Here is a 230,686-nt window from a genome sequence, read left to right on the forward strand (position 1 = left end):
TGGCTTTGCGGGGGCGGCCGTTTGGGCTGCGATCCGTTTTGGTGTCGCGCGTGGTGTTTTTTCTAACGAAGCAGGATTAGGTAGTGCGCCTATAGCACACGCAACAGCAAAAACACAAAACCCGGTCCGCCAAGGTTTGATTGCAATGTTGGGTACCTTTATTGATACCATTATTGTCTGTTCTGTTACAGGATTAACGATTGTTATTACGGGACAATGGTTAACAGGACAAAGTGGAGCAACATTAACTGCCGCCTCATTCTCTATCGCTATTCCGGGCGGTAACTATATTGTGGCCATTGCATTAGCCATTTTTGCATTTACCACTATTTTAGGTTGGAGTTTTTACGGTGAGAAATGTGTGCAATATCTTTTTGGACCTAAAGCTATTATGCCATTTCGTATTGCATGGCTGATTGCATTACCGGTGGGGGCGACACAATCATTAGAGTTTGTTTGGTTATTGGCTGATACCCTTAATGCAATGATGGCTATTCCTAACTTAATTGCATTAGCCTTATTGAGCCCCGTTGTTTATCGTTTAACAAAAGATCATATAAAAGACGTTAACGCTGATAATATTGGGTTAGATAAAGAAACTCATTCAGAGAACAAAAAAGAAGCTGAGGCAGAGTAACTCGTTCTTACTTATTGGTTAAGATAAAAATACAATAAAAAACCGTATGCAACTTAGAATTTGGCATACGGTTTTTTATGGTGATAACCTAAAGTGTAAGAAATTACAGATAATAAAAAGCCTTCTGGGGAGAAGGCAAAGAGATGAGTATAGATATTATATTTATAAGAATTTTGAAAAGAGATAAATTTATTCTTTCATGCTGATAAAGATGTTTTTCACTTGGCTATACGCATCTAGCATCATTTTATGTGTTTCACGACCTAAACCTGACTTTTTATATCCCCCAAATGGGGCGTGAGCAGGAAGTTCATGATAAGTGTTAACCCACATACGGCCCGTTCTTACTGCTTTTGCAACACGTAAGGCACGGTTAATATCTTGTGTCCAAACACCACCACCAAGTCCATATTCTGAATCATTTGCCATTTCGATCACTTCATCTTCATTTTCGAATGGAATAACACACAATACAGGCCCAAAAATTTCTTCACGAGCAACCCGCATTTGGTTAGTCGCATTGATGATAATGGTTGGACGAACAAAGAAGCCGTCATCATAACCTTCACCTGTAATGCGTTCACCCCCCGTTAAAATAGTTGCACCTTCTTTCTTCGCGAGTTCAACATAACCTAAGATAGTATCCATTTGATCTTGGCTAACTTGTGTACCCATTTGTGTATTAGGATCAAGGGGATCACCGACACGAATACTCTCAAATTCAGTTTTTAATGCTTTCAAAAATTCATCATGGATATCTTTGTGTAAGAACAAACGTGAACCTGATTCACAAGCTTGTCCTTGGTTCATTAATATTGCCAATGCTGAGTATTTGACCGCTTTTTTCATGTTCGCATCAGGGAAGACGATATTGGCTGACTTACCCCCTAATTCCAGTGTTGCCGGAACCATTTTTTTTGCAGCCGCGGCGGCTACGGTATAACCCACATTGGTTGAACCAGTAAACGCCAGTTTATCAATATCTTCGTGTTCTAAAATAGCTTGTCCTACAACAGAACCACGGCCCGTAACAATATTAATTACACCTGCAGGTAATATTTCATTTAAAATACGACCTAGCTCTAATAATGAAAGGGAGGTGAGTGTTGCTGGGTTAATTACCACCGTATCACCCGCTGCAATTGCCGGCGCTAATTTCCATGCTGCCATTAATAATGGGAAGTTCCATGGAATAATTTGGCCAACAATCCCAATAGGCTCACGAATAACAAGGCTAATGGTATTTTCGTCTAGGACGGCACTTTCATCGGTATGAGAGCGTATCACGCCTGCAAAATATCGAAAATGGTCAATAGAGGCAGGTAAATCTATGTTTTTCGACTCATTGAGTGGCTTACCATTGTCTAATGACTCAATCCAAGCAAAGCGTTCTTGCTCTTGCTCTAAGCGATCTGCAATTTTTAATAAGAGGGCTTGACGCTCTGCTGGTGATGTTTTGCTCCATGTTTTGAATGCCTTACGAGCAGCCGTGACTGCACGGTCAATATCTTCGGCACTTCCTGATGGGTATTCACTTAACAATTCACCTGTTGCTGGGCTATAGGTTTTGGTTGTTTTTTGCGATGTGCTAGTTACCCATTCTCCTCCAATTAGCATTTTGTAGCTTTCTAGAGGGCGAAATTCTGATGGAACATTATTTAATTTAATCATTTTTAATCTCCAATGTAGGGGTGAGCATCATTCAAACTTATAGTTTCATTTTGTAATACTCGTGCTAATAACATATATCAAATGAAATAATTTGATTAGCTATTGATGCAATAGGTGATATTAACTATAAAAAATAGTAATGAATATTACTGATTTAACAAAAATGAATAAACTTAATCGTTTCATCTCTCAGTCTTTATACGATTAAACAAAAAATACCTATCAGTTATTCTTAAATATTTTTTCTTATTTACTCGTCAATGAGGTAATGCGATTAATCAATCTGTTTAAAAAATAGGTTTTAGATTTATGTGAAATCAAAAGATAAAAAAAGAGATATTAAAAGATTTACTAGAAATTGCGTTAGATCAAACAACATTTAAATTGTTCAATATTGCACTTTCTCTCGGATAAAAATGGCGTATCCTTATGTTGCATCTGGAATGCAACTTATAAAAATAAAGCGTTATCTCTTATTAGAAGGAATACGATATGTATTGTGTGCAATGTGAACAAACAATGAAAACGCCTGTAGGTAATGGTTGTGCCTATGCGCAAGGTATGTGTGGTAAAACGGCAGAAACATCTGATCTTCAAGATTTGCTGGTTGCAGTATTAGAAGGGCTTTCAGCGTGGGCATTAGCGGCGCGTAGTGTCGATATTATTGATCATGATGTAGATAGTTTTGCACCTCGTGCTTTTTTCTCTACATTAACTAACGTCAATTTTGATTCTGATCGTATTGTGGGTTATGCGAAAGAAGCTATCTATTTCCGCGAAAGTTTGAAGTCTCGTACATTAGCAAAAAATGCCGCGATTCAAGTGACAAATCCAAGAGCCGAAATTCAATTAGCAGGTAACGATTTAGACAGTTTACAAAAACAAGCCCAGCTTTTTGCCTTAAATGGTGATAAAGCAAAAATTGGCGACGATCTTCATGGTTTACGTATGCTGTGTTTATATGGCTTAAAAGGGGCGGCTGCTTATATGGAGCATGCGCATGTTTTAGGTCAATATGATAATGAAATTTATGCAGAATATCACCATTATATGGCGTGGTTAGGTACTGATCCTGCTGACATGAATGAATTATTAGAAAGTGCGATGGGCATTGGTCAAATGAACTTCCGCATTATGGCAATTCTAGATAAAGGTGAAACCCAAGCTTACGGAAACCCAACGCCAGTAACTGTGAATGTGCGTCCGATTGCGGGTAAGGCTATTTTAATTTCAGGTCATGACCTGAAAGATCTACAAATGCTGCTTGAGCAAACTGAAGGCAAAGGCATCAACATTTATACTCATGGTGAAATGTTACCAGCACATGGCTACCCAGAACTGAAAAAATACAAACATTTAGTGGGTAACTATGGTAGCGGTTGGCAGAATCAGCAAATCGAATTTGCGAAATTCCCAGGCCCAGTATTAATGACATCAAACTGTATTATCGACCCTAATGTGGGTAATTACGGTGACCGTATCTGGACACGTAGTATTGTTGGTTGGCCTGGAGTGAAACACATTACTGGTGATGACTTCTCTGACATGATTGAACAAGCACAATCATTAGACGGTTTCCCATACAGTGAAATTGAGCATTTAATTACGGTTGGTTTTGGTCGTGAAACCTTGTTAAATGCGGCTGATACAGTGATTGATTTAGTCTCACAGAAAAAATTACGTCACGTTTTCTTAGTAGGTGGATGTGATGGTAGTCGTGGTGAACGTAGTTACTACACTGATTTAGCAAGAGAAATTCCACAGGATTGTTTAATTATGACATTGGCTTGTGGTAAATACCGTTTCAATAAATTAGATTTCGGTACCTTGGAAGGCTTACCACGCTTACTTGATGTGGGTCAGTGTAATGATGCTTACTCTGCGATTATGCTAGCCGTTAATCTAGCTGAAAAATTAGGTTGTGGTGTAAATGACTTACCATTGTCTTTAATTTTGTCTTGGTTTGAGCAAAAAGCGATTGTTATTTTATTAACATTGCTTTCGCTAGGCGTGAAAAATATTTATACCGGCCCAACAGCACCTGCGTTCTTAACGGACAATCTGCTGGCGGTGTTAAATGAGAAATTTGGTATGCGTTCTATCACTACACCAGAACAAGATCTTAAAGATATTCTTTCAGCTTAATCGTTTAATTCATCATCATTGCCGGAGCCTACGGGCTTCGGTAAGGAATCAATATCCATGACGATGCCTACTTCCCTTTGTCCTAATCGTATGCAAGTTCACTCAATAAATCAGGAAACCCCTGAAGTGTGGACACTGAATTTAATTAATCATGACTTTTATTCTTATAAACCAGGTCAGTTTGCACTGGTGAGTATTAATAATAGTGATGAAACTATGCGCGCTTATACTATTTCATCTTCTCCAGGATTAAGCCCATTTATCACCTTAACCATTCGCCGTTTAGAAAATGGGGTGGGCTCAGGTTGGTTAACATCACAAGTCAAACCGGGTGATTATCTCTGGTTGTCTGATGCCCAAGGTGAATTTACTTGTGCTGGTAAAGAAGGTGCACGCTATTTAATGTTAGCGGCTGGATGTGGTATCACTCCGGTGATATCGATGACACGTTGGTTGTTAAATAATCAACCCAAGGCAGATATTACAGTTATTTTTAATATTCGTGAACAAAGCCAGTTTATTTTTGAGAAAGAGTGGATCGAATTAGCAAATGCTTATCCCTATAATCTGAATTTTATTATGATGTCTAAATTACCTGATAATAAAGGGTTATTTAGTGGACGTATTTCTCAAGAAAAATTAACAGCATTAGTGCCTGATATCGCAAGTCGCACCGTGATGTGTTGTGGCCCAAACAGTTATATGGAAGACACCGGACGTTTTGCAAGAAATCTTGGCGTACCTGCTGAGAATATCTTTATGGAACGTTTTGGCGATGAACCTGTTTGTGTTGATGAAAATGAACAATTAACCATGACAATTCGCCATCCACTATCACAAATTAAAGTGCCTGTGGGCGTCACTTTATTATCCGCGATGGAAGAAAATAAAGTTCCCGTCTTTGCCGCTTGTCGTGCAGGAGTTTGTGGTAGTTGTAAAACGCGCCTTGTTAGTGGTGATTATGATGTTACTAGTACCAGTACATTAACGCCTGAAGAGATAGCTCAAGGCTATGTCTTAGCATGTAGCTGCCGTTTAAAAGGTGATGTTGAGCTCGCATAATCTCTTTTTTATTAAACTCTTTCCTTCTATTTTTCTGTTTTTTTACCCTGTTAATTTATTAACGGGGTTTTTTATGTCTATTCTTCCCATTAAATGTGGCATTAATCCGGAAAATACCCTCTTTTATTTTAATTTAAACCCTGTTTTTATTTATTTAGAATAATAAAAATATTGAAAAGGGTGATTTCATGAAAATATATTTTAATGAGTGGGGAGTTTCCTTATAAACATTCTGCTATTATTTAAGTTATTGATTGGGTAAGGGGGGGTATATGAAAAAATTGTTAGTTATTTGTTTATTGGGTGTCATGTTATCTGGCTGTGAAAAATCTCAACAAACCCTTGATGGCTCTAATGTAGAGTCACTACGTATGTCAATTGTTGAAATGCGTAATTCTCTCCCCCTTGATGAGCAAATACGTTTTGACGAAGCAATAGAATTGGCAATGCTTAATGATATTAACTTTAATGATTTAGTGATTGCTGGTCGTCATAATAATGCTGATCTAATCACCCGAAAAATGTGCCAGTCATTAGATGGTAAAACGGTAAAAGAGATATTTTCACAAGCAGAAGAAATAAGAGTACAAAAATTAGCATTTAAATAATCAATTAATAAACAATTTATCTCTTTTTATACGATGTAAACTTTCGTAGGAAAACTTTACTCCTTTTTATATTTTCTTTTCGAATGTAATTATATTATTTAATTATACGGTGAATATTCTGACTGCTATTTTTCAATAGAACTTAAACAACATCGTTATCGTGCTTTTCATTATAGAGTGAGTGGTTATAATGCGCCGCGCATTCGCAAGAAAATGGCAGTATCTCGTTAGGCGAGGCTCCTATACAAACACAGGTTACTGATCTGACGACGTCGAGAGACGCCCAAGATTAGGACAGGATATATCGACCGAAGGTATATCCCCATGTAACTTCCAGTATTTATTGGATACGTTGTATAGTGCTAAAACCGAGACGTGTAGATAGCTTTTGCATTCTCGCTTCTGGTTTCGCCCCTATGGAGAACTGATTTGCTAAACACAAACAGTAATAGGGAACCACAAAAATGACCTTCAATATTCAAAATAAAATGGATGCTGTTTTAGTCGCAGATGCATCCTTAAATACACCGCAAAATAATTCAACTCAAGATCAATACAATCGTTTAAAAGATGATGCAACAATCAGTGCTTATATGAGCCAGTCTTATATAGCAGTATCTGTCGCTGATTCGGTTGAAAATGTGAAAGCTCAACTTGTTAATGATTTAAAAGATGAATTAATACCAACTTATCTTTATGTAGTTGATAAAGATAATTATCTTAATGGAATTTTACCCGTTAAATCATTATTAACAGCGGCTAATGATCGGTTTGTTTCTGATGTTATGCGTCACACTTTTTTTTCAGTATCACCTGAGCAAAATCGACATGATGTGTATCAATTGATTAGCCAGAGTGGCTTAGACAGCGTACCCGTGATGCATTTTGGTAAATTAGTGGGTGTGTTGCGTCCACAAGATATTGCTGAATTGATTGAAGATGAAAATACCCTAGATGCACAAATGCAAGGGGCGTCATCACCTTTAGAGCAGCCTTACTTAGAAACCAGCCCAGTAACATTATGGCGCAAACGTGTTGTCTGGTTATTGATGTTGTTTGTGGCAGAAGCGTATACCAGTACGGTATTGCATGCCTTTGAGGATAGATTAGAAGCAGCAATTTCATTAGCCTTCTTTATTCCGTTGCTGATTGGTACTGGGGGAAACAGTGGCACACAAATCACCTCAACCTTAGTACGTGCGATGGCATTAGGGGAAGTGAGCTTACGCAATGTTTGGTCTGTATTAAGAAAAGAGATAACCACATCTATCATGGTTGCGTTAACCATGGGAATTGCAGGCTTTGTGCGAGCTTGGTTCTTAGGTGTCGGAATGGAAGTGATGATTGTTGTTGGCTTAACGCTTGTTTCAATTACGGTTTGGAGTGCGGTTGTATCGTCTGTTATTCCAATGGTATTAAAGCGTTTAGGTATTGACCCTGCGGTTGTGTCAGCACCGTTTATCGCAACATTAATTGATGGTACCGGTCTTATTATCTACTTTGAAATCGCGACTCATGTGATGAGCGAGTTTGCTTAAGACAATTCCACGTATTCTTTCCCAAGATAAAGCCGATGTGACTCAATAAACACATCGGCTTTATTTTTTCCTGCGCTAATTAGTACTCGATAAACTGTAAAATAGACTGACAATGGCGGCAGCGATATTGAGTTTCACCCCGTAATACTTTGTTGTGACGCCGAAGGGTCAACTGGTGTTCTTCTTCACAATGGCAAGTATAACGAAACGTTTTGGCTTTAACGGCGCTGACATCAAAGTGATGAGTACGTTTAGCCGAAACGTGTAGCACTGTTTCCATCATCCACTTCCATTCTTTCCCGTGAGGCGCTACACGACCAAAGTGCCGGCTTACTAATAAGTGCGCTAATTCATGGGGAATAACTTCCTCAATAAAATTCTGTTTATTTTCAATCAATAATGTAGGATTAATACGGATTTCCCAATTTGCATAATAGGCACTGCCTGCAATAGTGCCTCTCTGATTATAATGTAGAGTAGGTTCTGGGTAATTTGTATTAAGATAAAGATTAGCCTGCTGCAATTTTTCACGCAGTGTTCGCATAACGCTTTGCACTAAGGCGATGGGGACTCTTACCGTTTTCATGTTACAGAGCATATAGCGCCTTATACAAACACGCAATAAAAAGAAAACTTGCACAATATATAAATTAACATATTATTAAAAAGTATATTGATTATGGAGTTTACCATGACACAACGAGTTCAACCTGATTTATTAGATGCAATGAAATTGGCGGCTAATGAAGCGTCTAGCATGCTTAAGACGCTAGGAAATGGCGATCGCCTCTTATTATTGTGTCAGCTAAGTCAGGGCGAAAAAAGTGTGAGTGAATTAGAAGAGAGTTTAGGTATTCGTCAACCGACACTTTCTCAACAACTAACCGTTTTGCGAAATGAAGGGTTAGTGAATACTCGTCGTGATGGAAAACGTATCTTCTATTCTATTGCTGATGAAAAAGTATTAGTGCTACTCAATACGCTTTATCAGCTTTATTGCCCTATAGCAGGTTAATTTATGAATATAGATTGGGTTCACTTTACGCCGTTAAGTGCGGCAATTGGTGGGCTTATGATAGGTGCTGCGGCCGCTCTTTTACTGTTATTTAATGGCCGCATTGCAGGAATAAGCGGTATTTTAGGCGGCATTTTATCAACAAAACAGCAGGGGAATGGCTGGCGTTGGGCATTTCTAGTTGGCATGTTAATCGCACCTACACTCTTTTATTTTTTTGATACCCCTTTGTCACCCGTTATTGAAACATCACCTTGGATGTTGATTATTGCCGGTGTGCTGGTGGGAGCAGGGACACGTTTAGGTAATGGTTGCACAAGTGGTCATGGTATTTGTGGGTTAGCGCGATTATCACGTCGTTCTATAGTTGCTGTTTTGGTGTTTATGGTGACGGCTTTTATTACTGTTTATATTCAACGCCATGTAATAGGAGGCTAACAAAATGACAAAGCTCGTTGCTTTTCTTTGTGGTCTTCTCTTTAGTGCGGGATTGATTGTTGGTGGTATGAGTAACCCGCAAAAAATCTTAGGATTTTTGGATATTACAGGAAATTGGGATCCTTCTTTATTGATAATCATGGGCGCAGGCCTGGTTGTCAGTATTATTGGTTATCAATTAACTCGCCGTAGACAACAAAGTGTATTAGCGTGCCCTTTAACTATTCCAACCAATAAAGTCATTGATAAACCATTGGTGTTAGGCAGTGTGTTATTTGGTCTTGGTTGGGGATTAGCTGGAATTTGCCCAGGCCCTGGTTTGGTATTAGCCGGAGCTGGGTTTTATCAAGGTATTTTATTTGTTCTTGCCATGATAGTGGGCTGGCTATTTGTTGGGCTTTTTCGTAAATCGCCGCAAGGATAATTTAATCTTACAGTATTAGCCAAAATGTTAAACGGGAAGCCTGTGCTTCCCGTTTGTATATTAAATACATTGAACATTATTTAAAGTCAGCATAAGGAATAAGAGGATTTGGCGGTAAATCCAAATCACCATTCCAGCCATCAAAAGAATAGCGTAAGTACATTAATGCATGGCTTGGGGTATAGTTTTTCGCTTGTTGAATATCAATAGCGGCACCAATAAACCAATGCGGTGTAATGCGATGTTCAACTAATGCTCTTGCGGTATAACCAACACCAGTACCTGAGTCACCTTCATCAATCGCATTGCGCTCTTGATAATAAAGTTTCATCATCTCTTCTCGATCTTCGGGACTAAGTTCATTCATATAGCGATTAAACTTATCGACGGAGACGAGATTTTGTAAGGGGTAGCGTTTTCTGTCATCCGTTTGAGAGTAAGACCAAGAAACGGAGCCTGATAATTCCCAAGACCAATTTTCAGTACGTTCGCGATAATTAATGGGAAGCCCTAAAGAGACATATTTTTGTGGACTATAATAGCCACCTTGACCTAAAGTGTAGCCGCTTAAGTCTTTATCATAATGCCAAAGCATAGTACTTAAACCGACAGAAACACGGCGGTTGTTTTCATTGATAAGTTTATAATAATAGCCACCCATACCTCGAACACTGCTATTATCTTCAACGTTTTTACCTGTCAGTTTATCAATGGAAACTTCCCCCCAGTAGCCGTCTTTTCCGCCTAAGTCATAACTCCCGCTTAAACGAACGCCCGTTCTTCTCACACCGCCCCATATTTGGTTAGTCCAAATATCTCGTTGACCACCAAAAGCAAGTAAAGAGCTATTAACTGGGCGACGGTGAACATCAAGTGTCCAGCCAACATTAAAAACATCACGACTATAGGCAATTTTACCGACCCAATCTGTGACTTCAAAACCTAACGGTGTTGTACCCAGATCCCATTGCCATTGACCATTTTCCCAGCCAATCGCAGGACTGACACCAAACGCTTTTTGTTCTAGTGGGGAACAACCTGTACGGTAACAAGACCCAAATTTAGAATCATAAGGTGATGTACCCAGTTTTCCGCTATTGAGATTAACTAAATCTGCTCGCCAGAAGAAACGACCATCATAAACAGGGTGATCAAGTTGTAACATGGTGGTGTGGGCACGTAGTTTTGAATAGCCCTCACTACCACTAGAGCCCCAGTAATCATGTTCAAGAGTAAAACGCCACTCTTGCTGACGATAGAGTGATTCAGCATCAGCTCGTAAGCTTCGAGATAACCAATTATCTTTTTCGTCATTACGCATTAACGTAGTGTATTCACTATTATTTTTTGGCAACCTATCTGTTATTCCATCCTTGATCATGGCTTGCTGATAATAATAGTGGGCTTGTTGACGATGTTGGCTATCACGCTGAAAACGTCCAATATCTCGTAACACTAAAGCATCCGCACTGTCGGGTTCAATTTCAATTTGGCGGGCTAAGTAAGCAAAGTAGTGTTGTGCTTTCTCGGTATTACCCACCTCTTTTTCTGCATTGGCGACACGTCTAAGAGAATTGCTATTAAATTGGTTGGGTGAAAGGGTTTCTATTTTGGCAAGATAGTATTTTGCCTGTATTTTTTGACCTTGTTCTAAGGCGATATCTGTCGCACCTAATAATGCGGTTTCATTGTTAGGTTCTAGATTTAGAGCAGTATGGTAATAACTTAAAGCTTGTTCAAGGTTATTTCTCTCTTGAGCCCAGTTTGCTAATAGCAAATAAGTCTGAGTTTTTTGCTCTGGTGGAATATGAGCAAAAAGATAATCGACAGCTTGTTGTTCTTGGCCTTTAGCACGTAGAGACTCAGCATGCGCTAATGTTTGACCAAAGCGTAATCGACTGTCTAGGGCTTTAACACTTTCACTGCGTTGGGGTAATGGAATGGCTTCTAGTGTATTGAGGGCTTGTGTTTCTCGTCCTGTTTTATTCAGATATAAGGCATAGGCATAAAGGCGAGAGGGATCATTAGGGAGGCGGCGATTAAGTTGATTAAAATATTCTTCAGCAACAGGGGCTTGTTGAGTTATTAATAAATCATCAGTAAGGCGATAAATATTCCAAATATCATTGGGATAATCTTTAGCAATTGCCTTACGTTTTTCAATCGCGCTTAGGTATTGTTCTTTATGCTCATCGTCAGCGGCTAAATCTTGTCTGATACCTGAAATGATATAGCTATAATCTTCTGCCAAATTTTTATATTGTCTTGGCGTTAAACTAGCAATAAATTGTTGTGCCTTTTCATGGGACTGTTGGCGATAAAGCTTCGCTAAACTATGTAAAGTGGCAGCATGATTGGGTTGATATTTTAACGCCTGTAAATAATGGGTTTCCGCTATCTCCAATTGGCGCTGGGCAACAGCGATATCCCCTAAGCCAAGATAAGGTTCACTTTCATAAGGGCTTAATTTATTAAGTTGATTGAAATAGCGCGCAGCTAATTCATAATCTTGTTTTAATAGGGCATCATCTGCTTTTGAAAGTAAATACCAATATTGATTAGACTGCAACATTGTTCGCCATTGACCACTGTTATCATGATTAGGTGCTAATTTCAGCGCCTGAGAAAGATAAAAAATTGCCGCACCACGTTGATTAGCACGAGAATAGCGCACCCCTAATGCACCCACCACATCGGCATTATCCGGTTGTTGGCGTACTTTTTGTTTTAATGTAGCAATAGGCAATGAAGTAACATCTACTTTTGATGTTAGGGTTGCAGCAGTGCTCGTTGCTACTGTGGTAGATTGCTGTTGTTGCTGATAAAGCGCCGCTATTTTCGTATTTTGTGGATATTGGCGGTAAATAGAGTTAAGGCGGTCTAATTTATCCTCATGAGAGGATTGCATTAGCACTTGAATATATTCAAGTGCTAATGTTTCATCAGGGGGCATTCCTCGATAAATTTCATCGTATAAATTTAGTGCATCGTCATAACGCCCAGCCGTTCGATAAAGCTGGGCTCTTTGTAGTTTTTGTCTATTAACATCTGTTGTTAGAGATAATGTTTTTATTGCACGCTGATATTGCTCTGATTGTGGAAATTGAGCCCCTAATTGAGTAAATAATCGCTGTGCTTTTGCATTATCTTTTTGTTTAATTGCAAACTGAATTTGCATTAATAGGATATTAGGATCATTCGGTTTAATTAATGATAAACGGTATAACGATTGTGCTACCAACGCTTCATTTCCAGTGGACGTTCCTAATCTCACTTGAGCTTGCAAAAAGGCTTCTGTTGATTCTTCACTGGCTTGCGTGACAGGCAAGAAGCCTGTCAGCACAAAGAGAGCAATAATAGATTGTCGATGCGAGTGACCAAAATGCCACATAGCCTTAGTCCTTAGCCGCTAAACGACGTTGGCTTCTTATTTTCATTGCTCGCCAAATAAGAAGAGAGACAAGAATAATACCGATAATCGCAGCTAAACCAAGCCATATAGGATGTGATGCGAAGACGTACCAGATTTCTTCCCACCAAGGTAAGTAACCAACGTAATAGGTATCGCCAACACGTAAACTATTTACGCCAGACTCTCTGACTAACACCACTGAACCGTGCATTGCATCGCGCTTACCGCTGTCACTAATCGCTTCATTTAATAGTTTGTAACCTTGGGTACTATCCGCTAATAGTGCGACAACACTACGTTGTGAAAAGAATGGTGATTGAAAACCAATAATCGCACCCATTGAACCTTTAGAGGTTAATGAAATTCGGCTATCTGGACGTTTATCTGTAGGCTGATAGTGGGTGTGGCTAAATATACTGATCTCACGAGAAGGTAATGTGATTTCGCTACGAGCCTTATCAACCAGCAGATTCATCTGTTTGTCATTATTGAGTGCGGGTGGAATAGTTCCTATCAGTAATAGATCTGCATCCCTTTTTTGCATCTCTTCTAATGAGTCTGTTAATGAAACATTCAGGGCTGGATAACCTGTTTGAGCACCTATATTCCCTGTTGAGATTAAAAGGGTTGATAACTGGGTCGGTGAAGGCTGTTGATTAACAAAAATTAATGTTTCGGAAAGGTCAGCATAACGGCTAAAAGGGAAGCCTGCGTGGCTGAAAACTCTCAAATCAGGCAGCGCAATATAGTGTCGATAATCCCCTGTAAAATTGAAACTTGATAAATCGTCAATGGCGACAGCGTTTGGAACAGGATGATAAGTAATACATTGTTCAGTTGAACCGCCAGGAATAGGGTTAGTGTAATCAAATGCAAACGTAATTTGGTTACGCTCACCTAATTTTACGGCAGGGATATTCAATAAGTTTTTATGTTCAATCCAACCTTGAATAAGCGGTAAATAAGCAATAATAAGGTTGTCTTTTTTATCTTTTTCAAGAGGATAGGCTTTAATAAAGTGATCGTTGACTAAAATAGACATACGCGAGTCATCTTGAAATGCAGGTGCGGTATAGCGATAACGCAATTGCATTTGTAACCCAGTATTATTAAACATAAATAAATCAGGCGGTAATGTCATATTGAGTGTAATCGGATTGGGTTTTAATCCTCGTGACTGTAATTGGCCTTCATAGTCTTGTAACATATTAAAATAAATAGGTTTATTTAATTGTACCCATTTTGGCGCATCATAAGGCTCACGAGGGATCAGTTTTTCTACTTCATCAATAGTGACGGTATTGCCTCTGAAAATAACGTGTCCACGAGCGATCCCATTAACAGCCGTGATCAAATCATTATCATCACGGCCCATAATGAGGAGCTGTTTGATATAAGGGTTTGTTGGATGTGTCAGCATTTCGATAGTGGGTGCTTTAACATCAGCATGCTGTTTTAAAAATTCAGGTTTTTGTTTATTAGTGGCAAAAATAATACTGTGTTGATTCGGCAATGAATCGTAATAAACAGGGTAGTTTTGCTGACGCCAATCGACTTGAGTCCCAAACCAAGAAGTGAGTATAGCGGCGGCTTTCTGTTGTACTAAATTAGGCGACTGGCTGAAAACCATTGGCAGGGTTAATGACCCAAAATCACGACTATCAAAGAATGGCTCTGGGAAGTTTGCTAATTCATTGCTTAAACGTAATGATTGAAAAGTGAGGTTCAATTGGCTGCTTTTACTCACATCAAGCCACAGTGTGGTATTGGCTTGGTTCTCACAAATTTCACGATAATGGCCAATAAAAGAGAGTTTTATATGGTTAAAATCTTGAATAAATAAAGGATCAATTGGTATCGTAATTTGGTTTTTCTTACCTAAATCTTCCTGTTTTAGGGTAATAACTCCCATCAATTCATCATTCAAATAAACATTAAGATGAGATTCCACAGGAAGTAGTGACGGAGACGGTGTAAATTCTAAATCGAGAGTGGCTTTTGAAACATATTCATCACTACGTACACCAAATTCTAAATAACCATCAGGGCTCACTCCCGTTAAATGAATAGCGCCATAGCTTGGTGCCGTATCCGCAAATTTAAGGATTTTTTGACGAGCAGAAGGCGTTATATCATTTGAGGGTAATGGTATATTAACAGGCGTTGTTTGAGTCGTCGCGTTAGGTGTTGCTTCAGTTATCGCCACGGTAGGCTCTGAAGTATTTGTTTGCGCTTCTTGCGTTTCATCTCCATAAACTGAAGATGTGAGCATAAATAAGGCAAGTATGATAAAACGTTTTTTCATTATTGTTACCCATGATCTTATTGTTTATTAATAAACTCCCAAAAAACCGAGTTTTTCCTTCAAGACTGATGAAATATTTGTGAAACATTAACGCGTTGAGGGAGTAATGATGAAAGCCACAGCAAAAATAGACCGAGTACGCGAAATATGGCGTAAATAAAGTAAGGGGCGCGTTTTAGCAGCATGTTATAGCCTTGCATACTGATATAAATGATGTTTTTAAGGCTACTTAACGGTCTATCAACAGGTAGTTCATGTTGCCAATCAGCCCAAGTATCAGCCCGCTCAAATGTACAAGCGGTAAAATCAATTGCTTTTTGAGTTGTCATTTCACACAGTTGCAATCCGATAATTTGCCCATCAATACGTGAAATGCTGGCTTTAAAAGCATGCTCACGCTGATTTTGGCTTAGCAATAATGTGATATTTTCGTTTTGAGATAGAGAAAGGCTAACATTACTAGGTAATTGAATAGCACAGCTGTTATCAGAAAAATCATAGAGATAGCATCGGTACAGTGAACCGTTATTTAATAACAGCATGGCAGGAGCTTTAATGCGAACTCGAGGGAAGCGACGCTGTTGCTTCGTTTCTACAGATACTGCAATAGCGACGCCGAGTAATACAAGATTATAGCAAACCCAGAGTAAACACATGACGATAGCCCAAGCTTCATCAGGATCACCTGTTGTAATGCGCCAAAAACCAAACAAAATCCCCAGTAAGTTTAAGTTAAGAAAAATTAAGTAGGGACGGTTGATTTTCCAATCGACAAAACCTTCTTCCATAACGCCCCCTTTTTCAGTCACGTTAAATGTCCCTTTGTGAGGTGAAAAAAGGGTGCTTAATACAGGGCGAGTCGTGTACCACGCTAAAATAGTTTCATAGACTTCTCCCCAAAATGAATGGCGATAAGCACCTTGCAATTTCGCACTAGCCAGAGATATATGGATTAAATAGGGCACAACATATAAAGCAATGGCGATAGCGGGGGCATAAATGATATAAGCGCGAAAAATAAGAAATGTCAGTGGTGCCAGTAAGAAAATCATACGGGGAATGCCAGAGAAAAAGTGCAACATGGCATTTAAGTAGCAAAGACGTTGAGGGAGAGTCAGTCCTTTACCAAATAAAGGGTTATCAAGGCGAAATATTTGCACCATGCCTCTCGCCCATCGAATACGTTGGCCTATATGTGCGGACAATGATTCTGTTGCGAGTCCTGCTGCTTGAGGAATACGAATATATGCAGATGTCCAACCATGACGGTGTAGGCGTAATGAGGTATGAGCATCTTCTGTTACTGTTTCAACGGCAATTCCCCCAATTTCATCTAAGGCCGTACGACGTAAAACAGCACAAGAACCACAGAAAAACGCAGCGTTCCAAGTATCGTTACCGTCTTGAACTAACCCATAAAATAATGTGCCTTCATTGGGTGTTTCACGGAAATTACCTAAATTACGTTCAAAAGGATCGGGTGAGAAAAAATGGTGAGGCGTTTGTACTAGCGCCATTTTTTCATCTTTTAAAAACCATCCCATTGTGAATTGTAAAAAGGAACGTGTTGGAACGTGGTCACAGTCAAAAATCGCGACGAATTCGCCGGAGGCTAGCGTTAACGCATGATTAATATTACCCGCTTTAGCAAAGTCGTGTTTTTCACGTGCGATATAACGAATACCAACTTCTTGTGCAAATGCTTTAAATTCAGGGCGATTACCATCATCAAGTAAATAAATCGTCAATTTATCTTTGGGCCAATCTAGGTTTAAGCTGGCATAAATTGTGGTTTTAACGACTTGTAAGTCTTCATTGTAGGTAGGAATAAAAATATCAACACTTTGCCATTGTGTAATATCTTCAGGCATAGAAACGGGTTTACGATGAAGGGGCCAAATGCATTGCATAAAACTAAGAAATAGCACACACCATGCATAAGTTTCAGCAAGTAAAAGTAGCAAACCACAAAATAAACTGAAATTATCAACCCAATAAAGCGTTGATTGATAACGCCACCAGATATATCGACACGCAATGGTGAGCGCCAACATAATCATTGCGATTGAAGCAAAACGACCAGAAATATCACGAATAGCTAAGGCAACTAACCAAAGAACAATGACAAAAACAAATTGGAAAGTCAGGTCAAAAGGCTGAGTAATACTCAATAAAATAAAGAAGATAGCTAAAATCGCAATAACAGAGTAGAGCAAGTATTGCCAAATAGGTGTCGTTTTTTTCTTATGTTCAATAATTTCAATGGCGATAGGCGAAACATGAACAAAGAATTTTTTGTATAGTTTTCTGACATAGGAAATAAGCTGAGTTGGTTTTTTTACCAATAACTGCGCAATGTAGTGACAAACTAGCCAAAAACTTTGTAGTAAATAGCGCACAGGATCGAAAACCTTAGGGCAACGAGGATCAATATGAGGAAATAACGCACGTTGTTTTCTGGCTATTTTTCGCCAAAATGGCGATTCCATACGTAAAAAAAACCACATAATGCCCATAAATAGCTCGCTAACAATAGCTGCACTACGAGAAGCACCGTTATGGCGATAAAATTTGTAATAACGAATAAGAATATGTTGTGCTGCACTCTTTTCTATTTTATTCGTGGCATCGGAAGATGATGGCATTATGACTGTCCTTCTTTCCTTTCAAATAACGGAAAACACCACTGAGCCAGTTGTGTTATTTCCTCAACTAACATGCAATTAGCTCGGTAATCATATAAAGGTAAACGTGAAGCGCAGGCTTCTAATGACGCTTCATCTCGATGAAGAACAACAGGGCATAATGGAAATTGTGTTGTTTGCCAAAATTGATAGAAATCTTGGTGAACTTGGCTAGTTGCACGAAATTGATTAATAAGGATATATTCATTTTTAGCAAATTCATGCTGATTAAGGCGAATATGACAGTTACTTTCAGCCATCACGACAGTGAAAAAAATAGCCGCTTTTTCTATCCATGGAGTGAAAATGGCATCTTGTGTATGTTGTAAATCCATTAAAATAATGGCATTAGGATGCAACTGGGTAAATGTGGTTAGAAAATGATTAAAATGCTGTTTTGCTGAAAATGATAATTGTAGAAGTAAATTATCCTTCAGATTAACCAAACCAAAAGGTAAAACATGGTAGCCTGATTGATAGTGAAAAATACTATCCTCTATAGGGGTTTGTGCTAATAATGCCTGACTTAATGTGGTATTTTTTTGCTGTGCTGGAAAATAAAAAGGCAAAATATTTTCAGTACAATTATCAATAATTAGTACTTCTTTATTTTGTTGGTTAAATTGCCGAGCAAGAGCAATTGCAGTGGATGTTGTACCCACTCCACCTCGAAGCCCTTTTAATACAATAAGTGGCATAGTTAGCCTCATTTAGTTATGTAATTAAATGCATTAAGTAATGGCCAGCGATAAATAATCATACTGTTTTCTTCTTCTTTATTAATATCCTTATAGTGATAGTTGTTTAGTGAAAATAAAATTTTTAATTTATTAATGTCTTTATTTAGATTATTTTTTCCTATTTTTATATTTGAGTTAATGAAACTTTCATTTTTCATTCTAATAATCTCCTAATAAATAATAAATAAATTTTCATCAGGTTTAAAAAAAACTGATAAGCAGCGATTAATTAACTACTGTTGCGATTCATTTAAGTTCTCTATTTTAGAGTATGCTTTAAAATCTATTATTTCAATTACGTAAAGGTACATAAAAATAGAAATTAATTTCTATATTTTTATGGACGATAATCAAAGGGTGTTTTTTCTAAAATAAAATTTTTATATTTTAAGTTTTTATTTGTTAAATAATGATAAGAAAGTATGAATAAAAAATAGAGGAATAAAAAGAAGTGTAAATTAGTTGTTTATAACAATATATTAAAATATTTAATTCCGATGATCATTATTGTATATTGATCTCCATCACTTTTAACGGAAAGATCGTTTTTTGATTATCCTTTGTTGATTAATTATGTTCTTATATTAAGTGAGTTGTTTTTAAATTCGAATTTATGTTTAAGGTTTGTTATTAATTGTTATTTATGTGTGGTTTGTTTTGTTTTTGTTTCGAAATATAAAAATAAGATAACTCTGTGTTTCATTATTTAATGTAAATAAAACGCCATTTTTAAAAATAGAAGCTATTATATAAATAGAAAATCGAGTGTTTTCTTTTAAATCCAAATTTAATAAATTGGATTTCATTATTAGTCTCCTTTTATATAAGAGGCCAGTTTTTACTGGTGAGTTTTCTTTTTTATTAATTTTTATTTAAGGGTTTTTACTAAGTTTAAAATAATTATTCTCTTATATGTAAGATTTGTAGTTAATTAAATATCGTAAGTAATAAAAAAACAGATATGAATAATCATATAACTGTTGAATTTGATTTATTGATACTAATGAGTAGGAAATCAAAATGAACAAGTCTAATACAACCCAGTTCGATTTTTTACATTACTGGCATGGGTTGGGAGCATGGAATTTCTATTTTTTACTGAAGTTTGTTTTACTTTGGTATGGTTATTTAAATTTTGATGCTTTTAGCAATCTACTTTTTCTTGCCTTTTTATTGTTCCCGTTACCAAAAAACAGTTGGCATAAAATACGTAATTGGATAGCTATCCCTATTGGGTTAGTTTTATTTTATCACGATACTTGGTTACCCAGCTTTTCAACGGTATTAGCACAAGGTGGACAGCTTAAACAGTTTTCGTTTGATTATCTTGTGGAGTTAACTGTTAATTTTATCAATATAAAAATGATTGGTGTCGCCTTTATTTTACTGGTGGGATACCTTTTTATTGAGCAGTGGGTAAGGGTTTCGGTCTTTATTATTGCGGGAGTCTTATGGCTAAATATCGGTGGATTTACACATTTTTCACAAAGTATGGTGCCTGAGGTTTCAGCCAATAGTTTTACGCCAGAAAATGACATTAATGCTGAAAAAAGGACTGCGTTAGCAAATGCAACAGAAGCACCGTCTGTATCAGTTGAGCCTCTGGTTGTTCCTGAAGAAGTCACAGCGATTAAACCTGCAGAATCAACACCCGCCAATTCGTTTTATCCACCACAAAAACAGAAGGTTAACAATAAAGCACTTGATGATTGGTTAACACAATTCTATGGCTATGAGAAAAAACGGGCGACACCATTTCCCGCCCAGTTATCTGCGAATGCTCAGCCTTTTGATATCTTAATCATTAATATTTGCTCGCTTTCAACTGCGGATACTGCCGCTGTTGGGTTACAAGAACACCCTATTTGGGGCAACTTTGACGTATTATTTAGTCACTTTAATACAGTCTCTTCTTATAGTGGCCCCGCATCATTAAGATTATTACGATCAAGTTGCGGACAAACTCACCATTCTGATTTATATGATCCTGCCGATACACAGTGTTTGTTAATGGATAATTTGTCTTCATTAGGGTTCGTAAAGAAACTTGTACTCGATCACAATGGAAAGTTTGGTAACTATCTTCAAGAAGTTCAGCAACTCGGAAATCTTAATATCGCTTTACAAGATCAAGAAAATCTTTCTCATCAAATTACCGCTTTTGATGGTACTAAAATTTACAACGACAAAGAGACATTAGAGCGTTGGTTGCAAGCTCGCGAGCAATCAAAAGAGAGTCGCAGTGTCACCTTTGTGAACTTAGTCTCATTGCATGATGGTAACCGCTTTGTGGGTGAAAATAACACGGCCGATTATGGTAAGCGAGCCACAACACTATTAGATAATTTAGATAACTTTATGAATGAGTTGGATAAAAAGGGAAGAAAAGTCATGGTGGTGATTATTCCTGAGCATGGTGCTGCCTTACAAGGTGATAAAACGCAGATGTCAGGATTAAGAGATATTCCAAGCCAAAGCATTACAACTGTGCCTGTTGGTGTTCGTTTTACCGGAATAAAAGACAGAGCACAATTTTATCCTCCAGTGATTGTTGAAGAGCCAAGCAGCTATTTAGCTATTTCTGAGTTTATTTCTCGTAATGTTAATGGTGATATCTTTAATCAATCTGCTATTGATTGGAATGCAATAGCTAGCGAATTACCTCAAACAGCCAATGTTGCGGAAAACCAAGCAACCATTGTGGTTGATTATCAAGGTCAGTCTTATATTAAGTTAAATGGAGGGGAATGGATTAATTATCCTAACTAACTTTTTATAGGAAACAGTTTCATCATAAATCTATGTTCTCGTTTTCTCCTTTTGAGATCCCCGTATTGATTGCGGGGTTTTTTTATGGAGTTTTTTATCTAAAAAGACCAACAAAAAACCACATCTATAAAAGATGTGGTTTATCAAATAATCAATAACGTGATGTAACAAGTGCTAGGCTTTTAAACCGGCGGCTTCACGTAAGATTTCAGCTTTGTCTGTTGCTTCCCACGGGAATTCAGGACGACCAAAGTGACCGTAAGCTGCTGTTTTTTGGTAGATTGGGTGCAGTAAATCTAACATTTGAATTAATCCATAAGGACGTAAGTCAAAGAATTCACGCACTAACAAAATCAGTTGTGATGCAGGTACTTTTTCTGTGCCAAACGTTTCTACCATAATCGAGGTTGGTTCAGCTACACCGATTGCGTAAGATACTTGGATTTCACAACGATCAGCTAAACCTGCAGCAACGATATTTTTAGCAACATAACGTGCAGCATAAGCAGCAGAACGGTCTACTTTTGAAGGATCTTTACCTGAGAAGGCACCGCCGCCATGACGCGCCATGCCGCCGTATGTATCAACAATAATTTTGCGACCCGTTAAGCCGCAGTCACCCATTGGGCCACCAATAACAAAACGACCTGTTGGATTAATGAAGTATTTGGTTTGCTCATTTAACCATTCTATTGGTAGAACAGGTTTAATGATCTCTTCCATTACGGCTTCATGCAGATCTTTTTGTGTAATGTCTTCAGAATGCTGAGTTGATAATACAACTGCATCAATGCCGACAATGTTGTTATTGTCATATTGGAATGTAATTTGGCTTTTTGCGTCAGGACGTAACCAAGGTAAGGTACCACTTTTACGAACTTGGGCTTGGCGCTGAACTAAGCGATGAGCATAAGTAATAGGCGCTGGCATTAATACGTCAGTTTCATTCGTGGCGTAACCAAACATTAAACCTTGGTCACCCGCACCTTGTTCTAACGGATCTGCGCGGTCAACACCTTGATTGATGTCCGGTGATTGCTTACCAATGGCACTGATCACTGCACAGGAATTAGCATCAAAGCCCATATCGGAGCTGGTATAGCCGATTTCACGCACTGTTTTTCGTGTGATTTCTTCGATATCAACCCAAGCTTTGGTGGTAATTTCTCCGCCAACCATGACCATGCCTGTTTTAACGTAAGTTTCGCAGGCAACGCGTGCTTTTGGATCTTGTTCTAAAATTGCATCCAAGACGGCATCAGAAATCTGATCCGCGATTTTATCTGGATGACCTTCTGATACTGATTCAGAAGTAAAAAGGTGTGTAGTCATTATATTTCGTTACCTTAATACAATCGGTTTAAGGATGGATGTTTTAACATCTAGACGGCTAGTTTAGGTCTGTTTTCTCTTTAATTCCAGTTTTTTTTAATCAAATATAGGGGAAAAGTAGAATCCAATAGTTAATCTTATTTTTTGTTACGCGTTATTTTCTGATGGCGAAAATTCAAAAATAAGAAAAAAAAGGTTTTTATGCATTTTGCTTTTGCATTTTAAGTTAACTACAGGTATAAACTCGCGGTTACTGTGAAATCTGAACACAGTGTAAACCGCAGAATTTCAAATTCTGTTTCTCTGTTAGGGAAATGGCTTATAGCATTAAGCCATGTGTGGAGTGAATGGGTAATGATCCATTGTCTACAGGTTAGTCTTTTCAAAAACCAAAACAGTACTCACCAATACTATCTACATAGTATATCTAGAGTAATTTCCTCTTTGAGCACACTCTCTTTAGAGCGAAGTTGTCTGTTACTTGCCAATAGGTGATTGTGTTAACTCGTTATAAGTTAACTCAATAACTTTCTATTATTATGTTCAGCTATAAACTGAATACTCATATAAAAATATATAGTGAGTCACTACTTCCAACTGTTATTTATCAGTCGTTTCAGATTTTCAAGAGATTATTGACTACTATAGTGACAGGCAAGGTATAAACTCATACTCCCTAAGGAGAATGTCATGAATGATAACATCGCTCGTAAGATGCAGCAGACCTATAACATTGCATATTGGGGTGGCGGTTACTATTTAGCGAATAATCGGGGAAATATTAGCGTTTGTCCTAACCCTGATGTTCCTGATGCAACGTTTGATTTAACTGAATTGGTTAAACGCGTTCAAGAAGAGCAATCACATTTGCGTTTACCTGCGCTTTTTTGCTTTCCTCAAATACTACAACACCGTTTACGCTCGATTAATGCGGCGTTTCATCGCGCACGTGAATCTTATGGTTATAAAGGTGACTATTTTTTAGTTTATCCGATTAAAGTGAATCAACAGCGTCGCGTGATTGAATCACTGATTAATGCGGGTGAGCCTTTAGGTCTAGAAGCAGGCTCTAAAGCTGAATTAATGGCTGTGCTTGCTCATGCCAATATGACAAGTTCTGTCATTGTATGTAATGGTTATAAAGACCGTGAATATATTCGTTTAGCATTAACGGGCGAAAAGCTGGGGCATAAAGTTTTCTTAGTCATTGAAAAAATGTCTGAGATAAAAATGGTACTTGAAGAAGCAGAACGTTTAGAAGTTATCCCTCGTTTAGGGGTACGCGCTCGTTTGGCTTCTCAAGGCTCGGGTAAATGGCAGGCAAGTGGTGGTGAGAAATCGAAATTTGGTTTAGCCGCAACACAAGTTTTACAATTAATTGATATGTTGCGCCAAGCTGATCGCTTAGATAGCTTGCAATTATTGCACTTCCATTTGGGCTCACAAATGGCGAATATCCGTGATATCGCCACCGGTGTTCGTGAATCTGCACGCTTTTATGTCGAACTGCATAAGTTAGGTGTTGATATCCAGTATTTTGATGTGGGTGGTGGATTAGGGGTGGACTATGAAGGTACACGCTCACAATCTGATTGCTCGGTTAACTATGGTCTAAATGAATATGCGAATAATGTCATTTGGGCAATTGGTGACGCGTGTGATGAAAATGATTTACCTCATCCTACGGTCATTACAGAATCAGGCCGCGCATTAACTGCACATCACACAGTATTAATCTCTAATGTCATTGGTGTTGAGCGCAATGAATTTACAGCAATTACACCGCCTGAAGAAGATGCATCAAGACCGATTGCTAGCCTTTGGGAAACATGGGAAGAGATGCAAACCAAAGGACATAGTCGTTCATTACGTGAATGGTTGCATGATAGCCAATTAGACTTACATGATGTGCATACACAATATGTTCATGGCATGTTGAGCCTGACAGAGCGTGCATGGGCAGAAGAGTTGTATTTGAATATTTGTCGTCGCATTCAATACGATTTAGATCCAAGTAATCGTGCGCATCGTCCTATTATTGATGAACTGCAAGAGCGGATGTCCGATAAGTTCTATGTGAACTTTTCATTATTCCAATCTTTACCTGATGCATGGGGTATTGATCAGCTATTCCCTGTATTACCGATTGAAGGGTTAGATAAACCACTGGATCGCCGAGCGGTTCTACTCGATATTACGTGTGACTCAGATGGTATTATTGACCACTATGTGGATGGTGATGGTGTTGAAACAACGATGCCAATGCCAGCTTATGATCCTGAATATCCACCCATGATTGGCTTTTTTATGGTAGGGGCTTATCAGGAAATTTTAGGCAATATGCATAACTTATTTGGTGATACTGCCGCCGTTGACGTTTATCTTGATGAAAAAGGTAATCTTACTTATGTTCAAAGTGAAGAGGGCGATACTGTTGCCGATATGCTTCAGTACGTTAAGTTAAATCCAACGGTGCTGTTAGAACGTTTCCGTACTCAAGTAAAAAATGCACAGTTAGATGAAGCGTTGCAAGAACAATTCTTGACTGAATTTGAAAGCGGTTTATACGGTTATACGTATCTGGAAGAAGAAGAGTAATTCTTAATTCTCCAATGCAAGAGTGATGCGTTTAAGTATCACTCTTTATCTATCATATTGATTTGTATGTCGCTTATTTTTAATAAGTGACAGAGGTAATAGCATGAAAAATAGTACGTTAGGTAATGAGACTGATAATTCTTTGATCTCTAATGCATTTGGTTTTTTACGTTTTCCACTGAATTTTCAGCCTTATAGCAGTGATGCAGATTGGGTTATTACTGGTGTGCCTTTTGATATGGCAACCTCTGGTCGTGCAGGAACGCGTCATGGGCCTGGTGCTATTCGCCAAATCTCAACGAATTTAGCATGGGAAGGTAACCGCTGGCCTTGGGATTTCGATATGCGTGAGCGTTTAAGCGTTGTCGATTGTGGTGACTTGGTGTTTAACTTCGGTGATGCACAAGATATGAGCGATAAACTACAAGCTCATACTGAAAAATTGTTAGCCTCAGGCAAAAAATGCTTAACGTTTGGCGGGGACCACTTTGTCACACTGCCTCTATTACGTGCGCATGCTAAACATTTTGGCAAAATGGCATTAGTACATTTCGATGCTCATACCGATACTTATGGTAATGGGAGTAAGTTTGACCACGGTACAATGTTCTTTCATGCGCCAAATGAAGGGTTAATCGATCCTAATCATTCCGTTCAAATTGGTATTCGTACCGATCACGACAGTGATAATGGTTTTACTGTGCTAGATGCAGCACAAGTTAATGATCGCGGTGTTGATGATTTAGTCGATCAGATTAAAAACATTGTGGGTGATCTTCCCGTTTACCTGACTTTCGATATTGATTGTCTTGATCCTGCGTTTGCGCCAGGAACAGGAACGCCAGTTGTAGGCGGTTTAACAACCGATAAAGCACTGAAGATCTTACGTGCGTTACAACCATTAAATATTGTCGGTATGGACTTAGTGGAAGTTTCTCCGGCTTATGATCAATCCGACATTACAGCACTTGCAGGTGCGACAATTGCGCTGGATATGTTATATCTCCAAGCAGCAAAAAAATAATTTCTATTAATTTCAGAAACTAATATCAAGGCGATATCTTTTTAGGTATCGCTTTTTTATTTTATTCTATGTATTAATGAGTTAAGCATTTTTTGCTAATTAATGACTACACTATTCAAATGCCTTTTCTTCTATTTTCAGAGCATATTTTATCTTTTATTGAGCGCTTATTCTAAATGATAATTATTTATAGAATGTTCGGTTGTCATTATCTGACTAATTAGGGAATAATCGTTATTTTGTCACCCGTCTGTTTAATTGCTACTGTTAATCTATTAACAAAGTTCTTTTTTTGGAAGAGCTTTTTCATCTGTGATAACTCAGGAGAAAGACAATGGCTTTGAATGGTAAGGTAATCTTAGTTACAGGTGCTGCTCAGGGAATTGGTCGTGGCATCGCATTACGTTTAGCGAAAGAAGGTGCTGATATTGCTCTGGTTGACTTGAAAGCAGATAAGCTAGCCGATGTTGCTAAAGAAATTGAAGCGCTAGGACGTAAAACAACCACTTTTGCTGCTGATATCAGTCATCGAGATGACGTTTTTGCTGCCGTTGATCATGCTGAAAAGGCATTAGGTGGATTTGATGTCATGATTAATAATGCGGGTATTGCACAAGTTAAAGCACTCGCTGATGTCACACCTGAAGATATGGATAGGATCTTCAAAATTAACGTGAACGGTACGATGTGGGGAATTCAAGCTGCATCAGAGAAATTTAAAGCATTAGGTCATAAAGGTAAGATCATTAATGCCTCTTCTATTGCGGGTCATGATGGATTTGCACTATTAGGTGTATATTCAGCCACTAAATTTGCAGTGCGTGCACTGACACAAGCTGCGGCAAAAGAGTATGCCAGCGCAGGAATTACCGTAAATGCGTATTGTCCTGGTATTGTAGGGACGGATATGTGGGTTGAAATTGATGAGCGCTTTTCTGAAATTACTGGGGCGCCAAAAGGTGAAACCTACAAAAAATATGTAGAAGGTATTGCATTAGGTCGCGCTCAAACCCCTGATGATGTTGCGGCTTTAGTGGCTTTCTTATCGAGTGATGATTCTGACTATATTACAGGCCAAGCAATTTTAACTGATGGCGGTATCGTTTATCGTTAATTATTAAAATAGATTATTATTTATCAATGCCCTGTGTGATTTAAAATAATGATACAGGGTATTTTATTGCCTATTATTTATAATGAAATTAAAGCTGAAAGTAACGCGCCAGCAGTGGGGCCGTAAAATTTTTCTTCAAATAAAAGCCTCTGGGTAATGTCATGATACGTTGCCCATTTTCACCAATAGCTTCGGTTAACGCTTTGCTATTCGCGGCTTTGGGACGAATTTGTAACACCTGCCCGTGACGTGCGGTAATACTTTCTACTTTACCAAGCACAATCATATCCATAAGTTCTTCCCAATCATGGCGCAAGAGTTCTTCTTCTGTATTGTTTGGGCTCCAGAGCAATGGTGAGGCAACTCGGCGCTGGGCTAATGGGATTTCCCTTTCTCCTTCAACCGGCACCCATAACACTTTAGAGAGCTTGCGTTTTACATGGCTATTTTCCCATGTAATTCCACTATTTCCTGTTAATGCGGCAACACACACAAAAGTCGTTTCTAAAGGCATACCTAATCTATCAATCGGGATCGTTTTAAGCTCAATGCCAAGTTCACTGAAATCTTGTTCTGGTTTACTGCCTGCGCTTGCTCCTAGGTAATATTCTAATAGCATCCCTACCCAGCCTTTATCTCTTTTTAAATCAGCAGGAATAGGCAGTTGTGCAAACGCGGCGAGCTCACCAAAAGTGTAACCTGCAAGCGCTTTGGCTCGTTCGAATAAAATCTGCTCGTTTTCAGGCGCTATAGGTGGAGTAAACATATTTATCATCTTATTGTTTAAAAAATAGACATAAAAAAAAGGCTATTGATAACATATTTGGCTTTATTTTACTGAAGCTATAATAGCATGATATATCATCATTTTTTTGAGTTAATCCCTCAATTGAAATTTATAATCTTAAGTTGTGCACGGTTATCCTGAAACCATAAACAGGCTTTTGCACTAGGTTATCCACAGCTTTATGGGATAACTCAGGGAAAGTGAGATCACTGTTCTGATTTACAGCCTTGACTTTTGCAGATATTCCTCAAAATTATCCTATTCTGTCTAACTAATCGGCATAACCTGTGGATAAAACATCCTGTGGTTATTTTTTGTACGATTTGAGCGGTAAGCTTTTTTAATTGTTTTATTCAATCGCTGAAATAGGCAGTAAAAATTACTTACTAATTTGAATTATAAGTGATATTTTAAAAAAAATTTCAACAGCCTTTTCAACAATACAAAAACTATACCCTGATTATCTCACTCTTTTTCACATAGATATCCACAGAAAAAGTGAATAAATCCCCTGCGTATTTATGAGGGTGTTTATAACTTTCATCATTTCTGTGAATTAACACAAATAATGATCTTTTTATAATTGAAAAGTGTGCAATATCCTATTTTAATCGAGGTACATCAATATCGGGTGTGAACCATGCTGATTTGAAATCAAACCAACCAAAAGTATTCATTTTGACACCGCGTATAGTTCTTTGTCCTTGCAGTTCGAGTAAATGATGAAATAAAGGATAAAGCCAAATATCTTGTGTTAACTGACAGCACCATTCTTCAAGTGGTAAGGCTTTTTGATGCCATAATATGAGTTCTTGAGAAAAGGATGCTCCTAGGCATTGATGAAACAAAGGTAATTCATAGAGTGCTGCAAAAATAGAGAACTCTAAAGGTTTATAAAAATTCACGGTAGCTAACCAAATATCACTTTCAGCTTCACCGTAATACCACTGTTCATAATCAAGGGTTTGAATAGTAAGCTCGATATCATACTGAGATAAAATACTTTTTATTAAATCTGCAATAGTGCTGTATTCATGATGCTCTTTATAAAGTGTGACAGTTAATTTCGTTAATGATGGGGGCTTAGGGTGTTGGCGGATTAATTTACTGTGATGCCAATGAAGCAATAAGCCATAAGCAGGTGACCAATGACGTTGATAGAAAGGATCGCAATGTGTCAGCATATTAACGGGGGTTAATACACTACTTAACCATTCTCTTATTTCAGTTTGTTGGCATTGCACTGAACGACTATCGTAAAGTAGAAAATAACAGCCTTCCTCTTTACGGCTTTCTAGTGAGTCCTTATTAGTATCATCATCTGTTAAATGAATGGTCGAACAGACCATTTTGTTATTAAGCTCGGGCACGACCCAAATATCAATTTGATCTAATAATGCACGTAAGCCAAAATAGCGATTAAAAGCTTTGATTTGCAACTTATGTTTATCATTAGCCATAATCTGATAAGCCCCTGTGCCAATAGGGTGTTGTGCAAAAGAGGGGAGTGACGACCACTCTTGTGGCAAAATAACAGCTTGAGGGCTACCTAAGAGTGTTGCAAATTGTTTATCTGCGTCACTTAAGAAAATATCGAGTACATAAGGCTGAGGTGAGGATATCCGTTCTATATGAGCGTAAAGAGGATTGCAGTATTTCATTCGCATTAAAGAGGTGCTGATATCATCAAGAGTAAGCTCACGGCCATGATGGAAATAAATAGAAGGACGTAAATAAAATCGCCAATGTTGCTCTGTGATCATTTGCCAATGATGCGCTAACTCCGCTTCAACTTCCCCATTTTCCTCTTTTAAATGGACTAATGAATTAAATATTTGACTCATTAAATGTAGCTCAGAGCGCCTTAATGGGGTTCCCGGTAATAAATTTTTAAAAGGGCGATAGTAAATAATTCGGAGTAATTGCTGACCGGGATGAAAGCTTTTTTCAATTTGAGACAGCACCATTTGGCGAACTGAATCTTTATCTCCCATCAAGGCGACCAGTTTTTCTATATCATTATCTTCAATTAATTTTTCAGCACGGTTTTGTTGGATTTCCAACGCATTAGAATGAAAGATTAGGGTGGATTTTTTGCCTCTGCCCACTTCTGCTTGCCAGTTTATCCAACCTATTTCTTGCATCTTGTTTAATAAAGAACGGACATGGCGCCGAGTACAATGCAAGATTTCTGCTAGCTCTTGTAATGTGGTTTCACCGGCTTTTCCCTGAAAGGCTTGCCATAATCGAATAAATTGTAACTCTAAGCGGGGTGAGGTCATAAAAGAGGAAATCCCTTAATAAAGTGATCAATTTTAATTTCCTTATATTAGACCGATAATGTTTGTGTTTAAAGTTAGCTCTCATGTTAGTTATCACAAATTATGAATACTGACAGACTCCCCCATTTGAGCATTCGGTGATTACCGGCCAGTGATGATGCATCACTGGCTTTTTTATTTTGGCAAAAAAAACCGTAAATAAATTTACGGTAAGAATGACAAAGTATAAACATCACAGAAAGTAGAAGAAGGTGAAAACTTTGTATTAATTAGCGCATAAAAGGAGGTTGTTTGGCCTCATAAACGCTAATGTCATTTTGGTGTTGCAATGTTAATCCGATACTGTCTAATCCTTCAATCATGCAATGACGGCGAAAGGAATCTATTTCAAAAGAGAAACATAACTCACCTGCTTTAACCTCTTGTGCGACTAAGTCCACTGTAATAGAGGTACCCGCATGTTGTTTTACATAATTAAATAATTGTGAAACTTCATCATCACTGAGTTTGACGGGTAATAATTGGTTATTAAATGCATTTCCATAAAAAATATCAGCAAAACTAGGCGCGATAACGGCGTGAAAACCATAATCAGTTAATGCCCACGGTGCATGTTCACGAGATGAACCACAACCAAAGTTTTCTCGTGCTAATAAAATAGAAGCACCTTGATAAATAGGCTGGTTCAAAATAAACGCAGGATTAGGTTGTGTGCCTTCGTCATCTAAAAAGCGCCAATCATTAAATAAGTGTTTACCAAAGCCTGTACGTGTCACTTTCTGTAAGAATTGCTTAGGGATAATGGCATCGGTATCGATATTCGCTGCATCTAAAGGAACGGCAATACCTGTATGTTGAGTAAATTTATTCATGGTATTCTCCTTTAAGATGTGACTGAAAACGTACGAATATCAGCAAAGTGACCATTAATGGCCGCCGCTGCTGCCATTGCAGGACTGACTAAGTGTGTTCGGCCACCACGACCTTGACGACCTTCAAAGTTACGGTTGCTGGTGGAGGCACAGCGTTCACCTGGATTTAACCGGTCGTTATTCATGGCTAAACACATAGAGCAGCCTGGTAAACGCCATTCAAAACCCGCTTCAATAAAAATTTTATCTAAACCTTCTGCTTCGGCTTGCGCTTTAACTGGCCCTGATCCTGGAACAACGATAGCTTGAACATGCGAAGCGACTTTATGACCTTTGGCAATTTCAGCTGCGGCACGTAAATCTTCAATACGTGAGTTTGTACAAGAGCCAATAAAAACTTTGTCGATAGCCACATCTGTTAAGTTTACACCTTCGCGTAATCCCATATAGGCTAAGGCTTTTTCAGCAGAAGCGCGTTCAACAGGATCGTGAAAACTATTTAATAATGGAACAATTTGGTCAATAGCAATCACTTGCCCTGGGTTAGTACCCCATGTGACTTGTGGCGCAATGTCAGCCGCATTAATGGTGACGGTGGCATCGAAAGTTGCATCATGATCAGACTTTAAGGTTCTCCAATAAGCAACTGCGTCATCCCATGATTGATCTTTAGGGGCAAATTGACGTCCTTTTAAATAATTAAACGTGGTGTCATCAGGTGCCACTAAACCTGCCTTAGCGCCCATTTCAATCGCCATATTGCATAAGGTCATTCGACCTTCCATACTTAATGCTTCAATGGCTTCACCTGCAAATTCAACGATATAACCTGTTCCACCAGCGCTGCCTAATTTACCAATAATGGCTAAGACAATATCTTTTGCAGTGATGCCAACGGCGGTATTACCTTGTACTTCAATTTTTAATGTTTTAGCTCGAGACTGTTTTAATGTCTGAGTAGCTAATACATGCTCCACTTCTGAAGTCCCGATCCCGAAGGCTAATGATCCAAAAGCACCATGGGTTGCTGTATGTGAGTCTCCACAAACAATAGTCATTCCGGGTAAGGTTAAACCTTGTTCTGGTCCCATAACATGGACTATTCCTTGATAGGGATGGTTTAAGTCATACAGTGTGACACCAAATTCTTGGCAGTTTTTCATCAACTCTTGCATTTGAATTCTTGCCATATCACCACAAGCATTAATATCTTTTGTTTGTGTTGAGACGTTGTGATCCATCGTTGCGAAGGTTTTATTGGGCTGACGAACAGGGCGACCTTTTGTTCTCAATCCATCAAAGGCTTGAGGCGATGTTACTTCGTGCACTAAATGGCGATCGATATATAAAATCGGTGTTTCATCACTCACTTCTCTGACAACATGTGCATCATAGATTTTTTGATATAATGTTTGTCCCATGTTATGCCCCTTCTTGAATATATTGAGTGATGTAATCACCCATTTCAGCAGTGGAGATGGCATGACCTTCACCCGCTAAATCAGCCGTACGGTAACCATCTGCCAATACTTTTGTAATGGCATCTTCAATGGCTTGTGCTGCTTTGTCTTCATTAAAACTGTAACGCAGTAACAACGCAGCAGATAAAATTTGTGCGATAGGGTTAGCAATATTTTTACCTGCAATATCGGGTGCTGAACCGCCGGCTGGCTCATATAAGCCAAAGTGTTCTTCATTAACGCTTGCGGATGGCAACATCCCCATTGAACCCGTGATCATGGCGCATTCATCGGATAAGATATCGCCAAAAATATTGGAACACAGTAAAACATCAAACTGAGACGGATCTTTAATTAACTGCATTGTCGCGTTATCGATATACATATGCTGAATTTCAACATCTGGGTATTCTTTGGCAATGCCAGTCACGACCTCACGCCATAAAATAGAGCTTTGTAAAACGTTCGCTTTATCAATAGAGGTGACTTTATGGCGACGTTTACGCGCAGATTCAAATGCAAAACGGGCAATACGTTCAATTTCGTAACGATGATAAACTTCAGTATCAAAAGCACGTTCTTGCGCACCTTCACCGTCACGGCCTTTAGGCTGGCCAAAATAGATACCGCCCGTTAATTCACGAACACATAAAATATCGAAACCACGCTGTGCAATGTCAGCACGTAATGGGCAATAGGCTTCTAAACCTTCATATAAGCGTGCAGGGCGTAAATTGCAGAACAATTTAAAATGTTTGCGTAAAGGCAATAACGCACCACGTTCAGGTTGTTCATTAGCGGGCAAGTGTTCCCACTTAGGGCCACCGACAGAGCCAAATAAAATAGCATCGGCTTGTTCGCAACCCGCTAAGGTATTCGCTGGTAATGGTGTGCCATGATTATCGATGGCAATGCCACCGATATCGTATTCTTTTGTAGTGATATTGAGTGAAAATCGCTCACTGATGGCTTTCATCACTTTTTGTGCTTGAGCCATAACTTCAGGGCCAATACCATCGCCGGGTAATACTGCAATATGATAATTTTTTGACATAATTAAACCGCTTCTTGTGTTGTATGTTGTTTGCGTTTTTCTATTTCGACTTGCTCTGAGCGCCAAATACTGTTGATAACATGGATCATGGCATTGGCGGATGAACCCACAATATCTGTTTCTAAACCCATTCCATGAAATTTACGGCCTTGATATTCAACGACAATATCAACTTGACCTAAAGCATCTCGGCCTTCACCTTTGGCTGTTAATTGGTATGTCACTAATTTTAAGGGATAACCGGTTGCACGAGATATTGCTTGATAAACCGCATCAACGGGACCGTTACCTGTCGCAGCTTCGGTAATTTCTTTATTACCATGAGTAATGCTGACACTGGCGGTTGCTACCGTTGAAGAACCTGACTGTGTATTAAAGTAGTTCATGACAAACTCATCAGGTTCTTGTTGTTGCTGACCAATAAAGGCCAGGGCCTCTAAATCATAATCAAAGACTTGCCCTTTTTTATCAGCTAAACGTAAGAAGGCGGCATACAGATGGTCTAAATTATAATCAGCTTCTCGATATCCCATCTCTTCCATACGGTGTTTCACTGCGGCACGGCCAGAGCGAGAGGTTAAATTTAATTGCACTTCTTTTAATCCAATAGACTCGGGAGTCATGATTTCGTAGGTTTCGCGGTTTTTTAAAACACCGTCTTGGTGAATACCCGATGAGTGTGCAAATGCATTGGTGCCAACAACCGATTTATTAGCATGAATAGGCGTATTACATAATTGGCTGACTAATTGACTGGTACGATAAATTTCTTTGTGATTAATACGTGTTTGAACATTCATCATTTGCTCACGGACTTTTATTGCCATGATGACTTCTTCTAATGCACAGTTACCAGCACGTTCACCTAATCCATTAATCGTACCTTCAACTTGCCTTGCCCCTGCTTGTACTGCTGTAATCGAGTTAGCGACTGCCATGCCCAAATCGTCATGACAGTGAACAGAGATAATGGCCTTATCAATATTAGGCACACGTTCAAATAAGTTAGTGATAATGCCACCAAATTGATAAGGTGTTGTGTAACCGACGGTATCAGGAATATTGATCGTTGTTGCTCCTGCGTTAATTGCACTTTCAACAATTCGACACAGATTATCAATATGTGTTCGACCTGCATCTTCACAAGAAAACTCAACATCATCAGTGTAGCGACGAGCCCGTTTTATCGAGTGCACGCCCATTTCAATAATATCTTCAAACGATTTTTTTAATTTATGTTCAGCGTGTAATGCTGACGTTGCCAAAAATACATGGATACGAAAAGCTTCTGCAATTTTTAAAGATTCTGCGGCAACATCAATATCGTTATCAACACAGCGTGCTAATGCACAAATACGGCTATTTTTGATTTCTCGTGCAATGGTCTGTACGGATTCAAAATCACCAGGGGAAGAAACAGGAAAGCCCGCTTCAATGATATCCACACCTAAGCGCTCTAAAGCGTAAGCAATTTGTAATTTCTCTTTCACGCTTAAACTTGCTTGCAATGCTTGTTCACCATCTCTCAATGTGGTATCAAAAATAATCACGTTATTGCTCATAGTCTGTTCCTTTCTCTTTTTTATTTGCTGTTTGCGCTCTCCCAGGTATAAAAAAACCCGCGACTAGCGCGGGTTTCTCTCTAAGGGTAGGTGTGTTTCACATTTTACCCATAAGCCAACCGCGCATTAACGTTGCGAGTAGTAGTAGGCTTGATAGTAAAATTGCGTTCAACATGAAACATCCTTAGATAAGTTCTCAATAATCTGTATTTATTGATACCTAATACCATTAAAGATGTCAAGCGTTGAAATTTTTAAATTCATTTATCTATGTTATTCATAAATTTTTTATAGTGATTCTGACTGATATCTAAATTTTTACTAATGATTATAACTATTAAGTAATCATTGATTGGGTTAATGTGCCACACATTGTTTAATAAAGAGTAAAATGAAAAATTAAACAAGTGTTTGCTTTTTTTTTAGTCAGATAAGTAAGATAGAAAAAAGGCACAGATAAGAACGTAAAGATTGATGAATGTGAGCAACGTTTTGAATGTAAGAATAAAAATTATTGTATTATCAAAGATGATGATTATTGATTGCCTATTTTAGGAATAAACACACATCATTTTATTATGATTTTTATCATACTTTGTTTTATTATTTGCAAGGCAGAAGGTAAAACAGGTTGTAATATATATTGATATAATCATTTTCTATACATGTAATTTTAATGTCGATTTTTTCATTTTCATATGAAAATGTTTTTTTATTGATATAAAGCTTATGTGTTTAGTTATATGCATGGACGATGAATAATAAATTTTAATAAATAGTTAAAGTAATAGTTAAAGCAAATGTATTATTAATAATATCTCCATTAGTAATATTTAATTAGCTATTATGATAACATAGTGGAGTAAGAAATGACGGATTACACACCAGCAACAGTTACCAACAAAGAATCAGCAGAAATGCATTTACGTAATGTTGATCTTAATTTATTAACGGTATTTGATGCTGTCATGCAAATGCAAAATGTCACTCGTGCCGCGCAGGTGCTTGGCATGTCACAACCCGCAGTCAGTAATGCAGTTTCTCGACTTAAGGTTATGTTTAATGATGAATTATTCGTTCGTTATGGGCGCGGAATTCAACCTACATTAAGAGCAAAACAACTCTTTGGTCCTGTTAGACAAGCATTACAATTAGTTCATAATGAGCTTCCAGGTGCCGGATTTGAACCCGAACAAAGTGAACGTATATTTAATTTGTCTATTTGTAGTCCACTGGATATAAAATTAGCACCAACAATAGTTGAAAAAGTGAAAAATAAAACACCTAATATTAATGTTAATATTAAATCTTATTTAAATAGCAATATAGAGCACCAATTAAAATATCAAGAAGTCGAATTTTTTATTAATTATAAACAATTCGATAAAACAGAATTTCATTCACTTCCATTATTTAATGATGAAGTTGTTTTAGTGGTTTCTAATAAACATCCTCGTATTAAAGAAAATGTCACACAAGATATGTTATTAAATGAGCGTCATTCAATTGTTTCTTTAGACGATGTGGGATCATTTAGTACACCTTATTATAAAGATACTCATTTAGAAGATTTAATTACTTATCAGGGAACTGATTTAAACAGTGTATTAAATATTGTTTCTAAAACCTATTTAGTTGCCATTGCACCTAGATGGTTAGTTGAGTGTTACGCTGATCAATTAGATATTAAAGCAGTCTCGTTACCTTGGGAAAAAACACAGCGTCCATGTTATTTAATTTGGCATGAATCAACAGCGCGAGATAAAGGTCACTTATGGATGAAAAATTTATTAAGTGAAGTTTGTCAGAACTAGAGTGTTTTTGCTCATAATTAGTTTTTATTGCTAATTATGCAGAAATAGTGGCAGATAACATTAGATGTTAGGCTAATGACCAAAACAGGTTTTATTCGGTTGAGTAAAACAAATTGGATTGCTGTCACTATTTTTGCCCTTTATATATCATAATGACTCTTATTCGTGTTTTACTTTATTAAACGTGTTTTTTTGCAATAATATCCTCTTCTTTATATTGTCACTGATTAAGTTATGACAATTACCTATTGTTATTCATCTGTTTTATTTTTTATCTTCCATAAAAAAACAGCATCTTAATATTTTGTTTCCTCACCGTTATGAGATAGCACTAGTTGACAAAACTTTTCATAACTCACAATTTTACAAATTTATGTAAAATTGAATTCCTTTATTTTGGTGGATCACTTAGACTTTTATTCGAGTCAGCGAACAAGTGTAAGCTGAAATTGTAAGGGTGACATTTTTCCCATTTCAGTTTCATAACACGGTCGCTTTTCCATAAATAGCAGGAAAATTATGATAACTAATAATAATCTTCATGATTATCATATAATTAGAAGATTGCAGAAGCAGTTTTTGCACAGCGGGAATAAAATTGCTTATAGCCAGTGGGATGCTAAGCACAATATCGAAATGTCATGGGAATTGGTTGAAAAGAAAACACACGCGCTCTCAAATGTATTACTAGAAATGGGTGTGGACGTTCAAGAAAACATTGGGATCTTTTCTCAAAATACCATTGATTGGTCCTTGGCTGATATTGCTTCTTTGCAACTGCGTGCAGTAACAGTGCCTCTGTATGCAACAAGTAGTGTTGAACAAGCCGCCTATGTTTTAAATGATGCGAATATTCGCATTCTTTTTGTGGGCGACCAAAAGCAATATGATATTGTTTCTGAATTATTAGCGTTATGTCCTCAGCTTGAACATATTATTGTGTTTAATTCCGATGTTGTGTTAAACGAAAAGACACCTTCATATTATCTGGAAAATTTAATTACCCAGACACAATTTCAGCATGATGACCTGTTAAAGCAACGTATTAACGAATGCTGTTTAGATGATTTGTTTACCTTGATTTATACCTCAGGGACAACAGGCGAGCCTAAAGGCGTTATGCTTGATTATACAAGCTTGGCATCCCAACTTTATTTGCATGATGAACGCCTTTCATTATCAGATAAAGATGTTTCATTATGCTTTTTGCCTCTTTCTCATGTTTTTGAACGCGCGTGGAGCTTCTATGTGATGCACACAGGCGCAGTTAACGTGTATTTAACGGATACTCATGCAGTTAGAGAAGCAATGAGTGAGGTTAAACCGACTGTTATGTGTGCGGTTCCCCGTTTCTATGAAAAAGTGTATAGCGCTATTCAAGATAAAGTGTCTCAAGCATCCGCATTACGCCAATTTATTTTTAAATGGGCGATCAAGCAAGGTGAGAAACAGCGTGAAGCACAACTAAATCAGCGTCAACAGGGCTTTATTTCTCGCTTATGTTATCGCTTTGCAGATAAAAAAGTCTTAAACCCATTACGCCAAATTTTAGGTGGACGAGTTCGTTTTTTACCTGCGGCAGGTGCACGTTTAGATGACGCGGTCATTCGCTTCTTCTTAGCCATCGGTATTAATATTAAATACGGTTATGGTATGACAGAAACCTGTGCAACTGTCTCATGCTGGGAAGAAAATAAGTACAAATTGGGTTCTATTGGTACACCGCTGCCAGGTGTTGAAGTTCGTATTGGTGCTGAGAACGAAATTCAAGTTCGTGGCAGTATCGTTATGAGAGGGTACTTTAATAAACCTGAAGATACTGCGGCTGCCTTTACGGAAGATGGTTGGCTACGTACAGGTGATGCAGGCGCACTTGATAGTGATGGTATATTATTTATTACCGAGCGTTTAAAAGATTTAATGAAAACATCGAATGGTAAGTATATTGCGCCACAAATGATCGAAGGTACTTTAGGGCAAGACCGTTTTATTGAGCACATTGCCGTGATTGCTGATACACGTAAATTTGTTTCAGCATTAATTGTGCCTTGTTTCGATGCATTAGAAGAGCATGCTCGTGTACTAAATTTAAAATACCAAGATCGTATTGAATTATTGCGCCATACCAAAATTAAAGAGCTTTTTGATGAGCGTTTACGAGAAATGCAGAAAAACTTCTCAAGTTTTCATCAAGTTAAGCGATTTACACTTCTTGCTGAAGGCTTTTCAATGGAGTCGGGTGAATTAACCCCTACCTTGAAACTTCGTCGTAAAATTATTTCAGAACGCTATCGAAATGAAATCGAATTAATGTATCAAGATTAAATTTTAGTGACTAAAAAGCACCGTTAAGGTGCTTTTTTCTTAAGAAATGACTTTTTGATAGATAACGATGATTGGAATAATTGATAAAAGGCATAAACGGAAACGTTGACGCATACGGTTTTATCAGTAAATTGTGTTAAAATACAAACTCAGATCAGCATGATGACTGAAATTCATAGCAATATGTAATAAATAACACATTTAATAATTAAAAGAGGCTAATGTGAAACTGGATGAAATCGCCCGCTTGGCTGGTGTTTCACGAACAACAGCAAGTTATGTCATTAATGGTAAGGCGAAACAGTACCGTGTAAGTGACAAGACTGTTGAAAAAGTGATGGCGGTGGTCAGAGAGCATAATTACCACCCGAACGCTGTTGCCGCGGGATTACGTGCTGGTCGTACGCGTTCTATTGGTTTGGTTATTCCTGATTTGGAAAATACCAGTTATACCAGGATCGCAAATTACCTTGAACGACAAGCTCGCCAACGGGGTTATCAATTACTGATTGCGTGTTCAGAAGACCAACCTGACAACGAAATTCGTTGTGTTGAGCACTTACTACAGCGCCAAGTTGATGCCATTATTGTCTCAACCGCATTGCCACCGGAACACCCTTTCTATCAACGGTGGGCTAATCGTTCATTACCGATTATTGCGCTGGATAGGGCATTAGAAAGTGAGCATTTTATTAGTGTTGTTGGTGATGACTTGGAAGACTCCAAGATGTTGGCAACTGAATTAAACGCTTTTCCTTCGCAATCTGTACTTTATTTAGGCGCACTTCCTGAACTCTCTGTAAGTTTTTTACGTGAACAAGGTTTCCGTAGTGTATGGAAAGAAGATCCTAGAGAAGTCACCTACCTTTATGCAAATAGCTATGAACGAGAAGCCGCTGCTGCTGCTTTTTCAGAATGGCTAAATAACAATCCAATGCCAGATGCATTATTCACAACATCTTTTGCTTTATTGCAAGGGGTTATGGATGTGACATTACAGCGAAGTGGCCGTTTACCAACTCAATTAGTCATTGCAACTTTCGGTGACCATGAATTATTAGATTTCCTTGAATGTCCGGTTTTATCGGTTGCTCAACGACATCGTGATATTGCTGAGCGTGTATTAGAGCTTGTTCTTGCTAGCCTTGAAGAAGAACAAAAACCTCAAGCAGGGATCACCCGTATTCGTCGTGATTTATGTCGCCGTGGTAGTTTAGGACGCGCACGTTAATTTGATATCGTATTATTGATAATTATCTGCACTTATACTCATCCCTGTTTTATTAAATTAAAACGGGGATGCTTTATTTGGTTAAAGAATGTCGAATAGCCTAGAGAATATTAAATTTGAGATTAATCTTAAGCCTTTTTTTACTATTTCTCTCATTTTACTAAGTTAATAGATCAAATTTTGACACTTCCATAAGTGATATTGCTTAAATTATATAAGTAATTAATTTCATTTTGGGAAAAGTAATAAGAAAAAAAATAACTATCTGCATGATATTGAATTATTTTTTTAAACTAACCTGTTTTTATTTATATAAAAGTATCTTCAAATTATTATGTTGGCTAAAGGTAAATGAACTGCAATAAATTAGTTTTTTATCATTAAAATTATGATTTACCCATTATGATTTCTTTATCTGGTTTTCCCTCCAATAATCGTTATAAATAATTACTTTTAGTGATTAAAATTATAAAGTGAAAAATAATCTCTATTAATCATAGTGTTAATATTTTCTTTTTCCCTTTTGTTGATAATTTAAACATTTCGGTGTGCCTATCAAATTACTGTAAATATAAATAAAGCTTCCTATATCTGGCTTGACAACGTTTTCATACCATCCGTAAACTCTATTTGTGGGGATTTGTGGGATAATGTGGTGTAAATTACAAAGCTGGGGAGAATGAGGATGTTTCGTGGAGCAACACTCGTTAATCTTGACAGCAAAGGGCGAATAACAGTTCCTTCCCGTTATCGAACAACGCTGAGTGAGATTACTGAAGGTCAAATGGTTTGTACCATTGATCTTAATCAGCCGTGTTTATTGCTTTATACACTTCCTGAATGGGAAAAGATTGAGTTAAAATTGGCGGCTTTGTCTTCCATGAACCCGGCTGAACGTCGTGTTCAACGTTTATTATTGGGACATGCCAGTGAATGCCAAATGGATAGTGCAGGACGTCTTTTGCTAGCTAGCACGCTTAGACAGCATGCGGGGCTAACCAAAGAGGTCATGTTAGTCGGACAATTCAATAAATTTGAATTGTGGGATGAACAGGTCTGGTATAACCAGATCGAAAAAGACATTGTTGCCGAGCAAACCTCACAAGAACCGTTATCGACACGACTATTGGATTTATCACTTTAAATAATGACAACAAATAATTTTAGTCATACCAGCGTATTACTGGATGAAGCAGTGAATGGCCTGAATATTAAACCTTCAGGTATCTATATCGACGGAACATTTGGTCGAGGCGGTCACTCCCGTTTAATTTTATCGCAATTGGGTGAACAAGGTCGCTTGATAGCGATAGACAGAGATCCACAAGCCATTGCCGTGGCTAATGAAATTGATGATGCACGATTTTCTATTGTTCATGGACCTTTTTCAAATATTGAGCAGTATGTCAATGAATTAGAATTGGCTGGGAAAATTGATGGTGTATTACTGGATTTAGGTGTTTCATCACCTCAACTTGATGATCCTGAACGTGGTTTTTCTTTTATGCGTGATGGGCCACTTGATATGCGTATGGATCCAACATCAGGATTATCAGCCGCACAATGGCTGATGAAAGCATCTGAAGAAGATATCACATGGGTATTAAAGACATTTGGTGAAGAACGTTTTGCTAAACGTATAGCACGTGCCATTGTTGAGCGTAATAAAACAGAAGAGCCTTTGACTCGAACTAAGCAATTAGCTGATTTGATTAGCGATGCAAGCCCAGTAAAAGAACGACATAAGCACCCCGCGACACGCAGTTTTCAAGCAATTCGTATCTATATCAACAGCGAATTAGATGAAATAGAAAAAGCCTTAAAAGGGGCGGTTTCTGTTTTAGCGCCAGAAGGGCGTTTATCGGTGATTAGTTTCCACTCATTAGAAGATCGATTAGTGAAGCGTTTTATTCGTGATGAGAGCAAAGGCCCCGTTGTGCCAGCAGGTATTCCACTCACTGAGAATCAAATAAGAGCGTTAGGAAGTGCTCGCTTATCGAGTATTCACAAGATGAAACCGACAGGCATTGAAGTTGAGGAAAATCCACGGGCACGAAGCTCTGTATTACGTGTAGCAAGGCGTATTGAGGAATAAATGTCTACTGAACGACACACGCTACCAGGAGTTATAGGGCAGGATTTACTGCGTTATGGCAAGTTACCCGTTTGTTTGCTCATTGCTGTGATTATTTCTGCGGTGTATGTCGTGACAACAGCACATAAAACACGTTTGTTGACAGCAGAGAAAGAGCGTTTAGTGCTGGAAAAAAATGTACTGGATATCGAATGGCGTAACCTCATTCTTGAAGAGAATGCGCTGGCGGATCACAGCCGAGTTGAGCGCTTTTCAAGCGAAGGATTAGGTATGATCCACGTTGACCCATCAAAAGAGAATATTGTGGTTACTAAATAATTAAGGCAAGTATGAAATTTTCACGTTCGGCAAAAGCGAAAGCAAAGACAAAGACAAATGCCAAACTACGCAAACCTGAAGAAAAAACAGGATTTGTGAGTTGGCGTTTTGCGTTGCTTTGTAGTGGTATTGGTATCGCTTTAGTCGCGCTATTAATCCGTGTTGCCTATTTACAGATTATTAATCCCGATCCCCTTATCCGTGAAGGGGATATGCGTTCTCTGCGAGTCCAAAAAGTGCCAACAGCAAGAGGCATGATCAGCGATAGAATGGGGCGTCCTCTTGCGGTCAGTGTGCCGGTTTATGCAATTTGGGCTGATCCTAAAGTTGTGTTAGATGCCAATCCTGATATGACAGATTCACGGTGGTTAGCACTTGCTGATGCATTGAAGATCCCCGTAAGTCAAATTGAGCAAAAAATTGCAGCAACACCTTCCGCTCGTTTTATCTATTTAGCCCGTCAAGTTAATCCTGAAATTAGTGATTACATCAGTAAATTAAAAATTACTGGGATTAACATGCGCCAAGAATCAAAACGGTATTACCCATCCGGTGAAGTGACTGCTCACATTATTGGTGTGACGAATATTGATGGTGATGGTATTGAAGGGGTTGAAAAAAGCTTTAACCAATGGCTGACAGGTGCTCCTGGTGAGCGAGTAGTGCGCAAAGATGGTTTTAACCGAGTGATCGAAAATATTGCTCAAACTGACAGCCAAGCCGCTCATAACTTGATGCTAAGTATTGATGAACGTCTGCAATCTGTGGTTTATCGCGAATTAACCAATGCGGTGATTAAGAATAAAGCAGAATCAGGAACTGCCGTTTTAGTGGATGTGAACACTGGCGAAGTGCTCGCAATGGCAAATAGCCCATCCTATAACCCGAATAATTTAACGGGTACACCTAAAGATGCGATGCGTAATCGTGCTATCACCGATATTTTTGAACCGGGCTCCACCGTAAAACCAATGGTAGTGATGAGTGCACTTCACAATCATATCATTAAAGAAAACAGTGTAATTAATACTATTCCTTATCGTATTAGCGGGCATCAGATAAAAGATGTCGGATCATATAATGAGCTTTCGATAACCGGAATATTACAGAAATCGAGTAACGTTGGTGTTTCACGACTGGCGTTAGCGATGCCTGCATCTGAACTCGTGGATGTGTATTCACGATTTGGATTCGGGAAGCCAACCAACTTGGGGCTGGTTGGCGAAAGTAGTGGCATATTTCCAATAAAAAAACAACGGTGGTCCGATCTTGAAAGGGCCACCTTCTCATTCGGATATGGGCTAATGGTAACGCCGTTACAGTTAGCACGTGTCTATGCAACTATAGGCAGTTTTGGTATTTACCGTCCTCTCTCAATTACGAAAGTTGACCCGCCTGTACCGGGAACGCGTGTATTCCCTGAACCTATTATGAAAACCGTAGTTCATATGATGGAAAGCGTCGCATTACCCGGTGGTGGTGGTGTGAGTGCTGCCATTAAAGGCTATCGTGTTGCTATTAAAACAGGGACTGCGAAAAAAGTAGGGCCTGACGGAAAATATATTAATCAATATATCTCTTATGCTGCGGGTGTTGCACCAGCAAGTCATCCTCGCTTTGCGTTAGTTGTGATAATCAATGAACCTAAAGCAGGTAAGTACTACGGGGGCGCAGTATCTGCACCGGTGTTTGGCGCAATCATGGGCGCAGTTTTACGCACAATGAACGTAGAACCTGATGCATTGATGCCAGACGATAAAAATGAATTTGTAATTACAAAAGAAGAGGATACAAGTGGCCGATCCTAACTTAAGTGACCTATTAGGGGCACTCGGGATACAAGCACCATCATTGATGCTCAAAGACATGACACTCGATAGCCGAAAAGCGGCGAGCGGTGATCTTTTTATCGCGATTAAAGGTCATGAAACAGATGGTAGACGCTATATTCCTCAAGCAATTGCTCAAGGTGTTTCTGCAGTATTAGCAGAAGCACAAGGCGTTGCATCGCAAGGTGAAATCCGTGAAAGTCACGGTGTTCCTGTTATTTATATTGATAATCTTAATGCGGAATTATCAAAATTAGCAGGATGTTTTTATCATCAACCTGCGGAAAAATTGAAATTAGTGGGTGTTACTGGAACTAACGGAAAAACGACAACAACACAATTGTTAGCACAGTGGGCTCAAGGATTAGGTGAGACTAGCGCCGTGATGGGAACGGTAGGCAACGGACTATTGGGTCATGTTGTTCCTGCCATGAATACCACCGGCTCTGCAGTAGATATTCAATTAGAATTGCAACAATTATTAAACCAAGGTGCGACGTTAACGGCGATGGAAGTCTCTTCCCATGGCTTAGTTCAAGGTCGTGTTAGTGCTTTACCGTTTGTGGCGAGTGTATTTACTAATTTAAGCCGTGACCATCTTGATTATCACGGTGATATGGCAAATTACGAAGAGGCAAAATGGTTGCTTTTCTCCACACATAAAAGTGGTGAAAAAATCATTAATGCTGATGATGCGGTCGGTCAAAAATGGCTGTCGCGTTTACCTGAAGCCATTGCTGTCACCATGGAAGATAAATTGCCACAGGGTTGGCAAGGCCGTTTTGTTAAAACAACCAATATCCATTATCACGATGCAGGCGCAACTCTTCGCTTTCGTTCAAGCTGGGGGAATGGCGAAATTGAAAGTCCCTTAATGGGCGCTTTTAATGTCAGTAATCTTTTATGTGCTTTAGCGACATTGCTGGCACTAAAATATCCATTAGAGGCAGTTATCAAAGCCTCATCTGCGTTGACGCCAGTTTGTGGCCGAATGGAAGTGTTTAGTGCGGATAACCGTCCTACTGTTATTGTCGATTATGCTCATACGCCAGACGCGTTAGAAAAAGCACTTCAAGCTGCTCGTTTGCACTGCACAGGTAAATTGTGGTGTGTATTTGGCTGTGGTGGTGACCGAGATAAAGGTAAGCGCCCACTAATGGGCGCGGTTGCAGAAGAGCTGGCAGATAAAGTTATTATTACTGATGACAATCCCCGTAGCGAAGAGCCTCAAGCTATTATTCACGATATTCTCTCCGGTTTAATGGACCCCGGCCGTGCAATCGCTATTGAAGGACGGGCTGAAGCTGTCACTAACGTCATTATGCAAGCGGATGCGAATGATATGATTTTAGTCGCAGGTAAAGGGCATGAAGATTATCAGTTAGTCGGTTCACGTCGTCTTGACTATTCAGACAGATTAACCGTTGCTCGATTATTGGGGGTGATGGCATGATCCCGTTATCACTAGAAACTATTGCACAAGTGACAAATGGTAAACTGAGTCATATTGCTCAAAGCCAAGCAAATCAGTTGACTATTAACGCGATTTCAACGGATAGCCGCAATATTGATGGGCATTGTCTCTTTATTGCATTAGCGGGTGAGCGTTTTGATGCGCATGATTTTATTGCTGATGTAAAACAAAAAGGTGCAGTTGCTGTATTAGTTAATCGTGAAATTGAGATTGATTGTCCGCAAATCATTGTAAAAGATACCCATCTGGCAATGGGGACCATTGCAACTCATATTCGCTCATTGAGTAATGCCAAAATTGTGGCGTTGACAGGCTCTTCAGGAAAAACGTCTGTAAAAGAGATGACGGCTTCAATTTTACGTCACTGCGGTGAAACCTTATATACCCATGGTAACTTAAATAACGACATTGGCGTGCCATTAACGCTGTTTCGTTTAACGCAAGAACACCGTTTTGCTGTTATTGAGTTAGGGGCAAACCATATTGGTGAAATTGCGTATACCGTAAATATGGTGAAACCAGACAGTGCTTTGGTCAATAATCTCTTTTCTGCGCATATTGAAGGTTTCGGCTCACTTGAAGGTATTGCCCAAGCGAAGGGTGAAATTTTTACTCACCTAAAAGAACAAGGTACAGCCATTATTAACCTTGAAAGTAATGACTTATCTGTGTGGCAGCACCACTTTAATCCCCGCCAAACACAATGGTCATTCTCTTTATCTGCGCAACGCGATGCAGATTTTTATCCAACAGATATCGCTGTTAAGCAATTCACCACTAACTTCACCTTACATACACCAGAAGGTTGTGTTGATGTCACTCTTCCATTGCCAGGGCGTCATAATATTGCCAATGCGTTAGCTGCCAGTGCGCTGGCACTTTCAGCAGGGGCAACGCTTGATGCGGTTCGCCTTGGGTTATCAACATTAAAAGCCGTACCAGGAAGGTTGTATCCTGTTGAGTTAACAGCAGGGAAAATGGTGCTAGATGACACTTATAATGCAAACGATGGTTCGATGATCGCGGGCTTACACGTTTTATCTCAATTGCCGGGGTATAAGATTTTTGTTGCGGGAGATATGGCTGAGTTAGGTAAAGACTCAGAGAAATGTCACCGTGATGTGGGGCGTTTTGCACACAATGCAGGGATTGATAGTGTATTTACCGTAGGGGATCACAGCCACTTTATTAGTGATGAAAACCAAGGTGGTCAGCATTTTACATTTAAAGCCGACTTACTTGCTCAATTAATTCCATTATTACAGCAGCATGATGTTGTTTCAGTTTTAGTAAAAGGTTCACGAAGCTCCGCGATGGAAGATATCGTGAACGCATTAAAGGAGTGCTTTGAATGTTAGTTTGGCTAGCCGAATATTTGGTTAAATACCATACATTTTTTAATGTGTTTTCTTATCTGACATTCAGGGCGATTGTTGGTTTATTGACGGCATTAGTGATTGCATTGTGGACGGGGCCTCACCTCATCGCATGGTTACAAAAAATGCAAATCGGGCAAGTAGTTCGTAGCGAAGGCCCTGAGTCTCACTTTAGTAAACGTGGAACACCAACGATGGGCGGGATTATGATCCTGTTTTCTATCTCCATTTCTACTCTGTTATGGGCAAGGTTAGATAACCCGTATGTATGGTGTGTGTTACTGGTTTTAATTGGCTACGGTGTTATCGGCTTTGTTGATGATTATCGTAAAGTGGTGCGTAAAGATACTCGTGGCTTAATTGCTCGCTGGAAATATTTCTGGCAATCCGTACTGGCATTAGTTGTTGCATTTAGCATGTACGCAATAGGCAAAGACACATCAGCGACACAATTGGTCGTGCCATTTTTTAAAGATGTTATGCCCCAATTGGGCATGCTTTATATTTTACTGGCATATTTTGTCATCGTGGGAACCAGTAATGCTGTTAACTTAACGGACGGTTTAGATGGTTTAGCGATAATGCCAACGGTCTTTGTGGCGGCTGGCTTTGCGTTAGTTGCTTGGGCGACGGGTAACGTTAATTTTGCAAGCTACTTAAAAATTCCTTACTTAATGCATGCGGGTGAATTAGTGATTGTCTGTACGGCCATCGTTGGTGCTGGTTTAGGTTTTCTTTGGTTTAACACGTATCCAGCGCAAGTCTTTATGGGTGATGTTGGCTCTTTAGCATTAGGTGGCGCGTTAGGGACTATCGCGGTGTTATTACGCCAAGAGTTCTTATTAGTGATTATGGGTGGCGTGTTTGTTGTTGAAACACTCTCCGTTATTTTACAAGTCGGTTCTTTTAAGTTGCGTGGTCAACGTATTTTCAGAATGGCTCCAATTCATCATCATTATGAATTAAAAGGCTGGCCTGAACCTCGTGTGATTGTCCGTTTTTGGATCATCTCACTGATGTTAGTGCTTATTGGTTTGGCGACGTTAAAGGTACGTTAAAATGGCAAATTATCAGGGCAAAAAAGTGGTTGTAGTTGGGCTTGGAATAACAGGTCTTTCCTGCGTTGACTTTTTTATCCGCCAAGGTGTAACACCTAAAGTGATCGATACGCGCCAACACCCAGGAGGTTTAGATAAACTTCCTGCTGATGTTGAATATCACACAGGAAGTTTTCACCAAGCATGGCTTAACGATGCTGATTTAATTGTCTCAAGCCCAGGCATTGCGCTTTCGACGCCTGAACTTGTTGAAGCTGCCAATCATGGTGTTGAAATTGTCGGTGATATTGAGCTGTTTTGTCGTGAAGCCAAAGCCCCTATTGTCGCAATTACAGGATCTAACGGTAAAAGCACAGTAACCATGCTCGTGGGAGAAATGGCAAACAAGGATGGCATTCGGGTTGGTGTGGGGGGCAACATTGGTGTTCCTGCACTGACTTTATTAACTGAGCCTTACGATCTTTATGTGCTCGAGCTATCAAGCTTCCAATTAGAAACAACGTATAGCTTAAAAGCAGCTGCGGCAACGGTATTGAATATTAGCGAAGATCATATGAATCGCTATCCATTAGGATTAGAACAATACCGAGAAGCAAAATTACATATTTATAAGAACGCGAAGACCTGTGTTTATAACGAAGATGATGCATTAACTTTACCTCTGACTGGCAAAGATATGCGTTGTATCAGTTTTGGAATTGGACAGGGTGATTATCGATTGGATAACACCAATCGTATCTTAACAGTAAATGGTGAGAAAATTCTTTCAACATCTGAGATGTATCTTTCAGGGCAGCATAACTATACCAATGCGTTAGCGGCATTGGCGCTTGCTGATGCGGTAGGAATTTCTCGTCACGCTGCAATCGAAGTATTGAAAACGTATCACGGCCTTGCTCATCGTTTCCAATTGGTTTATTCGCATCAAAATGTGCGTTGGATAAATGATTCTAAAGCAACCAATGTGGGGAGTACGGAAGCCGCTTTACGAGGCTTAGAAGTTGAAGGAACGCTGCACCTTCTATTAGGCGGTGATGGGAAATCAGCCGATTTCACTTCACTATTGCCTTATATCAGTGGTGACAATATTCGCCTTTATTGCTTTGGACAAGATGGACAAGCGCTGGCAAATTTACGACCTGATGTTTCGTTACTAACAGTGACCATGGAAGAAGCGATGCGTGCATTAGCACCTACCGTTAAATCAGGCGATATGGTGTTACTTTCACCCGCTTGTGCCAGCTTAGATCAGTTTAAATGTTTTGAGCAACGTGGTGATGAATTTGCCCGTTTAGCAAGGGAGCTTGGCTGATGAGCATATTCGCGATGCGAAGATTAAAACAGTGGCTGGTGGGCAGTTATCAAACTGAGAATACGGCATTTGTGCCTTATGATCGCACTTTGCTCTGGTTTACTTTCGGATTAGCGGTTATCGGCTTTGTGATGGTGACATCAGCCTCTATGCCCGTGGGACAACGACTTGCGGAAGATCCTTTCTTGTTTGCAAAGCGTGATGGTATTTATCTTGTTGTCGCGTTTTGTATTGCGTTAATTACAATGCGCATCCCAATGGCTATTTGGCAACGTTTTAGTAGTTTAATGCTTTTTGGTTCGATACTGCTTTTATTAGTGGTATTAGGCGTGGGAAGTTCGGTTAATGGTGCTTCACGCTGGATAGCCGTAGGACCTTTAAATTTCCAGCCTGCTGAATTATCCAAATTGGCATTATTTTGTTATCTATCGAGCTACTTAGTTCGAAAAGTGGAAGAAGTCAGAAACAACTTTTGGGGTTTCTGCAAGCCAATGGGCGTTATGTTAGTGCTCGCTGTTTTACTGTTGTTACAGCCAGACTTAGGAACGGTGGTTGTTTTGTTCGTCACAACATTGGCACTTTTATTTTTGGCGGGCGCTAAAATTTGGCAATTCTTAGCCATTATCGGTTCAGGCATTGCGGCTGTAGTTATGTTGATTATTGTTGAGCCTTACCGTGTTCGACGCATTACTTCTTTCTTAGAACCTTGGGAAGATCCCTTTGGGAGTGGTTATCAGCTAACACAATCACTCATGGCGTTTGGTCGAGGGGATTTATTGGGGCAAGGGCTAGGAAACTCTGTACAAAAACTGGAATATTTACCGGAAGCTCATACCGACTTTATTTTCTCCATTTTGGCAGAAGAACTTGGTTATATCGGTGTGGTTTTCGTGCTTTTAATGGTATTCTTCATCGCTTTTCGCGCAATGCAAATTGGGCGACGTGCATTGATCCTCGATCAACGTTTTTCAGGCTTTTTAGCCTGTTCGATCGGGATCTGGTTTACATTCCAATCATTGGTCAATGTAGGCGCAGCAGCAGGCATGTTGCCAACAAAGGGATTAACCCTTCCTCTTATTAGTTACGGTGGTTCGAGCTTGATTATTATGTCAACGGCCATCGTGATGTTATTACGAATTGATTATGAAACACGTCTAGCACAAGCTCAGGCGTTTGTAAGGAGCCCGAAATGAGCGAGCGTAGACGCCGTTTAATGGTGATGGCAGGTGGCACCGGTGGACATGTGTTCCCTGGGCTAGCTGTTGCTCATTATCTACAATCCCAAGGTTGGGAAATCCGATGGTTAGGAACGGCGGATAGAATGGAGGCCGATTTAGTCCCCAAACACGGTATTGAAATTGAATTTATTCGTATTTCAGGCTTACGTGGTAAAGGAATTAAAGCCTTAGTAGCAGCGCCAATTCGTATTTTTAAAGCAACTCTTCAAGCACGTACCATTATGAAACGCTATCAACCCGATGCCGTTCTTGGCATGGGGGGGTATGTTTCTGGTCCTGGTGGTATTGCGGCTTGGCTGTGCGGCATTCCCGTTATTTTGCATGAGCAAAATGGGATTGCAGGGTTAACAAACCGCTGGTTATCCAAAATTGCTAAGCGTGTATTACAGGCTTTTCCGGGCGCATTTCCTAAAGCGCCTGTTGTTGGTAATCCTGTACGTGAAGATGTATTAGCGCTTGAGGCACCATTGGTACGATTAAAAGAGAGAACTGGCCCCATTCGTGTACTGATTATTGGGGGGAGCCAAGGTGCTCGAGTTTTAAATCATACCTTACCGGTGGTTGCTGGTTTGCTTGGTGAACATGTTACAATCTGGCATCAAGCAGGAAAAGGTGGCGAAAGTGATACAAAAACACGCTATCAGAACGAATTAGCTAAAAATTCAGTTAAATCTGAGTATAAAGTTACTGAATTTATTGATGATATAGCGCAAGCTTACCAATGGGCTGATGTTGTCGTGTGCCGTTCAGGTGCATTAACAGTCAGTGAAATTGCCGCAGCGGGATTACCCGCTATTTTTGTTCCTTTTCAGCACAAAGATAGACAGCAATATTGGAATGCCCTGCCATTAGAAAAAGCAGGTGCGGCGCGAATTATCGAACAAAATGATTTAACGCCAGAAGTCATTGCACAAACCCTGAACGATTGGGATAGAGAAACCTTATTAGCAATGGCAGGAAAAGCAAAAAGTGTTGCGATTACGGATGCTACAGAACGCGTAGCGAATGTGATAATCGAAGTAGCAAAAAAATAAACGTAACTTGTAACCATTAACTTAGAGTGAAGATGTAAATAGTGAATACACAACAACTGGCAAAATTAAGATCGTTTGTGCCTGAAATGAGAAAAGTTAGGCATATTCACTTTATCGGCATCGGTGGTGCGGGTATGGGGGGTATTGCAGAAGTGTTGGCTAACGAAGGTTATGAAATCAGTGGTTCTGATTTAGCACCTAATGTTGTCACACAGCAGCTCGTTGGTTTAGGTGCAACCGTCTATTTTAATCATCGCCCTGAAAATATTCGCGGCGCAAGTGTTGTTGTGGTTTCTACCGCAATCAGTGCTGAAAATCCTGAAATTATTGCGGCACGAGAAGCACGTATACCGGTTATCCGTCGCGCTGAAATGCTGGCTGAATTAATGCGTTATCGCCATGGTGTTGCCATTGCGGGAACACACGGTAAAACGACAACGACAGCAATGATTTCAAATATTTATGCGCAAGCGGGTTTAGACCCGACTTTTGTGAATGGTGGACTCGTTAAATCAGCGGGCACACATGCTCGTTTAGGATGTAGTCGTTATTTAATTGCTGAAGCCGATGAGAGTGATGCTTCATTTTTACATTTACAACCCATGGTGGCTGTCGTAACAAATATTGAAGCCGATCATATGGATACGTATCACGGTAACTTTGATAATCTCAAAGAGACTTTTATTACCTTTTTGCACAATTTGCCTTTTTATGGCCGTGCTGTGATGTGTCTTGATGATGATGTTATTCGCTCTATTCTTCCTAAAGTGGGGCGTTACATTACGACTTATGGGTTTAGTGAAGATGCGGATGTGCGTATTACGCATTATGAACAAAAAGGGGCGCAAGGTTTCTTCACTATTTCTCGCGAAGATATGCCTGATTTACAAGTAGTATTAAATGCGCCAGGGCGTCATAACGCGTTAAATGCAACAGCAGCAGTCGCAGTCGCTACTGAAGAAGGCATTGCAGACGAACATATTTTAGCTGCACTTCTTAATTTCCAAGGAACAGGGCGTCGTTTTGACTTCTTAGGAAATTACGGTCTTGAGCATGTAAATGGTCAAGATGGTGAAGTGATGTTGGTGGATGATTATGGGCATCACCCAACAGAAGTTGACGCAACCATTAAAGCAGCAAGAGCTGGTTGGCCAGACAAGCGTCTGGTTATGATTTTCCAACCGCATCGTTATACCCGTACACGTGATTTATATGAGGACTTTGCGACTGTTCTCAACCAAGTTGATATTTTATTATTAACAGATGTTTATTCTGCGGGAGAAGCGCCTATAGCAGGTGCAGATAGTCGCTCACTTTGTCGAACAATTCGCCAACGTGGCAAGCTAGATCCTATCTGGATTTCTGATATGGACAGTGTTTCATCAATATTAGCAGGTGTATTAACCGATAATGATCTTGTTTTAGTTCAAGGTGCTGGAAATATTGGTAAAATAGCACGTCGCTTAGCCGATACGAAACTACAGCCACCTTTAAGCGAGGATTAAGACGGATGTTTGAGCAAGTGGACATCATTTATGGTGAAATGGTTAACCAAACAACTGTAATGATGGTGTGTTATGCAGAAAATAACACTATTTTAGCGAAAAAAAAGATCGGGAATTCGCTTGCTCAAATCCGTGTTGAGAAAAAATTTCAGTTAAAAAGTAAGAAAAACGTAGAAAAATTCGCAATTTCTTCTTTTAAAGTAAATAATTCTCAACATATTGAACAATTTAGTGATTTAATTATCAAACCTAAATGTGTTCATGAAGTATATATATGTAGGAAAAGTATTAATCGCAGGAATATCGGACAAAAGGGTGGGCGATTCTCTGGTTTAAACGTTGCTCAGGAGCTAGTGGGTTAAAATGTCACAAGCAGCGCTAAATATAAAAGAACATAAAGAGAAACCTCATTCTGACAGACCGAGTAATGGGACTTATTTATCAGGATTAATCTTTTTCTTATGTGTGATTGCCACCATTGTCTGGGGGGGAATACAAGTTGTTAATTGGATGAAAGACGTGAATCGCCTTCCTATTTCAAAACTTGTATTAACGGGTGAACGGCATTACACAACGAATGATGATGTGCGTCAGGCAATTTTGTCGTTAGGGCAGCCAGGCACATTTATGACACAGGACGTGAATATCATTCAGCAACAAATTGAGCGTATGCCATGGATTAGGCAAGTGACTGTACGTAAACAGTGGCCCGATGAACTTAAAATCCATTTGGTAGAGTATGTCCCCTTTACCCGCTGGAATGATACTTACTTTCTTGATAAAGAAGGGCGAGTTTTCAGTCTGCCTATACAACTGGAAACTAAGGGAAATTATCCTTTGTTATATGGCCCTCAAGGAAGTGAAAAAATGGTGTTGTCAGGTTATGTTGCAATGAAGGATCAGCTTCTTGCCAGTAATCTGAATTTAAAAGCAGCGTCAATGTCTGCACGTCAAGGATGGCAGTTAGTTTTAGACAATGATGTCCGATTGGAGTTAGGTCGTAAGGATAACGAAAAACGGATCGCTCGCTTTATTGAGTTGTATCCGATACTGCAACAACAAACAGATAAACGGGTTGATTATGTTGATCTGCGTTATGACAGTGGTGGTGCAGTCGGATGGGCTCCTTTATTACTTGAGAATGAATAAACAAGACGTGGCAGATGACACGATGAAGGCGAAGGCAGAACAATAATGATCAAAGCGACGGACAGAAAATTAGTAGTTGGTCTTGAGATTGGTACGGCCAAAGTAGCCACCCTTGTCGGTGAGATCCTGCCTGACGGTGTAGTGAATATTATCGGGGTGGGAAGTTGCCCATCACGAGGCATGGATAAAGGTGGTGTTAACGATCTCGAATCCGTCGTGAAATGTGTGCAACGGGCGGTAGATCAGGCTGAGTTAATGGCTGATTGTCAAATTTCTTCAGTATATTTGGCGTTATCAGGCAAACATATCAGTTGCCAAAATGAAATTGGTATGGTGCCTATTTCAGAAGAAGAAGTGACACAAGATGATGTTGATAGCGTGGTTCACACCGCAAAATCCGTCAAAGTAAAAGATGAACACCGTGTTTTACATGTTATCCCACAAGAGTATGCCATTGATTATCAAGAAGGGATTAAAAACCCTGTTGGATTATCGGGTGTACGTATGCAGGCTAAAGTACATCTGATTACCTGCCATAACGATATGGCAAAGAATATTGTAAAAGCAGTTGAACGCTGTGGGTTAAAAGTGGATCAACTGATTTTTGCGGGACTGGCTTCAAGTTTCGCTGTATTGACAGAAGATGAACGTGAGTTAGGTGTGTGTGTTGTTGATATTGGTGGCGGTACGATGGATATCGCAATTTATACCGGTGGAGCATTAAGACATACTCGCGTGATTCCTTATGCTGGCAATGTGGTGACCAGTGATATTGCTTACGCGTTTGGTACACCCCCAAATGATGCTGAAGCGATCAAAGTTCGCCATGGTTGTGCATTGGGTTCTTTAGTCGGTAAAGATGAAAATGTTGAGGTTCCTAGTGTCGGAGGCAGACCACCAAGAAGTCTGCAACGACAAACTCTTGCTGAGGTGATTGAGCCTCGTTACACCGAACTGCTCAATCTTGTTAATGAAGAGATTTTAAAAGTTCAAGAACAACTACGCCAGCAAGGGATTAAGCATCATTTAGCCGCAGGTATCGTGCTAACAGGTGGTGCTGCACAGATTGATGGACTTGTTGAATGTGCTCAACGTGTTTTTCACACGCAAGTACGGATCGGTAAACCGTTAAATATTACCGGGCTAACAGATTATGCGCAGGATCCCTACTATTCAACAGCAGTTGGGCTCTTGCATTATGGTAAAGAATCCCACTTTGGTGAGGAAACTGAAACCGAAAAACGCTCGGCTGTCAGCGGTTTGTTTAAGAAACTGACCGGTTGGCTCAAAAGAGAGTTTTGATAATCAGACAAATTTAAAAAGAGGTCGTTTGAGCAAGCGGCCCTGAGAAGGCACAAAACGGAGAGAAATTATGTTTGAACCTATGGAATTAACCAACGATGCGGTGATCAAAGTCATCGGCGTTGGCGGCGGCGGCGGTAATGCGGTTGAGCACATGGTTCGTGAACGTATTGAAGGCGTAGATTTCTTTGCAGTCAATACGGATGCTCAAGCGTTACGCAAAACAGCAGTTGGACAAACTATCCAAATTGGTAATGCCATTACGAAAGGCTTAGGTGCAGGTGCAAATCCTGAAGTGGGTCGTAATGCTGCAGAAGAAGATCGTGAAGCGTTGCGCGCAGCGCTTGAAGGTGCTGATATGGTCTTTATTGCTGCCGGTATGGGTGGTGGTACAGGTACCGGGGCAGCGCCAGTGGTTGCAGAAGTAGCGAGAGAATTAGGTATTTTGACCGTTGCTGTTGTGACTAAGCCTTTTAATTTTGAAGGCAAAAAGCGTATGGCATTTGCGGAACAAGGCATTACTGAGTTATCAAAACATGTTGACTCATTAATCACTATTCCTAATGACAAACTCTTAAAAGTACTGGGTCGTGGTATTTCATTATTAGATGCGTTTGGCGCAGCAAATGATGTATTAAAAGGTGCAGTTCAAGGTATCGCTGAGCTAATCACTCGCCCTGGTTTAATGAACGTTGACTTTGCTGACGTAAGAACCGTGATGTCCGAAATGGGTTATGCCATGATGGGCTCGGGTGCAGCTAAAGGTGAAGATCGCGCTGAAGAAGCAGCAGAAATGGCGATTTCAAGTCCATTATTGGAAGATATCGACCTGTCTGGTGCGCGTGGTGTATTAGTCAACATTACCGCAGGCTTTGACTTACGTCTTGATGAATTTGAAACAGTGGGTAATACCATTCGTGCATTTGCATCAGACAACGCGACGGTGGTTATCGGTACATCCCTTGACCCAGAAATGAATGATGAATTGCGTGTTACTGTTGTTGCAACAGGTATCGGCATGGACAAACGTCCAGAAATTACGCTGGTAACAAATAAGCAAAATCAGCAGAACGCAATGGAGAATCGTTATCAGCAAATGCAAAATAGCATGTCTTCTTTTACTGCAGTAGAAGAAAGCAAGCCAGCAGCGAAAGCCGTTAACGAGCAATCTACTCAGGCGAACAAAGAGCCCGATTATTTAGATATCCCTGCGTTCCTGAGAAAACAGGCTGATTAATCGCCAAAAAGATTGGCATCTCCGCTTTTTGTGCTAAACTGTCCTGCCAATTATAAGTATAATGATTGGTAGGACGGATAACATTGCGAGATAAAATGATGATCAAACAACGGACATTAAAACGAATTGTACAAGCAACTGGTGTGGGACTTCACACGGGTAAAAAAGTTACGCTTACAATGCGTCCGGCGCCAGCAAACACTGGGGTCATCTACCGTCGTACTGACTTAAATCCACCGGTGGATTTTCCAGCAGACGCAAAATCAGTTCGTGACACTATGCTATGTACTTGCTTAGTTAATGAAGACGATGTGCGTATATCAACCGTTGAGCATTTAAACGCAGCACTGGCTGGTTTAGGCATTGATAATATTGTAATTGAAGTGAATGCACCTGAAATTCCAATTATGGATGGAAGTGCGGCACCTTTTGTTTTCTTGTTGCTTGATGCTGGTATCGAAGAACTTCGTACTGCGAAGAAATTCATTCGCATCAAAGAAACAGTACGTGTTGAAGATGGCGACAAATGGGCAGAAATGCGTCCATATAACGGGTTTAAATTAGATTTTACTATCGATTTTAATCACCCAGCCATTGATGCAAGTACACAGCGTTATAAATTAGATTTCTCCGCAGAATCTTTCATGAGCCAAATTAGTCGTGCTCGTACTTTTGGGTTTATGCGTGATATCGAATATTTGCAATCTAAAGGATTGTGTTTAGGCGGAAGCTTCGATTGTGCGATTGTGGTTGATGACTATCGTGTTCTCAACGACGACGGTCTACGTTTTGAAGATGAATTTGTTCGTCACAAAATGTTGGATGCAATCGGTGATTTATTTATGTGTGGCTATAATATTATCGGTGAATTCACCGCGTTTAAATCAGGTCATGCACTAAACAATAAATTACTCCAAGCTGTATTAGCAAAAGAGTCTGCGTGGGAATTCGTCACCTTTGAAGACGAAGCTCAAATGCCTGTGGCATTCAAAGCACCCTCAATGGTTTTTGCTTAATCCTGTGAAGGAAAGCACGTTAATTACCTCTAATTAACGTTCATCTTTGGCTGTACTTGTACTCTCTCCGGCAAGTGCAGCCAACCGTTCTAATTTTTCTCTTAACTTCTTCGGACTTTTCTCAGCCAAATATTTCAATGATTGAGCACTTTCTAAACTTAAGTGGCGTTTCTTTTTGGGCTCTTGCTCTTTTAATGATGATATTAAAGATCTTTTTTCCTGTTTTATTCCTAAAGCCGGATTTATTTTGATGTCTATTGAAGATAAGGATGGTAAAATTTCTTGTCTCAATGCAGAAAGTAATGACGGTGTTTCATAACGTAATCGTGTTAACCAGCTTGCGTTTGTGACTTCAATAATTAAAATAGCATTGCGGTAATTTGCGACACGGCATTTATCTTGTAAAGGAACAGGCAAAAGAGCCATGACGGCACGATTTAATTTTAGTAAAATCGTTGCACGCTGTTGTATAAGTTGTAATGTACTTTTATTGGAACCCTCTAGTTCGACGAAGATTTTTTCCAATGATTGTGGGTAGCTATCCCGCATAGATTTTGACTCCACAAAATAAAAATTAATGAGCAACGAAGGTTAATGAGTATTATAAGTTTTTGGCGACAATTTGGCAGGCGATATTTTTGGTCGCATTTGCTTTTAGGGATGGTAGCAGCAGGTATTGGAATACCTTCGCTGTTGTCTGCTCATGCCGAAAATCCACCACAAACAGACACTCCTTCATCTCAAAATCGCCAAAGCCAAGCACTTATTGCGTTTGATAATTTATTTCTACGTCAGAGTGTACAAAATCCTGCTTCATCCTTCACCTTTAATTACTGGCAACAGCATGCTGTAAAAAATGTGATTAAGCAGCTTTCTTTTGCATTCACCATTAATTCTCCTGAATTGATGGTAAAAGCCAAAGATGAGCCGTCTCCTGTTTCTAATGTTGCAGAGGTCATGCTTGATACTCTGTATGCTTTACTCACAGACACTTCTTCATCAGCATTAACCCATTTTCCCCTTTCTGGTTATGCTTTAACACAGATTATCCCTTCCTATCATACCGGATTATGGCTGGCTCAAATCCGTGGTATTCGTGCAGGACCTTACCTAACAGCGTAAAGAAGTCACTTAATCTAATAAGATTATGATTATCTCTGTTGGTCGATAAAACAGAGGCTGTTTTCGGCGTAATCGCGCTATAAATGAGAATAAAGATTTATGTTAGGTAAAATTGTAACTAAAATTTTTGGTAGTCGTAATGACCGTTCTATTCGTCGTATGCGTAAAGTAGTTGTTGATATTAATAAATTAGAACCAGAATTTGAAAAATTAACCGATGACGAACTAAAAGCAAAAACAAATGAATTTCGCGAGCGCTTAAATAAGGGTGAAAAAGAAGAAGATATTTTACCCGAAGCGTTTGCAACAGTACGTGAAGCCAGTAAACGTGTATTTGGTATGCGTCACTTCGACGTCCAGTTAATTGGTGGTATGGTGCTTAATGAGCGCTGTATTGCAGAAATGCGTACAGGTGAAGGTAAAACCTTAACGGCAACATTACCTGCGTATTTAAATGCACTATCAGGTAAAGGGGTACACGTTGTTACCGTCAATGACTACTTGGCACAGCGTGACGCCGAAAACAACCGTCCATTATTCGAATTTTTAGGATTAAGTGTCGGTATCAACTTACCAAATATGGCGCCACCAGTAAAACGTGAAGCCTATAATGCTGATATTACTTACGGAACTAACAATGAATTTGGTTTCGATTATCTGCGTGACAACATGGCATTTAGCCCACAAGAACGTGTTCAGCGTAAATTACACTATGCTTTAGTGGATGAGGTTGACTCAATCTTAATCGATGAAGCACGTACACCTCTTATCATTTCAGGCCCAGCAGAAGACAGTTCTGAACTTTATATCCAAATGAATAAAGTTATTCCTCATTTGGTTTCTCAAGAAAAAGAAGATTCAGATACTTTCCAAGGCGAAGGGGATTATTCTGTTGATGAAAAATCGCGTCAAGTCAATATCACAGAACGCGGTCTGGTTAAAATTGAAGGGTTATTAGCAGAAGCAGGCATGATGAAAGAAGGGGAATCTTTATATTCACCCGCAAATATCATGCTAATGCACCATGTAACAGCAGCATTACGTGCGCATGCATTATTTACTAAAGATGTTGATTACATTGTTAAAGATGGCGAAGTTATCATTGTGGACGAGCATACAGGCCGTACAATGCAAGGTCGTCGTTGGTCGGATGGTTTACACCAAGCGGTTGAAGCAAAAGAAGGTGTAAAAATCCAGAATGAGAACCAAACACTAGCATCAATCACTTTCCAGAACTATTTCCGTTTATACGAAAAATTAGCAGGGATGACGGGTACTGCGGATACTGAAGCGTTTGAATTTAACTCTATTTATCGTTTAGAAACCATTGTTATCCCAACTAACCGCCCAATGGTACGTAAAGATCTCCCTGACTTAGTGTATATGAATGAGCAAGGTAAATTTGCAGCCATTATTGAAGATATTCGTGAGCGGACTAAAAATGGCCAACCTGTTCTTGTAGGTACCATTTCAATTGAAAAATCAGAAGAAATTTCGAATGCATTAACGAAAGCTAATGTTCACCATAACGTGCTGAATGCAAAATTCCACGCAATGGAAGCTGACATTATTGCTAATGCAGGCTTACCTTCTGCTGTTACTATTGCAACTAACATGGCAGGTCGTGGTACCGATATCGTGTTAGGTGGTAGTTGGCAAACAGAATTAGCTAAACTTGAAGAACCTACTGAAGAACAAATTGAAGAAGTCAAAGCAAAATGGAAAGAGCGTCATGATGCAGTATTAGCTTCAGGTGGTTTACATATCATCGGTACTGAACGTCATGAATCTCGTCGTATTGATAACCAGTTACGTGGTCGTGCGGGCCGTCAAGGAGATGAAGGTTCTTCTCGCTTCTATTTATCAATGGAAGACTCCTTAATGCGTATTTTTGCCTCAGATAAAGTCTCTGGCATGATGCGTAAATTAGGTATGAATGAAACAGAAGCAATTGAACATCCATGGGTAACTAAAGCGATTGCTAATGCACAACGCAAAGTGGAAAACCGCAACTTTGATATTCGTAAACAATTACTTGATTATGATGATGTAGCGAGTGATCAGCGCCGTGCAATTTACTCTCAGCGTAATGAGTTGTTGGATGTGGGTGATGTCAGTGAAACAATTGACAGTATTCGTCAAGATGTCTTCACTACGGTAATCGACAACTATATTCCACCTCAATCACTCGAAGAAATGTGGGATATTGAAGGCCTAACATCATGCTTACAAAAAGACTTTGATTTACATTTACCAATCAAAGAATGGTTAGATAAAGAGCCTGAATTACATGAAGAAACATTACGTGAGCGTATTTTAGAAAAATCTATCGAAGTCTATAAAGCAAAAGAAGAAGTCGTGAGTGCTGAGATGATGCGTAACTTTGAAAAAGGCGTGATGTTACAAACGCTGGATTCTCTGTGGAAAGAGCACTTGGCTGCGATGGATTATTTACGTCAAGGTATCCACTTACGTGGTTACGCGCAAAAAGATCCAAAACAAGAGTACAAACGTGAATCATTCGCGATGTTTGCGAGTATGCTGGAATCACTGAAATATGAAGTGATCAGCACATTAAGCAAAGTACAGGTTCGTTTACCTGAAGAAGTTGAAGAATTAGAACGTCGTCGTCGTGAAGAGGCTGAACGTCTAGCAAAACAACAGCAATTAAGCCATGAAGTGACAAAAGAATCTCAAATGTCAGCGGTCGATGGTCAAGTTGCGGCAGGTAAAAAGGTAGGTCGTAATGAACCTTGTCCTTGTGGTTCGGGTAAGAAATTTAAACATTGTCATGGACAATTAGGTTAATTGATCACTTTATGATGATGACTATTTTATTAGTCGATTAAAATAGAATGCCCGCTTAGTGATAAGCGGGCTTTTTTTACAGCGAATAAACTAGATTGAAGAACGAAGAGGAGAAAGATGACTTTTAGTTATTTTTTTTTCTGGCAATTGTTTAGGTTCAGCTAACCCCGCAATAATTGGACAGTCTGGATTATTATCGCCTTGGCAATCTTTTGCTAGATGCTCTAATGTTTGTGTCATTCTCTGCAGTTCAGCTATTTTGCGGTTAAGCTCTTCAATATGAGAAATCGCGATCAACTTTACATCTGCACTGGCTCGCTCTCCGTTATTCCATAAAACCAATAATGTTGATATTTGTTCTGTTGAAAAACCCAGTGCACGTGAATGGCGAATAAAACGAAAACAAGCTACATCCGCTTCACTATAATCGCGATAGCCTGCATCGGTGCGAATGGCTTTTGGAATTAAGCCAATCTGCTCATAATAACGGATCATTTTGCTTGAAATACCGGACTTTTTTGCTGCTTGACCAATATTCATCATGCTCTCCTTCTCTGAAAATGAAGTGCTCTTTCTATAATATAGTTGCTTTATAATATTGAGCCAGACTCACTTAAGTCTGGCTATAAAGAGAATAAAGGTTGTTTTAATGGACTTTCATTGGGGCTTGAAAACGTTTTAGCCTCAATGCGTTACCTAATACAAACACACTTGAAAGCGCCATTGCCGCTGCGGCAAATATGGGTGAAAGTAGCATCCCATTAATGGGATAGAGCATGCCTGCGGCTACTGGAATTAATAAAGCGTTATAAGCAAATGCCCAGAATAAGTTTTGTTTGATATTACGGATGGTTGCTTGGCTTAATGAAATAGCATCAACAACACCTCGTAAATCACCCGACATTAATACGACATCAGCGGCTTCAATAGCAACATCAGTTCCTGTACCAATCGCTAAGCCAACATCGGCTTGTGCAAGGGCTGGTGCATCATTGATACCATCACCAACAAAAGCCACTTTAGCACCTTTATGGCTAAATTGTTTTAAGGCTTCGACTTTTCCATCAGGAAGCACTTCAGCCGCAACTTCATCAATACCTAACTGCTTAGCAATGGCTTTTGCCGTCGCTTCGTTATCACCCGTGATCATGGCAACTCTTAGGCCTAAACCATGTAAAGCTTTGATCGCCTCAGGGGTTGTTTCTTTAATCGGATCTGCAACTGCAATAATGGCAGCAAGACGCCCATCAATGGCGGCATACAGTGGGCTTTTACCTTGTTCACCCAAATTTTTTGCTGATGAGGTAAAGTGACTGACATCCAAACTTAATTGTTTCATAAAACGATCAGCACCGACGGATACCGTTCTTCCACCAACTGTTGCACTAACACCAAATCCCGGAACCGCCTCGAAATTTTCAACCATTGCGAGAGTTAATTCAGCCTCTTTAGCTGCATTGACAATAGCTTCTGCAATAGGATGTTCAGAATAAGTTTCAATAGCGGCAACAAGGCCTAAGACTTCGTTATATTCAAAACCTTTTGCTGGAATTAAATCCGTTAATTCAGGACGACCTTTTGTTAATGTGCCGGTTTTATCAAGGGCGACAACATCCACATCACGTAATGCTTGTAAGGCCTCGCCTTTACGAAAAAGAATACCCAACTCAGCAGCGCGACCAGTACCTACCATAATTGAAGTGGGGGTGGCTAATCCCATAGCACATGGACAAGCAATGATTAACACGGCAACAGCATTAATCAGTGCAAATGTTAATGCGGGCTCTGGGCCAAAAGCTAACCAAATAAAGAAGGTGATGGTTGCGCCTAACATCACTGCGGGCACAAACCACATGGTGACTTTATCAACTAGTGCTTGAATAGGAAGTTTAGAGCCTTGCGCTTCTTCCACTAAACGAATGATTTGTGCCAATACGGTATTGGAGCCAACTTTGGTGACTTTAAAATTAAAAGCACCTGTTTTATTGATGGTTCCACCGACAACTTCAGAGCCAATCTCTTTCGATACAGGTACAGGCTCGCCTGTTATCATACTCTCATCAACATAAGAGCGACCGTCAACAATTTCACCATCAACGGGTATTTTTTCACCAGGGCGAACAAAAACAATATCCCCCATGACAACTTGATCAAGAGGGATTTCTACGCTTTCACCATTGCGTGAAACTCGGGCAGTCTTTGCTTGCAAGCCGACTAAACGCTTAATGGCTTGAGACGTATTCCCCTTGGCTTTTGCTTCAAGCGTTCTTCCTAACAAGATCAAGGTGACAATCACAACAGCGGCTTCAAAATAGATATTGGCTGTGCCCGCAGGTAAGACGTGAGGAATAAAGGTTGATACTACTGAATAGCCGTAAGCGGCGGCTGTACCAACAGACACTAATGAGTTCATATCGGGAGCACCCCGTAATAATGCAGGTATTCCTTTTTGGAAAAATCGTAAACCAGGGCCAAACATAACTATCGTGGCAAGGATAAATTGAATATACCAATTAAGTTGTTGCCCTAAAGTTTGGGTTACCCAGCTGTGTACTCCGGGAATAAAGTGTGAACCCATTTCAATCATAAAGACAGGCAGGGTAAAAATAGTCGCAATAAGTAATGCTCGGCGTAACGAGCGTGCTTCTTTTTCGCGACGTTCCTCTCCTACATCTCGCGTATTAGCAGGATTATCCGATAAACGGCGAGGTTTATAGCCAGCATGTACCACGGCAACTTCTAAATCAGTGATAGAAACGACACCTGACAAATGACGTACACGGGCACGTTCAGTAGCAAGGTTAACGGTGGCTTCTAATACTCCAGGAACTTGTGCTAATGCTTTTTCAACACGACCCACACAAGATGCACAAGTCATTTCTTCAATGGCAAGTTCAGTGATAGCTTCAGGTACTTTATAGCCTGAGCTTTCAATAGCACTGACTGCAATTGCAGGATTAGGTGTACTTGTAAATATGATATCGGCCCGCTCAGTAGCAAGATTCACAACAGCATCTTGTATTTCGGGTACTGCTTTTAATGCACGCTCGACACGACCCACACATGATGCACATGTCATACCTTCAACAGGTAAACTCAGCCGATTGGCAGAGGACAACGTAGTCTTAGTGTTCATCAAAAATCCCCTCTTAAATATGGTATGAGATAAAGCTTAGGCTTTACCATTAGGGGAAGGTCAAGGCTTATATCATGATTTGTTTTTTTATTTTTAATGGTTATTTTTCTTTTAATTCAATTGATTATATTCTTATTGTTGTGCTTTGTATTTTATTTAAAGATTAAAGAACGGTAAATTATCTGAAATAAGAAAGAATAAGATAGAGAAATAAAAAACCCGCTTATTGTGATAACAAGCGGGTTTGGCTTACAAAAGAATAGGCATTACTCTTTTATGGAGTGTCTACTATTTTTCAGAAATAGACGATTTTGTGTTTACAGTTTCATTCACTTTAACTGGTGATTTTAATGATAAGTCACCACCTGCCAGTTGTTTCACTAAATCAACGGCTGATGATTTCAGATCAAGGTCTGCACCTGCTTCGTATTGATGACCTTCAATATTGTTTAATTGAACGTTACTACCGCCTAAATCAACCTGACCTTGCTCACTTTTAATTTCAGCGCCTGTAAGCTTAGTTGTACCACTTACGTTTAATGAAATATCATTTTTGCTTGTTAAGGTTGTAGTTTGAGTAACTGCATCATTATCAATATGAGAAACTTTAATATCCGCATTGGCTGTATGACCTTCAGCGCCAGTTACGATATTTTTGATACCGTTACCCACAGTGCCAACACCTTTATCAATTTTGGCTTTTGTCTCGCCACTGATACCGGTTTTATCTGCGATAGTGGAAGAAAGTGAATGGTATTTATCAGAGATAACATCTGTTGCAGATTTAATACCTGAATCAATGGTCTCTTTGATCGTATCTTCTAATAATGATCCACCTGCCTTGGCTGTTTTATCAACTTGACTAGATTTAGGATCATTGTTGTGGTTATAGCCAACATTGACATCAACACTAACATGACGATCACTGTCTTTCTGGCTAGTTACTGTAAAGTCGCCGTCCACATTACCCGTTACATTATTCGCAGAAATATTTGCACCAGAAAGAGCGAAATTTTTGTCGCTATTTACAGTTAATGTGCCTGTTTCTACTGAAGCATTTTGGTGTGTGGATTTTTGTTGATCTTCGACGTTGACTAAAACTTTACCACCAATATCATGGATAGAGGTTGCTGGGTTTTCTTCAGTCACTTCTTTTGGCGTCGTATTGGTTTGCTTGCCATTTAAAGAGATATCAGTACCCCAATTATTTTTGTAATCCGTGGATTGTGCAGATGTCAGCGTAGTATCACCAGATTGAGAGGTTAATTGCGTATCTTTGCTATTAACTTTAGTACCTTGAAGATTAACCGAGCTACCGTTAACAGTTAAATTACCTTGGTTAGCAATGGTTCCACCTTCACGAGAAACACTCTTCTCATCTTGCTTGCCAATAGCAAATTCAGCGCCACCTAACCCATTGACAGAAGATGATTTATCTCCTGCTTTTTGACCAAAGCCTGCTTGTAATCCACCCGATAGGTTTTTACCTGTTTCAGTACGTTGAGATTCAGTAGATTGGAAATCAACCTTATTCGTTGCCGTTAAAGCGACATCGTTTTCACTGGTAACATGTGTACCTTGTAACGTTAGATTGTGGCCTGAATTTAGCTCGATACCTTGAGAACCATTTACAGATCCTGCTTGTGCTGTTGTTTGATCTTTTTGATGATTTGCTCCACCTGCTTTAAAGCCACCACCATAATCTTTACTGTCTGGTGTTGTACCTACTTTTAGGTTTGCGCTACCATTCACGTTATGTTGGCTTTCAGTATGAGTATCTGTTGCTTGTACAAGCGTTAAATCGCCCCCAGTATTAATGACCGTTTTACCATTTTGAGCATCAAACTTAGCACCTTCATAATGTGCATCTTCATGTACATTAATATTGATATTGCCTGCTGAGTTAAATTGGCTACTTTCAGCTTTTGTTGTCGTTAAACTAGTGTCAGTGGTTTTACCTTCACCTTTAATTGCTACAGTAATGTCTGAGCCTGTTTTGGTACTGACACCAACTTGTCCCCCTCCCGTTGTTTCATGGAAGGACTCTTGGTGTTTATTTTGCGCAGCTTCACTAGTATGAGTGTTAGCAGTTAGCGCAACATCACCTTGGGTTGATTGATAATGAGTTCCTTGGTCATGTAAGGTGTTATTGCTGTCAGTATTAATTTTACCGGCAGTAATTGAGGTTGAAACCGCTTGGGTATCGTTTTGTAATTTCTGGCTACCGCCACCTTTCACCCCAACTTCAACGCCTACGTTAGGCGCTTCTAAGCTACTTAAGTTAGCAAGATTACTAATGGCATCTTTAAAGGTTACTTTTTTATCAATACCTTTGTTGCTGTCTGGATTAGCAGCATCAACACCCTCTTCAACGGCTTTCTTAATGGGGTTAGTAACACCACTATAATCAAGATTAACACCCACATCGACACCGATATTTAAAGTATCGGTTTTAGATGTTGCACTGTCATTTGCAGCAAGATGATTGATATTTTCACCTGACTCTTTATATGCACCATCAACGTTGTGTGATGCACCTTGATGCGTTACATCATTGTTTGCAGAGATAGTTAAATCACCCGCAACGTGAGTTTCGCTACCTTTATTTTTGGTGATATCAGTTGTTGTATGCTGTTTGTCATATTGGAAATCAGCTTTACTACCGATCTTATCAACACCACCGGTATAGCTAAAGCCACCTGAAATGGTTCTATCGGTACTGTCAGTCTCTTTTTTGTTTTCTGTTGAAACAAAGGCAACATTATCACCAGAAACAGTGGCATTACCTGCTGTTGTTTTTAAATCAGAACCTGCAAAAGTGACATCTTTATCTGCTTGAACTTTAACACTGCCACCACTGAGAGTAGATCCGACTTGCTCAGTCTCAGTGCTATTGTTTTTATTGGATGTATGAGTGATATGAAAACCAGCACTATATTGTTTGTCTTCAACTTCTTTAGCATGACCAGTGATTTCTAAAGATGTTTTTTCATCATTGATTTTCGTGGTTTGCTGTGCCGATTTAACGTTGATATCACCTAAAGATTCAATACCTAATTCATCAGCGCTTTTAATTAAGCTACCGATGACATTGACATCTTTGCCACTGACAACCATTAACTGCGCATCAGAAACTAATTCACTACCTATTGAATGCTGTTGATTAGTTTCATTCTTGTGGGAGTTTTTAGTAATGTTAAATGCAGTACCTGTACGTTCATCTGTTTTAGTGATGGTTTCGCTGATCGCATTATCAATAACAACATCGCCTTGAGTCGTTTTAACAAAGGCACCTTGATTGCCTTTGACTTGACTACCTGTGATTTTGACACTGTTATCTGCTGCAAGTAACAGTTGTCCATCAGCAGTCAATTGTGTTGAATGACTGACTTCTTGTTTATTGTTATTGTTCTTATTATTACCACCGCCGATACCACCCCAAACGACATGATTGTCGGTTACTGTTTTATCATTGTTGGTATTTTGAACATTAAGATTGATATTCTCTTTAGCGTTAACAACAACATTCTCATTAGAATGTAATTTTGCACCTTGAGCAGTAACTGAGCCTTCAGCATTTAAACCCAGCGTTTTACCCGCAGTTAACTCACTGCCTTTTAAGGTTTCTGTTTGATGGCTATTGCTCCAACTTCCTGTCTCTAAGCGAGAAGTATGGTTACGTTTGTATCCATTTTCACTGCGGTTTTCTTTCTCAACTAATCCGTTGATATTGATATCTTGATTAGCATTAATTGCCAGTGTGTTACCCGCATTAATTTTGGCACCTTCGAGAGTGACATCACCTTGAGTTGCTGCCAGTGTGACGTTGTTCTTTGCATCAATATGGCTACCAACTTGCTGTACTAGCTCTTTTTCTTTCGTGACATCATATTGCCAAGAATAGAACCAGCGATTATCAGTATCAGTCTCTTTTTGCTGTAGTTGTTTGCCATCAACGGTTAAATGAGCGCCTTGCAATAAAATATCATCGCCCATTAAATCAGAGGCTTTGATTTGGTTTTTATTATCAGCAACTAACGTAATATTTTTACCTTTTAACTCTGTTTTTGTTAGTGTTTGACTAGAGCCACTATTATTAACGGCAATTCCGCCACGATAATTTTGGTAATTTTCACTGCCATCCTTGTCGAAACTATCGTAACGGACTTGGCTATCCGTTTGAATATTATCAGCTTTAACGCTTAACTCATTATCAGCAACGAATTTACCTGTTAACTTAACGCCACTACCTTCCGCAGTATTAATAATACGAATACGTCCAGATTGCATACTACCAAAGAAGTAGCTGTCTAATGCAGAAGTCGGTTTTTGTGATGAAAGAATATCAAAACGCTGAGAGAACGTATTTTGACCTGTTAATGCTGAAATTTCAGCCGCAGTTATCTTTCCTCTGCTATCAATACGTGGTGCGATTAAATCTAAAAGACCCGGTGTCTGTAATCCGTTTTTCCCTATAGAAAGTAAATGAGTATTATTAAGCGTGCTATATCCTTTTAACTCTCCATTCTCAAACAGTGGATTACCTACCACTAACGAAGAGCGACTTGTATTGATAAAACCACAACCATCACAAGTGATGCCATTAGGGTTAGAAAGGACATATTCCGCCGCGATACCAAAGACTTCTTGCTGACCTAACAAGAATGAAGGGTTACGACTAACAACCTCATTTAAAATTAAAGAAGCAGCTTGCCCATTTAAATTACTATTGGCATTTAATTGACCAGCAAGTTGAGATTGTCCTGCTTCTAAGGCGTTGTTAAAAACAGCACCCGGTTTATTGACATTAAAATCTTGATATTGGTTATGAGAAATACCTTCACTATTTGGCGTGACAATGTTGATTACCTGAGTGCCACCGTTGACAGATGAAACATTAGGCCCTTGGTTACCAGCATCAGGAACAATACCGCCAGCATATGCATTTAATGATACGAAAATAATCGCTAAAGATGCCGCAAGCCTACCCGAAGGAGAGAGCTTAAATTTTTTTGATTTCATAGAGTTTTCTCCGTTTATTGCTATGAGTGTGAATCAAAATAAATATGAAAATCTAACTAATACTTGAGTAGGGTCTTTGGTTTTATTGGAATTTGTTTGGTTATAAAGTAAATGCCCCTTGGCAACTTCGATATCGAATTGTGCTTTTTGTTGATATTGAAGATTTAAACCCGAACTTAGCCCATAGCCACTACGCCATCCTTCATAGTTGCCATGTTGTTGAACACGGCCTGCATCTAGGCCTATCCGTGGGGTGATTGAAAAGGTGTTTACTCGATAAGGATAAGAAAGTGTGTTACGTAAATAACCCCCGTTATCCCCAGAAAGTGTGCTTTGATCGAAGCCGCGGATTGCATTTTTATCCGTTAAGCTAAGCCACTCAACGCCGGGTAAGGTGTTAGGGCTATATTGACCAAAGAAGGCACTATTGAATAAAAATGTAGAATCCGATAATGATAAACGGTGTTGCCAATTGGCAAAAAGCTTAACTTTTGTAAAGCGATAGTCATTACCACTGGCATTAGCAACACGAGGTGATTCATCAGCACCAAACCATCCGACTGCTTTTTCTGCGCTTAAGTTAATGCTGACTACACCATTTGGAATGATGTGCAAGTGATTAATCCCAAGCTCTACGGTTGTTAGTGCTGGGCTACTTAAATCAAGACGAATTTGGCTAAAATAGTTGCGTATTCGTTTATGCGTTATCTGCATATTTAAGGTATCAATTTGTTTTTGACTACGATAAAAGGCGTAATCCCCTCTTAAACCAAATTGCGTAGTATCACCTTGTAAGCGCACAGTGCGGGTTTGTAATGATTGATGAAATTCATACTCGGAATAACTACCAAAGGTACTAAGTGTAAATGCCCCATAGGGTAAGGAATAAAGTAGGGTATAAGCGCGATTGAAACGTGTGTTCGGATTGTCTGTGGTAATGCTAGCATTTAGGCTAATAAAATCAGATAACCCTAATGGGCTGTCTAAGCTTGCATTCGTTCGAACTAACCAGCGTCCTGAGTTTTTTTGCCCATAATTATCACTTGAAATATTCAAGTGCCAAGGCGCTTGACGTTGATTGGTGAGCTGAATAATGGAGCCACCTAATTGTGTACCCGGCAATATATCCAATTTGACCTTATTGGATTGTAAACGGTTCGCTTGATCAAGCCCCTGATCCAGTTTTGACAGCTTTAGAGGTTCGCCTTCAACATGAGGAAAAAGTAAAGCTGTGTTAACACCTCGGTCACCACCCTGTATTTTTTCAATAAAGCCTTCAATAACATACAGCCCAAGCTGTTGTTCTTGATTTGGGCGTAAAAATTGGACTCTGGCTGTGATATAACCATGTTGAAGGTAGTGTTGAGTTAACTCTTTGACTAGTCGGTTAACGTCGGCACTTTTTATACATTGCTCTGGTAATGGTGTTAAGGAATCAAGATCTTTTTCATTAAGTAAAGTAATTCCTTGAACATAAACACCATTAATAGGTAAACAATGTTCTGATTCAGAAATCAATGTTGGTGTGGGTGAAACATTTAATACATTTTCTTGAAGTTGTTGGTAGCGATTTTGTTCTATAAGTTGATTAATTTCACGTTGGCTATCTTGTAATGCGCGTCGTGATTCTCCCATCGTGCCAAAATGATCAGCATCATTTGCTGTTAATCCAGTGGTTGAAAATCCACTTAATAGTGTTAATAAAATAACTTTTTTTCTCATTTTACCTCAATATAAAGGTAGTCATTTAAATATAAATAATATGGCTTAAATAAAGTAAGATAATAATTAATGTTTTTATATTATCGTTAATTTAAAAATAATAAATACTAGGTACTCTCAATATGAAAATAAATTAAAAACTAATGTAATAAAGATAAATTTTTATTTGTTTCGATATTAAATACTGACATAACTAAAATGATTAACATTGATCTTAGTATTAATTAAACAGATGATTCATTTTTTAATTTTCTATTGTATTGATTTTCATCGTTATAATGCTAATTGTTATTTTTTATTGCTGTTTAAATTACCATCAGAATGATGATAAAAATAAAGATTTATCTTTTTTTATAAAGAGAAGGTAAATAATGAGAGAGAACTCGAAAAACGTTATGTAATAAAATGAAATTAGCTTTTCAATTGTTATTCTTTATTTGTTTATGTAATGTGGTGAAATATTTATTTCATGAATTTTTATTTTATTATAGTGAATAAAAGTGTATTTATAAAAGTGAAAAATTTACTCTTTTTGTGTTAAATAATTATTCATTATAAAAAGAAAGGTTATTGAATTTTAATTTTTATTTTGTTAAAGGGTAATGTGAATACATGTATTACCACTTAGTATTATCAATTAAAATTTAAATTATAAAAAATAATTCATTAATAATATAAAAAAGTGATAGTGATCACGTTAATTTATAATAAACAATAAATAATGTGATTATTGTCCAAAATATACTATTGTTATATTACCAACAGAAGCTAACTGTTATATAAATTAGTCTGTAAATTGTACTATTTCCTGACAATAAGGGTTAAAGTATGTTCTCATCATTTAATGTTTTGATAATATTAAGAGGTTTCTTCAGATTGAAGAAATGGTTTAATATTGATTCTGAACTCGCCTTCTTCTTTCCTAAAAAATAATCCTTTTTTATATCCATCCAAATTAAATTCAATACTCTTTTTCCATTTCAATTTAAATGGAAAGGTTATTTTATTTATTCATAAATTTATTATTTAATTTATATTAAAGGTATTATCATGGCTAAAAGAATCGTAGAACCATTCCGTATTAAAATGGTAGAAAAAATTCGTGTTCCATCAAGAGAAGAGCGTGAAGCTGCATTAAAAGAAGCAGGATATAACCCATTTTTATTACCAAGTCATGCTGTTTATATTGATTTATTAACAGATTCTGGTACTAACGCAATGAGTGACCAGCAATGGGCTGCAATGATAACGGGTGATGAAGCTTATGCAGGTTCAAGAAACTACTATGATTTAAAAGATAAAGCCAAAGAACTTTTTGACTACGATTATATTATTCCAGCGCACCAAGGTCGTGGTGCTGAAAATATTCTTTTTCCTGTATTATTAAAATATAAACAACAAGAAGGAAAAGCGAAAAACCCTGTTTTTATTTCTAACTTCCACTTTGATACCACTGCAGCTCACGTAGAATTAAATGGCTGTAAAGCGATTAATATTGTTACTGAAAAAGCCTTTGATACAGAAACCTACGATGATTGGAAAGGCGACTTTGATATTAAAAAATTAAAAGACAATATCGCAAAACATGGTGCTGATAACGTTGTTGCTATTGTTTCTACCGTGACCTGTAATAGTGCGGGTGGTCAGCCTGTTTCAATGGGTAATTTAAAAGAAGTTTATGAAATAGCAAAACAACACGGTATTTTTGTTGTTATGGACTCTGCGCGTTTTTGTGAAAATGCGTATTTTATAAAAGAACGTGATCCAAAATATAAAAACTCTACTATCAAAGAAGTTATTTTTGATATGTATAAATATGCTGATGCGTTAACCATGTCAGCGAAAAAAGATCCATTATTGAATATTGGTGGTTTAGTTGCGATTCGTAACAACGAGGAAATCTTCACACTTGCAAGACAACGTTGTGTTCCAATGGAGGGCTTTGTAACTTACGGTGGTTTAGCCGGTCGTGATATGGCAGCTATGGTGCAAGGTTTAGAAGAAGGTGCACAGGAAGATTTCTTACATTATCGGATTGGTCAGGTTAAATATTTGGGGGATCGTTTACGTGAAGCGGGCATTCCAATTCAGTATCCTACTGGTGGACATGCTGTTTTTGTCGATTGTAAAAAACTGGTGCCACATATTCCGGGTGATCAATTCCCAGCACAGGCAATTATTAATGCACTTTATTTAGAGTCTGGAGTGCGTGCGGTTGAAATTGGTTCGTTCTTATTAGGCCGTGATCCTGCAACGGGTGAGCAAAAACATGCTGATATGGAATTTATGCGTTTAACCATTGCTCGTCGTGTCTATACTAATGACCATATGGATTATATTGCTGATGCCCTTATTGGCTTAAAAGATAAATTTGCAACGCTTAAAGGTCTTGAGTTCGAATATGAGCCTCCTGTATTAAGACACTTTACAGCTAGATTAAAACCTATCAAATAAATCTTAATCCACAATAATAATGGCTCTCGTGCAATGCGAGAGCCCTATCCTTATTTCAGTAAGGACTAAAAAATGGAAAATAAGTCGGTAAATAAAGAACCCTCAATTATTGTAGGGGGATTTGTGTTGGGTGGCGCCATGATTGGCGCGGGTATGTTTAGCCTTCCAACAATAATGTCTGGTGCTTGGTTTATTAACTCACTCTTTATATTATTTATTGTTTGTTTCTTTATGTTTCATTCGGGAATTTATATTCTTGAGTGTATTTCAAAATATGGTGCTGGAACAAATTACTTTCATATCTCTAAAGAATTATTACCTAAATGGGCATGTTATCTCGCTAATGCGTCATTGATATTTGTATTATATATTTTAATTTATGCTTATATCTCTGCAGCTGGCTCTATCATTTTTGAAGCTTCATTATTGTATGGTATTAATCTAAACCTTAAAGCAATTTTCTTTGTATTTACGATAACACTAGGGGCCACAATATGGTGGGGAGGCGCTAGCGCCAGCCGCTTAACTTCAATTTTCTTATTTATTAAAATTATTTTGTTTGTTTTGGCTTTTTCAGGTTTATTTTTTCAAGCAAAAGGTGATTTATTATTTAGTGCTACTTTTGAAGGTAAAAGCCAGTTATATCTTTATCCTTTTATTTTTATCATTATTCCTTATGCGATTACCTCATTTGGTTATCATGGAAATGTTTGTAGCCTTTATAAGCTTTATCATGAAAATGAAAGAAAAGTGGTAAAGAGTTGTATTATTGGCTGTGTATTAGCATTGGTTATTTATTTGCTTTGGATGATTGGCACCATGGGGAATTTACCCCGAGAGCAATTTATTACGATTATTCAAAAAGGCGGTAACTTAGATGCCTTTATCGACTCTCTCTATACGGTGTTGAATAGTAAATATATTGAAGGTTTTTTATTATGGTTTTCTATTAGTGCCGTATTCTGTTCATTCTTAGGGGTAGCGATTGGTCTTTTCGACTATATTTTAGCATCATTAAAATTTGAAGATAACAAAACAGGGCGCTTAAAATCAGGCGTTTTATGTTTTACCCCCCCTTTATTGTTATGTTTACTTTTCCCTAATGGTTTTTTAATTGCAATTGCTTACGCAGGAACAGCCGCTTGTGTATGGGCAATTATCTGTCCTGCGGTGATGGCGCTGAAAGCCCGAGAAAAATTCCCTAATTCAGGTTTTAAAGTCTGGGGTGGAAAAGGCTTAATTTACGCGGTTATTGCGTTTGGTGTATTTGGAATTATTTGCCAAACGTTAGCTCAATTCGGTTTACTGCCTATTTATCGTTAATTCACCCCTAAAAACAGAGGAAAGAAAACCAGAGTAGCGCCATTGGATATACGTTATAATAACGCTAAGTTGTTATAATAACTCAGCTATTCAATAGGTTGTCTATAATGGATAAAAAAAAGCTACATATTGCTGCGGGTATTATTTGTGATCAGCACAATAATGTCTTTATCACTCAACGCCCTTTAAAATCGCATATGGGGGGATTTTGGGAATTTCCAGGTGGAAAATTAGAAGATAAAGAGACCCCAGAGCAGGCGTTAGTGCGTGAGTTACAAGAAGAGATTGGTATTGATGTCACACAATGTTCACTTTTTGAAACAGTAGAGCATGATTTTCCTGACAGACATATCACATTATCTTTTTTCTTAGTCACACAGTGGGATAATGAGCCTTATGGTAAAGAAGGACAAGACTCAAAATGGGCGCCTATCACATCATTAAATGCAGAGGATTTCCCACCCGCTAATCGCACTATTGTGGCGTTATTACAAAAGTAAAAAGCTCAAAATTAAAACCAAATAGCCACTTTATCAGTGGCTATTTTTTATGCTTTCAATCTTGATATTAAAAATCTTTAGGTTCTTGCTGTGGTACTTCACTCCAGTTATCACTGTCATTAATATCACTCTGGCTTGGAATACGTTTTGATTCATCAGCCCATTCACCTAAATCTATAAGTTGGCAACGTTTGCTACAAAAAGGGCGATAAAGACTATTATTATTCCAAACGACTTCTGCTTGACAGGTTGGGCATTTTACCACTAATTCTTCGCTCATCATCTCTCCTAGATTTCATCGGCGCGATTTATGTTCATATTTATAAACATAATGTTAGCAACAAGCAATCTCAAAGGGTAGCTCTAGAGGTACAGTTCCATTCTCACTATCAAGAGGTAAAAAGCGAACAGCATAGCGATTTTTATGGCCTGATACTTGTGGATAAATTTGGTGGTCGATTGCAATTTTAAGACGCAACAATTCGCCTTCTTCTGCGCTGTCTTGGTAAAAACCGCGATGGCTAAGAGCAGGTTTAAATGTATCTGATTGGCGAATAAGCATGAGTAAACTATTTAATGCATTTTGTAATGGCAGTAATCCTGTCATCCAAGTTTGTAATTTTTCATCGCGGGTTGTTTGAGGCAAGCTTAGCCACAAGTGCAACGCAGGGACATCAAAGTTACAGCATCCTCCTGGAATACTTAGACGCTGTTTCACTAAGCTTATTACTTTGTCTTGTTTTAAATGTTGACCTATTCGTGGTGCTTGACTTAATACGGCTGCATTTTCAGCTAATTCATTAATAATTTGAGTTACAATTTCCTTATCAACATTAGGAAATGAAAGCCATTGTTGTAATTTTTTTTGTCTTTTTTCTAATTCTTTGAGTAATTCTGCACGGATCTCTCCACGATCAAGGACTTCAATAAATTCGGATATTGAGCGGAAAAAAGAGAGTGCTGTTGGTAATGAATCAATTGCACGAAAACTGTTAATTTGAATCAATGAGTTTTCAATTCTAAGCCATGAACGCATTTTTTCATTGAGAGGGTGTTCGAAGATGATTGTTGTGATGTCATCACTCATGGCAGTTGTCCTGTAACGCTTGTTGAGCTAATTCTAAGTAATGCTGATGGAGTTGTTTAACTTTTCCAATCACATCTTGGCTATTATCGTGATTTTCAATAATATCATCAGCGACGGCTAATCGTTCTTGTCTTTGGGCTTGAGCTTTTAATATATTCAGCACTTGCTCTCGACTTACCCCATCCCGTTTCATGGTTCTTGCTATTTGTTCTTCTTGTGTGACATCAACGACAAGAACACGAGAGGCTAAATGGGTTAATTTATTTTCAATTAATAAAGGAACAACCCAAATAAAATAAGGGGCTTGAATTTGTTGTATTTGTTTTTTAGTCTCTTGCTGGATCAACGGATGAAGGAGGCGATTAACCCACACTTTTTCTTCATCATGTTGAAAAATAATCTGACGCAATTGTGCTCGGTTTAATGAGCCATCAGGTAACAGAATACGGTCACCAAAATGCTGATGCAATGCATTTAGCCCGAATGAGTGAGGTTCTACCACTGATCGAGCGATAACATCAGCATCAACAAGTGGTACACCTAATGAGGCAAAAGCATTGGCAATAGTGGTTTTACCACTGCCTATTCCGCCTGTAAGAGCAACCGTATAAGCCATTCTATTTATCTGTTTTTAATTAATTAAAATTTGCTATTAGTCTCGTATTCTAAAGCTTAATTTTGTTTTTATCACAAGATAATAACCGCAATATTTAGGTTTTATTCGGTTATTATGATAGATGATTTTCTGCTACCCTGACAACCTACCTTATAATCCGCAATAGAATTATCATCAATCAATAGCTTAGGTAAAGCATTTCAATAGCATATTACTCATAAAACGTGTGATTCACTGTATAGTATCACCTAACTGTAATATAGGAAGATACATAGCCATGATTACAATGCCAATAATCAGTGCAATAACAGCCATTAGTATGGGTTCTAACCATGTACGGATTGTATTTAATCGCGCGTCAAGTTGATGATAAAACCAATCACTTAATTGTTGGCAAAAATAGAGCAATTGTCCTGAACTTTCAGCACAAATGATAAACTGATGGCAAATAGGTGTAAAAAGAGGCTCATTTTTCATAAACAAACTTAATGATTTACCTTTCATAATATGTTCACTCATTTGAGAAAGCATTCGCTTATAAATTGGATGTGTGAGTTGTTCGGTACAGATTTTTAAGCCTTGTAATAAAGGTAATCCAGCTTGTTGTGTGATGCTGATTATCTGAAAAATAAGGTATAATTGATGATGTTTTAGTAGTACACCACAATAAGGAAGGCGAAGAAAAATAGCTTGTTCAGAGAAATAAAAGAAAGATGAATAATTCCGAAGAAAACGATAAATTAATATTAAAGTAATGAAGGTGATAATGATGATAAGAATATACTCAGAAAACCATTGTGAAGATACAATTAAAGCTAATGTCAGAGAAGGAAGTTCAGTATTAAATGCCCTGTATAAAGATTGATATTCAGGTAAGACATACAGCAACATAACAGTAGTAATAAAAAACAGTACAGTGAGTAAAAATAGGGGATATTTAAATGCTTTTTTAATTTTTTTAGTCATCTCCTGCTGTTTTTTTAATTGTATTATTTGAAGTGTAATTACTTCATCTAATCTTCCACTCTCTTCACCAATAAAAATAAAGCGAGTTAATGAAATGGGAAAATAAATGGGATAACGGCTTAATTGTTTAGAGAATGTTCCTCCTTGCGTTAAGTTAAAAATAATATCGTCTAATACACATTGCCAATGAGTATATCGACACTCATTTTTTAATAAGATTAATGCAGGTAAAAGGGCTAAACCAGCTTGAAGTAATAAGGCTAATTGTTCAAGTAATTGAATTCGATATTGTCTATCACTATCTTGAAATAATACAATTTTATATAAACGAATTTTTATTGGTGTTTTTTGTTGCTGTGTTAATTTAATAAAAGCTTCATACTTAGATGCGGCTAGAATTTTTCCCGTACACCATTCTTCTTGATATGTTAGTGCATCATAGCGATAAATAAACTGCAAATTCATTCAATATCTCCTAGAATTTGATAAATCTCCTCAAGTGTTGTTATTCCTTGTTTGATTAATAAAAGACCAGAATAAAGTAAATGATAGGGCAAAGCTTGTGCTTGTTTTGTAGGTTCAAAACAGTCATAAATTGCCGTTCTTCCTTTATAACCAGAACAGCATTGTTGACAACCTATTGCTTGCCAATTGGGTAATTCAATCATTTCATTATTTACGTTAATGCGCTTTTTATCTGATAAACATATTTTACAGTGTTGGCATAAACGTCGTACTAATCGCTGAGATATAATTAAATTTACACACGTGTTAATCAGATCTTTTTCAATACCTAAATTCTGCAAGCGCATTAAAGTCGCATTTGCAGAATTGGTATGTAAGGTTGATAAAACAAGGTGTCCCGTTTGTGCCGTTTTTATTGCCATTTCAGCCGTTATAGCGTCACGTATTTCACCGATCATAATAATATCGGGATCTTGGCGTAATAATGCTCGTAATATTATTGCAAATGAAATACCCGCTTTTTCAGAAACTTGAATCTGATTAATGCCTTTCAGTGGTAGTTCAATAGGATCTTCGACACTATTTATATTACGGTTATCTTTATTTAAATATTGTAAGCAACTGTATAATGTTATCGTTTTACCGCTCCCTGTTGGCCCTGTGACTAAAATCATTCCTTGTGGAAAATGTAAATATTTCTTTAATAAAGCCAAATGGGAAGATTGAAACCCTAAGTGGTCTAATTCAGGTTGCTGTAAATTATTAATAAGCCGTAAAACAATTTTTTCACCATATAGTGTTGGTAGAGTAGCGATTCGTATTGAATATTCTTTATCATGATAAAACCAATTAAATTGCCCATCTTGAGGTAATCGTTTTTCTGCAATATTAAGGTCAGCAAGTATTTTTAAGCGAGTGATTATTTCTTCTGAAAACTCATTAGGAGGGGGCGGGAATAGTACTAAATGACTATCTATTCTTGCTCGAATTCTAAAGCCAAGTTGCTGTGGTTCAAAATGTAAATCAGAGACTCGTTTTAAAATACTATGACGTAACAGATGTTCAATAAATTCCGTCGCTGAGTGTGTGATATCCATTATTTACCTTTTTTCTTATTGTTGTTTTATATTTCAGATACAGGTGCACTCAATATAAGTGCGCCTTGTATTTGAAATAATTCTGAATCTGAAATAATTTTATATTTGAAATAAAAAGCATTAATACGATTTTAAGATCTCCATACACTGTTTCTCTAATGTGGGGTTGATGGCAGAACACTGTGTTTTCCATATAGAAAGATGAGCGTTAACCCCTTTTTCTGTAGACATAACAATCGTTAAACCATCAAGCTGTGCCTTTCCTTTTGCATTAATGACGCCATTTAATACCGTGACGTCTGAAAGATATCGGCTACGGAATTGCTGAGGCATAAATAGGGAATCAGAATGACAGTGTTGAGCCTCATTTTCATAACGGCATAATTCTACTGCTGAACGATACGGAGTGAGTGTTTGCAATACATCTGTTAATGCTGCTTTTTGGATATAACCTTGGTAAGCAGGGATCGCAACAGAGCTTAAAATAGAGATGATGGCAATGACTATCATTAGCTCCATCAGTGTAAAACCATTTTCTGATGAGTGATAATTAAGGGTGTTCATCTAGTGTCCTCCTTGATTAATAGACACTAGGAGTATGAGAAAAAAGGACTTTATTGGCGAATAGATAAAATAAATTTTGAGTAAAATATCGAAAAGAAAAAGGTGGTATACACATTTAACTTTTATTATTGAGAGAGAATTCGCATTTATTGATGAATATGCGTTAATGGTATTATTGGTAATGGCTAAAACACAATAAAAGAGGGGTAATGTGGACATAAAACAAGGTTGGCTTATTGATGCAAGAAAAGTACCTTCACCAAATCATGACAAAAGGCCAGAAGGTGAAGTTCCCTCTTTATTAATTGTTCATAATATCAGTTTGCCTCCGGGGCAATTTGGTGGGCCTTACATTGACCAACTTTTTACCAATACGTTATCAGAACAAGAGCATCCTTTTTTTGGTGAGATAATCAGTTTAAGAGTCTCTGCTCATTGTCTTATTCGTCGTGACGGCGAAATTGTGCAATATGTGCCTTTTACAGATAGAGCGTGGCATGCGGGGATTTCTTTATATAAAGGCAGAGAAAAGTGTAATGATTTCTCTATTGGTATTGAGCTTGAAGGTACGGATGATTGTGATTTTACGCAAAGGCAATACCAGCAATTAGCAAAGATAACTCAAGCACTTATTGCTATTTATCCCGCAATTAAAGAGAACATTACAGGGCACAGTGATGTGGCTCCAAATAGAAAAACAGATCCGGGACCTCACTTCGATTGGGCTTACTATCGTTATTTGTTAATGAAATAACACGGTAAAGTGATTTTAAAATCACATTAATTGAATTTAAATTCAATTAATTATTGCTGTCACGCTTCAGTTTGACTGTTTATGTGTTTAAAAAACGTTAAAAAATATATTTTTAACGTTTCTAAATAATGCGACTTAGTTATCACTTTTGATGAATTATTAAAATAATTTGTTAAAATTTGCAGGTTTTTATGATTTGGCTCAACAACTGTATGGACAGTTAGTGAATACTTTGTTACTTTATTATCCGTTATATTAAATTGGTATTACCAATTGACAACTCAATCGCTAAGGTAATAGTTATCCAATAATGGCTTCCAGCAATATGGCTTATACAAAGATCCGCCAACCCAAGCTTTCTGATGTTATTGAGCAACAGCTTGAGCATCTGATTTTAGAAGGCACCCTGCGTCCGGGAGAGAAACTCTTACCTGAGCGTGAGCTGGCGAAACAATTTGATGTATCTCGCCCTTCATTGCGTGAAGCTATCCAAAAATTAGAAGCTAAAGGTTTTTTACTCCGTCGCCAAGGCGGTGGTACTTTTGTTCAGCATAATCTCTGGCAAAGTTTTAGTGATCCTTTAGCCCAATTACTTAGCGGACACCCCGAATCTCAATTTGATCTCTTAGAAACACGTCATGCCCTTGAAGGTATTGCTGCCTATTATGCTGCATTGCGTGGTACTGATGAAGATCTTGCGCGTATCAAAGCAAGTCATGATTGCATTTTGAATGCCCATGAAAAGGGTGATTTAGCCGCTGAGTCTGATGCTGTATTGCAATATCAATTAATTGTCACAGAAGCTGCTCATAATGTTGTTTTACTGCATCTATTACGTTGTATGGTGCCAATGCTTGAGCAGAATATTCGCCAGAATTTTGAGTTTCTTTATACCCGAAAAGAGATGCTAACAGCAGTAAGTGAGCATCGTAGTCAAGTTTATCAGGCTATTATTAATAGAGAACCCGAAGTTGCACGTGAAGCTTCACATCGCCACTTGGCCTTTATTGAAGATGTTTTGTTGGATATGAGTCGTGAACACACTCGCCGTGAGCGTTCGTTGCGCCGGCTACAACAACACCCTGATTTATTTTAGTAGCACAGATCCTGACCGCTGAGTCTGTACTATCTATCACCCTGTGATTTTCAGGGGTAGCGGTAATAACAGCAGGGTCTATCTTCCCGTCATATCAAATGGGTATAACGGGAAGATAGGCTCCCATAACCATTAAAAACAGATAACAGATAAGGAATACACCATGTCAGATATGCTGAAAAATGACGTGGATCCGATCGAAACTCGCGACTGGTTACAAGCGATCGACTCGGTCATCCGTGAAGAAGGTGTTGAGCGTGCACAGTTCCTGATTGATCAGGTATTAAAACAAGCCCGTAATGGCGGTCTTAATATTGCTTTAGGTGGCTCTGTACACAGTGATTATATCAATACCATTCCTGCTGAAGATGAACCCGCTTACCCTGGCAATCTGGAATTAGAGCGTCGTATTCGTTCTGCTATTCGCTGGAACGCAGTAATGATGGTTCTGCGTGCATCCAAAAAAGATTTGGAACTCGGCGGACACATGGCGTCATTCCAATCTTCTGCAACTTTATATGAAGTGTGTTTTAACCACTTCTTCCGTGCTCAAAATGAAACTGATGGTGGTGACTTAGTTTACTTCCAAGGTCATATCTCCCCAGGTATCTATGCACGTGCATTCTTAGAAGGTCGTTTAACAGAAGATCAATTAAACAACTTCCGTCAAGAAATTGGTGGCAAAGGTCTATCTTCTTATCCACACCCTAAATTAATGCCTGAATTCTGGCAGTTCCCAACGGTTTCTATGGGCCTAGGGCCTCTAACGGCAATTTATCAGGCAAAATTCCTGAAATATTTGAATCACCGTGGCTTAAAAAATACGACTAAACAAACTGTTTATGCGTTCTTAGGCGATGGCGAAATGGACGAACCAGAATCTAAAGGTGCTATCACCATCGCAGTTCGCGAAAAATTAGATAACCTGTGTTTTGTTGTTAACTGTAACTTACAGCGTCTTGATGGCCCAGTAACAGGTAACGGCAAAATTGTTAACGAACTAGAAGGTATCTTTGCAGGTGCTGGCTGGAACGTTATCAAAGTGATGTGGGGCGATCGTTGGGATGAGCTTCTGCGTAAAGACACTTCAGGTAAACTCATTCAATTAATGAATGAAACCTTAGATGGTGACTACCAGACATTTAAATCTCGTGATGGCGCTTATGTTCGTGAACACTTCTTTAATCGTTACCCAGAAACAGCTGCATTAGTTAAAGATATGACTGATGATGAAATTTGGGCATTAAACCGTGGTGGTCACGATCCGAAGAAAGTCTTTGCAGCATTCCAAAAAGCAAAAGATACTCAAAATAAACCAACTGTTATTTTAGCTCAAACTATCAAAGGTTATGGTATGGGCGAAACGGCAGAAGGTAAAAACATCGCTCACCAAGTTAAGAAAATGAACATGGATGGCGTTCACCATTTCCGTGATCGTTTCAATATCCCTGTTGCCGATGATAAAATTAATGACTTGCCTTATATTACTTTTGACAAAGAGTCAGAAGAATACAAATACCTGCACGCACGTCGTCAGGATTTAGGCGGTTACTTGCCAGCACGTCGTCCTCGTTTTGAAGAAAAACTGGATATTCCGACACTGGAAGATTTCAGCCAGTTACTGGAAGAGCAATCTAAAGAGATTTCTACCACTATCGCATTCGTTCGTGCACTGAACGTAATGTTGAAAAACAAATCTATCAAAGATCGTTTAGTACCAATTATTGCTGACGAAGCTCGTACTTTCGGTATGGAAGGTCTGTTCCGTCAAATCGGTATTTACAGCCCGAATGGCCAACAATATACGCCTCAAGACCGTGAGCAAGTTGCTTACTATAAAGAAGACGTTAAAGGTCAAATTCTGCAAGAAGGTATCAACGAACTGGGTGCTGGCGCATCTTGGTTAGCCGCTGCAACATCTTACAGCACTAACAATCTGCCAATGATCCCATTCTATATCTACTACTCAATGTTTGGTTTCCAACGTATTGGCGACCTATGCTGGGCAGCCGGTGACCAACAAGCTCGTGGTTTCTTAGTGGGTGGTACTTCAGGCCGTACAACGCTTAACGGTGAAGGTCTACAACACGAAGATGGCCATAGCCATATTCAATCGCTGACTATTCCTAACTGTATCTCTTATGATCCAGCATTCGCTTATGAAGTTGCTGTTATCATGCAAGATGGTTTAGAGCGTATGTACGGTGATAAACAAGAAAACGTTTATTATTACATCACTACACTCAACGAAAACTACCATATGCCAGCAATGCCAGCCGGTGTTGAAGACGGTATCCGTAAAGGTATCTACAAACTGGAATCACTGGAAGGTGCGAAAGGTAAAGTTCAGTTACTGGGTTCAGGTTCTATTCTGCGCCATGTTCGTGAAGCTGCACAAATCCTGTCTGCTGAATACGGTATTGGTTCTGATGTTTATAGCGTAACTTCATTCACTGAGTTGGCGCGTGATGGTCAAGATTGTGAACGTTGGAATATGCTGCACCCATCTGAAGCACCACGTGTACCTTACATCGCTCAAATTATGAATGATGCACCTGCTGTAGCGTCTACTGACTATATGAAACTGTTCGCTGAACAAGTTCGTACTTATGTGCCAGCAGATGATTATCGTGTGTTAGGTACAGATGGTTTCGGTCGTTCTGATAGCCGTGAAAACCTGCGTCACCACTTCGAAGTTGATACTTCTTATGTGATTGTTGCTGCATTAGGTGAATTAGCTAAACGTGGTGAGATTGATGTGAAGGTTGTTGAAGAAGCAATCAATAAATACAACATCAACCCTGAAAAAGTAAACCCACGTCTGGCATAAGAGGTAAAGTGAATGTCTATTGAAATTAAAGTCCCAGATATCGGTGCTGATGAAGTTGAAGTCACCGAAGTGATGGTGAAAGTGGGCGATCGTATTGAGGAAGAACAATCCTTAATCACCGTAGAAGGCGATAAAGCCTCTATGGAAGTTCCATCACCACAAGCGGGTGTCGTTAAAGAGATTAAAATTGCTGTGGGCGATAAAGTCCAAACAGGTTCTCTTATCATGGTTTTTGAAGCAGAAGGTGCTGCGCAAGTGGCACCAGCTCAAGCCGCAGCGCCTGCACCCGCAGCCGCTCCAGCAACAGCCGCATTAAAAGAAGTTCATGTACCTGATATCGGCGGTGACGAAGTTGAAGTGACTGAAGTGATGGTAAAAGTAGGCGATAGCGTTGCTGAAGAACAATCACTGATTACCGTAGAAGGCGATAAAGCTTCAATGGAAGTTCCAGCGCCATTTGCTGGTGTCGTGAAAGAAATTAAAATCGCAACTGGTGATAAAGTGAGCACAGGCTCTCTTATCATGGTATTTGAAGTTGCAGGTAGCGCGCCTGTTGCTCAAGCAGCACCAGCTCCAGCAGCATCAGCAGCACCAGCAGCCTCTGCTGTGAAAGAAGTGAATGTTCCAGATATCGGTGGTGACGAAGTTGAAGTGACTGAAGTGATGGTGAAAGTAGGTGACTCCATCTCTGAAGAACAATCGCTGATCACGGTTGAAGGCGACAAAGCGTCTATGGAAGTTCCAGCACCATTTGCAGGTGTGGTTAAAGAGATCAAAATTGCAGTGGGCGACAAAGTGAAAACTGGCTCACTGATTATGACCTTTGAAGTTGCCGGTGCTGCACCTGTTGCTCAAGCACCCGCAGCAGCCGCGCCAGCACCAGTAAGTTCTGCACCAGCAGCACCTGCGAAAGCACAAGCAACTGCACCAGCAGCAAAAGAAGAATTCGTTGAAAATGATGCTTACGTTCATGCAACACCAGTTATTCGCCGCTTAGCACGCGAATTCGGTGTGAATTTAGCGAAAGTAAAAGGTACGGGTCGTAAAGGTCGTATCTTACGTGAAGATGTTCAGTCTTACGTGAAAGAGTTAATTAAACGAGCTGAATCTGCACCAGCCAATGCAGGTGGCGGATTACCAGGCATGTTACCTTGGCCGAAAATTGACTTCAGCAAGTTTGGTGAAATTGAAGAAGTTGAATTAAGCCGTATCCAGAAGATTTCAGGTGCTAATTTAAGCCGTAACTGGGTGATGATCCCTCACGTAAATCTGTTTGATGAAGCAGATATCACTGAGGTTGAAGAATTCCGTAAGCAGCAAAATAAAGAAGCCGAGAAGAAAAAACTGGATGTTAAGATCACGCCGTTAGTCTTCGTAATGAAAGCAGCCGCGAAAGCACTGGCGGATATGCCACGCTTTAATAGCTCTATCTCTGAAGATGGACAGAAACTGATCCTGAAAAAATACATCAATATCGGTATTGCTGTAGATACACCTAATGGTTTAGTTGTTCCTGTTTTCAAAGATGTTAACAAAAAAGGCATTATCGAACTGTCTTATGAGTTAGCTGAAGTTTCTAAGAAAGCGCGTGCAGGTAAACTGACAGCAGCAGATATGCAAGGCGGATGTTTCACGATTTCTAGCCTTGGTGGTATCGGTACTACCGGTTTTGCACCAATCGTTAACGCACCAGAAGTTGCGATTATGGGACTTTCCCGCTCTTCTATGAAACCTGTATGGAACGGTAAAGAATTCGTACCACGCTTGATTCTACCAATGTCATTATCTTTCGATCATCGTGTGATCGATGGTGCTGACGGTGCTCGATTTATCACTTTGATTAATCAGTACATGAGCGATTTACGTCGTTTGGTAATGTAATTATTAAAACCGGTGCTTAGCGCCGGTTTCTCTGATTACTAGGGCTGATTTTACAGTCATACATCTTAGGTTGTGAGATCAGTCATGTTAGAGCGCTTTTCAGTTTATTAACATTTCTGTAAACTGCATGCGGTATGTAAGTCTCGGTGTTAAATATGGATTTTCGTCTGACTCGCCGGACAAATAAATAATGAGGTCACGATGAGTACTGAAATTAAAGCACAGGTAGTGGTTCTCGGTGCAGGCCCTGCGGGTTATTCCGCAGCGTTTCGTTGCGCTGACTTAGGTTTAGAAACAGTTTTAGTTGAACGTCACTCTACTTTAGGTGGTGTTTGTCTGAACGTGGGTTGTATTCCTTCTAAAGCGTTACTCCACGTTGCTAAAGTTATCGAAGAAGCGAAAGCCTTATCTGAACACGGTGTTGTTTTTGACGCACCAAAAACAGATATCGACAAAGTTCGCATCTGGAAAGACAAAGTTATTTCTCAGTTAACTGGCGGCTTAGCGGGTATGGCTAAAGGCCGTAAAGTGACTGTCGTTAATGGCGAAGCTCGATTCACAGGTTCTCACACATTGTCTGTTGAAGGTGGTGAAGGTACAACTACCATCACTTTTGAAAATGCAATCGTTGCTGCTGGCTCACGTCCAATCGAATTACCTTTCATTCCACATGAAGACCCACGTGTATGGGACTCAACAGATGCACTGCAACTGAAAACCGTACCAGAGCGTTTACTGGTAATGGGTGGCGGTATCATCGGTCTGGAAATGGGAACGGTATATCACTCACTGGGTTCTCAGATTGACGTGGTTGAAATGTTTGATCAGGTTATTCCTGCTGCAGACAAAGATATCGTTAAAGTCTTTACCAAACGTATCAGCAAGAAATTTAATCTGATGCTAGAAACCAAAGTAACTGCGGTTGAAGCAAAAGAAGATGGCATCTACGTAACAATGGAAGGCAAAAAAGCCCCAGCAGAACCACAACGTTACGATGCAGTATTAGTTGCTATCGGCCGTGTACCTAACGGTAAACTGTTAGACGCAGGTAAAGCAGGTATCGAAGTTGATGATCGTGGCTTTATCCATGTTGATAAACAAATGCGTACTAATGTACCTCACATCTTTGCTATCGGTGACATCGTTGGTCAACCAATGCTGGCTCACAAAGGTGTCCATGAAGGTCACGTTGCAGCCGAAGTTATCTCAGGTAAAAAACATTACTTCGATCCTAAAGTTATTCCATCAATCGCTTATACTGAACCCGAAGTTGCATGGGTTGGTATGACAGAAAAAGAAGCGAAAGAGAAAGGCGTTAGCTATGAAGTAGCTTCTTTCCCTTGGGCAGCATCAGGCCGTGCAATCGCATCAGATTGTGCAGATGGTATGACTAAACTGATTTTCGACAAAGAAACTAACCGTGTTATCGGTGGTGCCATTGTGGGTTCTAACGGTGGTGAACTGTTAGGTGAAATCGGTCTGGCAATCGAAATGGGTTGTGATGCTGAAGATATCGCATTAACTATCCACGCTCATCCAACGTTATACGAATCAATCGGTATGGCGGCGGAAGTATTTGAAGGTAGTATCACTGACCTGCCAAATCCAAAAGCGAAAAAGAAAAAATAAGCGACTTGTTTACTGAAAACAGCTTTGCTGAAAACAGTTTACTAAAGTAGTTTAAATGATAAGGGCTAAGTTCTTTATAGAACTTGGCTCTTTTTTTATGTCTTTTTGTTGAAGCTAGCGTTGCTTAATGAAGAGGAATATTAGCGATTAGGTATTTTTGTCGTTTATTTAACCGTAAATTTGACTTTAGTGCTAACCTGAGGATGAAAAAAACTATAAAAAGTGTGGTTATTAACCTAAATCTTGGTTAAAAGTCTCTGTTATATATTTTGTTTAAGTGTTTTAATCTGAATAAGTGGATATTTGAATCTGATTAATGTTACTTTTATGTGAACGAATTAACATCGTGTTGAAGATTTGCTATGCTGATAGCCCTTAGCTGGGCATAATTTTACAACCTCTTATGTTTTATGCGAGCAAAAGATCCTCTGACCTGGCACCTTATCAATAGGGTGCAGACAGCCGGGTTATACAAAATGACAAAGAAGCGAGGAGAAAGTCGTGCTAGAAGAATACCGTAAGCACGTAGCAGAGCGTGCAGCTGAAGGTGTCGTTCCAAAACCTCTCGATGCCACACAAACAGCCGCACTTGTTGAGCTATTAAAAAATCCCCCTAAAGGTGAAGAAGCGTTCCTTCTTGATTTAATTGTTAACCGCGTTCCCCCCGGCGTTGATGAAGCTGCTTATGTTAAGGCGGGCTTTTTAACCGCTCTCGCGAAAGGCGAAACCACATCACCACTTATTACACCAGAAAAAGCGGTCGAATTATTAGGTACCATGCAAGGTGGCTATAATATTCATGCTTTAATTGAATCTCTGGATGACGATAAATTAGCACCAATTGCAGCAAAAGCGCTAACACATACATTACTGATGTTTGATAATTTCTATGATGTGGAAGAAAAAGCCAAAGCCGGCAATGTCTACGCTAAACAAATTATGCAATCTTGGGCTGATGCACAGTGGTTTACTGAACGCCCTGCATTAGCAGAAAAAATGACGGTTACCGTATTTAAAGTCACTGGTGAAACGAATACCGATGACTTGTCACCTGCACCGGATGCTTGGTCACGCCCTGATATTCCATTACATGCTTTAGCTATGCTGAAAAATGCGCGTGAAGGAATTGAACCCGATCAACCGGGTAGCGTTGGCCCTATTAAACAGATCGAAGCATTAAATAAAAAAGGCTTCCCACTGGCGTATGTTGGTGATGTTGTGGGCACAGGTTCATCGCGTAAATCAGCGACTAACTCTGTACTTTGGTTTATGGGGGATGATATTCCCTTCGTTCCAAATAAACGCGGTGGTGGTGTTGTTCTTGGTAGTAAAATTGCACCTATCTTCTTTAATACAATGGAAGATGCGGGCGCATTACCTATTGAAGTTGAAGTTTCTAAATTAAATATGGGTGATGTTATTGATATTTACCCATACAAAGGTGAAATCCGTGATCATGAAACCAATGAGTTACTGGAAACCTTTGAGCTAAAAACGGAAGTATTAATTGATGAAGTTCGTGCGGGTGGTCGTATTCCGCTGATCATCGGTCGGGGTTTAACCACGAAAGCCCGAGAGTCACTAGGCTTACCGGTTAGCACACTGTTCCGTCATGCTAAACCTGTTGAAGAAAGTAACCGTGGTTTCTCTCTAGCCCAAAAAATGGTAGGTCGTGCTTGTGGTCGTACAGGCATTCGCCCTGGCGAATATTGCGAGCCCAAAATGACCTCTGTTGGTTCACAAGATACCACAGGCCCAATGACGCGCGATGAACTCAAAGACTTAGCATGCCTTGGTTTTTCTGCAGATTTAGTGATGCAATCATTCTGTCATACCGCGGCTTATCCAAAACCGGTTGACGTGACGACACATCACACCTTACCCGATTTTATTATGAACCGCGGTGGTGTTTCATTGCGCCCAGGTGATGGCATTATCCACTCATGGTTAAACCGTATGTTATTACCTGATACCGTAGGTACTGGTGGTGACTCGCATACTCGTTTCCCAATTGGTATCTCATTCCCAGCAGGGTCGGGCTTAGTGGCTTTTGCTGCAGCAACAGGGGTTATGCCACTAGATATGCCAGAGTCTGTTTTGGTGCGCTTTAAAGGTAAAATGCAGCCAGGCGTGACATTGCGTGATTTAGTCCATGCCATTCCTTATTATGCTATTCAAGATGGTTTATTAACGGTTGAGAAAAAAGGGAAGAAGAATATTTTCTCAGGTCGTATTCTTGAAATTGAAGGCTTACCAGAACTAAAAGTAGAGCAAGCATTTGAATTAGCCGATGCGTCAGCTGAGCGTTCAGCTGCAGGTTGTACGATTAAACTGGATAAAGCGCCTATTATTGAATACCTACAATCAAATATTACGTTATTGAAATGGATGATTGCTGAAGGTTATGGTGACCGTCGTACTATTGAACGCCGTATTACGTCAATGGAAAACTGGTTGAAAGATCCTCAATTGCTTGAAGCGGATGCTGACGCAGAATACGCGGCTGTGATCGAAATCGATTTAAATGAGATCAAAGAGCCAATTTTATGTGCACCTAACGATCCTGATGATGCTCGCTTATTATCAGAAGTGGCGAACAGCAAAATTGATGAAGTGTTCATTGGTTCTTGTATGACCAATATTGGCCACTTCCGTGCTGCGGGTAAACTGCTTGATCAACATAAAGGTCAATTACCAACACGTTTATGGGTTGCACCACCAACGAAGATGGATGCAGCGCAATTAACAGAAGAAGGTTATTACAGCGTCTTTGGTAAGAGTGGTGCCCGCATAGAAGTACCGGGTTGTTCGTTATGTATGGGTAACCAAGCGCGTGTTGCTGATGGTGCAACTGTCGTATCAACATCGACACGTAACTTCCCTAACCGCTTAGGTACAGGTGCAAATGTGTATCTTGCTTCAGCGGAGCTTGCGGCAGTAGCTTCATTATTGGGTCGTTTACCAGAGCCACAAGAGTATCTCGATTTTATGAATAAAGTGGATGAAACTGCTGAAGATACTTATCGCTATTTGAATTTTGATCAGTTAGCACAATATACGGATAAAGCAGACCAAGTTATTTTCCAAACAACAGTCTAATTATTAATTTATTGCTTTAAACGCATTTAATATGAACAAACGGGGGGCGAAAGCCTCCCGTTTTTTGTTATTTTTGTCATAATAATAATAAGATGTTTTTTTATTAAAAAGGCGAGAGCTTAATAAGGGGCGTACACCATGGATTATGAATTTCAGCGAGATCTCACTGGCGGTATACTTGCCCGTTTTTCGATGGATCATGAAGCAATAGGTTATTGGCTGAATGATGAGGTTCAAGGCGATATCAGCCTAATTGATCAAATCCTTGAAGAAATGGACAGTATTAAGGGAAGTGAAAGGCAGTGGGAATTAATAGGGAAAGAATACAGTTTATCTATTGATGACGAAGAAGTTATGGTAAGAGCTAATACACTGCATTTTGAAACCGATGAAATGGAAGAGGGCATGAGCTATTACGATAATGAAAGCCTCGCTTTTTGTGGTTTAGAGGATTTTGCTGTAATGCTGCAAAAATACCGGTTATTTATTCTGGAAAATAGAAAAAATTAACAAATCCTATATATTTTTGGAATGAATCTGCCACAATATACTATTGAATTGCTATTATTCTTATACATTTTTAAGATTTAAAAGGTGGCCCAATGAATGAATTACCTACAAGTTTAGATCAAGCAACAGGTTGGTTTACTGCAAATCAAGATCTTTTTATTCAATATGCAGTGAATATTGTTGCCGCATTATTGATCTTATTTATTGGTCTTTTTGTGGCAAAAATGATTGGAAAAGGTGTTGCAAGAGTTTTAACGTTACGCCATATTGATGCCACGGTTGTGACATTCCTCTCTGTTTTAGTTCGTTATACTATTGTGGCATTTACCTTAATTGCGGTGCTTGGTCGATTAGGCGTTCAAACGGCCTCGGTTATCGCTGTATTAGGTGCTGCTGGTTTAGCTGTTGGTTTAGCTCTGCAAGGTTCTCTGTCTAATTTTGCCGCAGGTGTACTGATTGTTATCTTCAGACCTATCCGTGCAGATGAATATGTCATGATCGGTTCTGTAGAGGGAACGGTGAAAGATGTACAGATTTTTTCTACCACATTACGCTCAGCCGATGATAGAATTATTGTTATTCCAAATAGCAAAATTATCAGTAGTGAAGTGATTAATTTAAGTCGTGAGCCTAATCGTCGTACACAAATTATTGTTGGTGTGGCTTATGATGCTGATATCGATAAAGTAAAACAAGTATTGGGTGATGTTGTTGCAAAAGACAAACGTATTCAACACGATAAAGGTGTAACTATCCGTTTACATGAAATGGCACCGTCTTCATTAAACTTTGTGGTACGTGTTTGGACAACCAATGGTGATGCATGGCCTGTTTATTGGGATCTAATGGAAGATTTTAAACGTGCATTAGATGCAAACAATATCGGAATTCCATTTCCACAAATGGATGTTTATATGCATCAAACACAAAGTGCGACAGCAAAAGCAGAATAGTCTCACAAAAATAACAGACTGAGAGCCACGTTAATGACGTGGCTTTTTTGTATTATAACCGAGGTAATAAGGTGAGATAACGAATATTATTAATGGAGTAGGATAAAGAAATGGAGACATTCTTAAGAGGTATCTTTTTTATTTTTCATTACATTGGCGGTTATCTTGTTTTTTCTTTGGCGCTATTGCTGTTGTGGCATTCACATAAAGCAGAAAAAAAACATATTCGTACTATCTTATTTATAGTCGCTTTAATTGTTGTGATACCTCATGTCATTATCTGGTCTAATTATATTTTTATGATATTAATAATAATGGCAATTTCATTGTAATAATCCCTATTAATCCTGCATTTGTTACTATTGAGTTGTCATTAGTTTTTCTTATTAGCAATAAGAATGATTCATTTCCTCTAATATCAAAATCCCTCTATTATTCTGCTTATACTAAATGAATAATTATCAAGGTATTTTGCATGTTTACAACTTTCTTTCAGGGGTTTTTATTAAGTGCTGCTATGATTTTACCTATAGGGGCGCAAAATGCCTTTGTTTTGCAGCAAGGTAGTCGAAAGCAATTTCACTTAATGAGTGCATTATTATGCGCCTTAAGTGATGTTATATTGATTACTGCAGGAGTTTTTGGCGGAAGTGCGTTATTGAGCCAATCAGAAACACTGTTGCTATTGATTACATGGGGAGGTGTAGCCTTTTTATTATGGTATGGCTGGAATGCTTTTCAAACCGTTTTTTCAAAAGATCTTGAATTATCACAAGGTGAAAATCAGGTAAAAAGTCGCTGGCGTGTCATTGTGACTTTGGTGGCGGTAACTTGGCTTAATCCTCATGTTTATCTAGATACCTTTGTGGTGATAGGCAGTATTGGCGGACAATTAACGTCAGAACTACGTCCTTGGTTTACATTTGGGGCGGTATTTGCTTCTATCAGTTGGTTTTTTGCGTTATCACTGCTCGCGGCTTGGTTTTCACCAATCTTAAGCAAAGCACGCTCTCAGCGTATTATTAATCTGTTTGTGGGGTGTGTGATGTGGTTTATTGCGCTTCAATTAGCCGCACAAGGATGGAAAACTCTCTTTTAATCTTAAAGAACTTTACATTAGATATGGTAATGTTCTTCTTAGCCATAAAAAGATGGCACTAAAATTTATTTTGTCAGGGGGTTTTTGTGAAATTAAGAGCGATTGTATTAGCATCCGTGTTTACGCTTGGGTTACCTTCCATTGCATTAGCGGCTCCTGAACCTGAAGGACCACATATCACAACATCGGGTAATGCAACAATTAAAGCAACTCCTGATATGGCGACATTGAATATTCAGGTTAGTGAAAGTGCAAAAGATGCTGCCCTTGCAAAAAAACAAGTTGATGATCGTGTAGCAAAATATTTTGCCTTTTTAAAAGAAAATGGTGTTGTGAAAGAAGATATTGATGCTGCCAATATTCGTACTCAACCAAACTATGAGTATGATAAAAAAGCAGAGCGTTCAGTGATTAATGGTTATACTGCAACCCGTACTGTTAATGTAAAAATTAAGAAATTAGAGCAGCTCAATACACTGCTAGATGGTGCATTAGCAGCTGGGTTAAATGAGATTAATAATGTTGAGTTTGGTGTTAATAATCCAGAACAATACAAAGTGAAAGCCCGTGAAGTTGCAATTAAAAACGCGATTGACCAAGCTAGCTCAGTTGCAAAAGGTTTTGGCGCTGATTTAGGCGCCGTTTATAGCGTGAGCTATCGTGCACCAGAAGCGACACCTTACCCAATTGCACAAGTTCGTATGGATGCAATGGCATTAAAGGCCCAAGCACCAGCCGCAGTGCAAGAAACGTATCAACAGCAAAGTATCGAATTTAAAGATTATGTTGATGTTGTGTTTGAATTAAAACGCACTCAATAAATTTATTGTCATAAAAATAAAATAGGCTTCTTAGTGAAGCCTATTTTATTGAGGAAATGAGGTAAACGTATTTACGTTACTCTTCGCTCTGTTTTAACACTTTACGACCAAAATCAATTAGTGCATCAGTCACTTTTCTCATTGTTCTGCTTTCAGGTGCAAAACGGTGCCAATAGAGCATTCGACGTTGGCAGAGTCCCGGTGTTAAATCAACTAACTCCCCACTTTTTAGTTCATTTGAAATTTGCAGATGAGGGATCATACAACATGTCGAGCCTTGTTTAGCTAATTGCACAAAAGCTTCTGAGGAGTTAACAATATGGCAAGGAACACTGCCCGGTGATAACCCAAAGTTTTGCTGTAAAAAGGCCTGATGCATATCATCAAGATGGTCAAATGCGACTGCGGGGGCTTTTAAGAGTGAAGATTTAGTGACACCGTTAGTAAAATAGCGTTGTGCAAAATCAGGAGAAGCGACAAATAGGTAATCAAGTGCACCTAATTGATCGACAAGGCAACTGGGTAGTGCTTGTGGCTGAATACTGATTGCACCGACGACTTCGCCTCGCCTTAAGCGTTCTTGAGTGCGTGTTTCGTCTTCAACTTGAATATTAAGCCGAATAGGCAGTTGTGTTAGTACAGGATGTAAAGCAGGCAATAACCATGTCGCTAAGCTATCAGCATTTACGGCCAAAGAGAGTAAAAGAGGCGTAGAACCGCTATTTTCATCACCTAACCATTGCTCTTCAAGTAATTCTACTTGATGCAATAAAGCCAATAATTTTTGCCCTTGCTCTGTTGGTTGTGGTGGAACGGTGCGAACTAATAGGGGTTGCCCAAATAGATTTTCTAATTGTTTGATACGTTGTGAAACGGCAGATTGTGTAATACATAACTTTTGCGCGGCCCTTTCAAAGCCACGTTCGCGAATGACGGCATCAAGGGCTTGTAATGCTCGATAATCAGGGCGTTTCATTAACAGACTCTCTTTGATTTTATGTTCTATTGCTTACTATGCCATATTTTTTGTTGTAATGAGTTAAAATGTTGCTTCTCAGTTTTTGATGTGTCTCGTGCTAGTTTTGAATGCAATATGCTATTCTTAGTCCATTAACGTGATAAATAAGGTTTTTTTAAATGACTCAGGATGAATTAAAAAAAGCAGTAGGTTGGGCAGCGCTTGAATATGTGAAACCCGGCATGATTGTAGGTGTGGGTACGGGATCTACGGCTTCTCATTTTATTGATGCGTTAGCAACAATGAAAGGCCAAATCGAAGGTACTGTTTCCAGTTCAGAAGCCTCAACTGCAAAATTGAAAAGTTACGGTATCCCTGTTTTTGATTGTAATGAAGTCGATTCTTTAGATATTTATGTCGATGGCGCTGATGAAATTAACCATCAAATGCAAATGATCAAAGGTGGTGGCGCGGCATTAACGCGTGAAAAAATTATTGCGGGTGTGGCAAAAACGTTTATCTGTATTGTTGATGAATCTAAACAAGTTGATGTGTTAGGTAAATTCCCGTTGCCAGTAGAAGTGATCCCTATGGCTCGCTCTTATGTTGCGCGTGAATTAGTTAAACTGGGTGGCTTACCTGAATATCGTGAAAATGTACTAACTGATAATGGCAACGTTATTTTAGATGTTCACAATTTAACAATTCTTAACCCTATTGAACTGGAAAACAAAATTAATAGTATCCCAGGTGTCGTCACCGTAGGATTATTTGCTAATCGTGGTGCTAATGTTGTTTTAATGGGTACTGCTGAAGGCGTTAAAACCATCAAGTAATTTATTTTAAGATAGGTAGCGGTTGCTACCTATTTTTTAAATTATTTTAGAAACGGTAAATACAGTGATATATATCACACGACAGTTATATCTCTTTTTAATATCCTGCTATTTTCAAAGTCAAAATCATTTTGCTCGGTAGAAAATCACTTTATTCACTGCTTATTCTGTCATCACTGCAATCGGTTGTATTGCTACAAACTCTATTTTTGTTATGTTGATGAGACAGGATTTTGTTTTTCATTAAATGTAATAACGATAGGGCAGGGTAAATGGTCAAAGTATCTTTGGAAAAAGAAAAGATAAAGTTTCTACTCCTCGAAGGTGTGCACCAAAGTGCAGTAGAAAATTTAAGAGCAGCGGGTTATACCAATATTGAATACCACAAAGGCGCATTATCGGACGAAGAATTAAAAGAAGCCATCCGTGATGCTCGTTTTGTTGGTCTTCGCTCCCGTACGCATTTAACAGAAGAGATTTTTGCAGCCGCTGAAAAATTAGTTGCTGTAGGGTGCTTCTGTATTGGTACGAATCAGGTCGATTTAGAGGCTGCAGCACGTCGTGGTATTCCTGTTTTCAACGCACCTTTCTCAAACACCCGTTCCGTGGCTGAGATGGTACTGGGGGAATTGCTGTTATTACTGCGTCGTATTCCTGAAGCAAATGCAAAAGCGCATCGCGGTCTCTGGGATAAACAAGCGAAAGGCTGCTTTGAAGCGCGTGGTAAAAAACTGGGTATCATTGGGTATGGTCATATTGGTACACAGTTAGGTATTTTGGCTGAAAGTGTAGGTTTAAATGTCTATTTCTACGATATTGAAAATAAACTACCATTAGGTAATGCAACACAAGTTCGCCATTTATCTGAATTACTGAACATGTGTGATATTGTCAGCTTACATGTGCCAGAAACTTCATCAACAAAAAATATGATGGGTCATGAAGAAATTCAGCGCATGAAACCAGGTTCAATTCTTATCAATGCCTCTCGTGGTACTGTGGTGGATATTCCTGCGTTAGCACAAGCGTTAGAATCAAAACATTTATCTGGTGCGGCAGTTGACGTATTCCCATCAGAGCCGGGTGCGAATAACGATCCTAACGATCCGTTTGTGTCTGAGTTGATCAAATTTGATAATGTGATTTTAACGCCACATATCGGTGGTTCAACTCAAGAAGCTCAAGAAAATATTGGCTATGAAGTTGCGGGTAAATTAGCGAAATACTCAGATAACGGTTCTACATTATCTGCGGTTAACTTCCCTGAAGTCTCATTACCAAGTCATGGCGATGATGTAAACCGTTTATTGCATATTCATGAAAACCGCCCTGGTATGATGAATAGTATCAATAATGTGTTTACTGAAGAAAATATCAACGTGGCAGCACAATTCCTGCGGACTTATGGCAATGTCGGTTATGTTGTCATTGATATTACAACCCAGACTAAAGCCCAAGCTGAATTAGTGTTACAAAAAATCAAAGCGTTACCGGGGACTATTCGTGCTCGTATGCTGTATTAATTATTAGTTTTTATCTGAATAAGCTATCAAAGGTTCGATATTGGTTATCGAGCCTTTTTTATTGCCTATTTTAAAATGATAAGACGAAATAGTGGGTGTTATTGAATGGGATAAAAGAGACGCGATAAATTAAAGATTAAAATACCCACTTATTTTCGGGAGTAATAATTTCAGGTAATGGTACATCCCAACTTGCACTAGGCAGTGAATCAACTTGTTGGCACACATGAGCAAGTCCCATCGGATAAAACGATTTTTGTTGCCAATTTTCAAGTGTTCTATCGTAAAAGCCGCCTCCCATTCCTAATCGTTGACCTTGTAAATCAAAAGCCACTAATGGTGTAAAAATAATATTGATATCGGCAATGGGAATAACGGTATTCACATTTAAAGCGGGCTCTGAAATATTAAACCGATTTTTGATTAAAACAGTCGTGGGCGTATAACGCAAAAAGAGCAGGTGATGACGATGAAAAGGGTGTAGCACAGGTAAGCACACTTGTTTGTTTAATGCCCATAATTGAGAAATTAACGGCGATGTATCAATTTCACCATCAAAAGAAAGAAAAAGTGCGATAGTTTGCGCTTGTTTTATTTTGGGGTGACTCAGTACTTGTTCACATAATTTCGCTGCTGCTATCTGTTGTTGTTCGGGGGGAAGTAAACGCCGTTTTTGGCGAATAGTTTTACGTATTTCATCTCTTTGTTTAAAAAGTGAGGTATTTGTCATTGATCAATCCATCAGTAACCAGTCGGTGACAATCAAAAACTATCATTTCAATCAATTTATCACACTTTAGAGATAAAAAAGGAAGACGTTGAAAGGAGGGGGGAAAGATAAGAAAACAGATATAAAAAAAGCGCTAAACAGTAAACATTTATAGAATACTTACTGTTTAGAACTTAGGTGGAGGTCTCCGAGATGCCGCCGTAGGCTGTAACCCTTGAACCCATGGTCCAAGGTGAACATAGTGTTGTTACCATTAGGCTGCCTGAACGAATCGGGTATGCTCACAAGTAACAGATCACCACATTCTATGTGTTTCGAATATCGGCTCAGGGGACTGGCCCACTGGCAAACACCTCAGAGAAATTTGGTGGGTGCTGTTAAGCACCTTATCTATGAACTATTGTATTATTTTAATTGTAGAAAGCAACCTATTATCTGTGAATTTCGTGGTGTACGCATGCTTTCTGAACAAATCTACTTCGCAGTTGAAAAAGTGCGATCATGGTGCTTGCCTTGATCGTGTAAAGCTTGTTCAATGGATTGTTGTAGCATTTTTATTTTCTCTTCCATGTTGTAAGCATAGTCTCTTGTTTTTAGCTTTTCTTCTGCCAGCTCATGGCTCATATTCAATGCCACTATAAAAATTAAATGCTCTGTATTGGATACACCACTGCGTTCTTTGAGATCTTGTAAGCGTTGTTCCAGTTCAGCAGCAGAAGCCAGTAACGCCTCTTTTTGTTCTGGTGGGCAATTAACGCGCAGTGATCGCCCAAAAATTTGAAGTTCAACCGGTTGTGCGGACATGATTCCTTCCTGACTTAAAATCTGTGCTACATATTGAGTAGTGTATACGGTTATCTCGCTGTATTAAACGCTATTACTACAAAAATTCCAATGATTAACATGGCTTAACTGGTACAGCGACTTCTATTGATGGTAGCATATCTTGAACTATTCCCCTAAATGCGACGTTTATTCTTATGTCAAAACAAAACACATTACCAAATTATCAAACCATCAATACGTTATTACAGCAACATACAGTCCCGTTAACAGCGGCTGAAATGCATGGGCTGATTACAGGATTTATTTGCGGTGCTATGCGTGATAACAGTTGGAAAACCTTATTGCATGATCTGACAAATGAAGGCCTAGCTTTCCCTAAAACGCTGTCAGACTCACTTGAAGAACTTTATCACACCACTTATGAACAGCTGGATGACAGTGTGTTTAACTTCTTTATGTTAGTGCCTGATGAGTCCGACTCTCTGTTCTTAAGAGCTGATGCTCTCGCGGGGTGGGTAAACCATTTTCTTTTAGGTTTGGGTGTTGCTCAACCTAAATTGTCTGAGCATAAAGAGTTAACAGAAGTTATTACTGATTTACGTAATATTGGTGGGCTAGGTTATGACGAAGACGAAAATCAAGAAGAACTTGAAGATGCGCTTGAAGAAGTCAGTGAATATGTGAAAGTCTCTGTTCAACTTTGTTATATCACGTTTGTCGCACCAAAAGACAAAAAAAATGATGAACCAAATGAGCAACATACACTACATTAATGACACTATTAATTAGACAATCATAAAGATAAACGAAAGACAGGAGTGGGTATGAATAAGCAAGAATTTTTATCCCGTCGTCAGGCATTATTAGCTCAAATGAAGCCTGCGAGTGCCGCCATCTTTTTCGCTGCACCACCAGCGCAACGTAATGCCGATAGTGAGTATCCTTATCGTCAGCATAGTGATTTCCTTTATCTAACCGGTTTCAGTGAGCCTGAAGCGATCCTCGTACTGATTAAAAGTGATGAAACACATAATCATAGTGTGCTTTTTAATCGAGTGAGAGATTTAACCGCTGAAATCTGGTTTGGTCGTCGCCTTGGACAAGAAGCCGCGCCTGAAAAATTAGGCGTTGATAAGGCACTTCCTTATGAAGATGTTGGTGAGCAACTTTACCAATTATTAAACGGGTTAGATGTTGTTTATCATGCTCAAGGGGAATATACGTTTGCGGATGACATTGTTTTTAGTGCATTAGATACCTTAAGAAAAGGGTCTCGCCGTAATTTAAAAGCGCCACAAACTATTATTGATTGGCGTCCTATTGTTCATGAGCAGCGCCTGTTTAAATCTGACTTTGAAATTGAATTACTTCGTAAGGCAGGAAAAATTACCGCATTAGCACATACACGTGCGATGCAAAAATGCCAGCCGGGTATGTATGAATATCAGCTCCAAGGTGAAATTGAACATGAGTTTGTTTCTCATGGCGCTCGTTTTCCTTCCTATAACAGCATTGTGGGAAGTGGTGAAAATGGCTGTATTTTACACTACACGGAAAATGAAACTAAAATGCGTGATGGGGATTTAGTGCTCATCGATGCAGGTTGTGAATATGAAGGCTATGCAGGTGATATCACCCGTACTTTCCCAGTTAATGGTAAATTTAGCCGTCAGCAACGTGAAATTTATGACATCGTTTTAAAATCAATTAATGTTTCTTTGGAATTGTATAAACCTGGTACAAGCATCAAAGACGTCACCGAGCATGTCGTGTATATCATGGTCGAAGGACTGGTTAAACTGGGTATTATGCACGGTGAAATCGAACATCTTATTGAAACCAAAGCTTATCAGCGCTTCTTTATGCATAGCCTAAGTCACTGGCTTGGTCTTGATGTTCATGATGTTGGACATTATGGCTCTGAGCGTGATCGTATTTTAGAACCTGGCATGGTGCTTACCATTGAGCCAGGTCTTTATATTGCGCCGGATGCCGATGTGCCACAAGAGTATCGTGGTATTGGTATTCGTATTGAAGATGACATCGTTATTACTGAAACAGGTAATGAGAACTTAACGGCATCTGTTGTTAAAGATCCGGATGAAATTGAAGCTCTGATGGCAGGAAAAATTTAAGGCTAAAATCAGCATGAATGTGATTATTGTGGGTGGTGGAATGGCGGGTGCGACATTAGCACTGGCGCTTTCTGCATTAAATAAAGGTAAGATTTCAATTTCGTTAATTGAAGCAAGAGAGCCTGACAATGGGCACCCTGGGTTTGATGCAAGAGCAATTGCATTAGCCCATGGAACAGCAGAACGGTTAGCGAAAATCGGGCTTTGGTCAACGTTAAAACCTTTTGTCACCCCCATTAATCATGTTCATGTCTCTGATAAAGGCCATTGTGGTTTTGTTAATATTCATGCACAAGATTATGATATTTCAGCTCTTGGCTATGTGATTGAACTGCATGATGCAGGGCGTCAACTTTTTGCTAAGTTAAAAAAACAATCTAATATCACACTTTATTGCCCAGCGAAAGTTGAACAGGTTCAACGAAATATGGATTCTGTTGATGTCACGCTGGATAATGGTACGCAATTGTCGGGGGATCTGCTGATTGCGGCGGATGGTACAAACTCCCCAATGGGTCATCAATGTCATATCCAATGGCAGCGGGAGCCTTACAATCAGGTGGCTATGATTGCTAACGTTAAAACAGAAATAGATCCTCAAGGTAAAGCCTTTGAACGTTTTACAGAATTTGGCCCATTAGCCATGTTACCAATGAGTGAAGGGCGTAGCTCATTAGTGTGGTGTCACCCTATTGAAAAGCTAGATGAAATTTTACAATGGGATGATGAAACCACTATTGCGCATTTACAGCGTGATTTTGGCTGGCGTTTAGGCAAAATAGAGCATGTTGGTAAACGAAATTGCTACCCTCTAGCACTACAAAAAGCGAATCAAATTATTAGTCATCGTTTAGCCTTAGTGGGCAATGCATCTCAAACACTTCATCCCATTGCAGGGCAAGGTTTTAACCTTGGTTTGCGTGATGTAATGACGTTGGCGAACACAATTACTGAAGCGATTAATACCGATAAAGATATTGGTAGTTATCGGGTACTCTCTCAATATCAGCAACGTCGTGAACAAGATAGAGATAAAACCATTTCTATTACAGATGGATTGGTGAAAGTATTTGCAAATCGCTGTGCACCACTGATTATTTCTCGTAATTTAGGGCTAATGACGATGGAATTACTTCCTATGATGAGAAAAAAATTAGCGCATCAAACACTGGGCTGGACAAACTAGAGCGTGTTGATCTTTGATGGTCTATTTTTATTTTAAATGGTCATTGTTAATATCAATCAATACCTAAAATAGTAAATAGTTTGCTTTATAATTTTTTTATTTTGTAAAAATAAGCAGAAAAGAACAGCACACTCTAAAATAATTGCTTTTAGGATATTTTAATTATGAAATCATTTGATGTTGTTATTGCTGGTGGTGGAATGGTTGGGCTTGCATTAGCCAGCGGATTACACGGGTGTGGATTACGTATAGCGATAATAGAAAATCACCCAGTAACGAAACATTTTCACCCACAAGATGATTTTTCATTACGGGTATCCGCTATTAATACAGCCAGTGAAATGTTGCTGAAAAAATTAGGTGTCTGGGAAAACCTGAACACGCTACGTGCTGCTCCTTATCAAGGTATGGAAGTTTGGGATCAAGATAGTTTTGGTCGAATTAATTTCTCAGCAAAAAACGAAGGCTTTACCCATTTAGGTTCTATTATTGAAAATAACCTTATTCGGGAAGTGCTTTGGCAAAAATGTGAAAGCCACAGCGATATTACTTTTTATACATCGACACAAATTGAGCGAGTCGTGTGGGGTGAAAATGATGCATTCATTACCCTTGATGATGGTGAAATGTTAACCGCAAGATTAGTGGTGGGCGCTGATGGTGCTCATTCATGGTTACGTAAACATGCCGATATTCCGCTGACTTTTTGGGACTATGAACATAATGCTTTAGTCGCCACCATTCGCACTGAGCAACCTCACGATAATGTAGCGCGCCAAGTGTTTCATGGTGATGGTATTCTGGCCTTTCTTCCACTTGCTGATCCTTATACTTGCTCAATTGTGTGGTCTTTACCCAGTGAGCTTGCTGAGCGTTACAAAATTGCAGAGAAAACATTATTTGAGCGTACATTAGGGGTGACCTTTGATATGCGTTTAGGTCAATGTGAATTAATGAGTGATCGTATGACCATACCGCTAACAGGGCGTTATGCACGTCAATTTGCGGCTCCACGTTTAGCGTTATTAGGTGATGCGGCTCATACTATTCATCCTTTAGCAGGACAGGGTGTAAACCTTGGTTTTATGGATGTAGCTGAGCTGATTGGTGAAATAAGACGCTTGAAAGCAGAAGGTAAAGATTTTGGTGAATATCTGTATTTAAGACGATTTGAGCGCCGTCGCAAACATGCTGCCGCAGTGATGCTGGCAAGTATGCAAGGATTTCGTGAACTCTTTGCGGGTAATAATCCGGTCAAGAAATGGGTTCGAGATATCGGCCTTTCGTTAGCAGATAGTTTACCGGGCGTAAAACCAAAGTTACTTGAGCAAGCAATGGGCCTTTCTGATTTACCTGAATGGTTAAGTGATAAAAATTTCACTTCAGTTGAAAAAATCTAATTCATCTCTTATTTCACATTACTTTTATTTATATCTGACTGAAGAAATAGAACTAAAAAAATCTATTTTTTCAGTCTATTCTTTGCACTAATTCCTCTTTTACCGTAATTACTCGCTAAAAATGAGCGCTGATACGCATAATTGTAATCATTAGTTCTGCATACTCCTATCTCTCTATTATGATTGAGAGACACAATACCCTATTTTAACTTATGGTTTATTTTTCTTCACAATGCTAAGTTCAAAGGGATGGTATCGTTTGCGTTGTACGTTAATTGCTCGTGTTTGTTAAATCAATGTTTGAAAATAAACTTAAGCTTGAGATTAATACTCTGATTTCTAATTAAGTTTAATTTTATATTTAACAAATCGCGTTCTCTGAATAATCTAAAGTAAAAGTAGAAAGAGGGAAGAATGGCAAAACAGACTCCGTTGTATGATGAGCATGTAGCCTGCGGTGCTCGTATGGTTGATTTTCATGGTTGGATGATGCCACTGCATTATGGCTCTCAAATAGACGAACATCATATTGTGCGTCGTGATGCGGGTATGTTCGATGTTTCTCATATGACCATTGTTGACTTACATGGCTCACAAGTTAAAGATTTTCTACGTTATTTATTAGCGAATGATATCGCTAAGCTCACCGAAAAAGGTAAGGCACTTTATACCGGAATGCTTAATGCATCAGGCGGTGTGATTGATGATCTTATCGTCTATTACTTTGATGACTCTTTCTATCGCCTTGTGGTGAACTCTGCTACTCGTGAAAAAGATCTGGCGTGGATTGAGCAACATGCATCAGATTATATCGTTGATATCACTGTTCGTGATGATTTGGCATTAATTGCCGTTCAAGGCCCTCATGCACAAGAAAAAGTTCAAAGCCTATTAACTGAACAGCAACGCCAAGTTGTTTCAGCAATGAAACCTTTTTATGGTGTAGTGCTTGATGAATTGTTTATCGCAACAACAGGCTATACCGGTGAAGCGGGTTATGAAATTGCAATGCCAAAAGAGCAAGCCGTCAATTTCTGGAAAAAATTATTAGCGGTAGGTGTTAAACCTGCCGGATTAGGTGCAAGAGATACATTACGTCTAGAAGCAGGAATGAATCTTTATAGTCAAGAGATGGATGAAACGATTAATCCACTTGAAGCTAATATGGGCTGGACGATTGCGTGGGCACCTGAAGATCGTCAATTTATAGGTCGAGAAGCATTAGAAAAATTACGCACAACAGGCACAGATAAACTTGTTGGCCTTGTCATGCGAGAGAAAGGTGTGTTACGTGCAGGTACAGCCGTACACTTTACTGATGATTTGGGTGAATTAAGAGAAGGTGTGATTACAAGTGGTACTTTCTCGCCTACATTAGGCTTTAGTATTGCATTAGCAAGAGTTCCAGCAGGTATAAAAGATAGCGCAATTGTATTAATGCGTAATCGTGAGATGCCAGTAGAAGTGGTAAAACCTGGCTTTGTTCGTTCAGGTAAAGCATTGGTATAACACGTACAATTATTTTAAATGGAGAGTAAGGTCAATGAGTCAAATACCGAGTGAATTAAAATACGCACAATCTCATGAGTGGATCCGTTCGGAAGGCAATGGTGAGTACACCATCGGTATTACTGAACATGCTCAAGAACTGTTAGGTGATATGGTGTTTGTTGATCTACCAGAAGTGGGTAGAGAAGTCGCGGCTGGTGATGATTGTGCAGTAGCGGAATCCGTAAAAGCGGCATCAGATATCTATGCGCCATTATCGGGTGAAATTATCGCAGTAAATGAAGAGTTAGATGGTTCTCCAGAGCTGGTAAACAGCGCACCTTACGGAGAAGGTTGGCTATTTCGCATTAAAGCAAATAATGAAAGCGAATTAGATGACCTACTTGATGCTGCTGGTTATCAAGAGCTGGTAGATAGCGAAGAATAAAACTAAACGCCCCGTCAAACCATGCCGGGGCGTTTTTATTTATTAGCTTGTTATTTATAGCTATCACTACGTTCTTTAAGCCATGGCTATTACCTATCCATTCATCGTGAATTCAGGAAATTACTTGCAATGACACAGACTTTAAATCAGTTAGAGTATCGTGATGAATTTATTCGTCGCCATATTGGTTCATCACCAGAACAGATTAAAGAGATGCTCAGTGCTGTTGGCGTCTATTCCTTAAATGAATTAACTCAAAAAATTGTTCCAGATAACATTCAATTAGAGACACCGCCGAATGTGGGCGCAGGAGCAACAGAGCAAGAAGCTTTGGCTGAACTGAAAGCCATCGCCAGCCAAAATAAGCGTTTTACTTCTTATATTGGTATGGGTTATGCACCATCTGTATTACCACCGGTGATTTTGCGTAATTTATTAGAAAATCCGGGTTGGTATACGGCTTATACACCTTATCAGCCAGAAGTGTCTCAAGGCCGTCTTGAATCGCTACTGAATTTCCAACAAGTTACCATTGATTATACGGGAATGGACCTTGCTTCTGCATCATTACTCGATGAAGCAACGGCCGCCGCTGAAGCTATGGCTATGGCAAAACGTATAAGCAAGCTAAAAAATGCAGAGCGTTTCTTTGTGGCTGATGATATTCATCCTCAAACCTTAGATGTGGTCAGAACACGTGCAGATACCTTTGGCTTTGAAGTCGTGGTTGATAAAGCAGAAAAAGTGTTAGAGCTTGAAGGTGTCTTTGGTGTGCTATTACAACAAGTCGGCACAACAGGTGACGTTCATGATTACAGTAAGTTATTGGCTGAGTTAAAAGAACGTAAAATTATTACCAGTGTTGCTGCCGATTTAATGGCGCTGGTGGTATTAACTGCACCAGGTCATCAAGGCGCTGATATTGTATTAGGATCAGCACAACGCTTTGGTGTACCAATGGGATATGGTGGTCCTCATGCAGCTTTTTTTGCTTGTCGTGATGAATACAAACGCGCCATGCCGGGGCGTATCATTGGTGTGTCTCGTGACGCTGCGGGTAATCGTGCATTACGTATGGCGATGCAAACGCGTGAACAACATATTCGTCGTGAAAAGGCCAATTCCAATATTTGTACATCTCAAGTCTTACTTGCCAACATTGCGGCTATGTATGCGGTTTATCATGGGCCAGAAGGGTTAAAAACCATCGCTCAGCGTATTCATCGTTTAACCGATATTTTGGCTGCTGGTTTACAGCAAAATGGTATGGTTTTACGCCATCAAACTTGGTTTGATACCTTAACGGTTGAAACGGCTGATAAAGCCGCTGTATTACAACGTGCAAAAGACGCTGAAATTAATTTGCGCACTGATATTGTGGGAGCGGTGGGTGTTACATTAAGTGAAATTACAACGCGTAAAGATGTATTAACGCTTATTGAGATCATTAGTGGTAAAGCATTTGTGGGTGATATTGATACACTTGATAAACAAATTACTTCATCTTCAGCATCAATCCCCGCATCCATGTTACGTAAAGACACTGTGTTAACTCATGAAAATTTCCATCATTACCACAGTGAAACTGAAATGATGCGTTATATGCATCGTTTAGAAAATAAAGACTTAGCTTTAAATCAAGCAATGATCCCATTAGGTTCATGTACGATGAAACTAAATGCGGCAGCTGAAATGATCCCAATTACATGGCCTGAATTTACAGAGCTACATCCATTCTGTCCAGCCTATCAAGCGAAAGGCTATCAGTTGATGATTGGACAATTAGCGAATTGGCTTGCTGCATTGACGGGTTATGATGCGATGTGTATGCAACCAAACTCAGGTGCTCAAGGGGAATATGCGGGCCTATTAGCAATTCGCCGTTATCACCAAAGCCGTGGTGAAGATACGCGTCATATTTGTTTAATTCCAAGCTCTGCACACGGCACTAATCCTGCATCTGCCCATATGGCAGGCATGACAGTGGTGGTAGTGGGTTGTGATGACAATGGCAACATCGATATTGCCGACTTAAAAGCCAAAGCAGAAAAACATCAAGCTGAACTCTCTTGTGTGATGGTGACATATCCATCTACACATGGTGTTTACGAAGAAGGTATTCGTGAAGTTTGCGAGATCATTCATCAATATGGCGGACAAGTTTATCTTGATGGCGCCAATATGAATGCACAAGTAGGAATAACTACACCGGGCTTTATTGGCTCTGATGTTTCTCACTTAAACTTACATAAAACCTTCTGTATTCCTCATGGTGGTGGTGGTCCTGGTATGGGGCCTATTGGTGTAAAATCACACTTAGCGCCGTTTGTACCGGGGCATTCTGTTGTTGAAATGGAAAATGTCACTACACAAGGTGCCGTTTCTGCAGCTCAATTCGGTAGTGCTTCAATATTACCAATTAGTTGGATGTATATTCGTATGATGGGCGCTCAAGGGCTTAAACAAGCAAGCCAAGTAGCAATCTTAAATGCGAACTATATTGCGCAACGCTTGAAAAATGACTATGACATTCTTTATGCCGGTGCTGATGGTTATGTTGCTCATGAATGTATTATTGATATTCGCCCATTAAAAGCGAATTACGGTATCAGTGAGATGGATGTAGCTAAGCGTTTAATTGACTATGGATTCCACGCTCCAACCATGTCATTTCCTGTTGCGGGTACATTGATGATTGAGCCAACAGAATCCGAAAGTAAAGTGGAGATTGACCGCTTTATTGAAGCTCTGCTTTCTATTCGCACTGAAATTGCACAGGTAGATAAAGGCGTATGGCCAATTGATGACAATCCATTAGTTAATGCACCTCATACACAATATGAATTAGTGCAAGAGTGGTCACACAGTTATAGCCGTGAATGCGCAGTATTCCCAAGTAAAGCAACGAAACAAAGCAAATATTGGCCTGCGGTTAAACGCCTTGATGATGTGTATGGCGACCGCCATTTACATTGTTCATGTGCACCAATGAGTGATTACGAATAAGCGTCAATCTAACAATATTCTTAAATTAAATACCGATGGTTAAGTTAGCCATCGGTATTTTTTATTATTACTTCAGCCAGCCTTTTTTCTGTGCCTCTAATAATTGAGGGTAGAGATATTGCCAAAACTCAGGCCACTGCTTTTCAATAAACAGATTACGCGCTAACACTTGCTCTAAGCGGATATTATTTTCAACCCAGCTTTGGCCTTCATTGTGTAAATTCATCAGCATCGGCATAGTGCGATCAAGAATATTAGCAAACTGAGATTCCGGTGTTTCAGCTGCATCATATTCCAACCATAAATTAAGGAAATATTCACTTTGTGGGGAAGGCAATAAAGCAAAAATACGCCTTGCGGCTTTTTGCTCGTGTTCTTTGATTGCCTCACGTGCCGCAACGTCATACACCATAACATCGCCTGCATCGATCTCAACAATATCGTGGACTAACGCTAATTGAATAGCACGGCCCATATCAATATCCCCGGCATAAGGTTGGAAGCTCATTGCTGCAACCGCAAAATGCCAACTATGTTCTGCCGTATTTTCAGAACGGCTATTGTCTAATACATTATTTTTACGATAAACACGTTTAAGTTTATCTAATTCCATAATGAAATTAATAGTCTCTGAAAAGGGGCCAAAAGCCCCATTAGGTTGTTGTGTCATAAAAATCCATTCTGATTGAAATAAGCGTTACTCTTCTTCTAAAGAGTAAGGAAGAGGTTTAATGGATAAGCGACTGATGTTATCGCCTTGAACACGAAATACGCTGTCAGCTTCCATATCGTTATTCATAATAACTTCTGCAAGAATAGTATTATCAGCCATGCGCACAGCACTTAATACAGTCCCTGTTTTACGCCATTTATCTTCGCCTAGTTGCCATTCAATGCTACCACCGATTTCAGGTAATTCAGTGCCACCACCTGATAACAGATACATAGCACGTTTATTAGCACCTCTGAATTTTGCACGGGACACCATTTCTTGTCCGGTATAACAACCTTTTTTAAAGCAGATACTCAGTGGTAAGGCTTGCAGATTCGTTGCTTGAGGCAAGAATTGCTCAATGTTAGGGGGATCAATAATGGGGTATCCCGCTTCGATATCTAATGCTAGCCATTGTTCACTATTACTTGTTTCTGCTTTTAGTGTCGTCGCCAGATTTTTTGCTGTTTCTTCGTCGGTGACAATTAAGAAGCGTTCTGTAGGTAAAGGCAGTTGAAGAATATAGGTATTATCGTGGGTAACTACTTCATTGGCTTTACGCGGAATAGCCGGAAAATAGTCGGCTAATGCTTGAGCGGCACCTTGTCCTGCTAATCCTAATAATACAGATTCAGTATTTTCAGTTAAGGTTATTTTTGAAAATACTGCATATTTCTTTAATTCAGTCAGTTGTTTTTGCGCAACATTTTTACGTAAAATGTAAGCAAAGCCGTCTTGTGTATGGAAAAAGCGTAATGTACTCCACATTTTTCCTTTTGCTTCACAGTGTGCCGATAGTGTATGCGTTGTTGTTGGAAGTGCGGCAATATCGGTTGTTAATTGACCTTGTAGATATTTTTCACTGTCAGCACCTGTTGCTGTTATCAGTGACCATTCATCTAAAGAAACCAGTGTTAACGGTAAATTGATTGCTGCATGAGGGCGTTTAGCCTGAGTAGAATTTTGAGTCATGATGTCACCAGCGATTAAATTAATCAGATACACAGTTATGGTAAAAGAGTCACAAGACAATGCAAGTCATTATTATTTATAATGCACAAAAAATGAACCTAATGAATTACAAATTAATTTATGTTCAATATGTTATCTGTGAGACTAAACCTACAAACTGTGATCATTTTGATATTAAAAATATGACGATAAGACTATCATCAGTGACAGGAAGAAATCGTAGTATTTCTTGATTTGAACAATGAAAAGAGCAGAGTATGACTATTGATATAGAAAATAAAGCACGAATTAACTGGGCATGTCGTCGTGGGATGCGTGAGCTGGATATTTCTATCATGCCTTTTTTCGAAAATGAGTACGACACGCTATCTGATAATGATAAAGCGCTTTTTGTTCGTTTACTCGAGTGTGCAGATCCCGATTTATTTAACTGGTTAATGAATCATGGACGCCCTGATGAAGACGAACTCTATTATATGGTGAAATTAATCCAAGAGCGGAATAAAGCGAGAATGGCAGAAATTGTTGATAAATATTAATAAAATAGATTGAAAAATCAACAATGGGTTAAAGAGTAATAAAAATAGATTAAAAAATGACGCTTTTATTATTTAGCCTAATAAAAGCGTTTTTTATTTTATATAACGGCTTAATAATATTAGTGATATTATTAAATTTGATGAAATAAAGAACGAAGTTACGAAGAATTTGCGTGTTATCTCTAGAAAATGTGTCTTTTAATGGTCTTTTTACGTTATTTTTTTCTTCATGTTTAATAAATAAGGTATGCTAAATTTATTGAAATGGTAATTAGAAAAACAATTAAAAAAAGAATGAAAATTACGTAGTTATCATTAAATTTTATTTTTTTGATTAAGTATTAAATAGTGAAAAGTAACAACAATAAAGTAGACGACAAGTACGCAATAATTTATTGCAAGGCTAAGAAAGACGTTACATTATAAATAGGTTATTCTTTTGTATCATCTAACTTATTTTATATTCGTTTTATATCTATATAGAATTAAAGCAGGAGTTAATATAACTCGTGATTTTATGGAAATCGCACCTCACCGTGTCATGGTTTACACAGTTATTCTCAACAGCCGCTTATGTCGCCGTTGAAATCGGTCTATTGTTGTATCCATGGCCTCCTGATTTTATTTATATTTGGGTTCCCTTGTTACTTTTGCTGATCGGGGGCTGGTATTTTACACAAAAAAACATCAGTAGAATCAAAGGGGATTTGGTTTTGCTAAATGGTAATCGTATTCAATGGAAGTTACATGAATGGCAAATAACAAAACACCCTTGGATCAGTCGTTTTGGTACTCGCATAACGTTAACTTCTATTCTAAATAAAAAGCAAATCACGTTATGGGTCGCTTTTGATAGTATGACTGAAAATGAGTGGCGTAATTTTTCGCAATTATTAATGCAATATCCAGATATTTAATATCTGGATATTATATTTATAAATTCTCTTCTACTTCGCGTAAAATTTGCATACACCACTGTGACAAACGTTCATCGGTTTCTTCAAATTGGTTAACGTCATCTAATGCAAGGCCAACAAAATGCTTACCATCATCTGATAACGGTTTTGGGCTGACAAATTCATATCCATCAATAGGCCAAAATCCAATAAACTTAACACCACTTGGTAATAAATGATGATAAAGCATACCCAGCGCATCAAGAAACCACTCGCTGTAATCAACCTGATCGCCCATTCCATACATTGCAATAAGTTTATCTTTTAACGCTAATGTTGGCAGTGTTTCCCAAATATTGAGCCAATCTTCTTGAATTTCGCCAAAATCCCAAGTAGGAATACCTAAAATAAGAATGTCATATTGTTCCATAAGCGTGATATCACACTCTTGAACATTATGAAGATCAACAAATTCTTCACCAAGGATGTCACGAATTTTTTCTGCAACCATTTCGGTGTAACAGGTGCTGGAACCGTAAAATAGACCAATTTTCATAAAGATTTTTAGGATATTTTTGCCAATAAAGGACACTATTGTATCAGAAAATTTTTTTTATAAGGCATAATGTAAAAGCGATGAATGAAAGAAAGGGAGCGTAATCCAGTGTCACAAACTAAGTTATCGACAAAAGTAACTCATCATATCAATGAAGATACCGATATCATTATTGAGCAATTTCTCGACAATATTTGGTTAGAGCAAGGATTATCAGCCAACACGCTAAGCTCTTATCGTTTAGATTTGCAAGCATTAGGCCAATGGCTAATTAACCACCAGCAGGATTGGTTATCCGTGACTACCTTGGATTTGCAATCCTTTCTCGCAACACGCTTAGATGAAGGATATAAAGCCACAAGTGCGGCACGTTTACTCAGTACAATGCGCCGATTATTCCAGTATCTTTATCGTGAAAAATTACGCTTAGATGATCCTAGTGCATTGCTTTCTACACCAAAGCTTCCTAAGCGTTTACCTAAAGATTTAAGCGAACGACAAGTGGGTGATTTACTTAATGCGCCTTGTATTGATGAACCACTGGAATTACGTGATAAAGCAATGCTTGAAGTGCTTTATGCCTGTGGGCTTCGTGTTTCCGAATTGGTAGGATTATCCCTTTCTGATGTCAGCTTACGACAAGGTGTGCTACGTGTAATTGGTAAGGGTGATAAAGAACGATTAGTTCCTTTAGGTGAAGAAGCTATTTACTGGTTAGAGCAATATCTGCAATATGGAAGACCCACTTTAATGCAAGGAAAAACAGATGATATCGTTTTCCCCAGTTTAAGAGGGCAAAAAATGACACGACAAACATTTTGGCATCGAATAAAACATTATGCCGTGATAGCCGGAATAGATTCTGAAAAGCTATCGCCCCATGTGTTGCGCCATGCATTTGCAACACATCTTTTAAATCATGGAGCAGACTTGCGTGTTGTACAGATGTTATTGGGGCACAGTGACCTCTCTACAACACAGATTTATACCCATGTTGCTACAGAGCGCTTAAAAGTACTTCATCAGCAACATCATCCAAGGGGATAGCCGCTAAATAACTAGCGTTAAATAGGAATTTAAATGAAAAAAAAATCACTCTGGTTGCCAATATTATTAAGCATGGTGTCCATGCCTGTGCTTGCTGATAACGCCTCGATTGAAGCGCAACTGGCTAAAATGCAAATCAAAGCAGAAAGTATTCAACCCACACCGATTGTTGGGTTAAATGCCGTGTTATCAGATAAAGGTATTTTTTATATTACTGATGATGGTAAATATCTCACTGCAGGCCCTATTTATAATATTAGCAGTGGCGAGCCAATCAGTATTGCAAATCAAGTTATTATGAAAAAAGTGGACTCACTTAAAAATGAAATGATTGTTTATAAAGCGCGTAATGAACGTCATGTGATCACTATTTTTACAGATATTAGCTGCCCTTATTGTCAGAAACTTCATCAAGAGGTTCCTGAGCTGAATAAACAAGGGGTGACTGTGCGTTATTTGGCGTTTCCTCGCAATGGTGTTGGTAATAATGTCGTGAGTAAGGAAATGAACGCAGTATGGTGTAGCGGTTTTCCTAATAAATCGTTAGATAGTGCGTTTAAAGGTGACAAAATTATTGCCATTGATGAGTGTAAAAAAATCAATATCAATGAACACTTTAAATTAGGCACGATGATGGGTATTCAAGGAACACCCGCTATTGTGTTACCTAATGCTAGTATTTATGGTGGATATATTTCTGCTCAAAATTTGATTGAATTACTAGATAAAAAAGAGAAGTAATTACGTTTTATGGTCACTATTGAACCGACACTACGTCGTCGAATTGCACAGGCAACTCAATTACCGGATAACTTAGATCCTTTATTACGACAGATTTATGCTAACCGCGGCATTACATCAGAGGCGCAACTTGAAAAATCATTAAAAGGTTTATTACATTATCAATCATTAATGGGAATTGACACTGCGATTTCATTACTTATTAGTGCGTTAAAGCAGCAGTCACGTATTGTGATTGTAGGAGATTTTGATGCTGATGGTGCAACCAGTACTGCGTTAGCTATCAAAGCATTACGCCAAATGGGATTTAAACAAGTCAGTTATCATATTCCTAATCGTTTTGATGATGGTTATGGTTTAAGCCCTCAAGTTGTTCATGATGTTGCTAAAAAAGGGGTTGATCTCATTATCACTGTTGATAATGGTATTTCTTCTTTTGAAGGTGTGGATACTGCTCATGAATACGGTATTCATGTCTTAGTGACGGACCACCATTTACCCGGGCAAACATTACCTGCGGCTGATGCGATTATTAACCCTAACCTGACTGGTTGCGATTTCTTATCCAAATCATTAGCGGGTGTTGGGGTTACTTTTTATTTAATGACAGCATTAAGAGCTGAATTAGAAAAACAAGGTTGGTTTGAGCAGCAAAACTTAGCTCGCCCAAATATGGCCGATTTTCTTGATTTAGTTGCATTGGGTACTGTCGCTGACGTTGTTCCTTTGGATGAAAATAACCGTATTTTTGTTTATGAGGGGTTACGCCGTATCAGGGCGGGACGCTGTTGCGTGGGCATTAAAGCGCTGACTGAAATTTCTCGTAAAGAACTTTCTCAACTGGTAAGCAGTGATTTAGGTTTTTCTTTAGGGCCTCGCTTAAATGCGGCTGGACGTCTTGATGATATGTCCGTGGGAGTGGCTTTGCTTTTAACGGACAATATAGGTTCAGCGCGTGAGATTGCCAATGAACTCGATGGATTAAATCAAACTCGTCGTGAAATTGAAGCCGGTATGCAAGAAGAAGCTTCAACAATCTTTCGTCAATTTATAGGCACTCAGCATGATTTACCGAATGGTTTAGCGATTTATCACCCTGAGTGGCACCAAGGTGTTGTGGGTATTTTAGCCTCTCGTATTAAAGAAAAATTGCATCGCCCTGTGATTGCATTTGCACCCAGTGGCGATGGTTTATTAAAAGGCTCTGGTCGTTCAATTAGTGGTGTGCATTTACGAGATGCTTTAGAACGATTAAATACGTTAAATCCTGGATTAATGCTGAAATTTGGTGGGCATGCTATGGCGGCTGGGCTTTCACTGGAAGAAGAAAAATTTCCGCTATTTCAACGCCACTTTGCATCTTTAATGGCAGAATTAGTCTCTAATGAGCAATTGCAAGGCGTTATTTTATCTGATGGTGAGCTAGCAGAAAACCAATTATCACTGCCTATCGCGGAAATGCTAAGAGATGCTGGCCCTTGGGGACAAGCGTTTCCTGAGCCGTTGTTTGACGGTAAATTCACGTTATTACAACAGCGTATTGTGGGCAGTAAACATTTAAAGATGATGCTTCAACCGGTGAATAGCCATCTGATGATTGATGCTATTGCGTTTAATGTAGATATCAATATGTGGCCTGATAACAGTATTAAAACGGTTGAATTAGCTTATCGATTAGATGTGAATGAATTTAGAGGGCAACGTAATGCGCAATTGCTTGTTGAGCACATTTGGCCTTGTTAAAGTGAATAAATGACACCCTTTATCGTGATATAAAGAATCACGTTACTATGGTAACAACTAACTGAAAGACAATTGTATATAAATGCTATAAACCCACAGATATATCCGTTACAATATGCGGTTCAAAATTTATTCCAATTGTTTTTGAAAACAACATAAAGACGAAAAAGCATGTTTGAAATCAACCCAGTAAAAAATCAAATTGAAGAAGTCTCTGAAAGAACAAATGTTCTCAGGGGGTATCTTTGACTATGATGCCAAGAAAGAGCGTTTAGAAGAAGTTAACGCTGAATTAGAACAACCTGATGTGTGGAATGAGCCAGAAAGGGCTCAGGCATTAGGAAAAGAGCGTTCATCTCTTGAGGCTATCGTAGAAACCATCGACCAATTAGAGCAAGGACTAGAGGACGTTTCTGGTTTACTTGAATTAGCAGTTGAAGCGGAAGATGAAGAAACATTTAATGAAGCGATTGCTGAGTTAGATGGCTTAAATAAAAAGCTTGAGCAATTAGAATTCCGTCGTATGTTCTCTGGTGAATATGACAGTGCGAATTGCTATCTTGATTTACAAGCTGGCTCAGGTGGTACAGAAGCGCAAGATTGGGCTAGTATGCTGATGCGCATGTTCTTACGTTGGGCGGAATCAAGAGGCTTTAAAACAGAAATTATTGAAGAATCTGATGGTGATGTTGCGGGATTAAAATCAGCGACCATTAAAATTATCGGTGAGTATGCTTATGGTTGGTTACGTACAGAGACTGGCGTTCATCGCTTAGTGCGTAAAAGCCCATTTGACTCCGGTGGTCGTCGTCATACATCATTTAGCTCTGCCTTTATTTACCCTGAAGTTGATGACGATATTGATATTGATATCAATCCTGCAGATTTACGTATCGACGTTTACCGCGCTTCAGGTGCGGGTGGGCAGCACGTTAACAAAACCGAATCTGCGGTGCGTATTACCCACGTTCCTACAGGACTTGTCACGCAATGCCAAAACGATCGCTCTCAGCATAAGAACAAAGATCAGGCAATGAAGCAGATGAAAGCGAAGTTATACGAGCTGGAAATGCAAAAGAAAAATGCAGATAAACAAGTAATGGAAGACAACAAGTCTGATATTGGCTGGGGTAGTCAAATTCGTTCTTATGTTCTTGATGATTCACGGATTAAAGATTTACGTACTGGTGTGGAAACACGCAATACACAAGCAGTATTAGACGGTGATCTTGATAAATTTATTGAAGCTAGCTTAAAAGCGGGCCTGTGAGGAAAAACATGTCGCAACAGCAACAAGGTGCGGAGCAGGCACCTGATTTAAATAACGAACTGCAAACACGCCGCGAAAAATTATCCGCTTTACGTGATAATGGTAACGCATTCCCAAATGATTTCCGCAGAGATGCGCTGTCTGACGAATTACATCAAAAATATGATGCAATGAGCGCAGAAGAGTTAGAAGCTGCAAATGTGGAAGTTGCTATTGCAGGTCGTATGATGACTCGCCGTATTATGGGCAAGGCATCTTTCGCTACATTGCAAGACATGGGTGGGCGCATTCAACTTTATGTTTCTCGTGATGATTTGCCTGAAGGTATTTATAACGAGCAATTTAAAAAATGGGATCTTGGCGATATTTTAGGTGCTCGTGGTCGTGTTTTTAAAACCAAAACAGGTGAATTAAGTGTTCACTGTACTGAAGTGCGTTTATTAACTAAAGCACTACGCCCGTTACCAGATAAATTCCACGGTTTAGCTGACCAAGAAATGCGTTATCGTCAGCGTTATTTAGATCTTATTTCTAATGACGAATCGCGTAAAACTTTCCAAATCCGCTCACAAGTCATGGCGGGTATTCGCCAATTTATGGTGAATAAAGGATTTATGGAAGTTGAAACACCGATGATGCAAACCATCCCTGGTGGAGCAACTGCACGTCCGTTTATTACTCACCATAATGCGTTAGATATTGATATGTATCTGCGTATTGCTCCTGAGTTATATTTAAAACGTTTAGTTGTGGGGGGTTTTGATCGTGTATTCGAAATCAACCGTAACTTCCGTAACGAAGGTGTCTCACCTCGTCATAATCCAGAGTTCACTATGATGGAACTCTATATGGCGTATGCAGATTACCGTGATCTTATTGAGCTTACTGAAGAACTATTCCGTACATTAACCGAAAATGTCCTTGGCTCATCATTAGTGAAATATGGCGACCAAGAGTTTGATTTCGGCAAACCATTTGCCAAATTAACCATGAAAGAAGCTATCTGCAAATATCGCCCAGAAACGGTAATGACTGATCTTGATGATATGGATAAAGCAGTTGCTATTGCTCAATCTCTAGATATTAAAATTGAAAAAAGTTGGGGCTTAGGCCGTATTCAGTGTGAAATTTTTGAAGAAGTGGCTGAAAGCCACTTAATTCAACCTACATTTATCATTGAATATCCTGCGGAAGTTTCACCGTTGGCTCGTCGTAATGATGACAATCCATTTATCACTGACCGTTTTGAATTCTTTATTGGTGGTCGTGAAATTGGTAATGGTTTCTCAGAACTTAATGATGCACAAGACCAAGCAGAACGTTTTGAAGATCAAGTTCGCCAAAAAGAAGCGGGTGATGCAGAAGCCATGTTCTTTGACCATGACTATATCACGGCATTAGAACACGGTTTACCACCAACAGCCGGTTTAGGTATTGGTATTGACCGTATGGTGATGTTATTTACTAACAGCCATACTATCCGTGACGTTATATTATTCCCGGCAATGCGACCTAATAAATAATTGTTATTTTAATTAGCGAATAGCAATTAATTAATAGAGCCACCGAAAGGTGGCTTTTTTGTTTTTAATAACAAAGAATGACTTTTTTTGTGATGAGTAAGTAATCATTTAAATAAGAAGGGGATTGCTGTTCAATTAAGGGAGCGTATAATCAGAAAAATCAATCGCGGGCGTAGTTCAATGGTAGAACGAGAGCTTCCCAAGCTCTATACGAGGGTTCGATTCCCTTCGCCCGCTCCAACTTCTCTTTTCCTCAAATATCATTTCAATAATGACTGTTTAAATCCTATTTTTACTTAATTTATTAATCTAATAAATCAAATAAGCAGTATAAAAATCTAAATGTTAACCAAGTGATAATGATAGTTATTATTGTATTGATAATTGTTATCATTAGAGTATATTCCATTGCTTAAATAAATGATTAAAGGAGTATAACCCTATAAATAATATGACTATTTATTTTATCTATTATCCCGAAATTTCATCGTCATTTAAATTTATTAGATAAGTGACAGATAAATTTTTAACAATCATCAAATTACTTGATGATATAAAACGATTGATAGTTGATAAGTGAAAGGTATTACTTAAATGATATTTAAAACTAAGAACAATATAATAACTTTGGTTATTTTATTCACGTCAACGTCATCTTTAGCCAGCCAAAATACGCCAGCAAATCAAGAAGACAAACTTATTGTAACCGCAAGAAAAAGCCAATCAGAGAGTAAACAGATTGAAACTCGAGATATCAGTACGATAAGAGGAACGACTAACTCAGATATGTTTGCTAATGAAACATCGCTTCAAAGTAATAATTCAAGAAATGAAGCTGGTGCGCTTGATATTGGTATTCGAGGGTTACAAGGTAATGGGCGTGTTCCCATTATCATTGATGGTAGTTTACAATCTACAAATACATGGCGAGGTTATCAAGGAAGTTCAGATAGAACCTATATTGATATGGATCTTATTGATACCATCGAAATAGAAAAAGGTGCTTCTATGAGTAAATTCTCAGGGGGCGCTATTGGGGGAACGGTTAAATTAAAAACAATTTCAGCGAACAGCATTATTCCACAAGGTGATCAATTAGGTTTTCTTTTTAAAGGAAATCTTTATAACAATAATGTTAGGCCGACAATAAGCTCAAATGAAACGACACAAGGTAGTTACCGTCCTGCAAGCAGTTTAAAAGGCACTCATTTTAATAATGGGGCTTATACCGCAGGTATGGCGTATCGGAATGATAAATTTGATTTTTTAGTGGCTTATAGTGATCGAACTCAAGGGAACTTCTTTGCAGGTAAACACGGTTACGATAAATACAAAGAGACTGATACGCCTATTTTTCCGGGACAAGAAGTCGTTGATACAAGCTATGAAAGCAAATCGACTTTATTAAAAACGAATATTTATTTTAATCCTTACTCTAGTGTTGAATTTAACTATCGTAGGCATGAACAAAAGGCAGGTGAAGTTTTAGCGGCTTATTGGTATCAATCGAATGGAAAAATGGCTCAGTGGTCATTGGGATCTGCGGATATTGATACGGCTTCAATGAATTATTCTTTTAAGCCAGAATCTATACTGATTGATATGAATTTAGGGTTATGGTGGACAAAGGGAAAATTCAATCAAAGAAATGGCCTAACGGATGATGTGACCGCACATTATGGTGATCAATACCAGCATCGATATTCTGATGAGCGTATAGGGTTTAATCTAGAAAATACCTCTCAATTATTACATTACCCTGTTGATATTACCTACGGGGTAGAATATATGGTTCAGAAATCCAAGCCATTAAATAAGCGCTATCAACCTATTTGGACACCGGATGGGACACTTAAAGGTGATGAACTACCTGCGGTTACCCGTGATGCCAAAGGAACAAATACCTCAGCGTTTGCAAATATTGAATACAATCAAGAATGGTTTACAACGTTAGTAGGTTGGCGCATACATTCCTTTAACGTTGATGATCATAATGAAGGAAAAAGCCGAAGTTATGGTCCTAAAAATGACGTATTTGGAGAGTTACGTTTTCATGTAACACAGGAATTTGATATTTATAGTAAATACGCTGATTCTTATAGAGAGCCTAGTTTATTTGAAAGTACAATGTCAGGGCAGACTTATTCATATGCGCCTAATGTGCCATTAAAACCAGAACATGCTAAGTCTTTTGAAGCAGGAATTACGTTAGAAAAAAGAGAGTTTATCGCACCAGATGATCTGACTACTCTACGCATTGCTTATTTCAATAATAATATTAAAGATTATCTTTCTCAGGGCGTAAATCCTAAATTAGAAGATTGGTCTTCTCCTTATGTTGTGACAAAAAATCATGATAGCTTTAAACTTTCGGGTTATGAGGTTGAGTTAAAATATGATTCTAATTATGTTTTTGGCTCATTAGATGCTACTTTCTATAATCGTTCCGAGTTATGTTCTAACGATGAAATGATATTGGGTAAACTTCCTTCCGCATGTAATTCTGTTGGCTTTGCGTGGGGATTATCACCATCAAGAATTCCACCTAAAAAAGTATTTTCGGGTATTGCCGGTATGAAAATGTGGGATCAAGCTTTACAAACAGGGGTTAGGGTACGTTATAACTCAGGTAAAGACTATCCACAAGAATGGCTTGCTGGTACAGCTGCTGCTCCGGTACAAAAATTATACTCATCAACGACAGTTGATCTTTTTGGTAAATATTTATTGAGAAAGAATGTTCACTTTACCTTTAATATCGATAATTTAACTAACCGGTATGCTTTTGATCCTGGAACCGTTATTTATATGCCAATTCCAGGACGTACTTTCAGATTAGGGGTAGAAACGACCTTCTAATTATTACGTATGATCACCTCTGGTTTGTTATTGCTTGAGGTGATTTTTTATTTAATTGATTAATTTAAGAATATTCCAAAGCCTCTTTTTCCCTCAAATTATCTTTTTATTTCTTTAACACTCCTTATTTATCATCTAAGTCACTAAATTCGTAATTAATTGATTTTATAGTTATTTGTATTTTTTATATCAAATTATAAAAAATGATAGATAAGTAACACTTTTGCTTCTCTCAACTAACTCTTTTTATGTATAGAAAATAAAAAATCAATTTATAAAAAACTTTAGTAAAAAATTAAAATAAATTGAAAAAGTGTCGATAAGAGTACATTACGCCCTATTGGGATTACTTTATCTTGTTAGTTGAGAAATTAGATGCTGAAACTTCGTAACGTTACTATTCGTCTGATGATGTTAGTCATACTAGGCGCTTTATGTGTGATATTTGGTGGTGTGAGCCTTTATAGCGCATGGTCGCTATCAAAAATATCTGAAGGTAATCGAGCTGATAATCAAATAATAAAGCAAATGGCCGCGCTCAGTCAGGGAAATGATCAGTATTTTAGATTTACTTCGCGCTTAAATCGAATTGTAGAACAAAAAGCAGAAGGTAAAGATGTTGATTTTACCCAGGCTCAAACGGCGATGGAAAATATGGAAAAACAGATGGCTTATATGAAATCTGTATCTCCAGGCCCTATGGATGAAAAAGTCTCACAAGAGTTAATGGCAGTATGGCAGGCACTTTTTGAACAAGGTGTTAAACCACAAATGGAGCTAGCATTAAATGGCACTATTGAACAATATGAACACCATGCGAAAAATGTGACACCCGCACTCAGTCGAGAACTTGGAAATGTAAGTGAAAATTTCAATACTGCCGCTAATATAAAAATCGACAGTACGATAGTCGAAGTTGATGAGCTTATTGAAGTGACCCAAATTGTGATTATTATTAGCGTAATTTTAGGGAGTATTATTCTTATACTGACCGATCGTTACTTAGTGGTGATGTTACAAAGACCATTAGAAAATATTCGCCAACATTTTGTAAAGATTACGGAAGGTGATCTAAGCCAACCCTTAGCCCCTTTTGGGGAAAACTGTGCGGGTCGATTAATACCGCTATTAAATGCTATGCAAAATAGCTTACATGATGCCGTAAGCACAATACGTATGGGCAGTGACAGTATTTATAGAGGCGCATCTGAAATTGCAAAAGGAAATAATGATTTAGCCTCTCGTACCGAAGAACAAGCCACTGCATTAGAGCAAACAGCAGCAAGTATGGAAGAGATAACAGCCGCGGTTAATCAAAATATGGAGCATGCTTATCAAGCAAGAGAGTTGGCAGAAATTGCATCCATGACAGTCGAAAAAGGAAATACACTTGCAGAGACAGTTGTGACAACCATGGAAGGTATTTCAGATAGTTCGAGTAAAATTGCTGATATCATTAATGTTATTAATAATATTGCATTTCAAACCAATATACTCGCACTCAATGCATCAGTAGAAGCTGCGAGGGCTGGCACCCATGGTCGTGGTTTTATGGTGGTTGCCAATGAGGTACGTAATTTAGCTGGAGATAGTGCAAAAGCGGCTAAAGAGATTGAAGTGCTTATTGCTGACTCAACAACACGTGTAAGAAAAGGCGCTAATTTAGTCAACGATATGGAAAAAACGATGGAAGAGATCCTGACGGGGGTTAAACAGGTGACATCGATAATGAAAGAAATCACTATTGCCTCTGAAGAGCAAAGTAAAGGCATTGGCCAAGTAAGTGTTGCGATTACCCAAATGGATGGTGTCACACAGCAAAATGCCTCTTTAGTTGAACAGGTTTCAGCGGCGGCTGTTTCATTAGAAAGACAAACAGAAGAATTACAATTATCAGTACAAAAATTTAATCTTGCACACTATTAATACAGCGATAAAGCCATAAAAAATGTGTCTAAGGTGGTAAGTTTTTACTCGTTAGGCGCATCAGAAATATTAAATTATTACTTATTACTATTTCTTTACTTTAATATTGGTTTGATTTAAAAACAACAATATAAGTTTGAACATTATCATTGATTGAGTATTACGTAGGTAGGGAGTGATACAATAATTTGTTTTTATAGTAATAATAAATAGCATTTTCTATCTTAAATATTCAAAATATAAGAAAGAAATTTACATTTCTCTTATGTTGATAAAAATAATCATACTTTTAATTTGTTAAAATCAATCAATCATTGATTGTGTTTTTTAATGTTATCGTTAAATATAATGAATGGCGCTAATATAAGTTATCTCAAAATCATTAATTATAAAGAGCGTCGTTGGTGAATATAGCGCCAAATTTTTAGAGCAATTTTTTGATATATTGTTCTGTTTTGTTTATGACATCTTGATAATGAGGATGTGCAATATAGGCATTTTTAACCGTTTTATTTATATCTTCAATTGCGATTTCTTTTTGTTTATCTGTTAACGTTAATAACAGTGCTTTCATAACAACTTTTAATGCCGCAACTTCGTATTCTATATTAACAACTTTTTTTTCCATACCATCCTCAAAAAATATGCGCTACATGACTGTGTAAGTGATTATTTTTTATAATAATTAATTATTTAGATAAATCCAAGGAAAATATAAAAAGACAAGAGGTCAGCGGTTTTTATCTTTTCATTATAACGTAATAAAAAAGCATCTGTATTTAAGAAATAGCGGGTGAGAATATAAAGAATTTGGCTTAGTTCTGTATTTATGATGATAATAAGAATGTGTTAAAGATAAATCGAAAGGAAAAATTATATCAAAATATAAATAGGATGCTGACAGCACCCTATAAGATATTGGGATGATAAAAATAAAGAGTATAACTGATACTGCTATCGCTAAGCTTGGATGAGTTTTTTTACATATTGTTCTGTAAGATTAATAACCTCGTTTAGCTGAGGATATTTACTTGATGTATCCTCAATAACTAAAGAGATATTACCTAACATATCGCGTCGCTGCTTATCACTTAGCGTGGAAAGTAAAGATTTGATAACAATTTTTAGCGCCGCGATTTCGCATTCAATTTCTTTTAAATTTTTATCCATGATTTACCTGCCAGTACTTAATGGATGAATAATATAGGTAATTTTTTTGTTTATCACAATTATAGAAGTATATTATTTAGAGATATATCGCACATTATGTCTAGTCTTTTAACTTAATATAAATTATTAAAAATAATTATCAAATAATAAATTTTATATGTAAAAAAAGATTGAGATTTATTGATAATCTCGATATTTAGGGTAAAGTCATTAAATAGCCATTCTTGATCTTATGGCGGATTTTTTTATTTTCATGAAATTTGCTTATATAATAGGCGTGTTTATTCTGATAATAGAAAATAAGTCTTTTTATGACGATCCATTTAGGTCTATTTAAAATGGGTGAGATTAAAAAATAAACAATATGTATTTTATTTATAAAGAATAAAGTATTAAAGAAATTAACATTAATTATATTATTGATTAAAAATAAACAGATCAGGGCGTGAAAAAACGCATAAAGTATTTTTAGAGATAAATAAAAGTGATAAAAAAAGAGCAATGTATTAAAACAAAGCTCTTTTGAGTCAGTTATTTGTTATTGTGTTTTACAAAAGCGACATAGGCATCAACCCAGTTTTGCATAAAGTGAGTTGTTTTCTCTGAAAAATGTTCAGCTTCAACCATTCCGTCATACCATTTTAGATAGCATTCAGGCTGGTTTAAGGTTGGCATATTTAAGAAAGATAATGAGTTACGAAGATGCTGTTGTGCAATCGCAGTACTAATATTCCCTGTTGAAACGCCAATAATACCTGCAGGGATCTTATCCCAAGCATTTGTTCCATAAGGACGTGATGCTTGGTCTAGTGCATTTTTAAGTACTCCGGGTATAGAACGATTATATTCAGGCGTAACAAAGATAATTCCTTGGCACTCTTTTATTTGCTGTTTGAAATGGGTAACAACAGAGGGAGTATTATTGTCATCATCTTGGTTATAGAGAGGAAGAGTACTAATATCGAGAAATTGAAAAGTAAATTCTTGAGAAAATAGCTTAGTTAGTGCATGTGCTGTTTGTTTATTATACGAATCTCGTCTTAAACTTCCGACAACAATGCCGATTTTAAAATGACTCATCTTAGTTCTCCTATTTTTAAGGATAAAATGAACATCAATTACGTTATCTGATATTCATTTTTTGATTTTATCTTAGTATTAAAAAACAACAACAAAATATAAGACCACTTTTTACACGTAAACGACGTAAATAAATGATAAAATTAGTATTATTATTTTTATTATTATCTGGTATTATTTTGTTAATATAAAAAACATCCAGTTTATAAGACAATATTTTGACTAAATAAATCCGATATTCAAAATTTGATACCTTTAGTGTGACGTATGTTGTGTTTTAAGAAAAAATAAACGAATGATAGGTGCTCTCATTGCAACCTTGAGGGTTAGTCTATTTATTTAGTATGCAGTAGGTAATAGAAAATTATAATAAAATGGCTTAAAATGCGACAACTCATATGCTCTATATTTAAGTCTGATCGGGATTAAGGAAAAATGATGTCCTTATTACAAAATAAAAAGAATGTCCTCGCTGCTTTTATGGTAACCAGCGTTCTCGCTTTATCGGGATGTGTTTGGACTGATCAAACGCGCCCAGTTGAGACTCCAGCGCCTATGCCAGCACAAACTACACAACCAGTAGCGACAGCTCTACCAGTAGCAACAGCACAACCTCTTTCTAGTATGGCATCAGCAGAGCCTGCTGATAGTGGTGTAGATGCACGAAAATTAGGACTGGCTCCCCAAAGCGCCTGTATAAAACAACTTGATTCTTTAAAAACTTTTTCCCCATCTGACTATCAATCTATGATGAGTTCTTTTAAAGAAATTAGTGAAATCAATGCGATGTACCGTAGTGTTCAAGGTACAGCAAGTAAAGACAGTTTAGATTTACTTAAAATGAGTATTGAATCAAAAACAGAAGTTTTGTGTGCAAAAGTTCGCTATTTGTCGATTATGTCAGTTAATTCGACACTGAAAAAACTAGGTGAATAATTACTATGAAATTAAAGCAGAGTGTTTGTCTCGCTTTTATGCTGTTTCCAACACTGTCGTTTGCCAATAATGAGTTTAATTCTGTTATTGAAGATTTTGACCGTTATTTTGAAACACAAGAGCCAATTAAAATTGAGCCTAAAACATCTGCTACAATTTCATCGTCAACGAGAACCGGCCAGGTAAATCGTGGAGTAAATCGGACCACCACTGCAACTCAGCAAACAAAACCAGAGCAACGAGTTAATCCTTCTATACCCGCTAAAACAGATAATCAGGCAGTCGAACCAATTAAGACGCCTGATATCACACTAGCAGAAAATTGCCCTGTATTGCCGGCTGATTATTCTAAATTGAAGAGTGATTACACACGTTATTTAACACCATTGCTTTCGTTTATTCCAATTGAGCCTCAATTTACACCTGAAGACCTCAATCGATATCAATACAGAAATAATGCGGTAATTTATAATCCATTAGCGCTTTATTCAAAAGAAAGTTATTCAAAACCTCAACGTAATGATAATTTCTTGCTAGATATGATCCCTGGCACATTTTATTCTGTGACTGCAATTCCTTTCCATTTTGCTTATCAGTTTAATCGTTCTGTGCTTGATCATAAGCAGCCTCTTTTTAATAAAACGTTGCTAAACCGTTTAGCCGATACAAGAAAAAAATATCAAATTCTTTACCAGCAATATAATGAACAAGCGACAGCATTGAAGGATCATTCAGAAAAACTTCAAAATGCGAATAGCCAAATAAAACAATTGGAATTAGCTCTTGCTGAAACCGAAGAGAAATTATTGACGGCAAATAATTTGCTTAATGATGACACATTGAAGCAATCAATTGCCAAATTACAAAATGAGATAGAAACAGCCAAAAAAGAGCGTGATTTATTAGTCCAACAGTTAGCTGAAAAAGAAGACGTATTACAGGCAGCTATAGTAAAAAATACAGAACTGACTAAGCAACAGCAGAATTTTGAAAAGCAAACAGTAACACTTAAAGACTTAGAAGCTAAGTTTGCTCAGCTTGAACAAGAAAAAGAAAAATTACAGTCTCAATATGTACAAGCTCAAGCATTATTAAAAGATAATACTGCGAAAAAAGAGATAGACACATTACAACGCTCACTTGATAACGTAAAAGCTGAGCAAGAGACGTTAATTAATCAGTTGAATGAAAAACAAACATTGCTGACTAAAATTGAACAAGAAAAAGAAAATATACAAACTCAATACGTGCAAGCTCAACAACAACTAAATGCAAATAGTGAGCAAAAAGAGCAAGAGTTAACTAAGTTAGAAACAACAAAAAACAAAGAAATAGCAACATTAGAAAAATCATTATTAACAGTAACGAATGAGCAAGAGAAATTAAATAAACAGCTTGCTGATGTACAAAGTCAACTAACGACGATTAAAAAAGAAAAAGAAGATGTGCAAACGCAATTTGTACAAGCACAGCTATTATTAAAAGATGATACCGCAAAGAAAGAGATAGAAAAGCTACAAAGTACATTATTAAAAATCACATCAGAACGTGAAGATTTATCAAAAGAGCTGGCATTAAAAGTTGCAGAAGCGGAAAAGCAACAAGATACGAACGACAAGCTTGTGAATAGTCAGCAGCAAGAAATAGCACAACTAAAAACACAAGTTGAAAACAGTAATCAGGAACAAACGCAACTCAATAAATCGTTATTAGCGGTTCAACAGCAAAAAGAACAAACTGACGAAAAACTAAAAGCAATCCCTGAATTAAAACTACAATTAGACAATAAAATTACTGAATTAGCTGATCTGAAAAAAGGCTTATCTTCAGGTGAAAAGGCAATTGATAATTTAATCGCAGATAAAAATAATTTAATTACTAAATTAGAAAAAGCACAAAATGAATTATCAGCAAAGTATCAAACATTAGATACACAATTTAAAGAGAACAATATTGCATTAGCACAATTAACGGTAAGTAAAACAGAAAGAGAAAAAGCCTCTGCCTTATTAGAAAAACAACTTACTGAAAAACAGAATGCAGCAGATAAATTAAGTGCTGAATTGGCAGAAATGAAAACGCAATTAGAAAATCAAAAGAGAGACAGTACTCAACAAATTAGTGCATTAAAGCAACAACAAACAGAATCTATTGCGCAATCTAAACAGCAAGAAAATACGTTATCTAATACTCAAAAAGAGATCAATGAAATAACCAAGCAGCTTGAGGCTCAACGTGTATTAACTAAAACCTTAGAAGATAAAGGTTCCCAATTAAATGAGCAGATTAAAGCAAAAGATGCCGAGCTAGCTAAAGTTAATACAGAAACAAGTAATGTTTTAAAAGAGAATAAAACGCTAAAAGAACAGCTTGAGAAAATAGCGGGTGAAGGGCAGATGATTGCAGGGCAACTTGCTTATGCCTATTCAATTATTGGTAAAGATAACGCTCAACGTAACAAATCTATTTTATCTGAGATACAAAAACAAAATTATACTCAATATGATGATAATACCTATTTTAAAATTTTAAAACAGGGTACTCCAGTAGAGTCGATTGCAGGAAAAACTGTTGTGTTTACAATGCACGAAGAGCTGACGGATGGAACGGTGACGCTGAATTATGATAAGGCTAAGCCACTTATCTTACCTTATCGTCAATTACCACTGCCATTGAATACCTTTGTTGCAAAAGCCGGTATTAATGGTAAAGCTAAAATTTATATAAAACCGGGTGGTGGTTATGGAAAAAATGGTGTACCCGGTCAAGTGCCGCCAGAATCAATGTCTATCGTAACCATTGAAATTTTAGATGTTAAATAATGTCTGAAATAGTAATATTGGCTCTTCTTTTTCTATTATAAGAAGAGCTAATTTTTATTTATTTCCATAAAAAAATATCATTTTTTAAGCAAAGTTTCCTTTCTAATAACCACTCTTTTAATTTTTGACAGTTTTCAGGGTTTTGAGAAATACTGTTTAATATCTCCCATAAAGGTTTTATGAATTCAGAGTATGGCGTTACACTTTGAATGTAATTTGACGTGTTATTAATTTCAATATTAAAAATAGGTTCATTTTTCCAATTATTTAAGAGTAACTGGATATCTTTTTGTAATAAGTCATTAATAACAGTTAATTTAACTTTATCTGAATTAAGCTTGATATCGATATCATCTAAAGATAAAAAAGAGTCACTTTTATTTGATAGTTGTTTCTCTTCGAATGATTTAATATTTTCACATTGCTTAATTTGAAATTCCAGTTCTCTTTTTGTGTTATAAAGTATAAATAGTTGAGGGGTAATATGCTGAACCCACCAAATAAAAATTGGCTTTATTACAGCTTGAATTAAGCGCATATGTTCATTGATGTTGATAGTTGCTTTTAATGCCTTATCCCAATCCATAGGCGTAAAAATAGAATGAGGCTCTTGCATATGGAAAAGATGAGCGAACTTAATAACATCACGAATTTCTTCTCGGGTAATAGCCACAACGCAGTGTTTTTTTCGTAAAAACCACGTGGATTGTAATAAACTATCAATGTTTTCACGACATAAAACACGTGAAAGTATGGCTATTTGTCGTTCATTAATTTTATTTTCATTAAAAAATAAAGAAAACTGAAGATTAAATAAGTCATCTACAGTTTTCTTATCTTCACCGGCCATCATTTTTTTTAGTAACTCTAAATAGTCATAATAATGGGGCTGGAGGTTACATTTATTTTCTTTTATCACGATATACGACTCACTCATAGGAATAAATTTTAAGTATTCTAACTATGAATGGCTGTTAGATATTATGATAATCAGTCGGATTTTTTATAATTTTAACTTGAGATTTCTCGCTTTGCTTGGCGTCATGTTAAAACGACGATGATAGCTTTGTGTAAAGTATGATTGGCTTGAAAAGCCTGACTCCATTGAAATATCAACAATGCTCATTTCTGTGGTTAACAGTAATTGATGCGCATAAATAATTCTTCTTTCACAGATCCATGTTCTTGGCGAAGTGCCATAAACATGGTTAAAAAGCTCTTTAAATGTTGTTAATCCCATACCAAATTCACGTGCAAATTGTTTAAGCTTCCAATTCTTTAAATGATTTTTTTCCATAAATATTTTCAGACGATCAACTTGGCGATGACTGAGTTGGCGCAACAATGCCATTAAATCTGAACCTTGTTCAGATGAAAGCAAAAGAATTAAAAGTTCTTCAATCCGTAATTTGGTAAACGCTTCAGGACAAGATTGAGCAGTAAGATAATCAAAACCATTACTACAAAAATGGATAAGAGGTGCGTTTTTAAAACAAATAAAAGCACTAGAGAAGTCTTCATCTCTTTCTATTTCACTCAGAATATCGTTATATTTTGATGTGAAATTACGTAAAAAATCATCAGAAAGGGGGATGCAAATAATATCAGCAGGTTCTGCACCTTGAGTTTTTATGGTGTAATTACCTTGTTGTAAAAAAAGAATTTGATCTTGATTGGCAGTAATTGTATCCGTACAATTTTGTAATATAAGCGCATTTTTTCGAATAATAAAGAGCGCTTTTTGTTCATTTTCTAATATTTGATATTGTTGATAAAAATAAGATCTTTTTTGAATAGCATAATCACTTTGATTATTCTTGTCGCATTGTATTGTATTCATTTTTCGCCCAAAAAAATTATTATATAAGTATCACTGTATTTTTATAACGCTAAATATAAAAGTCTCTATAAAAACACTTCTTTATTATTGAAATGCTATTAGAATTAAAAAGAAGAATGTTTTCTTTAATTTGATGTGGTTTTTTTTTAGATATTAGACATTGTATTTTCTATTGATTATTTAAGATAAGTCATTTTGTTAATTTAATGACATTCTTAATAAATTGCAAAAAGAAATTAAATAGAGCGGTTTTTTTATCTGAATGAATAAAGAAAGGTAAGTATATTTATGTAATCAATAATTTACAGTTAATCCTATTTCATATAAAAATCATAAATAACATAACATTATGAATATTATCATGCCTTTACAGTGTAAAGTTATGATGTTCATGTTTCGAATACACAGATGAGTCATTATCTATTGGTTGTAATAAATTTGAAAATTAAATGTTATTTTTTTATTAAAATTAATTAAGTTATTAAAAAAACTTAAAGAATAAAACTGAAAAAAGAAATTAATTTCAATTGATATATTAATGATGGTAATTATAGTTTAAATATTCATAACAATTTTAAAGGAAGTATAAAATATATTTTTAACAAAAACTAAACGTATAAATTATCTCTGAGTTTATTTTTTTTCTTGTTTTTTTATATTTATTTTTTTTGTGACAAATCTCTCGTATTTATTTATTAAAAAATATATTTATTTTAAATGGTTATGTGAATATTTTTGAATGATATTTTTTTAAAAAATAATATAAATAGGAAACATGCATTTATGGCGGAAAAAAACAGCTAAATAAGTTTGTAAATTTTACAATTTATCTACATTAGAAATAAACCATGGCATAAAATATCTCTTTATGTCATTTAATTAAATTTAGCCTAAGGGTCAAATCAATAAACTAAAAGGTAATAATAGGCTTATTACTGTGATTATGTTTGCTACTAATTTATTAAGATGGTGAATGCATAAGTGTATTTATTGTCAGGGAGGTAGAAATATAGCTAATTATGGATAATAAGCGAGCACTGCGAAATACTATATTTAGTGGGGTATGGATAATTTGGTCTCTTGCATTAATCGCCTTTTGGCGTTCTAAAATAGCAGGGGAGTTTTTGATTATCCTTATCCTAATTTTTAGCATTATTATTTATTCCATGACGCTGAGGTTAAAAAAAACCGCTATGTTTAGTCGTAAAACTGAAACACCAAAGGCTGTTGAGCCTGTTACACCTGCCATAACAGAAGAGAAAAAACCGATGCCAGAGCAGAAACTGTATACTATTATTGCGAAAGGAACGGCATTCCAAGGTGATATTAATGTAGATGGTGATATCCAAATTTGGGGAAAAGTGACGGGTAATATTAATGTCAAAGATGGCGTTATTCGTGTGATGCATGCAGGGCAAGTTGAAGGTGAATTAACCGCACCAGATATTATCATTGACGGTTTTGTTAATGGAATTTGTGCTGCAAATAATCTCGATATTTTAGAACACGGTGAATTACGTGGTACTAGTCGTTGTGGAAGTATGTCTATTAAGCGCGGTGGTACTTTTACAGGGCAATCTGAACAAGTGGAACATCAAGCAAAATCTGTTGCTCAACAACGTGTAGTTTCAATAAAAGAAAGTGCTAACGTAAATAAAGATAAAGTGACTGCACCAGTAGAAGCTCAACTAAAAGAAAACAAAAAATAAAATACTATTTTTCTTTTCAATGCTCTTTATTTATCCTATTTTGTCGAGATTATCTTAGTGTTATATAAAAGAGAATAACGATGAATTTAGAGACTCCCAGACTACACTTACGAGAATGGCGTGATAGTGATAAGGCGCCATTTTTTTCTGAAGTTAATGCATCCCCAGAAGTAATGCGTTATTTTCCCTCCCCTTTATCTCAGTTAGAAAGTGATAATATGGTTGAGGTTATCCGTGAAAAATTTATTCAGCAAAATGGATGGGGAATGTGGGCGGTTGAAATAAAAGAGACTCAAGAGTTTATTGGTTTTGTTGGGTTAAATATTCCAGCAGCACCTTTGCCTTTTAATCCCTGCGTAGAAATTGGTTGGCGGGTTGCAAAAAAGTTTTGGCGAAAAGGTTATACCTATGAAGCGGCTTTAGCTGTATTTAAATTTGCTTTTGAGACGCTGGAGTTAGAGGAAGTTGTTGCTTTCACCGCAGTTTCAAACCTCCCATCTCAAGGTGTAATGCAAAAACTGGGTATGCATCAATCTGATAATTTCTTTCATCCCGCATTAGATAAAACACATCCTCTAGCTGAGCATGTTTTATATCGCTTGAAGAAATCTGATTTTACTTTTCAGTCGAACGAGTAGTGCGTTTTTTTTCAGGAAGTGGTGGAACAGGTTTCTTATCATCAATAAGATGGCGCACAGCTAAAATAGGATGATAAATTAACATTCTTGGACCTGCCCAACGCATAATTTGTTTCATTGTTTCTCTTTTTGCGGGTTGATAGCAATGTAGAGGGCACTGTTTGCAGGCGGGTTTGTCTTCACCGTAGCGACATTTATCTAATCGATTATAGGCATACTCGATTAATTGTTGATAATAATCCGAGTTAGCTTCAGGATGTGAACGCGCATAAAGATCAACCATTTTCAGAATGGTTTTTTTCTCACGATTAATTCTATTTCCTGACATATCCTTCTCTCTTAGTAATATGTTGCATTTATTATGCATCTTACCATTAAGGCTATAGAGACGCTAAAGAATCATTTAATGCCTAATAATGAAAAAATTTAGTAAAAAGACTTTTCTTTTTTCTTAGAATATAATACTGTATTTATATACAGTTTATTTGCCTTTAAATGGTGAAACCAATGCGTGTGGAAATTTTATTTAATAAACAATCTAAGATAACTGACTCATTATTTCCGCTCTTAGAACACGAACTGAGAAAAAAGATCACGCCAGAATATCCAGACATGCAGTTTCGTATTGCCTTTAGTAGCATGAGTTCTATTCAAGTCACGGGCATAAAAGATGAAACTAAGCATGAACATATTATGGAACTTATTCAAAGTGTTTGGGAAGATGATGTCTGGTTACAAACAGACGATGAATAAAGCACAATAATAGCGTAATCACGATTGCCAGAAATAATGGGTTTTGACGTGTTTAATATAAAAAAATCCATTACATAGAAAAGGAAGTCACTGGCAATCGAGTTTTAAACTGTACATTTATTAATGGCGGCAAATCTTATTTTCACTTGTTGTAAATCCCCCCTCAGCAGGAATAAATTTACCTTTCCTTTCTAAGAAATCAACTAATTCAGTCGCTGTCATATTTTCAGCTGAGCAAGTATGAAAATGTGAGTCATTACCAAATTTTTGATGAATAGCATCAATAAGTGATGCCTTAGTAAATGCAGTATCTGAAGAAAGGATCATTTCTAAAACTTCATGGCCATGAATCGATGACATTTTGAGCCCCTAAAAAATAAAAGATACATTAATTATGCATCTTTATAAGGAGGCATCTTTGTTTTTAATCATAAAAAGCGATGACATTTATCATCGCTTTAAAAAGATAGCTATTTTTTAACTTCGTTGAAGTATTTTTTGCATTTCATCTTTAAGATGAAGTTTTTCTTTTTTTAGTTTGACCACTTCATCGTTATAGCCTGCTCCATTAGGGCCTTCTAATTTCGCAATTTCTTGATTAAGTCGATGATGCTTATCGTAGAGTGCTTGAAAACGAGGATCACTGTTTCTTAGTTGAGAAACAAGGGATTGTTGATCTGAGAACATATAACCTCCTATGAAAAGAAATTGGGTCTCTATTTCAGTATAATCATAGATAGCTTATCTGCACGGTGATGTATCACAAATTTACATTTCATGAAAAAACGTGATTTTTCTTTTTAAAACATTCAGAATTATCCACTCATAGTGCTATTTACTAAGATGTTAGCATTCAGACACTAAAAATATTAGTATTCAGATAACGAGCAATAAAAATATCTGGCTAATTTTGTTAACGGCGAAGTGTTCGCTGTAAAAATGGAGAGAGTGATGAACAAAGTAATATTATCTTTAGTAGCAGCAATGTCTTTATCTGCATGTGCACAAGCTACCGACAGTTTAGATAAAGTTGCACCTTATCCTAAGGCTCAAGAAAATCAAGTTCGTCATGTAATCGAGTTAGAGAAAAAAGATAATGAAAGCAATTACCAAGTTGAATTAATTATTGGTAAAGAACTTAAAGTAGATTGTAACCGCCAGTGGTTTGGTGCAGATCTTGATGAAAAGAATTTAGAAGGTTGGGGTTATAACTATTATGTTGTTGGTGATTTAAATGGCCCAATGTCAACAATGATGGGTTGTGCTGATAATACGAAAAAAGACGCCTTTGTTCAGGCAAATATAGGGGCAGATGCCTTCATTCGTTATAACAGCAAATTACCTATTGTTGTTTATGCACCAAAAGATGTTGATGTGAAATACCGTATTTGGTCTGCGGCTGATACTGTTCAAGATTCAGTTAAAAAATAACAATTGGGATATTCAGTGAACTAAAATACGTGTTTTAGGTTTATTGATATCCAGTAAGTTTGATACATTAAAAAAGCCCTTTATTATTGATACAAAGGGCTTTTTTTATTCGTTAAGGTAAGAATTAACGTATAACTAAAACTGACATTTTTGCATGACGCACAATGGATGATGCTGTTGAACCTAATAAGTAAGATGAAACATTAGGACGATGTGAAGCAATTGCAATTAAATCAGCATCAATATGACGTGCATATTCTAAAATTTCATCTTTTGCATTACCTACGCCTACATTACACACAATTTGCTCATCAGGAATTTTTGCATCTTTAATCATGTCTTGTAGTGCAATAAAAGCCAGGCGTGTACGTTCTGCTGAATCTTTGAATTTTTCAGGAATAGCAGCAAATTCGATACCAAAGAAAAGTTCAGCATTAGGAATAACGGTGAGGAAGTGGATCTCAGGTTTGCCCACCTTTGCAATTTGTTCAATGTGAGCGATCAGTTCCTGCGAAAGTTCATCTTCTAAAATATCAATGGGAACTAGAATTTTCTTATACATTACAAACCTCACTTAGCGTTAGTTTAAAATATTTACTATTATCGCCTAACAGTAAAAAATAGCTGTGATCTGTGTTTTAAATAAGAGTGAGAATGATTATTTACTGCCTTGCATGATTAATCATAAAAAAGTAAAAACGTACTGAAACAATATTATAAATATAATAAAAATAAGTTATACACCTTAACTTATTGACAGAAAAGCGATAAATATCTTTATTATTAAAAATAGATTTCTTTAAATGTGATTAAAAGTAGAAAATGCATAAAAGAATGATTATCAATTATATTATTGTTCTGTATCTATAAGATTTTATTGATAAAAATAAGAGACATAAAGCGTTAGTTATGGCATATTAATAGACAATGACATCTCAATAATGATGTCTGGACAGCAATCTTAGTCCCTAAACTGGATTGTTATTCAGAGTCGTCCTTTATCCTCACCAATGAGTTATGGAACCTGAAATAACCTATGGAACTCTATTTATCTATTATAACTAGAGTAGGCTATTTAAAACCAAATAAGATTATTATTATGACACATAATCACATTGATGATATTGAGTTGGATCTGACTGATAATATACAGTTAGAAAAGTTTAAAGCAGCTAAAAAAAGTACGCTTGTGAGTGTTTTTGTGAATATCGTTTTATCTATTTGGCAAATTACTGTGGGCTTTTTTTCGCATTCTCAAGGTTTAATTGCTGATGGTATTCACTCACTTTCTGATTTGATTGCTGACTTTGTTGTCTTAATTGCGAATAAAGGTAGCCAGAAACGACCGGATGCCGATCACCCTTATGGTCATTTTCGTTATGAAAATGCAGCATCACTTATCTTGGGCACTATTTTATTAATTGTTGGCTTAGGAATGGTGGTTTCTGCCATACATAAAATAGTAGAACCCTCCACTATTCCTGAAGTCCATAGCATTGCTTTGTATGTTGCTTTATTAGCACTTGCCGCTAAAGAAGGGCTATTTCGTTATATGCTTGGTGTGGCGAAAAAAGTGGACTCTAATATGTTAGTCGCTAATGCTTGGCATGCGCGCTCTGATGCTGCGTCTTCACTGGTTGTGGCAATTGGTATTATCGGAAGCCTAGCCGGATTTAAATTCTTTGACCCTCTTGCTGCGTTAATCGTGGGCTTATTTGTAGGTCGTATGGGATGGCGTTTTACATATCAAGCCCTACAAGATTTGATGGACAGAGGGGCGGATGAAGATACACTTGAAGAAATTAAACAATGCTTGATTTCAACCCCTGGTGTACAAGGTGTTCATGATTTAAAAACCCGTCGTGCTGGTGATTATTTATTAGTAGATGTGCATCTTGAAATAAAAGGGGAACTCACTGTTAATGAAAGTCATGCGATTGTAGTCAGTGCGCGTAATCATGTTTTACAACACAATAAACAGATATTAAGTGTGATGGCACACGTTGATCCTGCATAAATCATATTGTGTATTTATTAACGAAAAAAGGTAATGATAGATTTTCATTACCTTTTTTATGTTCGGCACTGATTCAATTATTATTTTAAAAATTAACACAGTTTTCTTTTACGTTATCACTCAATGCAGCAATCAAATTATCTACTGCACACTCAGCCATGGCGTAGCGAGTCTCTTTTGTTGCAGAACCGATATGTGGAACAGCAACAACATTTTTCATGTTTAACAATGGTGATGATGCGGGTAGTGGCTCTTCTTCAAAAACATCAAGCCCAGCCCCTGCGATCTCTTTTTGTTCTAGTGCATTAATCAGTGCCATTTCATCAACCACAGCCCCACGACCAGCGTTAATTAAATAAGCTTCAGGTTTCATCATTGAAAACTGTTTTTGACTGATTAAATGGTGAGTTTTTGGCGTTAAAGGCAGCGTGATACAAACAAAATCAGATTGCTGTAATAGCGTATTTAAATCACAATATTGAGCATTAAAGCGAACATTCACATCACTATACTCGGTGCGTGAGTGATAAAGAATATTCATGTTAAAACCGAAATGTGCACGCTGTGCTAAGGCTTTACCAATTCGGCCCATGCCAATAATACCCATGGTTTTATGATGAACATCAGTGCCATACCAATCAGATGTGATACCTTTAACCCATAAGCCTTGTTTAATATTATCGGCCAATTCAGGAATACGTCTCGAAACGGCAAGTACTAATGCCATCATGGTGTCAGCAACGGTGTCTGTTAATACCGTTGGTGTATGCATTAGCTTAATATTGCGTTGAGTAAGGACACTAACATCGACATTATCATAGCCAACAGAAACCGTTGAAACGACTTTTAAATGAGGCGCTTGGTTAATAAAGTTTTCATCAATATTACCACCAGCACCTAGTAATCCAGAAGCATTGGCAAGTGCTGAACGAAAGTCATTAGAGTCTAAAGAAAGTGTTTTAAAGTGCTTGATATCAGCAAAATCAGATAGTTTTTTGTACAGTATTTCGGGAAGATCTTGGTAGAGCAAGACAGTCGGTTTCATTATGTTCTCCATTCGATACTCGTCATACTTCAAGCCACAGCGTTGTTGGCTACGTTCATTCTGCATTAGTCACATACTTTGATACTCGTCATACTTCAAGCCACAGCGTTGTTGGCTACGTTCATTCGCACTAGTCACATACTATTGTATGCTCCTAGCGACTCATTCACTTGCCGCCTAGCTGTAACTTGAACTATTTAGAGTATTTATACAACAAAGCATTTATTTAGAGTATCTATGCAATAAGGTATGATAAAACGTATTGAATGTCAGTTTTATCATGTCATTAACTGATTAATTGAGATGTAACCGTTTACTTTGAATGGATGTTGTTTTTAGTGATAAAAAGGTGGAGTGTATTACCTATTTTATTAACTTACTGTAATGCAGTTCTAAACTAAGGTTTTTATAAAAATTAAATGTGTGCGAAAAGCGTGTAAACGTTTACACTAAATGTCGGTTAGATCACGAAATGATTTTGTTGATCTTGCTAAACTCTGTGTCAGTAAACAGAAACCGTCTTGCGCTTTTCCGTTGAAATGAATCAAAAGAGGTGAATGTGGAAATATTAGTGACAGGTGGTATGGGATATATCGGTAGTCATACTTGTGTGCAAATGATTGAAGCGGGTATGACCCCAATTATTTTAGATAATCTTAGTAATGCGAATGAAGAGGTGCTTAACCGTGTTGAAGCACTAACAGGTCAACGCCCACTGTTTTATAACGGCGATATTCGTGATGACCAATTATTAGCATCAATCTTTAATAAACATACTATTCAATCTGTTATTCATTTTGCGGGATTGAAATCAGTGGGTGAATCAGTTCAAAAGCCGATTGAATATTATGATAACAATGTTAATGGCACCTTAGTCTTAGTACGTTGTATGCGTGATGCTGGCGTGAAAAGCCTTATTTTTAGCTCATCAGCAACGGTTTATGGTGATCCTCAATCTGTACCGATTACTGAAGATTCACCTGTAGGGGGCACAACAAACCCTTATGGTACAAGTAAATATATGGTTGAGCGCATTTTATCCGACTTATATGTTGCTGACGAAAGCTGGTCTATTAGTTTATTGCGTTACTTTAATCCAGTTGGCGCGCATCCATCAGGTACGATGGGTGAAGATCCGAAAGGTATTCCAAATAATTTAACACCGTATATTTCTCAAGTGGCGGTGGGACGTCGTGAACAAGTCGCTGTTTTTGGTGATGATTACCCAACAAAAGATGGCACCGGTGTTCGCGACTATATCCATGTTATGGATCTGGCTGATGGTCATATCGCCACATTAAATGCGTTAGGAAAAAAAGCGGGCCTACATATTTATAATTTAGGAACAGGTAATGGCACGAGTGTGATTGAAATGATTGAAGCATTTCGTAAAGCCAGTGGTAAACCTATTCCTTATCAATTACAAGTTCGTCGTCCTGGTGATATTGCTGAATGTTGGTCAAGCCCTGCAAAAGCAGAGAAAGATCTACATTGGAAAGCTATCCGTTCCATTGATGATATGGCCGCTGATGCATGGCGTTGGCAGTTAAAAAACCCTAATGGTTATCTGAAATAAGTTTTAACGTATTCAGATAATCTTGAATAAATAAGAGAGAAGATTATGTCAAAACTGATTTTTGATCCTGTTGAACATCCTCATCGTCGTTATAATCCGTTAACTGATCAGTGGATTTTAGTTTCACCCCATCGGGCAAAACGACCTTGGAATGGCAAAGATGAAAAACCTCAGATTGCGACACTTCCCTCTTATGATCCTCACTGTTATTTATGTCCAAGTAATACGCGCGTTTCTGGTGATAAAAATCCAGATTACTCGGGGACTTATGTATTTAATAACGATCACTCTGCATTATTGCAAGATGAATATAATGTCGATCCTTCCTCAAATCCTTTATTTCAAACTCAAGCAGTAAGAGGGATCAGTCGGGTTGTCTGTTTCTCACCTGATCATGGGAAAACAATTCCTGAATTATCTCTAAATAGCTTACGTAAAATTGTCGATACTTGGGATAACCAAATAGAAGAACTCAGCAAAGAATATCTTTGGGTTCAAGTCTTTGAGAATAAAGGCGAAACCATGGGGTGCTCTCAGCCTCACCCTCATGGACAAATTTGGGCGAGTGATTTCTTACCTAATGAATTAGCGCGTAAAGAGATTCAATTAAAAACCTATTTTGAAAAATATGGACGTAATTTATTAATTGATTATGCCGATGCTGAGTGCAAAGACGGAAGTCGCACCGTTGTTGAAACCGAGCATTGGTTAGCGGTTGTGCCTTATTGGGCTGCTTGGCCTTATGAAACGATGTTATTACCGAAAGCCCATATTCGTAGAATGAGTGAGTTAAATGGTGCGCAACGCGATGATCTTGCTATTGCAATGAAAAAATTAACAAGCCGTTATGATAATTTATTTCATTGTTCTTTCCCTTATTCAATGGGATGGCATTTTGCGCCTTCTTTTAAAGACAATCGAAATACTGATCACTGGCAATTACATGCGCTTTATTATCCACCGTTATTACGCTCAGCCACTGTGCGTAAATTTATGGTGGGATATGAAATGCTGGCAGAATCACAAAGAGATTTAACGCCAGAGCAAGCGGCAAATAATTTGCGTCAATCAAGCGATATTCATTACAAAGAGCAAAACTAATTGTTTTCAATGCAGACAATGTATTTTAGTTAATCTGCTTTTTGCGTGCGAAATAAATTAAACCAGACATCTCATTATTTACATAGTGATGTGGTGAGATTTTATTACTTCATTTTAAGCTAAGGATTTATTATGCAGGCACTTATTAATAATGTGACTCGTTCATTTACATCTATTTTTGGTTACGCACCTACACATTTTATTCAAGCGCCAGGAAGGGTAAATCTTATTGGTGAACATACTGATTATAACGATGGTTTTGTTTTACCTTGTGCTATTAATTATCAAATGGTCGTCGCTGCAGCAAAACGAGAAGATAACATTATTCGAGTGATTGCAGTTGATTACCAAAATGAGGTTGATGAATTTAGCCTCGATAACACCATCGAATTTCTGCCAAATAAAATGTGGGCGAACTATGTTCGTGGTGTGATTCATTTTCTACAACAAGATAATTATTCTTTTCAGGGTGTGGATATCGCAATATCAGGGAATGTTCCACAAGGCGCAGGATTAAGTTCATCAGCCGCGCTTGAAGTTGCAATAGGGCAAACCATTAAAACACTATATCAGTTACCTATTGATCAAAAAGAGATCGCATTAAATGGGCAAAAAGCAGAAAACCAATTTGTTGGTTGTAACTGTGGCATTATGGATCAACTTATTTCGGCTTGTGGTGAAGAGGATCATGCACTCTTAATTGATTGTCGTTCATTAGAAACCTCTGCGGTGAGAATGCCTGAAAATATGGTTGTGATGATCATTAACTCTAATAAAAAACGGGGATTGGTTGATAGCGAATACAATACACGCCGCCAGCAATGTGAAGAGGCCGCAAAGATTTTAAATGTGACAGCATTAAGAGACGCTACATTAAACGATTTACACGACAAAAAAACATTAATGAGTGATGTCGTTTATCGTCGAGCACGCCATGTGATCACAGAAAATAGCCGTACACTCGAAGCCGCAGAGGCATTACGCCGTGGCGATTTAACCACATTAAGCCAATTGATGATGCAATCCCATCATTCAATGCGCGATGATTTTGAAATTACGGTTAAAGAGGTTGATTCATTGGTTGAAATTGTGAAATCAGTGATTGGTGAGCGTGGTGGTGTCAGAATGACGGGTGGTGGATTTGGCGGTTGTGTCGTAGCATTAGTCACACCTGATTTAGTGGATAACGTTGTAAACTCAGTTCAAGCACAGTATGAAGCTAAAACAGGATTAAAAGAAACTATCTATGTCTGCTCTGCAAGCCAAGGAGCGGGCTATTCGGAGGCAAAATAATGGCGATTAATGAGCTTCGTTTTTTCGAGCCTGAACAAATGACAGCACAACCTGCATCAGATGGAAAACCTGCACAAGTGGTTGTGCTTAAGAATCGTTTTGGTATGTCGATCTCTTTAATGGATATTGGTGCGACTTGGTTAACTTGTATTGTACCGGTTAATGGGTATCGCCGAGATGTGTTATTAGGATCTGCTGATATGAATGTCCATAAACAGCAAACTGCCTATTTTGGTGCCACGGTAGGACGTTTTGCCAATCGTATTGCGGGGGCAAAATTTGTATTAGAAGGGCATGAATACCCAATTAGTGCTAATGAAGGTAAAAATACCTTACATGGCGGTAAACAAAACTTTAGCCATCGTCGCTGGGGTATCACGGCACAAACCGTTCAGTCGGTCACTTTTTCATTGATCTCAAATGATGGCGACCAAGGTTTTCCAGGGACGCTTAAAGCAAGTGTGACGTATACACTGACCGATAATAATGAGGTTCAGATTGATTATCATGCTATTAGCGATAAAACGACGCCATTAAGTTTGACTAATCACGCCTATTTTAATCTTGCAGGTGAACACACCGAGCGCACCGCCCTTGAACACTCTTTAAAAATTTGTGCAGCACACTATTTAAAAAATGGGGAAGGGAATATTCCTACGGGTGAGTTTGCAAGTGTAGTCGGTACGGGGTTTGATTTTCGTAAATTAAAACGTATTGGTCTTGATTTTATGGCTGATGAGTGTCAAAAAGCGGCTAGTGGTTATGATCATGCGTTTGTTTTAGATAAAAAAGAGATTGAAGATAAAGCCCCTATTGCGACCGTTGTTGCACCGGAAGGCGAGCTTAAAATGGATGTCTTTACTACCATGCCTTCAGTTCAATTCTATACAGGTAACTTTTTAGACAGTACAAAAGGAAAAAGCCGTCGTTATGGTAATTACTCAGGGTTAGCCTTAGAAACACAATATTTTCCAGATGGACCTAATCATCCAGAATGGCATGAAAATCAAGGTGTTTTGCCTGCTAACTCAGCTTGGAATAGCCAAACTGTTTATAAGTTTTACTCGTAACAATAAAAGGAAAGTGTAAACGCTTTCCTTTTCACGCTTTATTTGATCTTTTCACTTTTTAAATTTCACGTCTTCGCTGATAATCAAGCCACTTAAATTCTATTACTCTCTTTTTTCTTTGTTTGTAGATTAACGGCTCGTTATTTCTAAACCATGAATAAAGGTGATCTATAAGGGGTGGATATGGCGACTATCAAAGATGTAGCAAAAGAGGCGGGTGTTTCTGTTGCTACTGTGTCACGAGTCATTAATAACTCACCGAAAGCAAGCCAAGCATCAATACAATCTGTTAATGTTGCGATGCAAAAACTAGGTTATCGTCCCAATGCGGCAGCAAGAGCCTTAGTCAGTCAAAGCACGCAAACCCTAGGTGTTTTGGTGCATGATGTTTCCGATCCTTTTTTTGGCACATTGGTAAAAGCGGTTGATAATGTGGCAAGACAAGCCGGAAAACATATTTTAGTGTGTAACGGTTATCATGATGCACAAGACGAGCGCCAATCTATCGAGTTATTAATTAATAGTCGCTGTGATGGCCTTGTTATTCATTCAAAAGCCCTTTCTGATGAAGAACTTCTTGCATATGCACATGAAGTAAAAAGTATCGTGTTGATTAATCGCTTTATTCCTGAAATTGCTGAACGCTGTGTTGCTTTAGATAATTATAAAGGAGCTTGGATGGCAACCGAGCATCTTATTCGTCAAGGGCATACTAAAATAGCGTATATTTCATCTACACATCATATTGAAGATACCACCCAACGCCTTGCAGGCTATAAAGCAGCATTGCAAGCTAATAACATCATATTGCCAGAAAGCTATATTGAATATGGTGAACCAGAAGGGGAAGGGGGTGAAAAAGCAATGATGCATCTATTGACGAAATCCATCGATTTTACAGCCGTGGTCACTTACAACGATTTTATGGCGGCGGGGGCTTTATCTGTTCTTGATGAAAATGAAATCCCCGTACCTGAAAAAATCTCTGTTATTGGGTTTGATGACGTACTCATTGCTCGTTATATTCATCCTCGTTTAACGACGGTACGCTATCCTATTCAAATGATGGCGGAACAAGCGGCTACTCTGGCGATAAAGCTTTCTAAAGGTGAAATATTAGAACAAAAACAACGTATTTTTTCACCAACATTAGTTCAACGTAACTCTGTATTTAACCTTAGCCATCTCTCTTAGTCACTCAATCACCTTTATGATATTTAAAATTCTCCTTGTTGTTTTCAGGCAATTAGGAGAATTTTTTTATTATTCTTTTATGTATTGTAATCGTTATCAATTTTGTAGTTATTTTTATTCTTTTATTTAAATCTTTTTCTTTTAAACCGAGTGTGAATGTGATCTTTTAGCCTGAATTTTGTTTTACTCGTCAAGGTAATCGTTTGTTTTTCTATTTTATGATCCATTTACGTAACATGAACGATGAAATTGTGAAGGGAGTAACGGAAAAAGAGTGTGAAAACGTTTACATTAAAATTCTATTCTCTCTATGGGTCTGAAAGGAAAATATTATGCATACAGAAGGTGTTGGATTAAGCACAATAGATTATGCAATTTTTGCCCTCTATGTTGTGATTATTATTAGCGTAGGATTATGGGTTTCTCGTTCAAAGGATGGTGAAAAAAAAGGAACAAAGGATTACTTCCTTGCGGGGAAAACCCTTCCTTGGTGGGCAATTGGTTCTTCGCTGATTGCTGCTAATATTTCAGCAGAACAGTTTATTGGTATGTCTGGGTCCGGTTTCTCGATTGGTCTTGCTATCGCTTCTTATGAATGGATGGCAGCACTGACATTAATTATTGTAGCTAAATACTTTTTACCTGTGTTTATCGAGAAAGGGATTTATACCATCCCTGAATTTGTTGAAAAGCGCTTTAAAAGCCGGAACTTAAAAACAATTCTTGCGGTGTTTTGGCTCGCATTATTTATTTTTGTGAACTTAACATCGGTACTCTATTTAGGTTCATTGGCATTAGAAACCATTCTTGGTGTGCCAATGATGTATGCCATTATCGGTCTGGCATTGTTTGCGGTGGTTTATTCACTTTATGGTGGACTTTCTGCTGTTGCGTGGACTGACGTTGTACAAGTGTTCTTTCTTATTCTTGGTGGCCTATTTACCACGGTATTAGCCGTAAGCTATATCGGGGGGGATGGCGGGATCATGGTAGGTTTAAGTAAAATGACACAGGCCGCACCTGATCACTTTAAGATGATCTTAGAGAAAGATAATCCGCAGTTTATGAATTTACCCGGTATAGCGGTGCTGATTGGGGGATTGTGGGTCGCTAATCTCTATTACTGGGGCTTTAATCAATATATTATTCAGCGTGCTTTAGCGGCTAAATCTATTAATGAAGCTCAAAAAGGGCTTGTGTTTGCGGCATTTTTAAAATTAATCGTTCCAATTCTAGTCGTAGTTCCAGGTATTGCGGCATTTGTGATTACGACTAATCCTGACTTAATGGCAGGATTAGGCACAATGGCACCAGAACATATTCCAACGTTGACACAAGCAGATAAAGCCTATCCTTGGCTGACCCAATTCCTGCCTGTGGGCGCAAAAGGGGTTGTTTTTGCAGCGCTTGCAGCGGCTATTGTTTCATCATTAGCATCAATGCTTAACTCTATCGCGACCATTTTTACGATGGATATCTATAAAGAATATGTTGGGCCAAAAGCATCTGAAACACGTTTAGTGAATGTCGGTCGTATTAGTGCTGTCGTTGCACTGATTATTGCTTGCTTTATTGCGCCATTATTGGGCGGTATTGATCAGGCATTCCAATATATTCAAGAATATACTGGATTGGTCAGCCCAGGTATCTTAGCCGTATTCCTATTAGGCTTATTCTGGAAAAAAACAAACGCCAAAGGTGCAATTATTGGTGTCGTATTATCTATACCGTTTGCATTATTCCTAAAATTAATGCCATTAGGTATGCCTTTCCTTGATCAAATGATGTACACCTTTATGTTTACAACCGTTGTGATTGGTTTAATGAGCTTAACTTCGACTAAAACGGATGACAGCGTAGGGGCAATTGCATTAACAGATAAAACGTTTAAAACACAAAGCGGATTCAATATTGCGTCTTATGCCATTATGATCATTTTATGTGTGCTTTATGCTGTGTTCTGGTAATGATGATCCAATAATAGGCTAATTCGTTAAATCTAAAAATATCCTACAAAAAATATCAAGCAGAGGGCTATGCCTTCTGCTTTTTTTTGTGTTCAAGATTGTTGATAAAGTGCTCTAGCGATAATGGTGCTGATTTACTTTGATGCAGATTAAAAAAAAACACTAAATATGAAAAGAAAATCATTCTCATGATTATTTGATTAAGATAATATTAATCGTTCTCATTACAATAATCGTTATTACCTCAGGGAATTACTATGAACTTTAAAATGGGCGTCTTAACAGCCTGTATTTTATCTGCCTCTTACCCTCTGTATGCACAAGAAAATAAAGAAGAAAGACTTGTTGTATCCGCTTCAGGGTTTGCTCAACAAATTACAGATGCACCAGCCAGTATCACTGTTATTAGCAAAGAGCAACTTGCTAAAAAACCGGTTCATGACTTAGCTGATGCTGTAAAAGGTGTTGAAGGTGTTAGCGTGAATGGGAATGCCAATAAACAAGAAATCACGATGCGTGGTCTACCGGGTGAATACACACTTATTCTTGTGGATGGCCGTCGCCAAAATAGCCGTGAATCACGTCCGAATGGGAGTGGGGGTTATGAAGGCGGCTTTATTCCACCAGCAGATGCGATTGAACGCATTGAAGTTATCCGTGGACCAATGTCATCACTGTATGGTTCAGATGCAATGGGCGGTGTTATCAATATCATCACTAAGCCAGTGACAAAAGAGTGGCATGGCTCTGTTGCGGTTGGCGGTACATTGCAACATAACCGTGATGCAGGTGATTCGATTAATGGTGATTTCTATCTTTCAGGGCCTTTAATTGAAAATAAATTAGGCTTACAGCTTTACGGTAGTAGTTATTTACGTGCTGAAGATGAAATTATTTATGGTCAAGGCCGTAATGATAATAAAAATATTACAGCAAAATTAGCGTTCACACCGACTGATAATCAAACCATTTTATTAGAAGCGGGCCGTAATACGCTACAGCGTACAACGACACCAGGTAAATCCATGAGTGAATTTACCATTCGTGGTGGTAAAGCTGATGAAAATAAGATGCTTGAAACCAATAATGACCGTAATCATTGGGCATTAACCTATAAAAATCAGTTTGATATTCTGCATTCAGAATTAAGTGTTTACCAAGAACAGACTAAACGTATTACCAAAACGGAAATGATCGATAAAACGACGAAAGAGCGTGAAAAATATTATGAAGATCGTCGCCCTGAAATCACCAATACCGTTTTTGATGCAAAATTTACCGCTTTCTTACCTGATAACATAATGACCTTGGGTGGTCAGTACCAATATGCTCGCTTAAAAGACGAGTCTTCTACAGGTTCGGGTATTAAACAATCGACAATTACGGCAGATCAAAAAGCGTTATTCCTTGAAGATGAATATAGCGTAACAGACAACCTTGCATTAACAGGGGGTGTGCGTCTTGATGATCACGAATTCTACGGTAACCACTGGAGCCCAAGAGCGTATGCGGTTTATCATTTAACGGATGAATTCACGTTAAAAGGAGGTGTGGCGAAAGCCTTTAAAGCCCCAAGCTTACGTGAAATCAGTCCTGAATACGGCACTTCAACAGAGAAGGGCCGTGCGATTATGTACGGTAATCGTGATTTAAAACCTGAAACGTCAGTCAGCCAAGAAATTGGTATTGGTTATGATAATGGTGAGGGGGTTACCGCGAGTGTGACTTTCTTTAATACCGACTTTAAAGATAAGTTAACGAACTACGATACGGGTGAAATAGATCCCATTACAGGATTAAAGCTGTATCAATACGATAATGTGGGTAAAGCCAATATCAAAGGAATTGAAACAGCAGTGGGATTCCCTATTGCTGAAAACTGGCATGCCAATGCAAACTATACCTATATTGATTCAGAACGTAAAAGTGATGATGAAAAACTAGGTTCTGGTGAATCATTAAAGGGTTACCCATTAGATTTAACACCAAAACACAGTGCCAATGCGCGAGTTGATTGGCAGTTTGATGAAGCAACCAGTTTTTATGCCAATACCGCTTATACTGGGAAACAAATCTGGGCGGCACAACGTAATGGTTACACTGGAGCTCGTTATCGTAGTGGCTACACAACCTTTGATTTAGGAATGACGTACAACTTTAATAAAAATACCCTGTTTAACTTTGCGGTATTAAATATTACAGATGAAACCGGTCCTGCTGTAAACGATAAAGGCGGTAACTGGGTTGTCGATGAAGGTCGTCGTTATTGGGCGAACATTAAATATAGCTTCTAATTAAGCCTAAACTGAAATAAACCCCGTATTTAATATGGGGTTTATTTTTTTATCTCTTTCTATTATTTTTATTTTCAGTTTAACTGTTCACCTTTTTATATTACTAACAGAGTATCTGATTTATGCGAATACTAATGTTATGTGGAATGATTATGTTATCTGCGGTTGCTCAAGCTAGGCCTAACCAAGAAGTTCCTAAATTTGATGCTCAGGTACCCACTTATTATCAAATCACACAAAAAGAAATAGCTTATCAAGGGAAGCAATATCGCCTGTTTCTTGCTATCCCTAAAAATACAATAAAGACCACATTAATTTATGGTGTTGATGGTAATGCGCAATTTCCACTGATGGTCAATGAAGCCATAAAACAAAGAAATAGCCCATTACCTGCGATTATTAGCGTAGGCTATGTGGGAGATAAGGCCTATTTTATTACAGAAAGAATGCATGATTATACGCCAAGTGTAAAAGGTGAAGCATTTAGCCGTGGTGGAAATGCAGAGAATTTTTATCATTTTATCCTAACGCAAGTCAGGCCTTATGCGTTTGAACAACTTGCGCAAGAGAATATTTCAGTTACCCAGCAATCTCTTTTTGGTCACTCTTTTGGTGGTGTGTTTACGTTGTATGTTTTGTTTAATCATCCAGAAACATTCCAACGCTATATAGCCGCAAGCCCTTCTTTATGGTGGGGAAATGGTGAGTGGGTAAAAAAAGAACAATGGCAAGCTATTTCTGGTGATACTTCTATTGCAATAACCTTGGGTGAGAAAGAAGAAAATCCAGATTTAAGTCGGTTAAGTGAAGAGCAACAGAAAAATTATCAAGAACGTAGTAGCTGGTTAACGCAACGCCAACTGTGTCAATATTTATCAGATACAGGAAAACAGTGTGAATTTTACTTATTTGAAGGTAAAAGCCATGGCGGCTCAATTCCAGATGCCATTAATATTGCTTTAGAACAAAGCGCAGAATAAACCGAGTTATCTTTTTGTTTTGAGTATCCTATTCAGTAACAATAGGATACTCATCAAAAATTTCTATTTGTAATTTATCAAATATGTATTTACGCGTAATTATCTTAATAAAAAAAGCTTATCATTTTATAAAAATAAATATCTTAATTTGGCTATTTCTTTTTTGTAGGAAAAGGCGATAATTATGATTGATATAAATAAAATTGTCTTCTGGCATTAGATTTTATAATTTTATTTATACCTATTTAAGCGCTATATTCGCGTCTCCTGAATTTAGGGACGCCATCCACTGTTTTCACCTTTGTTTCTTTTATCTTTCCTAGATAAAAGAATCGCCCTTATCAGGCATCGCGAAAACAGCACATTATCAACCGTTTTGATTGTGGAGACGAGGGTAGTGAAACAGAACACTACTTTGGTACGCCAAGGCGACAGTACATTAGTACCTGTGGCTGGGTTAACGGTATTTGCTATTGCGTCAGGCTATTTAATGAGTTTAATTCCACTGTCTATGGACGGTTTTGGAATGGACACACTTTATGCTAGCTGGTTAGCAAGTATTTATTTTATTGGATTATTAATAGGTTCTGTGATGATAGAGCCTGTTATTGCAAGAATAGGGCATCGTCTTTCGTTTATTGTATTTCTATTATTACTGGCAGTGACTGTTGGTGTATTACCTTTAATGCCTTATTTATCAGCATGGATGGTTTTCCGTTTTATTGGTGGTATGGCGGTTGCGGGTATATTTGTTGTTGTCGAGTCATGGCTATTAATTGGCGATAATCCTAAAGAGCGAGCGAAACGCTTAGGCTTTTATATGACATCGCTTTATGGTGGTACAACATTAGGGCAATTAGCGATTGGGGCAATTGGCACACAAGGCGTTATTCCCTTTATGGCGATATTGTTCTTGTTATTAATTGCCGTATTACCGCTTTTGTTTTTTAAACAAGGACAACCCCAAGGCCATGTTCATAAAAGTTTGTCATTAAAACAGATGAGCCGTTTAAATAAAGCAGCTTTAGTGGGCTGTATGGTGTCTGGTGTGGTGATGGGCAGTATTTATGGGATGATGCCATTAGCATTAAATCAAGGGCAGTTTACAACAGACCAAATTGGTGTGTTGATGGCAGCGGTTATTTTAGGTGGAATGGTGGTTCAACCTATTATTAGCAAATTATCTGTGATGATGAGCAAAACGCTGTTATTAGCCATGATGTGTTTAGTGGGTGTTTTTGCGATGGGACTGACATATCTTTCTAACGATTATATGGTGCTTATTATGGCGCTGTCGCTATTAGGTATGTCCTCTTTTGCACTTTATCCTATTGCCATTACATTGGCGTGTGACCATGTGAATGCCAGCTACATTGTGGCGATCACCCAAGTAATGTTATTAAGTTATAGCATTGGTTCAGCCATTGGGCCTTTAGGGGCAGGTATGTTTATGGCGCAGGCAAGTAACGGCATTATGAATTTTTTCTTTGGTGTGTTATTGGTGACTGCGGTTTACATGTTTTTTGCTAGTTTACGTCGCAAAAGCCATATTGTGCTGAACTAAATATTTTCTCTTACTTTGATCTCTTTTTTTTATTTTATTATCAGCCGAGCTTGCCGTAAAAGGTGGCTCGGCTTTTTTATATCTTATTCAACAAAATGAATTAAGACTTTACTGATATTTTTAGTCTGTTTTTTATCAGTATATAAACAAACTACGTTATCCTCTTCTAACGATAATGGATTTTACTTCTTCATGGAGAATGCACGTGAAAATAATTACACACAGTTTCTTGCTCTTACTTATTATTCCGTTTTCTAGTGCACAAGCGATAACGGCAGAACAAAATAAAAAGCTGGTGGAGCATGCGGCTGATTTACCAAGAGCCGTATTTTATGACTCAGATTATCGAAAAATAGATTACCCTAATGGTGATGTACCCGCCCATAAAGGTGTTTGTAGTGATGTCATTATTCGTAGCTATCGTGGTATTGATATCGATTTACAAAAATTATTACATGAAGATATTAAAGCGAATTTTTCCGCTTACCCAAGTAAACGAATGTGGGGATTGAATAAACCTGATACTAATATCGATCACCGTAGAGTCCCTAACTTAGAAGTCTTCTTCTCACGAAAAGGAAAAGTAAAACCGATTACTAAAAATGCAGAAGATTATCTACCAGGCGATATTGTGAGTTGGCGTTTAGATAATGGTCGCCCTCATATTGGTATTGTGGTGGACGAAAAAAGTTGGGATAACCAACGTTATCTCGTTATGCACAATATTGGTTTTGGGCAGGTTGCTGAAGATGTTTTATTTTCATGGAAAATAACAGGACATTTTACTTATTAAATTTATTTATTAGAAAAAACTAAAATATATCGATTTATTGTTAAATAAAAAAGTGCAATAAAATGTAAGATATAAAAAATAAGTAAAATAATGCCCATATCTATTTTTGGTAGAGTATGGGCATTATTTCTGGGGAAGAATATTTTCATCAGAAATATTCATAGTTATTCCTCTAAGCCACCGAGTAACATACTAACGACAGCAGTAGAACAGATAAAAGAAAGGAAAAGGATAAAAAAAGAGCTACTGATCATAATGCCCTCCAAATTTATTGCTATTTTTAAATAAAAAACCTCACTAAATACACGTTATTAATTCATTACCTTATATACTAGGTTATTTAAAAATAAAGTCAAACTAACATATTATTTAATAATGATTTTTTGTGCTGTTATTTTATTTTTTATAAAAATAGCATATTGGATGGTACTTAGTGATCAGGAGGGGCTTAACCCCTCTGATGTCTTACGCGGTGTGAGGCAAAGTGGTGTGAGTTAATGGAGGTAAACCATAAGCCGCTCTTGCACGATCACAAGCTTCATTAGGAATACCGTTTACCCAAGATTGTTGAAACTCACGACAAGGAGAAGGGCGTTGTTCGTAGATAGAACAGCTTACACACTCTCCCACTTCACCAATCAATTTGTCACAACGTGGTTTTTTGGCGTTTGTTCCTTTCATGCAAGAGAGAAAAGGTGTTAATGGTTCTGTTAATTCATCGGGAACCACACCACCTCCACTTACCATTTCAGCCCAATAGAATGAAACTCTAAAATAGGCGCAACAAGCACCACAATGCATACAGGGATTATCCTGCATATAAATAAAATCGTTAGAATATTTGCTCATACCAGATACCATTTTATCTGACGTTAAAACAACAAAAGGCACGTTTTAAGGGTGCTGTAGTTTAAGAGAGGCAAAAAAGACAGAGAAACGATGCTTCTCTTAGAACAACCATTATGCGCTGAATAAAAAATACTTTTCAAGAGGAAAATATCTATTAATGGGATATTTTTATTAAATAGCAGACTATTATTTTGAAAAAAATAATGAGCTAAACTATATGACTTAATGAAAAGTAATGATGTTATTGAGTGTTCTGTAAAAACCACACAATAACTACTAGTAAAAATAAGCAGAAGGTTAACTTTACGCTAAATAAAAACCTTATCATTTTTGATAAGGCGGCAAAAAGAGGATTTATAATGAGCTTAAAAAACAAGCATGTTCAAAAAGGACCTTTAAAAATAAATAGTGCTCCTGCACCAATTAAAAGAAAACCAATAAAGTGATTTAATGTGAAATTTTCACCTAAATATGTCACAGAAAAAATAGCGAAAATAGTTAGAGTAATCACTTCTTGTATCGTTTTTAATTCTGCGGCACTGTAGTAATTATGACCAATTCGATTAGCTGGTACAGCAAAGCAATACTCGACAAAGGCAATCAGCCAACTTAAAAGAATGACAATAATAAGGGGTTTATTCCCATATTTCAGATGTCCATACCAAGCAAATGTCATAAAAATATTAGAAATAATAAGCAGAATGATAGGCATAAATTTATAGAACATGTTGGCAATACCACCGGTCGTTTTTTAGTCGATAATCACAAATAATAAGGGTATGAGATTACTGCAAAAAAAGGGTGTTTTCTATTGTTATGAGTAAGAAAAAAACAATACACCTGTTTCTGTGGTGTATTTCTGAGTATGAGAATATTTATTATTTTATCGATAAAAGACAGTAAAAAGTAGCAAATAACTGTTTTTAGGTTTATTGCTTCAATTATAACTTACTGATCTTATGCTGAAGAGTATTTTTTGAAAGTAATGTGTTAAATGTCTTGAGATTAAATAGTGATAAATAATAAGTTTTATTTCTAAATATTAGAAATTAATTCTTATTAAATAAGATACGAAATATCTGAAAAAGAGGCTTTCGCACTAATAGAGGTGATATTCATTATTTTATACTTTATGTTTAGTGTTAATTAATTATAAATTTATAAGGAATTAACGTGAAGATAGGTTTATTTGTCATTTCCTTTAGCTTACTTACCGTCAGTTTTTTTTCCTCGGCACAAGCGAAATTCGATCCATTAACCAAATGTTATGATGTCACTGCTAACGAACCTAGAACTGCAGTACAAGCTTGTTTACTTGATGAATTAAAACTTACAGAGCAGCAAATGAATGTTATTTATGACAAAAGTAAGAGTGATCTTGAAGATACAGATTCTGTTGCTGCTAAAAGTGCTGTTGATGCATTAGCCAGCTCACAAGACTATTTTATTCAATTTAGAAGTGCTGAATGCCAACGTCAATCTGCCTTATTAATGGGCGGTTCTGGTGCAGGAGATGTCTTACTTGCCTGTGAAATAAAATTAAATCAATGGAGAGCAAAAGCCTTATTAAATAATTGATTAGTAAAATAGAGAAAAACCCAAAAGCCATTAACCTATCTTTTGGGTTTGATTTGTAAGTCAATTTATTGACTCTGACGGTAAGTTATTTTGTTATCATTATTACGTTATTTTATATTGAGTTAGCAATCTTCAATAATAAGATAAGCCGCATGAACAGGGCCATGAACCCCCCATACTTTGATGAGTTCAATATCTGCTGTTGAACTTGCACCCCCAATTAAATTGATACAAGACGGCATTCTTACGCCTTCTTGCGCCATTTTATGTAAACGTTCAGCAATTTGAGCCACACGAGGCAAAATATCGCTTTTACGCAGAATAACAATGGACGTTTCAGGTAATAAACTAACCGCTCGTCCTTTTTCGGGCGAAGAAAATAAAACAATCCCACCTGACTCAGTTAAGCCTGCCTCAGCAAATACAATTCCAATTTGAGAGCGTTCAGCATGAATAATATTTTCACGCCCCAGTTCCGGATCCCAAATATAGGTTTCGTATTTTTCACTGATCGCTTTTGTCACACCTAGTGCATTTAGGCGATCATCACCATTTATTACCACTGAGCCTTTACAATCATAGCTTTCACAGAGATCAATTAAGCTATTGATGAGCTCTTCTGGTTTACTAACAACACATTTCACCATTTGGGTTTGTGCAAAATCGGTAAATTCTTTGCACAATTCATCTTGATTCAGATTAGCTAAACGTGTTTTAGCTAAATTATTCACTGGAGTTGGTTGTGGTTGCGGTTTATGCGCAATTGGACGCCCTAATTTTTCAGCAATAGTTTGCAAAAACTCATTACGGTTTTGTTCGTTTAACATATTATTTTTTTCCTTCTGCTTTATGGCGTTTAAACCAACTACGGAAGCTATAGCCATCCGGTTTAGGGAGATCTCGTGACTCCATCCAATCATTAAGAACACTGATTTTGATTGGTGTAGAACCATTTTTGATCATTAACCCCGCCATTTTCGCACCAACATTCATTCCCACTTTCCAAAGTGCAGGGTGTGAATTGAGGTAGTTAAACATACCTGTGACTCTGCGCTCTGCTTTCGGTGTTAAACCGGTTTCAACCATCACTCGACGATGTTTTAAAATTAACTGAGCTAAAGGAATTTTGACTGGGCAAACCACATTACATGCATTACATAATGAACAAGCGTAAGGAAGATCGTGGAAATCTTTATAACCCCCTAGTAGTGGAGAAATGACCGCACCAATTGGACCTGGATAAATTGAACCATAAGCATGGCCACCAATATTACGATAAGCAGGGCACGTATTAAGGCAAGCACCACAACGGATACAGCGTAAAATATCTTTAAATTGTGAGCCTAAAATTTCAGAACGGCCATTATCTACAATCACCAAATGGAACTCTTCTGGGCCATCGACATTACCTGTTTCACGGGGGCCTGTTACCCAAGTGTTATAACTGGTTAAACGTGAGCCTACCGCACTACGACATAACATGGTGATTAGCGGGTCAACCTCTTCAAAGGTAGGAGCCACACGTTCCATGCCCATGACAGCAATATGGGTTTTAGGTAACGTAGTGGTCATTCTGGCGTTACCTTCATTGGTGACCAAGCAAACGGTACCTGTTTCAGCAACCGCAAAGTTACAACCTGTAACGCCAATATCAGCAGACAGGAAATCTTGTCTTATGCGTTGTCTAATGAAAAGTGTCATATCTTCAGGCGTTTCACTGCCTTCATAATTGAGTTTTTCATTTAAGACTTTACGAATTTGATAACGGTCTTTGTGGATTGCAGGTACAACAATATGTGACGGTGGATCGTTATCTAATTGAAGAATATATTCACCAAGGTCAGTTTCGATGATCTCAATACCTTCATTTTGTAAGGCTTTGTTCATCCCTATTTCTTCGGTAACCATTGATTTAGATTTTACGATCTTCTTCGCATTTTTCTTTTTGGCAACGTCACAGATATAGCGTGAGGCATCTTCTGCCGTTTTAGCAAAATAGACATGACCTCCGTTTTGAATCACTTTTTCAGATAACTGATAAAGATAAGCATCTAAATTTTCAAGAACATGGTTACGGATTTGTTCAGCACGATCTCGCCATTCTTCCCAATTACCCAATTCATTAACCATGATTTGGCGGTTGGCCCCAATGCGTTCTTGTGCCATGACAACGGCATTACGCATGATGGTGTCTTTCATTTCATGCTCTAAGCGAGGTCTGAAATCGATATCACTGGTTTTGATAGACATAAGCAGGCCTCCTTATTGGCTCATTAAAACTTGTGCGATATGCAACACTTTTACAGGACGCTTTTCACGACTGAGGCGACCTTGTATGTTAATTAAGCAGCTTGTATCTGCACCAATGACATAATCAGGACTCACATCCATAATGTGTTTTACTTTTTCAGTTACCATTTCGCCTGAAATTTCAGACATCTTCACCGAAAATGTTCCACCAAAACCACAGCACGTTTCTGAGTTAGCAAAAGGTAACATTTCAAGGCCTTCAACATGCTTTAACAGTGTTAAAGGCTCACTAACAACACCCAGTTTTCTGGTTAAACTGCATGATGGGTGATAAACCGCTTTACCTGGAAGGCGAGCACCAACATCAACAACACCTAAGGTGTTAACAATAAAACTCGTTAAATCAATAAGGCGGTTTGCGACACCTTGTGCTCGCAATGCCCATTGTGGTTCATCAGCAAGATAAGTTGGATAGCCCTTAATCGCATAAGTACAAGAGCCAGCAGGTGAAATAATGGGGTAGTCATTCACTTCCAATGTTTCAATTAACGATTTCATGGCCGGTTTTGCATTATTGACATAACCGCTATTTAGCGCAGGCTGACCACAGCAACCTTGACGCTCTTGAAATAGCACTTCGCAACCTAATTTCTCAAGTAACAAGACGGTGTCTCGAGCTGAATCTGCTTTCAGCACATCACCAAGACAGGTCGCATAAAAATTAACTTTCATTAATCGAACTCCAAAACATCGCTCAGATGTTGTCATTTTTACTAAAGATAAAATTCTTTTTATTGCTTCGTTATAAGAGGAAAAGAGAATGGAATAGGCTCACTCCCTTTTCCTGATTAATTAGTTCATTAGGTGATAAATAATGCCGATCTTCGCCCCAAGAATAACGATATAGGCGATACAGTATTTTAAAGTTTCACGCATAATGGCACTGCTTTGACCATCCATTTTTGTCGCTGAAACAGCAATGGCGATACTTTGAGGTGAGATCATCTTACCGCCCGTTGCACCTGAGGTATTGGCGGCAGCCAGAATAAAGGGATCAATATTCAGTTTAGCAGCAGCACTGGTTTGTAACTTACCAAACAGCACGTTGGAGTTAGTGTCACTGCCGGTTACAAATGTTCCTAATGCGCCGATAACAGGGGCAATAAAGATAAATCCTGCACCTGTAAAATCGACTAAGGTTTCAGCAATACTGCCAATCATGCCACTGAAATCCATAACCGTTGCCATTGCCACAATGGCAGTGATAGCAATAATAGAGTTTTTGAGTTGGATAGTGGTTTTAACAAGTACAGAGATAAGTGTTGAAACACTGGCCCCTTGAATGGTACCACCCACAAAGCTAGCGAGAATAATCAATACACCCGGAGTGCTTAACCAAGCAATAGTTTGATATTCCGTTTGTGTTTCACTTAAGATAAATGGAATTTTAGTTGAAATTGCGCCAGCCATACTTTGGATAGCGGGAAAAAGTGGAGAGCACGCTAAAATAAAGATAAAAGTGAATAAATAAATAGAACTTGCTACTAACAGTTCTTTACTAGTATGTTTTTTAATGGCTTTTTTCTTATCGCTGCTATTTTTCATGCGTTTAGCAAGGAAAATAACCACAATTAAGCTAACTAAGCTACCTGCAAACGCGGGTAATTCAGCACCTAGATTAGCCGCAACAATATATTGAGGGATCAGTGTACTGATACCACACATTAACGTAATAAATCCGACACCCTTAATGGCTTTAATTCCGCCACCAGCAATGGCGACAATAACGAAAGGTAACAGAATATTGAATAATCCCAACTGAATAATAATGGTTTTACTCAACACTAATACATCAAGCCCCGTATTTTGCGCCAAAATAGAAACTGGGATACCCACTGCACCAAAAGCAGTAGGAACAGTGTTGGCAACTAAAGAGGCAACAGCGGCTTTAAAAGGATCAAATCCAAGCGCAATCAAAATACCAATAGGAATGGCAACCGCAGTGCCATAACCCGCAACCGCTTCAAGAAAGCCACCAAAGCACCATGAAATAAGCAGAACTTGCACTCGCTTATCATCGCTTATTCCAGCAAGTACATCTTTAAGTACCTCCATGCCACCTGTTTTTAACATTAGGTTATAGCTATAAATGGCAGCAAGGATCACGATAATGATAGGCCACAACCCTTTTATTGCGCCATAAAGTACAGAGACTGACGTAAATTGAAGGGTGTTGTTCCAATGAAAAATAGCAAGTACGACCGTTATAACTAAAGAAACAAGTACGGCATGGTGAACGGCTGATTTCATTTTTAAGATCATAAAAATCAAAACGGCTAAAGGCACAATACCTAATAAGAAAGATAGATAGTCTGACATGATTATTTTTATCCTTAAGTTTGCAATTTTTATCGTTTATAACTGCGTTGGCAAACCTATAAATTGGTCATTATATAATTGTGTAGGGTACTAGGTTTTATTAATGCTCTACTTTGCTGAAACGATAAATCATAAATAAAAAAAGATAGTTACTAACCTAAACAATGAGAGGTATCATTACTTAGGAAATTGTCAGGTTAGATTCGTTGGCTATTGTAGGGAATATTTATTGAGATGTAATAGAATAAAATCAATTGTGTGACAAATATAAAAAAATTCCTTTTTTCTCATTATTTGCTTGTTAATTGTTGTGTTTTTTGATGTTCATCAATGTAATTGATTTATGAATGTTGTTGTTAAATTGGTTTTTGCTGAAAAAAAGAGCAACATTAATGGTTTTAGTCATATAATAAAAAAGTGAATATAAGCATTAAATATCATTTTCTATGGTTAAGGTTACTATAATTGGCATGATGATATATAAAATAAATTAATGTATTTTCTTTGCGATTATTTTTTCGGTAAATAGAATAAAATCTCTATTTTATTTATTTCTTATTTATATTTTATTTTTTATTTAATTATTTTTAAATTGTTTTAATTTTATTGTTTATAAGTTTTATGTTTTATTTGTCATTATTTTTATCTCAATGTGATTATATTATGTGGTGTTTTTTTTATATTTATTTTTATTTAATTATTTTTTGTCTTTTTTATTATTTGTTAGTTTGTTTTTTTAATGTTGTCTTTATTTATTTTTTGTTTTTTATTTTTTATTTATATTTGAAGAGGCTATTTTACTGAATTTTATTTTAATTATTGTTTTGTTTTATTTTATTTAATAATTTTCAATTATACTTATTTTATATTTTTATATTAAATGTTTAAATAAAATTCAATGTGAATTTATCATCAATGATTAACTTCTTCTTGGTGCTTACGTCGCGTAATAACTCGGTTTTATCGTTTATTTATTTGTAATACAAATCAAAAAGATAACAAAGAGTTGGTGATGAAAATAAATAATAAATGAGAATGCTTCTTTTTAAAGATACTAAGGTGATGACATACTTTTAGTGATCTTAATCATATAGACAAAAATGTATAATTTTATTTTTTTATAACAAAAATAGGGAATGTATTTATTTTTAATAATAGAAAATACTTTATTAAATCAATTTTTTATTGTTTTTGTATGTCTAAATAGTTTCTTTAAGGAAAAGAGAAAAAATGAAATATTTTTGAGGTTGATCGGTTCGTTTTTTGAGTAGGTATAAATTTCGCTTTGGTAATTGTCATACAAATATTTAAGGTAAAAAAAGACGACTGAAAATGAATGTACAGATAATCGGTGTGGTTTTAACTACGTAATAATCTTTAACGAGATATTTTCTTTTAGGGAAAGCAACGGTTACTTCTTTTCTTTCTTTTTCGTTATCAGCCTTTGTTTCACAATTAATGATCTTGTTGTAGATAATTAATTATGGGTATATTAATAGTGAAAAGATTATTTTCATCATCAAATGACCCCGTTTTGATAACAAAAATTAGCGATTATGTTAGCGATGTTTTAGGATTTAACATTTGAGGTTGTACTTTTTTTCTAAAATCAAGTCAGTGTTATGAATGTTTTGTCTAATATTGAGATAATTGTATGTATTTTATTTTTGATATTATTACACACAAAAAAAGAGAGCAAATTGTGAACTTGATCTCTTTTTATTTATCTCTGATTCGGTACTAATCGGCTAGGCTAGGCATTTTTCGGGGTCTCTTTTCATTTTAAATTGAGAGAAAACCAGTAATAAACCAATAATACCAACTAAAGCTGCACTTAAAGGCACTATGTTATAGCTATATTTTAAAGCGATCCCTCCAATAACGGCACCAATGGCATTACCTAAATTAAACGCACCGATATTAACTGAAGAGACCAAACCGGGTGCATCATGTGCTATTTGCATTGTTTTTATTTGTAAGGGGGGAACAAGCGCAAAACTTGCTACACTCCAAATAAATAAAGTGACCACGGTTAACGTTAAATTACTTGAAACTAAGGGTAAAATAACCATAGATAAAATCAGTAATACAAAAAATATCACTAATGTTTTGTCTATTCCATTTGCTGATAGCTTACCCCCTAAGTAATTACCTACTGTAAATCCTAATCCAATCACAACAAGTAACATGGCAACATCATTTTCGTTGACATGGACGATGTGAATTAAAAAAGGTGCAATATAAGTATACAGAGCAAAAAGTGCTGATGCGCCAAACACTGTAGTCAGCAAGGCTAAAACAACGGGTAAACGAGTGAGTACTTTTAACTCATATTTGATATTGGGCTTATTTCCTTTAGGGATAGCAGGCAGGAGCATTAATAACCCAATTAATGTAACAACACCTAATCCTGAAATAAGAATAAATGCTAAACGCCAACCATAAAGCTGACCAACCCAAGTAATCAAAGGCACACCGATTAAATTTGAAAGTGTTAAGCCCATAAACATCGCCGCAACAGCTGCCGCTTGTTTCTGTTTTTCAACTAAGCTTGCCGCGACCACAGAGCCGATACCAAAAAATGCACCGTGATTAAGACTTGTTATTAGTCTTGCTACCATTAGTCCCCAATAACTGTCTGCTTGTGAAGCGAATAAATTACCTGCAATAAAGAGCAATAACAGGAAGACTAAAGCCTGACGTTTAGTTAATCGGCCTAAACCTAATGTCATAATTGGCGCACCAATCATTACACCTATGGCATAACCTGTAATTAATCCACCGGCTGTTGTGATTGAAATATCTAACCCTGCAGCAATATTGGGGAGTAACCCCATTGGTGTAAATTCAGTTGCGCCGATCGCAAAAGCCCCAGTAGCAAGTGCTAATAAGGGAAGAAATGTTTTCATCGTGATCCCTAACAAGAAGAGCCATAGGCTCAAAAATAAATATGCTGAGAGTGTAATTAGATAATTAAGAGCAATAAATAAGGTAAAAAACAATAAACTATTGCGTTAATAGCAATAGTTTATTGTGGTGTTTTATGTTAGTTCGCTGATTTTAAATGAAATAGTCTTTTTATCAGAATAAAAGAAAGAGATTTATATTCCTGTGATCCCCGTTTATTATCTAAACTATCTGAGATGAAGATCTGTATTGTAGGATTTGAAAAATGAAAGCAACCTCTGAAGAGGCCCGAATATTTATTGAAGTTGTCGAACATAAAAGTTTTACAAAAGCAGCCGATAAATTAAATCTTGCCAACTCTGCTGTAAGCCGAACAGTCAAAAAATTAGAAGATAAACTGGGTGTTAATTTGCTTAATAGAACGACTCGCCAAATTAGCCTTACGGCAGAAGGCGAATTGTACTTTCAAAGAATGAAAGTTATTTTGCAAGAGATGCAGGCAATTGAAAATGAATTACATGGCGCACAAAATTCACCTAAAGGCCTATTGCGTATTGATGCGGCAACTCCTGTTGTTTTGCACCTTTTGATCCCTTTTATCTCTATTTTTCGCCAACAATATCCCAATATTATTCTTTCATTGGTTTCTTCTGAAACCTTTGTCAATTTAATTGAGCGTAAAGTGGATGTTGCGATACGTGTAGGACAATTAACGGATTCAAGTTTACGTGCTCGCCCTTTATTTAATAGTTATCGCAAAATTGTTGCCTCTCCTGCTTATATAAAACGTTACGGTAAACCTCATTCTGTTGAAGATCTGTCTCATCATACCTGCTTAACGTTTACAGAGCCGGCTACATTAAATACTTGGCCTTTAGAGGTTGAGAAAGGAACATTACTGAATGTTATTGAAGGAATATCATCAAATAGCGGAGAAACATTAAGACGGCTCTGTGTTAATGGTGAGGGAATAGCCTGTTTATCTGATTTTATGCTAAATAAGGATATTCAAGAGGGTAATTTAATTGAATTATTTGAGGATAAATTACAGCCCGTATCATGGCCATTTCACGTAGTTTATTATAGTGATAGGGTAGTTAGTCAACGCATTAGAGTTTTTATTGATAGCTTAACGCAGTATTTATCTGCAACGTTAAAGCTATAAACAAGATAATCTTGACGTTTATTGTAAAGGGTATAACGCAGTATTTAAATGAAGACTTATCGCGACAGCAATGTAGGGCACGATAGAATAATACTGATTTGAAAGGTCACGACGTTATACCGTTAAGTGACCTTTTTAAATAAGTGAATACAAGCGTGAATTAATGACGGTTAATCTGAAAGTAATTCACTAAGTTATTAAGATTCAGTGCTTGTTCATTCAGTGAACCTGCGGCTGCTACAGATTCTTCTACTAATCCTGCATTTTGTTGCGTTGTTGAATCCAATTGGCTTATTGCATTGTTGATTTGTGAAATTCCATCACTTTGTTCATTACTGGCTTGTCCAATTTCTCGTAATAATGCACTGATTTCTTCAACATCGGTGATCATTTTTTGGATTTGTAATCCAGCTTGTTCAACTAACGCCATCCCTTCTTGTGTTTGAGTTGATGAATTCTCGATAAGTGCGCGTATATCATTTGCAGAGTCTGCACTTTTTTGGGCTAATAACCGAACTTCACTGGCAACAACGGCAAAACCTTTACCGTGTTCACCCGCTCTTGCTGCTTCAACCGCCGCATTAAGGGCAAGAATATTTGTTTGGAATGCAATGGCATTGATTAGGTTTATAATATCGGACATTTGAGATGAAGAGTTATTAATCGCTCTCATTTTTTCAGTCAACTGAAGCATCATTTCACCATTATGGTGTACCGCGATTTCTGTTTTTTCAGCAACGTCAATGGCATCATGAGTATGCCCAGCGGTATTTTTAACCGTTGAGGTCATTTGCTCCATTGAGCTTGCGGTTTCTTCCACAGAGGTCGCTTGTTCTTCTGTTCTTGCTGCTAAATTTTGACTGCCTGCAGTAATTTGTTCTGCAGCAGATGAAATACTTTCAGCTCCATTTTGTACTTCTTGTACGACACTTAATAGGTGTGTTTTCATTTCTGCTAACGATTGCAATAAAATTCCGGCTTCATCATGATAATTAGTATTAACGTTTTGTGTTAAATCACCGTTTGCTATCGCTTTAGCAAAGTTTATCGCTTGATCTAATGGACGAGTAATTCCTTTAGTAATAAACCATCCCAAGATACTGCCAATAATAATGCTAACAATGGTTAATAAAACTAAAAATACACGCTTTTCAGCAAAGTCTTGTTCAACTGCATTGCCTGCATTATTCATTTTTTGGTTTTGTAATTCGATAAATTCTAATATTTTATTGCGATATTTAAGCTGAATACTGGCAGTTTTAGTAATTAGCTCATTAACAGCCGCTTGTTTATTATCTTCACTAAACGCTTTCACCACAAAGTTTTGAGAAGTTATATATTGCTGCCGGATATCATAAACTTCTGCTAATATTTTTTTTGACTCTGTATCGTGTGCGGTTTCTTCTAACTCTTTAAGTAATTGAGCAACCTTAGCGGTGATCTCGGCTTTTTTACTCTCTTGCTCAGAAGCTAAACTGCCTTGCTCATCAAGCATAGTGAGTTGTTGAAATATAATAAATTCATTGAAATTATTAATCAGTAAATTGGCTTTGACTGTGGCGGGATAGATATCATCAACGACATCATGAATATCTTGATTCGCACTATTTAACCCCATTAATGCGAAACTAGAACCCAACATAATTAACATCACAAATGTTGCAAATGCGATAGTTAACTTTGTACGAATTTTAATATTTTTAAAGAACATGCTTAACCCTGGATAAATAATAATTAATAAGTATTAGTAACTTATTGAAGAACAGACAGTATCGGTAAGCAGTGGCAGAACTTTAGTCATTAAATGAAATAAAGACAGATAAAAAGGCTTGCATTGATTTTTAACACACTATTTTTAGTGTAAAAAAGAGATCTCCTTACTTTTTTTATCTAAATGTGCTTAGTGTTTGAGTTTCATTCAATTTTATAAAATTGAAAGATAAGTAATGAATATTAATAAGATCCTTTATTTTTTGTTAACCATTGTTTATCTGGCTTTAATATTTGTTAATTAAATTCAGAGGACAGGAAGAAGAGAAAGGGAGACAAATGGTGATAGCTGATGGTTTAATTCATGCAATGTTAGATGATATCTCCTCTGAAATATTGTTGGTTATGATAAACTGAGTGGCTTGAATTAGGTCAAAGCTGGTGTGTTTTAGCTTCCCATATTTCTTATACTTAATTGATTTAAAGGTAACGCTGTATGCGCAGTGTATTGATATTTTTGAGTGCGTTTATTTTAGGATTCAGTCATATGGCATATTCAGATCAAACACTGGTTTTTATAAGACATGGTGAAAAGCCTGATAATGAAAGTGGGCAACTGACCTGTAAAGGATTAAATAGATCGCTCGCTTTACCTAGTGTGCTTATCAATCAATTTGGCAAGCCGGATGTATTATTTGCTGCTGCACCTAAGCAAAATAAATTAGGTAATTCATTGCGTTCCCTCCAAACCATTTCGCCTATCGCTATTGAAACGTCGTTACCTATTCATCTTCAATATCATGCTAAAGAGATAAAAGAATTACGTGAAGCGCTTCTGAGCCCGCAATATGAAAATTCAATTATTTTTATTGCATGGGAGCATGATAATTTAGTTAAAGTTGCGAGAGATATCATGAAACGAGAAGGGGGCGATCCTAAATTAATTCCTAAATGGAAGAGTCGTGATTTTGATAGTATCTATATCTTAAAAATAATCCGAGATGGCGATAAGAAAAGTATTGTATTTGAACAAAGACAACAAGGGTTAAATGGCGTTTCGGATATTTGTGGTAATACACCTTAGGTTTGCTATTTATTTATTCAAACTAGCATTTATTATAATCTAGGCATGTATGGTTTATGGTTTATGGTTTTTTAAGTATTAAATAAATTTTAAACATGAAACTCATGGACGAATGTTCGACGAAAGATTATTTCAGCCGATATAAGGTTTATATGGACTATCAATTCAAATCATATAGTAAAAATAGCAATAAAAAATCACTGCCTATTTTTCTTATTTTTATTCCTTCAGGTATCTGGATAGCTTACATGTTTTGGTCAATAAGTTTACACCAGAGAGTCGTGATGTTTGAATGGTTTCCAAAATGGACTATTTCTATCACTTTTGCTGTTTTTCTAGGAATGATGGGGGGGATTTGGAGTATTTTTCGCCGTCCGATAAAGCTCGCATTTAAACATTTTCTCTCGGCTGGATTTGCTGGTTTTATGTTAATCGTTCCCATGTTCGATATACTTACGTATTTACTTTCAAACAATACAATTCGCTATCAAACAGAATATGAAATTATATCACCAGGCCCTAGAACCAATAGATTTGGTCGATGTGAATATGGTATATGGATAAAAGAAACTTATACTGTTCGATGGACATTATTTTGCATCAATAGTGCAAAATTAGAAACTCAGAACGGCGTCGATAAAGTGTGGGTCACAACAAAAACGGGTCCTATTGGTTCATATATTGTTGATTATCAGTTCACACCATTTAATCCTTAACTGTTACTTATATTTATTTTCGGTAATATGTCCATCGCTGATGGGAAATAGTGATAATTAATTTAAAAAACAATTTCTGAGATTATACAAAAATAGATTTAAAAAGTGCATAGCATTAATTATTTTATTTGGCTTTACATAAGAGTTAGTCAGTATTTATATAAAAACAACACATCCATTGTCTCTTAATTTTTTTATTATTATTGGTTCTGTGGTGAAGTTGTTCCATCGTAAATCTAGTTTGGTGAGTTGCGTTAAATTAATCATACTTTCTGGTAATGTTGAAAGCTGGTTGGCACGTAAATCAATATATTGGATTGAGGATATCTCTCCAATCTCATTAGGTAACTGAGTTAATTGATTAAATCGAAGATTTAGTGTGGTAATATTTTTTAGTTTGGCGATATTAGGTGAAACTGAGCTAATTTTATTATTATTAAAATCTAATATTCTCACTTGTTCTAGGTGGTTAATATCATCAGGAATTTCAGTAATCTGATTATTCATTAAATGGATTTCACGAGCATTGATTAAATGTGAGATAGCCCCTGATATATCAGTAATTTGGTTATTATAGAGGCGTAATTCTTTAATTGCTTTTAAGGCTGTATAACTTTTAGGAATTTCTTTTAAATAATTATCAGTCGCATTTAAATAGACTAATTTAGTCAACTCTGATAACGCATCAGGTAGTTGATTTATACCATTATCACTTAAATAAAGAAATTGTAATTTTGTTAATTTTCCTATTTCATCAATAATGTGGCTGATCTTGTTGTGCCCTAAATCAAGCATTTTTAATTGAGTCAATCTTTCTATTTCAATAGGAATATGAGTTAGTTGATTACAAGATAGGTTAAGAACATTGAGATTTTCACATTTAAGAATAGATAAAGGAAAGCGTGTCAATTTGTTATCATAAGCACTAATTACGGTATAAAGAAAAGGTGATGTAATAAAGGAGTCTATTTCTTTATGGTCTGCTGAGTCTACGTTTAACTCTGCTTTTGATGTTGAGTGCTGATGTAACATTGATATTTTCCTTTATTAAACCATCTATATACATTATTAGTTTGTTTTTTATTATACCGCTGCCATTTTAAAGCAAGTATGCAGTATTTTTGATGAATATGAAGATAAAAGGTTTCCTTTAGGGGATTAATGGGGCTTGTTTACAGAGGCCGAAGAGTTACTTTTACGTTTAGGTATGGCGAATGGTTGTAGTGATTGAGTGATTACATACACATTGAATCTGTAAAACCAATACCAAGTGATGTGAGAGAATAGACCTGTTTTATACGCCATAATCCCAAATTGCACCAGCGCTGTTTAACGTAATTAGAAGGTCCTACTTAGCATAAAATCATGGTGTATTATACGCACGGAACTTTGAGTATCAATTGAGCAAAATTCAGCTGAAAGTAAGTGGCCCTGTATTAATGTGCAAAGTTTATCAACATCTTCTGAATCTCAGCTATGTCATAAATTTATGCTTTTTATTCAATACGATAAGTCGAGTTTGCAATTGGATAATATCAACACATGTTCTTACTATGAATTGAGCCAGAAAGAAAAAGGAAAGCAGGTTTTTGTACCTTGGTTTTAACCTAAGTATTCAAAGGTTATACCCTTTATTTTTTGCTCTTTTAAAATCGTAATAAAAACAACAAGCTATATGCAGGCACTTTTAATAAGGTAAAAGTAGTTAAACCTTATTAACACTTTGCTGTAGCTTGTTTTTTTGTGATAATGCTATTGTTCACTGCCGCATAGGCAGCTTAGAAAAACGAGGGCAAGGGTTCCTGTTTTGTCGGGTAGTTCACTGCCGCATAGGCAGCTTAGAAACTCGAACAAGCAATCCTTTTGAGTCCTCTTCCGTTCACTGCCGCATAGGCAGCTTAGAAATAACAGATGCATCATAAATTCGACCTGCATAAGTTCACTGCCGCATAGGCAGCTTAGAAATTGATCACGGTGATAACGAACTCGACGAGTTAGTTCACTGCCGCATAGGCAGCTTAGAAATGACACAAACAAGCCTTCAAGTTGCCATTAGTGTTCACTGCCGCATAGGCAGCTTAGAAAACATCGGAAAATGGCAGAGGTTGAACTTGCTGGTTCACTGCCGCATAGGCAGCTTAGAAACGTGTTGAAGCGCCGACAGAAAACACGACTGCGTTCACTGCCGCATAGGCAGCTTAGAAATTTTGATAACCAATAACTTTTCACGTCTTTTAGTTCACTGCCGCATAGGCAGCTTAGAAACATAGATGAAAGCACTTCGTAGGTATAACCTTGTTCACTGCCGCATAGGCAGCTTAGAAAGGTGGAATAAATCCACCCAGAGGGGTATCGGGGTTCACTGCCGCATAGGCAGCTTAGAAATATCAGACAAAATCGAGCAACTCGAAAGGCAAGTTCACTGCCGCATAGGCAGCTTAGAAATGCTGTTAATTATGAACAATCATGCAGTGCCAGTTCACTGCCGCATAGGCAGCTTAGAAATCCCTAGGGGAGTTGTAATTAGAAAACATAGTGTTCACTGCCGCATAGGCAGCTTAGAAAAGTTAGATAAAAAAACGCCACATTTACTATCAGTTCACTGCCGCATAGGCAGCTTAGAAACGACGGAAAATTAAAATCAGTTAATTAGTTTCGTTCACTGCCGCATAGGCAGCTTAGAAATCGCTATGGAATGGGGAAACGTCTCAATATCAGTTCACTGCTGCATAACTAACTGGATAATCTACTATCCAGCTTGCTGTGACGATCTCTTTTACGGATAAAGGTTTAGTTTATCTTGCTATTTTTGATGTTCCATTATTTTAGGCACCTCAAAAACTATAAAGGTTAACGAGGTGCCTAATAAAGCGCCTAAAAGATTTTAAATTAATTAGTTGGCTTCAGAATAGCAGGACAATTTGAGGGCATAAAAAAGCCCGCACGACTTACGTCTTGCGGACTCTTAGAACTTCATCAAATGACTCTGGTAATCACTGATGGAGAATTTTGGTGGAGCTGGCGGGAGTTGAACCCGCGTCCGAAATTTCTACATCCTCGGTACTACATGCTTAGTCTATCTTTAATTTCACTTACCCACTGCGGATAGACGCGCTATGAATAAGCTAGCTTGATTAAGTTTAACGCTTTGACCCCAAGCTAGGTCTCCACGCGATCTCTTTTGGGTTTGACCTCTCTTGATCCCCGTCTTAAGAGCGGAAGCTAGGGAGAGAGGGCTCTAAGCAGGTTATTAAGCTGCTAGTGCTTCGTACTGATTGTCGTTTGCGACTATCTTTTTTGCGGCTTTTTACGAGGCCAACCGCCCCTCGGCATGCACCTTGGGTTTCGCAAATCCCGTCGAATCCAGAATCAGCCCCAAGTTGTTGAAAGCGAGTATATCAGAAAAATACTTGTAATAGCTAGTACTTAACGTAATTTAGCGGTTAGCATTTTTCATAATACGTGCTTTGTCTAAATTCCACTCACGATCTTTAATGGTATCGCGTTTATCGTGTTCTTTTTTACCTTTGGCAACGCCAATTTTAATTTTACACCACGCGTTTTTCCAATAAAGAGAAAGAGCAACGACGGTGTAACCATCACGGTTAATCTGACCATAAAGGTTATCAAGTTCACGTTGTTTTAATAATAGTTTACGGGTACGTGTTGGGTCACAAACGACATGGCTTGATGCAACATTTAAAGGAGTAATAGTTGCACCAAAAAGATAAGCTTCGCCATCACGCATGATAACATAGCTATCACTGATGTTTGCTTTACCTGCACGCAGTGATTTAACTTCCCAGCCTTGTAACGACAGGCCCGCTTCAATCTCATCTTCGATGAAATATTCATGGCGAGCACGTTTGTTTAACGCAATGGTCGCAGAACCAGGTTTGTGTGATTTTTTCTTTGTCATAATGTCCACATTATACTGTATGAGCAATAGAAAGAAATCATTTAACCGACTGTTTTCTTTTCAATTGCATAAAACTTAAGCTATATTCCATTAGATTTTTAATTAGTCACTGTTCAATGATATGATCCATACAGTGTTGTCGTACAGGAATAACTATGCCTCAGATTAGTCGATCTGCTCTTGTCCCTTTTAGCACAGAGCAAATGTTTAAACTGGTTAATGATGTTCTTACTTATCCTGATTTTCTACCAGGATGCGTTGGAAGTAAACTGATCAAAAGCACACCAGAAGAAATGATTGCATCAATAAATGTCTCTAAAGCGGGAATTAGTAAAACATTTACTACCCATAACTTTTTAAAGACCAATGAACGTGTTGATATGCGTCTTGTTGATGGCCCCTTTCGTAAATTAACGGGAGGATGGGTGTTTACCGCATTAGATGATAATGCGTGTAAGATAGAATTTCAGCTAGACTTTGAGTTCACTAATAAATTAATTGAGTTAGCCTTTGGTCGTATATTTAAAGATTTAACGAGCAATATGGTACAGGCGTTTACTCACAGAGCGAAAGAGATCTATCGTGACTAAAATATGGGTAGAGGTAACTTATGCGTTACCCGATAAACAGTATCTTATCCCTGTAGAATTAACGCTAGGGGATACTGTAGAACAAGCTATTGTCGCTTCAAATATCTTAACGATTTGTAGTGATATTGATTTAGCTAAAAACAAGGTAGGTATTTATAGCCGACCTGCAAAACTGAGTGATAATGTCCAAGAGGGCGATAGAGTTGAAATATATCGACCTTTAATTGCTGATCCTAAAGAAATGCGTCGTAAACGTGCTGAAAAATCACGACAAAAAGCAGATTAGTGACATTAATATTGAGTTGAGTGATTTTGCTTTGGTGTAGTTTAATGGTAGACAGAGACAAAGACAGCACAACTATAAAATAACGACTTTTTATAAAAACACACCCCAACGTGAACGTATGGGGTGCAATTCATTTTTGCCAATCTTATACAAAACACCTTTTTCTTAGTGTAATGGCGACCTTATGCTTTTGTTGCAGGCGCTGAGAAGTTAGGCATATTACCTTGCTTGTCAATCTTAGTCAGTATGCCATTACTATCAAAAGTGAGCGTCAGAGTCTCTTGACGTACTTCCTGATGACCAGGCTCTTCACGGAAAACATAATACCAAGTTTGGCTTCCGAAAGGATCTTTAAGCATTGGCGTACCAAGGGCAAATTGAACTTGCTGTTGTGTCATTCCCTGCTGAACTTTTGCGACTTCGGCTGGTGTTAAATAATTTCCCTGATTGATATCTGGGTGATAAACCAGTCTCTCGAACATAGAGCAACCTGAAGTCATTACGACTAAAGATAAGGCGGCAACTTTTAACAGTTTAAAACGCATGGTTATTACATTCCTTTTAGGGTCATTGTGACGATGATAATCGACAACGCAGCAATTGAAAACCTTTCACGCTCTGCCTATGACCTTAAATCTCAATAAAAGTTTGTTAATCGTTACGCTGCTAACAAATCTTTTGCGTTTGCTAAGGTATTTTTGGTGACTTCACTACCTGCTAATAAACGTGCGAGCTCTTGTAAACGCTCTTTTTTCGACAGTAATTTCATTGTAGTTTCAGTTTCTTCGCCGTTTGTCTCTTTATTGACAAAATAGTGTTGATGACCACAACCCGCGACTTGAGGTAAGTGAGTGACACACATGACTTGAGTTGACTCACCTAATTCACGTAATAATTTGCCTACAATAGCGGCTGTAGGGCCACTGATACCCACATCAACTTCATCGAAAATCAGCGCAGGTGTATCCATTTTTTTAGCGGTAATGACTTGAATGGCAAGCGCAATACGAGATAACTCACCACCAGAAGCCACTTTAGAAAGTGCCTGATGAGGTTGTCCAGGGTTAGTGGTGACATTGAATTCAACTTTTGTGGCACCGTCAATTTGCAGTGAGCTGTCATCAAAATAGACATCAACCGTAAAATAACCATGAGGCATTGATAATTGATGCATGCTGTTGGTGATTAATTTGCTGAGTTCATTAGCGTATTGTTGGCGAACCTGATGCAATTGTTTAGCAACCTCTAATGCAATTAAATGGTCGGTTTTAACTTGTTCAATTAAAACGTCACAGTCATCATTTTGGCGCAGTAAGGCCTTCTTTTCTTCAATTAATTGCTGGTGAAGTTCATATAACTCTTCTGGTGCAACACGATGCTTGCGTGACAAACTGATATACTTAGACATGCGTTTTTCAACTTCAAATAAGCGGTTAGGATCCATTTCTAATCGATCGCTGTAATGACGAAGTTCATCACTCACCTCACTAATTTGGATTGTAGCTTCTTCTAGCATCTCTAATAACGAATTAAATTGGCTTTCCATAGAGGTTAATTCTGTAATTTCATGTTTAGCCACATTGAGCATACTTAAGATATTTTGTTCTTCGTTATCACTTAAAATCTGCAAGCTATTTTGGCTTAGGGTTAAAAATTGTCCGCAGTTAGAAAGACGTTTATATTCTTGATCGAGTTCAGGGTATTCCCCCTGGATTGGTTGAAATTCATTAAGCTCTTTTAAATGATAATCAACCAGTTGTTGTCTTGCTTCTCTTTCTAATGAGAGTTGTTGAAAAGTCGCTAAAGTTTGACAACTTTGATGCCATGTTTGATAGGCCGATTTCATGCTTTTTAATAAAGCTGGCTCATGTGCATAAATATCAAGCAGTTGTTTTTGGTAACGTGATTCTAAAAGCTGCTGATGTGCATGTTGACCATGAATTTGGATAAGTAAAGAACCAAGCTCTCTTAATTGAGAAAGGGGGACTGAAGTACCGTTAATAAAACCACGAGAACGCCCATCAGCAGAGATAGTCCGTCTTAAAAGGCATTCGTTGTGATCATCAAGATGATGTTCTTCAAGCCAACGTTGTGCCGATGGGGTATCAGAGAGTGAGAATCGTGCACATAAATCGGCTCTTGTTGCACCAGGGCGCACCATATTGGCATCGCCTCGGTTGCCTAAACATAAACCTAGAGCATCAATGGCAATAGATTTACCCGCGCCAGTTTCACCAGTAATGGTGGTCATGCCACCAGAGAAATCGATTTCAAGGTCACGGACTATGGCAAAATGACTAATAGTTAATTGAGTCAGCATAGTGCCTCTCCTGTGTATAAAAACATATCTGTAATTACATACAGTATAAACTGGTTTTTTATACAGTAAAGTGGTGAGGCATAAAAATTAGAACATTTTTTTTGACCAACCTAATTTTGAGCTGAGTGTATTAAAATAATTATAATCGGTCGGATGAACTAAATTCAGCTTTTGACGACTACGCTTAATAATCACTTCATCGCCTTCTTTGATAGGCAACACTAATTGGCTATCGCAACTCACTTCATAATCGATATTTGTTTGTGAGAATTTTAGGCGGATTTGACTATCACTACTGATAACTAAAGGGCGTGCTGACAGAGTATGCGGAAACATAGGCACTAACGCAATTGCATCAAGGTTCGGTGTTAAAATGGGACCTCCTGCAGAAAGTGAATAGGCGGTTGAGCCAGTAGGTGTTGCAATAATTAAGCCATCCGAACGTTGTGAAAAGGCAAAGCGATCATCAATATAAACTTCAAACTCAATCATATGCGCGACTTTACCAGGATGAAGTACAACTTCATTTATGGCTGTACCAATGCGTGTTCTTTGGCCTTCAGCGCAAACTCGAGCTTCAAGTAAGAAGCGTTTTTCTTCGTGATAGTGCCCTGCTAATACATTAGTTAATTGTTGTATGGCATTATCAGGATCGAGATCAGTAAGAAAACCTAAATTGCCACGGTTAACACCAATGACTTTGATGCTATAACGAGATAAAACACGCGCTGCACCGAGCATGTTGCCATCTCCACCCACAACGATCACGAGATCAGCCACTTTCCCAACTTGTGTTAAATCACCTGTCTGTGCATTTTCAAGTTTTAGTTCTTGAGCAACTTGTGTATCAATAATAACGTCATAGCCTTGAGCTAGCAGCCAATGATAGAGCATTTCATGTGTTGAAAGTGCCTCTGGATGACGGGGATGACCGACAATGCCAATGCATTTAAAGTGTTTTTTTTCCGTTACGGTATTATCTGGCATTTTTTTACCCTCGTTTAGCGCCAATTCCTTGAAACCCGTTTATTGATCCCCATAATAAACTAAATATGAAGATGAATACCAAAACTACGCGGAGATGTTCATGAGTAGTAAAGAACAAAATGTACATGAAGAGCAAGTCTCAAAAGAAAAAGAAGGAATGGAAGCTGCAATGAATGAGTCTCAAGAGCACGCTATGACCGAAGAAGCACAAGCGGATTTTAATGCTCAGGCTGAATTAGTTGAAGCCTTAGCGCGTATTGATTCTCTTGAAAAACAACTTGAGCAATCACAAAAAACAGAGCGTGAGGCAATGGCTCGTGCGCTTGCTGAAGTTGAAAATGTGCGCCGTCGTACTCAACAAGATATTGAGAAAGCACATAAATTTGCACTTGAGAAATTTTCTAATGAGTTATTGCCTGTACTCGATAATTTAGAACGTGCCTTATCTGCGGCTGATCATGAAAATGAAGCGTTGAAACCAATGATTGAAGGTTTAGATTTAACGTTGAAGTCATTCTTAGATGCTGTACGTAAATTTGGCATTGAAGTGGTTGAAGAAAAAAATGTGGTATTTAACCCTGACGTTCACCAAGCGATGACATTAATTGATAGTCCAGCGCATGAACCTAATCATGTTGTCGATGTTATGCAAAAAGGATACACCTTAAATGGCCGTTTATTACGTCCAGCTATGGTTATCGTTTCTAAGTAATACCAATTAACGTGTTCGTTATCATACGATTTATCACGTGTAGATAAGCCAAACCGCACAATACGAAGCTTAATTATCTTCCTACTATTGTGCGGTTTCACGTTTTTATATAACGTTGTTACTCAATAGGATCAAGATACCAATTGATAGGTGTGCGGCCTTGTTGTTGTAAAATATCATTTGCTTGTTTAAAGTGACCACAGCCTAAAAAACCTCTATGTGCAGAAAGCGGTGATGGGTGAGGTGCTTTTAATATTACGTGTTTATTTGTATCAATAAAACGTCCTTTTTTCTGAGCATGAGCACCCCAAAGTAGAAAAACAACCCCCTCTCTACGCTGATTAATTTGCTCAATAACAGCATCGGTAAACACTTCCCAACCATAATTAGCATGAGAATGTGCTTGGCCTTTTTCTACTGTTAACACGGTATTTAGTAATAGAACACCTTGTTTTGCCCAACTTTCCAAATAACCGTGGTTAGGGCGTTTAAAATCGGGATACTCTTTTTCTAGCTCTTTATACATATTGACTAAAGAAGGAGGAGCTGGCACACCAGGACGTACCGAAAAAGAGAGCCCATGTGCTTGATTTGGGCCATGATAAGGATCTTGTCCTAAAATAACGACATTCACATTATCGAAAGGTGTAAAACGAAAAGCATTAAAAACATCGTCTTGAGGGGGATAAATAATTTTGCCAGCTTCTCTTTGCTGGGCGACTTGAGACATAATTTGATGAAAATAAGGTTTTTCTTTTTCAGCACCTATCACATCATGCCAAGTTAATGCTGTAGTCATAACATAAATCCTTGTTGGTATCTTATCGTGCCTAAGCTTACCGATTTCAGCAAGGGAATGAAAATATTACGGTCTAAAAATAAGAATTAATTAAACTCTCAACTTTCTTTAGAAATTTACAAAAAAAATTGCAATACAGGTAAAACGATTGTTGATTTAAAACAACACTTTGCGTCTTGAGCAGTAAAATCCTTATGAATTTTATTGATATTAATCAAAGAATGGTGCCATTTATACTGGTATATAAGTAGACAGAAACATTGGTTAGACCAAATACCCAAGTTCTGATATGTGATTGGAATTTGATTTTGCGCCCACATTGGAGGTCGAAATGATTACTGGTATCCAAATTACTAAAGCTGATAATGACGATTTATTACACTCTTTCTGGTTATTAGATGATGAAAACGGCGAAGCGCGTTGCATCTGTGCTAAAAAAGGTTTTGAAGAAGGCCAAGTGATTAACCGTAAAGAGCTAGGCAATATCGAATACCGTGAAGTGCCTGTAGAATCTAAACCGGTTGTTCGCGTCGAAGGTGGTCAACACCTGAATGTTAACGTATTAAGTCGTGAAACATTAGAAGATGCAGTGAATAATCCTGAGAAATATCCTCAATTAACTATTCGTGTTTCTGGTTATGCTGTACGTTTTAACTCACTCACTCCAGAACAACAACGTGATGTTATTACACGTACTTTCACAGAAAGTCTGTAATTTTTCACTAGAGTAAAAAATAACAGTAAAGCTCAATATGAAAATATTGGGCTTTTTTATACATAAAATAAAGTGTTAGATGATAAAAGGCCACAACGATATTCACTCGTTGCGGCCTTAAATAAACTTAGAAATGAGGCAGATTATTCGTTGTCTGTCTGCGTTTCTTTTAATGGGGTTGTTGGTGCTGTATTTTTTGTTGCAGTATCAGTTGCCGTTTTACGACGTTTACCAATATTTTTACGATCACGAGTACGCACTTTTTCTTTAACCGCTTTTTTCTCTTCGTCTTTTTTCGCTTTACGTTTAGCTAGCACTTTTTTAGACGGTTTAAAGGTTGCTTTTTGGCTTGGTGCTTTAGTGGTTGGACGCAGCTCTGCAACGACTCGATATTTAATGGGCTCTTGAACATAGCGGCCAATTTTACCCAATAATGGGTGGTCGTGTGCTTCAACTAATGAAATGGCAATACCTTTACGACCTGCACGTCCTGTACGACCAATGCGGTGTAAGTAAACGTCGGCAGTGCGAGGCAAATCAAAGTTAAATACATGCGTGATATCATCTAAATCAAGACCACGAGAAGCAACATCTGTGGCAACCAGAACATTCATTTGTCCTGACTCTAAACGCTTTATGGCATCAGTACGCTGTGTTTGCGCCATTTCACCTTCAAGGTAGCTACATTTAATACCTTGTTTTTCTAATGCAGCGACAAGTTCTCTTACTCGTTCTCTTTTACGAACAAAGACAATCGATTTTTTAACATCATCTTGTTTCAGTAATTGAGCCAATAACGCTGTTTTATGTTCGAGGTTATCAGCATGGTAATAAAACTGTTGAATTTTTTTACGTTCACGGCGTGAAGGATCGGCATTAAGTTCAACCGGTTCATTTAAAATACGCTGTGCAAAATCAATGACCGCATTACCTTCAAGTGTTGCAGAGAAAAGTAATGTTTGTTTGCGCCAGCGAGTCTCACCCGCAATGGTTTCGATATCGTTAGCAAAGCCCATATCTAACATACGGTCTGCTTCATCTAAAATCAGCATTTCAACCGCACGGCAGTCAAAGTTTTCTTCTTTGATGTACTGTAATAAACGGCCTGTTGTCGCAACAACGATATCTTGGTTCTCGCTGAAAACTTCAGCGTGATTCATATAAGCAACACCGCCTGTGATAGTGGCGATATCTAAATGTGTGTGTGCACATAACTCTTTTGCTTGCTCGGCAACTTGCATTGCAAGTTCGCGAGTTGGCGTCAGGATCAGAATACGTGGTGGGCCTGATTTTTTACGTGGATAATCAAGCAAGTGTTGAATTGCCGGAAGTAAAAAGGCCGCAGTTTTCCCTGTGCCTGTTGGCGCAGAGCCTAAAATATCGCGTCCCTCCATTGCAGCAGGAATTGCATCTGCTTGAATAACGGTCGGGCGTTGATATCCTTTTTCTTCTAATGCGGTCAATAAACTTTCATCAAGTTCAAGACTGGAAAATGTCGTGGCTGTCATTGTATACCTCTGTTTAGGGCGCGGATTTTGACATTATCCCCTGCTAAAAGCCAGAGGATTTACCGCTATCACATTATATATTACCGATAGACGAAGGTATTCGTTGTTTTTAGGCTTAATCTAAATAAGCATACATCGTATACAAATAGTTTAATGTTAAGATAGGGATAGCAGAAACGTTATCTTACCATATATCTCTTTTTCAATGGCATGAATCATAATTAATAAAAGAGAGATGGACATATGAATCAGTAGAGTCAATAAATGAATCAAAAGAAAGTCAAAAAAGTAGGGTTACGCAGAGGTGGTTTTACTTTTAAACAATTTTTTGTTGCCCATGATAAGTGTGAAATGAAAGTGGGAACAGATGGTGTGTTATTAGGTGCTTGGGCTCCCATTGGTCATGTAAAAAGGGCTCTTGATATCGGCACTGGTAGTGGATTAATTGCGTTAATGTTAGCTCAACGAGCCAATCAATTGGAATGTATTGATGGTATTGAGCTTGATAAAAATGCAGCTTTACAAGCCACTGAGAATGCCCAAGAATCACAATGGCATTCACTTATTCATATTTATCATAGTGATATCCATCAATATGTTAAACAAACACAAAATAAGTATGACTTAATTGTGAGTAATCCGCCTTATTTTGAGCCAGCGATAGCGTGCCGTAATGATATTCGTGAACAAGCACGTTATACCAAAACGTTAACGCATGAAGGATTGCTGGATAGTGCGCAATCACTTATTGCAGAAAAGGGGGTGTTTTGTGTTGTATTGCCTTATGCTATTGGTGAACAATTTATTGAAATAGCAGAAAAAAAAGAGTGGAGTTTAACTAAACGCGTTAATATTAAAGACAGTGTAGACAAACCTTATCATCGCGTTTTATTAGCATTTCAAAGACAAAACATAGGTGACATTGAGTGTAATATTGAAGAGCTTATTATTCGTCATAATGAAGGCCATTACACCGATAAGTTTCAATCTTGGGTCACTGACTTTTATTTATATTACTAAATCTATATTTAATATTACATTGTTTAAGATAATATATATTCTTGTAAGCAATCGTATATAATTAAATAATATCATTGTGTTATCGTTTTTTTATTGGCAAATTGCATTTTGGTTGGTGATCACCGCAGTGATTTTTTTGTGATTCATCTCTTATAATAATGATTGAATTGAACTTCATACTATTTTTGCGCTCTAAGTCGTGTAGCTCATAAAAACGAGAAGGAATAACGAGAGTAAATATGACGGAGTCATTTAAAAATAGTGCGAAGCTTGACTTCGGGAGAGTCCATCTCTAATGAGCGAGCAGTTAACGGACCAAATGTTGGTTGAAAAGGTACAAAATGGTGACCAGAATGCCTTTAATTTGCTGGTTATCCGCTATCAACACAAGGTAGCAAGCCTGATTTCCCGTTATGTACCTCAGGGTGATGTACCAGATGTTTCGCAGGAAGCCTTTATTAAAGCGTATCGTGCCATCGGTTCTTTTCGGGGTGACAGTGCTTTTTATACTTGGCTTTATCGCATTGCGGTGAATACCGCAAAAAACTATCTGGTTGCACAGGGGCGACGTCCGCCTTCGAATGATTTAGATGCGAGTGATGTCGAAAACTTTGAATCACCAAACGCATTAAAAGAAATTTCGAACCCTGAGAATTTAATGTTGTCTGAAGAGTTACGGAGAGTGGTTTTTCACACCATAGAGTCATTACCTGAAGATTTAAGGGTTGCTATAACACTTCGGGAACTTGACGGACTGAGCTATGAAGAGATAGCCGTCATTATGGATTGCCCTGTCGGAACAGTACGTTCACGTATTTTTAGGGCGCGAGAAGCTATCGATAATAAGGTTCAACCATTAATACAAGAGTTTTGATTGTGGGTGAACCATCATTGACTGAAGGGTACTTTTACATGCAAAAAGAGAAACTTTCTGCATTTATGGATGGCGAAGTTCTTGATAAAGAATTAATGGGTACAGTTGTACGTGATGACTCGATGAAAGAGACATGGCAACGTTACCATTTAATTCGTGACACAATGCGTGGTGATGTAGGTGAAGTCATCCACTTTGATATCGCAAGTCGCGTTGCGCTCGCGTTAGAGAATGAACCTGTCCGCATAAGTCCTGAACAACAACGAGAGCAGCAACCTGCGCCATCACAATGGCGTCAGCACTCTTTCTTACAAACGTTACGTCCTTGGGCAAGTCAGTTAACTCAAATCGGTGTCGCGGCTTGTGTTTCATTAGCTGTTATTGTTGGTGTTCAGCAATATAATGGAAAGAATGGTTCTGAAGATTTTCAAATAGATACACCAGTATTTAATACCCAGCCTATTATGGGATCTGGTGCACCAGTAAGTTTAAATCTTCAAAACGATACTTTAGGTAAAGACCAGCAAACACGTTTACAAGAGCGTAATCAACGCCTTGGATTAATGTTGCAACAGTATGAGTTGGATCGCCGCATTTATAATGCACCACAAGATGAGTCTCCAGTGAGTACTCAACGTGTGGCTCAACCTGCACCACAGCAGCAATAATGATGTGAATGTATAAATAACGTGTGGGAATAAAACAGTCGTAATGAAAAGATTATGGTTATCCGCCTTATTACTGGTGGGCAGCCTATCGATGTCAATACAAGCCTTGGCACAACCTCAAACAGGTAGTGTCGAGGCTTTGTTGCAAAAGATGGGTCATACAAGTCAAAGCTCTACCTATGAATTATCTTTTATTAATATAAATTCTCAAGGTATTGTCCCTATCCGCTACCGTCATACCCTTATTGATGACAAACCGCTTGCACAATTAATGCAAATGGACAGCACTCGTCGTGAAATTGTTCAACGTGGTGATGAAATCAGCTATTTTGAACCAGGCTTAGATGCTTTTAGCTTAAGAAATGATCATATCGTTGATTATATCCCTTCAATTATTTATCAAAATTTCAATGAATTATCAGGTTATTATAATTTTATTGATGCAGGTAGAACGCATATAGGGGATATTCCAAGCCGTGTTGTTCGTGTGTTATCAAAAAATAATGATCGCTATGATTATGTCTTGTTTATTGATGAAGAAAGATACCTACCTTTAAGAGTCGATCTTTTAGACAAAAATAATGACATTATTGAGCAATTTAGAGTAATTTCAGTTAATGAAGGCAATGAGGTCGGAGCCGCGTTAAATTCATTGCGTACGGTTAATATGCCACCATTGTTACTCGTTCCTAAATCAAAACCTTTGGTTTATAACTGGTCAGTTAGTGACGTGCCTGATGGCTTTAAAGAAGTTAAACGCAGTAATCATCAGATTTCTGAAACTGAATTCAGTCAGTCTATTTTGTTTAGCGATGGCTTATTTGACTTCTCAATTTATGTTAATAAAAGTGGGCAGCAAGTAAATTCGCCCGAACGCGATAAAATGTTACGCTATGGTCGTAATACAATTTATACCTATGACAAAGAAGGCAATGAAATTACCTTTATTGGTCAACTACCATTTTCTACCGCACAGAAGATAGTGAATAGTGTGGTATTTACGAAAAAGTAAAAGGTATAAGTTATGGTTAAAGAGTGGGCAACAGTAATACATTGGCATGAAGGGCGGGCGTTGTTACGCTACGGTTCTTCTTCTGGTTGTGGTAGTTGCCAAGCTCGCGCTGCATGTGGCTCTTATTTATTAAATAAAATAGGGCCAGAAACCGTTCACCAACTCGAACTTCCTGTTGCACAACCTTTAGTTGAAGGGCAAAAAGTAGAAGTGGGTATTCCTGAAAATAATTTACTTCTTTCTGCTATGTTGGTGTATTTAACACCGCTCATAGGTTTGTTTATTGTCGCTGGTATTGCCAGTCTTTGGCTTTCTAGTGAATTTGCAATTTTTTGTAGCGGCTTAGTGGGGGGGGGATTTGGTTTTTTATTAGCAAGAAAAGTCGCAACATGGTGGAGTAAAGACGAGGGTTTTGAACCTATTATATTGCAAATAGGGCTTGCACCTCATGAACTGAATGTTCAATTTCAAAAATAACCCGCTTAATAATATCAATGGAGCAATTACCTCCATTGATATTATTAAAACTAAATTTTTCACTATTCCCATCACAAATGAATGACTTTCTATATCCAGAAAAGCCCACAAAAAATGACAAATAAAGGTAAGACTTAGCATAAATGTTTGTGTTTGATGAACGTTTCTTTGAGTATAATGTCTCTAGTGTGTAGAATGCGTCATCAATAATAACTCCTGCAATATAGAGTTTTCGCTTTGTGTCCGTGAATGACGCCAAAGCCAGATTTATAGAGCAAAGCAATAGAGAAAAATAATTTCAGAATGAAAAACATACGTAACTTTTCCATTATCGCACATATTGACCACGGTAAATCGACGTTATCCGATCGAATTATTCAAATTTGTGGTGGCTTATCAGATCGTGAAATGGCTGCGCAGGTTCTTGATTCTATGGATCTTGAACGTGAACGTGGTATTACAATCAAAGCGCAAAGCGTAACCCTAAATTACACTGCCGATGACGGTGAAGTTTACCAGCTTAACTTTATCGATACCCCTGGACACGTTGACTTCTCTTATGAAGTATCTCGTTCACTCGCTGCTTGTGAAGGGGCTTTATTGGTTGTAGATGCTGGGCAAGGGGTTGAAGCTCAAACATTAGCAAACTGTTATACCGCGATGGATATGGATCTCACCGTCGTGCCGGTTCTAAATAAAATAGACTTACCTGCTGCTGAGCCTGAACGTGTTGCTGAAGAAATTGAAGACATTGTGGGAATTGATGCCACAGATGCAGTGCGCTGCTCTGCAAAAACAGGTGTCGGTGTTAAAGAGGTTATTGAACGTCTTGTTAAAGAAATTCCTGCACCAGAAGGCGACCCTGAAGCCCCATTACAGGCATTAATTATTGACTCATGGTTTGATAATTACCTGGGTGTTGTCTCACTTATTCGTGTTAAAAACGGCAAAGTGAGTAAAAATGATAAAATTAAAGTTATTAGTACCGGACAAATTTACAATATTGATCGCATTGGTATTTTTACACCAAAACAAATTGATACAACAACACTGAATTGTGGTGAGGTAGGCTGGGTTGTTTGTGGTATTAAAGATATTTTAGGTGCGCCAGTAGGGGATACCTTAACATCAGCTCAAAAACCGGCAGACAAACCGCTACCTGGTTTTAAAAAAGTTAAGCCACAGGTCTATGCAGGTTTATTCCCAATTAGTTCTGATGATTATGAATCGTTCCGTGATGCCTTAGGTAAACTGAGTCTTAACGATGCTTCATTATTCTATGAACCAGAAAGTTCAACTGCACTAGGATTTGGTTTTCGTTGTGGTTTCTTGGGTCTTCTTCATATGGAGATCATTCAAGAGCGTTTAGAACGCGAATATGACCTCGATCTTATTACCACCGCACCAACAGTCGTCTATGAAGTTAAAATGACTAACGGCGATATTGTGTTGGTTGATAGCCCATCTAAACTTCCTGCATTAAATAATATCGAAGAAATTAGAGAGCCAATTGCTGAATGTCACATGTTATTACCACAAGAATTCTTAGGTAATGTGATTACTTTATGTATCGAAAAACGCGGCGTTCAGACCAATATGGTCTATCATGGTAATCAAGTTTCATTAACGTATGAAATACCAATGGCTGAAGTGGTATTAGATTTCTTCGACCGCTTAAAATCAACATCACGTGGTTATGCATCATTAGACTATAACTTTATCCGTTTCCAAGGCTCTAACATGGTACGTGTAGATGTATTGATAAATGGTGATCGTGTCGATGCATTGGCACTTATTACACATAACGATAATGCGCCTTACCGTGGCCGCGAGCTGGTGGAAAAAATGAAAGAATTTATTCCACGTCAACAGTTTGATATCGCTATTCAAGCAGCAATTGGTAACCATATTATTGCTCGCTCAACGGTTAAACAATTACGTAAAAACGTATTAGCCAAATGTTATGGTGGTGACGTTAGCCGTAAGAAAAAACTATTACAGAAACAGAAAGATGGTAAAAAACGTATGAAGCAAATTGGTAACGTAGAGCTACCACAAGAAGCGTTTTTAGCCATTCTTCATGTTGGTAAAGATAAATAATTTAAGGAGAAAACATGGCTAACACGTTTGCCTTGATCCTAACGCTGGCAACGCTAATAACGGGTATTTTTTGGGGGATTGAGCATTTTAAGCTCAAACCAGCCCGAAAAGCAAAACTAAAGCGTCTTCAAGAGATGACGCAAGGTACCGAGGATCAGCAAGAGTTAGCAAAATCAATTAATAAACCAAGCTGGGCTGAAACTTTAGGTTCTCTTTTTCCAGTATTGATTATTGTTTTGATTCTGCGTTCATTTGTGTATGAGCCGTTTCAAATACCTTCTCGCTCCATGATGCCAACTTTATTGGTTGGTGATTTTATCTTGGTTGAAAAGTTTGCTTATGGATTAAAAGATCCAATAACACAAACAACGTTAATAAATACAGGGAAGCCAAAACGAGGTGATATTGCTGTCTTTAAATATCCTCGTGATCCTTCTACCGATTTCATTAAACGTGTTATTGGGTTACCGGGTGATAAAATTGTTTATGATATGATGTCGAAAAAAGTGCACATCTACCCGAATTGTAATAAAGCAATTTGTAACGACGAAATGTCAGTGACTTACGGTACGGCGTATCCTAGTGAATGGACGCTGTTATTACAAAATGTACCGGGTGGCCAGCGTATTAATGGCATGAAATCAATTCCAATTGAAGACCCGATTTCTACCGCATCTCAATTACGCGAAGAAGAAAGAGTCGAAACTATTGGTAAAGTCTCTCACCGTATTATGACAATACCGGGTGATATGACCATGCCAGAGTTTATCCAACCCGGGTTACCTGTGGGAACTTGGATTGTTCCAGAAGGTCATTACTTTATGATGGGTGATAACCGTGATGGAAGCTCTGATAGTCGTTTCTGGGGTTTTGTCCCTGAGCAAAATTTAGTGGGTAAAGCGACAACAATTTGGATGAGCTTTGAAAAACAAGAGAATGAATGGCCTTCTGGTGTTCGTCTCAGTCGTATTGGTGGCATTAAGTAACTATTAACAAAATAGCTACAGCATTCCTTTCTATCTCAGTGTAGAATATGCCACTTCTTTAAATATGATTGGCTCCTGTCATTCGCAGGAGCCAGTGCAAACGCAACAGTTCTGTTATCCAACCCGATAAATTCTTGTTGTCTTAAACAGATTTGTTGCGTGTGCTTCAAATTAAGTTATGGAAATTGATCGCACATGAATACTTTATTAGTAAACCAGTTACAAAAAAAACTGGGTTATACTTTTACGCAAAATGAATTATTACTACAGGCGCTAACACACCGTAGTGCAAGCAGTAAACATAATGAACGTTTAGAATTTTTAGGTGATTCAATTCTAAGCTATGTTATTGCTAATGCACTTTATCATCGCTTTCCTCGTGTTGATGAAGGTGATATGAGCCGAATGAGGGCAACACTTGTTCGTGGAAATACACTCGCCGAATTAGCGCGTGAATTTGAACTGGGTGAATGTCTACGTTTAGGGCCTGGTGAATTAAAAAGCGGTGGTTTTCGCCGTGAATCAATTTTAGCAGATACGGTAGAAGCTTTAATTGGTGCTATTTTCCTCGATAGTGATATTCAAAATATCGAAAATATTATTTTAAAATGGTATGAGAGTCGTTTGGCTGAAATCAGTCCTGGCGATAAGCAAAAAGATCCTAAAACACGACTGCAAGAATATCTGCAAGGGCGTCACTTGCCATTGCCAGCGTATGATGTAGTACAAGTTCGTGGCGAAGCCCATGATCAAGAGTTTACGATCCATTGTCAGATAAGCGGTATCGATCAACCTGTCAAAGGGATGGGGACAAGCCGTCGAAAAGCTGAGCAAGCCGCTGCTGAACAGGCATTAATACAACTGGAGCTTGAATGAGCGAAGAACAAACCTATTGCGGATTTATTGCGATAGTTGGTCGCCCAAATGTGGGAAAATCAACACTACTGAACCAATTACTGGGGCAGAAAGTTTCTATTACATCACGTAAACCGCAAACAACACGCCACCGTATCATGGGCATTGATACTGATGGTGCTTACCAAGCAATTTACGTGGATACACCGGGCTTGCATATTGAAGAAAAGCGAGCAATCAACAGACTTATGAATCGTGCTGCAAGTAGCTCGATTGGTGATGTTGAACTGGTTATTTTCGTTGTTGAAGGGACCAATTGGACACCTGACGATGAAATGGTCGTTAATAAATTAAAATCATTACGTTGTCCTGTTTTATTAGCTATTAATAAAGTGGATAACGTAACGGATAAAACCAAGTTACTTCCACATATTGGCTTTTTAAGCCAACAAATGGATTTTCTTGACGTAGTTCCAATCAGTGCTGAAAAAGACATGAATGTGGATACTATTGCGAAAATTGTTCGCAAGTGTTTACCTGAAGCTATTCATCATTTTCCTGATGATTATATTACTGACCGCTCTCAACGTTTTATGGCGTCAGAAATTATTCGTGAAAAACTGATGCGCTTTTTAGGTGAAGAATTACCTTATTCAGTTACTGTTGAAATTGAACAATTTGTTACCAATGCACGTGGTGGTTATGATATTCACGGATTAATTCTGGTTGAGCGTGAAGGCCAGAAGAAAATGGTTATTGGTAATAAAGGCGTGAAAATCAAGAAAATTGGTACTGAAGCCCGTATGGATATGGAAGACTTATTTGAAAACAAAGTTCACTTAGAACTTTGGGTCAAGGTTAAGGCGGGTTGGGCTGATGATGAACGTGCTTTACGTAGCCTTGGCTATGTGGACGATTTAAAGTAGGTAACTGAAGTGGATGGCTGGCAACGTGCATTTGTTATCCATGCTCGACCTTACAGTGAAACAAGCTTATTGCTTGATTTTTTCACTGAAAATGAAGGGCGAGTACGCATATTGTCGAAAGGCGCACGAGGCCGCCGCTCACCCTTAAAAGGGGCACTTCAACCTTTTACTCCTCTGCTCATTCGTTGGAGTGGGCGAGGAGAAGTTAAAACACTTCGTGATGCTGAACCTATCTCTTTGGCATTACCATTAACAGGCTCTGTACTTTATAGTGGCTTGTATCTTAATGAATTATTGTCCCGCGTTTTAGAAAATGGCACCTCTTACAGTGTGCTTTTTTTTGAATACCTTTCTTGCTTACAAATTCTTGCAGCCAGTGATATCACATCAGAAGCAGCATTAAGGCGCTTTGAGCTCGCTTTATTAACACAACTCGGTTATGGATTAGATTTTCTGCATTGTGCCGGCAGTGGTGAACCTGTTTCAGATACAATGACGTATCGGTATCGAGAAGAAAAAGGTTTTATTGCCAGTTTAGTGGTGGATCATAATAGTTTTACAGGGCTTGAATTAAAATCATTAGCCAGCCGTGAGTTTCCTACTACAGAAACATTAAAAGCGGCGAAAAGGTTTACCCGAATGGCGCTAAAGCCTTATTTAGGTGGAAAGCCATTAAAAAGTAGAGAACTTTTTAGGCAATTTGCCATTAAAAAAGCCCCGAAAAAAAGAGCATTAATGGTAGATCAATAATATTGTCTTTTTCTTCTCTATGGAATGTGTAAACTAAGGTAATGCAACGTTATTTTTCAGGAGAAGAGCATGTCTGATATTCTACTTGGCGTTAATATTGATCATATCGCCACCCTTCGTAATGCCCGTGGCACAACGTATCCCGATCCTGTTCAAGCGGCTTTTGTTGCAGAACAAGCAGGCGCTGATGGTATCACTATTCATTTACGTGAAGATAGACGCCATATCACTGATCGTGACTTAATGCTGATAAGCCAAACTGTTCAGACAAGACTAAATTTAGAAATGGCAGTCACTGAAGAGATGATTGAAATTGCTTGCCAAACACAGCCTGATTTTTGCTGTTTAGTCCCTGAAAAACGCCAAGAAGTGACAACAGAAGGTGGTTTAGATGTCGTTGGTAATGAAGAAAAGATAGCGGATGCCATTAAACGTTTATCTTTAGCGGGCATTAAAGTTTCGCTATTTATTGACCCAGACCATGAGCAAATTAATGCCGCAGATCGTGTTGGTGCGCCTTTTATTGAAATTCATACTGGTGCTTATGCTGACGCTGAAGATGAAATGGCACAAGAAAAAGAGTTTATCCGTATTCGTGATGCAGTGACTTATGCAGCGTCAAAAGGTTTAAAAGTCAACGCAGGCCATGGTTTGCATTATCATAACGTACAGCGCATAGCTGCATTGCCTGAGCTTTATGAGTTGAATATTGGTCATGCCATTATCGGTAGGGCAGTCTTTAGTGGATTAGCGCCTGCTGTTGAAGAAATGAAACGCTTAATGCGAGAAGCACGTCGTTAATGGCTATTGTTGGCTTAGGCATGGATATCGTCGAGATATCGCGTATCGAAGAAATTATAGGGCGTTCTGGTGAACGCCTTGCTCGCCGCATTCTGACAGAAACAGAGTGGGAAATTTACCAATCTCATAAGCAGCCAATACGTTTTTTAGCCAAGCGATTTGCAGTAAAAGAGGCCGCAGCAAAAGCACTCGGAACAGGTATTCGTTTAGGATTGGCTTTCAATCATTTTGAAGTGCGTAATGATGAATTAGGCAAACCCACACTGCATTTTTTAGCGGTTGCAAAAGAGATGGCAGAGAAAGCGGGGATAAACTCTATTCACGTAACACTTGCTGATGAACAGCGTTATGCTTGTGCGACAGTTATTTTAGAAAAATAGCTCTCTTAGATTTATCACCCACAAAATCATTGATTAAGGTTTAGATCTTATCTGCGTGGTGGATCAGCACAAATTTTTCCCATAATTCATCTTGAGATTCAGTATGAGTCGGATCAGTGATGATCGTGTTAGTGATCGGGCAAACTGATTGGCAAGTCGGTTTATCGTAATGCCCTACGCATTCAGTACAAAGATCAGGATTAATTTCATAAATTTCATCCCCCATTGAAATAGCATCATTTGGACACTCGGGTTCACACATATCACAGTTGATGCACTTCTTCGTAATTAGTAAAGCCATATCAGTCACTTAATATATAAATTATTAAATTTCAGTAACTTATATCTTGCACTTATATGTTACCCTCTATCAGATTTGTGTCGCTATATCCGATAAAATTGTGTTTTATCATTCAAATAGAAATATCGTCCCAATCTTTTTGCTTAGTAATCACTAAGCAAGGAGTAAGATTACCATTTATATGTCAATTCCTAAAGTAGCATCGCTAAAATGGCTTATTGAAATGTATAAATAAATATTAAATACTTACTGATGAAGAGAAATAAAAAAAGTGTATTGGTAATATGTATTGAAAACAAAAACATCTAAACAAAAACTAATAATAAAAGAGTATTTTTTGTGGTATTCCACACAGCGAATACTTTGTTATTGATGTTAAATAATGTAATAGCACAAGGGGTACTCTATGCCAACACTGTTTAATTTATGGACATTTGCACTTTTATCTTTAGGATTTGTGTTAACACCGGGTCCAAATATGATTTACCTCATTTCCCGTTCGATCTCGCAAGGAAAAAAAGCAGGTTTTATTTCGTTAATCGGTGTTGCGGTGGGTTATGTTTTTTATATGCTATTAGCTGCATTTGGTATTACTGCTATTTTTATGGCGGTGCCTTATGCTTATGATACGTTGAAAATTTGTGGTGCTGTTTATCTTCTTTATATTGCTTGGCAATCGGTTAAACCGGGTGGTCATTCTATTTTTCATCCTAAAAAATTACTTTCAGGCAATACAACAAAACTTTTTGTTATGGGATTTATCACCAATTTATTAAATCCTAAAATTGCATTGATGTACTTATCATTGTTACCTCAATTTATCAGTATTGAAAACGGTAGTGTCTTAAATCAATCATTAATGTTAGGTAGTATTCAAATTATTATCAGCACTGTAGTGAATGCATTAATTATTATTGCTGCAGGATCTATTGCGGGATTCTTTATACAAAGACCACGCTGGGCATTAATTCAACGTTGGCTTATGGCGACGATTTTAGGGGCCTTAGCGATTAAGTTAGCCACAGAAGCTCGTGTAAACTAAAGTTTTATTTTGCTACTTTTATCATAAACATTTCAAGGCAATCTCTTTAGTTATCAAGAGAAAACAGGTTACAATACTCCGCTATAAGATAATGAAGAGATATCCTTGTGAATGAAATTAAAGATGATATTTATTGGATGCATAAAGCGATTGAACAGGCATTAAAAGCACAGGAGATGGGCGAAATACCTGTAGGCGCTGTATTAGTCGTTAATAATAAAATCATTGCAAAAGGATGGAATCATTCAATTATTGATAACGATCCTACTGCACATGCTGAAATTATGGCATTGCGTAAAGGTGGGAAACATTTACAAAACTATCGCCTGCTTGATGCCACACTTTATATTACGTTAGAGCCTTGTGTGATGTGTGCTGGGGCTATTGTCCATAGCCGTGTAAAGCGAGTGGTTTTTGGTGCATCTGATTTAAAAACAGGGGCTGCAGGTTCATTTATTGATATTTTACAGCATCCCGGAATGAATCATAAGGTTGAGATAACATCGGGTGTATTAAGTGATGAGTGTTCACAATTATTAAGTCAATTCTTTAAAATGCGAAGAGCTGAAAAAAAGCTGCTTAAAAGGCAAAAAAACAGCCTTGCGACAGTGAATGCTGCGCCGGTAATAAAAGAATAAATACAGTTTTTATATTATTGGTAATTAAGTGTGTACGTGGCTTGCGCCTGAAATGGCCCCGTCAGCAATGTTTGATTTTTAAGTGCTGAGGGTGATGCTTCAACATATGTCATAAAACTAAATTGAATGCGTTTATTATTAAGAAGTCGAGTTGAGCTCGGCTTTTTTAGTTGTATTACATTACGTTGAGTATCAGTAAATACAATACCAATACTTTTCGGGTCTTCTGATCCAGTGCCCACAACAGCAAGGTGATTTGGCATTGTTGGATGTTCTTTTCCCTCTAGCGTAATCGTGACACTTTTATAAATATCTTGGCTACAATTTTCTAAGCTAATGCTAAAAGCAACGGGTTCACTTTTTTGAAAGGTATAGAGATCTTTTGCTGATATCTGTTTGAAATCGATTACTTTGTTTTCATCACCAGCAACAATGGTACAACCATGAGCAACCACGATACCTTTAAATTCCATATCACCGCCAATAAGTTCAGTTGCGGCAAATGCGGAGGGAGAGAGTAATAATAAAAGTGAAAGAGTCGATTTTATTATTGGATTTACCATTACATAAACTCCGCAACTAATGTGGCATGTGCTGAAAACTCGCCTTCCGTAATTTTACTACCTGTTTTTGCAATAGGGGCTGCGGTAACTTCCCAATTTCCTGTGAAATTATTCAGTTTACCTACAGAGAAATATTTATTAGGCGGCACAATCGAGCCTGATCTGTCTCTTAATACAATACCTAAATTTGTTCTATCTACGGGGCCTGTTGTGCCAAGATAATTAGGGTTAAAACTTGCAATACCGGAGCTTCCTGTTTGAATTTTAAACATAATTTTACTATTAGGATTCGTGAAGCTTCCGCCTTCACATTTAATTGGAATGTTACGAGTGATTTTGTAATTCTGTCCATTTAAATAGTCAGAAGTATTACCGACATTACCAAAATCAAAGGTAATAGGGGATCCATTATTAAATATGCATCTATCTTCGGTGGTTAATATACCAGAGCTAATCACTAATTTTGAAATAGGCTCTGGGCCATATTCTTGATATAAACCATTACCTACTCGAGCATACATTTGTGCAACGGCTTGGCCTGTTAATGAAACACCATTAATAATCGGTTTTTTTAAGCGAAAAACTAATACACCACTACTGCCTGAAGACATATTCGGTTTTGGTGATTCAGGAATACGGCAACCTTGTTGTCCGTTACGATTATTCGGTTTTTCAATAAAAGGGACGGTTGGTAGTGAGTCAGGGCCCCAAATTGAAAACTTAATTTGAACATCAACGTATTCGTTAAGTTCGTAATAATTATTACCTAAATAGCGCAAGTTAGAATTCGCCATATAATAGGTACGAGAATTGGGTACTAAGGGATCTCTAGGGCAATAAACAGTAGCTAAATATCTATCAGGCAAAGAAAATTTCACTGTAGCTGTTTCACCCGGACGATTATGCGGAAATGTTGCGTTGTCCAACTCGACCCTAAAGATATTAGGGCCTCCAACGGTGCGAACTTCACCATGAATGTAAGCAGAAGCCATTATTGGAGTGCATAACATTGCGCCAGTAAAAAATAATTTTAGCGTATTGAAATAAAAATTTGCTGTCGTTGATTTCATTTTATTCCTACTGGCGTCAGGTGAATTAATATTTTGGTTGTTGTTCTTTGGGAGCCGCTTTACAGCTATTTTGTTGGCAAACAAATTTTAATTCTGGGTGTCCGCCATAATCATTTACATACATCATATAAAATTGATTAACAGCACTGCTTTTAACAGGGATATCCAGTGATGATTTAGGTGCCACCATTAAACCTGGAAATGTGGTTAATTTATCACTGTCTTCACCATTTAATTTATTAGACAGCCCAATAATTGTGATGTAGTAAGGTGTTGGATTTTCCGCAATAAATTGATTGCCTTGTTTTTTAAATACTAATTGGTCTTGCCAAACCATGCCTGATTTTTCAGGAATAATGGCGATAGGGCGATAGAATAATTTAATACGAGATTGCATCGCCATTTGTAACACGTTCGCTTGTTTTGGTGCGGGTGGAATTTCGCGTACATTTAAATAAAATAACGATTCTCTATCTTGTGGCAATAGGCCAATTTCTGCTGTTTTAGTTATTCTTACCACACCTTTTTGGTCACCATCCAAACGTTGTAATGGTGGTAATGCAACTAAAGGAGAGGCGATTTTTTGTCCGTGTTCATTTTCAACCCATGATTGCGCTAAAAAAGGAATATCAGGACTGGTATTCTTTAGATTGACGCTAGCTGAATTTTCATTGCCTGTTAATACAATGCGAGTTCTATCTAATGACACGCCTGCCTGAGTTGTATTCACCATGCTAAAGGCAAGTAATGAGCCACAAAATAGCGTTTTGAGTGTGTTAAATGAGTTCATACAATAATCTCTAATAATTCATTTTATTCATTAAAATCACTGACATGCTAACAATTCACGTTTTAGTGGATCATTAATGACTGTCGGAATTGTAATCGTACATTGGGTTTTTCCACCCCAGACCACGTTTAATGATTCATTAAGGTTAACACCCGCAATATAGACCAGACCGTCTTCCATCACCATCCCCATATTTTCACCGTCTTTATTGGTCACTTCTGCACCAAACGGAGGGTATTTTTGATCCATGGTTTGTAAGATAGCCATTAGGCGCTCACCTTGACGAACAGGGAACGTATAGTAACCAATCGCCCCTTCAGTGAGTGTTGTTGAAGTGATGGCTTTACGTGTTTCAATATCTGAATCCATTTTATCAACATCGATACGTGCATCAACATTGTTATAACTGGTTAAGTCGGTTAATACACCAATACCAAATAAATTTGTTGTCGTACTTTGGTTATTGAAAGGCACCCCTGAAACACCATCAGTATCTACCATCATACGGGCCGTACTGGATGTCATGCTACTGCTATGTAAAGCTGCCCCATGACGAGTTGCAGTAAAACCACCCTTAACTGTAGCGCCCACAGCAACATAATTATCTTGTTGGTAGCTTGCGTTAGCATTAATTTCTGCATATTGAGAGCGATGTTGATAGTAACCATCTGTATTGGCTTTATTGTCTGAACTTAAACCCGCACGTACACGCCACAGATTATTATAATTACTATTATCAGAATAAGAGGCCATTTGGCTCACTTTTCCATTATTATTTTGCAGGCTATAACCTATATTTCTACCATTGCCTAGTGGAACTGAAATATTGAAAGCGATACTGTCGTCAGTATTCCCTTTATGTTGAGTCCGAAATGCAGATAAATTAGTATTAATCTGCTCTATACCCATAATTGAAAAGTTACGACTTATTGTCGCACCATACTGTTCTTGGGTATTTTTATCCCAATAATTTTGGTGGCGATAAGAGAGATAAAGTGTTGTTGATTTTTCAATATCATCAGCCCAAAAGGTTTTGTTTCCCGTAATGGTATACATCTCTTTTTCATAGCCATTATTATTAAGATCGTTATAACGTTCATCTATATATTGAGAAAAAGAGCGAAATGTTTTTTCTGAAAAACGGTAGCCTGCAAAGGTAATCGTACTATGATACTCATCAAATGTTTTTGCATAGTTCAGCTTAAATGACATCCCATTGATATTATCGTCATTATACGTTTTACTATAAGATTGAGTAATATCACCAGAAAGGGTGCCTAAACGCCCCATATCATGCCCTAAACCTAATGACCATGCATTGTAGTCTTTAGCGGTTAATAACATTCCCCCATAAAGTGACCATGTGTTATTCATTCCCCACGAAAAATCACCTTGATAAAAAACAGGGCCTTGCATTTTATGGTTATTAAGAGATGACTGGCCTATGGATGTGTTATACCGCACCGAGCCGGGGCGTGTCATATAAGGTAAATTAGCTGTTTGTACTTGGAATTCGTTTACTTTACCATTTTGCTCTTCAACTCTGACATCCAGTTGGCCTTGTACGGTATTTTGCAGATGTTTAATTGCAAAAGGGCCAGCGGGTACGGTTGTTTCATAAATTAAGCGACCATTTTGAGTTACTGTCACTTTGGCGTTAGTATTCGCAATGCCATGAATTTCAGGTGCATAGCCTTGCAGAGAAGGAGGCAACATTCTTTCATCACTTTGTAGGTTAGCACCAGTAAAACGAAAACTATCAAAAACTTGAGAGTTCAAATAAGTTTCACCTAATGTTAATTTAGCCGCTTGATTGGGTAACGGTTTATAAGCATAAATTTGATTCCAATCAAAGCTATTGTTTGATGAATACTCTGATGAATAATTTCCTTGATATTCAGCGCGTAGACGCCACTCACCTAGGTTAATTCCTGCTTGTCCGTACCCAGTAAGTGAGTTGTTATTATTGCCTTGATTTGGGCGGGTTGATGTTCCTGTTAAGGTATAGTCAATCAACATGCCTGATATACCGGGATCCCATAGTTCAGGGGGTGTCCAATCAGCATCTTCATATTTCATTAATGAGCGAGGGATAACAATATCAAGAATACCACCATCATTTTTGATAGAGATACCGGGTAATTGGCTAATATCAACGCAATCAGGAGAAATTTCTTTAATAAATTTTTGATTTTCTTCGTTAATTATTAACTTTTTTAGAAGAGTAGGGTCAATACAAGCGATGGAGTAATTTGGTTTTACTTCAATATAATTAATGTTTTGGCGAGGGAAATCACGACCATTTATACGAATATCCAAATAATACATACCAGGAATAATGTAATTAGACGTCGCAAATCGAGAAAGATCAACATTATCTCTGTCTTCAGCATCTAGCATGTGAATGTTAAATTCCACAGAATCATCTTGCTCGGCTTGAGCGAAAAACGCTAAGCACAATAGCAAAATGGCACAAATGTTTTTCCATATTGTGCTGTGAAAAAAAGAAATTAACATGAATAAACGCCTAATTATTAATTAAATAAAAAGTAATTAAATAATGAATATTTATTTAATTATTTTTTATTTTCATTTTTTATTAAATTGAAGTGTTTTATCAAATTTAACGCAGAGGAAGTCCCCTGCGTTAATGCAGTAATTTATTATTTTATTAATTTAAATAAATAAAACGATTACTGATAATCAACTTGGAAGTTGATAACGGCTTGGAATTCACCTGGAGTAACAGTCGCGTCCGCTGATTCAGCTTGTACGTAAGCAACGAATGGAATTTTTGAAACGCCATTCACTAACTGTACTGGTGTTGTTGCTGTATTCCATTTTACCGCTTTGCTACCAGCATCCATTAAGCCGATGCCTGCGCCAGACGCTGAGCCAGAAACAAAAGAAGCTAAGTCTTTGTTTGTTGCATTAACAACGCTTGGTGTATAGCTAACAGTTGCTGTTTTTGCTACTGTGGTATCACAGTCTTGTAATTCGATATCTTTTTTAACGTTACCCGCTTTTTGCATATTAGCTAATGCAGAAGTTGGGATTTCACTGAAATCAACAATAACTGGACTTGAAGAAGCGGCTAATCCACAAGCTGAATTAACAATTTCACCTTTTAATTGAATTTCGCCTTTAGTTGCGCCAACTTTTGGTGCTGTCGTTTCAGCTGTTGCAACAGAATTAATACCAAATACTAAAGCAGCAGCTAAAGCAATTTTACTCAGTTTCATTATAGATAATCCCTTGAAGATCGTGCGTATTATTATTTATAGAAAAATAATATTGATGTCGGAATATAAAAATTGATTTGCATTATATTTCGAGTTGTTTCGAATAATGACTGGTTTATATGATATCAACAAAGGTGCTCTATTTGATATAACGTTTTGTCAGTTTCCGCAATTTTCAGATTTAATCTGGCCTATTCCACATTAGTAGAATTTTATATAGATTTATTCTTTTTATTACTCAATTTATGGGTAAAAAAGTTTATCAGGCAGATAAATTTAATAGACAATATAATTAACATTACTTTAACGTTACAAAAAGTGATGTTATTAACATTACTTTAAGAAAATTAATAAAATCAATTATAGATTATCGTAAAGTATATAATTCAATAAGTTAGATGTTAATAGTGTATCACTCAGGTTAATTTTTATCGTAAATAAAGTTTCTCGAAAAAGAATAATCATAAAATGAATAATAACTAATGAGATAATTCCTACGTATTTAAGTTAATTTTTTCTTATATTTCACTTATTCTGATCATCTAAAAAAGACTATTTGGGTTATTTTAAATACATTTTACTCATTAGGTGAGTGTTTTAACTAATAAGTGTTACATTTTTTAACACGTGCGTTTTAACAACATTGAGTAAAAAATAGTAGAGAAAATGTAACAATTTTTAATATTAAGAAAATATTAATTTTAAAGAGAGGTAACGGATAAAAGTCGACGTTTGAGAAATAAAAAGTAAGAATTACAGTCACGAGTAAGCCTCTATAAAAGAGGCTGTAGTGTTATTTAACGTATTGTTTTAAAGGTAAAATCTTTTTTAACGAGGTATATCTTGCGTGAGTGATAATGAGGAGGTATCTTGCTTTTCATCTTCATTACTTTCTTTATCTTTAGATAATATTTTATTTTTACTCTCTTTGGCTTGAAGATAACCCACAAGGCTGAGTTGATATCGACGAATATTTTCAACATAGCGATAAGCTTCATGTCCTCTTGCGTAACCATAGGGAAGATCAGCATAGTATTTCTTTTGGCTAAGTAGCGGTAATCTTGATTTTACATCTAGCCAACTATCAGGATCTGCACCTTGTTGTTCAGTGAGTCTTCTGGCATCAAGCATATGACCAAATCCCATATTGTATGCGGCTAATGCAAACCAAATTTTCTCATCTTCAGGAATAGATTCAGGTAAACGTGAAAGAAGATGCTTAAGATATTGTGCCCCACCTCGAACACTTTCTTCAGGATCAAGCCTATCTGTTACCCCCATACTTGATGCAGTAGGGCGTGTTAACATCATAAGCCCTCTAACACCAGTAGGTGATGTTGCATGAGGATCCCAGTGTGATTCTTGCCATGCCATTGCTGCTAACAACCGCCAATCAAAGGTATCCGCGTATTTTTCAAAAAGGGGTTGATAGTTGGGTAAAATAGAATCAATAGCAGTAATAAAAGAGAGGGTATCAAAGTAATCAAATGAACCGACATGGCCAAAATACTTTTCTTCAAGTCGTGCTAATACATCTTCTTGAGATAATTGATTAAAATAATCGAGCATAGCTGCATATAAACTATTATCTTCACTGTCTGGTAGATACCATGTGAGCGGACGGCTTTCAGTGACTTCGAATCCGACAGCAACATTAGGGTGAATGCGTTGTTGTACCGCAACACTGATTGAGTCAGCTAAGACATAGGTTATCTTGCCTTCTGATAATGCTTCTAGCAGTTGTGAAGTCGTCTGATTGTCTGATTCTTCCCATTCAAGTTCAGGGTATTGTGTCTCTTTTAATGTCCGCAATAGACTTGCATGTGCAGAACCCGCAGTGACGACAAGACGTCCATCTAGTGCATCAAAACTACGAGGTCTTAATGTCCCTTTACGGTAAATCAGTTGTTGAGAAACTGAAAAATAAGCTGGGCCACTACGTGTCGTGTCTAACCTCTCTTTATTATAAAGTAATCCAGCTGCGATAAAATCAGCTTTATTATTCTCCAGATCATCAAACATTTGATTGATATTTGTCCGCATATTAACGACAAGTTTCACGCCTAGGTAATCAGCAAAGCGTTTCACTAATTCATAATCGAAACCTACGGGGTCCTTTTTATCGTTCATCGTTATCAATGGTGAAGACATCGTACTAATTCTTAGCTCACCACGAGATAAAATCTTATTTATCTGCGCTTTTTGCCTATCAGGCCATGAAATATTCAACGCAATAATTGCCGCTGAAAAGAGCGCTATGATAACGATAACGAAATAGTTTATCCTTATATTATTCAATAGGTTATTTCTCGTTAACGTTGTTTGTTGTTGTGTGTAAAGTCGTTATTTTAACATGGATAAATTTCCAGTAATCGAGCATTTTGCTTAACATATTGCTAAGACGCAACTTGATTACACCAATTAATCAGTAAAACACACTAAGTTAAATGCCGTTATTTTGTTCACGCAAACGGTTTCGTCTGGGCGGTTATTCTATTATACTAGGCGCGTTTCCCCTGAATGATTGATCAGGCTAGCAGCTAAAAGAGAGAACTCAATATTATGGAAATCCTGCGTGGCTCCCCCGCTTTATCCGCGTTTCGTATTAATAAATTACTCACTCAATGTCAGGAAAATGATCTTCCTGTGCAAGGTATATATGCGGAATTTGTCCATTTCGCGAAAGTGGAAGGGCAGTTATCTGAAGATGACCAAATTAAATTAAGCCAATTACTGCATTATGGGCCTTCATTAACAGAGCATGAACCTGTTGGGGAAATGCGAGTGGTGACACCTCGCCCAGGAACGATTTCACCGTGGTCTTCTAAAGCAACTGATATTGCGCATAACTGTGGTTTAACCAAGATTGTTAGAATTGAACGTGGTATCGCCTATTTTATAGAGTGCGATACGATGACAGACACTCAGTGGCAACAGCTTTATGGTTTGATTCATGATCGAATGATGGAAACCATTTTCTTAAATTATCAAGATGCCAATGCACTTTTTGCAGAGCAAACACCCGCACCACTAAAAACAATAGATGTACTTGCTAAAGGCAAAGATGCACTGGTTAAAGCGAATATTGAAATGGGGTTAGCGCTTGCTGACGATGAAGTTGATTATTTAGTTGACGCTTTTAACCGGTTAGAACGTAATCCAACAGATGTTGAGCTTTATATGTTTGCACAAGCTAACTCTGAACACTGCCGCCACAAAATATTTAATGCGGATTGGATTATTGATGGCGAAGCGCAAGATAAATCATTATTTAAAATGATCAAAAATACGTTTGAGCAAACGCCAGATTATGTCATGTCAGCGTATAAAGATAATGCGGCTGTTATGGAGGGTTCTGTGGCAGGACGTTTTTATCCTGATGCAGAGAAGGGGCATTATCGTTATCACCAAGAGCCTGTGCATATCTTGATGAAAGTAGAAACGCATAATCACCCAACAGCGATCTCACCATGGCCAGGTGCAGCGACAGGCTCAGGTGGAGAAATTCGAGATGAAGGTGCAACAGGGCGTGGTGCTAAACCTAAAGCGGGTTTAGTCGGATTTTCTGTTTCTAATTTACGTATTCCTGGTTTTGAGCAGCCTTGGGAAGAAGATTTTGGTAAACCGGAACGTATTGTTACAGCATTAGACATTATGACCGAAGGCCCATTAGGGGGAGCTGCCTTTAATAATGAATTTGGTCGTCCTGCCTTATTAGGTTATTTCAGAACCTATGAAGAACGAGTTAATAGCCACAATGGTGTCGAAGTTCGCGGTTACCATAAACCCATTATGTTAGCGGGTGGGATTGGTAATATTCGTGAAGATCATGTTCAAAAAGGGGAGATCACCGTTGGCGCTAAGCTGATCGTATTAGGTGGCCCATCTATGAATATCGGTCTGGGTGGGGGAGCAGCTTCTTCTATGACGTCGGGGCAATCTGATGAAGACTTAGATTTTGCCTCTGTTCAACGAGATAACCCTGAAATGGAACGCCGTTGCCAAGAAGTTATCGATCGTTGCTGGCAGTTAGGTGATGATAACCCTATTTTATTTATTCATGACGTAGGGGCTGGTGGTCTTTCTAATGCAATGCCTGAATTAGTCAATGATGGTGGTCGTGGTGGTCGTTTTGAACTGCGTGATGTTTTGAATGATGAACCGGGAATGAGCCCTCTTGAAATCTGGTGTAACGAATCTCAAGAACGTTATGTGTTAGCTGTATCACCAGAGAAAATGCCTCTTTTTGATGCATTATGTCAGCGTGAAAGAGCACCTTATGCTGTCATTGGTGAAGCGACACAAGAACGTGAATTAGTCTTAAACGATACACACTTCAATAATAAACCTATTGATATGCCATTAGACATATTATTAGGTAAAGCACCTAAAATGTTGCGTGATGTGAAATCACAAAAAACAGAAGGTGAGTATCTAGACCGTAAAAATATCGATGTAAGAGATGCGGTTTATCGAGTGCTTCATTTACCTACTGTTGCTGAAAAAACCTTCTTAATTACCATTGGTGATCGTACTGTAACGGGCATGGTTGCTCGTGATCAAATGGTTGGCCCTTGGCAAATCCCTGTTGCTAACTGTGCTGTTACCACCGCAACATTAGACAGCTATTATGGCGAAGCAATGTCGATTGGTGAAAGAGCGCCCATTGCACTATTAGATTTTGCAGCATCTGCTCGTATGGCTGTCGGTGAAGCACTCACAAATATGGCAGGCAGTGATGTACAAGCGCTTAATCGTATTAAACTCTCGGCTAACTGGATGTCAGCCGCAGGTCATCCTGGTGAAGATGCTGGTTTATATGATGCGGTTAAAGCCGTTGGCGAAGCGTTGTGCCCTGAATTAGGTATTACCATTCCTGTTGGTAAAGATTCAATGTCAATGAAAACACGTTGGGAAGATAAAGACGGGAAAACTAAAGAGGTGACGTCTCCGTTATCTTTAGTGATTACGGCATTTTCTCGCGTTGAAGATGTACGTAAAACAGTGACACCTGAATTATCAACACAACCTGGAAACCGTTTATACCTGATTGATTTGGGTAATGGACATAATGCATTGGGCGCAACGGCCTTGGCACAAGTTTATCGCCAGTTAGGTCAAAAAGCCGCAGATCTTCGTAATGTCGAACAGCTAAAACAATTCTTTACTGTGATGCAACAGTTGGTCAATGAAGGCAAATTGCTGGCTTATCACGATCGTTCTGATGGTGGCTTATTTGTCACGCTAGCAGAAATGGCATTTACGGGGCATTGTGGCTTAAATGTTGATATTAGCGCTTATGATGAAGATATTTTAGCTGGGCTGTTTAATGAAGAGCTAGGCGGTGTTATCCAAATTGAAGCAGAGCATCAAGAGTCAGTTGAAGCGCTGTTTACAGAATATGGTTTAGTCGATTGCTTACATTATTTAGGCCAAGCAACACAAGATGACGCCATTATTATTCACAGTCGTGAAACGGAAGTTTACAACGAAAAACGAAGTACACTACGTATGTGGTGGGCTGAAACAACATGGCAAATGCAACGTCTACGTGATAATCCTGAGTGTGCTGATGAAGAACATCAAGCAAAAAAAGATATCCACGATCCAGGATTAAATGTGCATTTAACCTTTGATCCAAGTGAAGACATCGCAGCACCATATATTGCAACAGGAAGTCGTCCTCGTATTGCGGTATTAAGAGAGCAAGGTGTTAACTCTCACGTTGAAATGGCCGCCGCTTTTGATAGAGCGGGCTTTGATACAATCGATGTTCATATGAGCGACCTACACTCAGCACAACGTTCATTAAGTGATTTTGATGTGCTGGTGGCGTGTGGCGGATTCTCTTACGGTGATGTATTAGGTGCGGGTGAAGGTTGGGCTAAATCTATTTTATTTAATTCTCGTTTACGTGATGAGTTTGCTCAATTCTTTGAACGCCAAGATACCTTATCGCTTGGTGTCTGTAATGGTTGCCAGATGATGTCAACATTATCGGAGCTTATTCCGGGAGCTGATTTATGGCCTCGTTTTGTTCGTAATCGGTCTGAACGTTTTGAAGCGCGTTTTAGTTTGGTAAAAGTGACTGAAAGCCCATCGTTACTGTTACAAGGTATGGGCGGTTCACAAATGCCAATTGCGGTTTCTCACGGTGAAGGTTTTGCTGAGTTCCGCCATGCGGATCAATTAGCTCAATTAGAAGCACAAAATTTAGTGGGATTACGCTTTGTTGATAATTATGGTCAGCCAACAGAACAATACCCGTTAAATCCGAATGGCTCTGTAAAAGGGATCACTGCGGTCACCACAAGAGACGGACGTTCAACTATTATGATGCCACACCCTGAACGCGTATTTAGAACAGTAAGCAATTCTTGGCATCCTGATCATTGGGGCGAAGATAGCCCTTGGATGCGCTTATTCCGTAATGCAAGAAAACAGTTTGATTAATTAGCAGTAATTATTTTAGTGGTAAAGACATAAAGCCTCTACTTAGTTAGGGGTTTTATTTTATTGATAATAAAGGAAATATTCTTTGTTGTGTAAAATTAACGACATTTTGCCATTACATTGTCTCTTTTTGGCGACACTTAACTTGTTGAAATTTAAGCTATAATAAAATTTAAGGTAACTTTGTCTGTATATGGAGACAGCTTGGTGGTTTTATAACAAGATAAAAGGGACTCATAACTAAAATATAATAAAGATGTTTTTATTTTTACTTATTTTTCATTGTATTATAATTTTTTATTAAAGTTGGCACGCCTTGTGCATTATATAAATCAGTTGCTCATTCAACTTTTTATGTCGGTCCACAATATGGGTGGGGACATACCACATAAGCCAGGAATGACGCCAGAGTAAGGTGCCTACCGTCCAACATCATGATACTCGTCTTCGGACCTTATCAAACACAGGGCGACACGTGGAGTGAGGCACCACCTTCATTCTCTTTTAGAGAAAAAAGAGATGAAATATAGACGAGCGGAATATCTCAGTAAGATATTCCGCTCTCCCACTTCTAGAGCCTGTCATATTCTTTCGCTTGTGTTTGTTACCTTTACCTAATTTTCCAATGTCGGACTTTTTTCTTGTTATCAAGTCATGTAGCATCGCATTACTCTAATAGGTGTTGAGATGATTTCATTGAAAAAGTGGCGTGTTTTTCCCCGTTCTTTAAGACAGCTTGTGATAATGGCATTTTGGATGGTGCTATTACCTTTACTGGTTCTTGCTTATCAGGCTTATCAAAGTCTTGATCAATTAAGTAATCAAGCTGCTATCACTAATAAAAATGCATTAGCAGATACTGAACGCAGTGAAGTTATGCGTAATTTAGCTATTGAAATGGAAGGAAATTATCGTCGATATTGTGTTTTACGTGATAAAACCGATGATGATATGTATCAGCAGCGCTATCAGCAATACACAAAACTTTTCTCAACACTGCAACAAACTATTATTCCTCTTTCTGCGTCTAAAGAAGCCGATGTACTTAATACCTCGCTGGCAAAACTAAAAGCAATTCAATGTGAAAGTAGTGAACCGACAAAAGAGATGCAACAAGCCTTAGAGCAATTCTCTTATGCAAATAATCGTATTGTCGTATTAACGAAAGAGATTATTTTTAGTCGAGGTGAACAACTGCAAATGGCTATTGCGGAAAAGGGACGCTATTTTGGTTGGCAAAGTCTTATTGTTTTTGTTTTTAGTCTAATTTTAATTGCACTGTTTACTAGAATGATTATCGGTCCCGTTAAAGGGATTGAAAAGATGATTAATCGATTAGGTGAAGGGCGAACACTTAATAATAATTTAGACTCTTTTCAAGGGCCAAGAGAGCTTCGTTCTTTAGCTCAACGTATTATTTGGTTAAGTGAGCGTTTGGCATGGTTAGAGTCACAACGACATGAGTTTTTACGCCATATTTCTCACGAATTAAAAACACCATTAGCCAGTATGCGAGAGGGAACGGAATTATTAGCTGATGAAGTTGCTGGCCCTTTAACATTAGATCAAAGAGAAGTAGTCTCGATTCTTGATAATAGTAGTAAACAGTTACAATTATTAATTGAACAATTGCTTGATTACAACCGTAAACTTTCTGAAGTTCCTCAACAAATTGAAGAAGTTGACTTGATACATTTAGTGAATGATGTGGTATTAGCGCATAGCTTACCGGCAAGAGCGAAAGACATTAAAACGATAATTTCACTTGATCTGACAAAATGTCGAGCAGAGGCCACATTATTATCACGTGTTGTAGACAATCTCTACTCGAATGCGGTGCACTATGGTGCTGAATCAGGTAATATCTGGATCTCTAGTTATCAAGTTGAACAGAAGATAGTCATTGATATCGCTAATAAAGGAACGCCTATTCCTGAATCTGAACAGAAAATGATTTTTGAGCCCTTTTTCCAAGGTTCTTTACTACGCAAAGGTGCTGTAAAAGGAAGTGGTTTAGGTTTAAGCATTGCTCATGACTGTATCAAAAGAATGGAAGGTGAATTAAGAGTTGTTCCTTCTGACTATGCTGATGTCTGTTTTCGTATTGAATTACCGTTACTTTCTGAGAATAAATAATGCAAATCAGGTCACAAATACATGCATCACCTCACCATGGGTATAAAAAAATAAATAAAAAGATGCTTGGTACTGAATCGTTCTCTATGGCCCCTGCATCAACTAGAAAATTCACATTAAATTGGAAGCAGTGTTTCTTATTTATTATGCTTCCATGGGTTCTTTCGGGGTGTACGCCAAAGTCGCTCACCGCATCATTAGAGGCTGAGCCTGAAATCCCTGTTGTTAAACAAAAGACGATTGATTATCGTTGGGCTGAATGTAAAACATTAAGCTCATTTTATGATGAAGGTATTAATAACGCCCTTTATTGGTTACGCACGATTGAATGTACTCATCGCATTATGTCCACAGAAGCACAACGCCAAGCAAATAGTGTTGTTGTTACAGGATGGGATGATGCATTTTATAAAAGTATTTTATTAGAACGTGCGGGTATGACGATTGCAGAACGTCGTACACAATTAGTGTTATTAGAAAGCTATAAACTGCAATTTCCAAGCTCTATGCGAGTTCTATTATCAACATGGATTGAAAACCAAGCACTCACACTCTCTTTAGCAGAAGAAAAAAATCGTTATCGTCGTTTAACAACAGAAACGGATAACCGCATTGATACCCTAAGAAGAGAGAATAATGCATTAGAGCATGAATTGAGCATCACACTAAAAAAACTTGAAAGCCTGACCCAAATTGAACGGCAGTTATCGAATAGAAAACAAGGTGGCTCTGTTGATTCGTTATCACAAAATGATGAATTAGCAGATAGTGCAACAGTAACATCGGTTGAGACAGAAAAAACAGTCGTTGAAAAACTGACCGAAAAACCGACTGCAACACAATCGATAACAGAAAAGCCAAAGAGAGAGGAAAAACCATCTTCTGCAACAGCGGTTAAGCCTGAGTTATCCAAACCAGAACCCACCAAACCAGAGGCGGCTAAACCTGAACCTGTTAAAACTGAAATAGAAAAACAGGATATCAAACCGACTGAAGCAGGATCTAAATAAGGAGTATGTGCATGGCTGGTCATAAATCAGCAAATCTTTTACTTGTCGATGACGATCCTGGGTTATTAAAGTTACTTGGTATGCGATTAACAAGTGAGGGTTTTCATATCTTCACTGCTGAAAGTGGGCAAGAAGCACTAAAACTTCTCTTAAAAGAAAAAATAGACCTTGTAATTAGTGACCTTCGCATGGATGAAATGGATGGTATGGCGTTGTTTGCTGAAATACAGCGCCAGCAACCCGGCATGCCAGTGATCATTTTGACTGCTCATGGTTCAATTCCTGATGCGGTTGCAGCGACACAACAAGGCGTATTTAGCTTTTTAACCAAACCTGTTGATAGAGATGCACTCTACAAAGCCATTGATGAAGCACTAGAACTTGTAACAACGGTGTCAGACGAAGAATGGTCAAAAGATATCGTCACTCGTAGCCCACAAATGCTACGTTTATTGGAGCAGGCAAAATTAGTCGCTCAATCTGATGTAAGCGTGCTCATTAATGGTCAAAGTGGTACAGGTAAAGAAGTCCTTGCTCAAGCTATTCATCGAGCCAGCCCCAGAGCAAAAAAACCGTTTATTGCCATCAACTGCGGAGCTTTACCTGAGCAGCTTCTTGAGTCTGAGCTATTTGGTCATGCGAAAGGCGCATTTACAGGGGCTGTGAGTAGCCGTGAAGGGTTATTTCAAGCAGCTGAAGGCGGAACGCTATTTTTAGATGAAATTGGCGATATGCCAATGGCATTACAAGTTAAATTATTGCGTGTTTTACAAGAGCGAAAAGTTCGTCCTTTAGGCAGTAATCGCGATATTGATATTGATGTTCGTATCCTTTCTGCAACACACCGTGATTTGCCTAAAGCGATGGAGCGTAATGAATTTCGGGAAGATTTGTTCTATCGTTTAAATGTGGTGAGTTTACGCATTCCAACATTGAATGAAAGAGCCGAAGATATTCCAGTTCTTGCTAATCATTTATTACGAGAATCCGCTAAACGGCATAAGCCTTTTGTCCGTAGTTTTTCAACCGATGCCATGAAATGCCTAATGACAGCAAGTTGGCCGGGTAATGTGCGCCAATTAGTTAACGTCATTGAGCAATGTGTTGCATTAACTACCGCACCTGTCATCAGCGAAGCTCTTGTAATACAAGCTTTACAAGGTGAAAATACGGCGCTTCCCACATTTGCGGAAGCAAGAGGACATTTTGAAATGACCTATTTGAGAAAACTATTGCAAATGACAAAAGGCAACGTGACTCAGGCTGCACGTATGGCTGGACGTAATCGAACTGAGTTTTATAAATTGTTATCTCGTCATGAGCTAGATGCGAATGATTTTAAAGAATAACCTTTTCAGATAACGAATCTATTTTTAAACTAACTTTCCTTTTATGCGAAAGATAGCGGAGAGACTAATTTTTATGAGTCGTAAATTAAAACTCGCAATGGCTCAACTCAATTGGGTTGTTGGCGATATTGAAGGTAACTGTGAACGCATGTTATCTACCGTTAAAGCGCAAGAAGAGGCCGATTTGGTCATGTTTTCTGAGCTGGCTTTATGCGGTTACTCTCCTGAAGATCTATTATTTCGTCCTGATTTCCAACAACGCTGCGAAACACAACTTACACGTTTAGAACAAGCAAGCAAAAAAATAGCGATTGTCGTGGGGCATCCTTGGTGGCAAAACGGCAATATTTATAACGCACTTTCATTTTTCTATAAAGGTGAATTACAAGCACGTTATTTCAAACAACAATTGCCCAATTATGGTGTATTTGATGAAAAACGTTATTTTCAACAAGGAAATGAGCGTTGTGTTGTGCCATTTAAAGGTTATCACTTAGGTTTGTTAATCTGTGAAGATATCTGGATTAATGAACCTATTGATGCATTAAAACAAGCGGGGGCTGACTTTGTTTTATCAATTAATGCCTCGCCTTATAATCGTGAAAAGCCGCATGTTCGTACACAATTAATTAAAGAACATTGCCAAAGAACACATCTTCCAGTGGTTTACCTTAACCAAATAGGTGGTCAAGATGAGTTGGTTTTTGATGGTTGTTCTAAAGTATTTGATGAACGAGGCACTATCACGCATCGTTTAGCCGCATTTGATGAACAAACCTCGATTGTTGAATTTGATGAATTAAACATTGTTCCCATGATAAACCCTGCACCAGAGCTTTCACCGTTAGCACAAGTTTATCAAGCATTAGTGCTTGCAACCCGTGATTATGTGGCTAAAAACGGCTTTAAAGGCGCGATTTTGGGATTGTCAGGTGGTATTGATTCGGGATTAACCGTTGCTATTGCCGCAGATGCATTAGGCAGAGAGAATGTTCAAGCAGTAATGATGCCATTTCGTTATACCTCAGAAATGAGTATCCATGATGCAAAAGAACAAGCGGATTTATTAGGTGTAGAGTTCGATACTGTGTCTATTGAGCCTATGTTTGATGCTTTTATGGCACAATTAGCACCAATGTTTCAAGATACCGCCGCAGATACCACAGAAGAAAATTTACAAGCACGTTGTCGTGCAGTAATTTTGATGGCAATGTCGAATAAACGTCGTCGCTTAGTGCTTACCACAAGCAATAAAAGCGAATCTGCTGTAGGTTACTCAACATTATATGGCGATATGGCGGGCGGTTTTGATGTGCTAAAAGATGTGCCTAAAACGTTGGTTTTTGAGCTTTCTAAATATCGTAATACGCTTTCACCAGCAATCCCTCAACGAGTGATTGATAGACCACCATCAGCAGAGCTGGCTCCGGGGCAAACTGACCAAGACAATTTACCGCCTTACGACATTCTTGATGCTATTCTTGAAGGTTATGTTGAGCAGGATAAATCTGTATCTGATCTAGTTACGGCTGGATTTGATGAATCCACTGTACGTAAAGTGATAAAATTAGTCGATATTAATGAATACAAGCGACGCCAAGCTCCGGTAGGGCCACGTATTACAAGTCGTAATTTTGGTAAAGATCGCAGATACCCAATAACAAGCGGTTTTGGTCGCCACAACTGGTAACAGCAGGATAATACGATGAAAAAGATTGAAGCGATAATTAAGCCGTTTAAATTAGATGATGTAAGAGAAGCATTAGCTGAAGTAGGCATTACGGGAATGACGGTGACAGAAGTGAAAGGCTTTGGTCGCCAGAAAGGGCATACTGAGCTTTACCGTGGTGCTGAATATATGGTCGATTTTTTACCTAAAGTAAAAATTGAAATCGTTGTTTCTGATGAAATTGTTGAAACCTGTGTTGATACTATTATGACAACAGCACAAACCGGTAAAATTGGTGATGGTAAGATTTTTGTCTTTGATGTAAGTCGTGTTATTCGTATTCGTACTGGCGAGCAAGATGAAGAAGCTATTTAATAGTTAAATAACTTAAACTACACATAATGTTGTTATTTGTTTTTATAAAAGCCTGATATTTTTTAATCAAAATATCAGGCTTTTTCTTTTTTTTGCACATAATAATTTTTTTTATGTTTTGCTTATAGTGCTATTTCTACCTTGTATAAATCTATTGATAATAATGAACAATTTATTTTGCTGTTTCTTATAAACTTTAAAGCACAAAATGTTATTCAATAACTTTTAAGGAAAGTTATTATCATCAACATTAAAAAATCATTAAGGTATGGGAAATATTGTGTTTAATTATTTATTAAAGCGCCTCGCTTTATTTTTATGTGCAGCAGTGCTAATCGCCATTACGACGGGATTCATTTTTATTGATATTTTGGTGCTAGATAATGGTATTTCAGAAACATCAGTGACTGAAATAGGTCAAGAAATTATTGTCGCGATCATTAGCTTATTCTTTTTTGTGAAAGCGTATCAAAACAGTGAACAACGGGGAACATTTACGCTTATTATGGGCTTTTTCTTGTGTGTTCTCATTCGTGAATTAGATGGTGTATTTGACCAAATTGCCCACGGTTCTTGGGTTTGGTTTGCACTGACAGTCACTTTTGTCTGTATTGCGATTGCGATTAGAGAAGGCAATAAAACACTAACAGGATTAATCCATTTTATTACTCACCCAAGCCATGGCATGTTAGTGGCTGGATTATTATGCGTTTTATTATTTTCACGTTTATTTGGAATGGGTATATTGTGGCATAAACTATTGGGTGAAGATTATAACCGTGATGTCAAAAATATGGTGGAAGAGGGCAGCGAATTATTCGGTTATACACTGTGTTTAATTAGTGTTATTTGGTATGGATTTTCTGCTAAAAAACATGTTATTCCTGTGGAAGTTGAAAATAAATATAGATCATAAAAACAGCATGATATAAAAAATAAAAGCGCTGCTAAATATAATGCTATCAGCGCTTTTTACTTATTCTATTTTAAACTTTAATGTTAATAGCTCTATTTTTTATTTACTGTATATCTTGCGTAATAACAGCATGAGGGCCAAAACATTCATAATGAAGTTTATTGCTATTAATGCCTAATTCAATGAGTTGTTTTGCGACAGACTGCATAAAAGGTAATGGTCCACAAAAATAGAAATGCATATCAGGAACAGTTAACCAATCTTCAACTTGTTTTAATGTCATAAAGCCATCGAATTGATAATCTTTATTTTGTACGTCTTCAGTGCGAGGTGTGCGATACCACACTGCCTGCTGATAATGTGAAATTTGACTACCGACTTGATTTACTTCATCTTTAAAAGCATGAACGCCACCATGCTCAGCGGCATGAAGCCAATTAACGTTAGTTTGGTGAGTTAAAAGTGTGTGTAACATCGATAACATAGGCGTTAAACCTACACCTGCTGAAATTAATGTAACTGGTGTTGTTGGTGATACCTCTAAATAGAAATCACCCCCTGGTGCGGCGACGTGTAACATATCCCCTTCTTGAACATGGTCATGAAGAAAATTTGATAAAATACCTTTCTCTTCGCGTTTTACGGCGATGCGGTATGTTTTATTATTTGAAGATTGAGTTAACGAATATTGACGTATTTCTTGGTTTTCAAGTTTTTCATTACGGATATAAAGACTTAAATATTGCCCAGCTTGATAAGGCGTAATATCAAGGCCGTCTTCCGGTGCTAATTCAAAGCTAGTAATGACATCACTTTGTTTTACTTTATGTGTGACTTTAAAGGCTCGTAATCCTCTCCAACCCCCGCTTGTTTTTTCTTTTTGTTGATAAATTTGTTCTTCACGATTGATAAAGACATCAGCTAATACTTGGTAAGCGGCTCCCCAAGCATCTAATACTTCTTGCCCAGGATTAAACATTTCATCAATGGTGGCTAATAAATTTTCACCGACAATAGGGTAGTGCTCAGGAAGAATATTTAAACTGACGTGTTTTTGTGCAATTTTTTCAACTGCGGGCAAAATGGCAGGTAAATTCTCAATATTTATTGCATAGGCGCATATTGCATTAAATAGGGCTTCACGTTGGGCACCGCTACTTTGATGGCTCATAGTAAAAATATCTTTTAGCTCAGGATGACGAGAAAACATTCGGTCATAAAAATGAGCAGTTAATGCAGGGCCTGTTTTAGCAATAAGAGGAATTGTTGATTTAATTGTCGCGATAGTTTGTGCATCTAACATAATTGCTCCTGAAAAATTTTCAGTTTATTGTGAATTTTTATAAATTGCATTTTATATGCAACTTATCGCTTTTTGATTATTTTGTAAATAACTGTTTTTATTTTTTAACAAAAAATCTCAATTCTTAGAGAATGATGCGGGGTGTTTGCATAATAAGGTGAGATGAGCTTCAAAAAGGGGAATAACCACAGGATAAAATGAGGTTGTTAAAAAGTAATAATATGCTGTTATAATTGAGTGGCAAACGATTGCGTATTTTTTCACTAGGGGCTATCTCAATGAGGAAAAAGAGTTTACACTGTATGCCATTCTTTCTCCCGTATGGGAGTTTGTCTTTAGTGAAGTTAGCTGAGTCAGGAGATCTGAATGTTAAAACGTGAAATGAATATTGCTGATTACGATCCAGAATTATGGAATGCAATGGAAGGTGAAGTGACTCGTCAAGAAGAGCACATCGAACTTATTGCTTCTGAAAACTATACCAGTCCTCGTGTTATGCAGGCGCAGGGATCTCAGCTGACAAATAAATATGCTGAAGGCTATCCGGGTAAACGTTACTACGGTGGTTGTGAGTATGTCGATGTTGTAGAGCAACTGGCAATCGATCGTGCAAAAGCATTATTTGGTGCTGATTACGCTAACGTACAACCTCATTCAGGTTCACAAGCGAATGCTGCGGTTTATATGGCATTGTTAAAACCGGGTGATACTGTTTTAGGTATGAACCTAGCACAAGGTGGCCACTTGACTCATGGTTCACCCGTTAACTTCTCTGGTAAACTATATAACATCGTACCTTATGGTATTGATGAATCAGGAAAAATAGATTACGAAGATATCGCTATTCAAGCTAAAAAGCATCAACCAAAAATGATCATCGGTGGTTTCTCTGCCTATTCAGGTCTGGTCGATTGGGCTAAAATGCGTGAAATTGCAGACAGCATTGGTGCATTCTTATTTGTTGATATGGCTCACGTTGCAGGTATGGTTGCCGCAGGTGTTTATCCTAACCCTGTTCCTCATGCACATGTTGTTACAACAACAACTCATAAAACCTTAGCAGGCCCACGCGGTGGTCTTATTCTTGCTAAAGGTGGCGATGAAGAGTTTTATAAAAAACTGAACTCTGCTGTATTCCCTGGCTCTCAAGGTGGCCCTTTAATGCATGTAATTGCAGGTAAAGCAGTTGCATTAAAAGAAGCTATGGAACCAGAATTTAAAGTTTATCAACAACAAGTTGCTAAAAACTCAAAAGCAATGGTAGACGTTTTCTTAGATCGCGGTTATAAAGTAGTGTCTGGCGGAACTGAAAACCACCTGTTTTTATTAGATTTAGTGGATAAAGATATTACAGGTAAAGATGCAGATGCAGCGCTTGGTCGTGCAAATATCACTGTTAACAAAAACAGCGTACCAAATGATCCACGTAGCCCGTTTGTGACTTCAGGTGTACGTATTGGTTCTCCAGCAATTACACGTCGTGGTTTTAAAGAAGCGGAAGCTCGTGAATTAGCCGGTTGGATGTGTGATGTCCTTGATAATATCAATGATGAAGCGAACATTGAAAACGTGAAACAAAAAGTCTTGGATATCTGCGCTAAATTTCCAGTTTACGCATAAATTTGTAACGATATAATAAAACCCGTTGTACAAGCCCGCTTCGAGAACTTGTTCTTGGCGGGTTTTTTTGCATCTTAAAAATGGGGGATTGGATGGTTATTCCATCAACATTGTGGCTTGCCTTAGATTATTTTACCTATTTCTTTTCATACGGCATCTTTTTACCTTTTTGGTCTATATGGCTGAAAGGAGAGGGCGTCGATCCTGCAATGATAGGTTTGTTATTAGGTGTAGGTTTAACCGCACGTTTTGTTGGTAGCCTAATTTTAACACCTGCGGTAAAAGACCCATCAAAACTTATCACTGCATTGCGACTATTTGCTTTTCTCTCATTGCTTTTTGCTGTTGCATTTATGATGGGCAGCCATTGGGCATGGCTTTTCTTCGTAATGACTGGATTTAACGTTTTCTTTTCGCCAATGGTGCCTTTAGGGGATTCTCTTGCAGGAACTTGGCAAAAACAATTCCCTCTAGATTATGGAAAAATCCGCGTTTGGGGCTCAATCGCATTTATTATTAGCTCATCATTACTCGGCATATTAATTGATGCTTTTGGGCATCCTATTATTCTTTATGGATTAATTGCCAGTACATTCGCGTTATTTCTTACATCGATGTTACGCCCCAAAATTATGCCTCAAGGTAAAGTAAAAAAAGCAGAGCATAATAATGTTTCCTTTATGAAACTCATTTCAGATGGACCTGTTTGGCGCTTTTTATTATGTGTTTCTTTACTGCAAGGCGCCCATGCGGCTTATTATGGTTTTAGTGCTCTTTATTGGGAAAAGGCAGGGTATGATACAGCAACAATTGGCTATCTTTGGTCATTAGGTGTGGTTTCAGAGGTAGTTGTTTTTATGTTAAGCCACCGCTTATTTCGTCGTTGGAGCGCAAGAAATTTACTATTACTTTCTGCTTTTGCAGGGTTGTTGCGTTGGGGATTAATGGGCAGTTTTACCGCATTACCTGCGCTTATTGTTGTTCAAATCTTACATAGTGGTACGTTTACGGTATGCCATTTAGCGGCAATGCGATTTATTAGTGCACGCCAAGAACATGAAATTATTCGTTTGCAAGCGGTGTATTCGGCTTTAGCGATGGGAGGAAGTATTGCGATCATGACCATTATATCGGGTTGGTTGTATGAAAAACTTCCTAATCAAGAATCACTGATCTTCTGGTTAATGGCTGCATTAACGATCCCCGCGATGTTTATTAGGCCTAAAGTTCAACCTCAAAATAGCTAATTTCCTTCTTTAATAAAAATTAAGATCCGCTTTATTCCTTGATATTGCGGATCTTTTTATTTCTTATTTTTAAAGCGCATTTTTTGATCAACAGAATCATTGACGACAATAATAATTCGGTTTAAATTTAATTCATTCAAATGAATGAATGCGTAAAAGGTAATATTATGAATAAGAAATCGATTATTCCAGCGAGTTTTTCTTTACAAGAAAGAGACAGACGTTGGCAATTAGCTCGAGATATTATGAAAGATAATCAATTAGATACATTGATTGTCTATGGTGATAGAGAATCCGCAGCACCGGCACCATTTTGTATTGATCACTATTTCACTAATGATCGATTAGGGTCAGTTGTGATTTTCCATGAAGATAAAAAGCCCCTTATTGTCACTTTTGCTCCGATGATGATCGCCGATCATATGCAAGCCAAATTACGAGGTGATTTACAGTGGATTGATGAAGATAATCTTGTTGTCGGTAAGACAGGTCGAAATATTGCTCAGCTATTAAAAGAAATGGGCGTACAACAAAATGCACATATTGGCGTGATTGGTTTAGAGCCTTACCCTCCATTTTATTTTGATGGTGCAATGCCATTTAATACGTTCAATGGTATTAAAGATGTGTTTCCTCATGCGAAATTTAGTTGTGTTTATCGTGATTTCTTTAAACGTGCCTCAGTAAAAAGTGAAGAAGAGCTAACTCATGTGAGATATGCTGCCGCAATTGGTGAAGCAATGAGTGAAGCAATGCGTATTACGGCAAAGCCCGGAGCAACAGAAGCCGATCTTGCTGCCGCGATTACTGCAACGTGCTTATCTCGTGGTGGATTTACTGCAGAAATTTTAATGGGATCAGGTTCAGAATATATTGGTTGGGGTCCCCCAGCTTGGCAATATCGCTCACAAGCGCCTCGTGAAATTCAAATGGGAGATATTGTGTTATCAGAAATTTTTGCCTTATATGGTATGTATGAAACACAACATCAAGCCGCAGTCGCGGTGGGGAAAATTCACGAAAACTTAGAAAAGGCCGCTTTAGTCGCTCGTGAATGTTATGAAATAGGTGTTGATCATTTAAAAGCGGGTGTGACCTTTGGTGAAGTAGTTGATTTTATGGAGAAACCACTATTAAAATCAGGTGGATGGCATGTACACCCACTTATTCATAGTATCAATCCTTATGGTCCGATTGGTTTTGGTACCGCGCCGGGTATTGAATCACTTCCATTAGCCAGTCGTTATAAGCAAATAGAGCGATTACCTAACCCTGGTCGTGAATTAGTGTTACAAGAAGGAATGACCTTTGCATTTGAGCCAAACTGTGGTTTTGGTCATCATTTATGTAACTTAGGGGGAACGGTTGTTGTTGGTAAAAGTAAAGGGATTGAGTTAAATTCAAACTCAACACAATTAATGCGTGCTGATTTATAAGCCGAATATAAAATAGTTAAACTAATAATGAAAAACACCAGTAAAACTGCGATAAGTGCAGAACAAACTCAAGAAAGGTTAGTGCAAGAAGGTATTAGGCTGTTTGCACTACATGGAATTAGTGGATTGAGAACGCGACAACTTGCGCAGGATGCTGGTGTTAATCAATCAGCTATTCCCTATCATTTTGGTGGAAAACTGGGTGTTTATACGGCTGTTATTCAATATATTGCGACAGAGTTAGCAACAGAAATACACTTTGACCAATTTGATCTTAAGGTTCACGTTTTATTAAAAAAGAGTGAGTTCAATCGTGAATTGCTTGCTGAGTTAATCTCACTATTAGTCATGGGATTAACGCGTGCTTTATTAGCACCTGAAAGGCATTATTACAGTCAGTTAATTTTACGTGAACAGCTAGAACCCACTGAAAATTATGAATTAATTTATCGTGACCTGATTGAGCCTTTTCATCTTAGACTCTCCCATCTTATTGAATTAATCGATGAAGAGAGTAATAGATTAACCACAACGATTCGTGCTCATGCCGTTATTGGGCAAATATTAGGGTTTGTGATTGCCAGAAAAGCTTTTTTATTACGCGTTGAACAGCAAGAAATGACACCTCAATTATTGGATAAAATAGCAAAAGAAATCAGCCAACTATCTGTAAATGCATTAATATCGGTAAGATAATTTTTTATAATCCTTCCAAATAAAAAAGACCGATCATGAAATATTGCCATGATCGGTCTTTTTCTTTTATGCTTTGCTATTATTCGTACTGATAAATTAACGTTTTAATGCATCCGTTAATTCGCTACGAATTTCAGCTAATAATGCTCTGACAACGCGAGGGTTACCTGCAACAATGTTACCCGTCTGTAGGTAGCCGTGGTTACCTGTAAAGTCAGAAACAATAGCACCAGCTTCACGAGCGATTAATTCACCACCTAAGAAATCCCAAGGTTTTAAACCAATTTCAAAGTAGCCATCAACACGGCCTGCAGCAACGTAAGCTAAATCTAACGCAGCAGAACCCGTACGACGGAAATCTGCACAAGGAACAAACAGTTTGCTTAGCATATTGATATAAGCTGCCGAGTGTTGTTTGCTTTTGAATGGAAAACCGGTGGCAAGAACCGCACCGTCTAAATCACGTGCATTAGAGCCACGTAGACGATAACCATTTAATTGTGCACCTTGACCACGAACAGCTGAGAATAATTCGTTACGCATTGGATCGTAAACAACAGCGACTTCAGTACGACCTTTAATGCGTACCGCAATAGAAACTGCAAAGTGTGGAAGACGTTTAATGAAGTTAGTCGTGCCATCAAGTGGATCAATAACCCATTGTATATCGTAATCTTCACCGAGTAACTCGCCACTTTCTTCCGTAATAATGGTGTGTTTTGGATAAGATTTACGGATGATTTCAATGATTGCTTGTTCTGCGTCACGGTCAACATTTGTGACAAAATCATTGGTTCCTTTCTGATTAGTTTCTACAGATTCAGGATTTTCGTAATTTTTGGCGATTAAGTTACCAGCCTTACGTGCGGCACGTATGGCAATATTCAGCATCGGATGCATGGTTATCTTCCACAAGATGTTAAAGAACGGGGATAAAAAACGTGCGAGAGTATAACAGGCATTCGTGTTTCTGGCTACAATTGTGATAAAATAGATGGATCACAAAGCAATTAACAAGAAATCAATGTTAGAGAATATTCGCATCATCCTAGTAGAAACCTCTCATACAGGCAATATGGGCTCTGCAGCTCGCGCTATGAAAACCATGGGGTTGACTAACCTTTATTTTGTTAACCCAAAAGAAAAACCAGATTCACATTCTATTGCCCTATCTGCTGGTGCAAGTGATGTTATTGGCAATGCAAAAATTGTTGATAGTATCGATGAAGCGATTGAAGGTTGTGGTTTAGTCATTGGAACGAGTGCGCGTAGCCGTACTTTACCTTGGCCAATGCTTGCCCCCCGTGAATGTGGCGAGCGTTGTATTATGGAAGCTAAAAATAAGCCTGTTGCTGTTATTTTTGGGCGCGAACGCACAGGTTTAACAAATGAAGAATTACAAAAATGTGATTTTCATCTATATGTTCCGACTAACCCAGAATATGGTTCTTTAAATTTAGCGATGGCTGTTCAGCTTGTTTGTTATGAAATTCGCATGGCAGCGCTTGCTCAAGAAGAAAAACAAGAGGAAAATAGCCCATTAGAGATTGATTATCCACCAGCTGATGATATTGAACGATTTTATGTTCACTTAGAGCAGGTACTTAATGAATCTGGTTTTATTCGACCTAAACACCCAGGGCAAATCATGAGCCGCTTACGCCGTCTATTTACGCGTGCGCGCCCAGAGACACAAGAGCTTCATATCTTACGTGGTATTCTAACGTCTGTTGAAAAATGGGCTAAGAAATAGCGGATAAAGTTGATTAATATAAGTCAACTTTTTGCTGAGTATAATACTTGACTAAAACACTCGGATAAATAGTTGACTAAATTACTCGGGAATGACACAATTTGATTATTGTTCACCACGGAGTATTTGTTATGAGACTGACATCAAAAGGGCGTTACGCAGTTACTGCAATGCTTGATGTTGCATTGCATTCACAGCAAGGCCCTGTTCCCCTCGCCGATATTTCAGAGCGTCAAGGGATTTCCCTTTCTTATCTTGAGCAGCTTTTTTCACGTTTGCGTAAAAATGAATTAGTTGCAAGTGTTCGAGGCCCTGGTGGCGGCTATTTATTAGGTCGCGATGCTGGACAAATTTTTGTTGCTCAAGTTATTTCTGCGGTTGATGAATCTGTCGATGCTACCCGTTGCCAGGGTAACAAAGAAGGGTGTCAAGGTGGCGATCGTTGCCTGACTCATACTTTGTGGCGTGATTTAAGTGATCGTATAACCAGTTTCTTAAGCAGTATCAGCCTTGAAGAGTTAGTGAATAACGAAGAGGTTATGGATGTCGCCGATCGTCAAGACAATGGAAAACGCCATGCAATAAATGGTCGTTTACAAGAAACCATTGTTAATATGCGAGTATAACGGCGATCTCTAGTAGGCAAAAACAAAATTATTAAAGAAGATCTGTCGTCTTTGGAGTTAGTGAGCAATGAAATTACCCATTTATCTAGATTATTCAGCAACCACACCCGTTGATCCACGAGTTGCTGAAAAAATGATGCAATGCCTGACTATTGATGGCATTTTCGGTAACCCAGCTTCTCGTTCACACCGTTTTGGCTGGCAAGCAGAAGAAGCTATTGATATCGCACGTAATCAGATCGCTGATTTAATTGGTGCTGATCCTCGTGAAATTGTATTCACATCAGGTGCAACCGAAGCTGATAACCTCGCACTGAAAGGTGTTGCTAACTTTTATCAGAAAAAAGGTAAGCACATCATCACGTCAAAAACTGAACATAAGGCGATTTTAGACACTTGTCGCCAACTTGAGCGTGAAGGTTTTGACGTCACTTATTTAGCGCCAAAAAGAGATGGTCTGATTGACCTCAAAGAGCTTGAAGAAGCGATGCGTGAAGATACCATTCTAGTCTCTATCATGCATGTAAACAATGAAATTGGTGTTGTTCAAGATATTGCTGCTATTGGTGAACTGTGCCGTAGCAAAGGCATTATTTACCATGTAGATGCGACACAAAGCGTTGGTAAATTGCCGATTGATCTCTCTACGTTAAAAGTTGATTTACTTTCTCTTTCTGCACATAAAGTTTACGGTCCTATGGGTATCGGTGCACTTTATGTTCGTCGTAAACCACGCATTCGTTTAGAAGCACAAATGCATGGTGGTGGACATGAGCGTGGTATGCGTTCAGGTACATTAGCCGTTCACCAAATTGTGGGTATGGGCGAAGCTTACCGTATTTTGAAAGAAGAAATGGCTGATGAAACTAAACGCTTAAACGAATTACGTTTACGTTTATGGAATGGCATTAAAGATATCGAAGAAGTTTATATCAACGGTTCTTTAGAACACACAGCGCCAAATATTCTTAATGTGAGCTTCAATTATGTTGAAGGTGAATCATTAATGATGGCACTGAAAGATCTTGCTGTTTCTTCAGGCTCTGCCTGTACTTCAGCAAGCTTAGAACCTTCTTATGTACTGCGTGCTTTAGGTTTAACTGATGAACTTGCACACAGTTCTATTCGTTTCTCTCTGGGTCGTTTCACGACAGAAGAAGAAATAGATTATGCAATTGAACAAATCCACAGTGCAATTGGTCGCTTACGTGATCTTTCGCCACTTTGGGATATGCATAAACAAGGTGTTGATATCAACAGTATCGAATGGTCTCACCATTAATCAGACGTTTTCAGGAGTTAAATCATGGCTTATAGCGATAAAGTAATTGATCATTATGAAAACCCTCGTAACGTGGGCTCATTTGATAACAACGACCCTTCTGTAGGAAGTGGTATGGTCGGCGCACCTGCTTGTGGTGACGTCATGAAACTGCAAATTAAAGTTGATGATAACGGCGTAATTGAAGATGCGCGTTTTAAAACTTACGGTTGTGGTTCAGCGATTGCATCAAGTTCGCTGGTAACTGAATGGATGAAAGGCAAAACATTAGATGAAGCTGAATCCATTAAGAACACTGCAATTGCAGAAGAATTAGAATTGCCACCAGTGAAGATCCACTGTTCAATTCTCGCAGAAGATGCAATAAAAGCAGCGATTGCAGACTATAAAAGCAAACGCCAAGGCAAGTAATTGTCTTTTATAATAAAAAAATAAAATATTGGCGGATGCTGAATCTTTTTTCAGTATCCGCTTTCGTTCTTTATGAGTGAGGTGTGCCATGTCAATTTCCCTTACAGAATCCGCCGCTAATCGTGTCCGCTCTTTCCTGTCTAATCGTGGTAAAGGTGAAGGTTTGCGTTTAGGCGTAAGAACATCGGGTTGTTCTGGAATGGCTTATGTTCTTGAGTTTGCTGATGTCATCAATGACGAAGATACTGTTTTTGAAGACAAAGGTGTGAAAGTTATCATTGATGGTAAAAGCATGGTCTATTTAGATGGAACTGAGCTTGATTTCGTCAAAGAAGGATTAAACGAAGGCTTTAAGTTTAACAACCCAAATGTGTCAAATGAATGTGGTTGTGGTGAAAGCTTTACTGTGTAATTTGTGTTAAAACACGGTATTAACGTTAATTAATCCAAGAGTAGATGTATGGACTATTTCACACTATTAGGTATGCCTAATTGTTTTGATATTGATAAACAGCAACTTGCTGCACGTTATCAAGATATGCAGCGCCAATATCACCCTGATCGTTTTGTTGGTAAATCTGATAAAGAGCAAGTTCAAGCAATTTCTTTTGCTTCAACAATTAATCAGGCTTATCAAACCTTAAAAAATCCACTCTCTAGAGCTGAATATATGCTCTCATTACACGGTATCGATATTGCTAATGAGCAACAAACGATGCACGATACTGCATTTTTAATGGAACAACTCACTTTACGAGAAGAGCTGGATAACATCGAGCACAATGCTGATGCCGAAAGTTTGTTAGCTGATTTTTCGGCACGTTTAGAGAAAATGTACACAGTACGTCATGATGAAATGGTCAAAACGCTAGATAACCAAACTTGGGATATTGCGGCTGATAATGTAAGAAAATTACGTTTTCTTACAAAATTAAAAGAGCAAGTCGAGCAACTTGAAGAACGCTTGTTTGATGGTTTTTAAGGGAAACTATTATGTCATTATTACAAATTAGTGAACCAGGTCAAATGCCTGCACCACATCAGCGCCGACTTGCAGCAGGTATTGATTTAGGCACGACACACTCACTAGTTGCCACTGTACGTAGTGGGCAAGCCGAAGCGCTTTCTGACAGCGAAGGTCGCTATTTATTGCCATCTGTTGTGCAGTATCAAGTTGATAATATCAATGTTGGTTGGAATGCTAAAAAAGAAGCAGAAAAAGATCCTGCTAACACGATAAGCTCAATTAAAAGAATGGTCGGTCGCTCACTGAGTGATGTGACAAGTCGTTATCCAAACCTTCCTTATCATTTTCATGAGAATGACAATGGCTTGCCGTTAATTAAAACAGCAGCAGGCATTGTTGATCCGATCCAAGTCTCTTCTGACATCTTAAAAACATTGGCAGAGCGTGCTACACAATCATTAGGTGGTGAACTTGATGGTGTTGTTGTTACCGTACCGGCTTATTTTGATGATGCTCAGCGCCAAGGCACAAAAGAGGCGGCTCGTCGCGCAGGTTTGCATGTTTTACGTTTATTAAACGAGCCAACAGCGGCGGCTATTGCTTACGGTTTAGATTCAGGAAAAGAAGGCACCATTGTTGTTTATGACTTAGGCGGCGGTACGTTTGATATCTCTGTTCTTCGTTTAACGAAAGGTGTTTTTGAAGTCTTAGCAACCGGTGGTGACACTGCTTTAGGTGGCGATGATTTTGATACAATGTTGGCGGATTGGATAAGAGAACGAGCAGGGTTTGGTCATCAAAAAGATGCGATATTACAACGTCAATTGCTTGATGTTGCATCAGAAACTAAAATTGCATTAAGTGATAATGATGTCGCTGATATCACTATCCATGGCTGGAAAGGTGAAATTACCCGCTCTGAATTTGAATCATTAATTCACGCTTTAGTAAAACGCACTCTTTTATCAGTTCGTCGTGCATTAAAAGACGCAGATATTGAAATTGATGATGTGTTAGAAGTGGTTATGGTTGGTGGTTCAACGCGCGTTCCACTAGTTCGTCAAATGGTCGGTGACTATTTTAAACGTGAACCGCTGACGTCTATCGATCCTGATAAAGTGGTTGCAATTGGCGCTTCTATTCAAGCCGATATTTTAGTGGGGAATAAACCTGATAGTGAAATGTTGCTACTTGACGTTATTCCACTTTCGCTTGGCTTAGAAACAATGGGTGGATTAGTTGAGAAAGTGATCCCGCGTAATACCACGATCCCTGTTGCTAGAGCGCAAGAATTTACAACCTTTAAAGATGGTCAAACTGCCATGAGTGTACACGTTGTTCAAGGTGAGCGTGAAATGGTAAGTGATTGTCGTTCTCTTGCTCGTTTTACATTACGCGATATTCCACCGATGGCAGCAGGTGGTGCACATATTCGTGTGACATTCCAAGTAGATGCTGATGGTTTACTCAGTGTTAGTGCAATGGAAAAATCAACAGGTGTTGAAGCGTCTGTACAAGTTAAACCGTCTTATGGTCTTAGTGATATCGAGATTGCTAAGATGATCCAATCTTCGATGGAAAATGCCCAAGAAGATTTACAAGCTCGTCGTCTAGCCGAGCAAAAAGTCGAAGCAGCACGCGTGTTAGAAAGTTTAACCGCAGCATTAGAAGAAGATGCTCATCTGTTAAATGAAGATGAGAAAATCGCGATCGACAAAGTTGTAGATACCTTAATAGAGAGCGTTGAAGGGACAGATCCTGTCGCCATTGAAAACGCAATTAAACTACTGGATAAGCAAACTCAGGATTTTGCAGCGCGTCGTATGGATTCTTCTATTCGTCAAGCGTTGGCAGGTCATTCTGTGGATGAGATATAACTATGCCTAAAATTGTATTTTTACCCCATAGCTCACTGTGCCCTGAAGGTGCTGTTGTTGATGCAACAGAAGGTGAATCAATTCTTGATGTTGCATTACGGAATGGTATTGAGATTGAACATGCTTGTGAAATGTCTTGCGCATGTACAACCTGCCACTGTGTGGTACGAGAAGGTTTTGATTCACTAGAAGAGAGTTCAGAGCTTGAAGACGACATGCTAGATAAAGCATGGGGTTTAGAGCCTGAAAGTCGCTTAAGTTGCCAAGCTAAAGTGACTGACGAAGATTTAGTTGTTGAAATTCCTAAATATTCGATTAACCACGCAAGAGAGCACTAATTTTAGGAGCCCAGCATGAAATGGAGTGATACTCGTGAAATAGGGGAAGCATTATTTGATCTTTACCCTGACACTGATCCTAAGACTGTGCGCTTTACAGATATGCATCAGTGGATCTGTGATTTAGATGATTTTGATGATGATCCACAAAAATCAAATGAAAAAGTGCTTGAAGCGATCTTACTTGTTTGGCTTGATGAGTTTGAATAATTGATTGCATAACAAATAAAAAAGACTGGCTAAAATTGCCGGTCTTTTTGCATTATAGGGCTGAGCATTTAATTGACTAATCGATTTTAAAATACCTCCTAAGAGGGATGTTTTAGCGATTTGTTATGAGAGGTTTTTCGTAGAACACAGTGCAAGTACTCTTTATCACTGAATGATGATGGTGACTGCTTGGTTTTTGCAGTAAATTGATCACGCTAAAAGGCAAATATCTGGTAGTCTGAATAGGTTAACTGCCACCAAGTAATAATAAGTGAGACAATAAATGAATAAACAAATTATGCCTATCATGCTGTCTAATGAACCTGCAGCAGCATGTTGGGGTGAAAGAGCACTAATTAGCACGAGCGAAACAGGCATGACCCTCCATTTAACGGAAGAAAACCGTTTAGGCGCTATTCAGCGTGGTGGACGTAAAGTTGATGGTCAAGGTATTCGCAATGTTGCACTTGTTGGTGATGGCTGGGATTTAGAACGTAGCTGGGCTTTCTGGTTAGGTTTTAGAGCACCTAAAGGGGCACGTTCAATCGAATGGCCACAACTCGATGACGCGGATAAACACGAATTAGAATCACGCATTCGCATCGTTGATTGGGTTAGAGACACCATTAATACACCCGCAGAAGAGTTAGGGCCAGAACAACTTGCACAGCGCACAGTTGATCTTTTCTGTGGTCTTGATAAAGAAGATATTAGTTACAAAATCACCAAAGGCGTTGATCTACGAGATCAGAACTATGCGGGTATTTATACGGTAGGTCGTGGTTCTTCTCGTGATCCAGTTTATTTAACACTTGATTTCAACCCAACCCAAGACAGTAATGCCCCTGTATTTGCTTGCTTAGTGGGTAAAGGTATTACTTTTGACTCAGGCGGTTATAGCATTAAACCTTCATCATCAATGAATTCAATGAAAGCTGATATGGGGGGGGCTGCAACGTTAGCGGGTGCGTTAGCATTAGCCATTACTCGTGGTTTAAATAAACGTGTAAAACTACTGCTGTGTATCGCAGATAACATGGTTAGCGGTAATGCCTTTAAGCTGGGTGATATTATTCGTTACCGTAATGGTAAATCAGTTGAAATTATGAATACAGATGCTGAAGGGCGTTTAGTATTAGCAGATGGCTTAATTGATGCAAGCAATATTGCACCAGAACTGATTATTGATGCCGCGACATTAACGGGTGCTGCTAAAGTTGCAGTAGGTAATGACTACCATTCAGTATTGAGTTTCGATGATAAATTAGCCACCGAGTTACTTGCCAGTGCTGAGCAAGAAAATGAGCTGTTCTGGCGTTTACCATTAGCTGATTTCCACCGTAGCCAATTGCCTTCAAGTTTCGCTGATTTGAATAATATTGCGGCACCTTCTCATACTGCGGGTGCAAGTACAGCAGCTGCTTTCTTATCGCACTTTGTGTCTGACTATAAAAAAGGTTGGGTACATATCGATTGTTCAGCAACCTATAGAAAATCGTCTGTAGAACAGTGGGCAGCAGGTGCAACAGGTTACGGTGTCCGTTCTATCGCAAATCTGTTATTAGCAAAAGCAAAATAATAAACGTTATTAGATTTGGAGTTTGTCATGGATGTATCTGAACAATTTGAGACTCAAGAAATTGTTTCTGTTGAAGGTTCTTCTCTAAAATTAAGTGTACTAGAACCACAACCTGAAAAATTGACAATGGCATTAAGCGAATTTTTTGGTGAACATAAACCTATTCGTCGTGCTTTTATTGTTAATGCACAGGAGCAAGATAATGAAGACATATTTTATCTTATTGGTTTAGAGATAACTGGAAGCGAAGACGTTATTGCGCAGATACTCCCACACGCTGCAGAATCTGCTTTTGAATATCTAGAAGAAGGGCAATCCCTTGATTTTTGCTTTGTTAATAAAGATGAAAAAGGGGTGAGTCATTTTATGATCCACCACGTATCACCTTTTTATCAACGTAAACTGGGCGGTTTCCTAAGAAAGGGTATTCCAATTGTTAATTTAAATACCTAATCACCTTCTCTAAAATTAGGCGATATCTCATCAGATATCGCTTTTTTTTATCCTATAATAGAGAATTGGCTAAATTAATAAATTGTTTTTATATTTACATAATATTTTGTTTTAAATGAACTTTATTTTTAAAGTAAAAATAAGGCGATTTCGTGCTGTAAAGAATTTCGTATGATTCGATAAAATATAGCCAATATTGTTACTTTTTATCTTATTAGAACAAAGAAAAATCTATATTATCACTGCCCGGCCTGCATAAAACATCGCATTATTCAGGGGTTGAATTTAAAGGAAATGGATATGAATCAAAACCAATTTAGACAATACACAGAAAAGAGAGGCTATCGTTGGTGTTCTCTTGCTGTTGTATTGGCGTCTGCGTTGGCACTGACTGGTTGTGATGACAAAGCTGATGAAAGCTCGTCAACAACAGATAAAGCGCAAAATGTACAAACAACTGAGCAAAAAAATACTGTTCAAAATACATCGGATACAGCCACTCAAACTAGCGAAAAATCAGCAGTTACAACAAAAACGAATAATGAAACTGCATTAAAAAGCAAAGCAGTCCGTGATGAGTTGGCTATGCGTTTTGCAGGAAAAGAGGTCACTGTATTAGATGCATCTGAATTACAACGTGATGGTGCGAGCACCATGGTTGTTACTTTCTCTGTACCGCTTGATCCTGACCAAAAGTTTGATAATGTCATTCACCTTGTTGATACCAAAAAAGGGAAATTAGAAGGTGCGTGGGAATTATCAGACAATTTAATGGAACTGCGATTCCGTCATTTACCCCCATCAACAGAATTAAATTTAACGATTGATGATAAAATTAAAGGCATTAATGAACGTACATTAACAACGCCTTTTAGCCAAAAAGTCACTACGGAAGAAATTTTTCCTTCAGTGGGTTTTACTAGCAAAGGCTCATTACTGCCACTGGAAGCCGCAGAAGGCTTACCGATCATTGCCTTAAATGTGGATCAAGTTGATGTTAATTTCTTCCGTGTAAAAGATGAACAATTGGCTCAATTCTTAACACAATGGGAAAGTCG

At 38.0% G+C, this 230,686-nt stretch carries 192 protein-coding genes, 1 tRNA gene, 2 other RNA genes, 1 CRISPR repeat array and 1 riboswitch (2 of these 197 only partly in view); of the genes, 128 read left to right on the plus strand and 67 right to left on the minus strand.

The genetic code is table 11. The features are described from left to right. A protein-coding gene (locus INT04_RS02870; protein WP_193014653.1) for an alanine/glycine:cation symporter family protein crosses the window boundary here: on the plus strand, positions 1-637 show its 3' end. Its footprint begins 764 nt before the window's first position; the window shows 637 of its 1,401 coding nt (coding positions 765-1,401); its start codon lies off the left edge, out of view; the stop codon is at positions 635-637. Positions 638-826: 189 nt separating this feature from the next. Here the strand turns inward: INT04_RS02870 and INT04_RS02875 are convergent, their stop codons facing one another. After that, the gene (locus INT04_RS02875; protein ID WP_193014654.1) at positions 827-2,308 is read right to left on the minus strand and encodes an aldehyde dehydrogenase family protein; all 1,482 of its coding nucleotides are present in this window, start codon (positions 2,306-2,308) and stop codon (positions 827-829) included. A 492-nt stretch (positions 2,309-2,800) separates the two neighbouring features. On the opposite strand from INT04_RS02875, the gene hcp reads away from it, so the two are divergent. From hcp to mgtE, 4 genes are all read left to right on the plus strand, one after another. After that, entirely contained in the window at positions 2,801-4,453 is a 1,653-nt protein-coding gene (hcp, locus tag INT04_RS02880) for a hydroxylamine reductase (protein WP_193014655.1), read from the plus strand. A 57-nt stretch (positions 4,454-4,510) separates the two neighbouring features. Further along, positions 4,511-5,515, plus strand: coding sequence for an NADH oxidoreductase (hcr, locus tag INT04_RS02885; RefSeq protein ID WP_193014656.1), 1,005 nt, complete (start codon positions 4,511-4,513; stop codon positions 5,513-5,515). Positions 5,516-5,787: 272 nt separating this feature from the next. Next, positions 5,788-6,123 (plus strand): DUF6694 family lipoprotein, encoded by a 336-nt coding sequence (locus INT04_RS02890; protein ID WP_193014657.1) that lies wholly within the window; start codon positions 5,788-5,790, stop codon positions 6,121-6,123. A 216-nt stretch (positions 6,124-6,339) separates the two neighbouring features. Then, positions 6,340-6,511: riboswitch (M-box (ykoK) riboswitch) on the plus strand. Positions 6,512-6,587: 76 nt separating this feature from the next. Then, positions 6,588-7,661, plus strand: coding sequence for a magnesium transporter (gene mgtE / locus INT04_RS02895; protein WP_193014658.1), 1,074 nt, complete (start codon positions 6,588-6,590; stop codon positions 7,659-7,661). A 79-nt stretch (positions 7,662-7,740) separates the two neighbouring features. Here mgtE and INT04_RS02900 read toward each other — a convergent pair whose 3' ends face one another. Beyond that, a complete protein-coding gene (locus INT04_RS02900; RefSeq protein WP_193014659.1) occupies positions 7,741-8,247 on the minus strand; it encodes a SprT family zinc-dependent metalloprotease in 507 nt (168 codons plus the stop codon). 105 nt (positions 8,248-8,352) lie between these two features. Here INT04_RS02900 and INT04_RS02905 point away from each other — a divergent pair, with 105 nt between their 5' ends. From INT04_RS02905 to INT04_RS02915, 3 genes are read left to right on the plus strand one after another with little or no spacing between them, the layout of a single operon-like run. After that, positions 8,353-8,676 carry an ArsR/SmtB family transcription factor gene (locus tag INT04_RS02905; RefSeq protein ID WP_036912417.1) on the plus strand — a complete coding sequence of 108 codons (324 nt, stop codon included), beginning with the start codon at positions 8,353-8,355 and terminating at the stop codon, positions 8,674-8,676. 3 nt (positions 8,677-8,679) lie between these two features. Next, positions 8,680-9,114: a YeeE/YedE family protein gene (locus INT04_RS02910; protein WP_193014660.1), complete on the plus strand. Its 435-nt coding sequence runs from the start codon at positions 8,680-8,682 to the stop codon at positions 9,112-9,114. Positions 9,115-9,118: 4 nt separating this feature from the next. Then, on the plus strand, positions 9,119-9,538 hold the full coding sequence (locus tag INT04_RS02915; protein WP_193014661.1) for a DUF6691 family protein: 420 nt from the start codon (positions 9,119-9,121) through the stop codon (positions 9,536-9,538). Positions 9,539-9,614: 76 nt separating this feature from the next. On the opposite strand, the gene bcsC is transcribed toward INT04_RS02915, so the two are convergent. From bcsC to bcsR, 5 genes are read right to left on the minus strand one after another with little or no spacing between them, the layout of a single operon-like run. Further along, positions 9,615-12,929 (minus strand): cellulose synthase complex outer membrane protein BcsC, encoded by a 3,315-nt coding sequence (gene bcsC, locus INT04_RS02920; RefSeq protein ID WP_193014662.1) that lies wholly within the window; start codon positions 12,927-12,929, stop codon positions 9,615-9,617. 4 nt (positions 12,930-12,933) lie between these two features. Beyond that, positions 12,934-15,258, minus strand: a complete 2,325-nt coding sequence (gene bcsB, locus INT04_RS02925) for a cellulose biosynthesis cyclic di-GMP-binding regulatory protein BcsB (RefSeq protein WP_413465695.1) — start codon at positions 15,256-15,258, stop codon at positions 12,934-12,936. Positions 15,259-15,314: 56 nt separating this feature from the next. Beyond that, the gene (gene bcsA, locus INT04_RS02930) at positions 15,315-17,900 is read right to left on the minus strand and encodes a UDP-forming cellulose synthase catalytic subunit (RefSeq protein WP_193014664.1); all 2,586 of its coding nucleotides are present in this window, start codon (positions 17,898-17,900) and stop codon (positions 15,315-15,317) included. Continuing rightward, positions 17,900-18,637: a cellulose synthase operon protein YhjQ/BcsQ gene (locus tag INT04_RS02935; RefSeq protein WP_193014665.1), complete on the minus strand. Its 738-nt coding sequence runs from the start codon at positions 18,635-18,637 to the stop codon at positions 17,900-17,902. Before INT04_RS02935 ends, bcsA begins: the two co-directional genes overlap by 1 nt. An 8-nt stretch (positions 18,638-18,645) precedes the next feature. After that, complete coding sequence (bcsR, locus tag INT04_RS02940; RefSeq protein WP_193014666.1) at positions 18,646-18,837, minus strand: cellulose biosynthesis protein BcsR; 192 nt, start codon at positions 18,835-18,837, stop codon at positions 18,646-18,648. An 862-nt stretch (positions 18,838-19,699) separates the two neighbouring features. Between bcsR and bcsG the strand changes: the two genes are divergently transcribed. After that, positions 19,700-21,448: a cellulose biosynthesis protein BcsG gene (gene bcsG / locus INT04_RS02945; RefSeq protein ID WP_193014667.1), complete on the plus strand. Its 1,749-nt coding sequence runs from the start codon at positions 19,700-19,702 to the stop codon at positions 21,446-21,448. A 174-nt stretch (positions 21,449-21,622) separates the two neighbouring features. On the opposite strand, the gene metK is transcribed toward bcsG, so the two are convergent. After that, positions 21,623-22,780 carry a methionine adenosyltransferase gene (metK, locus tag INT04_RS02950; protein WP_193014668.1) on the minus strand — a complete coding sequence of 386 codons (1,158 nt, stop codon included), beginning with the start codon at positions 22,778-22,780 and terminating at the stop codon, positions 21,623-21,625. Positions 22,781-23,470: 690 nt separating this feature from the next. Here metK and speA point away from each other — a divergent pair. The 3 genes from speA (at position 23,471) to INT04_RS02965 (ending at position 27,516) form a co-directional block, all read left to right on the plus strand. Next, positions 23,471-25,378 (plus strand): biosynthetic arginine decarboxylase, encoded by a 1,908-nt coding sequence (speA, locus tag INT04_RS02955; protein WP_193014669.1) that lies wholly within the window; start codon positions 23,471-23,473, stop codon positions 25,376-25,378. 103 nt (positions 25,379-25,481) lie between these two features. Continuing rightward, positions 25,482-26,402 (plus strand): agmatinase, encoded by a 921-nt coding sequence (gene speB / locus INT04_RS02960; protein ID WP_193014670.1) that lies wholly within the window; start codon positions 25,482-25,484, stop codon positions 26,400-26,402. A 334-nt stretch (positions 26,403-26,736) separates the two neighbouring features. After that, positions 26,737-27,516, plus strand: coding sequence for an acetoin reductase (locus tag INT04_RS02965; RefSeq protein ID WP_193014671.1), 780 nt, complete (start codon positions 26,737-26,739; stop codon positions 27,514-27,516). An 88-nt stretch (positions 27,517-27,604) separates the two neighbouring features. Here INT04_RS02965 and mutH read toward each other — a convergent pair whose 3' ends face one another. From mutH to leuA, 6 genes are all read right to left on the minus strand, one after another. Then, positions 27,605-28,282, minus strand: a complete 678-nt coding sequence (gene mutH, locus INT04_RS02970) for a DNA mismatch repair endonuclease MutH (protein WP_193014672.1) — start codon at positions 28,280-28,282, stop codon at positions 27,605-27,607. 623 nt (positions 28,283-28,905) lie between these two features. Next, positions 28,906-30,585 carry an HTH-type transcriptional regulator SgrR gene (gene sgrR, locus INT04_RS02975; RefSeq protein WP_193014673.1) on the minus strand — a complete coding sequence of 560 codons (1,680 nt, stop codon included), beginning with the start codon at positions 30,583-30,585 and terminating at the stop codon, positions 28,906-28,908. Between the two features lie 269 nt (positions 30,586-30,854). Beyond that, a complete protein-coding gene (gene leuD, locus INT04_RS02980) occupies positions 30,855-31,457 on the minus strand; it encodes a 3-isopropylmalate dehydratase small subunit (RefSeq protein WP_193014674.1) in 603 nt (200 codons plus the stop codon). 11 nt (positions 31,458-31,468) lie between these two features. Continuing rightward, positions 31,469-32,878: a 3-isopropylmalate dehydratase large subunit gene (gene leuC, locus INT04_RS02985; RefSeq protein WP_193014675.1), complete on the minus strand. Its 1,410-nt coding sequence runs from the start codon at positions 32,876-32,878 to the stop codon at positions 31,469-31,471. Position 32,879: 1 nt separating this feature from the next. Then, on the minus strand, positions 32,880-33,971 hold the full coding sequence (gene leuB, locus INT04_RS02990; protein WP_193014676.1) for a 3-isopropylmalate dehydrogenase: 1,092 nt from the start codon (positions 33,969-33,971) through the stop codon (positions 32,880-32,882). Positions 33,972-33,973: 2 nt separating this feature from the next. Then, entirely contained in the window at positions 33,974-35,533 is a 1,560-nt protein-coding gene (gene leuA, locus INT04_RS02995) for a 2-isopropylmalate synthase (protein ID WP_193014677.1), read from the minus strand. An 869-nt stretch (positions 35,534-36,402) separates the two neighbouring features. Here leuA and leuO point away from each other — a divergent pair. From leuO to lpxC, 19 genes are all read left to right on the plus strand, one after another. Beyond that, positions 36,403-37,347: a transcriptional regulator LeuO gene (gene leuO / locus INT04_RS03000; protein WP_193014678.1), complete on the plus strand. Its 945-nt coding sequence runs from the start codon at positions 36,403-36,405 to the stop codon at positions 37,345-37,347. A gap of 519 nt (positions 37,348-37,866) precedes the next feature. Beyond that, complete coding sequence (locus INT04_RS03005; RefSeq protein ID WP_193014679.1) at positions 37,867-39,672, plus strand: AMP-dependent synthetase/ligase; 1,806 nt, start codon at positions 37,867-37,869, stop codon at positions 39,670-39,672. Between the two features lie 223 nt (positions 39,673-39,895). After that, complete coding sequence (gene cra / locus INT04_RS03010) at positions 39,896-40,903, plus strand: catabolite repressor/activator (RefSeq protein WP_193014680.1); 1,008 nt, start codon at positions 39,896-39,898, stop codon at positions 40,901-40,903. Positions 40,904-41,588: 685 nt separating this feature from the next. Beyond that, the gene (gene mraZ, locus INT04_RS03015) at positions 41,589-42,047 is read left to right on the plus strand and encodes a division/cell wall cluster transcriptional repressor MraZ (protein WP_193014681.1); all 459 of its coding nucleotides are present in this window, start codon (positions 41,589-41,591) and stop codon (positions 42,045-42,047) included. A gap of 3 nt (positions 42,048-42,050) precedes the next feature. After that, entirely contained in the window at positions 42,051-42,998 is a 948-nt protein-coding gene (rsmH, locus tag INT04_RS03020) for a 16S rRNA (cytosine(1402)-N(4))-methyltransferase RsmH (RefSeq protein ID WP_193014682.1), read from the plus strand. After that, on the plus strand, positions 42,999-43,316 hold the full coding sequence (gene ftsL / locus INT04_RS19445; RefSeq protein ID WP_193014683.1) for a cell division protein FtsL: 318 nt from the start codon (positions 42,999-43,001) through the stop codon (positions 43,314-43,316). An 11-nt stretch (positions 43,317-43,327) separates the two neighbouring features. Beyond that, positions 43,328-45,124: a peptidoglycan glycosyltransferase FtsI gene (gene ftsI / locus INT04_RS03030; protein ID WP_193014684.1), complete on the plus strand. Its 1,797-nt coding sequence runs from the start codon at positions 43,328-43,330 to the stop codon at positions 45,122-45,124. After that, positions 45,111-46,598: a UDP-N-acetylmuramoyl-L-alanyl-D-glutamate--2,6-diaminopimelate ligase gene (gene murE, locus INT04_RS03035; protein ID WP_193014685.1), complete on the plus strand. Its 1,488-nt coding sequence runs from the start codon at positions 45,111-45,113 to the stop codon at positions 46,596-46,598. Before ftsI ends, murE begins: the two co-directional genes overlap by 14 nt. Then, a complete protein-coding gene (gene murF, locus INT04_RS03040) occupies positions 46,595-47,977 on the plus strand; it encodes a UDP-N-acetylmuramoyl-tripeptide--D-alanyl-D-alanine ligase (RefSeq protein WP_193014686.1) in 1,383 nt (460 codons plus the stop codon). Before murE ends, murF begins: the two co-directional genes overlap by 4 nt. Continuing rightward, complete coding sequence (mraY, locus tag INT04_RS03045) at positions 47,971-49,053, plus strand: phospho-N-acetylmuramoyl-pentapeptide-transferase (protein WP_193014687.1); 1,083 nt, start codon at positions 47,971-47,973, stop codon at positions 49,051-49,053. The genes murF and mraY overlap by 7 nt, the downstream gene beginning before the upstream one ends. A gap of 1 nt (position 49,054) precedes the next feature. Next, entirely contained in the window at positions 49,055-50,365 is a 1,311-nt protein-coding gene (gene murD / locus INT04_RS03050) for a UDP-N-acetylmuramoyl-L-alanine--D-glutamate ligase (RefSeq protein ID WP_193014688.1), read from the plus strand. Then, on the plus strand, positions 50,365-51,558 hold the full coding sequence (ftsW, locus tag INT04_RS03055; RefSeq protein WP_193014689.1) for a cell division protein FtsW: 1,194 nt from the start codon (positions 50,365-50,367) through the stop codon (positions 51,556-51,558). The genes murD and ftsW overlap by 1 nt, the downstream gene beginning before the upstream one ends. Further along, positions 51,555-52,637 carry an undecaprenyldiphospho-muramoylpentapeptide beta-N-acetylglucosaminyltransferase gene (gene murG / locus INT04_RS03060; RefSeq protein ID WP_193014690.1) on the plus strand — a complete coding sequence of 361 codons (1,083 nt, stop codon included), beginning with the start codon at positions 51,555-51,557 and terminating at the stop codon, positions 52,635-52,637. Before ftsW ends, murG begins: the two co-directional genes overlap by 4 nt. A 41-nt stretch (positions 52,638-52,678) precedes the next feature. Then, on the plus strand, positions 52,679-54,142 hold the full coding sequence (gene murC / locus INT04_RS03065; protein ID WP_193014691.1) for a UDP-N-acetylmuramate--L-alanine ligase: 1,464 nt from the start codon (positions 52,679-52,681) through the stop codon (positions 54,140-54,142). A 5-nt stretch (positions 54,143-54,147) separates the two neighbouring features. Then, positions 54,148-54,504: a hypothetical protein gene (locus INT04_RS03070; RefSeq protein WP_193014692.1), complete on the plus strand. Its 357-nt coding sequence runs from the start codon at positions 54,148-54,150 to the stop codon at positions 54,502-54,504. Between the two features lies 1 nt (position 54,505). Beyond that, complete coding sequence (ftsQ, locus tag INT04_RS03075) at positions 54,506-55,291, plus strand: cell division protein FtsQ (protein ID WP_193014693.1); 786 nt, start codon at positions 54,506-54,508, stop codon at positions 55,289-55,291. Positions 55,292-55,336: 45 nt separating this feature from the next. After that, positions 55,337-56,593, plus strand: a complete 1,257-nt coding sequence (ftsA, locus tag INT04_RS03080; RefSeq protein WP_006533748.1) for a cell division protein FtsA — start codon at positions 55,337-55,339, stop codon at positions 56,591-56,593. Positions 56,594-56,663: 70 nt separating this feature from the next. After that, positions 56,664-57,830 (plus strand): cell division protein FtsZ, encoded by a 1,167-nt coding sequence (gene ftsZ, locus INT04_RS03085; protein ID WP_193014694.1) that lies wholly within the window; start codon positions 56,664-56,666, stop codon positions 57,828-57,830. 98 nt (positions 57,831-57,928) lie between these two features. Then, the gene (lpxC, locus tag INT04_RS03090) at positions 57,929-58,846 is read left to right on the plus strand and encodes a UDP-3-O-acyl-N-acetylglucosamine deacetylase (RefSeq protein WP_036913397.1); all 918 of its coding nucleotides are present in this window, start codon (positions 57,929-57,931) and stop codon (positions 58,844-58,846) included. Between the two features lie 33 nt (positions 58,847-58,879). Here lpxC and INT04_RS03095 read toward each other — a convergent pair whose 3' ends face one another. Further along, the gene (locus INT04_RS03095; protein ID WP_193014695.1) at positions 58,880-59,395 is read right to left on the minus strand and encodes a DUF721 domain-containing protein; all 516 of its coding nucleotides are present in this window, start codon (positions 59,393-59,395) and stop codon (positions 58,880-58,882) included. A 45-nt stretch (positions 59,396-59,440) separates the two neighbouring features. Here INT04_RS03095 and secM point away from each other — a divergent pair, with 45 nt between their 5' ends. Together secM and secA are read left to right on the plus strand one after the other, a co-directional pair. Continuing rightward, positions 59,441-59,968 carry a secA translation cis-regulator SecM gene (secM, locus tag INT04_RS03100; protein ID WP_193014696.1) on the plus strand — a complete coding sequence of 176 codons (528 nt, stop codon included), beginning with the start codon at positions 59,441-59,443 and terminating at the stop codon, positions 59,966-59,968. Positions 59,969-60,067: 99 nt separating this feature from the next. Next, the gene (secA, locus tag INT04_RS03105; RefSeq protein WP_193014697.1) at positions 60,068-62,776 is read left to right on the plus strand and encodes a preprotein translocase subunit SecA; all 2,709 of its coding nucleotides are present in this window, start codon (positions 60,068-60,070) and stop codon (positions 62,774-62,776) included. Between the two features lie 90 nt (positions 62,777-62,866). Here the strand turns inward: secA and cueR are convergent, their stop codons facing one another. The 4 genes from cueR to INT04_RS03125 form a co-directional block, all read right to left on the minus strand. After that, positions 62,867-63,316: a Cu(I)-responsive transcriptional regulator gene (gene cueR, locus INT04_RS03110; protein WP_193014698.1), complete on the minus strand. Its 450-nt coding sequence runs from the start codon at positions 63,314-63,316 to the stop codon at positions 62,867-62,869. A gap of 106 nt (positions 63,317-63,422) precedes the next feature. After that, positions 63,423-65,912, minus strand: a complete 2,490-nt coding sequence (locus INT04_RS03115; protein WP_193014699.1) for a heavy metal translocating P-type ATPase — start codon at positions 65,910-65,912, stop codon at positions 63,423-63,425. A gap of 288 nt (positions 65,913-66,200) precedes the next feature. Beyond that, positions 66,201-70,934 (minus strand): calcium-independent hemolysin HpmA, encoded by a 4,734-nt coding sequence (gene hpmA, locus INT04_RS03120; RefSeq protein WP_193014700.1) that lies wholly within the window; start codon positions 70,932-70,934, stop codon positions 66,201-66,203. 33 nt (positions 70,935-70,967) lie between these two features. After that, positions 70,968-72,656, minus strand: coding sequence for a ShlB/FhaC/HecB family hemolysin secretion/activation protein (locus tag INT04_RS03125; RefSeq protein WP_193014701.1), 1,689 nt, complete (start codon positions 72,654-72,656; stop codon positions 70,968-70,970). An 828-nt stretch (positions 72,657-73,484) separates the two neighbouring features. On the opposite strand from INT04_RS03125, the gene tnaC reads away from it, so the two are divergent. From tnaC to mutT, 4 genes are all read left to right on the plus strand, one after another. After that, a complete protein-coding gene (gene tnaC, locus INT04_RS19535; RefSeq protein WP_129037440.1) occupies positions 73,485-73,589 on the plus strand; it encodes a tryptophanase leader peptide in 105 nt (34 codons plus the stop codon). 117 nt (positions 73,590-73,706) lie between these two features. Next, entirely contained in the window at positions 73,707-75,110 is a 1,404-nt protein-coding gene (locus INT04_RS03135; protein ID WP_193014702.1) for a tryptophanase, read from the plus strand. 72 nt (positions 75,111-75,182) lie between these two features. Next, the gene (locus INT04_RS03140) at positions 75,183-76,433 is read left to right on the plus strand and encodes an aromatic amino acid transporter (protein WP_193014703.1); all 1,251 of its coding nucleotides are present in this window, start codon (positions 75,183-75,185) and stop codon (positions 76,431-76,433) included. A gap of 107 nt (positions 76,434-76,540) precedes the next feature. Continuing rightward, a complete protein-coding gene (gene mutT, locus INT04_RS03145; RefSeq protein ID WP_193014704.1) occupies positions 76,541-76,933 on the plus strand; it encodes an 8-oxo-dGTP diphosphatase MutT in 393 nt (130 codons plus the stop codon). A gap of 67 nt (positions 76,934-77,000) precedes the next feature. On the opposite strand, the gene yacG is transcribed toward mutT, so the two are convergent. The 6 genes from yacG to ppdD all read right to left on the minus strand — a co-directional run bounded on the left by yacG (position 77,001) and on the right by ppdD (position 81,728). Further along, positions 77,001-77,213: a DNA gyrase inhibitor YacG gene (gene yacG / locus INT04_RS03150; protein ID WP_193014705.1), complete on the minus strand. Its 213-nt coding sequence runs from the start codon at positions 77,211-77,213 to the stop codon at positions 77,001-77,003. Between the two features lie 54 nt (positions 77,214-77,267). After that, positions 77,268-78,020 carry a cell division protein ZapD gene (gene zapD / locus INT04_RS03155; protein WP_193014706.1) on the minus strand — a complete coding sequence of 251 codons (753 nt, stop codon included), beginning with the start codon at positions 78,018-78,020 and terminating at the stop codon, positions 77,268-77,270. Further along, the gene (gene coaE, locus INT04_RS03160) at positions 78,013-78,636 is read right to left on the minus strand and encodes a dephospho-CoA kinase (protein WP_193014707.1); all 624 of its coding nucleotides are present in this window, start codon (positions 78,634-78,636) and stop codon (positions 78,013-78,015) included. Before coaE ends, zapD begins: the two co-directional genes overlap by 8 nt. A 231-nt stretch (positions 78,637-78,867) precedes the next feature. Next, positions 78,868-80,067 (minus strand): type II secretion system F family protein, encoded by a 1,200-nt coding sequence (locus tag INT04_RS03165; RefSeq protein ID WP_193014708.1) that lies wholly within the window; start codon positions 80,065-80,067, stop codon positions 78,868-78,870. Further along, on the minus strand, positions 80,064-81,164 hold the full coding sequence (locus INT04_RS03170; protein ID WP_226893944.1) for an ATPase, T2SS/T4P/T4SS family: 1,101 nt from the start codon (positions 81,162-81,164) through the stop codon (positions 80,064-80,066). The genes INT04_RS03165 and INT04_RS03170 overlap by 4 nt, the downstream gene beginning before the upstream one ends. A gap of 120 nt (positions 81,165-81,284) precedes the next feature. After that, complete coding sequence (gene ppdD, locus INT04_RS03175) at positions 81,285-81,728, minus strand: prepilin peptidase-dependent pilin (RefSeq protein ID WP_193014709.1); 444 nt, start codon at positions 81,726-81,728, stop codon at positions 81,285-81,287. A 211-nt stretch (positions 81,729-81,939) separates the two neighbouring features. On the opposite strand from ppdD, the gene ampD reads away from it, so the two are divergent. From ampD to INT04_RS03225, 10 genes are all read left to right on the plus strand, one after another. Continuing rightward, a complete protein-coding gene (gene ampD, locus INT04_RS03180; RefSeq protein ID WP_193014710.1) occupies positions 81,940-82,482 on the plus strand; it encodes a 1,6-anhydro-N-acetylmuramyl-L-alanine amidase AmpD in 543 nt (180 codons plus the stop codon). Positions 82,483-82,807: 325 nt separating this feature from the next. Then, positions 82,808-83,578, plus strand: a complete 771-nt coding sequence (gene pdhR / locus INT04_RS03185) for a pyruvate dehydrogenase complex transcriptional repressor PdhR (RefSeq protein ID WP_193014711.1) — start codon at positions 82,808-82,810, stop codon at positions 83,576-83,578. 163 nt (positions 83,579-83,741) lie between these two features. Further along, the gene (gene aceE, locus INT04_RS03190) at positions 83,742-86,408 is read left to right on the plus strand and encodes a pyruvate dehydrogenase (acetyl-transferring), homodimeric type (protein ID WP_193014712.1); all 2,667 of its coding nucleotides are present in this window, start codon (positions 83,742-83,744) and stop codon (positions 86,406-86,408) included. Between the two features lie 12 nt (positions 86,409-86,420). Further along, positions 86,421-88,289 carry a pyruvate dehydrogenase complex dihydrolipoyllysine-residue acetyltransferase gene (gene aceF, locus INT04_RS03195; protein ID WP_193014713.1) on the plus strand — a complete coding sequence of 623 codons (1,869 nt, stop codon included), beginning with the start codon at positions 86,421-86,423 and terminating at the stop codon, positions 88,287-88,289. A 201-nt stretch (positions 88,290-88,490) separates the two neighbouring features. Next, positions 88,491-89,918 (plus strand): dihydrolipoyl dehydrogenase, encoded by a 1,428-nt coding sequence (lpdA, locus tag INT04_RS03200; RefSeq protein WP_193014714.1) that lies wholly within the window; start codon positions 88,491-88,493, stop codon positions 89,916-89,918. Positions 89,919-90,419: 501 nt separating this feature from the next. Continuing rightward, a complete protein-coding gene (acnB, locus tag INT04_RS03205) occupies positions 90,420-93,017 on the plus strand; it encodes a bifunctional aconitate hydratase 2/2-methylisocitrate dehydratase (protein ID WP_193014715.1) in 2,598 nt (865 codons plus the stop codon). Between the two features lie 138 nt (positions 93,018-93,155). Beyond that, on the plus strand, positions 93,156-93,527 hold the full coding sequence (locus INT04_RS03210; protein ID WP_193014716.1) for a YacL family protein: 372 nt from the start codon (positions 93,156-93,158) through the stop codon (positions 93,525-93,527). Between the two features lie 92 nt (positions 93,528-93,619). Beyond that, positions 93,620-94,480 (plus strand): small-conductance mechanosensitive channel MscS, encoded by an 861-nt coding sequence (gene mscS / locus INT04_RS03215; RefSeq protein WP_193014717.1) that lies wholly within the window; start codon positions 93,620-93,622, stop codon positions 94,478-94,480. Positions 94,481-94,955: 475 nt separating this feature from the next. Next, entirely contained in the window at positions 94,956-95,579 is a 624-nt protein-coding gene (gene argO / locus INT04_RS03220; RefSeq protein ID WP_193014718.1) for an arginine exporter ArgO, read from the plus strand. A gap of 86 nt (positions 95,580-95,665) precedes the next feature. Beyond that, positions 95,666-96,400, plus strand: coding sequence for an oxidative stress defense protein (locus tag INT04_RS03225; protein ID WP_193014719.1), 735 nt, complete (start codon positions 95,666-95,668; stop codon positions 96,398-96,400). Positions 96,401-96,476: 76 nt separating this feature from the next. Here the strand turns inward: INT04_RS03225 and INT04_RS03230 are convergent, their stop codons facing one another. Continuing rightward, positions 96,477-97,376, minus strand: a complete 900-nt coding sequence (locus tag INT04_RS03230; RefSeq protein WP_193014720.1) for a LysR family transcriptional regulator ArgP — start codon at positions 97,374-97,376, stop codon at positions 96,477-96,479. Positions 97,377-97,537: 161 nt separating this feature from the next. Here INT04_RS03230 and rpiA point away from each other — a divergent pair, with 161 nt between their 5' ends. After that, the gene (gene rpiA / locus INT04_RS03235) at positions 97,538-98,194 is read left to right on the plus strand and encodes a ribose-5-phosphate isomerase RpiA (protein ID WP_193014721.1); all 657 of its coding nucleotides are present in this window, start codon (positions 97,538-97,540) and stop codon (positions 98,192-98,194) included. Between the two features lie 272 nt (positions 98,195-98,466). After that, a complete protein-coding gene (serA, locus tag INT04_RS03240) occupies positions 98,467-99,717 on the plus strand; it encodes a phosphoglycerate dehydrogenase (protein WP_193014722.1) in 1,251 nt (416 codons plus the stop codon). Between the two features lie 136 nt (positions 99,718-99,853). Here serA and INT04_RS03245 read toward each other — a convergent pair whose 3' ends face one another. From INT04_RS03245 to zapA, 3 genes are all read right to left on the minus strand, one after another. Continuing rightward, positions 99,854-100,447, minus strand: a complete 594-nt coding sequence (locus INT04_RS03245; RefSeq protein WP_193014723.1) for a 5-formyltetrahydrofolate cyclo-ligase — start codon at positions 100,445-100,447, stop codon at positions 99,854-99,856. 180 nt (positions 100,448-100,627) lie between these two features. Then, positions 100,628-100,811, minus strand: a non-coding RNA gene (ssrS, locus tag INT04_RS03250) — 6S RNA. Between the two features lie 110 nt (positions 100,812-100,921). Further along, entirely contained in the window at positions 100,922-101,251 is a 330-nt protein-coding gene (gene zapA, locus INT04_RS03255) for a cell division protein ZapA (RefSeq protein WP_193014724.1), read from the minus strand. Positions 101,252-101,427: 176 nt separating this feature from the next. Between zapA and INT04_RS03260 the strand changes: the two genes are divergently transcribed. From INT04_RS03260 to gcvP, 7 genes are all read left to right on the plus strand, one after another. Beyond that, the gene (locus tag INT04_RS03260) at positions 101,428-102,006 is read left to right on the plus strand and encodes a YecA family protein (protein WP_193014725.1); all 579 of its coding nucleotides are present in this window, start codon (positions 101,428-101,430) and stop codon (positions 102,004-102,006) included. Between the two features lie 51 nt (positions 102,007-102,057). Continuing rightward, positions 102,058-103,368 carry a Xaa-Pro aminopeptidase gene (gene pepP / locus INT04_RS03265; protein ID WP_193014726.1) on the plus strand — a complete coding sequence of 437 codons (1,311 nt, stop codon included), beginning with the start codon at positions 102,058-102,060 and terminating at the stop codon, positions 103,366-103,368. 13 nt (positions 103,369-103,381) lie between these two features. Next, positions 103,382-104,554, plus strand: a complete 1,173-nt coding sequence (ubiH, locus tag INT04_RS03270; RefSeq protein ID WP_193014727.1) for a 2-octaprenyl-6-methoxyphenyl hydroxylase — start codon at positions 103,382-103,384, stop codon at positions 104,552-104,554. A gap of 164 nt (positions 104,555-104,718) precedes the next feature. Next, positions 104,719-105,954 (plus strand): FAD-dependent 2-octaprenylphenol hydroxylase, encoded by a 1,236-nt coding sequence (gene ubiI / locus INT04_RS03275; RefSeq protein ID WP_193014728.1) that lies wholly within the window; start codon positions 104,719-104,721, stop codon positions 105,952-105,954. Between the two features lie 414 nt (positions 105,955-106,368). Then, on the plus strand, positions 106,369-107,463 hold the full coding sequence (gene gcvT / locus INT04_RS03280) for a glycine cleavage system aminomethyltransferase GcvT (RefSeq protein ID WP_193014729.1): 1,095 nt from the start codon (positions 106,369-106,371) through the stop codon (positions 107,461-107,463). Between the two features lie 34 nt (positions 107,464-107,497). Continuing rightward, positions 107,498-107,890, plus strand: a complete 393-nt coding sequence (gene gcvH, locus INT04_RS03285; protein WP_100159082.1) for a glycine cleavage system protein GcvH — start codon at positions 107,498-107,500, stop codon at positions 107,888-107,890. A 129-nt stretch (positions 107,891-108,019) separates the two neighbouring features. Then, the gene (gcvP, locus tag INT04_RS03290; RefSeq protein WP_193014730.1) at positions 108,020-110,896 is read left to right on the plus strand and encodes an aminomethyl-transferring glycine dehydrogenase; all 2,877 of its coding nucleotides are present in this window, start codon (positions 108,020-108,022) and stop codon (positions 110,894-110,896) included. A gap of 67 nt (positions 110,897-110,963) precedes the next feature. Here gcvP and INT04_RS03295 read toward each other — a convergent pair whose 3' ends face one another. Together INT04_RS03295 and ygfZ are read right to left on the minus strand one after the other, a co-directional pair. Continuing rightward, a complete protein-coding gene (locus INT04_RS03295) occupies positions 110,964-111,566 on the minus strand; it encodes an HD domain-containing protein (protein WP_036934909.1) in 603 nt (200 codons plus the stop codon). Positions 111,567-111,593: 27 nt separating this feature from the next. Continuing rightward, positions 111,594-112,580 carry a tRNA-modifying protein YgfZ gene (ygfZ, locus tag INT04_RS03300; protein WP_193014731.1) on the minus strand — a complete coding sequence of 329 codons (987 nt, stop codon included), beginning with the start codon at positions 112,578-112,580 and terminating at the stop codon, positions 111,594-111,596. Positions 112,581-112,843: 263 nt separating this feature from the next. On the opposite strand from ygfZ, the gene sdhE reads away from it, so the two are divergent. Then, positions 112,844-113,119, plus strand: coding sequence for an FAD assembly factor SdhE (sdhE, locus tag INT04_RS03305; RefSeq protein WP_193014830.1), 276 nt, complete (start codon positions 112,844-112,846; stop codon positions 113,117-113,119). A gap of 509 nt (positions 113,120-113,628) precedes the next feature. After that, positions 113,629-114,036 carry a protein YgfX gene (locus tag INT04_RS03310; protein WP_193014732.1) on the plus strand — a complete coding sequence of 136 codons (408 nt, stop codon included), beginning with the start codon at positions 113,629-113,631 and terminating at the stop codon, positions 114,034-114,036. Between the two features lie 16 nt (positions 114,037-114,052). On the opposite strand, the gene fldB is transcribed toward INT04_RS03310, so the two are convergent. After that, the gene (fldB, locus tag INT04_RS03315) at positions 114,053-114,571 is read right to left on the minus strand and encodes a flavodoxin FldB (protein WP_193014733.1); all 519 of its coding nucleotides are present in this window, start codon (positions 114,569-114,571) and stop codon (positions 114,053-114,055) included. 108 nt (positions 114,572-114,679) lie between these two features. On the opposite strand from fldB, the gene xerD reads away from it, so the two are divergent. The 8 genes from xerD to INT04_RS03355 all read left to right on the plus strand — a co-directional run bounded on the left by xerD (position 114,680) and on the right by INT04_RS03355 (position 125,680). Further along, positions 114,680-115,618 carry a site-specific tyrosine recombinase XerD gene (gene xerD, locus INT04_RS03320; RefSeq protein WP_193014734.1) on the plus strand — a complete coding sequence of 313 codons (939 nt, stop codon included), beginning with the start codon at positions 114,680-114,682 and terminating at the stop codon, positions 115,616-115,618. A 33-nt stretch (positions 115,619-115,651) separates the two neighbouring features. Next, a complete protein-coding gene (dsbC, locus tag INT04_RS03325) occupies positions 115,652-116,359 on the plus strand; it encodes a bifunctional protein-disulfide isomerase/oxidoreductase DsbC (RefSeq protein WP_193014735.1) in 708 nt (235 codons plus the stop codon). A 9-nt stretch (positions 116,360-116,368) separates the two neighbouring features. After that, the gene (recJ, locus tag INT04_RS03330; RefSeq protein WP_193014736.1) at positions 116,369-118,102 is read left to right on the plus strand and encodes a single-stranded-DNA-specific exonuclease RecJ; all 1,734 of its coding nucleotides are present in this window, start codon (positions 116,369-116,371) and stop codon (positions 118,100-118,102) included. 171 nt (positions 118,103-118,273) lie between these two features. Beyond that, positions 118,274-119,372, plus strand: a protein-coding gene (prfB, locus tag INT04_RS03335) for a peptide chain release factor 2 (protein WP_193014737.1) whose coding sequence is annotated in 2 segments (ribosomal slippage) — positions 118,274-118,348 and positions 118,350-119,372 — 1,098 coding nt in all. Because the reading frame shifts where the segments join, the coding sequence is not laid out codon by codon here. Between the two features lie 8 nt (positions 119,373-119,380). Further along, positions 119,381-120,895, plus strand: coding sequence for a lysine--tRNA ligase (lysS, locus tag INT04_RS03340; protein ID WP_193014738.1), 1,515 nt, complete (start codon positions 119,381-119,383; stop codon positions 120,893-120,895). A gap of 166 nt (positions 120,896-121,061) precedes the next feature. Next, positions 121,062-121,135, plus strand: a tRNA-Gly gene (locus tag INT04_RS03345). A gap of 354 nt (positions 121,136-121,489) precedes the next feature. Then, positions 121,490-123,754, plus strand: a complete 2,265-nt coding sequence (locus INT04_RS03350) for a TonB-dependent receptor domain-containing protein (protein WP_193014739.1) — start codon at positions 121,490-121,492, stop codon at positions 123,752-123,754. A 375-nt stretch (positions 123,755-124,129) separates the two neighbouring features. Next, positions 124,130-125,680, plus strand: coding sequence for a methyl-accepting chemotaxis protein (locus INT04_RS03355; RefSeq protein WP_193014740.1), 1,551 nt, complete (start codon positions 124,130-124,132; stop codon positions 125,678-125,680). 424 nt (positions 125,681-126,104) lie between these two features. On the opposite strand, the gene INT04_RS03360 is transcribed toward INT04_RS03355, so the two are convergent. The 3 genes from INT04_RS03360 to INT04_RS03370 form a co-directional block, all read right to left on the minus strand. Further along, complete coding sequence (locus INT04_RS03360; RefSeq protein ID WP_193014741.1) at positions 126,105-126,308, minus strand: hypothetical protein; 204 nt, start codon at positions 126,306-126,308, stop codon at positions 126,105-126,107. 332 nt (positions 126,309-126,640) lie between these two features. Next, on the minus strand, positions 126,641-126,850 hold the full coding sequence (locus tag INT04_RS03365) for a sigma-S stabilization anti-adapter protein IraP (RefSeq protein ID WP_193014742.1): 210 nt from the start codon (positions 126,848-126,850) through the stop codon (positions 126,641-126,643). A 531-nt stretch (positions 126,851-127,381) separates the two neighbouring features. Continuing rightward, on the minus strand, positions 127,382-127,930 hold the full coding sequence (locus INT04_RS03370) for an NADPH-dependent FMN reductase (RefSeq protein ID WP_193014743.1): 549 nt from the start codon (positions 127,928-127,930) through the stop codon (positions 127,382-127,384). A 438-nt stretch (positions 127,931-128,368) separates the two neighbouring features. On the opposite strand from INT04_RS03370, the gene INT04_RS03375 reads away from it, so the two are divergent. Then, a complete protein-coding gene (locus INT04_RS03375; RefSeq protein WP_226893947.1) occupies positions 128,369-128,866 on the plus strand; it encodes a hypothetical protein in 498 nt (165 codons plus the stop codon). Between the two features lie 5 nt (positions 128,867-128,871). After that, complete coding sequence (locus INT04_RS03380) at positions 128,872-131,688, plus strand: sugar transporter (protein ID WP_193014745.1); 2,817 nt, start codon at positions 128,872-128,874, stop codon at positions 131,686-131,688. A gap of 58 nt (positions 131,689-131,746) precedes the next feature. Here INT04_RS03380 and INT04_RS03385 read toward each other — a convergent pair whose 3' ends face one another. Further along, positions 131,747-132,607 (minus strand): T3SS regulon anti-activator ExsD domain-containing protein, encoded by an 861-nt coding sequence (locus INT04_RS03385; RefSeq protein WP_319022955.1) that lies wholly within the window; start codon positions 132,605-132,607, stop codon positions 131,747-131,749. A gap of 84 nt (positions 132,608-132,691) precedes the next feature. Continuing rightward, entirely contained in the window at positions 132,692-133,528 is an 837-nt protein-coding gene (locus tag INT04_RS03390) for a helix-turn-helix transcriptional regulator (RefSeq protein WP_193014747.1), read from the minus strand. Between the two features lie 1,193 nt (positions 133,529-134,721). On the opposite strand from INT04_RS03390, the gene INT04_RS03395 reads away from it, so the two are divergent. Together INT04_RS03395 and INT04_RS03400 are read left to right on the plus strand one after the other, a co-directional pair. Then, a complete protein-coding gene (locus INT04_RS03395) occupies positions 134,722-135,237 on the plus strand; it encodes a bactofilin family protein (protein ID WP_226893948.1) in 516 nt (171 codons plus the stop codon). A gap of 80 nt (positions 135,238-135,317) precedes the next feature. Then, positions 135,318-135,875 (plus strand): GNAT family N-acetyltransferase, encoded by a 558-nt coding sequence (locus INT04_RS03400; protein ID WP_193014749.1) that lies wholly within the window; start codon positions 135,318-135,320, stop codon positions 135,873-135,875. On the opposite strand, the gene INT04_RS03405 is transcribed toward INT04_RS03400, so the two are convergent. Further along, on the minus strand, positions 135,853-136,203 hold the full coding sequence (locus INT04_RS03405; protein ID WP_193014750.1) for a nitrous oxide-stimulated promoter family protein: 351 nt from the start codon (positions 136,201-136,203) through the stop codon (positions 135,853-135,855). The genes INT04_RS03400 and INT04_RS03405 overlap by 23 nt on opposite strands. 179 nt (positions 136,204-136,382) lie before the next feature. Between INT04_RS03405 and INT04_RS03410 the strand changes: the two genes are divergently transcribed. Next, positions 136,383-136,628, plus strand: a complete 246-nt coding sequence (locus INT04_RS03410) for a DinI-like family protein (RefSeq protein WP_193014751.1) — start codon at positions 136,383-136,385, stop codon at positions 136,626-136,628. A gap of 120 nt (positions 136,629-136,748) precedes the next feature. On the opposite strand, the gene INT04_RS03415 is transcribed toward INT04_RS03410, so the two are convergent. Then, entirely contained in the window at positions 136,749-136,988 is a 240-nt protein-coding gene (locus INT04_RS03415) for a YecH family metal-binding protein (RefSeq protein WP_193014752.1), read from the minus strand. 117 nt (positions 136,989-137,105) lie between these two features. Further along, positions 137,106-137,315: a DUF465 domain-containing protein gene (locus INT04_RS03420; protein WP_193014753.1), complete on the minus strand. Its 210-nt coding sequence runs from the start codon at positions 137,313-137,315 to the stop codon at positions 137,106-137,108. Positions 137,316-137,567: 252 nt separating this feature from the next. On the opposite strand from INT04_RS03420, the gene eco reads away from it, so the two are divergent. Further along, positions 137,568-138,059 carry a serine protease inhibitor ecotin gene (gene eco / locus INT04_RS03425; RefSeq protein ID WP_264298596.1) on the plus strand — a complete coding sequence of 164 codons (492 nt, stop codon included), beginning with the start codon at positions 137,568-137,570 and terminating at the stop codon, positions 138,057-138,059. A gap of 124 nt (positions 138,060-138,183) precedes the next feature. Here eco and INT04_RS03430 read toward each other — a convergent pair whose 3' ends face one another. Further along, positions 138,184-138,621, minus strand: coding sequence for a universal stress protein (locus tag INT04_RS03430; RefSeq protein ID WP_193014755.1), 438 nt, complete (start codon positions 138,619-138,621; stop codon positions 138,184-138,186). A gap of 537 nt (positions 138,622-139,158) precedes the next feature. On the opposite strand from INT04_RS03430, the gene INT04_RS03435 reads away from it, so the two are divergent. Next, on the plus strand, positions 139,159-140,076 hold the full coding sequence (locus tag INT04_RS03435; RefSeq protein WP_193014756.1) for a cation diffusion facilitator family transporter: 918 nt from the start codon (positions 139,159-139,161) through the stop codon (positions 140,074-140,076). 85 nt (positions 140,077-140,161) lie between these two features. Here INT04_RS03435 and ghrB read toward each other — a convergent pair whose 3' ends face one another. Further along, positions 140,162-141,121, minus strand: coding sequence for a glyoxylate/hydroxypyruvate reductase GhrB (gene ghrB / locus INT04_RS03440; protein ID WP_193014831.1), 960 nt, complete (start codon positions 141,119-141,121; stop codon positions 140,162-140,164). Positions 141,122-141,680: 559 nt separating this feature from the next. Between ghrB and galE the strand changes: the two genes are divergently transcribed. From galE to INT04_RS03490, 10 genes are all read left to right on the plus strand, one after another. Beyond that, the gene (galE, locus tag INT04_RS03445) at positions 141,681-142,697 is read left to right on the plus strand and encodes a UDP-glucose 4-epimerase GalE (RefSeq protein ID WP_193014757.1); all 1,017 of its coding nucleotides are present in this window, start codon (positions 141,681-141,683) and stop codon (positions 142,695-142,697) included. A gap of 45 nt (positions 142,698-142,742) precedes the next feature. After that, positions 142,743-143,798, plus strand: coding sequence for a UDP-glucose--hexose-1-phosphate uridylyltransferase (locus INT04_RS03450; RefSeq protein WP_193014758.1), 1,056 nt, complete (start codon positions 142,743-142,745; stop codon positions 143,796-143,798). Between the two features lie 132 nt (positions 143,799-143,930). After that, entirely contained in the window at positions 143,931-145,091 is a 1,161-nt protein-coding gene (gene galK, locus INT04_RS03455; RefSeq protein ID WP_193014759.1) for a galactokinase, read from the plus strand. Further along, on the plus strand, positions 145,091-146,161 hold the full coding sequence (gene galM / locus INT04_RS03460; protein ID WP_193014760.1) for a galactose-1-epimerase: 1,071 nt from the start codon (positions 145,091-145,093) through the stop codon (positions 146,159-146,161). Before galK ends, galM begins: the two co-directional genes overlap by 1 nt. Positions 146,162-146,344: 183 nt before the next feature. Continuing rightward, on the plus strand, positions 146,345-147,355 hold the full coding sequence (locus INT04_RS03465; RefSeq protein WP_193014761.1) for a substrate-binding domain-containing protein: 1,011 nt from the start codon (positions 146,345-146,347) through the stop codon (positions 147,353-147,355). A gap of 332 nt (positions 147,356-147,687) precedes the next feature. Next, the gene (locus tag INT04_RS03470) at positions 147,688-149,322 is read left to right on the plus strand and encodes a sodium/sugar symporter (protein WP_193014762.1); all 1,635 of its coding nucleotides are present in this window, start codon (positions 147,688-147,690) and stop codon (positions 149,320-149,322) included. Between the two features lie 257 nt (positions 149,323-149,579). Then, positions 149,580-151,616, plus strand: coding sequence for an IreA family TonB-dependent siderophore receptor (locus tag INT04_RS03475; RefSeq protein WP_193014763.1), 2,037 nt, complete (start codon positions 149,580-149,582; stop codon positions 151,614-151,616). A 122-nt stretch (positions 151,617-151,738) separates the two neighbouring features. Beyond that, positions 151,739-152,596: an alpha/beta hydrolase gene (locus INT04_RS03480; protein WP_226893949.1), complete on the plus strand. Its 858-nt coding sequence runs from the start codon at positions 151,739-151,741 to the stop codon at positions 152,594-152,596. A 397-nt stretch (positions 152,597-152,993) separates the two neighbouring features. Then, on the plus strand, positions 152,994-154,160 hold the full coding sequence (locus INT04_RS03485) for an MFS transporter (RefSeq protein WP_193014764.1): 1,167 nt from the start codon (positions 152,994-152,996) through the stop codon (positions 154,158-154,160). 199 nt (positions 154,161-154,359) lie between these two features. Further along, positions 154,360-154,953, plus strand: a complete 594-nt coding sequence (locus INT04_RS03490; protein ID WP_193014765.1) for a DUF1287 domain-containing protein — start codon at positions 154,360-154,362, stop codon at positions 154,951-154,953. 465 nt (positions 154,954-155,418) lie between these two features. Here INT04_RS03490 and INT04_RS03495 read toward each other — a convergent pair whose 3' ends face one another. Further along, a complete protein-coding gene (locus tag INT04_RS03495; protein WP_193014766.1) occupies positions 155,419-155,802 on the minus strand; it encodes a YkgJ family cysteine cluster protein in 384 nt (127 codons plus the stop codon). Between the two features lie 382 nt (positions 155,803-156,184). Next, the gene (locus INT04_RS03500; RefSeq protein WP_193014767.1) at positions 156,185-156,529 is read right to left on the minus strand and encodes a DMT family protein; all 345 of its coding nucleotides are present in this window, start codon (positions 156,527-156,529) and stop codon (positions 156,185-156,187) included. A 446-nt stretch (positions 156,530-156,975) separates the two neighbouring features. Here INT04_RS03500 and umoC point away from each other — a divergent pair, with 446 nt between their 5' ends. Continuing rightward, positions 156,976-157,380 (plus strand): UmoC family flagellar biogenesis regulator, encoded by a 405-nt coding sequence (umoC, locus tag INT04_RS19305; RefSeq protein ID WP_193014768.1) that lies wholly within the window; start codon positions 156,976-156,978, stop codon positions 157,378-157,380. Between the two features lie 122 nt (positions 157,381-157,502). On the opposite strand, the gene INT04_RS03510 is transcribed toward umoC, so the two are convergent. The 5 genes from INT04_RS03510 to INT04_RS03530 form a co-directional block, all read right to left on the minus strand. Further along, the gene (locus tag INT04_RS03510) at positions 157,503-158,207 is read right to left on the minus strand and encodes a LutC/YkgG family protein (RefSeq protein WP_193014769.1); all 705 of its coding nucleotides are present in this window, start codon (positions 158,205-158,207) and stop codon (positions 157,503-157,505) included. A gap of 1 nt (position 158,208) precedes the next feature. Next, positions 158,209-159,630 carry a LutB/LldF family L-lactate oxidation iron-sulfur protein gene (locus INT04_RS03515; RefSeq protein ID WP_193014770.1) on the minus strand — a complete coding sequence of 474 codons (1,422 nt, stop codon included), beginning with the start codon at positions 159,628-159,630 and terminating at the stop codon, positions 158,209-158,211. Positions 159,631-159,642: 12 nt separating this feature from the next. Then, on the minus strand, positions 159,643-160,362 hold the full coding sequence (locus tag INT04_RS03520) for a (Fe-S)-binding protein (protein WP_100159049.1): 720 nt from the start codon (positions 160,360-160,362) through the stop codon (positions 159,643-159,645). 120 nt (positions 160,363-160,482) lie between these two features. Beyond that, a complete protein-coding gene (locus INT04_RS03525) occupies positions 160,483-162,009 on the minus strand; it encodes an L-lactate permease (RefSeq protein WP_193014771.1) in 1,527 nt (508 codons plus the stop codon). Positions 162,010-163,757: 1,748 nt separating this feature from the next. Then, positions 163,758-164,918 (minus strand): MFS transporter, encoded by a 1,161-nt coding sequence (locus INT04_RS03530; RefSeq protein ID WP_193014772.1) that lies wholly within the window; start codon positions 164,916-164,918, stop codon positions 163,758-163,760. A gap of 263 nt (positions 164,919-165,181) precedes the next feature. Between INT04_RS03530 and yafC the strand changes: the two genes are divergently transcribed. Next, positions 165,182-166,081, plus strand: coding sequence for a DNA-binding transcriptional regulator YafC (gene yafC, locus INT04_RS03535; protein WP_193014773.1), 900 nt, complete (start codon positions 165,182-165,184; stop codon positions 166,079-166,081). A 160-nt stretch (positions 166,082-166,241) separates the two neighbouring features. Here the strand turns inward: yafC and INT04_RS03540 are convergent, their stop codons facing one another. Continuing rightward, entirely contained in the window at positions 166,242-167,792 is a 1,551-nt protein-coding gene (locus INT04_RS03540; protein ID WP_193014774.1) for a methyl-accepting chemotaxis protein, read from the minus strand. A 495-nt stretch (positions 167,793-168,287) separates the two neighbouring features. Here INT04_RS03540 and INT04_RS03545 point away from each other — a divergent pair, with 495 nt between their 5' ends. Continuing rightward, positions 168,288-168,875: a histidine phosphatase family protein gene (locus tag INT04_RS03545; protein WP_193014775.1), complete on the plus strand. Its 588-nt coding sequence runs from the start codon at positions 168,288-168,290 to the stop codon at positions 168,873-168,875. Positions 168,876-169,123: 248 nt separating this feature from the next. Then, positions 169,124-169,591: a hypothetical protein gene (locus INT04_RS03550; protein ID WP_226893952.1), complete on the plus strand. Its 468-nt coding sequence runs from the start codon at positions 169,124-169,126 to the stop codon at positions 169,589-169,591. Positions 169,592-169,747: 156 nt separating this feature from the next. Here the strand turns inward: INT04_RS03550 and INT04_RS03555 are convergent, their stop codons facing one another. The 3 genes from INT04_RS03555 to smpB all read right to left on the minus strand — a co-directional run bounded on the left by INT04_RS03555 (position 169,748) and on the right by smpB (position 173,510). Continuing rightward, a complete protein-coding gene (locus tag INT04_RS03555) occupies positions 169,748-170,623 on the minus strand; it encodes a leucine-rich repeat domain-containing protein (protein ID WP_193014777.1) in 876 nt (291 codons plus the stop codon). A 725-nt stretch (positions 170,624-171,348) separates the two neighbouring features. Continuing rightward, positions 171,349-172,276: a CRISPR direct-repeat array (repeat unit 28 nt; unit sequence GTTCACTGCCGCATAGGCAGCTTAGAAA). 325 nt (positions 172,277-172,601) lie between these two features. Next, positions 172,602-172,968, minus strand: a transfer-messenger RNA (tmRNA) gene (gene ssrA, locus INT04_RS03560). 59 nt (positions 172,969-173,027) lie between these two features. Then, the gene (gene smpB, locus INT04_RS03565; RefSeq protein ID WP_193014778.1) at positions 173,028-173,510 is read right to left on the minus strand and encodes an SsrA-binding protein SmpB; all 483 of its coding nucleotides are present in this window, start codon (positions 173,508-173,510) and stop codon (positions 173,028-173,030) included. A gap of 155 nt (positions 173,511-173,665) precedes the next feature. On the opposite strand from smpB, the gene INT04_RS03570 reads away from it, so the two are divergent. Both INT04_RS03570 and INT04_RS03575 read left to right on the plus strand, forming a co-directional pair. After that, the gene (locus INT04_RS03570) at positions 173,666-174,100 is read left to right on the plus strand and encodes an SRPBCC family protein (protein WP_193014779.1); all 435 of its coding nucleotides are present in this window, start codon (positions 173,666-173,668) and stop codon (positions 174,098-174,100) included. Next, entirely contained in the window at positions 174,093-174,386 is a 294-nt protein-coding gene (locus INT04_RS03575; RefSeq protein ID WP_193014780.1) for an RnfH family protein, read from the plus strand. The genes INT04_RS03570 and INT04_RS03575 overlap by 8 nt, the downstream gene beginning before the upstream one ends. Positions 174,387-174,568: 182 nt before the next feature. Here INT04_RS03575 and bamE read toward each other — a convergent pair whose 3' ends face one another. The 3 genes from bamE to nadK all read right to left on the minus strand — a co-directional run bounded on the left by bamE (position 174,569) and on the right by nadK (position 177,693). Continuing rightward, the gene (gene bamE / locus INT04_RS03580; RefSeq protein WP_193014781.1) at positions 174,569-174,931 is read right to left on the minus strand and encodes an outer membrane protein assembly factor BamE; all 363 of its coding nucleotides are present in this window, start codon (positions 174,929-174,931) and stop codon (positions 174,569-174,571) included. Between the two features lie 113 nt (positions 174,932-175,044). Next, a complete protein-coding gene (gene recN / locus INT04_RS03585; RefSeq protein WP_193014782.1) occupies positions 175,045-176,706 on the minus strand; it encodes a DNA repair protein RecN in 1,662 nt (553 codons plus the stop codon). Positions 176,707-176,793: 87 nt separating this feature from the next. Next, complete coding sequence (gene nadK / locus INT04_RS03590) at positions 176,794-177,693, minus strand: NAD(+) kinase (protein ID WP_193014783.1); 900 nt, start codon at positions 177,691-177,693, stop codon at positions 176,794-176,796. A gap of 100 nt (positions 177,694-177,793) precedes the next feature. Between nadK and grpE the strand changes: the two genes are divergently transcribed. Then, on the plus strand, positions 177,794-178,405 hold the full coding sequence (gene grpE / locus INT04_RS03595; RefSeq protein ID WP_193014784.1) for a nucleotide exchange factor GrpE: 612 nt from the start codon (positions 177,794-177,796) through the stop codon (positions 178,403-178,405). A 118-nt stretch (positions 178,406-178,523) separates the two neighbouring features. Here the strand turns inward: grpE and ung are convergent, their stop codons facing one another. After that, a complete protein-coding gene (ung, locus tag INT04_RS03600; protein WP_193014785.1) occupies positions 178,524-179,204 on the minus strand; it encodes a uracil-DNA glycosylase in 681 nt (226 codons plus the stop codon). A 331-nt stretch (positions 179,205-179,535) separates the two neighbouring features. On the opposite strand from ung, the gene grcA reads away from it, so the two are divergent. Then, positions 179,536-179,919 carry an autonomous glycyl radical cofactor GrcA gene (gene grcA, locus INT04_RS03605; protein WP_023581591.1) on the plus strand — a complete coding sequence of 128 codons (384 nt, stop codon included), beginning with the start codon at positions 179,536-179,538 and terminating at the stop codon, positions 179,917-179,919. Between the two features lie 143 nt (positions 179,920-180,062). On the opposite strand, the gene srmB is transcribed toward grcA, so the two are convergent. Then, entirely contained in the window at positions 180,063-181,427 is a 1,365-nt protein-coding gene (gene srmB / locus INT04_RS03610; protein ID WP_226893953.1) for an ATP-dependent RNA helicase SrmB, read from the minus strand. Positions 181,428-181,691: 264 nt separating this feature from the next. Here srmB and trmN point away from each other — a divergent pair, with 264 nt between their 5' ends. The 12 genes from trmN to acpS all read left to right on the plus strand — a co-directional run bounded on the left by trmN (position 181,692) and on the right by acpS (position 192,276). Beyond that, positions 181,692-182,447 carry a tRNA(1)(Val) (adenine(37)-N(6))-methyltransferase TrmN gene (trmN, locus tag INT04_RS03615; protein WP_193014786.1) on the plus strand — a complete coding sequence of 252 codons (756 nt, stop codon included), beginning with the start codon at positions 181,692-181,694 and terminating at the stop codon, positions 182,445-182,447. 295 nt (positions 182,448-182,742) lie between these two features. Next, complete coding sequence (gene rpoE, locus INT04_RS03620) at positions 182,743-183,321, plus strand: RNA polymerase sigma factor RpoE (RefSeq protein WP_023581594.1); 579 nt, start codon at positions 182,743-182,745, stop codon at positions 183,319-183,321. Positions 183,322-183,359: 38 nt separating this feature from the next. Then, positions 183,360-183,989 (plus strand): anti-sigma-E factor RseA, encoded by a 630-nt coding sequence (gene rseA / locus INT04_RS03625; protein ID WP_226893954.1) that lies wholly within the window; start codon positions 183,360-183,362, stop codon positions 183,987-183,989. A 43-nt stretch (positions 183,990-184,032) separates the two neighbouring features. Continuing rightward, positions 184,033-185,001: a sigma-E factor regulatory protein RseB gene (gene rseB / locus INT04_RS03630; protein WP_193014788.1), complete on the plus strand. Its 969-nt coding sequence runs from the start codon at positions 184,033-184,035 to the stop codon at positions 184,999-185,001. A 12-nt stretch (positions 185,002-185,013) separates the two neighbouring features. Further along, positions 185,014-185,478, plus strand: a complete 465-nt coding sequence (rseC, locus tag INT04_RS03635; RefSeq protein ID WP_193014789.1) for a SoxR-reducing system protein RseC — start codon at positions 185,014-185,016, stop codon at positions 185,476-185,478. A 303-nt stretch (positions 185,479-185,781) separates the two neighbouring features. After that, positions 185,782-187,578 (plus strand): translation elongation factor 4, encoded by a 1,797-nt coding sequence (gene lepA, locus INT04_RS03640; protein WP_193014790.1) that lies wholly within the window; start codon positions 185,782-185,784, stop codon positions 187,576-187,578. Between the two features lie 14 nt (positions 187,579-187,592). Continuing rightward, a complete protein-coding gene (gene lepB / locus INT04_RS03645; protein ID WP_193014791.1) occupies positions 187,593-188,564 on the plus strand; it encodes a signal peptidase I in 972 nt (323 codons plus the stop codon). Between the two features lie 195 nt (positions 188,565-188,759). Then, entirely contained in the window at positions 188,760-189,440 is a 681-nt protein-coding gene (gene rnc / locus INT04_RS03650) for a ribonuclease III (RefSeq protein WP_193014792.1), read from the plus strand. Then, positions 189,437-190,345 carry a GTPase Era gene (gene era, locus INT04_RS03655; RefSeq protein ID WP_193014793.1) on the plus strand — a complete coding sequence of 303 codons (909 nt, stop codon included), beginning with the start codon at positions 189,437-189,439 and terminating at the stop codon, positions 190,343-190,345. The genes rnc and era overlap by 4 nt, the downstream gene beginning before the upstream one ends. Positions 190,346-190,354: 9 nt before the next feature. Continuing rightward, positions 190,355-191,095 carry a DNA repair protein RecO gene (recO, locus tag INT04_RS03660; protein WP_193014794.1) on the plus strand — a complete coding sequence of 247 codons (741 nt, stop codon included), beginning with the start codon at positions 190,355-190,357 and terminating at the stop codon, positions 191,093-191,095. 69 nt (positions 191,096-191,164) lie between these two features. Continuing rightward, positions 191,165-191,896: a pyridoxine 5'-phosphate synthase gene (pdxJ, locus tag INT04_RS03665; protein ID WP_193014795.1), complete on the plus strand. Its 732-nt coding sequence runs from the start codon at positions 191,165-191,167 to the stop codon at positions 191,894-191,896. Then, a complete protein-coding gene (gene acpS, locus INT04_RS03670) occupies positions 191,896-192,276 on the plus strand; it encodes a holo-ACP synthase (RefSeq protein WP_036935342.1) in 381 nt (126 codons plus the stop codon). The genes pdxJ and acpS overlap by 1 nt, the downstream gene beginning before the upstream one ends. 40 nt (positions 192,277-192,316) lie before the next feature. On the opposite strand, the gene INT04_RS03675 is transcribed toward acpS, so the two are convergent. Further along, a complete protein-coding gene (locus tag INT04_RS03675; RefSeq protein ID WP_069367827.1) occupies positions 192,317-192,577 on the minus strand; it encodes a YfhL family 4Fe-4S dicluster ferredoxin in 261 nt (86 codons plus the stop codon). A 406-nt stretch (positions 192,578-192,983) separates the two neighbouring features. Between INT04_RS03675 and INT04_RS03680 the strand changes: the two genes are divergently transcribed. Together INT04_RS03680 and tadA are read left to right on the plus strand one after the other, a co-directional pair. After that, positions 192,984-193,619 carry a LysE family translocator gene (locus tag INT04_RS03680; RefSeq protein WP_193014796.1) on the plus strand — a complete coding sequence of 212 codons (636 nt, stop codon included), beginning with the start codon at positions 192,984-192,986 and terminating at the stop codon, positions 193,617-193,619. A 107-nt stretch (positions 193,620-193,726) separates the two neighbouring features. Further along, on the plus strand, positions 193,727-194,257 hold the full coding sequence (tadA, locus tag INT04_RS03685) for a tRNA adenosine(34) deaminase TadA (protein WP_193014797.1): 531 nt from the start codon (positions 193,727-193,729) through the stop codon (positions 194,255-194,257). Between the two features lie 14 nt (positions 194,258-194,271). Here tadA and INT04_RS03690 read toward each other — a convergent pair whose 3' ends face one another. From INT04_RS03690 to mltF, 6 genes are all read right to left on the minus strand, one after another. Further along, positions 194,272-194,820: a fimbrial protein gene (locus INT04_RS03690; RefSeq protein ID WP_193014798.1), complete on the minus strand. Its 549-nt coding sequence runs from the start codon at positions 194,818-194,820 to the stop codon at positions 194,272-194,274. Then, positions 194,820-195,890, minus strand: coding sequence for a fimbrial protein (locus tag INT04_RS03695; RefSeq protein WP_193014799.1), 1,071 nt, complete (start codon positions 195,888-195,890; stop codon positions 194,820-194,822). Before INT04_RS03695 ends, INT04_RS03690 begins: the two co-directional genes overlap by 1 nt. A 25-nt stretch (positions 195,891-195,915) precedes the next feature. Then, a complete protein-coding gene (locus INT04_RS03700; protein ID WP_193014800.1) occupies positions 195,916-196,680 on the minus strand; it encodes a molecular chaperone in 765 nt (254 codons plus the stop codon). A 36-nt stretch (positions 196,681-196,716) separates the two neighbouring features. Further along, complete coding sequence (locus INT04_RS03705) at positions 196,717-199,197, minus strand: fimbria/pilus outer membrane usher protein (protein ID WP_193014801.1); 2,481 nt, start codon at positions 199,195-199,197, stop codon at positions 196,717-196,719. 176 nt (positions 199,198-199,373) lie between these two features. Further along, positions 199,374-199,922: a fimbrial protein gene (locus INT04_RS03710; RefSeq protein WP_193014802.1), complete on the minus strand. Its 549-nt coding sequence runs from the start codon at positions 199,920-199,922 to the stop codon at positions 199,374-199,376. A gap of 828 nt (positions 199,923-200,750) precedes the next feature. Next, the gene (gene mltF, locus INT04_RS03715) at positions 200,751-202,220 is read right to left on the minus strand and encodes a membrane-bound lytic murein transglycosylase MltF (RefSeq protein WP_193014803.1); all 1,470 of its coding nucleotides are present in this window, start codon (positions 202,218-202,220) and stop codon (positions 200,751-200,753) included. Positions 202,221-202,481: 261 nt separating this feature from the next. On the opposite strand from mltF, the gene purL reads away from it, so the two are divergent. The 7 genes from purL (at position 202,482) to INT04_RS03750 (ending at position 213,830) form a co-directional block, all read left to right on the plus strand. Then, positions 202,482-206,375 carry a phosphoribosylformylglycinamidine synthase gene (purL, locus tag INT04_RS03720; protein ID WP_193014833.1) on the plus strand — a complete coding sequence of 1,298 codons (3,894 nt, stop codon included), beginning with the start codon at positions 202,482-202,484 and terminating at the stop codon, positions 206,373-206,375. A 687-nt stretch (positions 206,376-207,062) separates the two neighbouring features. Then, the gene (locus INT04_RS03725) at positions 207,063-208,511 is read left to right on the plus strand and encodes a sensor histidine kinase (RefSeq protein WP_193014804.1); all 1,449 of its coding nucleotides are present in this window, start codon (positions 207,063-207,065) and stop codon (positions 208,509-208,511) included. Continuing rightward, positions 208,511-209,521: a two-component system QseEF-associated lipoprotein QseG gene (gene qseG, locus INT04_RS03730; protein ID WP_226893956.1), complete on the plus strand. Its 1,011-nt coding sequence runs from the start codon at positions 208,511-208,513 to the stop codon at positions 209,519-209,521. The genes INT04_RS03725 and qseG overlap by 1 nt, the downstream gene beginning before the upstream one ends. Before the next feature lie 11 nt (positions 209,522-209,532). Continuing rightward, positions 209,533-210,870: a two-component system response regulator GlrR gene (glrR, locus tag INT04_RS03735; protein ID WP_193014805.1), complete on the plus strand. Its 1,338-nt coding sequence runs from the start codon at positions 209,533-209,535 to the stop codon at positions 210,868-210,870. Between the two features lie 73 nt (positions 210,871-210,943). Continuing rightward, positions 210,944-212,560: an NAD+ synthase gene (locus INT04_RS03740; protein ID WP_193014806.1), complete on the plus strand. Its 1,617-nt coding sequence runs from the start codon at positions 210,944-210,946 to the stop codon at positions 212,558-212,560. 15 nt (positions 212,561-212,575) lie between these two features. Further along, the gene (gene glnB, locus INT04_RS03745) at positions 212,576-212,914 is read left to right on the plus strand and encodes a nitrogen regulatory protein P-II (protein WP_193014807.1); all 339 of its coding nucleotides are present in this window, start codon (positions 212,576-212,578) and stop codon (positions 212,912-212,914) included. 268 nt (positions 212,915-213,182) lie between these two features. Continuing rightward, positions 213,183-213,830 (plus strand): hypothetical protein, encoded by a 648-nt coding sequence (locus INT04_RS03750; RefSeq protein ID WP_193014808.1) that lies wholly within the window; start codon positions 213,183-213,185, stop codon positions 213,828-213,830. A gap of 103 nt (positions 213,831-213,933) precedes the next feature. On the opposite strand, the gene hmpA is transcribed toward INT04_RS03750, so the two are convergent. Beyond that, the gene (gene hmpA / locus INT04_RS03755; RefSeq protein ID WP_193014809.1) at positions 213,934-215,133 is read right to left on the minus strand and encodes an NO-inducible flavohemoprotein; all 1,200 of its coding nucleotides are present in this window, start codon (positions 215,131-215,133) and stop codon (positions 213,934-213,936) included. Positions 215,134-215,499: 366 nt separating this feature from the next. Between hmpA and glyA the strand changes: the two genes are divergently transcribed. The 4 genes from glyA (at position 215,500) to INT04_RS03775 (ending at position 220,132) form a co-directional block, all read left to right on the plus strand. Beyond that, positions 215,500-216,753, plus strand: a complete 1,254-nt coding sequence (glyA, locus tag INT04_RS03760; RefSeq protein ID WP_193014810.1) for a serine hydroxymethyltransferase — start codon at positions 215,500-215,502, stop codon at positions 216,751-216,753. A 92-nt stretch (positions 216,754-216,845) separates the two neighbouring features. Next, positions 216,846-218,000, plus strand: coding sequence for a 3-phenylpropionate MFS transporter (locus tag INT04_RS03765; RefSeq protein ID WP_193014811.1), 1,155 nt, complete (start codon positions 216,846-216,848; stop codon positions 217,998-218,000). Between the two features lie 167 nt (positions 218,001-218,167). Next, entirely contained in the window at positions 218,168-219,436 is a 1,269-nt protein-coding gene (locus INT04_RS03770) for a M24 family metallopeptidase (RefSeq protein ID WP_193014812.1), read from the plus strand. Between the two features lie 27 nt (positions 219,437-219,463). Continuing rightward, on the plus strand, positions 219,464-220,132 hold the full coding sequence (locus tag INT04_RS03775; RefSeq protein ID WP_193014813.1) for a CerR family C-terminal domain-containing protein: 669 nt from the start codon (positions 219,464-219,466) through the stop codon (positions 220,130-220,132). Positions 220,133-220,228: 96 nt separating this feature from the next. Here the strand turns inward: INT04_RS03775 and suhB are convergent, their stop codons facing one another. Continuing rightward, positions 220,229-221,032 (minus strand): inositol-1-monophosphatase, encoded by an 804-nt coding sequence (gene suhB, locus INT04_RS03780; protein WP_193014814.1) that lies wholly within the window; start codon positions 221,030-221,032, stop codon positions 220,229-220,231. A 124-nt stretch (positions 221,033-221,156) separates the two neighbouring features. On the opposite strand from suhB, the gene trmJ reads away from it, so the two are divergent. The 12 genes from trmJ to INT04_RS03840 form a co-directional block, all read left to right on the plus strand. After that, positions 221,157-221,885, plus strand: coding sequence for a tRNA (cytosine(32)/uridine(32)-2'-O)-methyltransferase TrmJ (gene trmJ / locus INT04_RS03785; protein WP_193014835.1), 729 nt, complete (start codon positions 221,157-221,159; stop codon positions 221,883-221,885). 131 nt (positions 221,886-222,016) lie between these two features. Further along, on the plus strand, positions 222,017-222,511 hold the full coding sequence (gene iscR, locus INT04_RS03790) for a Fe-S cluster assembly transcriptional regulator IscR (protein WP_193014815.1): 495 nt from the start codon (positions 222,017-222,019) through the stop codon (positions 222,509-222,511). A 67-nt stretch (positions 222,512-222,578) separates the two neighbouring features. Beyond that, positions 222,579-223,793: an IscS subfamily cysteine desulfurase gene (locus INT04_RS03795; RefSeq protein WP_193014816.1), complete on the plus strand. Its 1,215-nt coding sequence runs from the start codon at positions 222,579-222,581 to the stop codon at positions 223,791-223,793. A gap of 24 nt (positions 223,794-223,817) precedes the next feature. Further along, the gene (gene iscU / locus INT04_RS03800; RefSeq protein ID WP_036935393.1) at positions 223,818-224,204 is read left to right on the plus strand and encodes a Fe-S cluster assembly scaffold IscU; all 387 of its coding nucleotides are present in this window, start codon (positions 223,818-223,820) and stop codon (positions 224,202-224,204) included. A gap of 88 nt (positions 224,205-224,292) precedes the next feature. Further along, positions 224,293-224,616, plus strand: a complete 324-nt coding sequence (iscA, locus tag INT04_RS03805) for an iron-sulfur cluster assembly protein IscA (RefSeq protein WP_036935396.1) — start codon at positions 224,293-224,295, stop codon at positions 224,614-224,616. A 48-nt stretch (positions 224,617-224,664) separates the two neighbouring features. Further along, positions 224,665-225,186 (plus strand): co-chaperone HscB, encoded by a 522-nt coding sequence (hscB, locus tag INT04_RS03810; RefSeq protein ID WP_193014817.1) that lies wholly within the window; start codon positions 224,665-224,667, stop codon positions 225,184-225,186. An 11-nt stretch (positions 225,187-225,197) separates the two neighbouring features. Continuing rightward, positions 225,198-227,048: a Fe-S protein assembly chaperone HscA gene (hscA, locus tag INT04_RS03815; protein ID WP_193014818.1), complete on the plus strand. Its 1,851-nt coding sequence runs from the start codon at positions 225,198-225,200 to the stop codon at positions 227,046-227,048. Between the two features lie 2 nt (positions 227,049-227,050). Then, positions 227,051-227,386, plus strand: a complete 336-nt coding sequence (gene fdx / locus INT04_RS03820) for an ISC system 2Fe-2S type ferredoxin (RefSeq protein ID WP_193014819.1) — start codon at positions 227,051-227,053, stop codon at positions 227,384-227,386. Between the two features lie 15 nt (positions 227,387-227,401). After that, a complete protein-coding gene (iscX, locus tag INT04_RS03825; RefSeq protein ID WP_193014820.1) occupies positions 227,402-227,596 on the plus strand; it encodes a Fe-S cluster assembly protein IscX in 195 nt (64 codons plus the stop codon). A 283-nt stretch (positions 227,597-227,879) separates the two neighbouring features. Continuing rightward, complete coding sequence (pepB, locus tag INT04_RS03830; protein ID WP_193014821.1) at positions 227,880-229,175, plus strand: aminopeptidase PepB; 1,296 nt, start codon at positions 227,880-227,882, stop codon at positions 229,173-229,175. Positions 229,176-229,202: 27 nt separating this feature from the next. Further along, positions 229,203-229,628 carry an enhanced serine sensitivity protein SseB C-terminal domain-containing protein gene (locus tag INT04_RS03835; protein WP_193014822.1) on the plus strand — a complete coding sequence of 142 codons (426 nt, stop codon included), beginning with the start codon at positions 229,203-229,205 and terminating at the stop codon, positions 229,626-229,628. A 294-nt stretch (positions 229,629-229,922) separates the two neighbouring features. After that, a protein-coding gene (locus INT04_RS03840) for an alpha-2-macroglobulin family protein (protein ID WP_193014823.1) crosses the window boundary here: on the plus strand, positions 229,923-230,686 show its start. The gene runs 4,330 nt beyond the window's last position; only the first 764 of its 5,094 coding nucleotides appear in the window; the start codon lies at positions 229,923-229,925; its stop codon lies off the right edge, out of view.

This window comes from Proteus sp. FME41, assembly GCF_014897315.1.
GTDB lineage: Bacteria > Pseudomonadota > Gammaproteobacteria > Enterobacterales > Enterobacteriaceae > Proteus.

Coding starts and splice junctions, on each gene's coding strand:
- INT04_RS02875 (WP_193014654.1), bottom strand. CDS start 2,308: ATGATTAAATTAAATAATGTTCCATCAGAATTTCGCCCTCTAGAAAGC.
- hcp (WP_193014655.1), top strand. CDS start 2,801: ATGTATTGTGTGCAATGTGAACAAACAATGAAAACGCCTGTAGGTAAT.
- hcr (WP_193014656.1), top strand. CDS start 4,511: ATGACGATGCCTACTTCCCTTTGTCCTAATCGTATGCAAGTTCACTCA.
- INT04_RS02890 (WP_193014657.1), top strand. CDS start 5,788: ATGAAAAAATTGTTAGTTATTTGTTTATTGGGTGTCATGTTATCTGGC.
- mgtE (WP_193014658.1), top strand. CDS start 6,588: ATGACCTTCAATATTCAAAATAAAATGGATGCTGTTTTAGTCGCAGAT.
- INT04_RS02900 (WP_193014659.1), bottom strand. CDS start 8,247: ATGAAAACGGTAAGAGTCCCCATCGCCTTAGTGCAAAGCGTTATGCGA.
- INT04_RS02905 (WP_036912417.1), top strand. CDS start 8,353: ATGACACAACGAGTTCAACCTGATTTATTAGATGCAATGAAATTGGCG.
- INT04_RS02910 (WP_193014660.1), top strand. CDS start 8,680: ATGAATATAGATTGGGTTCACTTTACGCCGTTAAGTGCGGCAATTGGT.
- INT04_RS02915 (WP_193014661.1), top strand. CDS start 9,119: ATGACAAAGCTCGTTGCTTTTCTTTGTGGTCTTCTCTTTAGTGCGGGA.
- bcsC (WP_193014662.1), bottom strand. CDS start 12,929: ATGTGGCATTTTGGTCACTCGCATCGACAATCTATTATTGCTCTCTTT.
- bcsA (WP_193014664.1), bottom strand. CDS start 17,900: ATGCCATCATCTTCCGATGCCACGAATAAAATAGAAAAGAGTGCAGCA.
- INT04_RS02935 (WP_193014665.1), bottom strand. CDS start 18,637: ATGCCACTTATTGTATTAAAAGGGCTTCGAGGTGGAGTGGGTACAACA.
- bcsR (WP_193014666.1), bottom strand. CDS start 18,837: ATGAAAAATGAAAGTTTCATTAACTCAAATATAAAAATAGGAAAAAAT.
- bcsG (WP_193014667.1), top strand. CDS start 19,700: ATGAACAAGTCTAATACAACCCAGTTCGATTTTTTACATTACTGGCAT.
- metK (WP_193014668.1), bottom strand. CDS start 22,780: ATGACTACACACCTTTTTACTTCTGAATCAGTATCAGAAGGTCATCCA.
- speA (WP_193014669.1), top strand. CDS start 23,471: ATGAATGATAACATCGCTCGTAAGATGCAGCAGACCTATAACATTGCA.
- speB (WP_193014670.1), top strand. CDS start 25,482: ATGAAAAATAGTACGTTAGGTAATGAGACTGATAATTCTTTGATCTCT.
- INT04_RS02965 (WP_193014671.1), top strand. CDS start 26,737: ATGGCTTTGAATGGTAAGGTAATCTTAGTTACAGGTGCTGCTCAGGGA.
- mutH (WP_193014672.1), bottom strand. CDS start 28,282: ATGTTTACTCCACCTATAGCGCCTGAAAACGAGCAGATTTTATTCGAA.
- sgrR (WP_193014673.1), bottom strand. CDS start 30,585: ATGACCTCACCCCGCTTAGAGTTACAATTTATTCGATTATGGCAAGCC.
- leuD (WP_193014674.1), bottom strand. CDS start 31,457: ATGAATAAATTTACTCAACATACAGGTATTGCCGTTCCTTTAGATGCA.
- leuC (WP_193014675.1), bottom strand. CDS start 32,878: ATGGGACAAACATTATATCAAAAAATCTATGATGCACATGTTGTCAGA.
- leuB (WP_193014676.1), bottom strand. CDS start 33,971: ATGTCAAAAAATTATCATATTGCAGTATTACCCGGCGATGGTATTGGC.
- leuA (WP_193014677.1), bottom strand. CDS start 35,533: ATGAGCAATAACGTGATTATTTTTGATACCACATTGAGAGATGGTGAA.
- leuO (WP_193014678.1), top strand. CDS start 36,403: ATGACGGATTACACACCAGCAACAGTTACCAACAAAGAATCAGCAGAA.
- INT04_RS03005 (WP_193014679.1), top strand. CDS start 37,867: ATGATAACTAATAATAATCTTCATGATTATCATATAATTAGAAGATTG.
- mraZ (WP_193014681.1), top strand. CDS start 41,589: ATGTTTCGTGGAGCAACACTCGTTAATCTTGACAGCAAAGGGCGAATA.
- rsmH (WP_193014682.1), top strand. CDS start 42,051: ATGACAACAAATAATTTTAGTCATACCAGCGTATTACTGGATGAAGCA.
- ftsL (WP_193014683.1), top strand. CDS start 42,999: ATGTCTACTGAACGACACACGCTACCAGGAGTTATAGGGCAGGATTTA.
- ftsI (WP_193014684.1), top strand. CDS start 43,328: ATGAAATTTTCACGTTCGGCAAAAGCGAAAGCAAAGACAAAGACAAAT.
- murF (WP_193014686.1), top strand. CDS start 46,595: ATGATCCCGTTATCACTAGAAACTATTGCACAAGTGACAAATGGTAAA.
- mraY (WP_193014687.1), top strand. CDS start 47,971: ATGTTAGTTTGGCTAGCCGAATATTTGGTTAAATACCATACATTTTTT.
- murD (WP_193014688.1), top strand. CDS start 49,055: ATGGCAAATTATCAGGGCAAAAAAGTGGTTGTAGTTGGGCTTGGAATA.
- ftsW (WP_193014689.1), top strand. CDS start 50,365: ATGAGCATATTCGCGATGCGAAGATTAAAACAGTGGCTGGTGGGCAGT.
- murG (WP_193014690.1), top strand. CDS start 51,555: ATGAGCGAGCGTAGACGCCGTTTAATGGTGATGGCAGGTGGCACCGGT.
- INT04_RS03070 (WP_193014692.1), top strand. CDS start 54,148: ATGTTTGAGCAAGTGGACATCATTTATGGTGAAATGGTTAACCAAACA.
- ftsQ (WP_193014693.1), top strand. CDS start 54,506: ATGTCACAAGCAGCGCTAAATATAAAAGAACATAAAGAGAAACCTCAT.
- ftsA (WP_006533748.1), top strand. CDS start 55,337: ATGATCAAAGCGACGGACAGAAAATTAGTAGTTGGTCTTGAGATTGGT.
- ftsZ (WP_193014694.1), top strand. CDS start 56,664: ATGTTTGAACCTATGGAATTAACCAACGATGCGGTGATCAAAGTCATC.
- lpxC (WP_036913397.1), top strand. CDS start 57,929: ATGATCAAACAACGGACATTAAAACGAATTGTACAAGCAACTGGTGTG.
- INT04_RS03095 (WP_193014695.1), bottom strand. CDS start 59,395: ATGCGGGATAGCTACCCACAATCATTGGAAAAAATCTTCGTCGAACTA.
- secM (WP_193014696.1), top strand. CDS start 59,441: ATGAGTATTATAAGTTTTTGGCGACAATTTGGCAGGCGATATTTTTGG.
- secA (WP_193014697.1), top strand. CDS start 60,068: ATGTTAGGTAAAATTGTAACTAAAATTTTTGGTAGTCGTAATGACCGT.
- cueR (WP_193014698.1), bottom strand. CDS start 63,316: ATGAATATTGGTCAAGCAGCAAAAAAGTCCGGTATTTCAAGCAAAATG.
- INT04_RS03115 (WP_193014699.1), bottom strand. CDS start 65,912: ATGAACACTAAGACTACGTTGTCCTCTGCCAATCGGCTGAGTTTACCT.
- hpmA (WP_193014700.1), bottom strand. CDS start 70,934: ATGAAATCAAAAAAATTTAAGCTCTCTCCTTCGGGTAGGCTTGCGGCA.
- INT04_RS03125 (WP_193014701.1), bottom strand. CDS start 72,656: ATGAGAAAAAAAGTTATTTTATTAACACTATTAAGTGGATTTTCAACC.
- tnaC (WP_129037440.1), top strand. CDS start 73,485: ATGTTCTCATCATTTAATGTTTTGATAATATTAAGAGGTTTCTTCAGA.
- INT04_RS03135 (WP_193014702.1), top strand. CDS start 73,707: ATGGCTAAAAGAATCGTAGAACCATTCCGTATTAAAATGGTAGAAAAA.
- INT04_RS03140 (WP_193014703.1), top strand. CDS start 75,183: ATGGAAAATAAGTCGGTAAATAAAGAACCCTCAATTATTGTAGGGGGA.
- mutT (WP_193014704.1), top strand. CDS start 76,541: ATGGATAAAAAAAAGCTACATATTGCTGCGGGTATTATTTGTGATCAG.
- yacG (WP_193014705.1), bottom strand. CDS start 77,213: ATGAGCGAAGAATTAGTGGTAAAATGCCCAACCTGTCAAGCAGAAGTC.
- zapD (WP_193014706.1), bottom strand. CDS start 78,020: ATGAGTGATGACATCACAACAATCATCTTCGAACACCCTCTCAATGAA.
- coaE (WP_193014707.1), bottom strand. CDS start 78,636: ATGGCTTATACGGTTGCTCTTACAGGCGGAATAGGCAGTGGTAAAACC.
- INT04_RS03165 (WP_193014708.1), bottom strand. CDS start 80,067: ATGAATTTGCAGTTTATTTATCGCTATGATGCACTAACATATCAAGAA.
- INT04_RS03170 (WP_226893944.1), bottom strand. CDS start 81,164: ATGGATATCACACACTCAGCGACGGAATTTATTGAACATCTGTTACGT.
- ppdD (WP_193014709.1), bottom strand. CDS start 81,728: ATGAACACCCTTAATTATCACTCATCAGAAAATGGTTTTACACTGATG.
- pdhR (WP_193014711.1), top strand. CDS start 82,808: ATGGCTTATACAAAGATCCGCCAACCCAAGCTTTCTGATGTTATTGAG.
- aceE (WP_193014712.1), top strand. CDS start 83,742: ATGTCAGATATGCTGAAAAATGACGTGGATCCGATCGAAACTCGCGAC.
- aceF (WP_193014713.1), top strand. CDS start 86,421: ATGTCTATTGAAATTAAAGTCCCAGATATCGGTGCTGATGAAGTTGAA.
- lpdA (WP_193014714.1), top strand. CDS start 88,491: ATGAGTACTGAAATTAAAGCACAGGTAGTGGTTCTCGGTGCAGGCCCT.
- INT04_RS03210 (WP_193014716.1), top strand. CDS start 93,156: ATGGATTATGAATTTCAGCGAGATCTCACTGGCGGTATACTTGCCCGT.
- mscS (WP_193014717.1), top strand. CDS start 93,620: ATGAATGAATTACCTACAAGTTTAGATCAAGCAACAGGTTGGTTTACT.
- argO (WP_193014718.1), top strand. CDS start 94,956: ATGTTTACAACTTTCTTTCAGGGGTTTTTATTAAGTGCTGCTATGATT.
- INT04_RS03230 (WP_193014720.1), bottom strand. CDS start 97,376: ATGAAACGCCCTGATTATCGAGCATTACAAGCCCTTGATGCCGTCATT.
- rpiA (WP_193014721.1), top strand. CDS start 97,538: ATGACTCAGGATGAATTAAAAAAAGCAGTAGGTTGGGCAGCGCTTGAA.
- serA (WP_193014722.1), top strand. CDS start 98,467: ATGGTCAAAGTATCTTTGGAAAAAGAAAAGATAAAGTTTCTACTCCTC.
- INT04_RS03245 (WP_193014723.1), bottom strand. CDS start 100,447: ATGACAAATACCTCACTTTTTAAACAAAGAGATGAAATACGTAAAACT.
- zapA (WP_193014724.1), bottom strand. CDS start 101,251: ATGTCCGCACAACCGGTTGAACTTCAAATTTTTGGGCGATCACTGCGC.
- INT04_RS03260 (WP_193014725.1), top strand. CDS start 101,428: ATGTCAAAACAAAACACATTACCAAATTATCAAACCATCAATACGTTA.
- pepP (WP_193014726.1), top strand. CDS start 102,058: ATGAATAAGCAAGAATTTTTATCCCGTCGTCAGGCATTATTAGCTCAA.
- ubiH (WP_193014727.1), top strand. CDS start 103,382: ATGAATGTGATTATTGTGGGTGGTGGAATGGCGGGTGCGACATTAGCA.
- ubiI (WP_193014728.1), top strand. CDS start 104,719: ATGAAATCATTTGATGTTGTTATTGCTGGTGGTGGAATGGTTGGGCTT.
- gcvT (WP_193014729.1), top strand. CDS start 106,369: ATGGCAAAACAGACTCCGTTGTATGATGAGCATGTAGCCTGCGGTGCT.
- gcvH (WP_100159082.1), top strand. CDS start 107,498: ATGAGTCAAATACCGAGTGAATTAAAATACGCACAATCTCATGAGTGG.
- gcvP (WP_193014730.1), top strand. CDS start 108,020: ATGACACAGACTTTAAATCAGTTAGAGTATCGTGATGAATTTATTCGT.
- INT04_RS03295 (WP_036934909.1), bottom strand. CDS start 111,566: ATGACACAACAACCTAATGGGGCTTTTGGCCCCTTTTCAGAGACTATT.
- ygfZ (WP_193014731.1), bottom strand. CDS start 112,580: ATGACTCAAAATTCTACTCAGGCTAAACGCCCTCATGCAGCAATCAAT.
- fldB (WP_193014733.1), bottom strand. CDS start 114,571: ATGAAAATTGGTCTATTTTACGGTTCCAGCACCTGTTACACCGAAATG.
- dsbC (WP_193014735.1), top strand. CDS start 115,652: ATGAAAAAAAAATCACTCTGGTTGCCAATATTATTAAGCATGGTGTCC.
- recJ (WP_193014736.1), top strand. CDS start 116,369: ATGGTCACTATTGAACCGACACTACGTCGTCGAATTGCACAGGCAACT.
- lysS (WP_193014738.1), top strand. CDS start 119,381: ATGTCGCAACAGCAACAAGGTGCGGAGCAGGCACCTGATTTAAATAAC.
- INT04_RS03350 (WP_193014739.1), top strand. CDS start 121,490: ATGATATTTAAAACTAAGAACAATATAATAACTTTGGTTATTTTATTC.
- INT04_RS03355 (WP_193014740.1), top strand. CDS start 124,130: ATGCTGAAACTTCGTAACGTTACTATTCGTCTGATGATGTTAGTCATA.
- INT04_RS03360 (WP_193014741.1), bottom strand. CDS start 126,308: ATGGAAAAAAAAGTTGTTAATATAGAATACGAAGTTGCGGCATTAAAA.
- INT04_RS03365 (WP_193014742.1), bottom strand. CDS start 126,850: ATGGATAAAAATTTAAAAGAAATTGAATGCGAAATCGCGGCGCTAAAA.
- INT04_RS03370 (WP_193014743.1), bottom strand. CDS start 127,930: ATGAGTCATTTTAAAATCGGCATTGTTGTCGGAAGTTTAAGACGAGAT.
- INT04_RS03375 (WP_226893947.1), top strand. CDS start 128,369: ATGTCCTTATTACAAAATAAAAAGAATGTCCTCGCTGCTTTTATGGTA.
- INT04_RS03380 (WP_193014745.1), top strand. CDS start 128,872: ATGAAATTAAAGCAGAGTGTTTGTCTCGCTTTTATGCTGTTTCCAACA.
- INT04_RS03390 (WP_193014747.1), bottom strand. CDS start 133,528: ATGAATACAATACAATGCGACAAGAATAATCAAAGTGATTATGCTATT.
- INT04_RS03395 (WP_226893948.1), top strand. CDS start 134,722: ATGTTTAGTCGTAAAACTGAAACACCAAAGGCTGTTGAGCCTGTTACA.
- INT04_RS03400 (WP_193014749.1), top strand. CDS start 135,318: ATGAATTTAGAGACTCCCAGACTACACTTACGAGAATGGCGTGATAGT.
- INT04_RS03405 (WP_193014750.1), bottom strand. CDS start 136,203: ATGTCAGGAAATAGAATTAATCGTGAGAAAAAAACCATTCTGAAAATG.
- INT04_RS03410 (WP_193014751.1), top strand. CDS start 136,383: ATGCGTGTGGAAATTTTATTTAATAAACAATCTAAGATAACTGACTCA.
- INT04_RS03415 (WP_193014752.1), bottom strand. CDS start 136,988: ATGTCATCGATTCATGGCCATGAAGTTTTAGAAATGATCCTTTCTTCA.
- INT04_RS03420 (WP_193014753.1), bottom strand. CDS start 137,315: ATGTTCTCAGATCAACAATCCCTTGTTTCTCAACTAAGAAACAGTGAT.
- eco (WP_264298596.1), top strand. CDS start 137,568: ATGGAGAGAGTGATGAACAAAGTAATATTATCTTTAGTAGCAGCAATG.
- INT04_RS03430 (WP_193014755.1), bottom strand. CDS start 138,621: ATGTATAAGAAAATTCTAGTTCCCATTGATATTTTAGAAGATGAACTT.
- INT04_RS03435 (WP_193014756.1), top strand. CDS start 139,159: ATGACACATAATCACATTGATGATATTGAGTTGGATCTGACTGATAAT.
- ghrB (WP_193014831.1), bottom strand. CDS start 141,121: ATGAAACCGACTGTCTTGCTCTACCAAGATCTTCCCGAAATACTGTAC.
- INT04_RS03450 (WP_193014758.1), top strand. CDS start 142,743: ATGTCAAAACTGATTTTTGATCCTGTTGAACATCCTCATCGTCGTTAT.
- galK (WP_193014759.1), top strand. CDS start 143,931: ATGCAGGCACTTATTAATAATGTGACTCGTTCATTTACATCTATTTTT.
- galM (WP_193014760.1), top strand. CDS start 145,091: ATGGCGATTAATGAGCTTCGTTTTTTCGAGCCTGAACAAATGACAGCA.
- INT04_RS03465 (WP_193014761.1), top strand. CDS start 146,345: ATGGCGACTATCAAAGATGTAGCAAAAGAGGCGGGTGTTTCTGTTGCT.
- INT04_RS03470 (WP_193014762.1), top strand. CDS start 147,688: ATGCATACAGAAGGTGTTGGATTAAGCACAATAGATTATGCAATTTTT.
- INT04_RS03475 (WP_193014763.1), top strand. CDS start 149,580: ATGAACTTTAAAATGGGCGTCTTAACAGCCTGTATTTTATCTGCCTCT.
- INT04_RS03480 (WP_226893949.1), top strand. CDS start 151,739: ATGCGAATACTAATGTTATGTGGAATGATTATGTTATCTGCGGTTGCT.
- INT04_RS03490 (WP_193014765.1), top strand. CDS start 154,360: ATGCACGTGAAAATAATTACACACAGTTTCTTGCTCTTACTTATTATT.
- INT04_RS03495 (WP_193014766.1), bottom strand. CDS start 155,802: ATGAGCAAATATTCTAACGATTTTATTTATATGCAGGATAATCCCTGT.
- INT04_RS03500 (WP_193014767.1), bottom strand. CDS start 156,529: ATGTTCTATAAATTTATGCCTATCATTCTGCTTATTATTTCTAATATT.
- INT04_RS03510 (WP_193014769.1), bottom strand. CDS start 158,207: ATGTTAAACGAACAAAACCGTAATGAGTTTTTGCAAACTATTGCTGAA.
- INT04_RS03515 (WP_193014770.1), bottom strand. CDS start 159,630: ATGTCTATCAAAACCAGTGATATCGATTTCAGACCTCGCTTAGAGCAT.
- INT04_RS03520 (WP_100159049.1), bottom strand. CDS start 160,362: ATGAAAGTTAATTTTTATGCGACCTGTCTTGGTGATGTGCTGAAAGCA.
- INT04_RS03525 (WP_193014771.1), bottom strand. CDS start 162,009: ATGTCAGACTATCTATCTTTCTTATTAGGTATTGTGCCTTTAGCCGTT.
- INT04_RS03530 (WP_193014772.1), bottom strand. CDS start 164,918: ATGAAAACATTTCTTCCCTTATTAGCACTTGCTACTGGGGCTTTTGCG.
- yafC (WP_193014773.1), top strand. CDS start 165,182: ATGAAAGCAACCTCTGAAGAGGCCCGAATATTTATTGAAGTTGTCGAA.
- INT04_RS03540 (WP_193014774.1), bottom strand. CDS start 167,792: ATGTTCTTTAAAAATATTAAAATTCGTACAAAGTTAACTATCGCATTT.
- INT04_RS03545 (WP_193014775.1), top strand. CDS start 168,288: ATGCGCAGTGTATTGATATTTTTGAGTGCGTTTATTTTAGGATTCAGT.
- INT04_RS03550 (WP_226893952.1), top strand. CDS start 169,124: ATGTTTTGGTCAATAAGTTTACACCAGAGAGTCGTGATGTTTGAATGG.
- INT04_RS03555 (WP_193014777.1), bottom strand. CDS start 170,623: ATGTTACATCAGCACTCAACATCAAAAGCAGAGTTAAACGTAGACTCA.
- smpB (WP_193014778.1), bottom strand. CDS start 173,510: ATGACAAAGAAAAAATCACACAAACCTGGTTCTGCGACCATTGCGTTA.
- INT04_RS03570 (WP_193014779.1), top strand. CDS start 173,666: ATGCCTCAGATTAGTCGATCTGCTCTTGTCCCTTTTAGCACAGAGCAA.
- bamE (WP_193014781.1), bottom strand. CDS start 174,931: ATGCGTTTTAAACTGTTAAAAGTTGCCGCCTTATCTTTAGTCGTAATG.
- recN (WP_193014782.1), bottom strand. CDS start 176,706: ATGCTGACTCAATTAACTATTAGTCATTTTGCCATAGTCCGTGACCTT.
- nadK (WP_193014783.1), bottom strand. CDS start 177,693: ATGCCAGATAATACCGTAACGGAAAAAAAACACTTTAAATGCATTGGC.
- grpE (WP_193014784.1), top strand. CDS start 177,794: ATGAGTAGTAAAGAACAAAATGTACATGAAGAGCAAGTCTCAAAAGAA.
- ung (WP_193014785.1), bottom strand. CDS start 179,204: ATGACTACAGCATTAACTTGGCATGATGTGATAGGTGCTGAAAAAGAA.
- grcA (WP_023581591.1), top strand. CDS start 179,536: ATGATTACTGGTATCCAAATTACTAAAGCTGATAATGACGATTTATTA.
- srmB (WP_226893953.1), bottom strand. CDS start 181,427: ATGACAGCCACGACATTTTCCAGTCTTGAACTTGATGAAAGTTTATTG.
- trmN (WP_193014786.1), top strand. CDS start 181,692: ATGAATCAAAAGAAAGTCAAAAAAGTAGGGTTACGCAGAGGTGGTTTT.
- rpoE (WP_023581594.1), top strand. CDS start 182,743: ATGAGCGAGCAGTTAACGGACCAAATGTTGGTTGAAAAGGTACAAAAT.
- rseA (WP_226893954.1), top strand. CDS start 183,360: ATGCAAAAAGAGAAACTTTCTGCATTTATGGATGGCGAAGTTCTTGAT.
- rseB (WP_193014788.1), top strand. CDS start 184,033: ATGAAAAGATTATGGTTATCCGCCTTATTACTGGTGGGCAGCCTATCG.
- rseC (WP_193014789.1), top strand. CDS start 185,014: ATGGTTAAAGAGTGGGCAACAGTAATACATTGGCATGAAGGGCGGGCG.
- lepA (WP_193014790.1), top strand. CDS start 185,782: ATGAAAAACATACGTAACTTTTCCATTATCGCACATATTGACCACGGT.
- lepB (WP_193014791.1), top strand. CDS start 187,593: ATGGCTAACACGTTTGCCTTGATCCTAACGCTGGCAACGCTAATAACG.
- rnc (WP_193014792.1), top strand. CDS start 188,760: ATGAATACTTTATTAGTAAACCAGTTACAAAAAAAACTGGGTTATACT.
- era (WP_193014793.1), top strand. CDS start 189,437: ATGAGCGAAGAACAAACCTATTGCGGATTTATTGCGATAGTTGGTCGC.
- pdxJ (WP_193014795.1), top strand. CDS start 191,165: ATGTCTGATATTCTACTTGGCGTTAATATTGATCATATCGCCACCCTT.
- acpS (WP_036935342.1), top strand. CDS start 191,896: ATGGCTATTGTTGGCTTAGGCATGGATATCGTCGAGATATCGCGTATC.
- INT04_RS03675 (WP_069367827.1), bottom strand. CDS start 192,577: ATGGCTTTACTAATTACGAAGAAGTGCATCAACTGTGATATGTGTGAA.
- INT04_RS03680 (WP_193014796.1), top strand. CDS start 192,984: ATGCCAACACTGTTTAATTTATGGACATTTGCACTTTTATCTTTAGGA.
- INT04_RS03690 (WP_193014798.1), bottom strand. CDS start 194,820: ATGGTAAATCCAATAATAAAATCGACTCTTTCACTTTTATTATTACTC.
- INT04_RS03695 (WP_193014799.1), bottom strand. CDS start 195,890: ATGAAATCAACGACAGCAAATTTTTATTTCAATACGCTAAAATTATTT.
- INT04_RS03700 (WP_193014800.1), bottom strand. CDS start 196,680: ATGAACTCATTTAACACACTCAAAACGCTATTTTGTGGCTCATTACTT.
- INT04_RS03705 (WP_193014801.1), bottom strand. CDS start 199,197: ATGTTAATTTCTTTTTTTCACAGCACAATATGGAAAAACATTTGTGCC.
- INT04_RS03710 (WP_193014802.1), bottom strand. CDS start 199,922: ATGAAACTGAGTAAAATTGCTTTAGCTGCTGCTTTAGTATTTGGTATT.
- INT04_RS03725 (WP_193014804.1), top strand. CDS start 207,063: ATGATTTCATTGAAAAAGTGGCGTGTTTTTCCCCGTTCTTTAAGACAG.
- qseG (WP_226893956.1), top strand. CDS start 208,511: ATGCAAATCAGGTCACAAATACATGCATCACCTCACCATGGGTATAAA.
- glrR (WP_193014805.1), top strand. CDS start 209,533: ATGGCTGGTCATAAATCAGCAAATCTTTTACTTGTCGATGACGATCCT.
- INT04_RS03740 (WP_193014806.1), top strand. CDS start 210,944: ATGAGTCGTAAATTAAAACTCGCAATGGCTCAACTCAATTGGGTTGTT.
- glnB (WP_193014807.1), top strand. CDS start 212,576: ATGAAAAAGATTGAAGCGATAATTAAGCCGTTTAAATTAGATGATGTA.
- INT04_RS03750 (WP_193014808.1), top strand. CDS start 213,183: ATGGGAAATATTGTGTTTAATTATTTATTAAAGCGCCTCGCTTTATTT.
- hmpA (WP_193014809.1), bottom strand. CDS start 215,133: ATGTTAGATGCACAAACTATCGCGACAATTAAATCAACAATTCCTCTT.
- glyA (WP_193014810.1), top strand. CDS start 215,500: ATGTTAAAACGTGAAATGAATATTGCTGATTACGATCCAGAATTATGG.
- INT04_RS03765 (WP_193014811.1), top strand. CDS start 216,846: ATGGTTATTCCATCAACATTGTGGCTTGCCTTAGATTATTTTACCTAT.
- INT04_RS03770 (WP_193014812.1), top strand. CDS start 218,168: ATGAATAAGAAATCGATTATTCCAGCGAGTTTTTCTTTACAAGAAAGA.
- INT04_RS03775 (WP_193014813.1), top strand. CDS start 219,464: ATGAAAAACACCAGTAAAACTGCGATAAGTGCAGAACAAACTCAAGAA.
- suhB (WP_193014814.1), bottom strand. CDS start 221,032: ATGCATCCGATGCTGAATATTGCCATACGTGCCGCACGTAAGGCTGGT.
- trmJ (WP_193014835.1), top strand. CDS start 221,157: ATGTTAGAGAATATTCGCATCATCCTAGTAGAAACCTCTCATACAGGC.
- iscR (WP_193014815.1), top strand. CDS start 222,017: ATGAGACTGACATCAAAAGGGCGTTACGCAGTTACTGCAATGCTTGAT.
- INT04_RS03795 (WP_193014816.1), top strand. CDS start 222,579: ATGAAATTACCCATTTATCTAGATTATTCAGCAACCACACCCGTTGAT.
- iscU (WP_036935393.1), top strand. CDS start 223,818: ATGGCTTATAGCGATAAAGTAATTGATCATTATGAAAACCCTCGTAAC.
- iscA (WP_036935396.1), top strand. CDS start 224,293: ATGTCAATTTCCCTTACAGAATCCGCCGCTAATCGTGTCCGCTCTTTC.
- hscB (WP_193014817.1), top strand. CDS start 224,665: ATGGACTATTTCACACTATTAGGTATGCCTAATTGTTTTGATATTGAT.
- hscA (WP_193014818.1), top strand. CDS start 225,198: ATGTCATTATTACAAATTAGTGAACCAGGTCAAATGCCTGCACCACAT.
- fdx (WP_193014819.1), top strand. CDS start 227,051: ATGCCTAAAATTGTATTTTTACCCCATAGCTCACTGTGCCCTGAAGGT.
- iscX (WP_193014820.1), top strand. CDS start 227,402: ATGAAATGGAGTGATACTCGTGAAATAGGGGAAGCATTATTTGATCTT.
- pepB (WP_193014821.1), top strand. CDS start 227,880: ATGAATAAACAAATTATGCCTATCATGCTGTCTAATGAACCTGCAGCA.
- INT04_RS03835 (WP_193014822.1), top strand. CDS start 229,203: ATGGATGTATCTGAACAATTTGAGACTCAAGAAATTGTTTCTGTTGAA.